At 72.6% G+C, this 230686-nt stretch carries 208 protein-coding genes, 1 tRNA gene and 4 pseudogenes (2 of these 213 only partly in view); 79 read left to right on the top strand and 134 right to left on the bottom strand.

All coding sequences use genetic code 11. The features are described from left to right. The 3 genes in view from O7613_RS15305 to O7613_RS15315 are tightly spaced (at most 1 nt apart) and all read right to left on the bottom strand, a layout consistent with a single transcriptional unit that may run on beyond the window. Positions 1-570, bottom strand: partial view of a carbohydrate ABC transporter permease gene (locus O7613_RS15305; RefSeq protein ID WP_281587769.1) — the 5' portion only. Its footprint begins 267 nt before the window's first position; 570 of the gene's 837 nt are visible here — the first part of the coding sequence; the start codon lies at positions 568-570; the stop codon falls past the left edge of the window. Position 571: 1 nt separating this feature from the next. Continuing rightward, positions 572-1567: a sugar ABC transporter permease gene (locus tag O7613_RS15310; RefSeq protein ID WP_281587767.1), complete on the bottom strand. Its 996-nt coding sequence runs from the start codon at positions 1565-1567 to the stop codon at positions 572-574. After that, the gene (locus O7613_RS15315) at positions 1564-2847 is read right to left on the bottom strand and encodes an ABC transporter substrate-binding protein (RefSeq protein WP_281587765.1); all 1284 of its coding nucleotides are present in this window, start codon (positions 2845-2847) and stop codon (positions 1564-1566) included. The genes O7613_RS15310 and O7613_RS15315 overlap by 4 nt, the downstream gene beginning before the upstream one ends. 205 nt (positions 2848-3052) lie before the next feature. On the opposite strand from O7613_RS15315, the gene O7613_RS15320 reads away from it, so the two are divergent. The 5 genes from O7613_RS15320 (at position 3053) to O7613_RS15340 (ending at position 5181) form a co-directional block, all read left to right on the top strand. Then, the gene (locus O7613_RS15320) at positions 3053-3631 is read left to right on the top strand and encodes a DsbA family protein (RefSeq protein WP_281587764.1); all 579 of its coding nucleotides are present in this window, start codon (positions 3053-3055) and stop codon (positions 3629-3631) included. A 13-nt stretch (positions 3632-3644) separates the two neighbouring features. After that, the gene (locus O7613_RS15325) at positions 3645-3935 is read left to right on the top strand and encodes a hypothetical protein (protein ID WP_281587762.1); all 291 of its coding nucleotides are present in this window, start codon (positions 3645-3647) and stop codon (positions 3933-3935) included. Further along, positions 3932-4219, top strand: coding sequence for a ribbon-helix-helix protein, CopG family (locus O7613_RS15330; protein WP_282289122.1), 288 nt, complete (start codon positions 3932-3934; stop codon positions 4217-4219). The genes O7613_RS15325 and O7613_RS15330 overlap by 4 nt, the downstream gene beginning before the upstream one ends. 207 nt (positions 4220-4426) lie before the next feature. After that, the gene (locus O7613_RS15335; protein ID WP_281587758.1) at positions 4427-4858 is read left to right on the top strand and encodes a hypothetical protein; all 432 of its coding nucleotides are present in this window, start codon (positions 4427-4429) and stop codon (positions 4856-4858) included. A gap of 47 nt (positions 4859-4905) precedes the next feature. Next, positions 4906-5181, top strand: a complete 276-nt coding sequence (locus tag O7613_RS15340) for a hypothetical protein (protein ID WP_281587756.1) — start codon at positions 4906-4908, stop codon at positions 5179-5181. 22 nt (positions 5182-5203) lie between these two features. Here O7613_RS15340 and O7613_RS15345 read toward each other — a convergent pair whose 3' ends face one another. From O7613_RS15345 to O7613_RS15355, 3 genes are all read right to left on the bottom strand, one after another. Further along, positions 5204-5890, bottom strand: coding sequence for a hypothetical protein (locus tag O7613_RS15345; RefSeq protein WP_282289123.1), 687 nt, complete (start codon positions 5888-5890; stop codon positions 5204-5206). Between the two features lie 369 nt (positions 5891-6259). After that, on the bottom strand, positions 6260-7045 hold the full coding sequence (locus O7613_RS15350; RefSeq protein WP_281587752.1) for a DUF4184 family protein: 786 nt from the start codon (positions 7043-7045) through the stop codon (positions 6260-6262). Positions 7046-7067: 22 nt separating this feature from the next. Continuing rightward, positions 7068-7751, bottom strand: coding sequence for an HAD family hydrolase (locus O7613_RS15355; RefSeq protein WP_281587750.1), 684 nt, complete (start codon positions 7749-7751; stop codon positions 7068-7070). A gap of 310 nt (positions 7752-8061) precedes the next feature. Here O7613_RS15355 and O7613_RS15360 point away from each other — a divergent pair, with 310 nt between their 5' ends. After that, positions 8062-9393 carry a hypothetical protein gene (locus tag O7613_RS15360; RefSeq protein WP_282289124.1) on the top strand — a complete coding sequence of 444 codons (1332 nt, stop codon included), beginning with the start codon at positions 8062-8064 and terminating at the stop codon, positions 9391-9393. A gap of 93 nt (positions 9394-9486) precedes the next feature. Here O7613_RS15360 and O7613_RS15365 read toward each other — a convergent pair whose 3' ends face one another. Beyond that, the gene (locus O7613_RS15365; RefSeq protein WP_282289125.1) at positions 9487-12189 is read right to left on the bottom strand and encodes a glucosidase; all 2703 of its coding nucleotides are present in this window, start codon (positions 12187-12189) and stop codon (positions 9487-9489) included. Positions 12190-12231: 42 nt separating this feature from the next. On the opposite strand from O7613_RS15365, the gene O7613_RS15370 reads away from it, so the two are divergent. From O7613_RS15370 to O7613_RS15385, 4 genes are all read left to right on the top strand, one after another. Continuing rightward, entirely contained in the window at positions 12232-14175 is a 1944-nt protein-coding gene (locus O7613_RS15370; protein ID WP_282289126.1) for an amylo-alpha-1,6-glucosidase, read from the top strand. A gap of 115 nt (positions 14176-14290) precedes the next feature. After that, complete coding sequence (locus tag O7613_RS15375) at positions 14291-15616, top strand: glycosyltransferase family 4 protein (protein ID WP_282289127.1); 1326 nt, start codon at positions 14291-14293, stop codon at positions 15614-15616. Between the two features lie 76 nt (positions 15617-15692). Further along, a complete protein-coding gene (locus O7613_RS15380; RefSeq protein ID WP_282289128.1) occupies positions 15693-18494 on the top strand; it encodes a protein kinase in 2802 nt (933 codons plus the stop codon). Positions 18495-18631: 137 nt separating this feature from the next. Then, a complete protein-coding gene (locus O7613_RS15385; protein WP_281587741.1) occupies positions 18632-19441 on the top strand; it encodes a metal-dependent hydrolase in 810 nt (269 codons plus the stop codon). 363 nt (positions 19442-19804) lie between these two features. Here O7613_RS15385 and O7613_RS15390 read toward each other — a convergent pair whose 3' ends face one another. The 6 genes from O7613_RS15390 to O7613_RS15415 all read right to left on the bottom strand — a co-directional run bounded on the left by O7613_RS15390 (position 19805) and on the right by O7613_RS15415 (position 26447). After that, positions 19805-20527 carry a VOC family protein gene (locus O7613_RS15390; RefSeq protein ID WP_282289129.1) on the bottom strand — a complete coding sequence of 241 codons (723 nt, stop codon included), beginning with the start codon at positions 20525-20527 and terminating at the stop codon, positions 19805-19807. Positions 20528-20629: 102 nt separating this feature from the next. Then, positions 20630-20962 carry a TfoX/Sxy family protein gene (locus O7613_RS15395; protein ID WP_281587739.1) on the bottom strand — a complete coding sequence of 111 codons (333 nt, stop codon included), beginning with the start codon at positions 20960-20962 and terminating at the stop codon, positions 20630-20632. A gap of 188 nt (positions 20963-21150) precedes the next feature. Then, a complete protein-coding gene (locus O7613_RS15400; protein WP_282289130.1) occupies positions 21151-24534 on the bottom strand; it encodes a tetratricopeptide repeat protein in 3384 nt (1127 codons plus the stop codon). A 38-nt stretch (positions 24535-24572) separates the two neighbouring features. Beyond that, positions 24573-25025, bottom strand: a complete 453-nt coding sequence (locus O7613_RS15405; RefSeq protein WP_282289131.1) for a hypothetical protein — start codon at positions 25023-25025, stop codon at positions 24573-24575. A 325-nt stretch (positions 25026-25350) separates the two neighbouring features. Continuing rightward, the gene (locus tag O7613_RS15410) at positions 25351-25551 is read right to left on the bottom strand and encodes a DUF397 domain-containing protein (protein WP_282289132.1); all 201 of its coding nucleotides are present in this window, start codon (positions 25549-25551) and stop codon (positions 25351-25353) included. Further along, complete coding sequence (locus O7613_RS15415) at positions 25551-26447, bottom strand: helix-turn-helix transcriptional regulator (protein ID WP_281587733.1); 897 nt, start codon at positions 26445-26447, stop codon at positions 25551-25553. Before O7613_RS15415 ends, O7613_RS15410 begins: the two co-directional genes overlap by 1 nt. 136 nt (positions 26448-26583) lie before the next feature. On the opposite strand from O7613_RS15415, the gene O7613_RS15420 reads away from it, so the two are divergent. Beyond that, positions 26584-26916 (top strand): hypothetical protein, encoded by a 333-nt coding sequence (locus O7613_RS15420; protein ID WP_281587731.1) that lies wholly within the window; start codon positions 26584-26586, stop codon positions 26914-26916. Positions 26917-26958: 42 nt separating this feature from the next. Here O7613_RS15420 and O7613_RS15425 read toward each other — a convergent pair. The 5 genes and pseudogenes from O7613_RS15425 to O7613_RS15445 all read right to left on the bottom strand — a co-directional run. Next, positions 26959-27066 (bottom strand): annotated as a pseudogene (locus O7613_RS15425) (nucleotidyltransferase family protein); the annotation flags it as partial. An 18-nt stretch (positions 27067-27084) separates the two neighbouring features. Beyond that, the gene (locus O7613_RS15430; protein WP_282289133.1) at positions 27085-27729 is read right to left on the bottom strand and encodes a class I SAM-dependent methyltransferase; all 645 of its coding nucleotides are present in this window, start codon (positions 27727-27729) and stop codon (positions 27085-27087) included. Beyond that, on the bottom strand, positions 27726-28847 hold the full coding sequence (thiL, locus tag O7613_RS15435) for a thiamine-phosphate kinase (protein ID WP_281587727.1): 1122 nt from the start codon (positions 28845-28847) through the stop codon (positions 27726-27728). Before thiL ends, O7613_RS15430 begins: the two co-directional genes overlap by 4 nt. Further along, positions 28844-29671, bottom strand: coding sequence for a (d)CMP kinase (locus tag O7613_RS15440; RefSeq protein ID WP_348775374.1), 828 nt, complete (start codon positions 29669-29671; stop codon positions 28844-28846). Before O7613_RS15440 ends, thiL begins: the two co-directional genes overlap by 4 nt. Beyond that, positions 29557-30255, bottom strand: coding sequence for a hypothetical protein (locus tag O7613_RS15445; protein ID WP_281587723.1), 699 nt, complete (start codon positions 30253-30255; stop codon positions 29557-29559). The genes O7613_RS15440 and O7613_RS15445 overlap by 115 nt, the downstream gene beginning before the upstream one ends. Before the next feature lie 114 nt (positions 30256-30369). On the opposite strand from O7613_RS15445, the gene O7613_RS15450 reads away from it, so the two are divergent. Continuing rightward, a complete protein-coding gene (locus O7613_RS15450; RefSeq protein ID WP_281587720.1) occupies positions 30370-31134 on the top strand; it encodes a hypothetical protein in 765 nt (254 codons plus the stop codon). Between the two features lie 14 nt (positions 31135-31148). Here the strand turns inward: O7613_RS15450 and O7613_RS15455 are convergent, their stop codons facing one another. The 8 genes from O7613_RS15455 to O7613_RS15490 form a co-directional block, all read right to left on the bottom strand. Then, the gene (locus tag O7613_RS15455) at positions 31149-31811 is read right to left on the bottom strand and encodes an HIT family protein (protein ID WP_348775375.1); all 663 of its coding nucleotides are present in this window, start codon (positions 31809-31811) and stop codon (positions 31149-31151) included. 236 nt (positions 31812-32047) lie between these two features. Next, positions 32048-32641: an NTP transferase domain-containing protein gene (locus O7613_RS15460; protein WP_281587717.1), complete on the bottom strand. Its 594-nt coding sequence runs from the start codon at positions 32639-32641 to the stop codon at positions 32048-32050. Positions 32642-32784: 143 nt separating this feature from the next. Then, positions 32785-34491, bottom strand: coding sequence for a bifunctional 3'-5' exonuclease/DNA polymerase (locus O7613_RS15465; RefSeq protein WP_282294548.1), 1707 nt, complete (start codon positions 34489-34491; stop codon positions 32785-32787). A 141-nt stretch (positions 34492-34632) separates the two neighbouring features. Next, on the bottom strand, positions 34633-35436 hold the full coding sequence (locus O7613_RS15470; protein ID WP_348775416.1) for a carbohydrate ABC transporter permease: 804 nt from the start codon (positions 35434-35436) through the stop codon (positions 34633-34635). A 166-nt stretch (positions 35437-35602) separates the two neighbouring features. After that, the gene (locus O7613_RS15475; protein ID WP_281587715.1) at positions 35603-36544 is read right to left on the bottom strand and encodes a sugar ABC transporter permease; all 942 of its coding nucleotides are present in this window, start codon (positions 36542-36544) and stop codon (positions 35603-35605) included. A gap of 22 nt (positions 36545-36566) precedes the next feature. Next, the gene (ngcE, locus tag O7613_RS15480; RefSeq protein WP_281587714.1) at positions 36567-37979 is read right to left on the bottom strand and encodes an N-acetylglucosamine/diacetylchitobiose ABC transporter substrate-binding protein; all 1413 of its coding nucleotides are present in this window, start codon (positions 37977-37979) and stop codon (positions 36567-36569) included. 24 nt (positions 37980-38003) lie between these two features. Further along, the gene (locus tag O7613_RS15485; protein WP_281587713.1) at positions 38004-38753 is read right to left on the bottom strand and encodes an SIS domain-containing protein; all 750 of its coding nucleotides are present in this window, start codon (positions 38751-38753) and stop codon (positions 38004-38006) included. Next, positions 38750-39697, bottom strand: a complete 948-nt coding sequence (locus O7613_RS15490; protein WP_281587712.1) for a MurR/RpiR family transcriptional regulator — start codon at positions 39695-39697, stop codon at positions 38750-38752. The genes O7613_RS15485 and O7613_RS15490 overlap by 4 nt, the downstream gene beginning before the upstream one ends. Positions 39698-39855: 158 nt before the next feature. Between O7613_RS15490 and O7613_RS15495 the strand changes: the two genes are divergently transcribed. Further along, a complete protein-coding gene (locus tag O7613_RS15495) occupies positions 39856-40845 on the top strand; it encodes a BadF/BadG/BcrA/BcrD ATPase family protein (RefSeq protein ID WP_282289136.1) in 990 nt (329 codons plus the stop codon). Positions 40846-41518: 673 nt separating this feature from the next. Here the strand turns inward: O7613_RS15495 and O7613_RS15500 are convergent. Genes O7613_RS15500 through O7613_RS15510 form a run of 3 tightly spaced genes read right to left on the bottom strand, consistent with a single transcriptional unit; the run spans position 41519 to position 42630 of the window. Further along, a complete protein-coding gene (locus O7613_RS15500; protein ID WP_282289137.1) occupies positions 41519-41950 on the bottom strand; it encodes an SRPBCC domain-containing protein in 432 nt (143 codons plus the stop codon). After that, positions 41943-42263 carry a metalloregulator ArsR/SmtB family transcription factor gene (locus tag O7613_RS15505; protein WP_281587709.1) on the bottom strand — a complete coding sequence of 107 codons (321 nt, stop codon included), beginning with the start codon at positions 42261-42263 and terminating at the stop codon, positions 41943-41945. The genes O7613_RS15500 and O7613_RS15505 overlap by 8 nt, the downstream gene beginning before the upstream one ends. Next, a complete protein-coding gene (locus O7613_RS15510; protein ID WP_282289138.1) occupies positions 42256-42630 on the bottom strand; it encodes a glyoxalase superfamily protein in 375 nt (124 codons plus the stop codon). The genes O7613_RS15505 and O7613_RS15510 overlap by 8 nt, the downstream gene beginning before the upstream one ends. Before the next feature lie 87 nt (positions 42631-42717). Between O7613_RS15510 and O7613_RS15515 the strand changes: the two are divergent. Next, a pseudogene (locus O7613_RS15515) lies at positions 42718-44067 on the top strand (acyltransferase); the annotation flags it as partial. 83 nt (positions 44068-44150) lie between these two features. On the opposite strand, the gene O7613_RS15520 reads toward O7613_RS15515, so the two are convergent. Next, positions 44151-44837: a Tat pathway signal sequence domain protein gene (locus O7613_RS15520; protein ID WP_282289139.1), complete on the bottom strand. Its 687-nt coding sequence runs from the start codon at positions 44835-44837 to the stop codon at positions 44151-44153. Positions 44838-45024: 187 nt separating this feature from the next. On the opposite strand from O7613_RS15520, the gene O7613_RS15525 reads away from it, so the two are divergent. The 3 genes from O7613_RS15525 (at position 45025) to O7613_RS15535 (ending at position 46983) form a co-directional block, all read left to right on the top strand. Further along, positions 45025-45771: a TetR/AcrR family transcriptional regulator gene (locus tag O7613_RS15525; RefSeq protein ID WP_282289140.1), complete on the top strand. Its 747-nt coding sequence runs from the start codon at positions 45025-45027 to the stop codon at positions 45769-45771. Between the two features lie 152 nt (positions 45772-45923). Then, positions 45924-46553: a DUF6230 family protein gene (locus tag O7613_RS15530; protein WP_281587700.1), complete on the top strand. Its 630-nt coding sequence runs from the start codon at positions 45924-45926 to the stop codon at positions 46551-46553. A gap of 1 nt (position 46554) precedes the next feature. Next, the gene (locus O7613_RS15535) at positions 46555-46983 is read left to right on the top strand and encodes a DUF6114 domain-containing protein (RefSeq protein WP_282289141.1); all 429 of its coding nucleotides are present in this window, start codon (positions 46555-46557) and stop codon (positions 46981-46983) included. A 1-nt stretch (position 46984) separates the two neighbouring features. On the opposite strand, the gene murD is transcribed toward O7613_RS15535, so the two are convergent. Continuing rightward, positions 46985-48331, bottom strand: a complete 1347-nt coding sequence (gene murD, locus O7613_RS15540; protein ID WP_282289142.1) for a UDP-N-acetylmuramoyl-L-alanine--D-glutamate ligase — start codon at positions 48329-48331, stop codon at positions 46985-46987. A 203-nt stretch (positions 48332-48534) separates the two neighbouring features. Between murD and O7613_RS15545 the strand changes: the two genes are divergently transcribed. Both O7613_RS15545 and O7613_RS15550 read left to right on the top strand, forming a co-directional pair. Continuing rightward, complete coding sequence (locus tag O7613_RS15545) at positions 48535-50007, top strand: transposase (RefSeq protein ID WP_282289143.1); 1473 nt, start codon at positions 48535-48537, stop codon at positions 50005-50007. Between the two features lie 20 nt (positions 50008-50027). Beyond that, a complete protein-coding gene (locus O7613_RS15550; RefSeq protein WP_281587694.1) occupies positions 50028-51377 on the top strand; it encodes a hypothetical protein in 1350 nt (449 codons plus the stop codon). 121 nt (positions 51378-51498) lie between these two features. Here O7613_RS15550 and O7613_RS15555 read toward each other — a convergent pair whose 3' ends face one another. The 5 genes from O7613_RS15555 to O7613_RS15575 all read right to left on the bottom strand — a co-directional run bounded on the left by O7613_RS15555 (position 51499) and on the right by O7613_RS15575 (position 58707). Further along, positions 51499-53442: a PucR family transcriptional regulator gene (locus tag O7613_RS15555; protein ID WP_348775417.1), complete on the bottom strand. Its 1944-nt coding sequence runs from the start codon at positions 53440-53442 to the stop codon at positions 51499-51501. After that, positions 53439-54890 (bottom strand): argininosuccinate synthase, encoded by a 1452-nt coding sequence (gene argG / locus O7613_RS15560; RefSeq protein WP_281587690.1) that lies wholly within the window; start codon positions 54888-54890, stop codon positions 53439-53441. The genes O7613_RS15555 and argG overlap by 4 nt, the downstream gene beginning before the upstream one ends. A 28-nt stretch (positions 54891-54918) precedes the next feature. Further along, a complete protein-coding gene (locus O7613_RS15565) occupies positions 54919-55731 on the bottom strand; it encodes an RNA methyltransferase (RefSeq protein ID WP_282289145.1) in 813 nt (270 codons plus the stop codon). A gap of 55 nt (positions 55732-55786) precedes the next feature. After that, entirely contained in the window at positions 55787-56347 is a 561-nt protein-coding gene (locus O7613_RS15570) for a dihydrofolate reductase family protein (protein ID WP_281587686.1), read from the bottom strand. 158 nt (positions 56348-56505) lie between these two features. After that, entirely contained in the window at positions 56506-58707 is a 2202-nt protein-coding gene (locus O7613_RS15575) for a transglycosylase domain-containing protein (protein ID WP_282289146.1), read from the bottom strand. Between the two features lie 219 nt (positions 58708-58926). Here O7613_RS15575 and O7613_RS15580 point away from each other — a divergent pair, with 219 nt between their 5' ends. Beyond that, a complete protein-coding gene (locus O7613_RS15580; protein WP_281587683.1) occupies positions 58927-60615 on the top strand; it encodes a ricin-type beta-trefoil lectin domain protein in 1689 nt (562 codons plus the stop codon). A gap of 10 nt (positions 60616-60625) precedes the next feature. On the opposite strand, the gene O7613_RS15585 is transcribed toward O7613_RS15580, so the two are convergent. The 3 genes from O7613_RS15585 to O7613_RS15595 all read right to left on the bottom strand — a co-directional run bounded on the left by O7613_RS15585 (position 60626) and on the right by O7613_RS15595 (position 63158). Beyond that, positions 60626-61444 carry a hypothetical protein gene (locus tag O7613_RS15585; protein ID WP_282289147.1) on the bottom strand — a complete coding sequence of 273 codons (819 nt, stop codon included), beginning with the start codon at positions 61442-61444 and terminating at the stop codon, positions 60626-60628. Positions 61445-61572: 128 nt separating this feature from the next. After that, complete coding sequence (locus O7613_RS15590) at positions 61573-62679, bottom strand: SPFH domain-containing protein (RefSeq protein ID WP_282289148.1); 1107 nt, start codon at positions 62677-62679, stop codon at positions 61573-61575. 5 nt (positions 62680-62684) lie between these two features. Beyond that, entirely contained in the window at positions 62685-63158 is a 474-nt protein-coding gene (locus tag O7613_RS15595; protein WP_281587679.1) for an NfeD family protein, read from the bottom strand. A gap of 89 nt (positions 63159-63247) precedes the next feature. Between O7613_RS15595 and O7613_RS15600 the strand changes: the two genes are divergently transcribed. Continuing rightward, positions 63248-64561, top strand: a complete 1314-nt coding sequence (locus O7613_RS15600) for a serine hydrolase domain-containing protein (protein WP_282289149.1) — start codon at positions 63248-63250, stop codon at positions 64559-64561. A 339-nt stretch (positions 64562-64900) separates the two neighbouring features. Here O7613_RS15600 and O7613_RS15605 read toward each other — a convergent pair whose 3' ends face one another. Further along, the gene (locus O7613_RS15605) at positions 64901-65710 is read right to left on the bottom strand and encodes a DUF3097 domain-containing protein (RefSeq protein WP_282289150.1); all 810 of its coding nucleotides are present in this window, start codon (positions 65708-65710) and stop codon (positions 64901-64903) included. Positions 65711-65872: 162 nt separating this feature from the next. On the opposite strand from O7613_RS15605, the gene O7613_RS15610 reads away from it, so the two are divergent. Then, positions 65873-66667: a hypothetical protein gene (locus O7613_RS15610; protein ID WP_281587676.1), complete on the top strand. Its 795-nt coding sequence runs from the start codon at positions 65873-65875 to the stop codon at positions 66665-66667. 63 nt (positions 66668-66730) lie between these two features. On the opposite strand, the gene O7613_RS15615 is transcribed toward O7613_RS15610, so the two are convergent. From O7613_RS15615 to O7613_RS15645, 7 genes are all read right to left on the bottom strand, one after another. Further along, positions 66731-67510, bottom strand: a complete 780-nt coding sequence (locus O7613_RS15615; protein ID WP_281587674.1) for an HAD-IIA family hydrolase — start codon at positions 67508-67510, stop codon at positions 66731-66733. Positions 67511-67546: 36 nt separating this feature from the next. Continuing rightward, the gene (locus O7613_RS15620) at positions 67547-68578 is read right to left on the bottom strand and encodes a ferrochelatase (RefSeq protein ID WP_282289151.1); all 1032 of its coding nucleotides are present in this window, start codon (positions 68576-68578) and stop codon (positions 67547-67549) included. A 135-nt stretch (positions 68579-68713) separates the two neighbouring features. After that, on the bottom strand, positions 68714-69481 hold the full coding sequence (fabI, locus tag O7613_RS15625; RefSeq protein ID WP_281587671.1) for an enoyl-ACP reductase FabI: 768 nt from the start codon (positions 69479-69481) through the stop codon (positions 68714-68716). Between the two features lie 24 nt (positions 69482-69505). Then, a complete protein-coding gene (locus tag O7613_RS15630; RefSeq protein WP_281587670.1) occupies positions 69506-70210 on the bottom strand; it encodes a beta-ketoacyl-ACP reductase in 705 nt (234 codons plus the stop codon). 568 nt (positions 70211-70778) lie between these two features. Further along, the gene (locus tag O7613_RS15635; RefSeq protein WP_282289152.1) at positions 70779-71729 is read right to left on the bottom strand and encodes a VWA domain-containing protein; all 951 of its coding nucleotides are present in this window, start codon (positions 71727-71729) and stop codon (positions 70779-70781) included. Beyond that, entirely contained in the window at positions 71726-72685 is a 960-nt protein-coding gene (locus O7613_RS15640; protein WP_281587668.1) for a DUF58 domain-containing protein, read from the bottom strand. The genes O7613_RS15635 and O7613_RS15640 overlap by 4 nt, the downstream gene beginning before the upstream one ends. Next, positions 72664-73746: a MoxR family ATPase gene (locus O7613_RS15645; protein WP_282294549.1), complete on the bottom strand. Its 1083-nt coding sequence runs from the start codon at positions 73744-73746 to the stop codon at positions 72664-72666. The genes O7613_RS15640 and O7613_RS15645 overlap by 22 nt, the downstream gene beginning before the upstream one ends. Positions 73747-74010: 264 nt before the next feature. Between O7613_RS15645 and O7613_RS15650 the strand changes: the two genes are divergently transcribed. The 3 genes from O7613_RS15650 to O7613_RS15660 all read left to right on the top strand — a co-directional run bounded on the left by O7613_RS15650 (position 74011) and on the right by O7613_RS15660 (position 76463). Beyond that, positions 74011-74241: a hypothetical protein gene (locus O7613_RS15650; RefSeq protein WP_282289153.1), complete on the top strand. Its 231-nt coding sequence runs from the start codon at positions 74011-74013 to the stop codon at positions 74239-74241. A 49-nt stretch (positions 74242-74290) separates the two neighbouring features. Next, the gene (locus O7613_RS15655) at positions 74291-74818 is read left to right on the top strand and encodes a PH domain-containing protein (RefSeq protein ID WP_281587665.1); all 528 of its coding nucleotides are present in this window, start codon (positions 74291-74293) and stop codon (positions 74816-74818) included. 115 nt (positions 74819-74933) lie between these two features. Continuing rightward, positions 74934-76463, top strand: a complete 1530-nt coding sequence (locus tag O7613_RS15660; protein ID WP_282289154.1) for a PH domain-containing protein — start codon at positions 74934-74936, stop codon at positions 76461-76463. A gap of 97 nt (positions 76464-76560) precedes the next feature. Here the strand turns inward: O7613_RS15660 and O7613_RS15665 are convergent, their stop codons facing one another. Continuing rightward, positions 76561-77619: a phosphatase PAP2 family protein gene (locus O7613_RS15665; RefSeq protein ID WP_282289155.1), complete on the bottom strand. Its 1059-nt coding sequence runs from the start codon at positions 77617-77619 to the stop codon at positions 76561-76563. A gap of 114 nt (positions 77620-77733) precedes the next feature. On the opposite strand from O7613_RS15665, the gene O7613_RS15670 reads away from it, so the two are divergent. Both O7613_RS15670 and O7613_RS15675 read left to right on the top strand, forming a co-directional pair. Next, positions 77734-78138, top strand: coding sequence for a hotdog domain-containing protein (locus tag O7613_RS15670; protein ID WP_281587663.1), 405 nt, complete (start codon positions 77734-77736; stop codon positions 78136-78138). Beyond that, positions 78135-78965: an MBL fold metallo-hydrolase gene (locus O7613_RS15675; protein WP_282289156.1), complete on the top strand. Its 831-nt coding sequence runs from the start codon at positions 78135-78137 to the stop codon at positions 78963-78965. The genes O7613_RS15670 and O7613_RS15675 overlap by 4 nt, the downstream gene beginning before the upstream one ends. A gap of 39 nt (positions 78966-79004) precedes the next feature. Here O7613_RS15675 and O7613_RS15680 read toward each other — a convergent pair whose 3' ends face one another. Next, positions 79005-79511, bottom strand: coding sequence for a MarR family winged helix-turn-helix transcriptional regulator (locus O7613_RS15680; RefSeq protein ID WP_281587659.1), 507 nt, complete (start codon positions 79509-79511; stop codon positions 79005-79007). Positions 79512-79573: 62 nt separating this feature from the next. On the opposite strand from O7613_RS15680, the gene O7613_RS15685 reads away from it, so the two are divergent. Then, positions 79574-80797, top strand: coding sequence for a multidrug effflux MFS transporter (locus O7613_RS15685; RefSeq protein ID WP_281587658.1), 1224 nt, complete (start codon positions 79574-79576; stop codon positions 80795-80797). A gap of 98 nt (positions 80798-80895) precedes the next feature. Here the strand turns inward: O7613_RS15685 and O7613_RS15690 are convergent, their stop codons facing one another. After that, a complete protein-coding gene (locus tag O7613_RS15690) occupies positions 80896-81825 on the bottom strand; it encodes a PfkB family carbohydrate kinase (RefSeq protein ID WP_282289157.1) in 930 nt (309 codons plus the stop codon). Between the two features lie 319 nt (positions 81826-82144). Between O7613_RS15690 and O7613_RS15695 the strand changes: the two genes are divergently transcribed. Beyond that, positions 82145-83296, top strand: a complete 1152-nt coding sequence (locus tag O7613_RS15695; RefSeq protein WP_282294550.1) for a lytic polysaccharide monooxygenase — start codon at positions 82145-82147, stop codon at positions 83294-83296. A 57-nt stretch (positions 83297-83353) separates the two neighbouring features. Here O7613_RS15695 and asnB read toward each other — a convergent pair whose 3' ends face one another. After that, entirely contained in the window at positions 83354-85315 is a 1962-nt protein-coding gene (gene asnB, locus O7613_RS15700) for an asparagine synthase (glutamine-hydrolyzing) (RefSeq protein WP_281587656.1), read from the bottom strand. Positions 85316-85429: 114 nt separating this feature from the next. Between asnB and O7613_RS15705 the strand changes: the two genes are divergently transcribed. From O7613_RS15705 to O7613_RS15715, 3 genes are all read left to right on the top strand, one after another. Then, positions 85430-86905: an aminopeptidase P family protein gene (locus O7613_RS15705; protein WP_281587654.1), complete on the top strand. Its 1476-nt coding sequence runs from the start codon at positions 85430-85432 to the stop codon at positions 86903-86905. Between the two features lie 531 nt (positions 86906-87436). After that, positions 87437-89188 (top strand): hypothetical protein, encoded by a 1752-nt coding sequence (locus O7613_RS15710; protein WP_282289158.1) that lies wholly within the window; start codon positions 87437-87439, stop codon positions 89186-89188. A 270-nt stretch (positions 89189-89458) separates the two neighbouring features. Further along, the gene (locus O7613_RS15715) at positions 89459-91498 is read left to right on the top strand and encodes a hypothetical protein (RefSeq protein WP_282289159.1); all 2040 of its coding nucleotides are present in this window, start codon (positions 89459-89461) and stop codon (positions 91496-91498) included. 68 nt (positions 91499-91566) lie between these two features. Here the strand turns inward: O7613_RS15715 and pulA are convergent, their stop codons facing one another. Both pulA and O7613_RS15725 read right to left on the bottom strand, forming a co-directional pair. After that, on the bottom strand, positions 91567-97062 hold the full coding sequence (gene pulA, locus O7613_RS15720; protein WP_282289160.1) for a pullulanase-type alpha-1,6-glucosidase: 5496 nt from the start codon (positions 97060-97062) through the stop codon (positions 91567-91569). 130 nt (positions 97063-97192) lie between these two features. Next, complete coding sequence (locus O7613_RS15725; RefSeq protein WP_282289161.1) at positions 97193-97891, bottom strand: cellulose binding domain-containing protein; 699 nt, start codon at positions 97889-97891, stop codon at positions 97193-97195. A 190-nt stretch (positions 97892-98081) separates the two neighbouring features. On the opposite strand from O7613_RS15725, the gene O7613_RS15730 reads away from it, so the two are divergent. Continuing rightward, on the top strand, positions 98082-98681 hold the full coding sequence (locus tag O7613_RS15730; RefSeq protein WP_281587647.1) for a GNAT family N-acetyltransferase: 600 nt from the start codon (positions 98082-98084) through the stop codon (positions 98679-98681). Positions 98682-98772: 91 nt separating this feature from the next. Here the strand turns inward: O7613_RS15730 and O7613_RS15735 are convergent, their stop codons facing one another. Continuing rightward, a complete protein-coding gene (locus O7613_RS15735; protein ID WP_281587646.1) occupies positions 98773-99426 on the bottom strand; it encodes a GPP34 family phosphoprotein in 654 nt (217 codons plus the stop codon). Positions 99427-99622: 196 nt separating this feature from the next. Here O7613_RS15735 and O7613_RS15740 point away from each other — a divergent pair, with 196 nt between their 5' ends. Further along, on the top strand, positions 99623-101131 hold the full coding sequence (locus O7613_RS15740; protein WP_281587645.1) for an APC family permease: 1509 nt from the start codon (positions 99623-99625) through the stop codon (positions 101129-101131). Positions 101132-101193: 62 nt separating this feature from the next. Here O7613_RS15740 and O7613_RS15745 read toward each other — a convergent pair whose 3' ends face one another. Then, positions 101194-101583 carry a hypothetical protein gene (locus tag O7613_RS15745; RefSeq protein WP_281587644.1) on the bottom strand — a complete coding sequence of 130 codons (390 nt, stop codon included), beginning with the start codon at positions 101581-101583 and terminating at the stop codon, positions 101194-101196. Between the two features lie 40 nt (positions 101584-101623). After that, positions 101624-102352, bottom strand: coding sequence for a hypothetical protein (locus O7613_RS15750; protein WP_281587643.1), 729 nt, complete (start codon positions 102350-102352; stop codon positions 101624-101626). On the opposite strand from O7613_RS15750, the gene O7613_RS15755 reads away from it, so the two are divergent. The 3 genes from O7613_RS15755 to O7613_RS15765 all read left to right on the top strand — a co-directional run bounded on the left by O7613_RS15755 (position 102351) and on the right by O7613_RS15765 (position 104879). Then, complete coding sequence (locus tag O7613_RS15755) at positions 102351-102539, top strand: hypothetical protein (RefSeq protein WP_146180017.1); 189 nt, start codon at positions 102351-102353, stop codon at positions 102537-102539. The two genes, O7613_RS15750 and O7613_RS15755, sit on opposite strands and share 2 nt — an antisense overlap. A 43-nt stretch (positions 102540-102582) precedes the next feature. After that, complete coding sequence (locus tag O7613_RS15760) at positions 102583-103308, top strand: hypothetical protein (RefSeq protein ID WP_282289162.1); 726 nt, start codon at positions 102583-102585, stop codon at positions 103306-103308. Between the two features lie 926 nt (positions 103309-104234). Beyond that, a complete protein-coding gene (locus tag O7613_RS15765; protein ID WP_281587641.1) occupies positions 104235-104879 on the top strand; it encodes a C39 family peptidase in 645 nt (214 codons plus the stop codon). A gap of 130 nt (positions 104880-105009) precedes the next feature. Here O7613_RS15765 and O7613_RS15770 read toward each other — a convergent pair whose 3' ends face one another. Beyond that, on the bottom strand, positions 105010-105663 hold the full coding sequence (locus tag O7613_RS15770) for a DedA family protein (protein WP_281587640.1): 654 nt from the start codon (positions 105661-105663) through the stop codon (positions 105010-105012). A 247-nt stretch (positions 105664-105910) separates the two neighbouring features. On the opposite strand from O7613_RS15770, the gene O7613_RS15775 reads away from it, so the two are divergent. Further along, positions 105911-108766 (top strand): aconitate hydratase, encoded by a 2856-nt coding sequence (locus tag O7613_RS15775; RefSeq protein WP_281587639.1) that lies wholly within the window; start codon positions 105911-105913, stop codon positions 108764-108766. 69 nt (positions 108767-108835) lie between these two features. On the opposite strand, the gene O7613_RS15780 is transcribed toward O7613_RS15775, so the two are convergent. Continuing rightward, positions 108836-109150, bottom strand: a complete 315-nt coding sequence (locus tag O7613_RS15780) for a hypothetical protein (protein ID WP_282289163.1) — start codon at positions 109148-109150, stop codon at positions 108836-108838. Positions 109151-109238: 88 nt separating this feature from the next. On the opposite strand from O7613_RS15780, the gene O7613_RS15785 reads away from it, so the two are divergent. Together O7613_RS15785 and O7613_RS15790 are read left to right on the top strand one after the other, a co-directional pair. After that, positions 109239-110006, top strand: coding sequence for a DUF5753 domain-containing protein (locus tag O7613_RS15785; protein ID WP_282289164.1), 768 nt, complete (start codon positions 109239-109241; stop codon positions 110004-110006). Further along, positions 109997-110218 (top strand): DUF397 domain-containing protein, encoded by a 222-nt coding sequence (locus tag O7613_RS15790; RefSeq protein ID WP_282289165.1) that lies wholly within the window; start codon positions 109997-109999, stop codon positions 110216-110218. The genes O7613_RS15785 and O7613_RS15790 overlap by 10 nt, the downstream gene beginning before the upstream one ends. Positions 110219-110243: 25 nt before the next feature. On the opposite strand, the gene O7613_RS15795 is transcribed toward O7613_RS15790, so the two are convergent. Next, on the bottom strand, positions 110244-110648 hold the full coding sequence (locus O7613_RS15795; protein WP_282289166.1) for an SRPBCC family protein: 405 nt from the start codon (positions 110646-110648) through the stop codon (positions 110244-110246). A gap of 88 nt (positions 110649-110736) precedes the next feature. Between O7613_RS15795 and O7613_RS15800 the strand changes: the two genes are divergently transcribed. Beyond that, a complete protein-coding gene (locus O7613_RS15800; protein ID WP_282289167.1) occupies positions 110737-112479 on the top strand; it encodes a DUF6461 domain-containing protein in 1743 nt (580 codons plus the stop codon). A 21-nt stretch (positions 112480-112500) separates the two neighbouring features. Here the strand turns inward: O7613_RS15800 and O7613_RS15805 are convergent, their stop codons facing one another. Further along, positions 112501-113229: an SDR family oxidoreductase gene (locus O7613_RS15805; RefSeq protein ID WP_282289168.1), complete on the bottom strand. Its 729-nt coding sequence runs from the start codon at positions 113227-113229 to the stop codon at positions 112501-112503. Positions 113230-113324: 95 nt separating this feature from the next. On the opposite strand from O7613_RS15805, the gene O7613_RS15810 reads away from it, so the two are divergent. Beyond that, on the top strand, positions 113325-114173 hold the full coding sequence (locus tag O7613_RS15810; RefSeq protein ID WP_282289169.1) for a LysR family transcriptional regulator: 849 nt from the start codon (positions 113325-113327) through the stop codon (positions 114171-114173). Positions 114174-114255: 82 nt separating this feature from the next. Here the strand turns inward: O7613_RS15810 and O7613_RS15815 are convergent, their stop codons facing one another. The 8 genes from O7613_RS15815 to O7613_RS15850 form a co-directional block, all read right to left on the bottom strand. Then, positions 114256-114738, bottom strand: a complete 483-nt coding sequence (locus tag O7613_RS15815) for a GNAT family N-acetyltransferase (RefSeq protein WP_281587630.1) — start codon at positions 114736-114738, stop codon at positions 114256-114258. Positions 114739-114826: 88 nt separating this feature from the next. Continuing rightward, the gene (locus tag O7613_RS15820) at positions 114827-115435 is read right to left on the bottom strand and encodes an ATP/GTP-binding protein (RefSeq protein ID WP_281587629.1); all 609 of its coding nucleotides are present in this window, start codon (positions 115433-115435) and stop codon (positions 114827-114829) included. Further along, the gene (locus O7613_RS15825; protein ID WP_281587628.1) at positions 115416-115805 is read right to left on the bottom strand and encodes a DUF742 domain-containing protein; all 390 of its coding nucleotides are present in this window, start codon (positions 115803-115805) and stop codon (positions 115416-115418) included. The genes O7613_RS15820 and O7613_RS15825 overlap by 20 nt, the downstream gene beginning before the upstream one ends. Continuing rightward, positions 115802-116227 carry a roadblock/LC7 domain-containing protein gene (locus O7613_RS15830; protein ID WP_281587627.1) on the bottom strand — a complete coding sequence of 142 codons (426 nt, stop codon included), beginning with the start codon at positions 116225-116227 and terminating at the stop codon, positions 115802-115804. Before O7613_RS15830 ends, O7613_RS15825 begins: the two co-directional genes overlap by 4 nt. A 66-nt stretch (positions 116228-116293) precedes the next feature. Further along, positions 116294-118711, bottom strand: a complete 2418-nt coding sequence (locus tag O7613_RS15835) for a nitrate- and nitrite sensing domain-containing protein (protein ID WP_281587626.1) — start codon at positions 118709-118711, stop codon at positions 116294-116296. Between the two features lie 80 nt (positions 118712-118791). After that, positions 118792-120354, bottom strand: coding sequence for a prenyltransferase/squalene oxidase repeat-containing protein (locus O7613_RS15840; protein WP_282289170.1), 1563 nt, complete (start codon positions 120352-120354; stop codon positions 118792-118794). Next, positions 120351-121226: a terpene synthase family protein gene (locus tag O7613_RS15845; RefSeq protein WP_282289171.1), complete on the bottom strand. Its 876-nt coding sequence runs from the start codon at positions 121224-121226 to the stop codon at positions 120351-120353. Before O7613_RS15845 ends, O7613_RS15840 begins: the two co-directional genes overlap by 4 nt. After that, complete coding sequence (locus O7613_RS15850) at positions 121223-122560, bottom strand: cytochrome P450 (RefSeq protein WP_281590206.1); 1338 nt, start codon at positions 122558-122560, stop codon at positions 121223-121225. Before O7613_RS15850 ends, O7613_RS15845 begins: the two co-directional genes overlap by 4 nt. A gap of 387 nt (positions 122561-122947) precedes the next feature. On the opposite strand from O7613_RS15850, the gene O7613_RS15855 reads away from it, so the two are divergent. Next, positions 122948-123196, top strand: coding sequence for a DUF2630 family protein (locus tag O7613_RS15855; protein WP_281587623.1), 249 nt, complete (start codon positions 122948-122950; stop codon positions 123194-123196). Positions 123197-123358: 162 nt separating this feature from the next. Here O7613_RS15855 and O7613_RS15860 read toward each other — a convergent pair whose 3' ends face one another. The 3 genes from O7613_RS15860 to O7613_RS15870 form a co-directional block, all read right to left on the bottom strand. Continuing rightward, positions 123359-124285, bottom strand: coding sequence for an RIO1 family regulatory kinase/ATPase (locus O7613_RS15860; protein ID WP_282289172.1), 927 nt, complete (start codon positions 124283-124285; stop codon positions 123359-123361). Positions 124286-124448: 163 nt separating this feature from the next. Continuing rightward, complete coding sequence (locus O7613_RS15865) at positions 124449-125093, bottom strand: HAD family hydrolase (RefSeq protein ID WP_281587621.1); 645 nt, start codon at positions 125091-125093, stop codon at positions 124449-124451. A gap of 59 nt (positions 125094-125152) precedes the next feature. Beyond that, positions 125153-125995: a carbon-nitrogen hydrolase family protein gene (locus O7613_RS15870; protein ID WP_282289173.1), complete on the bottom strand. Its 843-nt coding sequence runs from the start codon at positions 125993-125995 to the stop codon at positions 125153-125155. 67 nt (positions 125996-126062) lie between these two features. Here O7613_RS15870 and O7613_RS15875 point away from each other — a divergent pair, with 67 nt between their 5' ends. The 6 genes from O7613_RS15875 (at position 126063) to mug (ending at position 130326) form a co-directional block, all read left to right on the top strand. Then, positions 126063-126635 carry a TetR/AcrR family transcriptional regulator gene (locus tag O7613_RS15875; RefSeq protein ID WP_281587619.1) on the top strand — a complete coding sequence of 191 codons (573 nt, stop codon included), beginning with the start codon at positions 126063-126065 and terminating at the stop codon, positions 126633-126635. 92 nt (positions 126636-126727) lie between these two features. Then, positions 126728-127654: a TIGR04222 domain-containing membrane protein gene (locus O7613_RS15880; protein WP_281587618.1), complete on the top strand. Its 927-nt coding sequence runs from the start codon at positions 126728-126730 to the stop codon at positions 127652-127654. Continuing rightward, a complete protein-coding gene (locus O7613_RS15885; protein WP_282289174.1) occupies positions 127651-128469 on the top strand; it encodes a DUF692 domain-containing protein in 819 nt (272 codons plus the stop codon). The genes O7613_RS15880 and O7613_RS15885 overlap by 4 nt, the downstream gene beginning before the upstream one ends. After that, positions 128466-128912, top strand: coding sequence for a hypothetical protein (locus O7613_RS15890; RefSeq protein ID WP_282289175.1), 447 nt, complete (start codon positions 128466-128468; stop codon positions 128910-128912). Before O7613_RS15885 ends, O7613_RS15890 begins: the two co-directional genes overlap by 4 nt. A 32-nt stretch (positions 128913-128944) precedes the next feature. Next, positions 128945-129706: an SDR family oxidoreductase gene (locus tag O7613_RS15895; RefSeq protein WP_282289176.1), complete on the top strand. Its 762-nt coding sequence runs from the start codon at positions 128945-128947 to the stop codon at positions 129704-129706. After that, complete coding sequence (gene mug / locus O7613_RS15900) at positions 129703-130326, top strand: G/U mismatch-specific DNA glycosylase (RefSeq protein ID WP_281587614.1); 624 nt, start codon at positions 129703-129705, stop codon at positions 130324-130326. Before O7613_RS15895 ends, mug begins: the two co-directional genes overlap by 4 nt. 40 nt (positions 130327-130366) lie before the next feature. On the opposite strand, the gene O7613_RS15905 is transcribed toward mug, so the two are convergent. From O7613_RS15905 to O7613_RS15920, 4 genes are all read right to left on the bottom strand, one after another. Continuing rightward, positions 130367-132349 carry an ABC transporter ATP-binding protein gene (locus O7613_RS15905; RefSeq protein WP_281590204.1) on the bottom strand — a complete coding sequence of 661 codons (1983 nt, stop codon included), beginning with the start codon at positions 132347-132349 and terminating at the stop codon, positions 130367-130369. A gap of 115 nt (positions 132350-132464) precedes the next feature. Beyond that, the gene (locus O7613_RS15910; RefSeq protein ID WP_281587613.1) at positions 132465-133232 is read right to left on the bottom strand and encodes an enoyl-CoA hydratase/isomerase family protein; all 768 of its coding nucleotides are present in this window, start codon (positions 133230-133232) and stop codon (positions 132465-132467) included. Between the two features lie 46 nt (positions 133233-133278). Then, entirely contained in the window at positions 133279-133506 is a 228-nt protein-coding gene (locus O7613_RS15915; RefSeq protein ID WP_007072022.1) for a helix-turn-helix domain-containing protein, read from the bottom strand. Positions 133507-134043: 537 nt separating this feature from the next. After that, on the bottom strand, positions 134044-135651 hold the full coding sequence (locus tag O7613_RS15920; protein ID WP_282289177.1) for an ABC-F family ATP-binding cassette domain-containing protein: 1608 nt from the start codon (positions 135649-135651) through the stop codon (positions 134044-134046). Positions 135652-135896: 245 nt separating this feature from the next. On the opposite strand from O7613_RS15920, the gene O7613_RS15925 reads away from it, so the two are divergent. Beyond that, positions 135897-136811 carry a neutral zinc metallopeptidase gene (locus O7613_RS15925; RefSeq protein WP_282289178.1) on the top strand — a complete coding sequence of 305 codons (915 nt, stop codon included), beginning with the start codon at positions 135897-135899 and terminating at the stop codon, positions 136809-136811. Between the two features lie 67 nt (positions 136812-136878). Here O7613_RS15925 and O7613_RS15930 read toward each other — a convergent pair whose 3' ends face one another. The 11 genes and pseudogenes from O7613_RS15930 to O7613_RS15980 form a co-directional block, all read right to left on the bottom strand. Beyond that, complete coding sequence (locus O7613_RS15930) at positions 136879-138078, bottom strand: hypothetical protein (protein ID WP_282289179.1); 1200 nt, start codon at positions 138076-138078, stop codon at positions 136879-136881. 166 nt (positions 138079-138244) lie between these two features. Next, on the bottom strand, positions 138245-138883 hold the full coding sequence (locus O7613_RS15935) for an acVLRF1 family peptidyl-tRNA hydrolase (RefSeq protein ID WP_282289180.1): 639 nt from the start codon (positions 138881-138883) through the stop codon (positions 138245-138247). 18 nt (positions 138884-138901) lie between these two features. Beyond that, a complete protein-coding gene (locus O7613_RS15940; RefSeq protein WP_282289181.1) occupies positions 138902-139528 on the bottom strand; it encodes a LysE family transporter in 627 nt (208 codons plus the stop codon). A gap of 248 nt (positions 139529-139776) precedes the next feature. Beyond that, complete coding sequence (locus O7613_RS15945; RefSeq protein WP_282289182.1) at positions 139777-140178, bottom strand: metal-sulfur cluster assembly factor; 402 nt, start codon at positions 140176-140178, stop codon at positions 139777-139779. 71 nt (positions 140179-140249) lie between these two features. Next, positions 140250-140708 (bottom strand): annotated as a pseudogene (gene sufU / locus O7613_RS15950) (Fe-S cluster assembly sulfur transfer protein SufU); the annotation flags it as partial. Further along, positions 140708-142015 carry a cysteine desulfurase gene (locus tag O7613_RS15955; RefSeq protein WP_282289183.1) on the bottom strand — a complete coding sequence of 436 codons (1308 nt, stop codon included), beginning with the start codon at positions 142013-142015 and terminating at the stop codon, positions 140708-140710. The pseudogene sufU and the gene O7613_RS15955, both read right to left, overlap by 1 nt. Before the next feature lie 6 nt (positions 142016-142021). Next, a complete protein-coding gene (sufC, locus tag O7613_RS15960; RefSeq protein WP_281587605.1) occupies positions 142022-142795 on the bottom strand; it encodes a Fe-S cluster assembly ATPase SufC in 774 nt (257 codons plus the stop codon). After that, positions 142795-143121: a non-heme iron oxygenase ferredoxin subunit gene (locus O7613_RS15965; protein WP_281587604.1), complete on the bottom strand. Its 327-nt coding sequence runs from the start codon at positions 143119-143121 to the stop codon at positions 142795-142797. Before O7613_RS15965 ends, sufC begins: the two co-directional genes overlap by 1 nt. Beyond that, on the bottom strand, positions 143121-144266 hold the full coding sequence (gene sufD / locus O7613_RS15970; RefSeq protein ID WP_282289184.1) for a Fe-S cluster assembly protein SufD: 1146 nt from the start codon (positions 144264-144266) through the stop codon (positions 143121-143123). Before sufD ends, O7613_RS15965 begins: the two co-directional genes overlap by 1 nt. A gap of 85 nt (positions 144267-144351) precedes the next feature. Continuing rightward, positions 144352-145782 (bottom strand): Fe-S cluster assembly protein SufB, encoded by a 1431-nt coding sequence (gene sufB, locus O7613_RS15975; protein WP_281587602.1) that lies wholly within the window; start codon positions 145780-145782, stop codon positions 144352-144354. Next, positions 145779-146483 (bottom strand): ArsR family transcriptional regulator, encoded by a 705-nt coding sequence (locus O7613_RS15980; protein WP_281587601.1) that lies wholly within the window; start codon positions 146481-146483, stop codon positions 145779-145781. The genes sufB and O7613_RS15980 overlap by 4 nt, the downstream gene beginning before the upstream one ends. 131 nt (positions 146484-146614) lie before the next feature. Between O7613_RS15980 and O7613_RS15985 the strand changes: the two genes are divergently transcribed. Beyond that, positions 146615-147577, top strand: coding sequence for a COX15/CtaA family protein (locus tag O7613_RS15985; RefSeq protein ID WP_282289185.1), 963 nt, complete (start codon positions 146615-146617; stop codon positions 147575-147577). A gap of 67 nt (positions 147578-147644) precedes the next feature. Further along, a complete protein-coding gene (locus O7613_RS15990) occupies positions 147645-149312 on the top strand; it encodes a right-handed parallel beta-helix repeat-containing protein (protein ID WP_282289186.1) in 1668 nt (555 codons plus the stop codon). A gap of 468 nt (positions 149313-149780) precedes the next feature. On the opposite strand, the gene O7613_RS15995 is transcribed toward O7613_RS15990, so the two are convergent. From O7613_RS15995 to O7613_RS16005, 3 genes are all read right to left on the bottom strand, one after another. Beyond that, positions 149781-150698 (bottom strand): hypothetical protein, encoded by a 918-nt coding sequence (locus tag O7613_RS15995; RefSeq protein ID WP_282289187.1) that lies wholly within the window; start codon positions 150696-150698, stop codon positions 149781-149783. A 13-nt stretch (positions 150699-150711) separates the two neighbouring features. After that, positions 150712-151044, bottom strand: coding sequence for a hypothetical protein (locus tag O7613_RS16000; protein WP_281587597.1), 333 nt, complete (start codon positions 151042-151044; stop codon positions 150712-150714). A gap of 216 nt (positions 151045-151260) precedes the next feature. Beyond that, positions 151261-152220 (bottom strand): heme o synthase, encoded by a 960-nt coding sequence (locus tag O7613_RS16005; protein ID WP_281587596.1) that lies wholly within the window; start codon positions 152218-152220, stop codon positions 151261-151263. Positions 152221-152480: 260 nt separating this feature from the next. Here O7613_RS16005 and tkt point away from each other — a divergent pair, with 260 nt between their 5' ends. The 6 genes from tkt (at position 152481) to pgl (ending at position 160896) form a co-directional block, all read left to right on the top strand. After that, positions 152481-154619, top strand: coding sequence for a transketolase (tkt, locus tag O7613_RS16010; RefSeq protein WP_282289188.1), 2139 nt, complete (start codon positions 152481-152483; stop codon positions 154617-154619). A gap of 15 nt (positions 154620-154634) precedes the next feature. Continuing rightward, positions 154635-155813 (top strand): transaldolase, encoded by a 1179-nt coding sequence (gene tal, locus O7613_RS16015; protein ID WP_281587594.1) that lies wholly within the window; start codon positions 154635-154637, stop codon positions 155811-155813. Positions 155814-155877: 64 nt separating this feature from the next. After that, positions 155878-157443, top strand: coding sequence for a glucose-6-phosphate isomerase (locus tag O7613_RS16020; protein WP_282289189.1), 1566 nt, complete (start codon positions 155878-155880; stop codon positions 157441-157443). Positions 157444-157493: 50 nt separating this feature from the next. Beyond that, complete coding sequence (gene zwf, locus O7613_RS16025) at positions 157494-159008, top strand: glucose-6-phosphate dehydrogenase (protein ID WP_281587592.1); 1515 nt, start codon at positions 157494-157496, stop codon at positions 159006-159008. A 31-nt stretch (positions 159009-159039) separates the two neighbouring features. Continuing rightward, positions 159040-160056, top strand: a complete 1017-nt coding sequence (locus O7613_RS16030; RefSeq protein WP_281587591.1) for a glucose-6-phosphate dehydrogenase assembly protein OpcA — start codon at positions 159040-159042, stop codon at positions 160054-160056. 69 nt (positions 160057-160125) lie between these two features. Then, positions 160126-160896: a 6-phosphogluconolactonase gene (pgl, locus tag O7613_RS16035; RefSeq protein ID WP_281587590.1), complete on the top strand. Its 771-nt coding sequence runs from the start codon at positions 160126-160128 to the stop codon at positions 160894-160896. A gap of 73 nt (positions 160897-160969) precedes the next feature. Here the strand turns inward: pgl and O7613_RS16040 are convergent, their stop codons facing one another. The 11 genes from O7613_RS16040 to O7613_RS16090 all read right to left on the bottom strand — a co-directional run bounded on the left by O7613_RS16040 (position 160970) and on the right by O7613_RS16090 (position 170473). After that, positions 160970-161314 (bottom strand): RNA polymerase-binding protein RbpA, encoded by a 345-nt coding sequence (locus tag O7613_RS16040; protein WP_281587589.1) that lies wholly within the window; start codon positions 161312-161314, stop codon positions 160970-160972. Between the two features lie 132 nt (positions 161315-161446). Continuing rightward, positions 161447-161707: a preprotein translocase subunit SecG gene (gene secG, locus O7613_RS16045; RefSeq protein ID WP_181569394.1), complete on the bottom strand. Its 261-nt coding sequence runs from the start codon at positions 161705-161707 to the stop codon at positions 161447-161449. Between the two features lie 95 nt (positions 161708-161802). Further along, positions 161803-162594, bottom strand: coding sequence for a triose-phosphate isomerase (gene tpiA / locus O7613_RS16050; protein WP_281587588.1), 792 nt, complete (start codon positions 162592-162594; stop codon positions 161803-161805). Then, a complete protein-coding gene (locus O7613_RS16055; protein ID WP_281587587.1) occupies positions 162595-163794 on the bottom strand; it encodes a phosphoglycerate kinase in 1200 nt (399 codons plus the stop codon). Continuing rightward, positions 163791-164795 carry a type I glyceraldehyde-3-phosphate dehydrogenase gene (gap, locus tag O7613_RS16060; RefSeq protein ID WP_281587586.1) on the bottom strand — a complete coding sequence of 335 codons (1005 nt, stop codon included), beginning with the start codon at positions 164793-164795 and terminating at the stop codon, positions 163791-163793. The genes O7613_RS16055 and gap overlap by 4 nt, the downstream gene beginning before the upstream one ends. Before the next feature lie 263 nt (positions 164796-165058). After that, the gene (whiA, locus tag O7613_RS16065; protein ID WP_018788213.1) at positions 165059-166039 is read right to left on the bottom strand and encodes a DNA-binding protein WhiA; all 981 of its coding nucleotides are present in this window, start codon (positions 166037-166039) and stop codon (positions 165059-165061) included. 55 nt (positions 166040-166094) lie between these two features. After that, positions 166095-167099 carry a uridine diphosphate-N-acetylglucosamine-binding protein YvcK gene (gene yvcK, locus O7613_RS16070; protein ID WP_282289190.1) on the bottom strand — a complete coding sequence of 335 codons (1005 nt, stop codon included), beginning with the start codon at positions 167097-167099 and terminating at the stop codon, positions 166095-166097. Beyond that, a complete protein-coding gene (gene rapZ / locus O7613_RS16075; protein ID WP_282294551.1) occupies positions 167096-168004 on the bottom strand; it encodes an RNase adapter RapZ in 909 nt (302 codons plus the stop codon). Before rapZ ends, yvcK begins: the two co-directional genes overlap by 4 nt. A gap of 332 nt (positions 168005-168336) precedes the next feature. Continuing rightward, on the bottom strand, positions 168337-169236 hold the full coding sequence (locus tag O7613_RS16080) for a hypothetical protein (protein WP_282289191.1): 900 nt from the start codon (positions 169234-169236) through the stop codon (positions 168337-168339). A gap of 163 nt (positions 169237-169399) precedes the next feature. Continuing rightward, entirely contained in the window at positions 169400-169594 is a 195-nt protein-coding gene (locus O7613_RS16085; RefSeq protein ID WP_282289192.1) for a DUF397 domain-containing protein, read from the bottom strand. A 24-nt stretch (positions 169595-169618) separates the two neighbouring features. Beyond that, positions 169619-170473 (bottom strand): helix-turn-helix transcriptional regulator, encoded by an 855-nt coding sequence (locus tag O7613_RS16090; RefSeq protein ID WP_282289193.1) that lies wholly within the window; start codon positions 170471-170473, stop codon positions 169619-169621. Positions 170474-170610: 137 nt separating this feature from the next. Here O7613_RS16090 and O7613_RS16095 point away from each other — a divergent pair, with 137 nt between their 5' ends. Further along, complete coding sequence (locus tag O7613_RS16095) at positions 170611-171153, top strand: hypothetical protein (protein ID WP_282289194.1); 543 nt, start codon at positions 170611-170613, stop codon at positions 171151-171153. Positions 171154-171184: 31 nt separating this feature from the next. Continuing rightward, positions 171185-173026, top strand: coding sequence for a DNA helicase RecQ (recQ, locus tag O7613_RS16100; protein ID WP_282289195.1), 1842 nt, complete (start codon positions 171185-171187; stop codon positions 173024-173026). Between the two features lie 743 nt (positions 173027-173769). Here the strand turns inward: recQ and uvrC are convergent. The 4 genes from uvrC to rsgA all read right to left on the bottom strand — a co-directional run bounded on the left by uvrC (position 173770) and on the right by rsgA (position 180598). Continuing rightward, complete coding sequence (gene uvrC, locus O7613_RS16105; RefSeq protein WP_281587579.1) at positions 173770-175713, bottom strand: excinuclease ABC subunit UvrC; 1944 nt, start codon at positions 175711-175713, stop codon at positions 173770-173772. Between the two features lie 82 nt (positions 175714-175795). Further along, the gene (locus tag O7613_RS16110) at positions 175796-176281 is read right to left on the bottom strand and encodes a Rieske (2Fe-2S) protein (RefSeq protein WP_282289196.1); all 486 of its coding nucleotides are present in this window, start codon (positions 176279-176281) and stop codon (positions 175796-175798) included. 163 nt (positions 176282-176444) lie between these two features. Continuing rightward, positions 176445-179387 (bottom strand): excinuclease ABC subunit UvrA, encoded by a 2943-nt coding sequence (uvrA, locus tag O7613_RS16115; protein ID WP_282289197.1) that lies wholly within the window; start codon positions 179385-179387, stop codon positions 176445-176447. A 131-nt stretch (positions 179388-179518) separates the two neighbouring features. Beyond that, positions 179519-180598 (bottom strand): ribosome small subunit-dependent GTPase A, encoded by a 1080-nt coding sequence (gene rsgA / locus O7613_RS16120; RefSeq protein ID WP_282289198.1) that lies wholly within the window; start codon positions 180596-180598, stop codon positions 179519-179521. Between the two features lie 183 nt (positions 180599-180781). Between rsgA and O7613_RS16125 the strand changes: the two genes are divergently transcribed. Both O7613_RS16125 and O7613_RS16130 read left to right on the top strand, forming a co-directional pair. Beyond that, on the top strand, positions 180782-181498 hold the full coding sequence (locus O7613_RS16125; protein WP_281587575.1) for a maleylpyruvate isomerase family mycothiol-dependent enzyme: 717 nt from the start codon (positions 180782-180784) through the stop codon (positions 181496-181498). Between the two features lie 8 nt (positions 181499-181506). Continuing rightward, positions 181507-182160 carry an MBL fold metallo-hydrolase gene (locus tag O7613_RS16130; protein ID WP_281587574.1) on the top strand — a complete coding sequence of 218 codons (654 nt, stop codon included), beginning with the start codon at positions 181507-181509 and terminating at the stop codon, positions 182158-182160. A gap of 45 nt (positions 182161-182205) precedes the next feature. Here O7613_RS16130 and O7613_RS16135 read toward each other — a convergent pair whose 3' ends face one another. Next, positions 182206-182814, bottom strand: coding sequence for a VTT domain-containing protein (locus O7613_RS16135; protein ID WP_282289199.1), 609 nt, complete (start codon positions 182812-182814; stop codon positions 182206-182208). A gap of 89 nt (positions 182815-182903) precedes the next feature. Beyond that, positions 182904-183578, bottom strand: coding sequence for a 50S ribosomal protein L11 methyltransferase (locus O7613_RS16140; RefSeq protein ID WP_281587572.1), 675 nt, complete (start codon positions 183576-183578; stop codon positions 182904-182906). Positions 183579-183756: 178 nt separating this feature from the next. On the opposite strand from O7613_RS16140, the gene O7613_RS16145 reads away from it, so the two are divergent. Beyond that, positions 183757-183960: a cold-shock protein gene (locus O7613_RS16145; RefSeq protein ID WP_281587571.1), complete on the top strand. Its 204-nt coding sequence runs from the start codon at positions 183757-183759 to the stop codon at positions 183958-183960. A 55-nt stretch (positions 183961-184015) separates the two neighbouring features. On the opposite strand, the gene O7613_RS16150 is transcribed toward O7613_RS16145, so the two are convergent. The 5 genes from O7613_RS16150 to O7613_RS16170 all read right to left on the bottom strand — a co-directional run bounded on the left by O7613_RS16150 (position 184016) and on the right by O7613_RS16170 (position 189240). After that, entirely contained in the window at positions 184016-185323 is a 1308-nt protein-coding gene (locus O7613_RS16150; protein WP_282289200.1) for an MFS transporter, read from the bottom strand. Beyond that, a complete protein-coding gene (locus O7613_RS16155; RefSeq protein ID WP_282289201.1) occupies positions 185320-185895 on the bottom strand; it encodes a metalloregulator ArsR/SmtB family transcription factor in 576 nt (191 codons plus the stop codon). Before O7613_RS16155 ends, O7613_RS16150 begins: the two co-directional genes overlap by 4 nt. 93 nt (positions 185896-185988) lie before the next feature. Then, complete coding sequence (locus tag O7613_RS16160) at positions 185989-186897, bottom strand: hypothetical protein (RefSeq protein ID WP_282289202.1); 909 nt, start codon at positions 186895-186897, stop codon at positions 185989-185991. Between the two features lie 172 nt (positions 186898-187069). Further along, the gene (locus O7613_RS16165; RefSeq protein WP_282294552.1) at positions 187070-188728 is read right to left on the bottom strand and encodes a CocE/NonD family hydrolase; all 1659 of its coding nucleotides are present in this window, start codon (positions 188726-188728) and stop codon (positions 187070-187072) included. Further along, complete coding sequence (locus tag O7613_RS16170; protein WP_282289203.1) at positions 188725-189240, bottom strand: MarR family transcriptional regulator; 516 nt, start codon at positions 189238-189240, stop codon at positions 188725-188727. The genes O7613_RS16165 and O7613_RS16170 overlap by 4 nt, the downstream gene beginning before the upstream one ends. 120 nt (positions 189241-189360) lie before the next feature. Between O7613_RS16170 and O7613_RS16175 the strand changes: the two genes are divergently transcribed. Further along, positions 189361-191505, top strand: coding sequence for an efflux RND transporter permease subunit (locus tag O7613_RS16175; RefSeq protein WP_282289204.1), 2145 nt, complete (start codon positions 189361-189363; stop codon positions 191503-191505). A 50-nt stretch (positions 191506-191555) separates the two neighbouring features. On the opposite strand, the gene O7613_RS16180 is transcribed toward O7613_RS16175, so the two are convergent. Both O7613_RS16180 and O7613_RS16185 read right to left on the bottom strand, forming a co-directional pair. Further along, positions 191556-192458, bottom strand: coding sequence for a transglycosylase SLT domain-containing protein (locus O7613_RS16180; protein WP_282289205.1), 903 nt, complete (start codon positions 192456-192458; stop codon positions 191556-191558). 30 nt (positions 192459-192488) lie between these two features. Continuing rightward, a complete protein-coding gene (locus O7613_RS16185; protein WP_282289206.1) occupies positions 192489-194015 on the bottom strand; it encodes a DedA family protein in 1527 nt (508 codons plus the stop codon). A 131-nt stretch (positions 194016-194146) separates the two neighbouring features. Between O7613_RS16185 and typA the strand changes: the two genes are divergently transcribed. Continuing rightward, positions 194147-196012 (top strand): translational GTPase TypA, encoded by a 1866-nt coding sequence (typA, locus tag O7613_RS16190; RefSeq protein ID WP_282289207.1) that lies wholly within the window; start codon positions 194147-194149, stop codon positions 196010-196012. 172 nt (positions 196013-196184) lie between these two features. On the opposite strand, the gene O7613_RS16195 is transcribed toward typA, so the two are convergent. Next, positions 196185-196850, bottom strand: a complete 666-nt coding sequence (locus O7613_RS16195; RefSeq protein WP_281587563.1) for a class I SAM-dependent methyltransferase — start codon at positions 196848-196850, stop codon at positions 196185-196187. A 74-nt stretch (positions 196851-196924) separates the two neighbouring features. On the opposite strand from O7613_RS16195, the gene O7613_RS16200 reads away from it, so the two are divergent. Further along, a complete protein-coding gene (locus O7613_RS16200; RefSeq protein WP_282289208.1) occupies positions 196925-197791 on the top strand; it encodes a serine hydrolase in 867 nt (288 codons plus the stop codon). A gap of 3 nt (positions 197792-197794) precedes the next feature. Here O7613_RS16200 and O7613_RS16205 read toward each other — a convergent pair whose 3' ends face one another. After that, positions 197795-198592, bottom strand: a complete 798-nt coding sequence (locus O7613_RS16205; protein WP_282289209.1) for a tyrosine-protein phosphatase — start codon at positions 198590-198592, stop codon at positions 197795-197797. A 44-nt stretch (positions 198593-198636) separates the two neighbouring features. Here O7613_RS16205 and O7613_RS16210 point away from each other — a divergent pair, with 44 nt between their 5' ends. Together O7613_RS16210 and O7613_RS16215 are read left to right on the top strand one after the other, a co-directional pair. Next, positions 198637-199734, top strand: coding sequence for a dipeptide epimerase (locus O7613_RS16210; protein ID WP_281587560.1), 1098 nt, complete (start codon positions 198637-198639; stop codon positions 199732-199734). Positions 199735-199790: 56 nt separating this feature from the next. Beyond that, positions 199791-200708, top strand: coding sequence for an NlpC/P60 family protein (locus O7613_RS16215; protein ID WP_282289210.1), 918 nt, complete (start codon positions 199791-199793; stop codon positions 200706-200708). 48 nt (positions 200709-200756) lie between these two features. Here O7613_RS16215 and O7613_RS16220 read toward each other — a convergent pair whose 3' ends face one another. The 3 genes from O7613_RS16220 to pnuC all read right to left on the bottom strand — a co-directional run bounded on the left by O7613_RS16220 (position 200757) and on the right by pnuC (position 203784). Next, positions 200757-201755, bottom strand: a complete 999-nt coding sequence (locus O7613_RS16220) for a TerC family protein (RefSeq protein WP_282289211.1) — start codon at positions 201753-201755, stop codon at positions 200757-200759. Between the two features lie 287 nt (positions 201756-202042). Continuing rightward, on the bottom strand, positions 202043-203134 hold the full coding sequence (locus O7613_RS16225; protein ID WP_282289212.1) for an AAA family ATPase: 1092 nt from the start codon (positions 203132-203134) through the stop codon (positions 202043-202045). Continuing rightward, entirely contained in the window at positions 203131-203784 is a 654-nt protein-coding gene (pnuC, locus tag O7613_RS16230; protein WP_282289213.1) for a nicotinamide riboside transporter PnuC, read from the bottom strand. Before pnuC ends, O7613_RS16225 begins: the two co-directional genes overlap by 4 nt. 103 nt (positions 203785-203887) lie before the next feature. Here pnuC and O7613_RS16235 point away from each other — a divergent pair, with 103 nt between their 5' ends. Next, positions 203888-204181 (top strand): antibiotic biosynthesis monooxygenase, encoded by a 294-nt coding sequence (locus O7613_RS16235; protein ID WP_282289214.1) that lies wholly within the window; start codon positions 203888-203890, stop codon positions 204179-204181. Positions 204182-204274: 93 nt separating this feature from the next. Here O7613_RS16235 and O7613_RS16240 read toward each other — a convergent pair whose 3' ends face one another. From O7613_RS16240 to rpsA, 6 genes are all read right to left on the bottom strand, one after another. After that, positions 204275-205174, bottom strand: a complete 900-nt coding sequence (locus O7613_RS16240; RefSeq protein WP_281587554.1) for a DUF5753 domain-containing protein — start codon at positions 205172-205174, stop codon at positions 204275-204277. Positions 205175-205271: 97 nt separating this feature from the next. After that, positions 205272-205640 carry a VOC family protein gene (locus O7613_RS16245; RefSeq protein ID WP_281587553.1) on the bottom strand — a complete coding sequence of 123 codons (369 nt, stop codon included), beginning with the start codon at positions 205638-205640 and terminating at the stop codon, positions 205272-205274. A 24-nt stretch (positions 205641-205664) separates the two neighbouring features. Further along, positions 205665-206501: an AraC family transcriptional regulator gene (locus tag O7613_RS16250; RefSeq protein ID WP_282289215.1), complete on the bottom strand. Its 837-nt coding sequence runs from the start codon at positions 206499-206501 to the stop codon at positions 205665-205667. 25 nt (positions 206502-206526) lie between these two features. After that, positions 206527-208638 carry an excinuclease ABC subunit UvrB gene (gene uvrB / locus O7613_RS16255; protein WP_281587551.1) on the bottom strand — a complete coding sequence of 704 codons (2112 nt, stop codon included), beginning with the start codon at positions 208636-208638 and terminating at the stop codon, positions 206527-206529. Positions 208639-209003: 365 nt separating this feature from the next. Then, a complete protein-coding gene (coaE, locus tag O7613_RS16260; RefSeq protein WP_281590198.1) occupies positions 209004-210182 on the bottom strand; it encodes a dephospho-CoA kinase in 1179 nt (392 codons plus the stop codon). 159 nt (positions 210183-210341) lie between these two features. Further along, positions 210342-211880 carry a 30S ribosomal protein S1 gene (gene rpsA / locus O7613_RS16265; protein ID WP_281587550.1) on the bottom strand — a complete coding sequence of 513 codons (1539 nt, stop codon included), beginning with the start codon at positions 211878-211880 and terminating at the stop codon, positions 210342-210344. A gap of 311 nt (positions 211881-212191) precedes the next feature. On the opposite strand from rpsA, the gene O7613_RS16270 reads away from it, so the two are divergent. From O7613_RS16270 to O7613_RS16295, 6 genes and pseudogenes are all read left to right on the top strand, one after another. Next, positions 212192-212995 carry a methyltransferase domain-containing protein gene (locus O7613_RS16270; protein WP_281587549.1) on the top strand — a complete coding sequence of 268 codons (804 nt, stop codon included), beginning with the start codon at positions 212192-212194 and terminating at the stop codon, positions 212993-212995. A gap of 56 nt (positions 212996-213051) precedes the next feature. Continuing rightward, entirely contained in the window at positions 213052-213654 is a 603-nt protein-coding gene (locus O7613_RS16275; protein WP_282289216.1) for a Uma2 family endonuclease, read from the top strand. 42 nt (positions 213655-213696) lie between these two features. Beyond that, the gene (locus tag O7613_RS16280) at positions 213697-213915 is read left to right on the top strand and encodes a DUF2945 domain-containing protein (protein WP_282289217.1); all 219 of its coding nucleotides are present in this window, start codon (positions 213697-213699) and stop codon (positions 213913-213915) included. Continuing rightward, positions 213902-214246, top strand: a pseudogene (locus O7613_RS16285) (DUF3140 domain-containing protein); the annotation flags it as partial. The gene O7613_RS16280 and the pseudogene O7613_RS16285, both read left to right, overlap by 14 nt. Before the next feature lie 53 nt (positions 214247-214299). Then, a complete protein-coding gene (locus O7613_RS16290; RefSeq protein ID WP_281587546.1) occupies positions 214300-215049 on the top strand; it encodes an SDR family oxidoreductase in 750 nt (249 codons plus the stop codon). Positions 215050-215061: 12 nt separating this feature from the next. Beyond that, positions 215062-215439 (top strand): MerR family transcriptional regulator, encoded by a 378-nt coding sequence (locus O7613_RS16295; protein WP_282289218.1) that lies wholly within the window; start codon positions 215062-215064, stop codon positions 215437-215439. A gap of 76 nt (positions 215440-215515) precedes the next feature. Here O7613_RS16295 and polA read toward each other — a convergent pair whose 3' ends face one another. The 8 genes from polA to O7613_RS16335 form a co-directional block, all read right to left on the bottom strand. After that, the gene (polA, locus tag O7613_RS16300) at positions 215516-218215 is read right to left on the bottom strand and encodes a DNA polymerase I (protein ID WP_282289219.1); all 2700 of its coding nucleotides are present in this window, start codon (positions 218213-218215) and stop codon (positions 215516-215518) included. Between the two features lie 107 nt (positions 218216-218322). Beyond that, positions 218323-219033, bottom strand: coding sequence for an ABC transporter ATP-binding protein (locus tag O7613_RS16305; protein WP_281587543.1), 711 nt, complete (start codon positions 219031-219033; stop codon positions 218323-218325). After that, on the bottom strand, positions 219023-219943 hold the full coding sequence (locus tag O7613_RS16310; RefSeq protein ID WP_281587542.1) for an ABC transporter ATP-binding protein: 921 nt from the start codon (positions 219941-219943) through the stop codon (positions 219023-219025). The genes O7613_RS16305 and O7613_RS16310 overlap by 11 nt, the downstream gene beginning before the upstream one ends. Next, positions 219936-221090: a branched-chain amino acid ABC transporter permease gene (locus O7613_RS16315; RefSeq protein ID WP_281587541.1), complete on the bottom strand. Its 1155-nt coding sequence runs from the start codon at positions 221088-221090 to the stop codon at positions 219936-219938. Before O7613_RS16315 ends, O7613_RS16310 begins: the two co-directional genes overlap by 8 nt. Next, complete coding sequence (locus tag O7613_RS16320; RefSeq protein ID WP_281587540.1) at positions 221087-222037, bottom strand: branched-chain amino acid ABC transporter permease; 951 nt, start codon at positions 222035-222037, stop codon at positions 221087-221089. The genes O7613_RS16315 and O7613_RS16320 overlap by 4 nt, the downstream gene beginning before the upstream one ends. A 95-nt stretch (positions 222038-222132) precedes the next feature. After that, positions 222133-223299 carry a branched-chain amino acid ABC transporter substrate-binding protein gene (locus O7613_RS16325; protein WP_282289220.1) on the bottom strand — a complete coding sequence of 389 codons (1167 nt, stop codon included), beginning with the start codon at positions 223297-223299 and terminating at the stop codon, positions 222133-222135. Positions 223300-223559: 260 nt separating this feature from the next. After that, the gene (locus O7613_RS16330) at positions 223560-224720 is read right to left on the bottom strand and encodes a hypothetical protein (RefSeq protein WP_281587538.1); all 1161 of its coding nucleotides are present in this window, start codon (positions 224718-224720) and stop codon (positions 223560-223562) included. A 48-nt stretch (positions 224721-224768) separates the two neighbouring features. Beyond that, the gene (locus tag O7613_RS16335; protein WP_282289221.1) at positions 224769-225389 is read right to left on the bottom strand and encodes a response regulator; all 621 of its coding nucleotides are present in this window, start codon (positions 225387-225389) and stop codon (positions 224769-224771) included. Between the two features lie 81 nt (positions 225390-225470). Between O7613_RS16335 and O7613_RS16340 the strand changes: the two genes are divergently transcribed. Together O7613_RS16340 and O7613_RS16345 are read left to right on the top strand one after the other, a co-directional pair. Next, a tRNA-Leu gene (locus O7613_RS16340) sits at positions 225471-225553 on the top strand. A 254-nt stretch (positions 225554-225807) separates the two neighbouring features. Next, positions 225808-226338: a hypothetical protein gene (locus O7613_RS16345; RefSeq protein ID WP_282289222.1), complete on the top strand. Its 531-nt coding sequence runs from the start codon at positions 225808-225810 to the stop codon at positions 226336-226338. Between the two features lie 60 nt (positions 226339-226398). Here O7613_RS16345 and O7613_RS16350 read toward each other — a convergent pair whose 3' ends face one another. Beyond that, positions 226399-227556, bottom strand: a complete 1158-nt coding sequence (locus O7613_RS16350) for a PLP-dependent aspartate aminotransferase family protein (RefSeq protein WP_282289223.1) — start codon at positions 227554-227556, stop codon at positions 226399-226401. Between the two features lie 102 nt (positions 227557-227658). Here O7613_RS16350 and O7613_RS16355 point away from each other — a divergent pair, with 102 nt between their 5' ends. Next, positions 227659-228138 carry an Lrp/AsnC family transcriptional regulator gene (locus O7613_RS16355; protein WP_281587534.1) on the top strand — a complete coding sequence of 160 codons (480 nt, stop codon included), beginning with the start codon at positions 227659-227661 and terminating at the stop codon, positions 228136-228138. Positions 228139-228199: 61 nt separating this feature from the next. Further along, a complete protein-coding gene (locus O7613_RS16360; RefSeq protein ID WP_282289224.1) occupies positions 228200-229195 on the top strand; it encodes an LLM class flavin-dependent oxidoreductase in 996 nt (331 codons plus the stop codon). A gap of 169 nt (positions 229196-229364) precedes the next feature. On the opposite strand, the gene O7613_RS16365 is transcribed toward O7613_RS16360, so the two are convergent. Then, positions 229365-230686, bottom strand: the 3' portion of a protein-coding gene (locus O7613_RS16365; RefSeq protein ID WP_282294553.1) for a cellulose binding domain-containing protein. Its footprint extends 958 nt past the window's final position; only the last 1322 of its 2280 coding nucleotides appear in the window; the start codon falls outside the window, past its right edge — the gene reads right to left on this strand; its stop codon occupies positions 229365-229367.

Genomic DNA, 230686 nt, shown 5'->3' on the forward strand with positions numbered 1-230686 from the left:
CAGCGGGGCGATCACCCGCCGGAACGCCTGGCCCTGGGTGGCGCCGTCCATCTTCGCCGCCTTCTCCAGGTCCCACGGGATCTGCTTGAAGAACGCCGACAGCGTGTAGATCGCCAGCGGCAGCGCGAACGTGATGTACGGCAGGATCAGGCCCGGCCAGGTGTCGAAGAGGCCGAGCTGCCGCTCGATCTCGAACAGCGGCGACACCAGCGACACCTGGGGGAACATCGCGATCAGCAGGGAGACCCCGACCAGCAGCTTCTTGCCCGGGAAGTCCAGCCGGGAGATCGCGTACGCGGCCATCGTGCCGAGCACCACCGCGATCGCGGTGGCGATCAGCGCGATGCCGATCGAGTTGATCAGGGCCCGGACGAACTGGTCGGTGTCGAAGATCGTCCGGTAGTTGTCGAGCGTCCACTCCCGCGGCCAGAACTTGCCGTCGGTGAGCGTGCCCGGGGTCTTGAACGACAGCGAGGCGATCCAGAGCACCGGGACGAGCGCGAAGACGACGACCACGACGTCCAACACACCCCAGCGCAGCTTCGCCCGTGTGGTGGTTTCCACGGCCATGTCAGCGCCTCTCCCCATCGTCGCTGCCGGGGGCAGCGGTGCCGAACAGCTTCACGAAGACGAAGGCGATGATCGCCACGGTGATGAAGATGAGCACCGACATCGTGGAGCCGATGCCGAGGTTCAAGCCCCGGATCAGGTTGTTGTAGGCGAGCATCGACACCGACGAGGTCTCGTTGCCGCCGTTGGTGAGCACGAAGATGTTGTCGAAGACCCGGAACGCGTCGAGCGTGCGGAACAGCAGCGCGACCAGGATCGCCGGCTTCATCACCGGCAGCATCACCTTGGTGAACCGCTGCCACGCCGTCGCGCCGTCGGTGGAGGCCGCCTTGAGCAGGTCCTCCGGCACCAGCGCCAGCCCGGCCATCAGCAGCAACGCCATGAACGGGGTGGTCTTCCAGATCTCCGCCAGCATGATGATCGCCAGCGAGCTGGCCCGTTCGGTGAGCGGCGCGCTGCCGTCGAACAGGTTCGCCAGGTAGCCGGTGCCGGGCGTCCAGGCGTACCGCCAGGAGAACGCCGCGACCACGGTGACGATGCCGTAGGGGATCAGCGCCGCGGTGCGGACGATGCCCCGGCCGACGAGCGTCCGGTGCATGATCAGCGCCAGGCCCATGCCGAGCACCAGCTCGACCGCGACGGTGACCACCGTGATCAGCACGGTCACCCCGAACGCGGTCCACCAGAACTGGTTGCTCAGCACGGTGACGTAGTTGTCCAGCCCGACGAACTGCCGTTCGTCGGGAAAGCGCAGGTCGAACCGTTGCAGCGAGAGCCAGATCGAATACAGGATCGGGTACGCGGTGACGAGCACCATGACCAGCGCGGCGGGCGCGCACAGCAGCCAGCCGAGGCGACGCTCGGCGCGCTTGTTGTCGCTCAGCGGCGCGCCGGAGCCGCGGCGGGCCCGCTGGGCGGGGACCGTGGCGTGCCGGCCGGTCGGCTGCTCCGCCTCGGCGGCGGACTCCGCGCCGGCCGGAGTGGCGTTCACGCTCATGGCAGGACACCCTTCGACTCCAGCGCGTCGGCGATCGCCTTGCGCAGCTCGTCCGCGGTCTTCTCGGGGTCGATGCCCGACGGCGGCGACAGGATCGCCGACATCACGGTGGAGATGCTCTGGTAGGCCGGGGTCAGCGGACGCACCGCCGGCTCCTTCAGCTCCTCCAGGATGGTTTCCTTCATCGGGTACGCCTCGGCCATCTCCGGGTCGTCGTAGACCGACTCGATGGTCGGCGGCACGCCGTCGTTGACCGCGGAGAACTTCTGGTGCTCGGCGTCACGCAGGCACCGGGCCACCTCGAACGCCTCGGTCGGGTGCTTCGAGTAGGTGCTCACCGCCAGGTTGATCCCGCCGATGGTGACCTTGCTCGGCGTGTTCGCGTCGATGCCCGGCACCCGCGCCCACTTCACGTCCTTGGCCAGCTCCGGGCTGGCCTCCTGCATGGCCGGGTAGACGAACGGCCAGTTCACCTGGAACGCGCCGCCGCCGGACTGGAACTCCAGCCGCACCGGGTCCTCGGTCGCGTTGCTGAACGACGGCGACGTTACGCCCGACGTGGCGAACGTCTTGAGCTGTTCCAGCGCGCGCACGGTGCCGGCGTCCATCACCGCCTTCTTGCCGTCGTCGCTGAGGATCCTGCCGCCGGCGCTCTCGGCGAGCGTGTTGTAGAGCACCACCAGGCCCTCGTACTGGGCGCCCATGGTGAGCACCCGGTAGGGCTTGTCCTGTTCCTTCAGCCGCTGGGCCGCCGAGATCATCTCGTCCCAGGTCTTCGGCGGCTCGGACACCAGGTCGGCGCGATACCACAGCAGCTGCACGTTCGTGTTCTTCGGCGCGGCGTAGAGCTTGTCCTCGTACCGGGCGGTGTCCAGCGGCCCGGCGAGCGTGCCCTGCTCCGCCTCGGCCTTGTCCTGGCCGGTCCACTCCCGGATCCAGTCGGCGCTGGCGAACTCCTGGGTCCACGTCACGTCCAGGCCGAGCACGTCCATGCCGCTGTCCTGGGCCGCCAGCCGCCGGACCATCTGCACGCGCTGCTCGTCGGCCTGACGCGGCAGCACCCGGTAGCTGATCCGGTAGCGCCCCTGCGCCTGCGTGTTGCAGTCGTCAACCACCTTCTGCAGGTTCTGTTCCGGCGGGTAGTACAGGTTGATCGTCGGCGGGCCACCGTCGCCGCCGGACCCGCAGGCGGCCAGCGGCGCCACGAGCGCGAGCGCCACGGCTGCCGCCGCCGCGCGTACCGCCGGCCGGCGCGCGGCCGTGTCGGGGACTGTCGTCATCACCCTCCCCCTCTCTTCGGCGAGAGCCGGGGAGGTCACCCGTGCCCCGGCGCACGGCGAGACGACGAGGCACCGGCCCGTGCGCCCGACGCCTCGGGCGTTTCGTGCGGCTGAACGTGCCCGACCTGCCACGACGCGAAACATCACGGTCACGTGACGGTCACGCCGCGCTGCGCGCCGCCGCGACCGCGCCTAGGTTGGGGGGATGGACGCCACCTTCTTCTTCGACCCCGTCTGCCCCTGGACCTGGCGCACCTCCCGCTGGCTGGTCGCGGTCGCGCAGGCGCGCGGGCTGCGCGTGCAGTGGCGGGCATTCAGCCTGGCGATCCTCAACGACGGTCAGGTCCCCCCGGAGTTCGCCGCGCCGATGGCCGCCTCCCACCGGGTGCTGCGGCTGGTGGAGGCGTTACGCGCGCAGGACCGGCACGACGACGCGGGCCGCCTCTACACCGAGGTCGGGGCGCGCAGCCACGACGCGGGCAACCCGCTCGGCGACAAGATCGTCGCGGCGGCGGTGGAGGCGGCCGGGCTGGCGGACGCGGCGCCGGCGCTCGACGACGAACGCTGGGACGCCGCGGTGCACGAGTCGCACGCCCTGGCATACGGCTCGGCCGGACCGGACATCGGCTCGCCGGTGCTGATGGTGCCGGACGCCTCCCGGGGCATCCACGGCCCGATCATCACCGACGTCCCGGGCACCGAGGACGCGCTGACGATCTGGGACTCGATGCTGCCGCTGATGCGCCTGGACACGTTCCACGAACTCAAGCGCGCCCGCCGCTGACGCGTTTTACGCGTTGTACGCTGATGTCGGGACGGAGCGGGAGTACGGGTGGACCGACGCCGGAAAGGCCAGCGCGGCCCGGCACGACGTGTCCGAGCAGGAAGCGATCGATGCGCTCTACTCTCCGCAGCGGATCGAGAACTACATCGGCACCCTCCTGCTCGCCGTGGCCGGCCTGGCGGACACCGCCCGCGTGATCATGGTGCTCTGTGAGCGGATCGGGAAGGTCAGCAGCTACGCGATCCTGGCCGTGCGCCCCGCCACGCCTGATGAGGTCAAGCAGTGGATGGAGGGGACACGATGAGCGCAAACCAAGATCCGCGGACGATGAGCCGTGAGGAGTTGGTGGCCTACTTCGACCGGGGTGGCGACATCTCGGAACTGCTGCGGGACGTAACCGTGGGCCCCGATCTCGGCCCGGCCCCAGCCTCGGAGAGCGTACCGATGATCGTCACCGGCGTTCGCCTTCCCTCGACGATCGTCCGGCGGCTCGACGAACTTGCCGGCAACGACAAGGGTGGGCGTTCCGGCCTGATCCGCAGGGCGATCGACGAGTACCTGGCCCGGCACGCCGGAGAGGCGGCATGAGCGTCGTCCCATCAGGTGAACGGTGAGACTACCCAGCGTCAACGGACTGGACTAGCGTTTCCCTCACTCCGTGGCCAGCGCGTCGCCGACGATGTCGACCCGCCGCCGGCTGTCCCCCACAGCCCGCCCGATCGGTTGGTTCTCCCCGGAACCTCCGCGTGCGCGCGTACCGGTTGGGCAGGATTCTCCCCAGGAGGAGGTGCCGTCGTGCAGGACACCCGCGTTCTCACCCTGACGTTCGAGGTGAGCGGCCTGCCCCCGGTCAAGACCGAGGCCCTGTCCATCTTCGCCGCCGGACACCGACAGGCGACGAGGGTCCGCACCCTGCTCCAGGCCGCCTGCACGGCGGCCCAGCGCACCGGGTGGACCCCACTCGCCGGGCCGATCGAGGTGGACCTGACCCTGCGGTGCCCGCCCGGGCACCGCACCTCCGACGCCAGCACCCTGCTCGGCGGCGTCTGCGCGGTGCTCCAGGACAAGAAGCGGGTGGCGAACATCGGCCTCGCCCACCTCGGGGTGCTCGTCGACGTCGCCCTCTGGTCCGACGACCGGCAGATCCGCCGGCTGTCGTACGCGGAGGAGCCGGCGGAGGAGTTCTCGTACCTGGTCCGGGTGGCGGCCGTACCGACGATGGTTTGACCGACGCCCGCGGTCGGGTACCGCGGACGCCGACGAAGGGAGCGCCGATGTCGGAGCCACATGTCACGCTCGATCCGAGCGGGCTCGATCCGGTGCAGCAGAAGCTGCGCGGCCCGTTGGAGGATCAGCTGACCTCGGCCCTGCAGGCGGCAACCGAACGGGTCCGCGCCAGCTACGCGGGCGAGCCCGTGGAGGACGTCTGCCGTCGGCTGCTCGACGAGACCCGCTCCGGCCTGCACCCGGACATCGCCGCCGGGTTCACGCCGGACATGGACGAGTTCTGCCGGGTGGCGGTGGCGATCGTCCGCGGCGAGGTCAACTGAGTTCGCCCACGCCGGGCGGCGGTCAGCCCCGTCGGACGTCGACGGAGATGACGTGGGCGCCGTCCGGGCGGGTGGACTCAGCCAACCGCACCGGGACCGGCCCGCTCTCCGGCACCCGCAGGCCGAGCCCGAAGCTCAGGTGCCCCTCGAAGTCGCCGGCCGCGGCCCAGCCGAGCAGGGTCGGATAGTCGATGACCGCCGGCGGCACGCGGGCGGTCCCGCCGCCACGCGCGTCGTGCGCCTGAGCCGGGGAGAACCGCACCGACAGGAACGCCGTGCCGGGCAGTTCGACGGGCGCGCCCCGCCCTTCGGTCACCACCTGAGCCACGTATCCGACCCGGTAGGACGGGGTGGGCCCGCGGAAGGCGAAGGTGATCCGGCTGAACCCCTCCGCCGGGTGGTCCCCGGTCTCCACCGCCACCAGGACGGGCAGCGGCTGCCCCGGGGTGACCGGCGCCCGCACCGGGTGCGTCACCCGGGCCGGGCGGTCGGGCACCGCCCAGCCCCAGGTCGTCCGCCAGGACGCGGTGGGCCCGGCGGCGCCGGTCGGCACCGGCGGGGCGGTGGCGGAGGGCGGCGCGACAGTCGTCGTGGCCGGCGCGGCGAGCGCCGAGGTCGGGGGCGACGCGCCGTCGTGGCCGGTCGTCGTGCAGGCCGCCGCGAGCAGCACGACCAGGCCGGCGAGCAGCGGTACGCGCGGAAGTGCCATGACTCAGTGTCGCTCCGTGACGGCCGGCGCACCAGAGGGTCACGCCCGGCGCTGACCGGACGGGTCAGGACCGGGTCCGCAACTCCCCGGCCCTGACCCCGGCCGTCCGACGTGGTATCGGCCTGCGCCGTGGGTGCCGCGGCGGGCGGGGCACGCCGCCCACGCCGGGCCGCACGGCGAGCCGGTCTGCCCGCACTCAGCTCCACGGTGCTGTCACCACCGGACTCCGGTGCGCCCCCGACTCACCCCGACGAGGCGCGGACGCCGGCCCAGGTTAAGCAGGTCCGCGCAGGTCGGACAAGCGCCCGCAGGCAACGCGCGACTGTGATTGATGTCTATGCCGAAATGCGGCATGTCGACGTAACGGGGTCAACAGATCGGGCGCTGTTCGTGGTCGGGACGGTGGTCTCTCTCGGCGTCAAGGGGAGGCGCGGACCGCGCCGCGGCGGCGCCGGCGATGAGCGCCAACGCGCCGAGGTGCAGCACGCGTACGCCGGCCGGCGCGGGGACGGTGGCCGACGGCAGCCCCGGCAGCAGCAGCGCCCCGAGGCCGGTGACCGCCAGCGTCACCCGCCAGAACACGGGCGGGTTCGCCGCCGGGGCGGGTGGGCGGGGCCCGGCGAAGACCGCGCCGCGCCGGGCCGCCTCCAACGCCAGGGCGAGCACCAGCAGCCCGCTGCCGAGACTGGCGAACACGTCCGTGAACTGCCACCAGTACAGCCCGGTCTGGGCGTGGAAGTCGGCGATGCCGAGCAGTCGCGGCAGGCGTTCGCTGTGGCTGATCCGGTCCCAACCGACGTGGCTGAACGCGCCGATCAGCGCCGAGCAGACGGTGACCTGCCACGGGTGCCGCACCCCGGCCAGCGCGGCGTACTGCGGCCAGCCGAACAACCGCGACGCGGGCAGGTGCACGGCGATCCCGGCGACCACCCGGCGGACGACCCAGGCGTACGCCAGCGCGACCGGCAGGCACCACCAGAGCAACCCGCCGATCGTGTGCGTGCGCATCCCGAGTTCGAGGCGGGTGCCGTTGAACAGGTAGCCGACGTCCGGCGCCACCGCACCGGTGGCCAGTGCCACGCCGTCGAACCAGTGCGGTCGCCACCGCTTCAGCGGCAGCACCGGCGCCAGATGCGAGGGAAAGGTGAGCGGCACATTCCGGACGTTACCGGCCGACTCAGAAGTGCCGGAGCAGGTCCGGAAACGCGGCGAGCCGAATCACGCCGCCGTCGGACGGATCCAACTCCTCGTGCTCCAGCACCCAGGTGTTCTCGTTGGGGATGAAGACCGCGTTCATCCCGGCGGCCCGGGCGGGCAGGATGTCCGAACGCGGCGAGTTGCCGATCATCCACGCGTCAGCCGGGTCGAACGCGTGCTCGCGGGCCAGCCAGCGGTAGGTGTCCGCGTCCTTCTCGGGCACGATGTGCGCCGCGTGGAAGTGGTGCAGCAGCCCGCAGGCATCGAGCTTGCGCTGCTGCTCCTCGCGCTCGCCCTTGGTGAGCAACAGCAGGTCGTGGCGGGTGCCGAGGTCGTCGAGCGTCTCCGCGACCCCCGGCATCAGCTCGACCTGGTGCCCGACCAACGCGGCGGCGAGTCGCTCGATGTCGGCGCGTTCGGCCTCCGTGGCGGGACGCTCGCGCAGCTTCTCCAGGCACTCGCCCAGGCTGCGCAGGAAGATCTTGCTGCCGTAGCCGTGCGCCACGGCGTTGGCCCGCTCGACGTCGTCGAGGACGGCCCGGATCTGCGCCCGGTCCAGCGTCGGATGGTCGAGCCAGGTGAGAAAGTCCTCGATCACCCGCTCGAAGAGGACGTTGTTCTCCCAGAGCGTGTCGTCGGCGTCGAAGACCAGCACGGATCGCATCGAACTCCTCCCCGGAACCCCGCCCACCCTACGTGTAAGGCGGGGGCCCTGCTTAACGCTTTTGGTAGAGGAACGGCACCCGCTTACCACGGGGTGTTAAGCGGGGGCCCCGCCTAACCGCCGGGCCGGGCCGGGCCGCACCGGGCCGGAACGGGCCGCGCCGGGCCGCGCCGCGCCGGGCCGCGCCGGGCCGGGCCGGGCCGGGCCGCACCGCACCAGACCGCACGGACCGCACGGACCGGCCGGTCGGCGGGCGGAAAGGGGCGGCTACCCGACTGCGGAATTCCTACTCGATCGGCATGCTTTGAGCATGACTCCCGCACCCGCCCCACCATCTGCGAAGCGGGCCCGGCACCGGAGGCACGCGGCCATCGCCGTGGCCGCCGCGCTCGCCACCACCGCCGGCGCGTTCACCGCGTCCCCGGCCCTCGCCGTCAACGCCACGCACACCACAGTGGTCAGTACGAAACCCGCGGCCTGGACCCCGCACGCCCTCGACGGCACGGTCTACCGGATCCTCCAGATCGGTAACCGGGTCTATGTCGGCGGCTCGTTCACCAAGGTGCGCAACGCGAACAGCACCGCGCAGCTCGCGATGCCCCGGCTGGTGGCGTTCGACGCCACCACCGGCCGGATCGACACCACGTTCAAACCCGCGGTCAACGGCACGGTGAAGGCGCTCGCCGCCGCCGCGGACGGCCGCTCGATCTACCTCGGCGGCGCGTTCACCACGGTCAACGGCGTCGCCGCGCCCCGGGTGGCCCGGATCGACGCGGCCACCGGCGCCCGCGTCGCCGGGTTCGCCCCCGCCGCGCTCAACAACCAGGTCAACGACATGCGCCTGGTCGGTACGCGGTTGCTCGTGGGCGGGGCGTTCCAGACCGTCGGCGGGGTGACCCGCCGCGCCCTGGCCGCCCTGGACGCGACCACCGGCGCCGCCGACCCGTCGGTGAACCTGCGTCTGGAGGGCCCCCGGGTCACCGCCACCGGGGTCACCGCCCCGGTCAAGATCGAGGCGCTGGACGTCTCGGCCGACGGCACGCGGCTGGTCTTCGTGGGCAATTTCAGCTCGGTCGCCGGGCAGGCCCGGCACCAGCTCGCGGTGGCGAACCTGAGCACCACGGGCGCCACGCTGTCCGGCTGGTCGACGACCCGCTACCAGCCGCAGTGCGCCCGGACCATGCCCACCTACATGCGTGGGGTGGACATCTCCGCGGACGGCGCCTGGTTCGTGGTCGTCAGCACCGGCGCGGCGTTCCCGGGGACGCTGTGCGACACGGCGTCCCGCTTCGAGTTCGGTACGGAGACCGCCGGCAAGCAGCCGACCTGGGCGAACTACACCGGCGGCGACACCCTGCTCTCGGTGGCGATCACCGGGGCGGCGGTGTACGTGGGCGGCCACCAGCGCTGGCTGGACAACCCGCAGGGTCGGGACTCGGCCGGCCCGGGCGCGGTGTCCCGACCCGGCATCGGCGCGATCCACCCGACGACCGGCAAGGCGCTGGCCTGGAATCCGACCAAGGACCGCGGGGTCGGCACCGGGGAGCTGTACGCCACCGACCGGGGCCTGTGGGTCGGCAGCGACACCGTGACGGTGGCCGGCGAATATCACGCCCGGCTGGCGTTCCTGCCGCTGTCCTGACCTGACCGGCACGGGGCACGGCGGCCACCGCCGTGCCCCACCCCCCGACCAGCAACGCCGGACCCAACAACGCCGAACCCGGCGGCGCCGGGCTCAGCGGCGGCGGGTGAGGATCAGATCGGCGACCAGGGCCGTCCACCCGGTCTGGTGCCAGGCGCCCAGCCCGGCCCCGTTGTCGCCGTGGAAATACTCCGGGAAGCAGATCAGGTCCCGCCAGTCCGGGTGGGTCTGGAACAGTTGCGCGGCGCCGTAGATGGGTCGCCGCCCCCACCCGTCGCGGGTGAACAGCGAGATCAGCCGGGCGGAGAGGTCGTCGGCGATCTCGTCCAGGGTGCGCTTGACCCCGGACCGGGTCGGATACTCGACCTGGAGGTCGTCGCCGAAGAACGCGGCGTGGTCGCGCAACGCGCTGATCAGCAGGAAGTTCGTCGGCATCCAGATCGGACCGCGCCAGTTGGAGTTGCCGCCGAACAGGCCGCTCGTTGACTCGGCCGGCTCGTAGCCGACGCTGAACTCCTGCCCGCCGAACGTGACCGTGAACGGCTTGTCCAGGTGGGCGCGGGACAGTGTCCGCAGGCCGTACTCGGAGAGGAACTCGTCGGGGTCGAGCATCCGGGCCAGCAGCCGCACCACCTGCTCCGGGCCGACCATGGACAGCAGCCGCTGCTGTCGGCCGTCGGGGCCGAGCCGCCGGGCGCCGATCACGTCGGCGTACTCGGGGCGGTTGGTGAGGAACCAGCGCAGCCGGGCCCCCAGCTCCGGCAGGCGGCGCAGCGTCCGCGCGGTGAGCCGGGTGACCGCCGCCAGCGGCAGCAGCCCGACCACCGAGCGGACCTTCAACGGCACCTTCGTGCCGTCGGCCAGCCGCAGCACGTCGTAGAAGAAGGCGTCGTCGGCGTCCCACAACCCCTGGGAGTACGCCGCCGCGGCGATGTACGCGAAGTGCTCGAAGAACTTCGTCGCGGTGTCCACGTACGCGTGGTCGTGCTCGGCCAGCACGACGGCCATGTCGAGCATGTTCAGCGCGTACATGGCCATCCAGCCGGTGCCGTCGGACTGTTCGAGCGTCCCGGCCACCGGCAGGGCGGCGGAACGGTCGAACGGGCCGACGTTGTCCAGCCCGAGGAAACCGCCCTCGAAGACGTTGTTGCCGCCGGTGTCCTTGCGGTTGACCCACCAGGTGAAGTTGAGCATCAGCTTGTGCATCACCCGGGCGAGGAACTCGTGGTCCCGGCCGCCGTCGATCTCGAAGACCTTCAACGCGGCCCAGGCGTGCACCGGCGGGTTCACGTCCCCGAACGCCCACTCGTACGCCGGGATCTGCCCGTTCGGGTGCAGGTACCACTCGCGGAGCAGGAGCAGCAGTTGCTCCTTGGCGAACCCCGGATCGACCCGGGCGATGGTCACGCAGTGGAAGGCCAGGTCCCAGGCGGCGTACCAGGGATATTCCCACGGGTCCGGCATGGAGAACACGTCGAAGCTGGTCATGTGCCACCAGGCGCTGTTGCGCCCGTGCCGGCGTCCGGCCGGCGGCGGCGCCGAGCCGGGATCGCCCTCCAGCCAGCGTTTGACGTCGAAGTGGTAGAACTGCTTGCCCCACATCAGCCCGGCGATCGCCTGCCGGGCGACCATCGCCTCGTCGGCGGTGGCCGCGGCCGGGATGACGCTGTCGAAGAACCGGTTCGCCTCGGCGCGGCGGGCCCAGAGCACGGTGTCGAACCCGTCCCCGAGGTCGGCGGGCGGGGGCGCGACGGCGGCCGGCGGCGGCGCGGTGCGGGCCAGCCGCAGCCGGATCTGCCGCCGCCCGCCGGCCGGCACGTCGAGCACGTAGTGCAGCGCGCCCTTGGTGCCGACGCGGTCCGGGTTGACGGTGGCGGCGCCGGCCACCACGTGGTCGTTGATCCCGTCCTTCGGGTACGCGGACCGGCCGGGCAGCCCCCACAGCCGCTCCGCGTTGGTCTCGTTGTCGCACAGCAGCGGCGTCGGGTCGCCGTCGCCCTCCAGCAGCAGTTGACCGAGCACCCAGTGGTCACCGACCAGCCGGGAGCCCGCGCCGTGGATCGTCGGGACCCGGTCGGTGCCGGGCAGCCCCCAGGCCCAGGTGTTGCGGAACCACAGGGTGGGCAGCACGTGCAGGGTGGCGTCCCGGTCACCCTGGTTCGCGACGGTGACGAGCACGCACATGTCGGTCGGGGACGCCTTGGCGTAGTCGACGGTCACCGCCCAGTAGCGGTCGTCGTCGAAGATGCCGGTGTCCACCAGCTCGTACTCGGTGTCGTCCCGGCCGCGCAGCGCGTTGACCGCGACGAGTTCGTCGTACGGGAAGGCGGCCTGCGGGTAGTGGTAACGCCAGCGCATCCACGAGTGCGTGGGGGTGCTGTCGAGATACCACCAGTAGTCCTTGGCGTCCTCGCCGTGGTTGCCGCCGTCGCCGCCGAGGCCGAACATGCGTTCCTTGAGGATCGGGTCGCGCCCGTTCCACAGCGCCAGCGCGAAGCAGAACGTCTGCCGGTCGTCGCAGACGCCCGCCATGCCGTCGTCGTTCCACCGGTAGGCTCGGGACCGCGCGTGATCGTGGGGGAAGTAGTCCCACGCCGTGCCGTGTTCGCTGTAGTCCTCCCGTACCGTCCCCCACGCCCGCTCGGACAGATAGGGGCCCCATGCGCGCCAGTCCTGCTCCCCGGCATCGGCCTGGGCGAGCCGGTGCCGCTCGGGGTCGGAGGCCACGGAGGTCGGGCGGTCGGTGATCACCGGAACATCTTCGACGCCGCCGGGGTACTTCTCCACAGCGGCCATTGTCGTCGTGGCATGTCACACCTCGCTGCCGGTGGAGGAAAGTTGATCGACATCCGTTTCGGTCCGCGGTTCTGCGCGGACCTGTCCACCTCCGCCGAGCGGGAATGGCTGGTCACGGACGGGCGCGGCGGTTACGCCACGGGCACCGTGGCCGGGCTGCGCACCCGCCGCTACCACGGGTTGCTCGTGGTGTCGGGCGAAACGCCGGCGTCCCGCAAGGTGGGACTCGTGAGTCTCGACCCGGCGGTGACCCTGCCGTCGGGGACGCGGGTCCGGCTCGGCGCGCACGAGTGGTCCTCCGGTGTGGTCGACCCGCGCGGCTTCGAGCTGTTGGAGCGCTTCGACCTGACCGACGGGGTGCCGCGCTGGCGGTGGCGGATCGGCGACGTGGTGATCGAGCGGGAGATCGCCATGGCGTACGGCCGGTCCTGCGTCGCCGTGGTCCACCGGCTGGTCTCCGGCGGCCCGGTCCGGCTCGACCTGGCCGCGGCCTGCACCTGGCGGGACGCGCACGGCGAGCGGCGGGCCGACGGTCCCGCGCCGCGGCTGGAGCCGGTGGCCGGCGGCGCGGTCGTCGACGGCGCGTTCCGGCTCGCCGGGCCGGGCTGGGCCCCGGAGGGCCAGTGGTGGCTCGGGGTCCGCCACCGCGCGGAGGCCGACCGCGGCCTGAACCCGGACGAGGACCTCTGGTACGCGGGCCGCTTCTCCGGCGCGCTCGACGAGCCGGGCGCGACGGTGACGGTGCTGGCTTGGGCGGACGACCTGGGCGAGGAGCCGCCACCGGCGACCGCGGTGGTCGAGGCGGCCCGGCGGCGCAACCGGGCGGTGGTGGCCGCCGCCAAGCCGGACGACGCGGTCGAGGCGACGCTCGCGCTGGCCGCCGACGCGTTCGTGGTCCGCACCGCCACCGGCCCGGACGTGGTGGCCGGCTACCCCTGGTTCGGCGCCTGGTCCCGGGACACCATGATCTCCTACGAGGGGCTGTTCCTCTGCACCAACCGGGCCGACGAGGGCCGGGAGCTGCTGCGGGCGTACGCGGGCACGCTGTCCGAGGGCATGTTGGCGAACACCGCCGACACCGGCCGGGTCGAGCACAACACGGTCGACGCCACGCTGTGGTTCCTGCACGCGGTGTCCCGGCACGTCACGGTCACCGGCGACACCGACCTCGGCGACGAGCTGCTGCCGGCGCTGCACGGCGTGGTGGAGGCGCACGTGACCGGCACCCGGTACGGCATCGGCGTCGACCCGGCCGACGGGCTGCTCACCCAGGGCAGGCCGCCGGACGTGGCGCTGACCTGGATGGACGCCCGGGTGTACGGGGTGCCGGTGACCCCGCGCACCGGCAAGCCGGTCGAGGTGAACGCGTTGTGGATCAACGGGTTGGCCGGGCTCGCCGAGCTGACCGAGCTGGCCGGCCGGGACGCCACCGGCCTGTGGGACCTGCACGGCCGGGCCACGACCGCGTTCCGCGACCGGTTCCCGGCGCCGGCCGGCGGGCTGCACGACGTGGTGGACGCCCCGGCGCCCGCGTACCCGCTCGGCGGCGCCCCGCACCACGACGACGACCTGCTGCGCCCCAACCAACTGCTCGCCTGGTCGCTGCCGTACGCCCCGCTGGAGCCGGACGAGGGCACGCTGCGCCGGCTCACCGAGGCGTTGTTCACCCCGCTGGGCCCGCGCAGTCTCGCCCCCGGGTCGCCCGGTTTCACCGGCCGGCACCGGGGCGGCCCGGCCGAGCGGGACTCCGCCTACCACCAGGGCACGGTGTGGCCGTGGCTGACCGGGCCGCTGCTCGACGCGTACCGCCGGGCCGGCCTGCCCACCGACGATCTGCTGGTGGGGTTGGTGGGCCACCTCGTCGAGGACGGTCTCGGCTCGGTGAGCGAGACCGCCGACGGGCTCGCCCCGCACGCCGCCACCGGCTGCCCGTTCCAGGCCTGGTCGGTGGCCGAGCTGCTGCGCGCGCGGCGGGTCCGCCGGTAACGCGTTACAGACCGGCAACCGGCGTGTCGCCGCCGGTTATCGACACCTGGGCAGGATGGGTGCCGCCCCCCGGTGGTGACGTCGGGCGGGACGACGACAACTCAAAGGGGGCCGCGTGTCAGCTGACGCCGAAGTGATCGACATCCTGCCCGCCCGGCGCCTGCGGGTGCTGCTGCTCTCCTGGGAGTACCCACCCGTGCTCGTCGGTGGCCTCGGCCGCCACGTGCACGCGCTCTCCGTCGCCCTGGCCGCCGCCGGGCACGAGGTCACCGTCGTCACCCGGCACGCCGAGGGCACCCCCATGGAGGAGTACGCCGACGGCGTCCGCGTGGTGCGGGCGGCCGAGGATCCGGTCCGGTTCCCGCTCGCCACCGACTCGCTGCTGGCCTGGACCATGGCGTTCAACCACACGCTCACCCGCACCGCCCTGCGCGCGGCCGGCGCCGGCGCGTACGACGTGATCCACGCCCACGACTGGCTCGTCGCGCACACCGCGGTGACCCTGGCCGAGCACCTGGACGTGCCGCTGGTGACCACCATCCACGCCACCGAGGCGGGCCGGCACCAGGGTTGGCTGCCCGGGGAGATGAACCGCACCATCCACGGCGTCGAGCACTGGCTGAGCAACGCCTCGGCCCGGGTGATCGCCTGCTCCGGCTACATGCGCGAGCAGGTGGTCCGGCTGTTCGACGTGCCGGCCGGGCGCGTCGACGTGGTCGCCAACGGCGTCGACGACCGGGCCTGGCGGGCCCGTCCGCACGCGGTCGCCTCCGCCCGCGCCCGCTTCGCCGGGGACGGGCCGCTGATCGGGTACGCCGGCCGGCTGGTCTACGAGAAGGGTGTGCAGCATCTGGTGCACGCGGTGCCGCACCTGGCCGACCGGCACCCCGGCCTGCGGGTGGTGATCGCCGGGGACGGCCCGTACCGGGATGAGCTGGTGGACCAGGCACACCGGCTGCGGCTGCACGACACCGTCCGGTTCGCCGGCTTCATGGACGCCACCCAGCTCCCCGCGGTGCTCGCCGCCACCGACGCCACCGTGATCCCCAGCCTCTACGAGCCGTTCGGCATGATCGCCCTGGAGGCGGCTGCCGCCGGGGCGCCGCTCGCGGTGGCGCGCACCGGCGGGTTGGCCGAGATCGTCGAGTCCGGCGTGACCGGGGTGACCTTTCCGCACGGCGACCCGGACGCGCTCGCCGGCGCCGTCGACCGGTTGCTCGGTGACGAGGTCTTCGCCCGCCGGGTGGCGCGCAAGGCGCGCGCCATGGTGACCCGGCGGTACGCGTGGTCCGCCATCGCGGCCCGGACCGCCGTCAGCTACGCCGCCGCCCGCCGGGAGCACCACTCGTTCCAGGCCCGGCGGGCCGCCGCCATGCTGGTCGGGGGTCGGCCGGCCGTCACCATCCCGGAGGGAAATCTGCTGGCCGGCGCGGCGAGCTGAGGTCTGCCGCCCCGAGAGGATAGGTACCGTCCGATCCGTTGGCTATTGTGGACCACGACCAGCGGTGAGGAGTGCGGTGCGTAAGGTTGTGATCGCCGGACGGTACCGCCTGATCGAGCTGGTCGGCCGCGGCGGGATGGGCCAGGTCTGGCTCGCCCGGGACGAGGAGCTCGAACGCGAGGTCGCGGTCAAGCAGGTGCTGCCGCCCAACTGGCTCGCCGAGAACGAGCGGGACGAGCTGCGCGCCCGCACGCTGCGCGAGGCGCGGACGGCCGCGCGGCTCAACCACCCGAACGTGGTACGGGTCTACGACGTGGTCCGGGTCCAGGGCGACCCATGGCTGATCATGGAGTACGTTCCGTCCCGCTCGCTCCAGGAGATCATCGAGGCGGACGGTCCGCTGCCGCCCCGGCGGGCCGCCGAGATCGGGCGGGCGGTGCACGCCGCGCTGCGTGCCGCCCACCTGGCCGGGGTGCTGCACCGGGACGTGAAACCCGCGAACGTGCTGCTGGCCCGGGACGGGCGGGTGCTGCTCACCGACTTCGGGCTGGCCGTGTTCGAGGGCGGTGACGGTGCGATGACCCGTCCCGGCCTGGTCCTCGGCTCCCCGCAGTACGTCGCGCCGGAACGCGCCGCCGAGGGGGTGTCGAGCGTCGAGGCGGACCTGTGGTCGCTCGGCGCCACGTTGCACGCCGCCGTGGAGGGCCGCTCGCCGTACGCCCGAAGCACCGCGATGGCCACGCTCGCCGCGCTGGCCAGCCAGCCACCGGACCCGGCGCCGCACGCCGGCCCGCTGATGCCGGTGCTGGTCGGGCTGCTGCGCCGTGACCCGCGCAACCGGCTCGGCCACGACGACATCGCCCGTCTGCTCGCCTCCGCCGCCACACCGGCCGCCGACGTACCGGCCGCCGACGCGCCGGACCGGCCGGCGTCCGACACCGCCGGGGCCGGCCGGCCCGGCCGGAACGCGCCACCCAGGCACGCGGCCGGATCCAGTGTCGTGTCGATGAGCGGCGACGACCCGCCGGTCCCGCGGCCCACACCGACCGTCCCGCCGCTGAGCGGCTCCCACATCGCCGTCCCGCCGGTCCCCCGGTCCGCGTCCACCGTCGCACCGCCGAGCGGCCACAGCATCGCCGTCCCACCGGTCCCCCGCCCCGGCCCCGGCGACCCGCCCGCGACCAGGCTCGGACCCGGCGACCCGCCCGGAGGCGGACCCGACGCCCCGCCCAGGTCCGCGACCGGACGCGCCGTGGTGTCGGGCGGCGGCTCCGGTGGGAGGGCCGGGCACCCGACCCCGGGAGACCCGGCCCGGCCCGGCCAGGCCGACCGACCCGGCTTTGCCGACCGACCCGGCCAGGCCGACCGACCCGGCTTTGCCGACCGACCCGGCCCCGCCGATCGAGGCGGCTTGACCGACCGTCCCAACCGTGCCGGCCGGCCCGGCCGGGCCGGCCGGCACGGTTGGGACGACTGGGACGGTACGCGCGGCTGGGACGGCACCGACCGCACGGACGGCTGGGACGGCGGGGACGACACGGGCGGGGGGAATGGCGGCGACGCCACGGGCGGCACGGCCGGCCCGGGCGCGGCGGACCGGCCGATCGTCGGTTACCCGGACATGATGCCGCCGGCCGCCGCCGCCCGGGCGTGGAGTCGGGCGGCCCGGCGCAGCGAGTGGGCGCGACCGGCCGAGGACGACCCGACCCCGCCGGCCGACCCGGCGGAGGAGCACCACCCCGACGAGCCGGACCAGTCGGAGCACGCCCCGGTCCGGGGCGGCCCCGACCGTCCGGTCGGCGTGTTCGGCCCGACGGTCCTGACCAGCTTCGTCGACCCGGGCAGCCCGACCGGTCCCGAGGGTCCGGCGCCCCGGGCCGACGCCGTCAGCCCGGTGCACCTCCCCGGGTCCGGCGGCGCCCCCGCCGCGAGCCCGCCGCCGGTCACCGCAAACTCTCCGGTCGACTCCGGTTCGTTGCGCGGCGCGACGGGCAGCGGCGCGCTTCACGACGACCCCGCGCGAGGCGGCGCGGCGCACGGCGTACCCCATCGGAGCGGAACCGCCCACGGCGGCGCGGCGCACGGCCTGCGCCCTCCGCACGGCGACGGCCGCGGGGAGGCCGCCCACGACGGCGCCACCGGCGACCCACCTGCCGACGCCACCGACGACGAGCGGAGGCGGGCGGCGCTGCGGCGCTGGGGCCTCGCCTCGACCGTCGCGTTGCTGGCCCTGGCCGCCGGCGTCGGCACCGCCCTCGCCGTCGACAGCGACCCTCCCAGGACCGGCGACGGACACGGCACGGCCATCGGCCAGCCCTGGGATCGTCCGCCCGGCCCACCCCCCGGCGTGCCACCACCGCCGTTCCCCTGCATCCGGCCGGACGTGGCCGGCACGCCGGTGCAGAAGGGTCCGCCACCTGCCGATCCGGCGGTGACCGTGCCCGCCGACTGGATCTGGCCCGCCGACACGGGCGGGTTCCACATCGCCCTGCCCGCCGGCTGGCTCCAGCTCCGCTCCGGCGACACCACCTGCTTCCAGGACCCGGCCACCCGGCGCATCCTGGGCGTCGAGCCGTATCCGGGCGGGGATCCGGTCGGCCGGCTGAAGTCCGCCGAGCGGGACCTTCGCTACGCCGGCCGGCTGCCCGCATACGACAAGGTGCGGCTCGCCGCCGCCGGCGGCGGTGCCGAGTGGGAGTGTCGCTGGACGGCCCCGAACGGCGAACGGATGCACGCCTTGCGGGTGCTGCCGGGCGAGGAATCCGGGTGGACGTTGGGCTGGACCACCTCGGACGCCGACTGGGCCGCCGCCGACGGGCAGTTCGCTCTGATCCGGGACAGCATCCGTCCGATCCGGCCCACCCGCACGGCGGGTTGACACCGCCGGCGTCTCATCGCCGACAGACGCACCGCCGCGCCCGCCTGGGCCGACATACTTCCTGATGCCCACCGTCGCGCCGACTGACTACAGTGGCGTAGTTTGTCGATCAAGATCTTTGGGGAGGGCGAGCCGAGATGATGGGACCGTCCCATGCGCTGTCCGGCGCGGCCGTGTGGCTGACCGGCTCCTGGGCGCTGGACCAGTTCGCCGACTACCACCAGACGCCGCTGGCGCTGGCCGTCGGCACCGCGGTCTGCGCGGGCGGGGCACTCTTCCCCGACCTCGACCTCTCCGGCAAGGTCACCCGCAACCAGGGTGGCGCCACCGTGGCCCGGACCTTCGGCGTGGTCAGCCTCTTCGTCGCCGAGGTGGTGGAGAAGATCTCGCTCGGCGTCTACTACGCCACCAAGCTCAGCAAGGACCCGCGCCGCAACAACGGACACCGCACGCTCACCCACACCGTCCCGTTCACCGCGCTGGTCGGGTGGGGCACCACGGCGCTCTGCGCCCACTACGGCAAGTGGGCCGTGGTCAGCATCCTGTTCTTCATGATCGGCCTGGCGCTGCGCGGGCTCTTCGACGAGTGGGCCGAACGGGCCGGCTGGGTGGTCATCACGCTGGTGTCCGCCGCCGCGGCCTGGTTCACGTTCGCCAACCTGCCCGGCGACCGCGGCTATCCGATGATCGGTCTCGCCGTCGCTGTGGGCTGCTTCGTGCACATCCTCGGTGACATGATCACCCGGGCCGGCGTGCCCATCCTCTGGCCGATCCCGATCAAACGGCGGATGTGGACGATGATCGGGCTACCCAACAGCATCGCGCTGCGAACCGGCAGCAAGGCGGAGACGGTCGTCCTGCGCACCGCGATGACCGTGGTGGCCGTGCTCGCCGCGCTGGGCCTGGTCGCGCCCGCGGTGCTGCAACGTTTCGACATCCAGGTGTGAGTCGCGGCCGGGACGCGTCCGGACGCGGTCGGCATGCTTCCCGGAGTCGACCCGGAAGGTGCTCAGCAGGCGCCTACAAACTTGATGGTGTGAATGACTCACACCGCGGGCCGACCTGAACCGTCTACACCGCACGAGCGACGCTCGATCGACCGGCTCTCGATCGACTCCACTTCCCCGAAGTGGCGGCATCCTGGCCCATCCGACCCCACCACTTCGGCGAGGTAAAGTCGATCAAGCACACATTCTCGCATCCCTGGATCAGCTTCCCACCTTCCGGGACATCCTGGATCTTGGTACGGAAGCGCCCCTCCAGGGGCTGTTCCGTACCAAGATTCACATGACACCGACCGGGCGGGGCCGCTACCGGGGAGTCAGAATGCAGAACTCGGTGCCGTCGGGGTCGGCCAGCACCACGTCGTCGGCGGTGTGCCGGCCCGCGCCGACCCGGGTCGCGCCGAGCGAGAGCAGCCGGTCGACCTCCGCCTCCCGGTCCGCGCCGACAGGCGGCGCGAGATCCAGGTGTACGCGGTCCCGGCCGTGCCTCGGCATCAACGGCGGGCCGCTCCAGGTGACCTTCGCCCCGCCGCGCCGGGACTGGATCGCGGTCTCCTCATCCTGGTCCCAGACCAGCGGCCAGCCCAGCGCCGCGCTCCAGAAATGACCGGCCGCCCGCGTGCCGTCGCAGTTCACCGCGCCGACAGGACCGCAGCCGGCGAGGAAGTTGTTGTCGGCCTCGCAGACGCAGAACTCGTTGCCCTCCAGATCGGCGACCACCACGTGCCCCTCGTCGCCCTTCTGACCGACGTCGGCGTGCCGACCGCCCACCTCGATCGCCCGGGACACCGTCGCCCGCTGGCCCTCCGGGGACGCGCTGGTCAGGTCGAAGTGGATGCGGTTCTGCCCGACCTTCGGCGCGTCGGTCGGCCGGAACCGGATGCGGAAGCCGGGGTCACCGTCGGGCCGGAGCGCGACCCCCTCGTGCGGGTCGTCGACCACCTCCCGGCCGAGCACCGCCGCCCAGAAGCGTGCGAGCCGCAGTGGCTCCGCCGCGTCGACACTTATCGCATAGAGTTTGATCGTCATCGCGGCGCTCATCTCCGATCTCCGATCCGCCGGCCCGGCCCGGTCTGACTGGTGGCCGAGCCTAGGGCGGAGGAGACCGGCCCGCAGCCGATTATCGCGGCGTCACTTCGCCGGTAGACCGGCCGCGTAGCGGACGCCACGGTCGACCCACCGGGCCAGGTCCGCGTCCCGCTCGCAGGCCGCGGGTTCCACCGTGACCCAGCCGCGCATCGCCCGCCCGCGCATCACCGTGCTCTCGGCGCCGGGCTCGGCCAGCGCCCGATCGGACTCCGCCGGGTCGACGCGGACCATCAAGCCCCCCGCGCCGCGGACGACCACGGCCATGTTGCCGCGCAGCATCATCGCCAGGCCGCCGAACATGCGCCGCTCGGCGATGCCGGGCTCGCGCCCGACCAGCTCCCGTACCCGGTTCGCCAGGTCCTCGTCATACGCCACGACGGCATCCTGGCACCCCGGTACGACAACCTCCGTGACAATCCGGTCACCGCGCCGACGCGCGTCACTCGGGGACGGACCGCCGTCGAGCAGGACCCGTTCGGCGCGGAGGCTGAGTAGTCAGCAACGTGATGACGGTCCACCGCGCCGCCGGCGAACCGCATCTCGACCGTCACGCCGGGACGGCATCAGTGCTCGGGCTCCCCGCCGAGCCGCTCGATGATGTCGGCGCGGATCTGCTGGGCGTCGGACAGATAGTCAGCGAACGCCTGCGGCAACTGCCGTGCCAGGGGCTCATAGAGACCTGCCGCCTCCGTGACCGCAGCCAGGGCCCCGGTCATGTCGGCATCCACGCTGACACACACCCGCGCGTACGCCGACAGTGATCTCGCGAGGAAGGGCAGGTAGGCGACGGGGTTGGCCTCCGCCAACCGGCGGCGGATGGTCACGGCCTCCTCCGCCGCGGCCAGCGCCTCCTCCCGGCGCCCCACCTGGGACAGCCGCTCGCTGACGTTGGTCAACGACATCGCGAGGTGGGGCAGGTAGGCGGCCGGGTTGGCCCCGGCCAACCGGCGGTTGATGGCAGTGGCCTCCTCCGCCACGGCCAGGGCCTGCTCCCGCTTGTCCGGCTCCGACCGGAGGACGCCGAGATTGTTCAACGATGTCGCGAGGTCGGGCAGGTGCGCGGCCGGGTTGGCCTCCGCCAACCGGCGCCAGGTGCCGGTAGCCTCCTCCGCCAGCGCCAGGGCCTCCTCCCGGCACCCCACCGTGAACAGGAGAGCGCCGCGGTTGGACAACGAGATCGCGAGGTGGGACAGGTAGACGGCGGGATTGACCTCCGCCAACCGGCGGCGGATGGTCACGGCCTCCTCCGCCGGGACCAGCGCCTCCTCCCGACGCCCCACCGCCGCCAGGAAGACGCCGAGATTGTCCAACGACCCGGCGAGCTGGGGCAGGTAGGCGGCCGGGTTGGCCCCGGCCAACCGGCGCCAGATGCCGGTAGCCTCCTCCGCCGGGGCCAGCGCCTCCTCCCGACGCCCCACCTGGGACAGCCGCTCGCTGACGTTCATCAACGACGTCGCGAAGTCGGGCAGGTGGGCGGCCGAGTTGGCCCCGGCCAACCGGCGCCAGATGCCGGCGGCTTCCTCCGCCAGCGCCAGCGCCTCCTCCCGACGCCCCACCGTCGCCAGGAAGACGCCGAGATTGTTCAACGACGTCGCGAGGTCGGGCAGGTGCGCGGCAAGGTTGGCCTCCGCCAACCGGCGACGGATGGCGACGGCCTCCTCCGCCGGGGCCAGCGCCTCCTCCCGACGCCCCACCTCCAACAGGCGGGTCCCCAAGCTGGTCAACGACATCGCGAGGTCGGGCAGGTGGGCGGCGGGGTTGGCCTCCGCCAACCGGCGACGGATGGTCACGGCCTCCTCGACCTGAGCCAGCGCCTCCTCCCGACGCCCCACCCCCGACAGCTCGTTGCCGAGGTTGTGCAGCGAGGTCGCGAAATCGGGCAGGTGGGCGGCCGGGTCGGTCTCCGCCAGCCGCCGGTAGACGCCGGCGGCTTCCTCCGTCGGGGCCAGCGCCTCCTCCCGACGCCCCACCTCCGCCAGCCGGCTACCGAGGTTGGCCAGCGACCCCGCGAGATCGGGCAGGTACGCCTCCGGGTCGGCCTCCGCCAACCGGCGGCGAATGGCGACGGCCTCCTCCGCCGGGACCAGCGCCTCCTCCCGACGCCCCACCCCCGACAGGTGGTTGCCGAGGTTGTTCAACGCCCCCGAGAGGTGCGGCAGGTAGACGGCCGGGTTGACCATCGCCAACCGGCGCCAGATGCCGGCGGCTTCCTCCGTCGGGGCCAGCGCCTCCTCCCGACGCCCCGCCCCCGACAGATGGTTGCCGAGGTTGTTCAACGACATCGCGAGGCCGGGCAGGGAGGCCGGGTCGGCCTCCGCCAACCGCCGGTAGAGGCCGGCGGCCTCCTCCGCCGAGGCCAGCGCGGCGACGTGTTGCCCGGCGTTGGCCAGCCGCCAGGCGTGGATGGCGTGCAGCCGGGCACGGTCCGCGTCACCGGTGGCGTGCGCCAGGCGGAGCCGGGTGAGATGGCCGGTGATCGCGGCGGCGGCGATGTCGAGATCGATGTGCCGGCCCTGGGGCAGCAGGGGTTCGAGGATCTCCAGGATGGCGGGGTCGATGTCGGGGACGCCCGCCAGGCGGGTGAGGGTGGCCCCGCCGGCGGCGACAACCAGCTCGGGACGGCGACGGACCAGCGGATACAGCACGTCGATGGCGATGTGCGGCCATCGGCGTGCGGTCTCAACGAGAGTGGTGACCGCAGCCGTGGTCCAGGCCGGCGGCTGTGGCCCGTCGGCGGTGAGCAGGTCGGCGACCGCGATGGGCGCCCAGTCCTTCTCCAACGTCGTGAGCCCGCCGTGGCCCGGGGTGGACAGGGCGATGAGATCCTCGCCGAGCCGGTCGGGGTGCAGCGGCTCGAACACGAGTCGGGTGTCGGTCGGCGGATAGCAGGTCGTGTGATCGTCGATGATCCGGTCCGCGGCGGTGCTGTCGGCGGCGAACCCGGCCTGGCTGAGCGCCCGCCGGGCGGCGGATCGGGGCTGGGCCCCGATCAGGGTCGCGGTGTACACGGCCCGGTGCATCACCGCGGGCGGCGTCGTCAAGGGATCCTCGGGTCCGGTACGCAGCTCGTGCCAGTACGCCTCCTCCCGCAGCAGCAGATACGCCGAGACGGCGTCCCCTCGTACGGGTGGGACATCGCCGTGCCGAATCGCGTCGACGGTGGCCAGGGCAGCCATGTGCACGGCCAGGACCTGCGCGAAGGCAGGTCCGGTCAGATCCGGTACCGGCCAGCCGGCCCGCTCGATGTTCATGGCCGCGGCGAAGCGCTCCGCCGCGGTGGTGAACAGCGTCAGCCGGTCGTCGTCGCTGTCGGCGGCCAGCGGCGGCAACGCCACCTGACCGGTGTCGATGCCGAGGTCGCTCTCGGCCCGGTTGGCCACCGCCGGCCACCAGTAGCCGTCCGAGCGGGCCAGCATCAGCACCCGCACCCGCGCGCCGGTCCGCGTGTGCAGGTCCCGTAGCTGAATGAGCAGAGCCAACAACGCCGAGGCCGGCCACCGGTCGGCGTAGTCCACGACCGCCAGCACCGCGCCGCCGGGCAACTCGACCCGGGACACCGGTGCGGTTCCGGGCACCGGGGTCGGTGTGTGCACCACCTTCCACGCCGCCCACCCCGCCGCTGCGCACCGTGCGAAGACCTCGGCGGCGAGACGGGTCTTGCCCTGCCCACCCGTACCGTGGACCAGCAACGCCGCGACCGGCTCGCCACCGCGCACCCACTCGGCCAGCGTGTCCAGGGTCCGCTCGCGACCGGTGAACGGCACCACCTGATGGCGGGCCAGCAACAGGCAGCTCGGATGCGATCGGGCCTTCGGCACACCGACCGGCACCGGGGAACTGTCGGTCGCGCTCACCCGGTAGGGCGGCCGATCCGGGCTGATGACGGTGACGCCGCCGTCGACGTGGGAGATCTGGATGACGTCCCCGAAGACCACACTGCCGGTCACCACCTGACCCGCCGCCGGTTGCGGACACCACCGACGGCTCACCTGTCGATGTCCACGTCACCGCCGACACCGTCGACCTGCCGTACCGGTCCCGCCGCCCACGACCGCGTCACCGACTGCCCGTCCCCGGCCGGTCTGCCGCCGGCCCCCACCCCGGCGGCAGACGGCGGCGGCGCGGACGGCGCGGACGGCGACCCGGTCGCCGGTGCGGACCGGCCGATACGCACGTCGCCGCGCACCCCACGGACCTGGGTCACCCCGCCACCGACGACACTGTCGTCCACCGACTGCCCGCCCGCCGCCCGCCGGGCACCGAACAGCCCGTACGCGGAGAGGCCCACACCGGCAAGCGTGAGGAACAGCCCGAACACGCCGGACCACTCGTTCGCCCGGTCGAGGTCCTGGGCGGCCAGAAACGCCCCCAGGCCAGCGCCCACCACCCCGACGAGGACCACCGCCGCCCACCTGCGCGTCCGATCACCTGCTGCCATGGGGTCATTGTGGGCTGTCGTGGCCAGCGGCGGGATCCACCGCACCGCCCCGACACGGCGGCCAGCGTCAATGCATGTCGGATGCCAGACATCCCCCGGACCGTTGGCCTCGCCGCCCACCGCCCGGGGCAGCAGTCCGGCTGAACGCACGGAGTCCTCGGCCGGTCAGGAGGTGGCGGACGCCTGCCCGGTGGCGGTTCGCCGTGCCGCCCGGCTGGCCCTCACCCCCGGCAGGTTGGGTACCTCCGTCGAGCTGGCGACCCGACCCGTCGTGGCCGCCCACACCGCCCGGCTGGCAGTTCTGGGTGCAGGAGTAAGGCCCGGCCTACCGGTCCGACGCGGCCTTGAGGCCGGTCAGGAAGCTGGCCCAGGATCGGCTGTTGAAGGCTAGCGTCGGGCCGGTGCGGTCCTTGGTGTCGCGGACGTCCACCGCGCCACCGGCGAACCGCACCTCGACGCAGGCCGCGTTGTCCGAGCTGCGGGAGGACTTGAACCACCCACCGCCGAGGGCGGGGCGAGCGACCATCACGTCATCTCCTTGGCGATCCGCCGGATCAGCACCAGCGACTCCGCCGAGCTTAGCGCCCGCTCCCGCGCCTCGGCGAAGGTGACGACGTAGTCCGCGACCCGGCTGGACTGGTCGATGATGTCGCTGGACGTGAGCACCTCCTGCCAGACAAGGTCAGGCAGTCGAGGCGACGGGAACGACAGGATCTGGAACGGGCCGCCGAGCGCGGGATGCGCTCCGGCGGCGAACGGCATTACCCGGACCTCGAACTGCTCGGCGCGCTCGGTCAACAGCCGGTCCAGGTGGTCGAGCTGGGACCGCATCACCTGCGCGCCGCCGACCTGCTGCCGCAGTGCACCTTCGGTGATCACAGCAGTCAGTCGTAGGGGGTGGTCACCGTCGAGCCGCCGCTGACGCGCCATCCGCACGGCGACCCGCCGGTCCATCTCGGTCAGCCGGACGTAGGTGTTGCCGCCACGGATGACCGCGCGGGCGTACTCCTCGGTCTGCAACAGGCCGTGCAACAGCTCGTTGTGGTAGCTGCGGACGTGCTCGGCACCCGCCTCGTAACCGAGGAAGCGGAGGAAATCAGCGGGGAAGAGCTGCGAGTACTGATGCCACCAAGCCCGCTCCATGGCCGCAACCCGCAACTCTTCCAACTCGGCGGCATCGGATGGATCAAGCTCGTATGCCTTGACGAGCTGGGCCAGCCGGTCGCGCGGCAACTTCACCCGCCCGGCTTCGACGCCCGAGATGTATGCCTGTGTGATGCCGCTGGCGCGACCCGCCCCGACCGCCGTCATTCCCACTTCCTCCCGGCGTTCACGCAGCCGCAGTCCAAGCTCCCACGCCTGCACGGTCGGCGACGCAAGCGGTGGCGTTGACCTACGCGACGTGCTCGCGGTCTTCGGCATCGTCTGAACTCCATCCGTCCACATCAGCAAACTTCCTGGACCATACTCGACAAACATGCCGGGCAATAGTCTCTTGATATAAATTTGTTCATCGACGATGCTGGCCCGAGAAGTTTCGAGAGCAAGAGGAGGCAACATGCGCAGTCAGGTCACGTGGATCGACCCGGAGCCGCCGGTGCGGCACGCGTTCTCGCTCTGTCGGGTGGTCGACGCCGGCACGGCCGACGAGTGGTACGACCTGCTCGGCGTCGTCCGGGTGCCGGTCGACCGACGCGCGCCGGACAAGCTGCGCGACCAGTTGCGGCCGTGGGCGCTCGCGACGCTGAAGGCCGGCGGGTACGGCTTCGGCCGCTACCTCGCCGACTACTCCACACTGGACGAGGAGGACGAGCCCGACAAGGCCATCTCGCACGAGGACATCAACTGGTCCGGCAGCGGCGTCCTGATCCCCGCCGACAAGTCGACCTGACCGGCTCGGCCCCGATGTACACCGCCGCGAGCCGCTGCCGATTCACGCGCCGATGCGTTGCTCGGGGACGGACAGGCCGTAGAGCGCCATCAGCTCCGGGCTGTCGATCCGGCTGTCGTCTGCGACCGCGTCGCAGGAGATGTCGACGATGCTGAGGCGGGGCTGGGCTCAGCCGCCCCCACCGGACGGCGGCCGTTCCGTCGTGGCGGTGAACCAGTCCTTCCGCGTGCTCTTGTCCAGGTGCACGACGCGCAGCCCGACCGCGCGGCAGGCATCGGCGAACTCTTCCGGCTCGTAGTAGCTGAACCAGCGGGGCGCGGGGAACTCCTCCGTGGTGCGCCATCCGTCCCGGCCTCCGTGCTTCATGCTGATCAGTGCCCGGCCACCGGGCCGCAGGGTGCGGTGGATGCCGGTGAGCGCAGCGGCGGTGTAGGGCTTGGGCAGGTGCAGCAGGACACCGCTGGCGATGATGCCGGCGAAACATGCCTGCCGGAACGGCAGGGCGATCGCGTCCCCACACACGGCGTGCGGCGTGGCGAGGCGTGTTGCCGTGGCGGTCAGCAGTTCGATGGTGACGTCCGCGAGGACGGCCGTCCTGCCGGTCGCGCTCGTCAGGTGTGCGTCCCGGCCCGCTCCACAGCCGAGATCCAGTACAGGCCCGTCCGGCAGCGTGACGAGGAACGCCTCCAGTTCCTGCTGTAGTCCGGGAAACCGGCTGTAGCTGGCGGTCATCGCGGTGTATTGCTCGGCCAGCGAGGCATAGGACTGGCGGATTCGAGCGGTTCCGGGCCAAGCCGTGGTGGTGACGGTCACGGTGCGGCGGTGGTGGGAGCGGTGACTCCGGCGACGAGGCCGCTGACGTCGGTCGTCTGATGCTTCCAGGCGACGCCCGGCAGGGCGTGGCGGTCGCCGCCGCGGCCGACGAAGGCCACCCCCGACTCGGGCGCGGTGGCGCGGCCGATGACGTCGAACGTCAGGCCGTTGCGGGCGAATGCGTCCCGGCAGGCGTCGAGCCGATCGGCGGGAACGGTGAAGGCCAGCTGAAAGTCCGCTGAGGCGCTCATCGCGAGGGTGACGTCGTCGGAGCCGATGAGTTTGGCGACCGCACTGACTGCCGGGTGAACGGCGATGTCGTCCTCGGTGACCTCGAAGCCGACCCGACTGGTGGCAGCGAGCTGCTCGATGGTGGCCTTGAGCCCGTCGGACGTGTCCTGGCAGGCGGTCGCGTAGCCACCGGTCGACAGCACCCGTCCTTCGGCCACTCGGGCGCGCGGCCGGCGCCAGCCATCCAGAAGGTCCTGTTCCAGGGCGTCGGCCAGGTGCCAACCGTTCGCGCTGCGCTTGGGGAAATAGGCGACCGCAGCGCCCAAGACCCCGCACGGGCCGGTGACACACAGATAGTCACCGGGTCGGGCACCACGACGGGTCAGGGCGGTGCCGGTGCGGCAGATGCCGATGGCCGAGGCGGACAGGACGATGCGCTCGGCGTTGCCGATGTCGCCGCCGACGTTCAAGGTGCCGAAGTCGGCGCACGCCTGGTTGATGCCCGCCATGATGTCGAGGAAGGCGTCGTCATCGAGGTCGTGGGGATAGCGGACGACGGTCAGGACGCCGATCGGTGCGGCACCCATCGCGGCGACGTCGCTGACGTTGGCGGCCACGACGTAGTAGCCGATGTCGAAGTTCGTCAACAGGCCCTGTTCGTAGAGGGCGAACTTGGGACCGCGGACGTAGTCCGATCCGACCACGAGGGTGACCGGGCCGTCGACCTCGTAGACCGCACAGTCGTCCCTTGCGTCGGCGCCCCCGGTCAGGGTGGCGTGCGGGCCGTGCCCGTCGCCGAGGACGGCGCCGGACTGACCGGCGAGGAATGCACCGACCAGCATTGCGACCCGGGTCGGTTCGTCGGAGTAGGTGGCTTCGGAATTCATCGGTGGTCTCCCAAATGATGAAGGACGGCCCTCACCGTGGCGGATGTCGACAGGAAGGTGGTGTCCAGGACGAGGCCGTGCGGCTGGCTGCTGACGTGTTCGCGGGTGGCGTCGTCGAGCCTGGTCGCCGGCCCGGCACTCACTGTGCGACCGGGCATCGCCCGGTATTGGAGGCGACGGCGTTGCCGCCGGATCGCCTCATTGGCAGTGAGAAACACGTGGCAATCAGCGTTCGTCATAACGGCCGTGGCGCAGTCACGCCCGACGACGATCATGCGCTCGTGCCTATCTATGATCATTCGATGGTGCGTGGTGATGTCGTGCCGCCATGCCGGGTCGGCGGATATGACGCGCAACTGATGTTCCACTTCTGGTGACCAAATGGCGTCGGTGATGTCTTCCCCGTGGTAAACGACAGCGGGCAGGGCGGGTCGCGCCCCTGGTGCCGCCACCTCATGACGCAGCAGCTCGAACAGGGGACCGCCGGGCGAGATCGGCTCCCGCAGCGCGGCATAGGCGACGGCGCGGTAGGTCAGCCCCGTGTCGAGCATGTGCATGCGCAGTCGAGATGCGAGTGCGTAGGCGAGGGTCGTCTTGCCACTGGCGCTAGGACCGTCCGCAGAGATCGCCAAGCCGTGATGCATTCGAGAGAATCCCTCTGCCGGATGCGGGGGCGGCATCAATGTATGCCATAGGTGCCAACACGCGGCTACCCGCGTACGCCCGGTGCCGCCACACCGCCCACGAGCCGCTCCTGCCAGCCCTGCGTGGCGATCAGCGTCGCCCGGAGGAGGTCCTTGCGGATCACCACCGACCAGTCCCATTCCGGATCGGCCATGCCGAGCATGGCTCCGACCACCGAGCGGAGATACTGGCTGCGGACGCGACGCTGCGCGTCGAAGACGATGTGCGTGCTGCCGTCGCCGCAGTAGTAGTAGGGTCGGTCGGCCGCCGCGAACCGCTGCAACCCGGTGAAGTCGGGTAACTCGACACGTGTCAGCCCGTCGCGTGCCATCAGGTTCGCCGCCCGGGCCGCGTCGATCGGAAGGAAATGCCAGTGGGCGTGGGTGATGCACGCCGAGGGCATCTCCGAAGAGGAGCCGTGCTCCAAGACGGCCATCTGCCCGAAGGTCGCGACGTAGAGCGGCCGGAGGACATTGACGATGGCGCGTGCACGCTCGGACTGCTCGGCGTCGAGATGCCCGAAGCTGAGATAGTGGTCCTCGGGCAGCAGCAGCAGGTGACCGACCGTCAGCGGAGACATGTCGGCGATGAGCCGGAAGCCCGGGACGGATGCGATCTGCCGGCTGGGCGGGTCACCCTCATAGGTCATCGTAAAGGTGCTGACGTCAGCGGAGCGCAGTTCGTCGCACAGTTCGGCACCGTTGCACCTTGACGTGACAGCCACGCCGACCTCCGTGCCGGAAGGTGAAGCGGACGCATCCACCGTAGCATTGATCGATGTCAGTTAGATATTTGTGATCAGTTCACCGGCTTGTTCATGCGTTCTACCGTTAGTCGCATGGGGCCACTCACGGCGAAGATCGTCGACCGTGCGATAATGCTTTCCGCGACGTGCGTCATGGTCGCGCAGCAGTATTCCGTACCATCCGCCCCGTTCTGGAACAGCATTCTCGGTGGCCGCCGCTACGTCATCGCCTTCCTGGTGGCCATCATCGCGACTTTCGGCGCCCTCACCCCAGCCCAGGTCTGGTCCGAGCGCTCCCAAATGGCTCGGCGCACCGCCGTACGCCATCAGATCCTCAACCACTTCGGCCGGCTGCTCGCCATCGCCGCGCGCATCGACCCGAAGCCACCGCCTTCCGACCTCGGCCTGCACGTGTGGCGAATCGCCTGGGCGGTGCGGCACCCTCGTCGCCGGCTGGTTCGCATCGCCACCTATCGGCTGGGAAGCACTCCCGCCACCCGCGCCTTCGAACCCGGTCGCGGTGCCGGCGTCGTCGGACTCTGCTGGAAGCGTAACGAGGAGGTGGCCGTCGACGTCGAGTTGCTCGCGGCCAAGCTCACCACAGCGGCCGAATATGACGCCTACGTCGACTCCGAGGGCGCCGACGCCGTCATGAACCTCTCCTGGTCGGAGTTCCAGCGAGTACGCCACCGCGGTGCCGTCTTCGCCAGCCCCATCCGCAACGGACGGGGCGAGTTCATCGGCTGCGTCAGCGTGGACGCCACGTCCGGCTTCGGCACCCTCGCCGACGACGAACTCTGGCACGAGGTCAATTCGTTGTGCATGCTGCTGGGAGACGACGGCATCCTGCACGTCTGACGGATTGAGAGCGGTCAGCTCAGCACCCGATGGCGCTCGTTCATCGCCTGGTCCGTAGCCGCCTGCCAGGTGCCCGGATCACAGTTGGGCAGGATCTGCCGTATGCCGCCGGCTGGGTCCTCGACGTCACCGAATCGGCGGGGTATGAGGTGAATGTGCAGGTGGTCGACGCTGCGCCCCGCCGCGCGGCCCTCATTGACACCGATGGTCCATCCCTCCGGCCGTAACCGTTGGGACAGTTCGTCGCGCACCGCCAAGATCAGCGCGAAGGCATCACGGAGTTCCTCGGCAGTCAGATCGAAGAACGACTCCACGTGGCGTTTCGGGACGATCTCGGTGTGCCCCTCCGAGGCCGGAAAATTGTCCAGTCGGGCAAAGCAGGTCGCGTTCCGGTGCGAGATCCGGTTCAGGCGCACGTCATCCTGCCGACAGAACAGACAGTCTGGGGACAAGTCTTCGGAAAGGGTCCCCTCAGTGCCTTCTGGTCCCACACAGCCCTCCACCGCCGACCACTGTGCGCCACCGCAGGCGCAGGGCGCGCGTGACGTCTGCTGGCGACATACTACAAGGCGCGCCTCAGCATCTGGGTCATCCGCACAGCATGCCCCGGACCTGGGATTGTTCAGTGACCACTGCGGACGGTGTCGGGTCGACGGTCGAATCGTAACGTTGGGCACGCCCGGTCAAGATCAATGTGGCTGAGGGGGATGTGTCGCCCGACGCACTGGAGCCGCGTCGCAACATCGCCAGGCTTCTGCTCACCGAGGGCAGCGTCGAACCAGCCCTGGACGAACTCGTCCCGATGCACGAGGACCTAGCGCTGGCGTACGGGCCGGACCACAAGGAAACCCGGGAGATCGCCGAGGTCCTGGACCGGATACGGCGATCGGTGGGTTCGCTTCGCCCTGCCGATTCACGCGCCGATGCGCTGCTCGGGCACCGACAGGCCGTAGAGCGCCATCAACTCCGGACTGTCGATCCGGCTGCCGTCGGCCACCGAGTCGCAGGAGATGTCGACGATCTGCTCCTTGTGCGCCAGCAGGTAGGGCCGGGCGCCGACGTCGGCGCTCGCCAGCGTGGCGATGCCGGGCCAGTGCCGGCGGCCGAAGAGCATCGGATAGTTGCGCAACCCCTCGTAGGTGGCGCAGACGAGCGCATCCGGATACGGCAGCGCGGCCACCCGGCGTACCGCCGCCGCGGTGAGCCCGGGCATGTCCACCGGCACCACGACGACCGCCTCGATGCCGTCGTCGGTGAGCGCGGCCAGCCCGGCCCGGATCGAGGAGCCCACCCCGGTCCCCCAGGCCCGGTTGACCACGACTGTGGCGCCGGTCAGGTCGGTGGTCCGCCGCACCTGCTCGGCCGCCGCGCCCAGCACGACCACGACCTGCGCGCAGCCCGCGTCGGCCATCGTGTCGATCATCCGGCTCACCAGCGGCTTCTCGCCCAGGTGCAGCAGCGCCTCGGGTCCGCCGATGCGGCGGCCCCCACCAGCGGCGATGATCATTGCAGCGATCCGGTTCAGCGGTGCCCCCTCGACCAGGGGGACGGACCGGGCACAGCAGCGCCCGGTCCGTCCCGTCGTACGCACACCGGGCCCAACGAGCGCGCTCGGGGCCGGGTAGCGGGGCAAAACGGAAAATTGTGTGACTATGCCGCATCTGCGTAGCAGTCCACCGTGGACAAATCGAGCGGGAATCGGACCGGGGTGTCGCCGAACAACAGCGTGGTGGCCCGCTCCCCGGCGGCGGTGACCGCTTCGGCGACCGCGCCGGCCTCGTCGGCCGGGCAGTGCACCACCACCTCGTCGTGCTGGAAGAAGACCAACTCGGCCGCGCTGCCGGCCAGCGCGGTGCGGAGCGTGGCCAGCAGCGTCGAGGCCCACTCCGCGGCAGTGGCCTGGATGACGAAGTTTCGGGTGAACCGCCCACGCGAACGGGCCGCACGCGCCGACGGACCACGCGGATCCGCCTCGACGTCCGGCACCACCTCGTCCGCATCGGCGAACCCGACCGCGCCCGGCGGGCAGGTACGCCCCAGCCACGACCGGACCAGCCCACCCGCCTCACCGGTACGCGCCGCCGCCTCGACGTAGCCGAACGCGGTCGGATAGCTCCTGCGCAGCACCGCCAGCGCCGGCACCGCCGCGCCGCCGGTCTGCCCGTACATCGCGCCGAGCAATGCCACCTTGGCCCGGGTCCGGTCACCGGCGAACGCGTCCCGGGCCAGCGCCGCGTACAGATCACCGGCGCCACCGGCGGCGGCCAGCCGCTGGTCGCCGGAGACCGCCGCCAGCACCCGCGGTTCGAGCTGGCCGGCGTCGGCCACCACGAACGTCCAGCCCGGATCGGCCACCACCGCCCGCCGGATCACCTTCGGGATCTGCAACGCCCCGCCGCCCCGGGTCGCCCACCGGCCGGAGACCACGCCGCCGGGCACGTACTCCGGACGGAACCGGCCGCCGGACACCCAGGCGTCGCGCCAGGCCCAGCCGTGCGCCGTCCAGATCCGGTAGAGCTCCTTGTATTCCAGGACCAGCGGCACCGCCGGATGTTCCACCCCGCGCAGCACCCACGCCCGGGTGTTCGGCAGCTCCACCCCCGCCCGGGCGAACGCCCGCAACAGCTCCGCGGGCGAGTCGGCGTGCAGATGGCGTACGCCGAACGCGGCGGCGATCCGCGCCTGGAGGTCGGCCAGCCGGCGGGGTGGCCCGCCCACCGGGGACGCCTCGCCGAGCAGCTCGGCCAGGATCGCGTCATGCACGTCGACGCGCCACGGCAGGCCGGCCGCGCCCATCTCGGTGCCGACCAGGACACCTGCCGACTCGGCGGCCACCAGCAGCCGGAACCGGCCGGGGTGGGTGGTCGCCGCGACCCGGGCGAGCTGGTCCGCGTACACCCGGGTCAATGCCGTGAGGCCGGGGCCCGGCGGGCCGGACGGTGGGTCGAAGAGCGCGCCCTGGCCGTGGCCGGGCGGCTCCGGCGGGCGGGGCGCCGGGTCCGGTGGGACCGGCGCCCCGGTCAGCCGGGCCCAGGCGGCGGGCAGCGCGCGCGGCTCTCCCCAACGGCCCGCGTGCCCGAGCAGCAACGCCTCGGTCAGCTCGACGTCGTGGCAGCGGTCGAGCCGGATCCCGGCGCGCAGCAACGCCGGGTAGACGCTCCCGCCGGTGGCCCACACCCAGCGGGGCCGCTCGGCCGCCTCGCGGGCACCGACGGCGGCGGCCAGGTCGGCCACCTCCTCGGCCGGGCCGGCCGGGCGGCCGTCGACGTCGAGCGGTTGCAGCGTCCCGCCGCCCCGCTCCCCCGCCACCACCGCCACCACCCGCACAAACGCGATTCTGCCTCCCCCCACCGACAGGGTGAGGGTGTAAGGCGGGGGCCCCGCTTAACGTTTTCTGCATAGGCGGGGGCCCCGCTTAACACCTGGTGTTAAGCGGGGCCCCCGCCTAACGCGCGGCGCGGCCCGGCCCGGGCCGGCCCGACCGCGTGGCGCGTGCGGTTACTTGCTGACGCCTGCGGTGAGGCCGGACTGGACCTGGCGCTGGAAGACGATGTACACGATCAGCACCGGCAGCATCGCCATGGTGACCCCGGCGAACAATCCGGACCAGTCGGACTTGTAGCCCTGGTTGACCGACAGCTCGATCAGCCCCTGCGCGATGACCTGGTGCTTCGGCTCGCCGGCGACGGACTGCATGAGCAGGGTCGGCAGGTACCACTGGTTCCACTGGCCGAGCACGTTGAAGATGCCGATGCTGATCAGGCCGGGCTTGGCCATCGGCAGCATCACGCTGAAGAACGTGCGCGTGTGCGAGGCCCCGTCGACCGAGGCCGCCTCCGCGATCGACTCGGGCAGCGTCCGGAAGAACGAGTGCATGAAGAAGATCGTGAACGACAGCGACCAGGCCACGTAGACCAGGATCAGCATCACGTGCTTGTTCGGGCCGAGCAGCGGGAAGCTGACCCCGGTGTTGTAGACGCCCTTGAACAGCGGCACCGCGGCCAGGTAGATCGGCAGTGTCAGCCCGGACAGGAACATGTAGTAGATCAGCCGGTTGCCGCGGAACTCGAACCGCGCCAGCGCGTACGCGGCCATCGAGCCGAGCAGCATGGTCAGCGTGACGCTGCCGGCCAGCACCAGGAGGGTGTTCAGGAAGAACGAGCCGAGGTGCCCCTCGGTCCAGGCCCGGCCGAAGTTCTCCCAGTGCAGCTTGTCCGGGATCAGGGAGAGCGGCTCGCGGATGACCTCCGAGTCGTCCTTCAGCGCGGACATCACCACCCACAGCAGCGGGTAGATGACCATCACGGCCCAGACCACCAGGAACACGTGGGAGAAGCCGTTGAAGATCCGGGAGCCGACCCCGGCGCGGTGCCGCTCCTCCCGGCGTACGGGGACGCCGCCCGATCCGGTGGTGGCCTGGCCGGCCCGGTCGAGACCGTGTGTTGCCGTGCTCATCGCCGCGCCTCCTTCAGTACTCGATACGGTCACGACGGGTGATCCTCAGCTGCACCGCGGCGAGCAGGATCGTGAAGATGGCGAGCGCGACACCCATCGCGCAGGCGTAGCCGAACTGGCCCTTCTGGAACGCGGTGAAGTTGAGCACCGACGCGAAGATCTCGCTGGCGTGGTTCGGCCCGCCCTGGCTCGGCGTCATGACGAAGACCAGGGCGTACATGTCCAGCGCGATGAAGCCGAGGTAGACCCAGGCCACCGAGATGCTGTCCCGCAGCAGCGGCAGGGTCACCCGGAAGAAGGTGTGGAACCGGCCCGCGCCGTCGAGGATCGCGGCCTCGTAGATGTCCTTCGGGATCGACTGCATGGCGGCGGAGAAGAGCACCATGTAGAAGCCGGCGCCGCTCCACACCGCGATGAGCAGCAGCCACCACAGCACCGCCGGCACGCCGAGGAACGGCTCCGGGTCGGCGGTGAAGGCGATCGGGTTGTCCGCGTCCACCAGGCCGGCTTTGATCAGCAGGCCGTTGATCAGGCCCTGCCCGTCGGTGCGGTAGATCTGCTGCCACATGACGGCGATGACCACCAGCGACAGCACCTGCGGGAAGAAGAAGACCACCTTGTAGACCGCGGAGCCGAACACCCCGCGGATGCCGGCCCTGTCCTCGCGTCCGCCCACGTTGAGCAGGAACGCGAGGAACAGGGCCAGCGCGATCGTGAACAGCGGCACGGTGACCAGGAAGAACACGTTGTGCCAGAACGCCTTCCGGATCAGCTCGTCGGAGAACAGCCGGACGTAGTTGTCCAGCCCGACGAAGCGCTGGGAATCCGAGTACCCACCCCAGTCGGTGAGCGAGTAGCCCGCCGCCTGGGCGAACGGCCACACCACGTAGAACAGGTACAGCGCGACGGGCAGGGCCAGGAAGCCCGTGACGAAACGCGCGACTCCGTGCCGCATTGAACTCACTTCCTCGACAGCGTCAGGCGGTGCGGGTCTGCTTCTTGATCGACGAGTCCTTGGCGACCTTGTCGGCGGCCGTCTGCATCTTGTCGACGAACTGCTGCGCGGTGAGCCGGCCCGCCATCAGCTCCTCGGAGAGGTTCTGGCTCTCCTTGTCCAGGTCGGCGTAGAAGTCCGGGAACTTCACCGAGATGAGGTCCCCGCTGCCGCCCTTGACGAGGGCGTTCGCGCTGGCCAGCGCGCTGTCCTGGACGTTGTCGCCGGAGCCCTTCGTGGATGCCAGCGACTTGGTCAGCTCGGCGAACTTCGCCGACCCGGTCTTGGACAGGATGGCCCGCAGGAACTCCTTCGCGGCCTCCTTGTTCGGTGCCTTGCTGGGCACCACGAAGCCCTCGCCGGAGGAGGCGAAGACGTCCTTGGCGGCCTTGTCGCCGGGCTTGCTCCAGTAGTCGGAGATGGTCAGCTCGAAGCCCGGCGGGATGGTCGACGCCATCTCGTTCTTGAGCCACGTGCCGACCTGGATGAACGCCGCCTTGCCGTCCAGCCACGCCTGCTGCGACTGGGTGTGGTCGAGCTTGCCCGGCAGCAGCAGCTTGTCCTTGACCAGCTTCTCCCACGGCTCCAGCGCGGCGACGATGCCGTCGGCCTTCCAGGCGCCGTCCTTGAGGTTGTCGATGTCGACGACGGCCTGCTTGCCGACCGCCTTCCAGATGCTGGCGAACAGCGCCCAGCGCGGGTAGTAGCCGTGCGCCGCGTCGTGCACGTACGGCGCCATGCCCTTGGCCTTGATCTTCGGCGCCAGGGCGAAGAACTCGTCCCAGGTGGTCGGCGGCGTCCACCCCTCCTTCTTGAACAGGGCGGCGTTGTACCAGTTGCCCCAGACCGTGTAGGCGACGTTCACCACGTAGAACTTGCCGTTCTGGGTGCCGTCGGCGACGGTGCCGGGCAGCAGCGAGTCGCCGACCGTGCCCTCGCCGTCCCAGGCGGGCGCGGTGAGCAGGTCGTCGAGCGGCTCGATGGCGCCCTCGTTGATCAGGGTGCTGCGGTCCATCATGTCGGCGCCCGAGTTCATCACCAGGTCGCTCGGCTGGGTCGCCATCTTGGGCTGCTCTTCGGTCTTGATCTTCTGGGTGGAAGACATGTTGACCGTGACGTTCGGGTGCTTGGCGTTGAAGACGACCTTGTCCTCCTTCGCCCACTGGTCGCCCAGGCCGCCGTTGAACACGACCACCTTGACGGCGCTGCCGTCCTTGACACCGAACGGGTTGTCGTCGCTCTTGGCCGCGCCGCCGCCGCTGTCGGACTTGCTCGGCTCGCTGCCGGCGCAGGCGCTGAGCAGACCGGCCGCCGGGATGGCCATCAGGCCGGCCGCGCCGGCGCGCTGGAGCAGCGTCCGACGGCTGAGGTCGGACTTCTCGGGGGTAACCGACATCTTGTCTCTCCTTGTGGTGTCGGGTCAGGCGGTCCGCCGGAGACGCCCGGCGTACCGCGACTCGAGGGCGAGGTTGTGCTCGTCCCCACCGGGGACGTTGGCGGAGAGGTAGATAGGGGGCACCTCTCCGGCCTGGTGGAACCGTCGTACGACCTCGGCGGTCAGCAGCTGCGCCAGCAGCGCCGCGGTGACCGAGGAGACCGCACAGACCGCGCCGCCGCCCTCGAGCGGCAGCAGTGCGTCACCGTACGGCGCGCCGTTGTCCAGCACGACGTCGGCGAGGTCGACGAGCCGGTGCCCGGAGGGGTGCCGAGGGGCGACCCGGGCCGTGTGCTCGACCGACGTGACCGCGATCAGGGGGTGGCCGCCCCGCTTGACGAGCGTCGCCAACTCGACCACCGAGCCGTTGATGCCGGATTGCGAGGCGACGACGAACACGTCCTCCGGTTGCGGCGCCGCCAGGGCGAGGAGATCATGCGCCACCGCCGGGTCGCGTTCCAGCTTGGGGTCGGCGAGCACGTCGCGGGGCGCGTCGCCGTGCAGCACGAGGTCGTGCAGGGAGAGTCGGTTGGCGGGGACCAGGCCGCCGGCCCGGGCGACCAGCTCGGCGGCGAACGCCTCCGAGTGGCCGGCGCCGAACGCCTGGAGCACGCCACCGGCGCGCAGGCCGCCGGCGATCAGGTCCGCCGCCCGGTGCACCGCCGTCGCCTGGCTGTCCACCAGCCGGTCGAGGACCGGGCGGACGGCGTCCGCGTACCCCTGGGCACTGATCATGAGAGGGCCCCCTTCGCGGCCTTGTGCCCGTCCACGGCCTGGGCGGTACGCCGGAAGGCCGCGTGGGCGCGGTCGTGGGTGCGCTGCGCCACCGCGATGTAGAGCAGGTCGAGTACGACGAGCTGGGGATGCCGGGCGGAGAGCGCATCCGGCCGGAAGGTGGTGGCCTGGCTGGCGGTGACCAGGACGATGTCGGCCAGCTCGGCGAGCGGCGAACGGGGGAAGCCGGTCAACGCGACGGTGGTGGCCCCGCGGCTGCCCGCCTCGGCGAGCAGCTCGATGGTCTCCCGGGTCTGACCGGTGTGGGAGATGCCGAGCGCGACGTCGCCGGCGCTCAGCAGCGCGGCGCTGGCCAGGCCCTCGTGTACGTCGCTCCACGCCCAGGCGGCCACCCCGATGCGGTGCAGGCTGAACTGCATCTCCTCGCCGACCAGGGCGCTGCCGCTGGCGCCGAAGATGTTCACCCGGTTCGCCCCGGCGATGGCGACCGCGGCGCGTTCCACCTCGGCCAGGTCGAGCAGCGCGGCGGTGTCGTGCATGGCCCGGGTGTCCGCGGCCATGATCTGGTCGAGCACCCGGGAGAGCGGGTCGCCCGGTTGGATCTCGCGGCCGATGTCGACGGTCCAGCCGGCGGAGCGGGCCCGGCCGGTTTCGGCGGCGATGCCGAGGCGCAGGTCGGCGTACCCCTCGAAGCCCATCGCCCGGCAGAACCGGGTGATGGTCGCCGGCGAGGTGCCGCTGCGCTCGGCCAGCTCGACGATCGTCGCGCGCGCCGCTGCCTCCGGGTCGCTGAGCACGTGCTCAGCGACCCGGCGCAGGGCTCCCGTCAGCTCCGCCGCGCCGGCCCGGACCCTGGCCAGCACCCCGTCGACGCCCCGCCGGTCGGCCGGAGCGGCGTCGACCACCGCGGTTCCCGCGGAAGTCTCGACCTCGTGCTCGGCCATCGGCGGAAGCCTTTCGGAAAGGAGTGTTAACTGTTAGTGGTAAAAGTTCTTACTGAAGGCCCCTCCGTGTCAAGGCTGTGGGCGAAGTTTTCAAACTGTTACCTGCCGCCCGGCCGCGATCTTGCGCCGGGCGGACCGGCCCCACCAGCATGGAGACCATGTCGGACACCGTCGTGGTCGGCCTCGACGTCGGGGGTACGTCCACCCGCGCCACCGCCCTGAGCCTCGACGGCGTACGCCTGGGCACCGGCCGCGCGGGCGGCGGCAACCCGACCAGTCACGGCGCCGAGCCGGCCGCCGCCGAGCTGCTCTCCGCCCTGCGCGCGGCGCTCACCGACATCGACCCGACCCGGGTACGCGCCGGCGTGATCGGCCTCGCCGGCGCCGGCCGCCTCCTCGCCGACCCGACCGGCCGCGCCGCCTTCGACCGGGCGTGGACCGACGCGGGGCTGCGGTGCCCGTACACGGTGCACGGCGACGCCCTGGTCGCCTACGCCTCCGGCACCGCCGCCCCGGACGGCACGGTGCTCATCGCCGGCACCGGCGCGATCGCCGCCCAGGTGCGCGGGCTGCGCCTGGACCGCACCGCGGACGGTCACGGCTGGCTGCTCGGCGACGCGGGCTCCGGGTTCTGGCTCGGTCGGGAGGCGGTCCACCGGCTGCTGACCGACCTGGACCGCGCCGACCCGCCGGGGGAACTGGCCCGCCGCGTCCTGACGGAGCTGACCGGCAGCAGCGAGGTGGCCGCCCGACCCAGGGCCACAGTCGACGCCGTGGTGCAGGCGGTGACCCGACGCCCACCGGTGGAGCTGGCCCGACTCGCGCCGGTTGTCGTCTCGGCGGCCCGCGAGGGTGAGCCGACCGGCAGCGCCCTGATCGCGGAGGCCGCCGAGCTGCTGGCGGAGAGCGTCTCCCGGATCCGCCCCGCCGGTGCGTCCGACCCCGTGGTGCTCGGCGGTGGCCTGCTCACCGGCGATACCCCGCTCGCTGCCGCGGTCCGCGCCGAACTGTCCCGCCGCTGGCCGGGAGCACCGCTGCACGGCGCTGGGGACGGCGCCGCCGCCGCGGCCTGGCTCGCCGCCCGCGACCTACCCGAGGTGTCCGACCCGGCCGTGCTGCACGCCCGGCTCGTCCCGCCGCCGGCGTGACCCGCACCCCGCCCGCCCCCGCACGCCCCTCCCCCGGCACCCTGCCCGTCCCCGCACGCCCCCCGGGCACCCCGCACGCCCTCTGCGGGTGGCGCGGACGGATGGTGCCTGCCACGCCCTCCTGGAGCCGAAGCAACCACTGCTCACCACCATCGAAAGCGATGGCCGGTGGAGCGAGTCGTTCCTGCTCCCAGCGCGGCGAGGCACCCGTGAGTGACTCCCGGCCGCCTCGCCGAGCGCCAGGGCGGGACCGCCCTCGGGTGCCTAGAAACTTGATGACATAGATGGCTCACCGACGGCCGGTTGCCTTGAATCGTCCGCGTCATCAAGTTTCTAGCCGCCGATCGGCCACCTCCTCCGCCGACGGCGACATTCTCCGCCGACGGCCACCTCCTCCGCCGACGGCCACCTCCTCCGCCGACGGCCACCTCCTCCGCCGACGGCCACGCCGGGGCGGGCACCGCCGTCCTTCAGCCGGCACCAGGCGCGGGGTCGCTGCGGTCGGCACCGTGGCGCCGGGACGGCAGAGCCTGGCCCGCCGACCCGTTCGGCGCGCCAGGCGGCGGCGGACCACGACCACCAACCACGACCAAGAACCACGACCAAGAACCACGGCCACGGACCACGACCACGGACGACCGCGGCCACCGGCCACCGGCCGGGCCGGGACGGCTCAGGGCAGGGCGGCCAGCGTGTCGGCGAGACGGGTCCAGACCGTGGTGCGCCAGCCGCCGTCCAGCAGCGTGAACGTCCGCCGCTGGAGCGGGTCGTCCGGGTCGAAGCCGGCGTGTTCCAGGAACAGGCGGGTACCCCGGCCCTCGGGCGCCAGCGTCCAGGTGACCACCGTGTCGAGCGGGCCGCCGCGCCAGGCCCACCGCATCCGGTGCGGCTCGTCGAGTTCCAGCACCTCGCAGTGGACCGTACCGTCGAAACACTGCCCGGGGCGCGGGACGGTCTGCAGGGTGAACCGGTACCCGCGGGCCGGCCGGAAGTCGTTCGGCATGAGCCAACGGGCGATCAGATCAGAATCGGTCAGCGCGCGCCAGACCTTGGCCGGCGGATGGGGCAGGAACTGGTCCACCGCGATGCGGGTCGGCTCAGCCATCCGGCATCCCGTCCAACACCTCGCGCAGGCCCGCCAGGCGGGACCGCCAGAACCGCTCGTACGGGGTGAGCCAGTCGGCCACCTCGCGCAGCGGCTCGGGGCGCAGCGCGTAGAAGCGCTGCCGGCCGACCGGCTGCTCGGTGACCAGCCCGGCCTCCTTGAGCACCCGCAGGTGCTCGGACAGGCTGGGGCGGCGCATGTCGAAGCGGTCGGCGAGGCGCTGCACCGGCTGCTCCCCCTCCTCGCGGAGCAGCCGCAGCAGTTCCCGCCGGGTGGGGTTGGCGAGGGCCGCGAACACGTCCGACTCAGACACGGGTCTCCTGGAGCACGATGCCGTTGCCGTCCGGGTCGGCGAACGTGACGTAGCGGCCCCAGGGCGCGACCTGGACGCCGTCCTCGGCGAACGTCAGGCCCCGCTCGCCCAGCCGGGTGACGTCGGCGTCGAGGTCGTCGGTCTCCAGCACCAGGCCGCGCAGGGAACCGGGCGGCATGCTGTCGAACCAGGTGACGAGCGTCAGCGTGGCCGCGGCGCCCTTCGGGGCCACCTGGACCCAGCGGCCACCGGGCCCCATCGGGTTGTCCCGGACCAGGTCGAGGCCGAGGACGTCGACGTAGAAGTCGCGGGCCCGGTCCTGGTCGCGGACGGGCACGGAAACGATCTGCACACGGGTGACGGACATGACCGCCAGCATAGGTAGGAGATCTCCTACCAGTCAAGCGACTCTGTTATCCATATCGGTCGTCGAGAGCTGGCATAGCCTGGGGCCATGCGCCGCCTGCGGCAGCTCGCCGAGCGCACGCCGCCGGAGCGGGAGCGCTACGTCGACCTGCTCCGGGCGCTGGCGATCACCCTGGTCGTGCTCGGCCACTGGGGCGTGACCGCGATCGGGTACGACCACGGCCGTCCGGCCGGTCACTCGGCGCTGGCCGACCTGCCCTGGGCCTGGCCGCTGACCTGGCTGGCCCAGGTGATGCCGGTGTTCTTCCTGGTCGGCGGCTACGCCAACGCCGCCTCTCTCACCGCCCGCCGGGGCGGGACCGCGACCGGCTGGCTGGTGGACCGCAGCGCCCGGCTGGTCCGACCGACCACCATGCTGCTGCTGGTGCTGACCGCCGGCGCCGCGGTCGCCACCGTACGCGACGCCGAGCCGGCCCAGGTCCGTACGGTGGTCTGGTTCGCCACCATCCCACTCTGGTTCCTGGTCGCCTATCTCGTGGCGGTGGGGCTGACCCCGCCGATGTACGCGCTGCACCGCCGGTTCGGGCTGGCCGTGCCGGCGGTGCTCGTCGGTCTCGTCGCGCTCGGTGACCTGGGCCGGCTGCTCGGTCCGGGCGGACTGGCCGACGGCAACTACCTGTTCGCCTGGCTGGCCCTGCACCAGCTCGGCTTCGCCTGGTACGACGCCCGCGTACCCCAGCTTCCCCGCCATCGTCGGCTGCCGCTGTCCCGCCGGGCCGGCGCAGTCCTGCTCACCGGCGGCGTGGCCGCGTTGGTCCTGCTGACCGTTGTCGGGCCGTACCCGGTGGCGATGCTGCACGTGCCGGGCGAGCGGCTGGACAACGCCGCGCCGCCGAGCCTGGCGCTGCTCGCCGCCGCCACCACCCAGCTCGGGCTGATCCTGCTGCTGCGCCGCCCGGCCGGCCGTTGGCTGCGCCGGCCCGGCCCGTGGCAGGCGGTGATCGCGGTGAACGCGGTGGTGCTCACCGTATTCCTGTGGCACCTGACGGCCGCGATCCTGCTTGTCGGCCTGCTGGACGCGCTCGGTGTGCTGCCCACGCCCCCGGTCGGGTCGCCGGCGTGGTGGGCCTGGCGGATCCCGTGGCTGCTCGCCCTGACCGTGGTGCTCTCGGCCCTGGTCGCCGTCTTCGGCCCGGTCGAGGCCCGCACCCGCCGCCCGGCCGGCGGCCGGGCGGGGCGGCCCGACGGCGAGCACGGTCCGGCGTGGACCGCGCTGACCGTCGCCGGGTACGCCGGGCTGGTCGCCGGACTGCTGCTGAACAGCCTCGCGCCGAAGAGCGCGCCGGACCCGCTCGGCCTGCCCGTCCCGGCGCTCGTGGCGTACCTGGTCGGCGCGGGGCTGCTGCGACTGCTCAGATCCGGCTGGGGCGGCCGTGGTCGACCCGGCCGCGGCACGCGTGCGGGGCGCGGGGCGGGGCCGGTGCCCGGCGAACCGCCGGGCACCGGCCGTGGGCCCGGTGGTCAGTTGACGTAGACGCCCGGGCTGCCGGTCTTGCTGGTGTCCTTCACCGGCGAGTAGGTGGCGGTGAAGTAGGCGGTGCCGAAGCAGAGCGACGGGCCGGAGAACTTGGTCAGGGTCTGGTTGGTGAAGGCGATCGAGTTGGTGGCGTTGGCCGCCACACCGGTGAGCTTGTTCGCGCTGGTCCGGTAGACGCAGGTGATCGCACCGAGCAGCGAGTTCAGCACGACGGTGCTCTGGATCGGCGCAGCCGCCGTGCCGGAGATGGTGACCACGCCGGCGCTGGTGACCGAGGTGGTGTACGGCAGGTTGTTGACGGTCACGCTCTGCACGCCGGTGGTGCCGAAGACGTTCGTGGTGCAACTGGTGAACGTCTGCGCGGTGAGGCTCTCGGTGGCCGTGCCGGACGCGGTCGGGTTGGTCAGCACCTTCGCGCTGAAGCTGGACGCGGCGCACTTGACGCCCGTGCTGCCGCTGGCCGAGGAGTAGAAGGTGGCGTTGGTGCCGCTCTTCAGGCTGGCCTGGATGACGTCGCCCACCGAGACGGCGGTGCCGCCGGGGGCGGGATAGGTCAGCACGGCGCTGGCGAGTGCGGTGGCGGGGGCGGCGGTGGCGGGGGCGGCGCCGACCAGTCCGGTCAGCAGCGCCACTGCGGCGAGGCCCGCGCCGATACGTCCGTACCTGGGCATGGTTGTTCCTTCCGGCGGTGGGACAGCGTGGTGGATGGAGCCGGGAGGGCGGGGACGGGCGGCGATAATGACAGCCGTTCGGGCCCTCGGTGGAGATCACCAATGGTGACGGTGGGCGAACTGAGCGTGTCGAAAGTTATAAACCTCAGAGGGTCGTAAAGTCAACGCATCAAGGAGGGCCGATCTTTTGACCATCCAGAGCCCGCCCCCGCCGGCCCCCCTGCCAGGCGCACGGCACGGCCGCGATCCGGACCGGGCGATCAAGCGCGGGCCGCGGCGCGTGCCGGCCGAGGAGGTGGCGGCGACCCAGCGCGACCGCCTCTTCGACGGGCTGGTGCGGGAGGTCGCCGCCCGGGGGTACGACAACGCCAGCGTCAGCGACATCTGCCACGCCGCCGGGGTCACCAGGCCGGCCTTCTACGCCCTGTTCAGCGGCAAGCAGGACGCGTTCCTCGCCGCGTACCGGCACGGCATCGCCGTGGTCTCGCAGCTCATGGAGGCCGCCTACGCCGAGGCCGGGCCGGCCTGGCCGGAGGCCGCCCGCGCGGCGCTGCGTACGCTGCTCGACGTGTTGGCGAGCGTGCCCGCCTTCGCCCGGATGGCGCTCGTCGAGGTGGACGCGGCCGGTCCGGACGCGCGCCGGGAGCGGGACGCGCTGGCGCACAGCTTCGGTTGGTTCTTCGCCGGCGCCGACCCGGGGCCGGCGGTGCCCGGGGTGGACCGCGACGTGCTGGCATCCACGGTGGTCGGCGGCATCTACGCGACGGTCCGCGCCCGGGTGGCGCAGGGGCGGGCCGAGGAGTTGCCGCTGCTGCTGCCGGTCCTCACGTACGCGGCCGTCGCGCCCTTCCTCGGCCCCGAGGACGCGCGCCGGGCCACCCGGCCGGACCATCCGGACGACGGACCGACCACCGTGGCTCCCTGCGCACCCTGATCGGATCAAAAACCGCAGCGGTTTTTCACTTTGGCCCCAATTGACAGATGCCGGGCAACGATCTGTTGACCCTCCATTTACTCAGCGGTAACTTCGGCCTGCGCGAGCAATTCACATCGTCGAGGATGAATTGATCTCGAAAGGGAGCCGCCATGTCGGAGCAGACCGCACCGATCGAGTCCGGCCAACCGAGCAGCGGCGTACGCTGGCGCCGGTTCGCCGTCACCCTCGGCACCGTCGCGGCCGGCGCGGCCGGCATGGTCGTGCTCACCGCCCAGGGCGTGCTCGGCGCGCAGTTCGCCATCTCCGGCATGCCGTTCACCGTCACCGCCGACAAACTCGAAGGCACCGGGTTCGAGCAGTTCGCCACGCTCGACCAGATGATCCCGGACAGCCCCAACCAGGGCGACACCGGCGGTCAGGTGGTGGTGATCGTGTCGGCCATCGACAAGGCCGAGCTGACCAATCTCTGCCAGAGCATCAGCCTCGGCGGGATCAACCTACGGATCACCGCCGGCGGCTCCGGCAAGCCGGTCACCGCCCGCACGCTCGTCGTCGACGGCGACGAGGTGGCCGGCAACGCCTCGTTCAAGAACATCAACGTCGGGCAGGACGCCAGCACGGTCGACCAGGTCCCCGGCGTCAAGGGCAATCCCGGAGTCTTCGCCCAACAGGCCGACACGGTGACCATCACCAACCTGCGGCAGAACAACTACGCCACCACCGCCGCCGTGTTCACGCTGCCCAACCTGCACATGGGCTTCAGCTCCGACGGGTGCTGAGGTGACCGCCGGAGCACACGCGGCGCCGGCCGCCCGGGCACGGTGGCGCCACTGGCGGCGGGCCCGGCCGTTCACCGCCGGGGTGCTCGTCGCGCTCGGCGGCGTCGAGATGCTCGTGACCCTGCGCGCGCCGCTCGGGGTGCTGCTGCACGTCGGACCGCAGGGACTGGCCGCGTACCTGGTGCCGGCCGTCCTCGTACTCTGTGGGGTGCTGCTCGTCGCCACCCCGCAGCAACGGGTCTTCTACGCGCTGCTGTCCCTGCTGCTCGGGTTGGCCTCCTGGCTCACCTCGAACCTGGGCGGCTTCCTGATCGGCATGCTGCTGGCGCTTGTCGGCGGCGCGCTCGCGTTCGCCTGGACCCCGGACAAACGACCGGCGCCCGCGCCCGCGGCACCGGAACCCGCCGACGACGCGCTGCCCGCCGGGTGACTCAGCGGGCGGTGTCGGCCACCGCCTGGGCGAACACCTCCGAGCGGTGCTCGAAGTTGCGGAACCGGCCGTAGCTCGGCGCGGCCGGGGACAGCAGCACCACCCCGCCGGCCGGGGTGAGCTTGCGCGCCAGCCCGACGGCGGCGACCAGGTCCTCGGCCACCTCGGTGCGCACCGCCGGCAACCCGGCCAGCGCCGCCACGATGCGGGGGCCGCTGTCCGGGATGCCGATCACGGTGATCTCCCGCTCGGCGAGGTGCTCCCGCAACGGCGCGTAGTCGAGCCCCCGGTCGGTGCCGCCGACGATCACGGTCAACGGCCGCCCCTCGTACGCGTCGATCGCGTGCATGGCCGCGTACGGGCTGGTCGCGAGCGTGTCGTCGACGAAGGTGAGCCCGGACGGGTCGGGGATCTCGGTGAGCCGGTGGGCCAGCCCCTGGAACTCGGCGACCGCCACGGCCAGGCTGTCCCGCCGCGCGACCACGTCCACGCCCAGCGCGTCCAGCACGGCAAGCGCGACGCACAGGTTGCCCTCGTTGTGCCGGCCGACGAGCGGCAGCACCGCGCGCGGAAAAAGCGGGGCGTCGCGCATGTGGAACCACGGCGTGCCGTCCGGGCCGGTGGCCACGTGGGTGGTGTCCGGCGAGCCGGCCCGGACCGCGGCCCGGTCGCCCAGCTCCACGGCCAGTCGCGGGTCGGCGCCGTTGACCACCACGGTGCGCGGGCCGTGCGCGACCAGGTTGAGCTTGTCCCGGTAGTACTCCCGTTCGCCGCCGTGCGCGTCCAGGTGCTCGGGGAAGAGCGCGGTCACCACCGCCACCCGGGGCGAGTCGGTCAGGTCGGCGCACTGGTAGCTGGACAGCTCCAGCACGTACAGCTCGGCCTCGGGCAGGTCGAGCAGCGGCACCCCGATGTTGCCGCCGAACACGTTCGGCCGGTCCATCGCGGTGAGCAGGTGACTGATCAGGCTGGACGTGGTGCTCTTGCCCTTGCTGCCGGTCACCCCGACGGTCCGGTCGGCGTGGTCGGCCATCCAGAGCGCGCTGCCCTGGGTCACGGGGACGGACCGGCGGCGCAGCTCGCCCATCCACGGGTGGGTGTTCGGCACCCCCGGCGAGCGGACCACCACGTCGGCGGCGGCCAGCCGCTCGAAGCCCTCCTCGCCGGTCACCAGCGGCGCCGCCGCGGCGAGCGGACCCTCCCAGGGCAGGGTGAGGAAGTTCGCGCTGTCGTCGACGGCGACCAGACCCGCCGGGGCGTGCGCGGCGATCGCGACCACCGCGGCCCGGCCCTCACGGCCGGCGCCCCAGACGGCGACATGACGTCCGCGCAGATCAGACAGGCGCACGGGCTCTCCTCGTTGACGTCCTCCCCCTCATGAAGGATGAGGGCGATTGCAGCCTATACAGGCTGAGGTTCACGGGCGTTCGAACGGCCGGCGGCCGCTGTTGCCACTCCCGGCACCGGCCGTTCGTCAGAGGCAGGGATTTTCCCCCCATCCTGCCGCAACGCTGACTGTTGTGTCGGAGGTGGCAGGCATGCTGTGGGGCTGTGGGGAGGTTTACCGCGTTCCGGTTCACAGCTGACCCGTCACCGTCGCAGGTGGCGGTGTTGGTCCGTCACACGGGGGCGGCTCGGTTCGCGTTCAACCAGTGCCTGGCTCTGGTGAAGGACGTCCTGGATGCCAAACACCGGGGCGGGTCGGTGGTGGTGCCGTGGTCGGGTTTCGACCTGATCAACGCGTTCAACTCGTGGAAGGTCTCGGCACAGGCGGGCCGCCGCTTAGTAGTCGACTCGGCCGGTTCGGCCGAGATCACGGCGACGGGATTGTCGTGGCGTGCCCAGGTGTGTCAGCAGGTGTGTGAGGAAGCCGCTGTCGACCTGGGCCGCGCCCTGGCCGCCTGGGCCGACTCGCGATGGGGAAAGCGGCCAGGTCGCCGGGTGGGGTTCCCGACATTCAAACGCAAGAGCCGCACCCAGCCGTCGTTCCGGATCCGTTGCAAGACCAAGACGGGTCGGGTGAGCATCCGAGTGGGGGATCCGACGGCGGGCACTCGGAGTATCTGTCTGCCGAGGATCGGAGCCCTGAGGGTACGGGAGGACACGCGCCGACTACGGCGGATGATTCGCATGGGCCGAGCCCACACCCGGTATGCCACCGTCTCCTGCCGGTCCGGCCGATGGACCGCCACCGTGACAGTGGAGGCGGCCGACCTGCATCCCGCCCGGCAGCACCCGCCACGCCCCGACGCTGACGGTAGTGGTTGGGTAGGCATCGACCGCGGCCTCACTGCCCTCGTGGTGGCCGCCGACACCACCGGCCGACAGCGGCTGCGCGTCACTGATTCACCGCGCCCGCTGCGGACCGCCCTGCCTCGGCTACGCCGGCTGTCCCGCCAGGTCACCAGCAAACGGCGAGGCTCCCGCAATCGGGCCGAGGCTGTCACCCGGCTCGCTCGTGCCCACCATCGTGTCGCGCATGTACGTCGTCACTTTCTGCACAAGGTCGCCAACCAGCTGGTCAAGACCCACGACCGGTTGGCTCTGGAAGATCTGTATACCGCCGGTCTGCTGCGCAACCGGCGTCTGGCCGCCGCCATCTCCGATGCGGGTTGGGCTGAACTGGCCCGCATCATCGGCTACAAACAACGTTGGCGGGGCGGGCAGGTCATCCGGGCACCCCGCGGGTACCCGTCCACAAGAATGTGCAGTGCCTGCCGCATCATCGGCCCCGCCCCACCCCTGTCCGTACGCGTCTTCCGCTGCGACGAATGCGGGCATACGGCGGACCGGGACGTCAACGCAGCGGTCAACCTCGCCGTCTGGGCCGAGCAACGCCACGCCCAGACCCGGGACCCCGAAGCACGAGGCCCGGTCACCAACGCCTCCCGAGGGACCGGCTCTGGCCAGCGCCCAAGCGCCGGTGCAACCAGTCCTGACGACGGAGGAACCCCACCGCCACGGACACCCGTGACGCAGGGACGCCCGAGAAGGGCGGTGTCTCATGAACCAACGGACTTTTGAGACACGCTGTAGTATGGCGTGTGCCCAACGAGCAGCTCCGGCGGATGGACGCCTTCACCTTCCCGTCCTACTCGATCGACTTCGCCACCGGCGAGGTCCTGTTCGACTACGCCCTGACCGGTCCCGACGGCGAGCAGCGGTTCACCGAGGTGATCACGCTCCCGCTGCCGGCCGAGCCGGTCTCCGACGCCACCGCCGCCACGCTCGGCCGGGTGCTGGAGCTGCTGCACGTGGTCGCCGGCGTCAGCTACTACAAGGCCGCCGCGCCGCCCCGGCTGGTGCTGCCCGCGCCGCTGGGCACCGCCGCCGTCGAGCTGGTCACCGCCGTCTACACCAAGGGCCTCGCCGAGTACGCCTACCGCAACGACCTGCCGTACGTGCTGACGTTGCGGCCCGAGGTGCCGGCCGGCTCGGTCGAGGCGGCTGCCCCGCTCGACAACTCGGACCGCCGTCCGCTGTCCGCCGTCGGCGGCGGCAAGGACTCCATCGTCACGCTTGAGGCGCTACGCCGGGCCGGGTTCGACCCGGTGCCCTTCTCGGTCAACCCGAACCACGTGATCGTCTCCGTCAACGAGGCGTCCGACCTGGTGCCGCTCGCCGCCCGGCGCCGGCTCGACCCGGCGCTGTTCGAGCTGAACGCGGCCGGCGCGCGCAACGGGCACATCCCGGTCACCGCGATCAACTCGCTGATCGCGGTCGCCACCGCCGTGCTGCACGGGCTCGGGCCGGTGGTGATGTCGAACGAGCGGTCCGCGTCCGACCCGAACCTCCTCTGGCAGGGCCACGAGATCAACCACCAGTGGTCCAAGGGCGTCGAGGCGGAAGGGCTGCTGCGTGCCGCGCTGGCCGAGCACGCCGGGCTCACCGAGCCGTACTTCTCGCTCCTGCGCTCCCTGTCCGAGCTGCACATCGCCCGACTGTTCGCCGAGATCGACAGGTACGACGCGGTGGTGACCAGTTGCAACGCCGCGTTCAAGCTGCGCGACGCGAGCGAACGCTGGTGCCGCGACTGCCCGAAGTGCCGGTTCGTCTTCCTGGCCATGGCCCCGTTCATGCCCCGCGAGCGGCTCACCGGCATCTTCGGCGGTGACCTGCTGGCCGACGAGTCCCAGCTCCCCGGCTACCGGGAGTTGCTCGGCATCGACGGGCACAAGCCGTTCGAGTGCGTCGGCGAGGTGGAGGAGTCGGTGGTCGCGCTGAGCCTGCTCGCCGAGCAGGAGCAGTGGCGGGACGCCCCGGTGGTCCGCGCCCTGGTCGCGGAGCTGCCCGACACCGCCTGGCAGGCGGCGTCCACCTCCGACGTCTTCACCCCCGCCGGCCCGAGCTTCGTCCCCGCCCCCTACGCCAAGGCCCTCCAGTCCCTCACCTGACCTACCCCGACCAGCGCCGGCGGCCGGACGAGGGACAGCCCAAGAGTGATCATGAGGTTGACGGCATGAATGGAGATCAACACCGCCGTCAACTTCATGATCGCCGCAGTGGAGGCGGGGGTCAGATGGGGCGGACGGCGTCCAGGGCCAGCAGGGCCACGTGCAGGGAGAGGCACTTGTCGACCGAGTCGAGATCGGCGTCGAGGATGCGGCCGATGCGCGCCAGCCGCTCGTAGAAGGCGGGGCGGGACAGGTGCGCCGCCGATGCCGCCGCCGACTTGTTCCGCCCCTGCTCCAGGTATGCCCGTAGGGCGTCGAGGAGCTGCTCGCGGGGGTGCTGGGCGTCGTAGGCGAGCAGCGGACCGAGTTCCCGCTCGACGAACGTCTGCAGCCGGGGCTCGTCGCGCAGCAGGTGCAGCAGTCCGGCCAGCCCGACGTGCGGCAGCCGGAAGCAGGGCAGGTCCCGCGGGTCCCGCCGGGCCGCCTCGGCGATCTGCCGCGCCTCGACAAGTGACCGGCGCGCCTCCCGCAGGCTGCCCACCCCGGAGCCGGCCGCGACGACGATCGCCGGTCGGGCCGGAACGTCGACCGGACGCGCCGCACCACGAACAGGAGCGTCGACCGGACGCCCCGCACCACGAACAGCCCCGTCGACCGGACGCGCCGCACCACGAACAGCCCCGTCGACCGGACGCGCCGCACCACGAACAGCCCCGTCGACCGGACGCCCCGAACCAGCCGCACCGCGAACAACCCCGTCGACCGGACGCGCTGGGTGGGGAGCGGGCGGGCGGACCGGGGCGGCGTCGAGGCGTACCCGACGCAACGCCGTGGTGAACGCGGCGAGCGACTTCTCCTCGGCGGCCGGGTCGGGCAGCGCCAGCAGCGCGCCCACGGCCTGGTCGTCGACGGCGCTGGTCAGCGCCGTGAGCTTGGCCTCCCGCACGGCCTGGCCGACGGCCTCGGCGAGGTCGCGCAGCCGGGCCGGGCCGGCCTCCGGGCCGGTGTCGGCGCCCGGCGCGGCGGCGTCGCCGGCCGGGTCGTCGCTGCGGTGCCGGACCACCACGCCGACCAGGTGCCGGCGGTCCAGGGTGACGCCGAGCGCCTTGGCGCGCAGCGCCACCTCGTCCACCGGGCGGGAGTGGTCGATGAGCGCGGTCAGCAGCGTGCGGTGGATCTGCCGTTCCAGGCCCTCGGCGTCGCGGCGGATCAGCCGGCCCAGGGCGAGCGTGGAGGCGGCCCGTTCGATCAGGATGGTGAGCCGGGTGGGCGGGGCGGCCTCGGCCGCCGGCCAGCGCAGCAGCAGCCGCCCCCAGTCCTGCCCGCGCGCGCCGACGGTGGTGACCAGCCAGCCGCTGTCCGGGTCGTACGCGGTGCGCCCGGCGGGGCGGATCCGCCGGGAGTGCTGTTCCCAGCCGTCCAGCAGCAGTTCCGCGTTCTCCCCCGCCGGGTCGTACGCGAGCACCTGCCGGGACAGGTTCTCCAGCACCACCGGGCAGCCGGCCAGTTCGGCTGCCTGGCGCAGCACCTCGGCCGGTTCGGCACCCTCCACGGACAGCTCGGTGAACCGCTGGTGGATCTCCTCGGTGGCGCGCAGTTCGGTGAGCTGGGCGTCCACGATCAGCGCGTGCACCGCCTCGGTGATCCGGACGAACGGCGTGCCGTGACGCAGCTCGATCAGGGGCAGTCCGCGCCGTTCGGCGGCGGCGGCCATCACCCGGGGCACCCCGCTGACGTAGCGGCGGCCCAGTTCGACGACCAGCCCGGAGACGCCGACGTCGGCCAGGTCGCCGATGAACGCGCGCAGGCCGGCGTCGTCGGCGGGCAGTCCGATCCCGGTGGTCAGCACCAGCTCGCCGCCGCCGAGCAGGGTGGCGATGTCGGGCACCTCGGCCACGTGCACCCAGCGCACCGGGCGGTCCAGCCCGGCGTCGCCGGCGACGAGGCGCGGCGCGCCGTGCCGTACCGGCTCCAGGGCGAGCACCTCACGCACGGTAGGGAACACGGGCGACACGCTACCCTGCGTCACCGCCGATGCCGCAGGCCCGCCCCGCGCGCGGCTCAGTCGACGCCGAACTCCATCGCGGCGCGGTCGAGCCACTCGTCGGCCGCCGACGGGACGCCCCGGGAGGCGATGGCCTCCGCGCCGCCCTCCGGCATCGCGCCGATCAGCCCGGTCGAGGCCGCCTGCGCGGCGCCGACCATCCGCTGCGTGCCGGCGCCGCCGACCATGCCGAGCGAGGCGTACTGCTCCAGCTTCGCCCGGGAGTCGGCGATGTCCAGGTTGCGCATGGTGAGTTGGCCGATCCGGTCGGACGGGCCGAACGCCGAGTCCTCGGTGCGTTCCATGGACAGTTTGTCCGGGTGGTAGCTGAACGCCGGGCCGGTGGTGTCCAGGATCGAGTAGTCCTCGCCCCGGCGCAGCCGCAGCGTCACCTCGCCGGTGACGGCCGTGCCGACCCAGCGCTGCAACGACTCGCGCAGCATCAGCGCCTGCGGGTCCAGCCAGCGTCCCTCGTACATCAGCCGGCCCAGGCGGCGGCCCTCGGTGTGGTAGTTGGCCAGGGTGTCCTCGTTGTGGATGGCGTTGACAAGCCGCTCGTAGGCGGCGTGCAGCAGCGCCATGCCGGGCGCCTCGTAGATGCCCCGGCTCTTGGCCTCGATGATCCGGTTCTCGATCTGGTCGGACATGCCCAGGCCGTGCCGGCCGCCGATGGCGTTGGCCTCCAGCACCAGGTCGACCGGGCTGCCGAACTCCTTGCCGTTGATCGTCACCGGGCGGCCCTGGTCGAAGCCGATGGTGACGTCCTCGGTGGGGATCTCCACGGCCGGGTCCCAGAACCGGACCCCCATGATCGGGCTGACCGTCTCGATGCCGGTGTCGAGGTGTTCGAGCGTCTTCGCCTCGTGCGTCGCGCCCCAGATGTTGGCGTCGGTGGAGTAGGCCTTCTCGGTGCTGTCCCGGTAGGGCAGGTCACGGTCGAGCAACCACTCCGACATCTCCTTGCGCCCGCCCAGCTCGGTGACGAAGGCGGTGTCCAGCCACGGCTTGTAGATCCGCAGTTGCGGGTTGGCCAGCAGGCCGTACCGGTAGAACCGCTCGATGTCGTTGCCCTTGAAGGTCGAGCCGTCGCCCCAGATCTGGACGTCGTCGGAGATCATCGCGCGGACCAGCAGGGTGCCGGTGACCGCGCGGCCCAGCGGGGTGGTGTTGAAATAGGCCCGCCCGCCGGAGCGGATGTGGAAGGCCCCGCAGGTCAGCGCGGCGAGGCCCTCCTCGACCAGGGCGGCGCGGCAGTCGACGAGCCGGGCGACCTCGGCGCCGTAGCTGAGCGCGCGACCCGGCACGGAGGCGATGTCGGGCTCGTCGTACTGGCCGATGTCGGCGGTGTAGGCGCAGGGCACGGCGCCCTTGTCGCGCATCCAGGCGACCGCGACAGAGGTGTCGAGGCCGCCGGAGAAGGCGATGCCGACGCGTTCGCCGATGGGCAGGGAGGTGAGAACCTTGGACACAAGGAAGATTATGCGTCAACGCGCATGGTCATGCAAGCGGATCGTCCCGACCGAGTTCCCAGCAGGCCACCGCGGTGGCCGCGGCCACGTTCAACGAGTCCACGCCCCGGCGCATCGGGATCACCACCCGCACGTCGCTGGCCGCCATCGCCGCCCCGGTCAACCCGGCGCCCTCCGCGCCCAGCAGCAACGCCGCCCGGGCCCGCTGGTCGGCGGTAAGCCGCTGGATCGGCACGGCGTCCGGCGCCGGCGTCATCGCGAGCACGGTGAACCCCGCCGCCCGCACCTGCTCCAGGCCCGCCGGCCAGCTCTCCAGCTTCGCGTACGGCACCGCGAACACCTCGCCCATGCTGACCCGGACGCTGCGCCGGTAGAGCGGGTCGGCGCAGGTCGGCGACAGCAGCACGGCGTCCACCCCGAGCGCCGCCACAGCCCGGAAGATCGCGCCCAGGTTGGTGTGGTTGTTCACGTCCTCCAGGATCACCACCCGCCCGGCGGCGGCCAGCACCTCCGCCGCCGACGGCACCGGCTTGCGGTGGAACGACGCGAGTACGCCCCGGTGCACGTGGAAGCCGGTGGCTCGCTGGAGCACGTCCGGCGTGGCCGCGTACACCGGGGCGTCTGCGGTGTCGAGGTCGGCGAGCTGGTCCGCGCGCTTCGCGTCGACCAGGTACGACCGGGCCGGGTAGCCGGCCCGCAGCGCCCGCCGCAGCACCAACTCCCCCTCGGCGATGAACAGCCCGTGCGGGGGCTCCCAGCGGGTCCGCAGCTCCACGTCGGTCAACGCGCGGTAGTCGGCGATCCGGTCGTCGTCGGGGTCGGTGATCTCGTGGACGGGCACCGCACGATTCTGCCGTACCCCCGGCCGCTGACCTGCCGCACCCGCCGCCGGCCGGTCAGGCCCGCTGGTAGCGCAGCAGCACCGCGCGGCCGTCGAACGGGCGCGTTTCGACCAGCCTGAGCTCCTGGCGGGCCAGGTCGGGCAGCACCTGCCGCCCGCCGCCGAGAAGCACCGGGTGCACGATCACCTGGTATTCGTCGACAAGCCCGAGCGCGGCCAGCGCCGTCGCCGCGCCGGTCCCGCCGGTGACCAGCAGATCCCCGCCGAACCGCGCACGCACCTCGGCCCACTCCGCCGCGAGGTCCCCGCCGCCGACCACCCGGGCGCCGTGGTCGGCCTCGGCGAGCGTGCGGGAGACGACCACCTTCGGGGTACGCCGCCAGATCGGCGCGAACGCCAGGTCGTGCGGGTGGTCGGAGATCGACTCGACCTGCGGCCAGTAGGACGACATCATCTCCCACACCCGCCGCCCGTAGACGAAGGCGTCGGCCCGCTCGGACAACCCGATGGAGTACGCGGACAGCTCGTCCCCCATCGCCGGCCAGTCGAACTCACCGTTCGGCCCCTCGATGAAGCCGTCGACCGACTGGTGCACCCAGTAGATGGTCTTGCCCATGCTGCGCTCCTCCGCTCACCTGTGCGCCCGCGGTTCGGGCGCCCTCCCCTGCGGGTCGGAGCCACCCTCCCCGAATCCGACACCCTGCCGCGAGTATCCGGGAGACGTGTTAGGAGGGGCCCCCGCCTATACCGAAAGCGTTAAGCGGGGGCCCCTCCTTATCCCCGGCCCTGGAGCCAGCGGAGGAGGTCGGACGGGAGGTTGCGGTTGTCGTCGCGGGGCGGGGTGGGTTGCTCGGGTTGCGGGCGCGGCTGTGGGCGCTGGGGGGTGCCGGCCAGGTCGCGGCTCGGCGCGGTGAAGTCCTGCACCGGCTTGCCGGTGACCGCCGTCTTGATCACCCGGGCCACCGCGTCGATCACCTTCGTCTGCACCGCGGAGCCGACCAGGTCGGCCGCGTCGTCCGGGTTGGCCGCGATGCCGGCGACGGCGACCTGCGGGGTGAACCCGACGAACGTCTCGGTGGCGTTCCGCTCCGAGCTGCCCGTCTTGCCGGCCACCGGCCGACCGACGATCCCGTCGACGCCGGTGGCGGTGCCGCCGTTGCACTGCCCGTACGCCGACTGCTGGCCCACCGGGCAGCGGGCCGCGTCGGTGGCCGCCCGGGCCACGTCCGGCTCCAGCACCCGCTTGCAGTCCGGCTGCCCGACGTCGACCGTCGCGCCGTCGGACCCGGTGACCGAGGCCACCGGCAACGGCGAGCAGTATGTGCCCTCGGCGGCCACCGTCGCGTACGCGTTCGCCAGGTCGAGCGGGGTGGTGGCGGCCACGCCGAGGGTGAACGCCCCCCAGTTGGCGGCGTCGTCGCGGGCGAACGCGGCGTCCGAGTCGGCCCGGAACGTGATGCCGAGGCGCTGCGCCATCTCCACCACCTTGTCCTCGCCGACCTGCTCGGCCAGCCACACGAAGTACGTGTTGACGGAGCGGCCGAAGCCGTCCCACATCATCCGGTAGCCGTCCATCCACTCGGGGTTGGCGTTGCCCGGGCACCACGTGCCGTCGCAGTTGCCCTCGTCGTCGGAGGCGTAGCGGGTGGGCAGCTTGGCCGGCGCGTCGAAGCCGGTGGCGAGGGGCTTGCCCGCCTCCAGCGCGGCCAGCATGGTGAACAGCTTGAACGTGGAGCCGGCCTGGTAGCCGTCGACGCTGGCGCCGCCGGAGATCAACGGGTTGACCGTGTTCGGGTGGTTGCCCTGCCCGCCGGGGTTGTCGGCCAGGCTGTAGTGCCGGTTGACCGCCATGGCGAGCACCCGGCCGGTGCCGGGCTCGACCGCCGCGATCGGCAGCGCGCGCTTGTCGTCGTACCCGTAGACCTTGGTGGCCTGCGCCTGCGCGGTCTGCTGGATCTTCGGGTCGAGCGTGGTGACCACCCGGTAGCCGCCGCGGCGCAGCGCCTGCTCGCGTTCCTGCGGGGTGTCGCCGAAGGCCGGCTGGGTGAGCCACCACTGGCGCAGGTAGTCGCAGAAGAAGCCCCAGTCGTCGTGGCCCTGCGCGGTCGCGGTGCAGCCGTTGGGCTGGGCGGTCGGGTGCAACGTGAGCGGTTCGGCCTTGGCCGCCGCGGCCTGCCGCGCGGTGATCGCGCCGGTCTCGGCCATCGAGTCGAGCACGTACGCCCGGCGGGCGAGCGCCTTGTTCTTGTCGCCGTCGATCGGGCTGTACTCGTCGGGCGACTGGACCAGGCCGGCGAGCAGCGCCGCCTCGCCCAGGGTCAGGTCGGCCGGGGCCGTGCCGAAGTAGCGCTGGCTGGCGGCGGCGACCCCGTACGCGCCGGACCCGAAGTACGCGATGTTGAGGTAGCGGTTGAGGATCTCGTCCTTGGACAGCGACTGCTCCAGCGCGTTCGCGTACCGGATCTCCTGGAGCTTGCGCCCAACGGTCTGCTCGGTGGCGGCCTGCCGTTCCTCGGCGGTCCGGTTCGGGTCGGTCTTGAGCACGTTGCGGACGTACTGCATGGTCAGCGTGGAGCCGCCCTGCTCGGTTCCGCCGCCCTTCACGTTGGCCACCAGGGCGCGGGCGATGCCGCGCAGGTCGGCGCCGCCGTGGGAGTAGAACCGCCGGTCCTCGGCCGAGACGATCGCCTGGCGCATCACCGGGGCGATCTCGGCCAGCGGCACGTCGGTGCGATTGACGTCGTAGAACGTGGTGAGCAGCGTCGTGCCGTCGTTGGCGTAGAGGTAGGAGCGCTGCGGCTGCACCGGGGTCCGCAGCGCGTCGGGCAGCTCCGCGTACGCGCCGAGGCCCGCCTTGACGACGAATCCGCCGAGCAGGCCGGTCGGGAGCGCGGCGAGCGCGAGGACGAGCCCGGCGAGCAGGCCCGCGAGCAGCACGGTGAGGAGCCGCGCGAGCGGCGACCGGGAAGACGGCATGGACTCCAGGATTGCCGCGAAAGCGGCGTTCCGACCACCCTCGGCGTCGGGTTGTCAGCAAATTCACCGGTAACCGCGGCTGCCTGGCGCCCGATCACCCCGCGTGTCCCGCCTGTCCGTTCGCGCGCGTGACGGACGCAACATGATTGACACACAACTATGTTAACGCTAACAATAACCACGCTCCCCCAACCCACCCCGAACCGGAAGGAACGTCCGATGAGAGGTCCGATCGAGCGGGTCGTGGCGGCCGTGGCCCTCGCCCTGGCCGCGACGGCGGTGGCGCCGACGCCGGCCGGGGCGGCCACGGCGGAGGCGACCGCGACCGAGGCGGCGACCGAGGCGGCAGCCGTGACACCCGAGCCGGTGGTGAGCCGGCCACCGATGGGGTGGGCGTCGTGGAACACGTTCGCCGCGAAGATCAACTACAACGTGATCAAGGCGCAGGTCGACAGCCTCGTGTCCAGCGGCCTGGCCGCCGCCGGCTACGAGTACGTCAACATCGACGAGGGCTGGTGGCAGGGCACCCGGGACGCCGCCGGCAACATCACCGTGGACACCGCCGAGTGGCCCGGCGGGATGAGCGCCATCGCGGACTACATCCACAGCAAGGGCCTGAAGGCGGGCATCTACACCGACGCCGGCCGCGACGGCTGCGGCTACTACTACCCGACCGGCCGGCCGGCGGCGCCCGGCTCGGGCAGCGAGGGCCACTACGACCAGGACTTCCTGGCGTTCTCCCGGTGGGGCTTCGACTTCGTCAAGGTCGACTGGTGCGGCGGCTCCGCCGAGGGGCTCAACCCCCGCACCGCCTACCAGGCCATCAGCGACTCGATCGCCCGCGCCACCGCGCAGACCGGCCGGCCGATGGTGCTGTCGGTCTGCAACTGGGGCGTGCAGAGCCCGTGGGACTGGGCACCCGGCATGTCCACCATGTGGCGCACCAGCGGCGACATCATCTACTACGGCCAGCAGCCGTCCATGGACCGCGTGCTGGCGAACTTCGACTCCGCGCAGCACCCCGCCGCGCAGAGCGTCGGCCACTACAACGACCCGGACATGCTCGTCGCCGGCATGCCCGGGTTCAGCGCGGCGCAGAACCGCACCCATCTGAGCCTGTGGGCGATCTCCGGCGCCCCACTGCTCGCCGGCAACAACCTCACCACCATGTCCGCGGAGACCCGGGCCATCCTCGGCAACCCGGAGGTCGTCGCCATCGACCAGGACCCGCTGGGCCGCCAGGGCGTCAAGGTCGCCGAGGACGCCGCCGGGCTCCAGGTCTACAGCAAGGTGCTCGCCACCGGCGGCCGGCGGGCGGTGATGCTGCTCAACCGCACCGGCTCGACGGCGAACATCACGACCCGCTTCGCCGACCTCGGGCTGGGCGCCAGCGCGACCGTGCGCAACGTGTGGAGCGCCACCGACCTGGGCGCCCGCACGACCAGCTACACCGCGAGCGTCCCCGCCCGCGAGGCCGTCCTGCTCGTCGTCACCGGCACCGAGAACCCCGGCGGCGGCGCCCGCACGGGTTCGCTCGTCGGCCGGCAGTCCGGCCGGTGCCTGGACATCAACAACTTCGCCACCACCAACGGCACCCAGGCCCAACTGTGGGACTGCACCGGCGCGAGCAACCAGACCTGGACGTACACCGCCGGCCGGCAGCTCATGATCTACGGCAACAAGTGCCTCGACGCGTACAACGCCGGCACCACGAACGGCACCAGAGTGGTCATCTGGGACTGCAACGGTCAGGCCAACCAGCAGTGGAACGTCAACTCCGACGGGACGATCCGGGGCGCGCAGTCCGGCCTGTGCGTCGACGCGTCCGGGGCGGCCACCGCGAACGGCACGAAGATCCTGCTCTGGACGTGCGGAACGGCCGACAACCAGAGATGGAACTGGCGGTAGGGACCTCCGGTCAGCCGGCGGCGAGCGGACCGCCGCCGGCACCGGGAGTCGCACCGCCGGACGGCCCGGCGGGCGTGGCGACGCTGGCGCTCGCCGCGTCCCGGGCGATGGTCTCGGGCACGAGGCGACCGCTGCGGTAGCCGATGCCGATGCCGGCGACCAGCACGAAGATCGCGCCGAACGTCTGCAACGACCCGATCAACGCCCCGCCCAGGCCGAGCAGCGGCGCGGCGATCATCAGCATGATCCCGTCGCCGTAGGAGAACATGCCCGACCGGCCCACCGACCACCCGGTGAGGAACCAGCCCACGCTGTAGCAGGTCGCCCCGAACAGCACGATGCCGCGCGCGGTCAGCCCGAACACCGGCGTCTGCTCGGCCAGCCCGGCGAACGGCAGCATCAGCACCATCCCGCCGATGCTGGCGAGCAGCCCGGCCAGCGCCACCCGCCGGCAGCGGGTGGCCGCGAGCAGGCCGGTGAGCGCGAGCAACGCGAGCAGGCCGAGCCAGATCGACGCCACCCAGCCGACCAGGTAGAGCGGCTGGCCGTCGGCCGGGTACGGGTCGTTGCCCACCCCGCCGTCGCTGGCCATCGCCACCACGCCGTAGAGGACCGCGTACGCCGGCAGCAGCCACACCGCCGCGCGGGCGAACCGGCGGACCGACCAAGCCCAGGTCGCGTCCGTGGCCGGCGCGCCCGGCCCCGGCTCGGAGACGAACGGCAGGACCACGAAACCCCCGCCGGTACGCCGGGAGCCGAGCGGTCCGCCCGGGTCGTGCGCGCCGGGGACCGGGGTCCGGGAGAAGAGCCGGTTCGCCGGTTCCTTCATGCGTCACCTCGCTCGCCTCAGGGGCGGCCCGGGCCACGCGACGGCGCCCCGGCCCTGCTCACCACCGTCCTTCAGACCGATGGTGGCAGGCGCCGGGGCGCCGGATGAGCAATTCTCGGATTTGCTGGTCAGCCCCGCTCGCGCTGGTCCGCCGGGTCGGTGAGCAGCGTCTCCGGGGACACCGGCTCCGGCGCCGGCAGGCCCTGCGGCGTGTTGCCGCCGGTGGCCTGCGCCTCGGCCACCCGTACCTCGTCGTGGATCTCCTGCGCCGCGACGGCCGCGGCCTGGGCCGCCTCGGCGGCCTCCCGCTCGACCTCGGTGGCGGTCCTGGCGGCCTCCGGCGACGGCTGGTCGCCGACCATGTTCGCCAGCCCGCCCAGCGCGCCGCCCATGCCCTCCAGGGCCCGGGTCAGTTCGGTCGGGACGATCCACACCTTGTTGGCCGTGCCGTTGGCGATCTGCGGCAGCGCCTGGAGGTATTGGTAGGCAAGCACCTTCTGGCTCGGGTTGGCGGTGTGGATCGCGTCGAAGACGGTGCGGATGGCCTTGGCCTGGCCCTCCGCCTGGAGGATCCGGGCCTGCCGGTCACCGTCGGCGCGCAGCACCGCGGCCTGCTTCTCACCTTCGGCGGTGAGGATCTGCGACTGCTTGTGCCCCTCGGCGTTGAGGATCGCGGCACGGCGGTCCCGCTCGGCGCGCATCTGCTTCTCCATCGAGTCGCGGATGCTCGGCGGCGGCTCGATCGCCTTGATCTCGACCCGGGTCACCTTGATGCCCCACCGTCCGGTCGTCTCGTCCAGCACGCCGGACAGGTGCCTGTTGATCTCCTCGCGGCTGGTCAACGCGCGTTCCAGATCCAGCGAGCCGATCACGTTACGCAACGTCGTGACGGTGAGCTGCTCGATCGCCTGGAGGAAGTTGGAGATCTCGTAGGTGGCCCGGACCGAGTCGACCACCTTGAAGTAGAGCACCGTGTCGATCGAGACGACCAGGTTGTCCGAGGTGATCACCGGCTGGGGCGGGAAGCTGACCACCTGCTCCCGCAGGTCGACCTTGGTGCGCACCGCGTCGACGAACGGCACCAGCAGGTTGAGCCCGGGGTTCAAGGTGCGCTTGTACTTACCCAGCCGCTCCACCACGTCCTGGCGCTGCTGCGGCACGATCCGCACCGCCTTGGCCAGTGTCACCACGACGATCACCGCCACGGCGATCAGGAGGATCGCTGCAAACTCCATATGGTTCACCCTCTCGCTTCGGGCAGCTCGCCCGGGGCGGAAATGTCGTCCTGCCAGACCAGAGCGGTCGCGCCCCGGACCTTTATCACCTGCACCCGCTCGCCCGCCGCATAGCGCTGGGTCGCGTCGAACGACCGGGCCGTCCACAGCTCACCATCGATCTTGACCATGCCGTGCTCGGCGTCCACCGGCTCCAGGACCACCGCGGTGGCCCCCTCGATCGCCTCGACGCCGAACGGCTGCTCACCGCTCTCCAGCGCCGACCGGGTGTTCCGGCGGATCACCGGCCGGGCCAGCGCCAGGGAGAGCGCCGACACCACCGCGAAGATCACCGCTTGGAGCGCCACCGGCGCGCCGAGCGCCGCGGCACCCGCGGCGGCGAACGCCCCGACCCCGAACATGATCAGGAACAGCGTCGTCGTGAAGATCTCGGCGACGGCCAATACCACACCCAGAACGATCCAGAACACGGCGTCCACGTGACCAATCGTGACACGTCCTGTCACGTGTCATCGAACTGTCATGATCGCTAGGCTCGATTTCACCGTACGGCGACGAGGAGGACGAGATGGCGCTACTGCCGGAGACCGCACGCCAGGTGGACCTGCTGGTCGCCCGCGCCCAGGCGGAGGGACGCGGACCCTCGCTGGCCCTCGGCGTGGTCCGCGACGGCGCCCTGGCGCACCTGGCGGTCGCCGGCGAGCAGCCCCGGCCCGACGGCGACCTCCAGTACCGGATCGGCTCGATCACCAAGACCATGACCGCGGTGCTGGTGATGCAGCAACGCGACGCCGGGCGACTGGCCCTCGACGACCCGCTCGACCGGCACCTGCCCGGCACCCCGGTCGGCGCGCTCACCGTCCGCCAACTGCTCGGGCACGCCAGCGGCCTGCAACGCGAGCCGGACGGCGGGTGGTGGGAACGCGCGGCGGGCATGGACCTGGACGCCCTGCTCGCCGGGCTGACCCCGGACAAGATCGCCTACCCGCCGCACCACGTCTACCACTACTCCAACCTGGCGTACGGGCTGCTCGGCGCCGCGCTGGAGCGGATCACCGGCACGCCCTGGATCGAGCTGCTGACCGACCGGCTGCTGACGCCGCTCGGCATGCGCCGCACCACCTTCGGCCCGGGCGAGCCGTTCGCCCGGGGCTTCGTCGTCCATCCCTGGCACGAGACGTTGCGGTCGGAGCCGCTGACCGAGACCGGGGCGATGGCGCCCGCCGGGCAGCTCTGGTCGACAGTCGAGGACCTGGCCCGCTGGGCGGCGTTCCTCGCCGACCCGGACCCGGCGCTGCTCGACCCGGCGACGCTCACCGCGATGTGCGCGCCGGTGGTGATCAACGACCTGGACTCGTGGACCGGCGGGCACGGCCTCGGCATCGAGCTCTACCGGGTCGGCGACCGGGTGTACGTCGGCCACGGCGGCTCGATGCCCGGCTACGTCGCCGGCCTGGTCGTGCACCGCCCCACCCGGACCGCGGTGGTGGACTTCGCCAACTCGTACGGGCTGCGCGGCGGCCACCACATCTCCGGGCTGGCCCGCGACGTGCTCACCCGGGTGCTTGACGCCGAGCCGGCCGCCCCCGCGCCGTGGCGACCGGCCGACCCACCCGCCGCCGACCTGGCCGAACTGACCGGTCGCTGGTGGTTCATGGGCGGGGAGTACGAGTTCCGCGCCGACCCCGCCGGCCACCTCGTCGGCGGGCAGGTGGGACGGCCGGCGCACCGCTTCGCCCCGGACGGGCCGGACCGCTGGCGGGGCCGGTCCGGTCCGCAGGACGGCGAGATCCTCACCGTCGTCCGCGACTCCGCCGGCGCGGCCGTCGCGCTGGACATCGCCACCTTCCTCCTCACCCGCACCCCCGACCAGGCCCCCTGACCCCTCGCGCCGTCCACCCCCCGCCCCACCGGCCGAGCCACGGGCCGAGCTACGGGCTGGCGCGCCGACGTGCCGCGCCGACCCGCCGGGACGAAGGACCGCGTCTCCGGGCCTACAAACTTGATGACACCGATGACTCACACCTCTGACCGATCCACGCCACCGAACCCGTAGCGCCCCGACAGCTCCACCGCACCGCGGCCGGAACCGAGCCGCGAACCCGGCACCCGACGGGCCGGGGGCGACCGTGCCCGGCGCAGGGATCAAGCCTGACCGCCCGGAGCCGGGCACGGTCGCCCCCGGCCCTGACCGCAACCACCCCCGACAGCAACCAAACCACTACGGCGAGGTGACGAAATCGATCAACCGCTCCATGGCGTTGATCAACGGCGTCTCCACGTCGGCGAAACTGTCCACCCGGGACAGGATGTGCCGCCACATGTCCGCCGGCTCGGCCACCCCGAGCGCGGCGCAGACGCCCTCCTTCCACGGGCGTCCGGGCGGCACCACCGGCCACGCCGCGATGCCAAGCGCCGACGGCCGCACCGCCTGCCACACGTCCACGTAGGGGTGCCCGGTGACCAGCACGTGCGGCGAGGTCACCTGGGCCACGATCCGGCTCTCCTTCGAGCCGGGGACCAGGTGGTCGACGAGCACGCCGAGCCGCCGGCCCGGGGCGGGGGCGAACGCGCGCACCTCGGCGGCGAGCGCGTCGATGCCGTCCAACGGCTCCACCACCACGCCCTCGATCCGCAGGTCGTCGCCCCAGATCCGCTCGACCAGCGCGGCGTCGTGCACGCCCTCCACCCAGATCCGGCTGGCCTTGGCGACCTGCGCGCGTACGTCGTGCACGGCGATCGAGCCCGACGCGGTGCGGCGGCGGGCGGCGGGGGCCGGGGCGCGGACCGGGCGGCGCAGCGTGACCGGCCGGCCGTCGAGCAGGAACGCGGCGGGCAGCAGCGGGAAGTTGCGCCGCCGCCCGTGCCGGTCCTCAAGCACCACGGCGCCGGAGTCGAACCCGACCACCGCGCCGCAGAACCCGGAGTCGGCGTCCTCGACCACCAGGTCGGGCTCGGCGTCGACCTCGGGGGTCGCCTTCCGCCGTCGCCAGTCGCCCGCCAGCACGTCCCCGTCGTATCGCCCAACCATGGCGGCCACGCTAGCCACCGCACCCGGCGTGTCGCTCGCCGACGCGCCAGGCGAGCCCACATCCGTCGCCACGAAACGGTGCGAAGGGGGTAGTTGGGGGCAGGCCACGCCACTGGAGCGGCAGCCGAGACAGCGGCGGCGGCCACCACGTACCCTTTCCGCATGTCCTCCCCCGCAACGGGCGCGGCCACGCTGGCTGCCCGCCGGTCGAGCCGGTTCGTCGCCTGGGTGCGTGCCTGGCGCGCCGGCCTGGTGCCGTTCGACGAGGTCGCCGACGCCATCGCCGGCGACGAGGAGCACCTCGTCGCGGACGCCCCCGGCACTTGGACCGACGTGTCTCTGCGGGAGGCGTTGCCCAGCCTGGCCAAGCACTCGCCGGACGAGATCCGCCTGGTGCTGCCAGCACCGGGCGACCCGCGCGGGCTGCCCGGGCCCGGCGAGTTCGCCGGGGCGGCGCTGGTGGCCGGCGAGGCCGTGGTGGCCAGCGGGCTCGGGCTGGTGCCCGAAGTCCGCACGCACACCTCGGGCTCGGGCATGACCTGGGAAACCGTGCTCTGGCGGGTCCACCCACTGCCGGCCGACGCGCCGAAGGCGTCCCTCACCACGCCGGGCGCGGCGGAGGCCGAGGCCGAGCTGGCCGTCGCGCTGGCCGAGACGACCGCGGCGCTGACCCGGCTGGACGTCGCTCAGTGGCGACCCGAGCTGGCCGGCGCGCTCGCCGCGCTGCGCCGCCCCGACGGCGGCACCGACCTGCCCCCCGGCTTCGACCCGCGGGCGCGCCGCCTGTTCGCCCGCGCCGCCGTGCTGGACCGGGTGCTCGCCCTGGCCGGCGAGAGCGCGCCGGGCGGCGCGGTGAACACCTACGAGGCGCAGCAGCGGGACGCCGCGCTGCGTCCGCTCACCACCGCCTGCCGGCAGGCCCTGGTGGCCGCCTGCAACGCGCCGCTGCGGCCGTAGCGGACCGACTCACCGTCGTGGCCGTAGCGGACCGACTCACCGCCGTGGCCGTGGCGGACCGGCTCAGACCTCGTCGATCAGGTCGGCCACCGAGCCGACGATCCGGGACGGCCGGTACGGATACCGTTCGGCCTCGGCCCGGCTGCTGATCCCGGTGAGCACCAGGATCGTCTCCAGCCCGGCCTCCAGCCCGCAGAGGATGTCGGTGTCCATCCGGTCGCCGATCATCGCGGTCGACTCCGAGTGCGCGTCGATGGTGTTCAACGCGGAACGCATCATCATCGGGTTGGGCTTGCCGACGAAGTAGGGTTCCACGCCTGTCGCCTTGGAGATCATCGCCGCCACCGAGCCGGCCGCCGGCAGGGCGCCCTCCACCGAGGGGCCGGTGGCGTCCGGGTTGGTGCAGATGAACCGGGCGCCGTCGTCGATCAGCCGGATCGCCTTGGTGATCGCCTCGAAGCTGTAGGTGCGGGTCTCCCCCAGCACCACGTAGTCCGGGGCGAAGTCGCTCAGCACGTATCCCACCGCGTGCAACGCCGTGGTCAGGCCGGCCTCACCGATCACGTACGCGGTCCCGCCCGGCCGCTGGTCGGCCAGGAACTGGGCGGTGGCCAGCGCGGACGACCAGATCGCCTCCTCCGGCACGTCCAGCCCCATCCGGGCCAGCCGGGCCTGAAGGTCACGCGGGGTGTAGATGGAGTTGTTCGTCAGCACCAGGAACGGCTTGCCCGAGGCGCGCAGCCTCTTGACGAACTCCGGCGCGCCGGGCACCGGCTGCCCCTCGTGCACCAGCACGCCGTCCATGTCGGTGAGCCAGCTCTGCACCGGCTTGCGGTCATGCATCGTGTCCGTCCCTGGGATGTCGGTGGTCGGTCGGACTCAGGGCCGGCGAGCCGGGGGTACGCAGCACAGCGCCGGGCAGGTGTCCCAGGCCGGCAGCTCGCCGAGCCGGCGGCGCAGTCGCTCCCCGTCCGGCGCGATGCGCTCCCGCACCAGCTCGCGGACCATCGCGACGAACCGCGGGTCGGTGCCCGGGGTGCCGGCGCGGACGAAGTCCAGGCCGAGCTGCTTCGCCGTCTCCAGGGCCTCGGTGTCCAGGTCCCACACCACCTCCAGGTGGTCGGAGACGAAGCCGATCGGGCTCACCACCACGCCGGTCACGCCCTGCGCGGCCAGGTCGGTCAGGTGGTCGTTGATGTCCGGCTCCAGCCACGGCACCTGCGGTGGGCCGGACCGGCTCTGCCAGACCAGGTCGTACGGCAGGTCGGGAGCGGCGGCGGCGTGGACCAGCCGGGCGGTCTCCTCGAGCTGGGCGGTGTACCGGCCGCCGTGCGGGCCGGCGGTGGCGGCGGCCGAGGCCGGGATCGAGTGCGCGGTGAAGACCAGCCGGGTGGTGTCCCGCCGGGCCGGGTCGAGCTGGGCCAGCGCGCTACGGACCGCGTCGACGTGCGGCTCGACGAAGCCGGGGTGGTCCCAGAACTGACGCAGCTTCTCGATCGACGGCGCGTCCGGACCGACCGCGGCCCGGGCGGTGGCGATGTCCTCCTGGTATTGCCGGCAGGAGGAGTAGCCGCCGTACGCGCTGGTGACGAACGCCAGCGCCCGGGTGATCCCGTCGTCGCGCATCCGTGCCACCGTGTCGGCGAGCATCGGGTCCCAGTTGCGGTTGCCCCAGTAGACCGGCAGGTCGACGCCGTTGGCGGCGAAGTCGTCGCGGATCGCCGCGAGCAGGTCGCGGCACTGCCTGTTGATCGGGGACACGCCGCCGAAGTGCAGGTAGTGCTCCGCGACCTCGGCCAGCCGCTCCGGCGGCACGCCCCGGCCCCGGGTCACGTTCTGGAGGAAGGGGAGCACGTCCTCGGGCCGCTCCGGGCCACCGAACGAGACCAGCACCAACGCGTCGTACGCCATGGCCTCTATTCTTCCCCGCCCGCCGTGACGCCCGTGCGACGCCCCCTGCTCAGCGCGGTAACGCCTCCGCTGCCGGGTGTTAAGCGGGGCCCCTTCCTATACCGGAAACGTTAAGAAGGGGCCCCGCCTTACATCTCAGGCGCCGATGGCGTGGTAGCCGCCGTCGACGTGGACGATCTCGCCGGTGGTGGCCGGGAACCAGTCGGACAGCAGCGCCAGGCAGGCCCGGGCCGCCGGCTCGGAGTCGGTGAGGTTCCAGCCCAGCGGGGCGCGTTCGGTCCAGGCGTCCTCGAACTGGTCGAAGCCGGGGATGGACTTGGCCGCGATGGTGCGCAGCGGGCCGGCGGCCACCAGGTTGCTGCGGATCCCCTGCTTGCCCAGGTGCAACGCGAGATAGCGGGAGGCGGACTCCAGCCCGGCCTTCGCCACGCCCATCCAGTCGTAGACCGGCCACGCCTTGGTGGCGTCGAACGTGAGGCCGACCACGGCGCCGCCCGCGGACATCAGCGGCAGCGCCGCCATGGCCAGGGACTTGTACGAGTACGTGGACACCTGCAACGCGGTCGCCACGTCCGCCCACGGTGCGTCGAGGAAGCCGCCGCCGAGGCAGCTCTGCGGGGCGAACCCGATCGAGTGCACCACCCCGTCCAGCCCGTCGACGTGCTCGCGGACCCGGTCGGCCAGGCCGGCCAGGTGCTCGTCGTTGCTGACGTCCAGCTCGATCACGGGCGCCGGCTCGGGCAGCCGCTTGGCGATCCGCTCCACCAGGGAGAGGCGGCCGTAGCCGGTCAGCACGACCTGGGCGCCGTTCTCCTGGGCGAGCTTCGCCACGGAGAACGCGATCGAGGCGTCGGTGATGACACCGGTGACCAGCAGCCGCTTACCGGCGAGAAGTCCGGACATTGCGCAGTTCCTCCGTGCTCGTGATCAGTGGCCCATGCCGAGACCGCCGTCGACCGGGATGACGGCGCCGGTGATGTAGCCGGCGGCGTCCGAGGCGAGCCAGGTGACGACCGCGGCCACCTCCTCCGGCTCGGCGAACCGGCCGGCCGGGATGGCCTTGCGGTATGCGGTGCGGCGTTCCTCGGGCAGCGCCGCGGTCATGTCGGTGTCGATGAAGCCGGGCGCGACCACGTTCGCGGTGATGTTGCGCCCGCCCAGCTCACGGGTGATCGAGCGGGCCACGCCGACAAGTCCGGCCTTGCTCGCGGCGTAGTTGACCTGGCCGGCGCCGCCGTAGAGGCCGATCACCGACGAGATGAAGATCATTCGGCCCCACTTCGCCCGCAGCATCTTCGTCGACGCCCGCTTGGCGACCCGGAACGAGCCGGTCAGGTTGGTGTCGAGCACCCGGGTGAACTGTTCGTCGGACATCCGCATGAGCAGCGTGTCGTCGGTGATGCCGGCGTTGGCGACGAGCACCTCGACCGGGCCCAGCTCGGCCTCCACGGTGGCGAACGCGGCGTCCACCGACTCCGCGTCGGTCACGTCGCACCGCACCCCGAACAGCCCCTCCGGCGCGTCCCCGCCGCGATGGGTCACCGCCACCCGGTCGCCCTGCTTGGCGAAGGCCAGCGCGATGGACAGGCCGATCCCCCGGTTTCCGCCGGTCACCAGCACGGTACGGGCCACGGGTCCCCCTCTGCTCAGCCGATCTCCCAGTCGGTCGGAGCCTAGGGGTTACCGACAGGTAAGCGCTAACCCGCCCGGGCCCGCCGCCCCCGTCGACCAGGGCCACCGTCGACCGGTCGGCCGCGCGCGCGGCACGTCCGTCCCCGGTGTACGATGATCGCGTCTGCGGGCCGGTCTGCGCCCGCGTTCCGGGCCCCGCCGACCGCAGGAGGTGATCGCTGTGCGAGATAGCGATCCTCCCAGTCGTGGCCGGGCCCACCGTCAGCCCCGCTGAGCCACGGCTCGGTCGACGCGGCTGACCCGCTTCCCGCCCTCCGCACCGCATCCGCTCCCCGGCGACCACCGCCGGGGGTGGCCCTGCCGCGCGGCGGAGCACCCGGTCACGACTTCGTGTGCGTCTTTCCCGCGTCCCCCCTCGCGGCCCGCCTCACCGGGCCGACCGTCGCCACGGAGCACAACCATGAGCCGTTACGCCGCACCGCTGGGATTCACCCTCGCCGCCGTCTGGGTGGCGGTCCTGTTCGTGCTGGCCGGTGGCGGTCACTGACCGCCACCGGCCCGGCCCGGCTCAGATCAGGCGCGACGTCCAGAGCAGACTCAGCCCACCCGCGCAGAGCGCCAGCAGCAACGCGATCCCGGCGTACCACTGGATGATCTCGCGCGGTTCCGTGCGGTAGCCGATCGAGCTGCCCATGTCCTGATAGACCTGCTTCAGCTCGTTCACCGAGGCGGCCTCGTAGAAGAAGCCCTGGGTGGTCTCCGCCAACTGGGACAACGCGGTGCGGTCCACCGGCACCCGCTGGAGCTGGCCGCCGATGTCCACCTGACCCGAGTCGGTGCCGAACGCGATGGTGGAGACCGGCACGTTCGCCGCCTGCGCCGACGCCGCCGCCTCCTCCACCGAGCGGCCGGAGGTGCGGTAGCCGTCGGAGAGCAGCACGATCCGGGCCGGCGGGATGCCCGCGGCGCCGTCGGCCGGCACCGACCGGATCGCTTCCAGGCAGGTGAACACGGCCTCGCCGGTGGCGGTGGCCTCGGCCAGCACCAACCCGTCGATGGCGGTGGTCACCGCGCCCCGGTCCTTGGTCGGCGGCACCAGCACGTTCGCCGACTTGGCGAACGACACCAGCCCCAGGTTGTAGCTCTCCGGCAACTCGCCGACGAACTGCTTCGCCGCCTCCTGCGCCGCCTCCAGCCGGTTCGGCGCCACGTCGTCGGCCTGCATGGACAGTGACACGTCGATGGCGAGCATCACGGTGGCCCGTTCCAGTGGCTCCCGGGTGTCGATCGCCGGCCGGGCCAGCCCGGTGGCCAGCACCAGCAAACAGAGCAGGAACGCGGTCGCCGCCGCGTGCCGGCGCCAGCCGAGCCCCTTGGGCGCGACGGTGCGCAGCAGGTCGACGTTGGTGAAGCGCAGGGCGTACCGCCGGCGGTGCAGCTGCCGCCAGACGTACGCGGCGGCGAGGGCGAGCACCGGCAGCACGGCCAGCAGCCACCACGGTTGCAGAAAACGAATCATCGGGTCGTCCCTCGGGTGCGGGCGTGCCGCTGCGCGGCGACGAAACGCACCATGTCCAGCAGCCAGTCTCGGTCGGTACGCAGGCGCAGGTGGGCCGCGCCCGCGGCGCGCAGCTCGGCGGAGATCGCCCCACGCTGGGCGGTCGCCGCCTCGGCGTACCGGCGGCGCAGCCCCGGATCGGCGGTCTGCACCTCGTGCAGCTCGCCGCTCTCCGGATCGACCACCGGCAACACCCCCACGTCGGGCAGTTCCAACTCTCGCGGGTCGACCACCTCGACGGCCAGCACGTCGTGGCGGACCCGCAGCTTACGCAGCGGACGGCCCCACTGCGCCGGGGGCGAGAGGAAATCGGAGATCACCACCGCCACGCCGCGCCGCCGTGGTGGCCGGTTGAGCATGTCCACGAGCGCGCCGAGGTCACCGCGACCGGGCCGGATCTCGGCGCCGGCGACGGCCCGCAGCAGCCCCTGTGCCTCCTTGCGGCCGGCGCGGGCGGGCAGCCGCAGCAGCCGCCCCGGCCCGCCGGCGGTCGCGCCGGTGCCGACCACCGCGCCGATCCGGTTGCCGCCGCGCACGGTGAGGTGGGCAAGCGCGGCCACGGCGGCGACCGCCACGTCCCGCTTGAGCCACCGTCCGGTGCCGAAGTCGAGGCTGGCCGACAGGTCGACCGCCAGCCACGTCTCCAACTCCCGGTCGGCCACCGTACGCCGCACGTGCGGCATCGTGGTGCGGGCGGTCACCGGCCAGTCCATCCGGCGCACGTCGTCGCCGGGGCGGTATTCCCGGGACTCCCCCGCCTCGCTGCCCGGGCCGGGCAGCAGGCCGGCATAGTCGCCCTGGAGCAGCCCGTCCAGCTTGCGGGTGACCATGAGCTGGAGCCGGGCCAGCGCGGCGCCCGAGCGGTCACCGGTGGCCGGCAGCCGGGTGGGCGGGGTCACGGCCGCTGCCCGGGCCATCCGTTGTGCGGCACCGCGGGTGGTGGCGGGGTGGCCTGCTGGCGGGGCGCGACCGCGGGCAGCGGGATGGTGGACATCACCCGGTGCACGACGTGGTCGGCCGGCACGTCGTCGGCGAGCGCGTCATAGCTGAGCACCAGCCGGTGGCGCAGGATGTCCGGCGCGATGTCCTGCACGTCCTGCGGCAGCGCGTAGTCCCGGCCGCGCAGCAGCGCCAGCGCGCGGGTGGCCCGGACCAGGCCGAGCGAGGCGCGCGGGCTCGCGCCGTACTGGATGAGCTGGGCCACGTCGGGCATGCCGTGCTCGGCCGGGGCGCGGGTGGCGAGCACCAGCCGGACCGCGTAGTCGACGAGCGCGTTGTGCACGAAGACCTGGTCGGCCTTGCGCTGGAGCGCGATCAGCTCGGGGGTGTCGAACACCCGGACGGGCGCGGGCGGGGCCACGCCCATCCGGTAGACGATCTCCCGCTCCTCGGCGTCGGTCGGGTAGCCCACCACGATCTTCATCAGGAACCGGTCCCGCTGCGCCTCCGGCAGCGGGTAGACGCCCTCCTGCTCGATCGGGTTCTGGGTGGCCATCACCAGGAACGGGTCGGGCACCCGGTGGGTCTCGCCGCCGATGGAGACCTGCCGCTCGCTCATCACCTCCAGCAGCGCCGACTGCACCTTGGCCGGGGCCCGGTTGATCTCGTCGGCGAGCAGGAAGTTGACGAAGACCGGGCCCAGCTCGACGTCGAACTTCTCGCTCGACTGCCGGTAGATCCGGGTGCCCATGATGTCGGCGGGCACCAGGTCCGGGGTGAACTGGACCCGGGCGAAGGAACCGCCGACGACCTGGGCGAGCGTCTCCACGGCGAGGGTCTTGGCCACCCCGGGCACCCCCTCCAGCAGGCAGTGCCCCCGGGCCAGCAACGCGACGAACATCCGCTCGACCATCCGGTCCTGGCCGACGATCACCCGTTTGATCTCGAACAGCGCCCGCTCCAGCAGCGTGGCGTCCTGCGCCGGGGTGGTGCCCACCGGGGGTGCGGCGTCCGGCGCCGCCTCGGTCGGGTTCGGCACGTCGGGCGTGGTCGGCTGGGCCACCGGTCCTCCACAGCTGGGTCGTCGTCGCGTCGTGGTGCGTGTCAAGACTGTCATGCCTCGCTGAGAGCGGAGGGTGGGAGAGGCACGTTTTCCGCCCCGCCTCGGCAGTCGCGCGCAAAACGCTGAACACGGGTGGACAACAAGGGGTCCGGCGCGTGTACGATTCACCCCGTCGCCGGGCGGCTCCCCCCGTGGCCGCCCGGCGCTAAAACTCCCGGCGTGCGGCCTAGACTCGCCCCGGTGACCACTCCCCACCCTGACGACGACGCGCTTGTCTGCTCGGCGCGTGGGTGTCGCGCCCCTGCGGAGTTCCAGTTGCGCTGGCAGAACCCCCGGCTGCACAACCCCGACCGGCGCAAGATTTGGCTGGCCTGCCCGACGCACCGCACGTCCCTGGGCGACTTCCTCGACGCGCGCGGCTTCCTGCGCGAGGTGGTGCCGCTGCCCGGATCGCCTACGCTCGAATCGTGAGCGAGCAGACGATCAGGCCCCGCGCCGGCGAACACGACGGTCCCCCTCGGTGAACGGTGACGACCTCGCCGGCCGGCCCACCACCCCGCCCGGCCCGCTGGAGCCCTGGCCGGAGACGGTCTCCTGGCAGCCGATCTCCCGCGACCTGATCTGGGTGGAGCTGATCCGGCTCGGCATCGGACTCGCCGTGGCGCTCGTGGTGCTCGGCGCCGCCTGGGCGTTCTCCGGGCACTGGCTGCTCGGCGCCGCCGTCGGCGTGGCGCTGCTGCTGTCCGCCTGGCGCACGATCACCATCGTGCGCGCGGTCCGCGCCTGGGGGTACGCCGAACGCGCGGACGATCTCCTGGTGCGCCACGGCCTGCTGGTGCGGCGGCTCTCCATCGTGCCGTACTCGCGGATGCAGTTCGTCGACGTGAGCGCCGGTCCGCTGGAACGCGCCTTCGACCTGGCCACCGTGCAGCTGCACACCGCCGCGGCGGCAAGCGACGCCCGGGTCCCCGGCCTGCGCCCGGCCGAGGCGTCGCGCCTGCGCGACCGGCTCACCGCCTTGGGCGAAGACCGGGCGGAGGGCCTGTGAGCGCGAGGAGTGAGCCGGGTCTGCGAGCCCCGCAGTCGCGAACGAACGCCAGCCCTGTGAGCGCGAGGAGTGAGCCGGTCCTGCGAGCCCCGCAGTCGCGAACGAGGGTTCTCCGGTGAGCGCTCCGGACGCGCCACCGCCGCCGGAGGAACGGCCGCCCCCGCCGGCCGGCCCGGGACCGGTGACGAACGGGCAACCGTGGCCGCCGGCGCCGGGGTACGGCCCGCCCGGCCACGTACCGCCGCCCGGTCAGCCGGCTCAGCCGTGGCCCGGGCCGGTGCCGCCCGGCGCCTGGGGGCCGCCGCCGGGCCAGCAGGCCCAGCTTGGGGGGCCGGCGGGCGGGGAGGAGCCCCGGCAACGGCTGCACCCGCTGAGTCCCGCGCTGCACGGCGCGAAGTCGCTGGTCGTGGTGATCGCCGGGCTCTCCTGGTCGACCCTGTCCCGGGTCGGGTTCGGCTGGTTCGCCGCGCTCGTCGCGGTCTTCGTCCTCGGCGCCACCGTGCTGTCGGTGATCAGCTGGTGGAACACCGGCTACCACGTGGTCGGGCGGGAGTTGCGGGTGTACGAGGGGCTGCTGTGGCGGCGTACCCGGGCCATCCCGTTGGAGCGCTTGCAGGCGGTGGAGGTGGTCCGGCCGCTGCTGGCCCAGCTCACCGGGCTGGCGGAACTGCGGCTGGAAGTGGTCGGCGGCGGCAAGACCGAGGCGCCCCTGGCGTACCTCGGCGTGGCCGAGGCCACCGCGCTGCGCCAGCGACTGCTCGCCGTGGCCGGGCGGGCCCCGGCGCCCGCGACCGCGCCCACCGACGGCGGCGTGCCGGCCGCGCCCGCCCCGGCCGGTCGCGAGCTGCACGTCGTACGCAACCAGGATCTGCTGGTCAGTCAGTTGCTCACGCCGCAGGCGTTCCTGCTGCCGGTCGGCGTGGCCTTCGTGGTGGCCCAGTTCCTGTCCGAGGGTTCGTGGTCGTTCATCGCGGTGGCCAGCACGCTCACCGCGATGGCCGGCGTGGTGCTGCAACCGATCCGCCGGGTGCTCGACGACTGGAGCTTCCGGCTCGACCGGGACGGCGACACCCTGCGGGTGCACAACGGGCTGCTGGAGACGCGGGTGCAGACGGTACCGCTGCACCGGGTGCAGACCGTCGGGGTGACCTGGCCGCTGTTCTGGCGGGTCAAGGGCTGGCTGCGGCTGCGCCTGGAGGTGGCCGGCTACTCGGCGGGTGAGCCGGACGACCGGAACCGCCCGGACCGGCTGCTGCCGGTCGGCGACGCCGGCACCGGGAAGCTGGTGGTGGCGGAGGTGCTGCCCGGCGTACGGCTGGACGCGCTGCCCGGCACGCCGCCGCCGCCGCGGGCCCGCTGGCTGCGCCCACTGAGCCGGGCGGCGGTCGGCGCGGGCCTGGATGAGCGGGTCTTCGTGGCCCGTTCCGGGCTGCTGACCCGCCGGTTGACGCTGGTGCCGTACGCCCGGATCCAGAGCGTGCGGGTCACCCAGGGCCCGGCGCAGCGGCGGCTGCGGCTGGCCACCGTGCACGCCGACACCGCAGGCGGGTCCGGGGCGGCGGCGGTCGACCGGGACCTGGCCGACGCCTGGGAGCTGGCCGCGGAGCTGACCGCGCGATCCCGGTCCGCGCGCCGCTCGGGGTAAGGCGGGGCCCCTGCTTAACGCCTCCGGTATAGGCGGGGCCCCTTCTTAACCACCAGCCCCGCCCCCGCGGGTGCGGGGCGGGGCGGGGTGGGGGCGGTCAGCGGCGGTCGGCGGGGATGGCGTCCTGATCGGCGGTGAGGGCCGTGTCCGGGCCGGCGGCGGGGGCGGTGACGCCGGTCACGGCGGCCGGCGTGTCGTCGTGGCGGGCCCGCCGGGCTCGCCACCAGCGCTCGGCCAGGCCGACCACCAGGAACGTCATCCCCACATACGCCCAGCCGACAAGCACGTCGATCAGGTAGTGCTCGCCGCTGTAGATCAGCGTGAACGTCATGGCCAGCGGGTACGCCAGCAGCAGCGGCCACCACCGCCGGCGCACCGAGCGCAGGAAGAACAGCACCACGAACAGCGCGAACGCGGTGTGCAGCGACGGCATGGCGGCCACCGGGTTGGAGGCGATCTGCCCGGCGTTGAGCAGGTTGCCCGCGCCGTGCATGCCGATCTCCTTCCAGCCCCGGGTGGAGATCCGGGCCACCTCGGTGAGCAGCCCGTTCTGTGCCGCCCACCACGGCGGGGCGGCCGGGTAGACGAAGTAGGTGACCAGACCGGCCGCGCAGAGGAAGCCCCACCGGGCCATGTAGCCGACCCAGCGTGCCCGGTTGCGCATCCACAGCACCGCAGCGGCGGCGAGCGTGGCCACGAAGTGCGAGAAGTAGATCCAGCTCACCAGCACGTCCCACCAGCGCACCTGGGCGGGGTCGTAGAGGTGCTGCTGGAGCCAGACGGTCGGCACCTCACCGCCGGTGGCCCACCCGGTCAGGAACCGGTCGGCGACGATCAGCTCCATGGCGTGCGGGGTCGCACCGTTGTCGGCGAACCCGCGGGACAGGTTGTACGCGGCGAGCAGCAGCACGACCGGAATCCAGTCCCGGGCGAAGCGCAGGTGGCTGCGCCACGGCCGGGCCGAGTTCCAGGCGACCGTGCCGGCCCAGATCCACAGGAACGCGTACGCCGGGTCGGTGGGTAGCCCGATGGCGAACCAGGCGGCCACGAACGCGATGCCCCAGACGGTCATCGCGATCACGCGGCGACGCCCGCCGTCGGGGGACACGGTCGGTCCGGCGGGGGCGGGGGGCGGAGGATCTGTCAACACGGCCATCGCGGACTAGGTTAACGGCGGGCGACGGGCGGGCCGACGCCGACCGTCGGAGCGTCGGCGCGCGCCGCGCCGGAGGTCGAACGACCGCCGGCCCGCTGCACTAGGCTCGGGCGCATGCAGGAGCAGCCGGAGTCGCCCTTCGCACCGGGGCTGACCGCTCGGGTCGAGCTGACCGTGACCGACGCGGACACCGCCTTGGCGCTGGGCTCCGGGGACGTGCCGGTGCTCGGCACTCCCCGGGTGGTGGCGCTGGCCGAGGCGGCGACGGTGGCGGCCGTCGCGACCCGGTTGCCGTCCGGCTCCACCACCGTCGGCGTCCGGGTCGAGCTGGAACACCGGACGGCCACCCCGGTCGGGCGGACCGTGGCCGCCCACGCCGAGCTGGTCAAGGTCGACGGCCGCCGGCTGGTCTTCGAGGTGACGGTCACGGACGGGCACGCGGTGGCCGCGCAGGGGCGCGTCGAGCGGGCGCTCGTCGACCGGCAGCGCTTCGTCGACCGGGCCGTGCGCCCGTCATGACCGCCGGCTTCGCCGAGATCGCCGCCGGCGTACACCTGCTGCGCGAGCCGCTGCTGCACGTCAACGTGGCGCTTGTGGTCGGCGACGGCACCGCGCTGCTCGTGGACACGCTCTCCACCGCCGGCCAGGCGCGGGAGCTGTCGGCCGCCGCGCGGGCGGTGACGCCGCACCCGTGGACGATCGTCAACACCCACCACCACTTCGACCACTGCTTCGGCAACGCCACGCTGGCCGCCGAGCCGGGCACCCGGATCTACGCGCAGGCCCAGGCCGCGGCCGTGCTGCGGGATCATCCCGACGAGCTGCGCCGGGCGGCGTACGAGGAGATGCGCGCCGAGCAGCCGGCGCTGGCCGACGAGTTGGCGCGCACCGAGCTGGGGGTGCCGACCCACGAGGTGTACGAGGAGACGGTGCTCGACGTGGGCGGTCGGCGGGTGGTGCTGCGCCATCCCGGGCACGGGCACACCGACGCCGACCTGGTGGTGCACGTGCCGGACGCGGATGTGCTGATCGCGGGTGATCTGGTGGAGCAGAGCGGGCCGCCGGCGTTCGAGGAGTCGTACCCGTTGCAATGGCCGGACGCGGTGGCCGACCTGCTGCGGCTGACCACGTCGACCACGGTGGTGGTGCCGGGGCACGGCGAGCCGGTCGACGCGGCGTTCGTCCGCGAGCAGCACGCGCAGCTCGCGCGGCAGGCGTGGCTGATCCGCGCCGGCCACACCGGCAGCGCCCCGCCGGAGCGGGTGGCCGCCGAGTCGCCGTTCGGGGCCCGGCCCGGCCTGATCGCGGCCCGCCGCGGCTACGCGGAGCTCGACGGTACGGCGTGAGCGGCCGGCCGGCTCAGTCGGTGCAACGTCACGTGGTGGTCACCGGGTCGGGGTCGGCCGGGGGCCACCGATTTCCGCGCCGGTCAGGGGCGCGCGCAGCGCGGTGAGCAGCGCGTCCAGGTGCGGGGCGACGGCGAGCACGGCGGCCCGGGCGGGCGGATCGAGACGGGCCAGCGCCTCGGTGAGCAGCGCGGCGCGGTGGACCTCGTAGTCGGCCATCCGCCGGTGGGCGGCGTCGGTGAGGCGTAGCCGGACCACCCGGCGGTCGGCGGGGTCGCGGTCGCGGCCCAGCAGCCCGGCGTCGGTGAGGTCGCGCACCAGCGTGCTGACCGTGTTGGGCGCGGTGCCGAGACGGGCGGCCACCTCCTTGCCGCTGATCCCGGGCACGGCGCGCACCAGCAGGAGCACCTCCACCTGGGCCTCGGGCAGCGGCTCCCGGTCGGCGCGGGCGTGGGTCCGGCGGCGCAGCAGCCGGTGCAGCTCCCCCAGCCCCGCCCCGAGCCGGGCGATCTCCTCGTCGGTCGGCACCCGGGTCACCTGCTTCACATCGCAATAGTTCTGACTACAGAGATAAGGTAACCCGGAACACCGATCCCGGGAGACCCCTCGTGAGCCACACCGTGCGGACCGCCGCGCGCCCGTCCGCCGACCGCCACGCCCCGCCCGGCGGCGGCGTGACCCTGCTGGTGCTGCTCGGGACGCTCACCGCGATCGGTCCACTCTCGCTCGACATGTACCTGCCGGCGTTCCCGGCGATGGCCCACGAACTCCACGCCGACCAGGCCGGCATCCAGCTCTCGCTCACCACCTGCCTGGTCGGCCTGGCGCTGGGCCAACTGGTCACCGGCCCGCTCAGCGACCGCTGGGGGCGACGCCGTCCGGTCCTGGTCGGCGTCGTCGCGTACGCGGTGCTCGCGCTCGCGTGCGCCGCCGCGCCGAACGCCCCGCTGCTGGCCGCCGCGCGCTTCGCGCAGGGGCTGGCCGGCGGCATGGGCGTGGTGGTCGCCCGCGCGGTGGTACGCGACCTCTACGCCGGCCGGGACGCGGCGAAGTACTTCTCCCGGCTCACCCTGGTCTTCGGCGTGGCGCCGGTGGCCGCACCGAGCGTCGGCAGCCTGGTGCTCCGGTTCGGCTCCTGGCGGGCGGTCTTCGTCACCCTCGCCGTCATCGGCGTACTGCTGGCCGTCGCGGTTGCGCTGCGCCTGCCGGAGACGCTGCCGGCCGAGCGCCGCAGCACCGGCGGCCTGGCCACCACCGCCCGGACCATGCGGTCCCTGACCACCGACCGGGTCTATCTCGGGTACGCGCTGACCCAGGGCTTCGCGTTCGCCGGGCTGTTCGCGTACATCTCGGGGTCGTCCTTCGTCTTCCAGGACGTCTTCGGCGTCTCGGCGGCCGTGTTCAGCGTGGTCTTCGGGGTGAACGCGCTCGCGCTGGTGGCCACCGGCCAGCTCAACGCCCGGCTGCTCGACCGGTTCAGCCCGCGCCGGCTGCTGGTCCCCACGCTCGTGGTCGGCCTGGTGACCGCCGTCGGCGTGCTGACCGGCGCGCTCGCCGGCAGCCTCGCCGTGACGGCGGTCGCGTTGTTCGCCTTCGTCGGCTCACTGGGCATGGTGATGCCGAACAGCACCGCGCTGGCGCTCGACGCGCACGCCCGGCACGCGGGCACGGCCGCCGCGTTGATGGGCGGCATCCAGTCGGTGGTCGGCGCGCTCGCCGCGCCCCTGGTCGGCCTGGGCGGCGAGGGCAGTGCCGTGCCGATGGCCGTCGTCCTGGCCGGCGCCGCCGCCCTCTCCCTGACCGCCGTCCTCACCCTCGCCCGCCGCCGCTGACCGCGCGGCGCTTCGGCGCGCAGTGCGCGGCGCTTCGGCGCGCGGCGTTAATAGGGGCCCCCGCCTATACCGAATGCGTTAATAGGGGCCCCCGCCTTTCACGCGAAGCGGGTGGTTACGGCGGGGCGGGTGGGCATGGCGGTGGCGCCGCCGGGTGACTCGCACACGAGGGCGGCGACCCGCAGTGCGAACGCGACCCGGTCCCGCCAGCCGGCGGCGTCGGCCGGCTCGCCGGCGGCGAGCAGCTCGGCCACGAGCGCGCCCATCACCGAGTCGCCGGCGCCGGTGGCGTCCACCGCGTCGACAGTCGGCGCGGGCACGCGTACCACGTCGTCGCCGGCCGCGACCAGGGCGCCGTCCGCGCCGAGCGTGACCACCACGGTGGCCGCGCCCAGCTCCCGCAGGTACGCGGCGACGCCCGCGACCGGCTCGTCCGGGTAGAGCACCTTGGCGTCCGCGGCGCTCAGTTTGACCAGGTGGGCGGCGGCGGCGAACTCGGCGACCACGGCCCGCAGCCCGTCCAGCGCGCCCGGCGCGGTGAGCAGGCTCGGGCGCACGTTCGGGTCGAACACCCGCAGTCCGCCGGCGATCGACCAGGCCCGGCGGGCGGCGGCCAGCACCGGCGGGTCGAGCAGCACGATCGAGCCGCAGTAGAGCACGTCCGCGCCCTCGACCAACGCCACGTCGAGGTCGTCCGGGCCGAGCAGGGCGTACGAGCGCGGCTCGCCGTAGAAGCGGAACTCCGGCTCCGGGCCGGCGAAGGTGGCCACGGCCAGCGCGGTCGGGGCGGGCACGGTCACCGCCCCGGCCACGCCCACGCCGGCGGCGGTGAGGAAGGCGCGGATCCGGGCGGCGAGCGCGTCGTCGCCGAGCGATCCGACGAACTGCACGTCACCGCCGAGGCGGGCGATCGCCACCGACACGTTGAGCGGCCCGCCACCGATCGCCTGCCGGTAGACGGGTTCCCCGTCGTGCTCGGCGTCGAGCAGGTCGACCAACGCCTCGCCGAGCACCACCGCGTACCCCATGCCTGCTCCCCTCGGTTGTCCCGCCGTCGATCCTGACGCATCCGGGCGGACCGGTGTGACGCGACCCGACACATCGACTCGCGGCTATTGCGTGCGGCGGCCGGACGTGGTGGGATTGTCCTACCGGGAAGGGCGCGGGGGGCTGCCGCGTCGCCGGGTCGAGCCGACGCGAGGGCATCCACGGTCCGTGACACGGACCGCAGGCGGTGCACGTCCCCGAAGGCCCCGGCCGACCGCCGGGCGCGGGCACCGCGATCGTCGCATCCGCTCATCGCAGCGGGGCGGACCGAAGGTTGGGTCACGCTCCGCGAGTCAGGAGATCCCCGTGCACCGATCCCGTACGGCCGCGCTGGTCACCGCGGCCCTCACCCTGGCCCTGGGCGCGTTCGCCCTGGCCTCCAGTCCCGACCCGGCCGCCGCGCACGGCGCGGCGATGACGCCGGGCGCCCGCACCTACCTGTGTTGGAAGGACGGCCTCACCAGCACTGGTGAGATCCGGCCGAACAACCCGGCCTGTTCCTCGGCGGTGGCCCAGAACGGGGCGAACTCGCTGTACAACTGGTTCAGCGTGCTGCGCTCCGACGCGGGTGGCCGGACCACCGGGTTCATCCCGGACGGCAAGCTGTGCAGCGGCGGCAACGCCAACTACAGCGGCTACGACGCGGCCCGCAACGACTGGCCGATCACGCACCTGACGGCCGGACGGACGATGGAGTTCCGCTACAGCAACTGGGCCCACCACCCGGGCACGTTCTACTTCTACGTGACCAAGGACAGTTGGAGCCCGACCCGGGCGCTGGCCTGGAGCGACCTGGAGGAGCAGCCGTTCCTCCAGGTGACCAACCCGCCGCAGAGCGGCGCGGTCGGCACCAACGAGGGCCACTACTACTTCAACGGCACCCTGCCGTCGAACAAGAGCGGCCGGCACATCATCTACTCGCGGTGGGTCCGCTCGGACAGCCAGGAGAACTTCTTCGGCTGCTCCGACGTGACGTTCGACGGTGGCAACGGCGAGGTGACCGGGATCGGTTCGGGCAGCGGCAACCCCACGCCGACGCCCACCAACCCGACCCCGACGCCCACCAACCCCAACCCCACGCCCACGCCGACGCCGACCAACCCGACGCCGACGCCGACCTCGTCGCCGACCATGCCGCCGCCCGGTAGCGGCACCTGCATGGCGGTCTACAAGGTGGTCAGCGCCTGGGGCAACGGCTTCCAGGGCGAGGTCGAGATCATGAACCACAGCACCCAGACGTTCGCCGGGTGGACCGCGAGCTGGACCTGGCCGAGCGGACAGACCATCAACCAGGTGTGGAACGGCACGCTGAGCGGCAGCGGCTCGTCGGTGACGGTCACCAACGCCGCCTACAACGGCAGCGTCGCACCGGAGGGCAGAACCACGTTCGGCTTCACCGCGAACTACTCCGGCCAGAACACCCTACCCACGGTCACCTGCACCGGCAGGTGACACCGCACTGAGAAGGGCCCCCGGCAGCACGCCGGGGGCCCTTCGTCACGCCGTGGGTCAGCGCACCATGCTGCCGACGACCGGCTTGGTGAGCAGCGCCGACTGGTTGCGCTGGATGCCCGGGTCGAGCGTCTTCGCCACGAAGATCGCGTGCCAGATGCAGAAGATCAGCACGGTCCACACCTTGCGGGAGTGGTCGGCCTCCTCGCGCTTGTGCTCGTCGAGCAGCCGCATCGCGTACGACAGGTCGACCAGGTCACCGGCGCCCGAGGTGGACAGCACGTGCCGGGCCCACTCGTACATCTCGCCGCGCAGCCAGACCCGGGTCGGGGTCGGGAAGCCCAACTTCTTGCGGTTGACGATGGCCGGCGGCACCACACCCTGCAACGCCTGGCGCATGGCGTACTTGGTGGCCTCGGAGCGGGGCGGCAGCTTCAGGTCGACCGGGATGCCGGCGGCGACGTTGAACACCTCCCGGTCCAGGAACGGCACCCGGACCTCCAGCGAGTGCGCCATCGAGATCCGGTCCGCCTTGACCAGGATGTCGCCGCGCAACCAGGTGTAGAGGTCGACGTACTGCATCTTGGTGACGTCGTCCAGCTCGGTGCACTCGGCGTAGATCGGCGCGGTCACGTCGGTGTAGCGCACCGAGGGGTCGTAGCGGCGCAGCAGGTGCTGCTTCTCCTCCTCGGTGAACATCCGGGCGTTGCCGTAGTAGCGGTGCTCGATCGGGGTGGTGCCGCGCTCCAGGAAGCTCTTGCCCTTGACCCCCTGCGGGATCGCCTTGGAGACCGCCCGCAGGCCCTTCTGCACGCCGTCCGGCAGGCCGTTGACCGAGCTCAGGGACAGCGGCTCCCGGTAGATCGTGTAACCGCCGAAGAACTCGTCCGCGCCCTCACCGGAGAGGACCACGGTGACGTGCTCGGCGGCCTTCTTCGCCACGAAGTAGAGCGGCACCAGGGCCGGGTCGGCGACCGGGTCGTCCAGGTGCCAGACGATCTTCGGCAGCGCCTCGATCATGTCCTGCGGCCCGATCTTCGTCGGGATGGTGGTCACGTCGAGGTGCCGGGCCGATTCCTGGGCCACGTCGATCTCGGAGTAGCCGGGCACGTCGTAGCCGACGGTGAAGGTGAGGATGTTCGGGTTGAACTCGCGCGCGAGGGCCACCACGGCGGTGGAGTCGATGCCGCTGGACAGGAACGAGCCGACCGGCACGTCCGAACGCATGTGCATCCGGACGCTCTCCCGCAGCGTCTCCCGGATCTCGTGGTAGAGCTTCTGCTCGTCGGAGACCGGCGCCGGGCGGAACACCGGCCGATACCAGCGGCGTACGTCGATCCGGCCGTCCGGGCTCCAGGTCAGGTACTCCCCCGACCCGATCCGGCTGATCCCCTTGTGCAGCGTGCCCGGCTCCGGGACGTACTGGAGGGTCAGGTAGTGGCTCAGGTTCGCGGTGTCGATCCCCGCGTCACCCTGGTAGGCGGAGTGCGCGAACGGCAACAGCGCCTTCTTCTCTGAGGCGAGGTAGAGACCGTCCTGGGTCTGGAGGTAGTGCAGCGGCTTGATGCCGAAGTAGTCCCGGGCGCCGAACGCCCGTCGCTCCTGCCGGTCCCAGATCACGAACGCGAACATGCCGCGCAACTTGGTGAGCACCTGCTCACCCCAGTAGTGGTAGCCGGCGACGATCACCTCGCCGTCGCCGTTCGTGGCGAACTGGGCGCCGAAGTCGCGGATCAGCTCGTCGCGCAGCTCGATGTAGTTGTAGATCTCGCCGTTGAAGGTGAGCAGGTAGCGCCCGCCCGCGTACGGCAGGGGCTCGTGGCTGAGCGCCACGTCGATGATCGCCAACCGCTTGTGCGCGAAGACGCCGTCCGCGTACCGGCCGGAGGCGTCGCCGACCACCTCGACCCCGGTCTCGTCCGGGCCACGGTGGTGCAGGCACTCCAGTGCGCCGGCGATGTGGTCGCGGTGGGCGGCGGCGTCGCCGCGCGCGCTGAAGAAGGCCAGGAGTCCGCACATGGGGGCCATCTTTCCACGCGCCGGAAGCCACCGTCGCGGCACCGCAGGCACTCCCCGCTGTCGTGCGCGCGGTACCGTCGGGACCAGCGACGAGGCTCAGGGAGGGGCGGGATCATGGCCGAGGATCAGGCGCGGCAGGGCAAGCCGGCGGACGGCACGGAGTCGCACGACCCCGACTTCCCGGAGGCGTTCCTGGCGTTCATGCGGCAGGGCTGGCGGGACACCGAGCTGTCGACCGCCCTCCGCCCCGAGGTGCCCAACCACGCCAAGCGGCGGGCCGCGCTGGCCGAGGCGTTTCCGGACGAGACGCTCGTCATCCCCACCGGCAACGAGAAGGTACGCGCCAACGACACCGAGCACCGGTTCCGGCCGGGCAGCGACTTCGCGTACCTGACCGGCGACCTGGAGCCCGACAGCGTCCTCGTGCTGCGGCCGGGCGGCGAGGCCACGCTCTTCATGCGGCCCCGGTCGTCCCGCGCCACCGACGAGTTCTTCCGCAGCCGCCACGGCGAGCTGTGGGTGGGCCGCCGGCCGACGCTGCGCGAGAAGTCGACCGAGCTGGGCCTGCCGACGGCCGACCTGAGCGAGCTGGACGCGGCGCTGGCGGGGCTGGCCCCGGCACGGACCCGGGTGCTGCGCGGCTTCGACGCCCGGGTGGACGCCGCGGTGCGCCGCTACGACGGGCCGCGGGCGGAGGACCAGCCGACCCGTGACCGGGAGCTGGCCATCGCGATCTCCGAGCTGAAGCTGGTCAAGGACGAGTGGGAGATCGCGCAGCTCCAGGAGGCCTGCGACGCCACGGTGCGCGGCTTCGAGGACGTGGCGCGGGCGCTGCCGGCCGACCGGGCGATCTCGGAGCGGCTGTTGGAGGGGCTGTTCGCGCTGCGGGCCCGGCACGACGGCAACGACGTCGGCTACGGCTCGATCGTCGGGGCCGGCGAGCACGCGACGGTCCTGCACTGGGTGCACAACCACGGCACCACCCGTCCGGGTGACCTGCTGCTCATGGACATGGGTGTGGAGAACCGCAACCTCTACACCGCCGACGTCACCCGGGTGCTGCCGGTCGACGGCCGGTTCACCCCGCTCCAGCGTCAGGTCTACGACGCGGTCCACGCCGCCCAGCAGGCCGGCATCGACATGTGCAAGCCCGGGGTGGGGTTCCGCGACGTCCACCTGGCCTCGATGCGGGTGCTCGCCGAGGCGCTCAAGGACCTCGGGCTGCTGCCGGTGAGCGTGGACGAGGCGATGGATCCGGCCTCCACGGTCTACCGCCGCTGGACGCTGCACGGCACCAGCCACATGCTCGGCATCGACGTGCATGACTGCGCGAACGCGCGCAAGGAGATGTACCGCGAGGGCTCGCTGGGTGAGGGTTACGTGCTGACCGTCGAGCCCGGGCTCTACTTCCAGCCGGAGGACGAACTGGTCCCCGAGGAGTTGCGGGGCATCGGTGTCCGGATCGAGGACGACATCCTGGTCACCGCCGACGGCCCGGTGAACCTCTCGGCCGGGCTGCCGCGCCGCTCGGACGAGGTGGAGACCTGGCTGGCCGAGCAGCGCGAGGCCGGCCCCCGCCTCCCCGGCTGACCCACCCCGCCCCCCGCACAGCCCGCACAGCCCGCACAGAGATCTTGGAAGCAAAGGGCCCCTATGAGGGCCGTTTGCTTCCAAGTCACCTGGTCTCGTCGGGACGCCGCGCAGGCGTGAAAACGGGCAACCGGCCGCACGGTGGCCTGCTCTCCGGCCGGGTCTCGTGCGAGGAAGCGTGGGCGGTGATCGTTTGGCCATGATCAACACCAGTTCGGTGAAGTGGGGGCATCGCCGGTGGTCGGATACCGCCACATCACCGAACTGGCGTCCGGCGTGTCGTCCGGTGCGGTTATGGGGGCCGGGGTGGGTTTGCGGTGCGGTCGTCTGGCATTGCCCTTGGCGGACCTTATGTGGGGTTTCTTCGGATAAACCTCCCTTGCGAAACTCGCTCTCTTACGGTGCACCTCGGAGGCTGCGTAGCTTTGCGGCTTCTCGTGCGGCCCGTGGCCGTATGACCGTTTGAGACGGATCGAAGGGCGGAACGCGCGCATGTCCGACGACGAGACGACACCCGACCACGGAACACCGATGGCACCGCCGCGGACGAGCAGGCGGCGAGGGCTCTGGGTCGCCACCGGCGTGGCCGGGCTGACCGGCGTCGTCGGCCTGGCGGCGCTGGGCGGGCTCGCCGCCCGCAACGACAGGGCCGGCGACCCGGAGCGGGTGGCGGACAACCGCGCGACCGCGCCCCAGAACGCCGACGAAGCCTCCCCCGAGGACAGCGTCGGCCACGACCCGAAGGCCGAGGACCACGCCGACCACGACCCGAAGGCCGAGAGCGGCACCGGCCACGACTTGAAGGGCGAGGACCTCTTCGACGCCGGCCCGGCCTGGGAGGGCGTGCACGGCCAGGGAGGACCGGACGGTAAGGACGCCGACGGTCGGGAAGGCCCGGAGTGGGGGGCGCGGGGCGGCGCGGAGGAGCACGACGGGACCCGCGAGGTGCCCTGCGACGACGACGCCCTGGTCGACGCGATCGAACTGGCCAACCGCGACCACGGCGGCACGCTGAAGCTGGCCGAGAAGTGCACCTACGAACTCGACGTCAAGGACCGCAAAATCGGCGGCGCCCTGCCCGAGATCAAGCAGGACGTCACCATCAAGGGCAACGGCTCCACCATCACACGCGACGCCGAAGACTCCTTCCGGATCTTCCGCGTCGTCGACGGCGGCGCCCTCACCCTCAAGGACCTCACCATCTCCGGCGGCAACGCCTCCGAATTCGCGTACCCGCAGGGATCCGTCGGCCTCCGCCGCCAGGCCGGGCCCGTCGCACGTCCGCCCGCGGCGGTGAGGTCGGCCCCGGCTGGCGGTGGCGAGAAACGGGGCGAGGGTGACGGCGGCGCGCTGCTGGTCGAGCGCGGTGGCAAGGCCCGCCTCGCGCAGGTGACGCTCACCGGCAACAACGCCGGGGGCGACGGCGGCGCGGTGGCGAACTTCGGCCGCGTCTGGCTGGAGGACAGCAAGGTCGTCAACAACCACGCCCGGGGCGACGGCGGCGGCGTCTTCAACCGCGGCGTCCTCAAGGTCGAGGAGACCAAGGTCGACGACAACACCGCGGGCGGCAACGGCGGCGGCATCGCCAACGGCGGCGGTGGACGCCGCACCGGGGTCGGCCACGTCGCCGGCACCGTGGAGATCACCGGGGCGTGGGACGGCAAGGACACCTCGCCGAGCACCCTCAGCCGCAACCACGCCGGCAGGAACGGTGGCGGACTGTTCAGCGGCGGCGGGTACGTCACCGTCTCCTTCACCGCGATCACCGGCAACACCGCCTGCGAGAACGGCGGCGGCATCTACGCGGAGAACACCGACCTCGACGTCGGAAAGGTCATCGTCGCCGGCAATCATGCCGGCCGTGACGGCGGCGGCGTGGACACCGGCGAGGGCTTCGCCACCGTCGCCGACAGCATCATCGTGGACAACACCGCCAACCGCTTCGGCGGCGGCATCTACAACGGCCAGTGGCTCATCAAGATCGAAGACGGCTTCCTCACCACACCGCAGGACGAGGACGACAACGCCGCCCTCACCCTGCGCAACACCGTCATCAAGGGCAACACCGCCCTCAACGGCGGCGGCATCTTCAACAACAAAGCAAAGATCACCCTCACCAAGACCCACGTCACCGAAAACACCGCCACCGACACCGCCAAGCTCCACCGCGTCGCCGGCGGCGTCCTCAACCACGAAGGACACGTCAAGCTCGACGACGAATCCCTCATCAGCAACAACGACCCCACCAACTGCGCCAACACCGTCGAGGACTGCTTCACCTGAACCGACTACCCCGGCGAGCCTCCTCCCGCCGAGCCCGGGCGGGAGGAGGGCTCCCACTTCGGGGCGCGGTGTCCCCGGCCGGGGCATCCCGCCCCCGCTGCGCCAGCCCGACCCACCCGCGCCCTTACGCGGGTTTTTTTCGTATATGACCACGAGGCGAAGAACATTCTCATAAGTTCGTTCTCAGCAGCTACAACCGATTTGTAGCGAAGGCCGCCTCGCTGTGGCGAAGCGACCTTGTCAGGTACAAGGAGAGGGCAGAGAGCTCCGATGTCCAACTACCTTCGCAACAACAATGACGCCACCACCCGCGAGACCATCTCCCCCTTCCGGCGCCGCCGGCTCTGGCTCGCCACGGGCGTTGTGGGACTGACCGGAGCGGTCAGCCTCGCCGGCGTGGCGTACGCGACCACCGGGGCGACCGGTCCGCACCGGCTCGCCGACGTGAAGTGGTCGACCGCGCAGCAGCTCAACGACGGCGAACACGGCGACGAGGCGGCCGGGGACGAGCACGGCAAGGGCGAGTACGGCGAGGACGAGCACGGCAAGGACGGCAAGGAGGGCCGGGACCAGGGCGAGTGGGGCCAGGGCCACGGCGAGTGGGGCCCCGAGGGCGACCACGGCAAGGCCCGCGAGGTGCCCTGCGACGACGACGCCCTGGTCGACGCGATCGAACTGGCCAACCGCGACCACGGCGGCACGCTGAAGCTCGCCGAGAAGTGCACCTACGAACTCGACGTCAAGGACCGCAAAATCGGCGGCGCCCTGCCCGAGATCAAGCAGGACGTCACCATCAAGGGCAACGGCTCCACCATCACCCGCGACGCCGAAGACTCCTTCCGGATCTTCCGCGTCGTCGACGGCGGCGCCCTCACCCTCAAGGACCTCACCATCTCCGGCGGCAACGCCTCCGAATTCAAGTACCCGGTTGAGGCCGAGATGGTGGCGCCCGCCGCGGCGAACGGCACGGCTGCCCTGCCGGCCCCCGCCGCCGCCCCGGCCCAGCCGGCGGTCGCGGGGGCGGCGGCCACCACCGCGGCCCAGTCCGCCACCGCGCCCGCGCTTGTCGCACCCGCCGCTCCGGCAGCAGTGAAGGCCGCTCCGGTAACGGCGACCGCCACCACCGCCCAGGCCACGGCGGCCCAGGCCACCACGGCCCAGGCCACCGCCCAGGCCACGGCGGCCCAGGCCACCACGGCGAAGGCGGCCACGACGACCGCGGCCACGACGACCGCCACGACGACGGCGGCCGGCGAGGACCGGGAAGGCGACGGTGACGGCGGCGCGCTGCTGGTCGAGCGCGGCGGCAGCGCCCACCTGTCGAACGTCAAGCTCGCCGACAACAACGCCGAGCACAACGGCGGCGCGGTGGCGAACTTCGGCCGCGTCTGGCTGGAGGACAGCAAGGTCGTCAACAACCACGCCCAGGGCGACGGCGGCGGCGTCTTCAACCGCGGCATCCTCAAGGTCGAGGAGACCAAGGTCGACGACAACACCGCGGGCGGCAACGGCGGCGGCATCGCCAACGGCAGCGGCCTCTCCGGCAAGCACGGCGCCGACGCCTCGGAGCTGAAGAGCTACGTCCCGTCGGGCAAGCACGACGAGGCCGGCACGGTCGAGATCATCGGTTCCGACCACGGCAAGGACGGCGGCAAGGACGGCGAGAAGTCCTCGCTGTCGAACAACCACGCCGGCAAGAACGGTGGCGGACTGTTCAGCAGCGGCGGGTACGTCACCGTCTCCTTCACCGCGATCACCGGCAACACCGCCTGCGAGAACGGCGGCGGCATCTACGCGGAGAACACCGACCTCGACGTCGACCACGCCGTCATCGCCAAGAACCACGCCGACGGCGACGGCGGTGGCGTGGTCACCACCGGCGGCAAGCACTGGGGCTACCCGAGCACCAAGGACGAGGGCAGCGCCACCATCGCGGACAGCGTCATCGTGGACAACACCGCCAACCGCTTCGGCGGCGGCATCTACAACGGCCAGTGGCTCATCAAGATCGAAGACGGCTTCCTCACCACACCGCAGGACGAGGACGACAACGCCGCCCTCACCCTGCGCAACACCGTCATCAAGGGCAACACCGCCCTCAACGGCGGCGGCATCTTCAACAACAAGGCAACCATCACCCTCACCAAGACCCACGTCACCGAAAACACCGCCACCGACACCGCCAAGCTCCACCGCGTCGCCGGCGGCGTCCTCAACCACGAAGGACACGTCAAGCTCGACGACGAATCCCTCATCAGCAACAACGACCCCACCAACTGCGCCAACACCGTCGAGGACTGCTTCAACTGAACCGACGACCCGGGGTACGCACCGGCCCCCTGCCACGGAAGTGGCAGGGGGCCGGTGTCGTCGCGGGGTCAGCTCTGGACGAAGACCGCCACGCTGCGCGCCGGCACCGTGAACGTGCCGCCGGCCCGGTCGAACGAGGCCGTCCGCAGCGCCGGGTCGGCCGAGTCGCGCAGCACCGGGTGCAGCGCCACGTTCGCCCCGCGCAGGCCGGTGACCGTCTGCGTCGCCGTCTCCGGGGTGGCGTTGAAGACGACGGTCACCGACTTCCACGTCCCGTCCAGCCCGCGGGCGTCCAGGCTCATGGTGAGTACGCCCGGGGTCTCCTTCGCCCCGGACAGCGGGAACGCGACCCGCTTCTGCACCTCCCGCGCGGTGGGCAGCCCGAACACCGGCGAGGACCGGCGGATCCGCAGCAGTTCCGCGTACCGGGCGTCGGCCAGATCGATCGCCGCGCAGTCCGGCACCAGCTTCGGGTCGGCGAGCAGCGGCTTCGCGTACGGCCACTTGTCCTTGTTGTCCGGCTCCGGCGGCAGGCCGGCGCCGAACCCGTTGCCCTGGGCGCAGTCCCAGCGGATCTGGTTGAACCAGTCACCGGAGTTGAACGAGTTGCGATCGAGCGACTTCGAGCGCAGCCGCTCCGAGCCGGCGGTCACGAAGCCGGCGCCCTGCCCGAGCGCGGTGGTCGCCAGCGCGAGCACCTGCATCCGGGCCCGATCCTGCGCCGAGGTGCCCGGCGGCAGCTTGTACGCCAGCGCGTCGTACAGGATCTCGTTGTCGTGCGCGTCGACGTACGTGACCGCCTCGCCCGGCGCGGCGGTGTAGCCGGCCGGTGCGCCGTTGTAGTCGACCTGGCCGCCGGTGACCCGCCTGCCGGAGGTGTCGGTGAACAGGTAGTCGCGCAGGTTGCCGGTGAGCCCCACCTTGATCAGGTCGTGGGCGTGCAGCAGCCGGGCCTTCTGCTCGGCCGCCGAGCCGTTGACCTCGTCGCCGTTCGGGTCGGTGAAGAGGCCGGAGGCGAAGCCCTGCACCCGCGGGTTGGCGTCGAACGGTCCACCGCCGCGCACCGCGTCGCGGAGCCGGTCGTTGAACGTGCCGATCCCGGTGCCGGCCATGTTGGCCTGGGTGGCCTGGGTGAACCGGGCGTCGTCGGCGACCTCGCCGAAGTTCCAGCCCTCGCCGTACAGCATGATCTTCCGGCCGTCCACGCCGTCGCGGGCGAGCGTGAGTTTGTCGAGCGCGGCCCGTACGGCCAGGATGTTCGCCTTCGGGTGGTGACCCATCAGGTCGAACCGGAAGCCGTCCACCTTGTACGCGGTGGCCCAGGTGACGAGCGAGTCCACCACGAGCTTGCCCATCATGGCGTGTTCCGGGGCGGTGTTGGCGCAGCAGGTCGAGTTGGCGACGCTGCCGTCGTCGAGCAGCCGGTGGTAGTAGCCGGGCACCACCTGGTCGAGCACGGACTTCGGGTCGGTGCCGGCGGCCGAGGTGTGGTTGTAGACGACGTCCATGACCACCCGCAGGCCGGCCTGGTTGATGCCGGCGACCATCTGCCGGAACTCGGTGGTGCGCTTCGCGCCGTTCGGGTCGACCGCGTAGCCGCCCTCCGGCACGGTGTAGTGCAGCGGGTCGTACCCCCAGTTGTAGCCGTCGGTGTCGGCGACCGCCGCGACGCACTTCTGCTGCTGGTCGGAGTCCGGCGGCAGCTTCGCCAGGTCGCAGGCCGGTTGGGCCTGGTCGGCCCGCCGCTCCGGGATGGTGGCGAAGTCGAACGCCGGCAGCAGGTGCAGATAGTTGACCCCGGCGTCGCCGAGCGCCCGCAGGTGCCTCATCCCGGCGGTGTCCGGGTCGGTGAACGCGAGGTAGGTGCCCCGCCGCTCGGCCGGCACCGTGCGGTCGGCGATGGAGAAGTCGCGTACCGAAAGCTCGGAGATCTGTGCCTTCGCCGCCGGCGCCGCGGCCGGTTTGCGGAGCTTCGCCCAGCCGGCCGGCGCGAGCGCCGGGTCGGTCAGGTCGACGATCTGGCTGTGCGTCGAGTTCGGCGCGAGCGCCACCGAGTAGGGGTCGGTCACCGACGCGGTGACCACCTTCTGCGCCGCCGGCTGCCACGCCTGCACCTGGTAGCGGTAGTAGCGGCCGGTCCACGCCCGGCTGCCGCGCACCGACCAGACACCGGTGCGGTCGTCGCGCCGCATCGCCACCGTGCGGGGCTGGGCGGTGGGCGAGTCGAACAGTTGCAGCGACACCGTCCGCGCGGTCGGCGCCCACACGGCGAGCGTGGGCACCCGGCCGGCGAACGTCGGGCCGAGCTTCGCCGAGGTGGCCGCCGGGTAGACGTCGTCGAGCACGCCCGGGATCTGCACCCCGGTGGCGCGCAGCAGCGCGCCACCCGCGTCCCGTTCGGTCACCACGAGCTGCCCGCGCAGCGCCGCCGGCACCTTGGCCAGGTCGGCGCGGTCCAGCGAGAAGGCGTGATAGGACCAGAGCTGGGGGTACGCCTGCCGTTGCGCCTCGGTCAGCCCGTTGCGCCGCGCCCGCAGCGGCAGCGTGGTGTACGTGCCGGTCAGCTCCCCGTCGGTGAGGCCGATCCCGCCGGCCGGGGCGGCGAGGAGCGCGTACTTCCTGCCGTCGGTCTCTCCGGTGGCCCAGGCGACGGTGGCCCTGTCGATCCACTGCGCCTTCTGCTTGGTGAGGTCGACGTCCGTGGCGGCGCCGGAGCTGGTGGCCGGCAGCAGCCGGCCCGGGACGCCGGCGAGCAGCCACACCTCGTGCCCGGCGGCGAGGTCGAGCCGCTGGTCGTCCGGCTGGTCCTTCTCGTCGCCGGAGTGAACGATGTAGCTCAGCCCGGTCGCGCCGGCCGCGAGCGGCACCCGGAACACCGCGCCGTACGCGTCGATCTTCTCCGGCTTGAGTGGGGCGGCCCAGTCGGTCGGGGTGGCCGCGCCGTCCCACAGGTGCAGGCCCCAGCCGTCGTAGTCGCCGTCGGCCTTGCGCCAGTGGATGACCGCGGTGCCCTCGTCGACGGGTGGGTCGGGCTCGCCGGTGGCCGCCTCGCGCGTCGGGTAGAGCGCCGGGTCGCCCTGCTTGACCCAGACCTCGCCGGTCTGCGTCACGTCGATGGTGCGGTCGTTCGCCACGTCCTTGGTGCCGTCCTTGTCGACCACCAGGAAGCCGACGGACGTCGCGCCGGGCTTGAGCTTCACCCAGGCGAACCGGCCGTACGCGTCCTCACCGGCGAACGGCTGCCCCTTGGGCCATTCGGTGGCGTACGCCGGGTCGATGTCGCCCCAGGCGTAGAGCCCCCAGTCGGCGTACCCGCCGGCCGGGCGCTGGTAGTGCACGATCGCCCAGTCCCGCGACGCGCCCTGCGCCGGGGTGCCGACCGTGCCGGTGGTGCGGGCGGTGGCGGTGCGGCCCCGGCCGTCGCGGACCACCGCCTTGTATTCGACCTCGGCGCCGCCGGCCAGGCCGGTCAGGTCGTGGTGGACGGTGTACGGGGCCCGGTGCGCGCTGCCCAGCAGCGTCCACTTCCCGCCTGGGACGCGCGCGGCGAACGTGACGGTGGCGAGCGGGTCGCCGGTGACCTGGGCGGTGATCGCGGCGGTGGTGGCGACCGGGTCGGCGCCCGGCCCGGTGAGCGTGACGGTCGGGGCGGTGCCGGGCCGCGGGATCGCCCGCTCGGCCTTGAGCACCACCGCCGACATGGCCGGCACGGTGACGCTCAGCCTGCCGTCGGCGCCGGCCGTCGCGGTCGCGGCGTCGCCGTAAATGCCGGTGAAGCGGGTGCCGGCCGACCAGGTGTCCACGGTGACAGTCTGCGGGGTCGGCGCGTTGTTCACGGCGGCGACGTGTTCCACCCGTTCGGTGGGCAGGACGCGGGAGAACGCGAACACGCCCGGGCCCTCGGCGGCGTACCGGGTGACCTGGACGCCGTCGCGCAGCGCCGGGTGGGCCGCGCGGAGCCGGCCCAGCTCGGCGATGGTCCGGTAGAGCGGGTGCCGGGTGTCGTACTGGTCGACGGCGTGGGTGCGGGTGGTGCCGATCAGGTCGTCGTCGAGGTAGTCCGCGGTCCGCGAGGCGAACATGTCCTGGCGGGCGTCCTTGTCCCCGCCGGGGCCGGTGAAGCCCTGCTCGTCGCCGGAGTAGACCACCGGCTGGCCGCGGGTGAGGAACATCAGCTGGTGGGCGAGCTGGTCACGGCGTAGCTGGGCGGCGTCGTCACCGCCGTTCGCGGCGATGAACGAGCCGATCCGGCCCATGTCGTGGTTGCCGAGGAACGTGGTGAGTCGGTTCGCGTTCGTGTCCCGGGCCGCGTACAGGTCGTCCTTGGCGTACACATCGGCGAGCGCCCGGGCCGAGCCGTCGGCGGCGGTGTAGCCGCGCGCCGCCTCCTGGAACGAGAAGTCGAGCGTGGCGGGCAGGCCGCCCTGCCGCACGTACGTCGACTCGATCGCCTGGTCGGCGCTGTAGACCTCGCCGAACATGAAGAAGTCCTTCTTGCCGGCCTTCGCCGCGTAGGCGTCGATGCCCCGGGTGAACTGCGGCCAGAAGTCGAGGTTGGCGTGCTTGACGGTGTCGAGGCGGAACCCGTCGACGCCGGCCTTGCCGATCCACTGGCCGTAGATGTCGGTCATCCCCCGGACCACCTCGGGACGTTCGGTCCACAGGTCGTCGAGGCCGAAGAAGTCGCCGTACTCGCTGTTCTCCCCGGCGAAGGTGGAGTCGCCGCGGTTGTGGTACATGGTCGGGTCGTTCAGCCACGCCGGGACCTTGACCTTCGCGTCGGCCGGGCTGGCGAACGTCGGGGTGTACGGGAACGACTGCGCGTTCACGGCGGGGAACTTCCGGGTGCCGTCGGCGTAGTTGCGGTCCTCGAAGGCCCGCCCCCGCGTGTCCTTGTAGGGTGCGGTCTTCTTGTCGACGTAGCCGTACCTGTCCTGCGCGTACCGGATGATGTCGGCGGTGTGGTTGACGATGATGTCGAGGTAGACCTTGATGCCGCGCCGGTGTGCGAGGTCGACCAGCTTCTTGAGCTCGGCGTTGCTGCCGAAGTGCGGGTCGACCTGGGTGAAGTCGGTGATCCAGTAGCCGTGGTAACCGGCCGAGACGTCCGCCCCGGTGCCCTGCACGGGCCGGTTGGCGAAGATCGGGGCCAGCCAGATGGCGGTGGTGCCCATGCCCTGGATGTAGTCCATCTTGTCGATGACGCCCTTGAGGTCACCGCCGTGGTAGAAGCCCTTGTCAGCGGGGTCCAGGCCGGTGCTGAGCCGGTCACCGGCCAGCCCGCCGGTGTCGTTGCGCTTGTCGCCGTTGGCGAAGCGGTCCGGCAGCACGAAGTAGAACTGTTCCGCCTTCGCGGTGCGGGTCCCGGCCTTGAGCAGCGTCTCGGCGGACGGCTCCCGGTTCCACTGGGGCGCGTTGCCCGCCGCCAGGACGTCGGGGGTGGTGGCGCGGTCGGCGCCGGCGGCGTTCACCTGGTGGAGGGCCACCGGAACGCCGACGAGGGTGAGGACGAGGGAGGAGACCAGGGCGAGCAACGCCTTGGGGGATATCGGCGTCGGTTTCATCGACGGCCTTTCTCTGGTCGCTGATTCGCCCGCACGCTAGCCCTTGCGGAAAGATTCTGCAATGCCTTGCAAACATCGTCGCAACACGGCAGACATCTTGCGGAAAGCGCATGTGTCGGCGCGCGGCGACTCAGAGACCGGCGCAGGACACCCCGTCGACCGTGCAGCCGTCCGGACGGGTGGTGCCGGTCTGCTCGAAGTGGAACCGCACCGGCACCGACGCGCCCGCACCCAGGTCGACCCCGCTGCGATAGGTGAAGACCCGACCGTCGAAGCCGAACGGGCCCTGCTCCGCACCCTCCACCCAGGCGGTGACCAGCCGGCCGCGCGGGAACGTCAGCCGCACCGTCCAGCCGTGCGCCGACCGGCCGGTGTTGACAAGCAGCACCTCGCCGATGAAGCCGCCGTCGAACGTGTTCACCACGCCGTACCGGCCGGTCACCGCGGACCGCGGGGCCGGCGGCGGAGGCGACGGGGGCGCGGGCGGAGCCGGTCGGACGTCACCACGAGGGCTGCCGGTCGACGCGGCCGGCGTCGGCCGGGCGGGCAGCACGGTCGACCGGGGCGACAGCCCGGGCGCCACCGGACGCGACGCCGCGCCCGGCGCCCCACCGGTCACCGCGGGACTGGTCGCCGGCGCGACCGGGAGACCCGGCAACGACATGGCCGGATCCGTCGGCCCCTGCGCCGGGAACGTCCGCCGCCCGCGCACCGCGCCGAGCGCCACCACCAGCAGCACCACCATCACGACCACCCCGGCGCCGACGAGGATCCAGGGGGACGAGGTGACGGCGGACGCGGGCGACGGGGCACGACGGGTGCGGGACATGTTCCTCCTGTCGGCGGGCGAGGAACGCCCGACTGCCCTCCCCCGTTTGGCGGACTGCGCCAGCCTAGCCAGAAGGACCGGTCTGCGGCGAGTGTCCGATCCGCAGCCCTGCCGCAGGGCGGAGCCACCTGATAAGTTGCACGCCGATCGATGACCACAATGGCTCGTGCAGCGGCAGGACGGGTGGCCAATGACTGAGTGGCAGGGCAACATCCGACGAGCGTCCACAGCGGACCACGCCGTCGTGACCGGCATCCTCGCCGAGGCGTTCATGCGCGACCCGGTGAGCGGCTGGATCTTCCCGGCGGACGACCACCGGGCGCGGGTCCACCCCGCCTTCTTCGGGCCGTTCGTCGCGTTGGCGCTGCGCACCGGCGAAGTGCATGTGGCCGGCGACGGGCTGGGCGCCACGCTCTGGCTGCCGGTCGACGGCGATCACGACGGCGACGAGGGCGAGGAACTGGCCGAGTTGGAGTCCGCGATCGGCACGGAGGCGATGAAGCGGTTCGCGGTGCTCGACGAGTTGATGGCCGCGAACCACCCCGGCGAGCCGCACTGGTACCTACCGTTCATCGCGGTGCGCCCCGAGCACCACGGCAGCGGCGTCGGCTCGGCGCTGCTGCGCGACAAGTTGACCGATCTGGATCAGTCAGGAACGGCCGCGTACCTGGAGGCCAGCACGCCGCGCAACGCCGCGTTGTACGAGCGGCTCGGCTTCCGGCGCCGCCCCGTCACGCTCGACCTGCCCGGCGGCCCCAGCCTCTACCCGATGTGGCGCGAACCCGCCTGAGCACGGCCCGCCCGTCCCGCCCCGCTTCCGCCGGGGCGGGACGCGGCCCGGGGCGGCGCCGCGCCGCTCCCGTCGGGCGCGCGGCGGAGCGTCAGCGGCGCACGGTCGTGGTGCTGACGTCGAGCGCGCCCACCACCGCGGCGAGCAACCCGTCGAGCTGCGCCGGCAGGAACCGGCGACAGTCCCGCATCCGGCCGCCGACCTGCGGGTCGAAGATGTGCGCGGCGAGCCCGACCGCCTCGCCGAGACTCGCCAGCAGCAGCGTGCCCGGGTCCAGCTCGGCCGGGGACGAGTGCATCAGCATGGCGGTCAGCCGGACCCGCGGCGAGGCCGCCTGGTTCGGGTCGATGGCCGGCCACCGCACCTGACGGCCGATCAGCTTGCCCTGCTCCCGGCGGAGGACGCCGGCGGTGACCAGCCGGGTGCCGACCCGCTCGTTGATGTTGAGCTGGCTCCGCAGGTAGCGGATCCACAGCCGGGCGGGATGCGCGCCCTCCCGGCGCAGGATCTCGGTGATCAGCAGGTCGGTCAGCGGTTCCTGCCAGAGCCGCGGGTCAACCGCGGCGATGCCGCCACCGTCGAGGGCGATCCGACCCTCGAACATCAGCTCGGCGAGCGCGGCGCCGGCCAGCCCGCACTCCAACCGGTCGACGGCGACGTGCGGCTTTCCGGTGAACTCGTCATGTCCGATGAGGAACAGCGCATCGGCGAGCCGGTACGTGGCTTGTGCCCCGGGGTAGGTCATGGTCCATCCTCGAACGGTGGCCGTGATCGTCGACACGGGACGGTACGGCATGACCACGCACAGCTCAATTCCGCTCTCTCACGCGCATCCCAATCGATATCGAAGTGGGCTTGTCACGATCCGTGATCACCAATACCCTGCTTCAGGCTGTTCCTAAATAGACACCTCAAACCCCTTCCCCTCCCCTGGAGAAGCCTTGTCCTCCGATCCGTTCTTCTCCGACGGTGGGCTGCGCCGTGGCCGTCTCGGCACCGCCCACCTCGTCTTCTTCACCGTCGCCGCGTCGGCCCCGCTGACCGTCCTCGGTGGCGGTGTCACCACCATGTACGCGGTCAGCGGCAACATCGGCGCCGCGCTGGGCTACGTGCTGCTCGCGGCCGTCCTCGCCGTGTTCGCCACCGGCTACGCCGCGATGAGCCGGTACGTCGCGAACGCCGGCGCGTTCTACGCGTACATCGCCAACGGCCTCGGTCGAGCCGGCGGGGTGGCCGGCTCGGCGGTCGCGTTGGCCGCCTACAACGCGATCCAGATCGGTCTCTACGGGCTGTTCGGCGCGATCATGACGGACTTCATGACGGCCAAGGCCGGGCTCACCCTCGACTGGTGGGTGTGGGCGCTCCTGGCCTGGGTCTTCATCGGCCTGCTCGGCGTGCTGCGGATCGACCTGAACGCCAGCGTGCTCGCGGTGCTGCTCGTCCTCGAGTGCGTCGCGGTGCTGATCTTCGACCTGGTCGCGTTCGCCCATCCGGACGGCGGCAGCGTCACCACCGCCGGGATCAGCCCCGGTCACCTGTTCGGGGCCGGTTTCGGGGCCGTGCTCGCGTTCACCATCGCCTCGTTCACCGGCTTCGAGAGCGGCGCGATCTACAGCGAGGAGGTCAAGGACCCGCGGCGCACCGTGGCCCGGGCCACCTACATCGCGGTCGCGTTCACCGGCCTGTTCTACGCCTTCTCCGCCTGGGCGCTCACCGTGCTGACCGGGCCGGACAACGCGCCGCAGGCAAGCGCCGAGGCGGGCCCGGGCCTGATCTTCGGCGCCCTCGACCAGTACACCGGCGCCGTCGTCGCGGACATCGCGAACGTCCTGTTCATCACCAGCGTGCTGGCCGCCCTGCTGTCGTTCCACAACGGCGTGGCCCGCTACCTGTTCGCGCTCGGCCGGGAGAACGTGCTGCCCCGCGTCCTCGGCGCGACGTCCAGCCGCAGCGGCGCCCCGATCGCCGGCTCGGTGGTGCAGAGCATCCTGGCCGTGGTCGTGTTCCTGGGGTTCGCGATGACCGGCCGCGACCCGGTCATCGACCTGTTCACCTGGCTGTCCGGCGCCGCCGCGGTCGGCGTCGTCCTGCTGATGACGCTCACCTCGGCCGCAGTCGTCGGCTTCTTCCGGGGTCGCGGCGGCCCGGAGTCGGCCTGGCAGCGGGCCATCGCGCCGAGCCTCGGCACGGTCCTGCTCGCCGCCGTGCTGCTGGTGCTGCTGTTCAACTTCGACGCGCTCCTCGCGCCGGACACCGCCAGCTATCTGAAGTGGCTGCTGCCGGCGATCCCGGTGGCCGCCGGGGTGCTCGGCCTGATCTGGGGCGCGGTGCTGCGGACCAGCCGCCCGGACACCTACCGCCGGATCGGCCAGCTCGACGAGGAGAACCTGCACGAACCCGGCCTCCACTCGGCCCCCGACCCCGACCGCTGGGCCGCCAGCCACCGCTGAGCATGTAAGGCGGGGCCCCTTCTTAACGCTTTCGGTAGAGGAGGGGCCCCTTCTTAACACCGTCAGGCGGTACGGATGACGGTGCAGATGGCCGGGCCCTCGTCGGTCGCCCGCAGCAGATAGCGGTAACGCTCTCCGGGCACCGCGCCGCCCTGGCTGTCCAGGAACTCCCACCGCACCGCCACCTCGGTGAGCAGGGCCGACACCTGCTGCACGTCCTCGATCTGCGCGTTCGCGGCGACCAGCTCCCGCTCCTGGTAGTCGGGGGCGGCACCGACGAAGCTGAGCGCGACCGCCGCCGGCGAGGTGAACGAGAAGCTGTACGTGTCCGCGACGACCAGCCCGGGCAGCGCGTAGCAGGCGGCGATGGCCGGCACGTCTGCGCTGGTCAACGCCACGCCGTAGCGGTCGAAGAAGTCGGTGAGCGTGTCGAGGTCGGTGGAAGCCGTCACGACGATCACCTTTACCGGCCAGTCAGCGAGGCAAACCTGGTCACCGGGGCGGGATGCGCACCTCGATCTCCGCGCCGAGTCGCGCACCGCCGGTCAGCGCCAAGCCGTCGCCGCTCCAGAACCGGCCCGGGTCGTACCAGTTGGGCCGTCGCCCAGCCGGCAGCAACCCCATCGCCTCGTAGGTCACCGCCACCACCTCCGCGCAGTACGCCGTCTCCAGCGCCCGGTCGCGCACCGGCGTCACGCCGCGCTGCGGCCGGTCACCGTCCGGCACCCTTCCGCCGTCCGACACCCTTCCGCCGTCCGGCGTTCTCCCGCCGTCCGGCCCGAACGCGCGTCCGCGCGGGTGCGGCACCCGGCCCCGGGCCCAGCGCCAGGCGAGCTGCGCGGTGGACGGGAACGGTGTGCCGTCGAGACGGGCCACGGTACGCAGCACCGCCTCCTCCATGGCGGCGTCGGCGGGCGGTTCGAGCTGGCGCAGCCAACCGCGCTGGCCGTACCGGTTGGCCCAGACGCAGACGGCGTCCCGCAGGTCGTGCAGCTGGACGCCACGCTGGCGGGTGCCGGTCCACATGTCCGTCAGGGAGCGGCCCAGCTCGGCGTGCCACATCAACGGCGGCATGTCGTCCAGCACCACCGCCATGCCCACGTGGTTGACCGGGCTGTTGGTGGTGAGCTGGATCGCGCGGTCGGGCACGCTGCGCCCGCGGAACACCCACAGGTCGCCGGTGCGGGTCAGCTCCACGGCCTCGTCCAGGCTGATGCTCATGGAGGACTACCCTAAGCCGATGCGGCAACGGATGCGGTGGTGGAAGGTGCTCGGCCTGGCCGGTCTCGCCGGTGTGGCGGCGACCGGTGTGGTGGTGGCCCGGGCGGAACGGCAGCGCCGGGCCTACACGCCGGAGGAGATCCGGGACCGGCTACGCGAGCGGCACGCCAAGGCTTCGTCCTCCTGAGTGGAGGGTTGATAGGGCGGCGTGCTGCCCTATGATCGGCGTCATGGCAAATAGTTTCTGGGAGACACAGTTTGTGCTCGACCCGCCGCCCGCGCCGGTCGAGCGACACGGCGACGTCGACCTGCACCTGCCGGCCGGCGACGGTGGCGGCCACCCCGCGATCGTGGTGGTGCACGGCGTTCCCGGGCCACCGGACGCACCCGACGCCCGGGACTGGCCGCTCTACCGCGGCTACGGCGCACTGCTCGCCGAAAACGGCGCGGTCGTCGCGATCCCCCGGCTAACCGTGGTGAGCCCCGACGACCTGACCACGGTCGCCGCCCGGATCACCGACACGGCCGACCTCGTCCGCGCCGACCCGCGCGTCGACTCCGAACGGGTGGCCCTCTGGTTCTTCTCCGGAGCCGGGCTGCTGATCGGCGACTGGCTACGCGATCCGCCCCGCTGGCTACGCGGGCTCGCCGCGACGTACCCCCTGCTGGCGCCGCTGCCCGAATGGCCCCCGGTCGACTCGCGCTTCCATCCGATCGACGTCCTCGCGACGGGCGGGGCCACCCTGCCGCCGCTCGTGCTGAGCCGGGTCGGGCGGGAGCGGCCCGAGGTCGACGCCGGGGTCACGGCGTTCACGGCTGCCGCCAGCAGACGCGGCCTGCCGCTGCACGTGGTCGACGTGCCGAACGGGCGGCACGGGTTCGACGCCCTGGACCACAGCGAGGAGTCCCGCGCCGCCGTACGCGCCGCCCTGTTCCACCTGCTCACCGCCCTCTGACCAGCCTTGATCGACTCCGCGCCCCCAGATGGCGGCATCCGGCGCCCTTGATCGACTCCACTTCGGCGAGGTGGCGGGGTCGGGCGCACCGGGATGCCGCCACTTCGGCGAACTGGAGTGCGGTCAGGCGAAAGTCCCGCTATCCGGCATCATTTTCCCACCGCCCGGGACAACTGGAGATCCTGGCACAGAAAGCCCCGGAGGGGCCGTGCCGTACCAAGATTCGCCCGCAGTGGTAGCTGAGCGTGAACGGCCTGAGGCGGGGTGAGAGGGCGCTGCTCGGCGCCTTTGCTCTGCAGCCCTATCCGCATCAGCCGGTTGACCTGCTCGGACGCAAGGGCCGCCGGCGCGGGCAAGGGGCCAATTCGGTGACGTTCCGTGCGCGGTGCGCGGATGGCTGCAGAGCAAGGCGGCGAGCGAAGCCACACACCCGCGCGGACACCGACACGCGCGGACGCCGACACGCACGGACGCCGACACGCGCGGACGCCGACGCGCGGGTGGCTGCAGAGCAAGGCGGCGGAGGAGCTGCAGCCGGGCGGACGTTGGCGTCCCGCCGGTTCGGCCTGTGGAGGAGAGCATCTGTCCACGGGTGGGGGGTGTGGGCGGATTGTGGATGTCGTGGGTGGGGCCGGGGGTCAGGCGTGTCCGGTTTCGGGTGTTTCGGGGGTGGTCGGTGCCACCGCCTCGGCGGAATCGCCGCCGGGGGTCAGGCGTTATACCCGGCAGACCGCGTGGAGCCCGGCCCTCGCCGAGGCAGCCCCGGTCGGGAATGACCGGCCACCGGCCGTCGTTACCCATCCCCTCGGGCCACCCGAGCAGGTCCCCACGGACCGCCGGACCCGCCCACCACAGTCTTCCCCCGCACGCGGCACCCCGCCGGGAACCTGCCGCGTCTTCCCCCAACCCCCTGGGAGGCAACCATCATGGCTACCACCCTGCTGCGTAAGACCGTGCTGACCGCCGCCGGCATCGCCGCCACCACCGGCGGCATCGCCGGACCCGCCATCGCCGCCCACGCCACCCCGGCCCCCAAGACCGCCGTCGTCGCCGACCGCACGAGCGGCGATCGGGAACTCGACGTGCGCTACCAAGCCCAGCCCAACTTCTACTACTGCGGCCCCGCCGCCGCCCGCAACGCCATCAGCGTCCTCGGCAAGAACATCGACGTCGACACCATGGCCAAGGAAATGGGCACCACCGAAGACGGCACCAACAGCATCAACGACATCACCCCCGTCCTGAACAAGGAAACCGGCAAAACCTACAAGTCCGTCGAAATCAAGACACCCAAGGCCGACGACAAGCAGACCGACACCCTGCGCACCGACATCGTCCGCACCATCGACGACGGCCGCGCGGTCGTAGCCAACATCGCCGGCACCACCACCGACACCGACGGCAACCCCCACGCCTTCGAAGGCGGCCACTACATCAGCATCGTCGGCTACCAGAACGGCGGCAAGACCGTCACCATCGCCGACAGCGCCAACCCGAACACCGCCTCCTACCACATCACCGTCGACCACCTCGCCGACTGGATCGCCACCCGCGGCTACTCGACCTCCTGACCCACAACCACACGAATGGGCCCGACCCCACGAACACGGGGTCGGGCCCATTCGCGTATCGAAAAGAGCACGGGGTCGGGGCCTGGCACACCCGAGCAGGCCCGACCCCACCACCGGGGGTCGGGCCCTTTCAGCGTTCCGTCGCCCCGACCGGCTCGGGCCTGTCCGGCGCCTCGACCGGGGGCAGCCGCTTCGCGCGGCGGCGCAGCCACCACGTGCTGACCAGGCCGGCGAGCACGGCGAGCACCAGCCCGGCCCAGGAGATGTCCTTCAGCCAGTGCTCGGCGGCCCGCCCGACGTAGAACAGCAGGTACGTCGTGCCGAACGCCCAGACCAGGCCGCCGGCCGCGTTCGCCACCAGGAACCTGCGGTACGGCACGTGCAGCGCCCCGGCGAGCGGGCCGGCGAGGATGCGCAGCAGTGCGACGAACCGCCCGAAGAAGACCGCCCACACGCCGTGGCGGGCGAAGCTCTGTTCGGCGCGGGCCAGGTGCGCCGGGCCGAGGTGCTTGGGGAAGCGTCGGCCCAGCCGTTCCAGCAGCGGCCGGCCACCGCGGCGGCCCACGGCGTACCCGATGGAGTCGCCGACGATCGCGCCGGTCGCGGCGGCGGCGGCCACCCACTCGGGTTGGACCACCCCGGTGGCGGCGAGCAGGGCGGAGCTGACCAGCACGATCTCGCCGGGCAGCGGAACGCCCATGCTCTCGACGCCGATCACCCCGGCGACGATCAGGTAGATCACGCCCGGGGGTAGCGCGGAGAGCCAGTGCTGCACGTCGACCACGCCCCCGACCCTACCCGCGCAGGCTCAGCCCGAGGGGCCGTCACCGTCCAGCACCGGGTGGTCCTTGCGGGCGGGGACGTGGTGGATCATGGTGGGCGCCTCCTCGTCCCGCAGCGTGGCGTGAGGTTGCGTGAATAGCAAGACGGACGTACGGTTTTGTAGATGCCGACGTAGGTAAGTGTCGCCTAAGCACGGCGGTGCCCCGGTCGGTGCGACAAACTGCTCAGGACTACTCACGGTCGCTGGTGTGAAGGAGTACGACGTGGCGAGCCTCGACACCTTCGGTGCGAAGACCCAGCTACGCGTCGGAGACGCGAGCTACGAGATTTTCAGGATCGGCAAGGTGGAGGGGCACGAACGGCTGCCCTACAGCCTGAAGATCCTGCTGGAGAACCTGCTGCGGACCGAGGACGGCGCGAACATCACCGCCGACCACATCCGGCAGCTCGGCGGGTGGGACCCCACCGCCGACCCGAGCGTGGAGATCCAGTTCACCCCGGCCCGGGTGCTGATGCAGGACTTCACCGGCGTGCCCTGCGTCGTCGACCTGGCGACCATGCGCGAGGCCGTGCGCGACCTCGGCGGCGACGCCACCAAGGTCAACCCGCTCGCGCCGGCCGAGCTGGTCATCGACCACTCGGTCATCGCCGACCTGTTCGGCCGCGAGGACGCCTTCGAGCGCAACGTCGAGCTGGAGTACGAGCGCAACAAGGAGCGCTACCAGTTCCTGCGCTGGGGCCAGAGCGCGTTCAACGAGTTCAAGGTCGTCCCGCCGGGCACCGGCATCGTGCACCAGGTCAACATCGAGTACCTGGCCCGTACGATCATGGAGCGCAACGGCCAGGCGTATCCGGACACCGTCGTCGGCACCGACTCGCACACCACCATGGTCAACGGCCTGGGCGTGCTGGGCTGGGGCGTCGGCGGCATCGAGGCCGAAGCCGCGATGCTCGGCCAGCCGGTCAGCATGCTGATCCCGCGCGTGGTCGGCTTCAAGCTCTCCGGTGAGATGCCGGCCGGCACCACCGCCACCGACCTGGTGCTGACCATCACCGAGATGCTGCGCAAGCACGGCGTGGTCGGCAAGTTCGTCGAGTTCTACGGCCCGGGCGTGAGCGCGGTGCCGCTCGCCAACCGCGCCACCATCGGCAACATGTCGCCGGAGTACGGCTCCACCGTGGCGATCTTCCCGATCGACGGCGAGACCGTCCGCTACCTGGAGCTGACCGGGCGCGACGCGTCTCAGGTCGCGCTGGTCGAGGCGTACGCCAAGGAGCAGGGCCTCTGGCACGACCCGGACCACGAGCCAGACTACTCCGAGCGCCTGGAGCTGGACCTCGGCACCATCGAACCGTCCCTCGCCGGCCCGAAGCGCCCGCAGGACCGGGTGCCGCTCGGCAGCGCCAAGACCCTGTTCCGCTCCGCGCTCACCGACTACGTGGCCGCCGACGAGACCGGCGGCGACCCGGCCCGCAAGCCGGGCGTGCCGCAGCAGCAGAAGCCGTTCGGCACCGACGGCCCGGCCGACGAGGCGAGCGCCGAGTCCTTCCCGGCCAGCGACGCGCCGGCCAACGGCGTCAACGATCCGGCGGACGCGCCGCGTGACCTGGAGACCGCCGCCGTGGGCGCGGGCGGCCGGGCCAGCAACCCGGTACGCGTGACCGGCGCCGACGGCGTCGAGTACGAGCTGGACCACGGCGCCGTGGTGATCGCCGCGATCACCTCCTGCACCAACACCTCGAACCCGCAGGTGATGATCGGCGCGGCGCTGCTGGCCCGCAACGCGGTGGAGAAGGGCCTGGCCCGCAAGCCGTGGGTGAAGACCACCCTCGCGCCGGGCTCGAAGGTCGTCATGGACTACTACGACCGGTCCGGCCTGACGCCGTACCTGGAGAAGCTCGGCTTCAACCTGGTCGGCTACGGCTGCACCACCTGCATCGGCAACTCCGGCCCGCTGCCGGAGGAGGTCTCCGCCGCCGTCAACGAGGGCGACCTGGCGGTCGTCTCGGTGCTCTCCGGCAACCGCAACTTCGAGGGTCGGATCAACCCGGACGTCAAGATGAACTACCTGGCGTCCCCGCCGCTCGTGGTCGCGTACGCGCTCGCCGGCACGATGGACATCGACCTGGCCAACGAGCCCATCGGTGAGGACTCGCAGGGCAACCCGGTGTTCCTGCGGGAGATCTGGCCCAACAGCGCCGAGATCCAGGACGTCATCGCCTCCGCGATCGGCGCGACCGGCTTCAGCGCCGCGTACGCCGATGTGTTCGCCGGCGACGAGCGCTGGCAGTCGCTGCCGACCCCGACCGGCGACACGTTCTCCTGGGACGGCGACTCGACGTACGTGCGCAAGCCCCCGTACTTCGAGGGCATGCAGCAGCAGCCGACCCCGGTGCAGGACATCGCCGACGCGCGCGTCCTGGCGAAGCTCGGTGACTCGGTGACCACCGACCACATCTCCCCGGCCGGCTCGATCAAGGCGGACTCCCCCGCCGGCACCTACCTGGCCGAGCACGGCGTGGCCCGGCACGAGTTCAACTCGTACGGCTCCCGCCGGGGCAACCACGAGGTGATGATCCGGGGCACGTTCGCCAACATCCGGCTGCGTAACCAGCTCGTCCCGGGCGTGGAGGGCGGCTTCACGGTCAACCACCTCACCGGCGAGCAGTCCTCGATCTACGACGCCTCGATGGCGTACCAGGAGGCGGGCGTCCCGCTTGTCATCCTGGCCGGCAAGGAGTACGGCTCGGGCTCGTCGCGCGACTGGGCGGCCAAGGGCACCATGCTGCTCGGGGTGAAGGCGGTCATCGCCGAGTCGTACGAGCGGATCCACCGCTCGAACCTGATCGGCATGGGCGTCCTGCCGCTCCAGTTCCCGGTGGACACCACCGCGGAGTCGCTGGGCCTGACCGGCACGGAGACGTTCTCGATCAGCGGCGTGACCGCGCTGAACGACGGCGACACCCCGCGCACGGTGACCGTCACCACCGACACTGGCGTGGAGTTCGACGCCGTGGTCCGCATCGACACTCCCGGTGAGGCGGACTACTACCGGCACGGCGGCATTCTCCAGTACGTGCTGCGCCGGATGATCGCGAGCTGATCGGCTGCTGCTGTTAGGCGGGGGCCCTTCTTAACACACGTGTGTTAAGAAGGGCCCCCGCCTTGCATCTCAGCGGAGGCGGAGGGCTACGGCGCGCGCCTCCGCGTCGGTGAGCGGCATGAACCACAGGAAGCGCCGCACGATCGCGATCGGGTCCGGTCCGCCGGGCTGCCCACGCAGGTCGCGGATGGCCTGGCGGGTGATCCGGGAGAACTCGGGGATCAGCGTCGCGCGGCGGGCCGCGTCGGTGGGCACGGCGCGCAGCGCCGGGCACGGCCAGGGCTCGCCGCAGTCGTCGCAGCGCCAGGCCGGACCGCACGCGCGGTGCGTGGGCAGCGGCAGCACCACCCGGGGGTACGCGGAGATCGGTGTCGGGTCAGTCATGCCCCCACCGTGCCGACCGTGGCCACACAATCACACAGCGTTGTGTAATCTCCTTCGGACGCTTCTTTTGCTCCGGGGAGGAACCGGCATGAACCATGCCTTCGTCACCGCGCTTGCCGGCTCGGGCCACACCGCCGAGACCCTGGCGGAACGGCTCGGCCTGCATCCGAAGACGGTGGCCCGATGGGCGAACCCCGGGCACATTCCGCAGAGCCGGCACCGCGCGACGGTCGCGAACCTGCTCGGCCTGCCGATGGATGCGCTCTGGCCGGACGCCGGCCGCCGCCGCGAGCCGGTGTGGTTCCGCCCGTGGGTGGACATCGAACGCGAGGCGGTCGCGCTGCGCGCGTTCCAACTCGCCTGGGTGCCGGGCCTGTTGCAGACCGAGGGGTACGCCCGCGCGACGTTCCTCGGTCAACCGCTCACCGCCGACGAGGTCACCGATCTGGTCGCCGCGCGGCTGGACCGGCAGGGCATCCTCAACCGGCAACGCGGACCGCTGTACGTGGTAGTGCTCGACGAGCAGGTGCTGCGTCGCGCCGCCGCCGGCGACCGGCCGCTGATGGCCGCCCAGGTCGCCCACCTGGCGGCCTGCGCCGAGCTGCCGAACGTGCAGCTCCACGTGGTGCCCGCCGACACGCCCACCTATCCCGGGCTGGACGGGCCGTTCATCATCGCCGAGCTGCGCGACGGCAGCCGGGTGGCGCATGTGGACAGCCAGGCGCAGGCGCAGATCATCGAGCAGCCCTCGGAGATTGCTACCCTGGAGCGTCGGTGGGAACGCATCCGGGGCGAGGCACTGCCCCGCGCGCGGACCCTGGAACTGTTGAGGGAAGTTGCGGCGGCATGGGCCTGAGCGGCGGCATTGACTTGAGCGGCGGCGTCGGCCTGAGCGGCGCCCGGTGGCGCAAGAGCACCCGCAGCGGCGGCAACGGCGGCGACTGCGTCGAGGTGGCCGGCAACCTGCGCGGCGTGGTCGGCGTCCGCGACTCGAAGGACCCGTCCGGGCCGGTGCTCACCTTCACCCCGGCCGCGTGGACCCGGTTCGTGACGTCGACCCGCTCCTGAACCGCCCGTCCCGCGCTCGGCCCGGTCACGTGTCGGCGTGCTCCAACACGGCCTTGAGCCGGGCCAGGTCGGCCTCGACCAGAGCGGTGTCCCGCTCGAAGTCCACATCGCTCATGCCGGGCCCCCGCCGCAGGCTGAACACCACCTCGGTGCCGTCGCCGTCGGCGATGGCGCGCAACGGCACGTACACCGTCTCGCCGGACGGCGTCCGCACCTCGTGGTCGAGCACGCCGTAGTCGTTCGCCGGCGCGAACGTCAGCCGGGCCCGGCCCGCGGGCGTCTCCACGAACCAGTCGCCGCCCTCGCGCGTCACCGAGCCGCCCAGGCCGGGTGCCCAGCGGGGCAGGTTGGCCGGGTCGGACGCGAACGCGTAGACCGTCGCGACCGGACGGTCGATGTGCACGCTGAGGTGCCGGGACTCGCTAGCCACGCCGCCGATGATGGCACGCCGGCCGGAACTGTCGGGGGTTGATGCGATTCTCTGCCCGCTGTCGGAAGACCGGACGGGGAGGTCCCACATGCCCGCACCACTGGATGCGGTGAACGACGCGCTGGCCGCCTTCGCCGCCGCGACGATGCCGGTGTTCACGGCCCGGGTGCCCGTCCCGCCGGCGCGGCTGCTGGGGCGCCTGGCCGCGCCGGCCGAGGCGGATCCGCACCAGGCGCACCGCTGGCCGGTCCTGCCGCGCGGCGACGAGCCGGACTGGATGGCCGCGCTGCGCGCGCTCGGTCCGCTGCCGGCGGAGCGCCTGCTCGGCGCGCTCGAGTCGACGGTCGCCGAGCACGACTGGAGTGGCGCGCCGGATCTGGTCGGCGACCTACCCCCGCCGCCGGCGGGCCAGTACGCGTGGTTGACCACCGGCGGCGGCAACGACAGCGCGGCGACGTCCGCCGCGACCGTGCTGCACGCGCTGCGCCCCGGGCTGGGCGGCCGGGTGGTCGCCGCGGTGCGGGCCCTGGTCCCGCATCGGAGCGTCGCGCCGCTGCTCGCCGGCACGCCGGCCGGGGCCGATGAGCCGGCGATCGCCGCCGCACACGGCGCCGCCCATCTCGGCCTCGCCGTGGCGGTCGCCGGCGCCGCGGTGCACCAGGCGGACCCGCCGGTGATCGTGGAGCGCGCCGCCGCCGTCGTGGGCCTGGCCGTCGGCGCGGCAGCGCTCGTGCTGCGCGAGGTGCCACTGCCACCGGTGTACGCGGCGGCGCTGCTGGAGCGGATCCGCGCGGAATATCTGCTGCCGCGGCACCTGACCAGCACCCTGCACGTCGAGGGGCACCGGTTCGGGCTCGCCGAGCACGGGCTCCCCCACGAGGTCGACTTCACGGGCAACGGGCTGGTCGCCGTGGTCGACGGTGGCGTGGCGGTGCGCACCGGCGTCGCGACCGGTCACGTGCGCGTCGAGCTTCTCGTGCTTGCCGGGCCGCCGGACGAGGTGGAGTCGGGGTGGGAGGAGATCGTCGAGGTCAGTTGGCACGCCGCCGCCGGTGACACGTCCTGGGTGCCGGGCGACGGCAGATCGTCGCGGCTCACCCCGCCGTGGCCGGGCGACTACCGGGTCCGGGTGCACGCCCGCGGGCGCGACGACAACGACGCCGGGCTGGAGGGCTACAAGCTCGTCGTCTGGTCGGCCCCGACCGCGCCGGAGGTGGTGCACCGGCGCTCCGATCAGCTCGGGCACCGGCTGCGCGGCGAGCCCGAGCCGGCCCGGCCGCCCGAGCACGCGTACCGGTGGATCCAGCGCTCCCCGATCTCGCAGGCGGCGACCGTCACGGTCGTCACCGGCGCCTCGGTCGAGCAGGTGGTGCGCGCCTTCGGCGCGGATCCGGCCCGCCCGGAGCCGGTCGACACCCTCCGCCGTGACCTGTCCCTGCGCGGAGCGGCCCACACCTGGGTCGCCGCCGTGCTGGCCGACGACGACGCGGTAGTGGTCGTCGAGGACAACGGCTACCGGGGCTCGGATGCGGCGGTGCTGTGCGCCGCCTCGATCGGTGGCCGGGCGGCAAGCATGTTCTGGAACGTCAACGCCGTCACCCGGCTCTCCTTCGCCGAGGGCGGCCGGCTGCTCGCCGCGTCCGAGCCGTGGGGGCGCGACGTCTATCCGCCGGAGGTGTCGACAGCGGTCGCCGGCCTCGACTTCGCCGAGGCCGGCGACCATGTGGAGAAAGGGCTGGTGGCGGTCGAGCGGTTCACCGGTCGCGGCCTGACCTCGGCCGACCTCGCCCGGATCGACACGGCGGCCGACGGCTACCGGATCACCCACTGAGGGCCGCATGATCCGGGGCGGTCACCACGGCACCACGCCGGCGTCCTCGAAGAAGCCGCCGGTCGGCCCGTCGTCGGGCAGCGTGGCCAGCCGGATCGCGATCGCCGCGCCCTGTTGCGGCGTCCGCACCCCGCGGAAGGCGTTCAGGTCGGTCGCGGTGAAACCCGGGCAGGCGGCGTTGATCAGGATGTTCGTGTCGCCGAGCGCCCTGGCGTACTGGATGGTCACCGCGTTGAGCATCGACTTCGACGGCGCGTACGCCACGGACAGCGGCCCGGTCTGGTGCTCCCCGACGGAGGCGCTCTGCCGGGTGAGCGAGCCGACGCCGCTGGACATGTTGACGATCCGGGGCGACGCCGAGCGGCGCAGCAACGGCAGCATCGCCTCGGTGACCCGGACGACGCCGATCACGTTGACCTCGACCGCCGTCCGCACTGTCGCCACGTCCACGTCGCCGGGCTGCTGCGGCATGCCGCCGGTGACGCCCGCGTTGTTGACCAGCACGTCGAGGCCGCCGGCCTCCGCCAGCAGGTGGGCGGCGGCGGTCACGCTCGCGTCGTCGGTCACGTCCAGCGGCACGTCGAAGGCGTCCACGCCGTCCGCGCGCAGCTTCGCCACGGCGGCCGCCCGGCGCTGCTCGTCCCGGGCGCCGACGCCCACCCGCCAGCCCAGCGCGCCCAGGCCGGCCGCGATCTCGTACCCGATTCCCTTGTTCGCGCCGGTCACCAGCGCAATCCTGCGTTCGCTCATGCAGTCGATCCTGTCCGGGTCGCCGCCGGTGCTCCAACACCAACCGGGTAGCGTCCGATACCCGGCGGGTATCGGTCCGGCGGTACGGTGGTGGGGTGGAGACGCGGGAGCTGCGCTACTTCGTCGCGGTGGCCGAGGAGTTGCACTTCGGCCGCGCCGCGCGACGCCTCGGCATCGCCCAGCCGCCGCTGTCCCGGGCGATCAGAGCGCTCGAACGGCGGCTCGGGGTGAGGTTGCTGGAACGCGACAGCCGGACCGTGGCGTTGACCCCGGCCGGCGCGGTGCTGCTGCGCGAGGGACACGCCGCGCTCGACGCGGTGGCCGCCGCCGACCGGCGTACCCGCCGCGCCGCGTCCGTCGCGGGCGGCGGCCCGGGCCTGGTGCTGGCCACGAAGGCCGGCGCGTCGAGCGAGCTGTTGCCGAAACTGCTCGACGCGTACGCCGCCGAGCCGGACGCGGTCCCGGTGGACGTGCTGTTGTGCGGCATCGGCGAGCAGGGCCGGCTGCTGCGCGACGGGCGGGCCGACGTGGCGCTGCTGCACCTGCCGTTCGACTCGACGGCCGGGCTGGACACCGAGGAGTTGGTGACGGAACAGCAGGTGGTCATCCTGCCGGCCACGCATCCGCTGGCCGGTCGGGCGCAGCTGCGGACGGCAGACGTCGAGGCGCTGACCGACCTGCCGATGCCGCGCTGGCCGCGCTCGGACGGCACGTATCCGGACGGGCCGGGCCCGGAGGTCCGCGACCACACCCAGCTGTTCCAGCTCATCGCGCTCGGCCGGGCCACGGCGGTGCTGCCCGAGTCGGCCCGGACGCTGCTGCTCCCCGACCTGGCCGCCGTGCCGGTGCCGGACGCGCCCGTGGTGACCACGGTGATCGCGTGGCCGCCGCACAGCCGGTCAAGGGCCCTCGCCGCCCTGGTCCGGACCGCCACCCGCCTCTGATGATCTCGGGCCTGTTCGCAGGGTCCGGCCCGGCCCGCCGGACCGGCCTTAGGAGTGACCGGCCGGCCCGCCGGGACCGGCCCTAGGCGGGCAGGTCCTTGCGCATCTGCTGGGTGACCACCCGGTAGCCGGACGTCTCGTACAGCCTGCGCGCCGTCTCGTTGGAGCCGAAGACGTTCAGTTCGAGCGCCTGGGCGCCCTGCTCCCGGGCGGCCCGCTCGCCCGCGGCGAGCAACGCCCGCCCCAGACCTCGGCCCCGGTGCTCGGCGGCCACCTCGATGTCGTAGAGGAAGGCGCAGCCGGCGAGCCCCCGCGGATGGGTGAGGCCGAGCCACAGGCGCCCGACCGGCGAGCCGTCGGGCAGCACGCCGAGCAGGAACAGCATGCCGGGTGTGGCCATGCCCTGCGGCAGCAGGACGGCGCTCGCCTCCCGTGCGCGGTCGAGCGCCTCCTCCGGAGTCCAGTTGCCGGCGGCCACGTGCTCCTGCGCGTAGCCGGCGGCGAGTTCGTCCTGCCAGCGGTCGAACTCCTCCGGGGACATCGCCCGTACGTTCACCTCGGTCATGCGCCACAGGCTCTCACGATCCGCCCGCCCAGGCTGCCCCGAGACGTGCGGCGCGGACCCGGGAGGCTGCCGCGGACGGCGGACGCGCTCAGTCGTCGGCGGCGCGGCGGCGCGCCTCGCGCAGCTTCATGGCGTGCTCCAGCAGCGTGATCAGCACCTCCTTGGCCGACTCCCGCCGCCGCGCGTCGCAGAGCACCACCGGCACGCCCGGGTCCAGGTCGAGCGCCGCCTGCACCTCGTCGAGCCGGAACTCGCGGGCGCCCTCGAAGCAGTTCACCGCCACCACGAACGGCGTGCCCCGCCCCTCGAAGTAGTCGATCGACGGGAAGCAGTCGGCCAGCCGCCGGGTGTCGGCAAGCACCACCGCGCCGAGCGCGCCGAGCGCCAACTCGTCCCAGACGAACCAGAACCGGTCCTGCCCGGGCGTGCCGAACAGGTAGAGCACCAGGTCGTCGCTGAGGGTGATCCGACCGAAGTCCATCGCCACGGTGGTGGTCGACTTCTCCTCCACGCCGGACAGGTCGTCGATGCCGATGCCGGTCTCGGTCAGCACCTCTTCGGTACGCAGCGGGCGGGTCTCGCTTACCGCGCCGACCATTGTGGTCTTGCCGACGCCGAAGCCACCGGCGATCAGGATCTTGATCGCGGTGGGCAGCGGGGCCGCACCCGCCGGCCGCTCAGAGCGCCCGTAGTCCATTGATTACCGCCTCGAAAACGTGCTCGTCGGGAAGGCCGGCGGGGGTGGCGCGCGGCTCGCGTACCTGCACCAGACTGCGGGCCGCCAGGTCTCCGAGGAGAACCCGGACGGTGCCCACGGGCAGGTCGAGATGGGCGGCGATCTCGGCCACGGACTGGATCCGCTGGCAGAGGCCGACGATCGCCACGTGCTCCGGGCCGAGCCCGGACTCCGATCCCACCTCGGTGCGGGTCGAGCTCACCAGGGAGATCAGATCGAACGTGCCGGTCACCGGGCGGGCCCGGCCACCGGTCACCGCGTACGGGCGAACCACCGGACCCGCGTGGTCGTCGACCCACTCCTGCTCCGTGGGCTCCCCCTGGCCGGTCATCGTGCCGCGTTCTCGCCGGCGGGCTGTTCCCGGGTCGGTGAGGCGACGAACCGGCCGACCCGGGTGACAAGCATGGCCATCTCGTACGCGATCAAACCCACGTCCGCGTCCTCCGACGCCAGCACCGCGAGGCAGGCGTTGCGGCCGGCCGCGGTGACGAAGAGGAAGGAGGACTGCATCTCGATGATGGTCTGCTGCACCTGACCACCACCGAACCGCTTGCCCGCGCCACGGGCGAGGCTCTGGATGCCCGCCGCCATCGCCGCCAGGTGCTCGCCGTCGTCCCGGCTCAACCCGCGGGACGAGGCCATCAGCAGTCCGTCGGTGGAGAGCGCCACGGCGTGTTCCGCCTGCTTGACCCGGCCGACCAGGTCATCCAGCAGCCACGCAAGATCCGCGCCCGAAGCCGTCTTCTGCGCCACTCGTCGTCCTCTTCTCCCCGGCTGGTGTGCCGTTCTCGTCCCGGTTCCGTCGGCGTCGACGCCCGGTCAGGTGGCCTGCTCGTTTGCGTCGGCCGGCCCACCGCCGGCCCCGTGCGCCCCGCCGAGCAGTCGGGCCGCGTCAGTGCGGCCGCGGCGGGTTCCACTCTGGTAGGAGCTCATCATCTGGCGTACCTGCTCCGGCGCGCGTGCCATGTCCCCCGCCTCGTCGTCGCCCGCGCCGGACGGGTCGTGCCGCAGCTCCGGGTTAAGACTGGCCTGGCGTACCCGGACCGGCAACCCCGCGTCGGTGACCGGCGGGGTCTCGTCGGTCGCCGCCGGGGTGGCGCGGGGCTCGACCACGGCCAGCTCCGCGGTCGGCGCGGCGGCCGCCGACTGTCGTTTGCGGGTACGCGCCGGCAGCCCGGACGGGGTCAGCCGGGGCGCCGCCGGTTCCGGCTCGGTCTCGGGCGTGGCGGGGGTGGCCGGCGCGGTCGCACCGGCGTCGCCGTCGCCGCTCGCCCGGACCGCGCCGGTGTCCTCGGCGGCGGCCGGCGTCTCCGCCGGCTCGTCGACCGGCGGCGGCGCGACGGCGGCGGGCTCACCGGCGTCCGTGGTGATCAGTTCGCGGGGGATCAGCACCACCGCGGTCGTGCCGCCGTACGCCGACTCTCTCAGTTGCACCTTCACGCCGTGCCGTTCGGTGAGCCGGCTGACCACGAACAGGCCGAGTCGGGCGGCGTCGGCCAGGTTCAGCTCGGACCGGTCCACGATGCGGCCGTTGGCGGCGGCCAGTTCGTCACCGCTCATGCCGAGGCCACGGTCCTCGATCTCGATGGCGAAGCCGTTGGCGACGAGCTGGCCGCGAACCTCCACGGTGGTCTGCGGCGGCGAGAAGGAGAGGCCGTTCTCGATCAGCTCGGCCAGCAGGTGGATCACGTCACCGACGGCGCGGCCGGTCAGTGACACCGCGCCCAACGGCCGCACGGTCACCCGGGTGTAGTCCTCGACCTCGGCGACCGCGCCGCGCACCACGTCCACCATGGGCACGTTGCGTCGCCAGGCCCGTCCGGGCGTCGAGCCGGAGAGCACGATCAGGTTCTCCGCGTTGCGCCGCATCCGGGTGGCCAGGTGGTCGACCCGGAACAGGTCCTCCAGTTCCTCGGCGTCGTGCTCGCGGCGTTCCATGGCGTCGAGCAGGGTCAGCTGGCGGTGCACGAGCGCCTGGGTGCGCCGGGCCAGGCTGAGGAACACGTCGCGGACGCTGCGGCGCAGCTCGGCCTGCTCCACGGCGGTGCGCACGGCGGTTTCCTGCACCGCGTTGAAGGCCCGGCCGACCTGGCCGATCTCGTCGTCGCCGAACTGCAGGGGTGGCGCCTCGCGGGCGACGTCCACCTCCTCGCCGCGACCCAGCCGCTCCACCACACTTGGTAGCCGCTCCTCGGCCAGCCGCCGGGCCGCCTCGCGCAGCCGTTCGAGCTGCCGGACCAGCGCCCGGGCCGTGGTGATCGAGACGATCACGGACGCGACGACGGCGATCAGACCGAGACCGGCGGCGAGCACCAGCCGGACGATGACGCCGACGGCGACCGGGGTGGCCCGGGACACGATGTCCTCACCACCGGCGAGGATCACCGCGCGCAGGTCGGCCATCGCCTGGTCGGCGGCGGTCCGCCAGGCCGCGGCGGTGACCGGCGGCCGCACGTCCTCACCCTTGGCCGCGAGCACCCGGTCCTGGAGCGTACGGAGCTGGTTGAAGGTGTCACCCTCGGTCATCCGCTGGTAGCGGGCCCGGTCGGTCGGGGCGAGTTCCCGGGCGGTGCGGTCGCCGAGGAACCACTGCGCACCGACCAGCCGAGCGAACGCGGTCTGCTCGGCGACGGTCAGCCGGTTGGCCGCGACCGCGCCGGTGAGCAGGGCGTCCTGTTGGGACAGCAGCTCGCGGGAGCGGTTCAGGTCGATCAGCGCGGCGGTGTCCCGGGCGATCTGGTCGTCGTCGAGGCCGCCGAGCGCGTCGAATACGGCGAAGATGCCGTCGACCGCCTCGTCGTACGCGGTGAGCGTCGCGGTCCGGTCGATGGCCTTGCGGCCGACCTCGTCCCGCACCTGGGCGAGCTGGTCGATCTCGCCCTTCAGCTCGGCGAGGCGCTGCTCCAACTCGTCGCTGGCCGGGATCGTGGTGCGCCAGTCCCGCACCGACCGCCAGAGCGCGCCGGCGGCCTCGTCGGTGCGCTCACGCTGGGTGCGCAACTCCGCCAACTGCCCGGGGTCGGACTCGCCCAGATAGCGCAGCGAGAGCCGGCGCTCGTTCTGCAACTCCAGCAGCAGCGGATCGCTCGGCTCGAAGACCCGGGCGTTGAGCGCCTGCACGCCGAGCAGGTTGAACCCGTCGCGCACGGTCACCCAGGCGGCGAACGCCCAGAGCGCGACCAACGACGCCAGCAGGGCGATGATCTTCGTACGGAGATTCGTACTGCGGGAACCCATCACACCGTCCTGGCCCGGTCTTCGGTCGGTCCGACATTCGATCGACTCCGGCGCACGCTAGCAGTCGTCGTGAACTCCGTTCAAGCGATCCTGATCATGGCAGGTAGGGGTTGCGTCGATGTCCAACCGGTGCGTCCCGAGGCGGCGAGCACCGCCGCGCGCACGATGAGCGTCGGGCGGTAGAGGTCCTTGTCGTGCCAGAGCGCCGGTCCGTCGTCGCAACGGTCCAGCTCGGACAGCCGACCCCGACCCCGCACCAACGCCGCGGCGATCCGGGCGTCGCCCGAGCCGCCGGCCCGCGCCAGCGTGAGCACCGCGTACGCGGTCTCCTCGGTGGTGCCGTGCCAGCGGCCCCAGGAGCCGTCCGGCCGCTGCGTGTCCAGCAGCCACCGCACGCCCCGCTCCACGGCGTCGCGGGCCGCGCCGTCGGGCGCGTGGTCGGCCAGGGCGAGCAACACCGCGTAGGTGGCGTAGTACGCCGAGGCGTGCCAGCGGTCGTCCCACCGCCCGTCCGGCTCCTGCCGTCGCACCAGCCAGTCGGTGACCCGGCGTCGGGCCGCGGTGACACCGGGCCGGCTCGGGTGTTCGCCGAGGGCGTCGAGCACGTGCGCGTTCGTGGTCAGCGACGCCCCGTCCTCCCCCGGCCAGGTGCAGAACTGGCGCCCGGTGTCGTACCCGGCGAGCGGGGAGACGCAGAGCGGCCGGCCCAGCCGGGCCAGCGTGTAGAGCACGACCGAGGTGGTGTCGGCGTCGGCCGGCAACCCCGGCGCGGTGGCCGCGCCGGACGCGCCGACCGCGGCGCGCAGCCCGGCCGACACCGGCTCGGGCACGCGCACCGAGACGCCGGCCCGGATCAGGACGGCAAGCACCCAGGCCCGCTCGAAGACGGTGATCGGGCTGGCGCAGGGCACCGGCCCGGACCCGGCGACGGCGCGCAGGTAGTCGAGCGCGGGACCGGGCTCGGGTCGGCCGAGCCAGGCCGCCGTGGCCGCCGGGGAGGCGCCCACCGCCCCGCTCGCCGAGGGTTGGACCCCGGCCGCCCGGTACGCCAGCTCGCCTGCCACCTCCAGCGCGTGCGCCAGCTTCTCCGGCACCGGCCGCCCGGTGGCCAGCAGTCCGCGTACCCGGGTCAGCCGGGCCGGGTCGAGACCGGCCGGCAGCGGCAGGCGGGGCCGGTCCGCCCACTCGGCCAGCCCGGGCGGCGGACCCGCCGGCCCGGTGAGGTGCCGGTCGACGGCGGCCAGCAGCGCGGGCACGATCAGATCGGTGGCCGGTAGGTCGGGCGGGGCGTCGCCGCGCAGCGCGGCGGCCAGGAAGGCCAGGCCCCGGTGCGCGGCGGCGGTCGGCGCCGACGCCGGGCCGGTGGACCCGGCCCGGTGCAGCTCGGCCAGCAGGGCCTCGACGGCGCTCAACGTCGGCACCAGCGCGTAGCCGCCGGGACCACCCCAGCCGCCGTCCGGGCGCTGCCGGTCGAGCAGCCAGGCCACCCGCACATCATGACCGGGCAGCCAGGGCGCCAGCGCGGTCAGCCGGCCGGTCTCGTAGACCGACGGCGAGGTCTGCCCGGCCGGGTCGCGGGCGAGCGCGTCGACCAGGTGCTGGGCGGCGCCGGCCCGGGTCGTGGGCTGGGCGGTGAGGCTCACCGCACACCCCAGAAGTCGGTGTGGCGGTAGAACCCGGTGGTGAAGCCGAGCTGCCGGGACAGGAAGTCGGCCTCCCGAGGCGCCTCGCCGGCCAGCTTCGCCAGCAGGACGCGGCAGTGGTCCACCTGCTCGGCGAACCGCCGCTCGACTTCCGCCGGGTCGTCCACCAGCAGCAACGCGTTGAGGTCGCCCGACGCCACGTCCCGCCGGTGGGTGCCGAGGTCGTTGACGAGCCGCAGGGCCCGCTGCACCTCGTCGCCGACCTCGATCAGCCGGTCCAGCACGGCGGCGTCGGTCACCGATCCGGTATGGATCCAGTGCGCCACGTTGACCACGGTGGCGGCGAGGTTGTCGGCGTTGGCCAGGTATTCCGCGAGCGTCGGGCGGCCGGTGCGTCGCCACGTCCACTCCCGGGCCATCGCGTCGAGCGTGCGCTCCATCGTGGCGCGCCAGCGTCCGCGCAACGCCCGGTAGGCGGGCGCAGCCGCGACGTCGTCGCGCAGCTCGGCGAGGAACCGGCCCAGCGGGTCGTCGGCGCCGGCGCCGTCGAGCACGTCCAGGCAGGTACGGCCGATCCGGTCCACCTCGGCGCGGCTGGTCGCCTCGTGGTCGACCAGCCAGTCGACGGCGAAGCCCCACAGCACCGCGCGGTTGGTGACCGCCAGCTCCGCGGCCGTGTGCCAGGGCGCGCTGAACGCCATGGCCGAGGCGATGCTGCTGAACAACGTCGCGTCGAACGGGTCACCGGGGAACAGCTCGGGATGTGCGGCGGCGGCCCGGCGCAGCCCGCGCTGGCCGTGCGCGACGAGCGCGCAGATCCGGCCCTGCTCCGCCGCCGCGGCGATCGGATCCGACGCCGGTACGCCGGTCACGCCGCCTCCACCCGGCCGGCGGCGAGCAGCGTCAGCTCGACCCGTTCGCGTGGCCGCAACGCGGCGGCCAGCCGCAACCCGGGCACGTCGGTGCGGTGCAGGCGGAAACGGTAGCGGCTGAGCATGGTGGCGAGGATGAGCTGGGCCTCCAGATAGAACAGATACATGCCGAGGCACTGGTGCGGGCCGCCGCCGAACGGGAAGTGGGCGTACCGGTGGCGGGCGCGGACCCGGTCCGGCCGGAACCGCTCCGGGTCGAACTCGTCCGGGCGGTCCCAGAACTGCCGCATCCGCTGGGTGATCAGCGGACTGACCGCCATGGTGGCCCCGGCCTCGATCGGCACGCCGTCGATGACGTCCTCGGCGACCGCGCGGCGCGGGATGATCCAGCCGATCGGATAGAGCCGCAGCAGCTCGTCGAGCACCATCCGGGTGTAGGTGAGCCGGTCGAGGTGCTCGCGGCGTACCGGCCCGCCGCCGACCACCTCGTCGATCTCGGCGTAGAGCCGCCCGGCGACCTCGGGGTGCTGGTGCAGGTGGGGCCAGGCCCAGGTGAGCACGTTGATGGTGGTCTCGGTGGTGGCGGCGAACATGGCCACGGTGTCGTTGCGGACCTGCCGCTCGTCGAGTCGCCGGCCGTCGTCGGTGCGGGCCCGCCAGAGCGTGGAGATGATGTCGTCGCCGGAGTCGGCGTCGTCGCGGGTCCGCCGGACGATCGGCACCAGCACGTCGTCGACGACGCGCACCGCACGCCGGAACGTACGGTCCCCCGGCATGGGCAGCGACAGCGGCGCGAACGGCACGACGATCCGGGGGATGACCGCGGTGGCGATGCGGTCCTGGGCGTCGATCACGCGCATCGCGTCCGGCACCGAGATCCGGTCGGCGAAGAGCACCTTCATGATTGCTCGACTGACGATGCGGGCCTGCTCGACGCCGATGTCGACCGGGCGGCCGGCGCGGTACGGCTCGTCCAGCTCGTCGACGGCGTCGGAGATGGCGTCGGCCATGCCGTCGATGAGCGCCTCCACCCGGCGGGCGGTGAACATCGGCTGCAACATCCGGCGGCTGGCCGACCAGACCTGCCCCTCGCCGAGGATGCCCTCGCCGAACAGCCGCTTGACCGGACGCCAGAACAACCCGTCGCCGGCGCGCTCGTAGTTGTCCGCCCGGTCCCGCAGCACGTGCTGCACGTGCCGGGGGTGGGTGACCAGGTAGGGCCGGAACGAACCGAGGTTGAGCCGGACCAGGTCGCCGCCGGTGCGGTTGCCGATGTCGATGAGCGCGCGTGCCGGGTCCCGCAGGACGGCGGGCAGGATCCGCCGCAGCGGCACGGTGTGCGGCTTCCGGGGTGATGACGGCAGGGACGGGTCGGACGAATCGACCACCTGAACGCTCCCTCGGGTTGACTGAGGGTCGTTACCCCGTCTCGACCCGTGAACCTTGCTCGTGAGCATGCCATCCTGAGCGATGAATCAAAAGGCGGCACAGAGGATATTTCACGTAACAACAATCTCTTTGTCGAGAATGGAGCCGGTGGGATATACGCCACGCCGCAAGCCTTCCTGCATGCAAGGAGGGGCCCCTTGTTAACGCATTCGGTAGAGGCGGGGCCCCTTGTTAACACTCGGCGCGCGAGCGCGGGCGGGGCGCGGGGGCGACACCCGGGCGCGCGGCGCGGAACGCGGGCGCGGGCGCGTCGGCTGTGCCAAGCTTCGGGGATGGACGACAAGACCATCCTGAGCCGGATCTCGGAACTCGTCGACGAGGAGCACCGGCTGCGCGCCGGCGCGCAGGAGCACGAGGCCGGCACCGACGACGAGGCCCGCGAGCGGCTGCGGCACCTGGAGGAGTCCCTGGACCAGTGCTGGGACCTGCTCCGCCGCCGCCGAGCGGCCCGTCAGGCGCACGGCGACCCGGAGGCGCAGGGCGAGCGCCCGGTGCCGGAGGTCGAGCGCTACCTCCAGTGATCCGGCGGCCCGTCCGGCACGACGCCGCCCCGGCGGCCCCTGGGCGACCACGACCGCCGACCAGGTAACCACGGCCCAACGCCGACCCGATGACCACGGCACGACGCCGACCCGTGTCCACGGGCGGGGGCCGGGCGGGCCCGCCCGGGACACGGCGTGTGGTCAGCGGATGCCCGCCTCCCGCAACAACGTCTCGGTCAGCGCAGCCGGGTCGGTGGTGGTGGCCGGCAGGCCGCGGGCGGTGAACCAGGCAGCGACCACCCGCACGTCCCGGGCCAGGAACTCCCCGCCCTGCGGGTTGGCCACCACATCCACCACCTGCGGCAGGTCGATCATGACGAGCCGGCCGGTGTGCACCAGGAGGTTGTACGGCGACAGGTCGCCGTGGGCGTATCCGGCGCGGGCCAGCACCACCAACGCGTCGACCATCTGCTCCCAGAGGTCACGCAACCCGGCGTCGGTGGGTCGGACCTGGGCCAGCCGGGGCGCGGCCTCCCCCGCCTCGGCGTCGCCGACGAACTCCAGCATCAGTTCGGTGCCGAGCAGTTGCACCGGGTAGGGCACGGCGATCCGCCCGGAGGCGACGCCGATCTCCCAGAGGCGGGACAGCGCGGCGAACTCGGCCGCCGCCCACTGCCCGGCGATCATCTGCCGGCCGAACGTGGTCCGGCCGGCCATCGCCCGCATCTCCCGCGACCGGCGTACCCGCCGGCCCTCGAGATAGCCGGCGTCCCGGTGGAAGAGCCGGTGCTGGGCGTCCCGGTAGCGCTTGGCCGCCAGCAGGCAGCTCCGATCGGTGTCCGGCACGGCACGACGGACCAGGTGGACGTCCGCCTCCTTGCCGGTCTTGAGCATGCCGAGCTCGGTGTCCCGGGCGGCCAACTCGGTGACCAGCCAGGCGGGGTACGGCTCGGGGCCGTGCACGGCCTGGTCCCAGGTGGACCAGCGGTCCTCCGCGTCGGGCTCGGCGTCCGGGTCGCCGAGGGTCGGCCGGGGACCGCCCCGCTTCAGGAAATCGGGTTCGTCGTCGTCGAAGCGGCTCTTGCCGCGGCCACGGCGCTGCGGCGCCGGGATGTCGTGGTCACGCACGGGTGGATCTGTCCTTCGGTCGAGGCTGGTGGAGGCAGGCGGAACGACCCTGCAAAGACGGCCATGACCGACCTCCTCTCCTCGACCGGGCGACGCCCGGGTGCGCCCTCGCGCGGCACCATGGTCGCGGGCCCGCTCGGGCGGGGCAACCAATTTTCCCCGTTCAGCCCGCCAGCACGGCGGCGACGGCCGGGATCAACCCGTCCTCGACCCGGGTCGGCGCGAACCGGGGGTCCGACCAGCGGCGGCCCCGGTGCAGCCAGACGCTCGGGAGGCCGACCGCGGTCGCGCCGCCGATGTCCGCCTCCGGGCTGTCGCCGACCACCCACGCGCCGCGCAGCGGCATCCGGGTCCGCTGGGCGGCGAGCGCGAAGATCCGTGGGTTGGGCTTGCTGACCCCGGCCTCCTCGGAGATCACCCAGTCGGCGACGTACCGGTCCAGGCCGGTCCGCCGGATCTTGTCGTCCTGCTGGCGCGTCGCGCCGTTGGTGACCACGACCGGCACCCAGCCGGCGTCGGCGGCGATCCGCAGCGCGCAGGCCACGAGCGGGTCCAGTCGCATGTGCGCCACCACACCGTCGCGCAGCTCGTCGACCAGGTCGATCGAGGGGATCCGCAGGCCGTAGCGGTCACGGATGGCGTCGGCCACGTCCCAGCGGTCGGTCAACCCGTCGGCGTCGACGGAGACCAGCCAGTCGAGGTCGACGGTGGGCGCGCCGATGGTGTCCAGGAAGCGTGCTCCCCAGGCGCGGAACGACCCGTCGCGGTCCAGGAGGGTGTTGTCCAGATCAAGCAGGAGCAACGGCACCTGAGCACCCTACGGGAACAGCCGGGACACCGGCAGGGTCGAGGGGCCCGCGTACGTGGTCACGCGATGAGGGTCGCGCGGGCGGCCCCGGCGTCGGGCAGCCGGTCGAGCAGCATGGTGTGTGCCGCGCGGGTGTCCGCCAGGACGCCCGGGTCCAGCGCCGCCACCAGCACGTCCTCCCCGGTGTCCGCGCCCCGGGCCAGCGGCCGGCCCTCCGGGTCGTAGACCGCCGCGCCACCGTTGAACCGCCAGGGATCCGCGCCGCCGACCGCGTTGGCGAAGACCACGAACATGGTGTTGTCCAGGGCGCGGGCCGCGTAGTAGAGGTCGCGGCGATGGGCCGAGCCGGCCAGGTAGCCGCTGGGACACAGATATCCGTGCGCGCCGTCGGCCGCCGCCGCTCGGCCGTGCTCGGGGAAGCAGCCGTCGTAGCAGATGCCGAGGCCGAGCCGCCACTCGTCGACCATGAGGGTGGCGCCGCGCCGGCCGGCGTCGAACAGCTCGCGCTCGCCGCTCCAGAGCTGTTGCTTGTCGTACGCCGCGGTGACCGTGCCGGTCGGGTCGACGACGAGCGACGAGATGGTGCGCCGCCGGTCGGGGTGGCGGACCGCCGCGCCGATCACCACGGCGGTCCCGGCGTCGCGGGCGGCGGCGCGCAGCGGGTCCAGCCGCGCGTCGTCGACCCGCCCGTCGGGGGCGGCGGCCACGTCCGTCCCGGTCGGGTCCGCGCCGAGCGTCGGCGGGTGGTACGCCGGCAGGAACAGTTCGGGCAGCACGACGACGCGGGCGCCGGCGGCCCGGTGGACCAGGCGGGCGGCGGCGCGGGCGTTGCCGGGGACGTCCCCGGGCACCGGTTCGGCCTGCACGGCGGCGACGGTGAGCGGTCGGGTGGGGAGGGACACGACCGGGATCGTAGCGAACCGTACGTACGGTTTGCGCCGGTCCCCTCCCACCTGGGACGATCGTGCCGTGCCCAGAGTAAGTCAGGACCAGCTCGACGCGCGCCGGCAGGAGATCCTCGCCGCGGCGCGGGCGTGTTTCGCCCGACACGGCTACGAGGGCGCCACCGTGCGGCGGTTGGAGGAGGCCACCGGCCTCTCCCGGGGCGCGATCTTCCACCACTTCCGGGACAAGGACTCGCTCTTCCTCGCCGTCGCCGAGGACGACGCCGCCGCCATGGTGGAGACCGTGGCGCGTAACGGCCTGGTGCAGGTGATGCGCGACCTGCTGGCCCGGGCCGTCTCCCCGGACACCACCGGCTGGCTCGGCAGCCAGCTCGAGGTCTCCCGCCGGCTGCGCACCGACCCGGCGTTCGCCAGGCGCTGGTCCGAGCGGTCCGCGGCCATCGCCGAGGCGACCCGGGAACGGCTGCTGCGCCAGCGGGAGGCAGGCGTGCTCCGCGACGACGTGCCGATCGACGTGCTGGCCCAGTTCCTGGAGCTGGCGTACGACGGGCTGGTGCTGCACCTGGCGATGGGCCGTCCGGCCGGCGACCTGAGCCGCGTGCTCGACCTGGTCGAGGAGGCCGTCCGCCGGCCCTGAGTCTCGGTCCGGTAACTGCACCCTTCCCAGTGATCAACGCTGGCGCGTCTGCTCCACAATGAGCCGCGACCCCCTCGCGACAGGAGCAGACCATGACCGTCCTCGCGGCCGACACCTGGGGCGTCCCCGGCCCCGTCTTCCTGCGCTGGTATCTCGTCGCGGCCGTCGTCCTGGTCGTCGGCACGGCGGTGTACCGGTTCCGCGCGCTCGCCGGCACCGCCGTGACCGAGCACGGCGCGCTCGGGCCGCAACAGGTCGCGTACCTCAACGGGGGCGACCAGCTCGCGGTCTGGACCTCCCTCGGCGGGCTGCGCCGGGCCGGCGCGGTCGGCGCGCACCCGGACCGGCGGTTGGCGCCCGGCGGGCCGCTTCCGGCCGGGATGACCCCGCTCGACCAGGCCGTCCACCACGCCGCCAGCCGCGGGCTGCGCTCCCGCGAGCTGGTCCGCGACGAGTGGATCCGGCGCGCCCTCGACGAGCTGCGGGACGGCCTGGTCCGCCGGGGCCTGGCCCTGGACCAGGAGCGCCGCCGGTCGCTGCGGCGCGGGTCCATGCTTGTCGGTTTCCTGCTGGCGATCGGCGTCGTGCGCGCCTTCGTCGGGCTGACCAACGGCCGCCCGGCCGGCTTCCTGCTCCTCACCCTGTTCCCGTTGTTCGCCGCGTTCCTGCTGTTCAACCGCGTGCCCTGGCGCACCCGGGCGGCCACCGCCGCGCTGCGCGACATGCGCCGCCGGCACGCCTGGCTGCGCCCCGCCGCCGCACCCGCGTACGCCACCTACGGCCCGTCGGACGCGGCCCTGGGCGTGGCGCTGTTCGGCACCGCCACGCTCTGGACCATGGACCCGGGCTTCGCCGAGCAGGCCGAGATCCAGCGCCAGGCGATGGGCACCGCCGGCACCTCCGGCACCTCGTGCGGCGGCGGCAGCTCCTGCTCCGGTGGCAGCTCCTCCTCCTGCGGCGGCGGCAGCTCCTGCGGTGGAGGCGGCGGGTGCGGTGGAGGCGGCGGGTGCGGCGGATGAACGGCCCGTCCGGCGTCGGCATCGGCTGGCGTCCCGAGATCGCCGGTTTCGTGGCCGGCCTGCCGGGGCTGCGGTTCGTCGAGGTGGTGGCGGAGTCGGTCGCCCCGGCCGGGCCGCCGCCCGAGGGCCTGACCGAGCTGCGCGAGCGCGGCGTCACAGTCGTACCCCACGGGGTGCGGCTCTCGCTCGGTGGCGCGGAACCGGTCGACCCGGCCCGGGTCGCGCACCTGGCCGGGGTAGCCACGACGCTGGCGGCGCCGCTGGTCAGCGAGCACATCGCGTTCGTGCGGGCCGGCGGGCTGGAGGCCGGCCACCTGCTGCCGCTGCCGCGCAGCCGGGAGGCGGTGGCCGCGGTGGTGGCGAACGTGCGGCGGACGCAGGCGGAGCTGCCGGTGCCGCTGGCGCTGGAACCGATCGCCGCGCTCTTCGACTGGCCCGACGACGAGCTGGACGAGGCCGACTTCCTCACCGAGATCCTCGACGCCACCGGGGCGCTGCTCCTGCTCGACGTCGCCAACGTGCACGCCAACGCCCGCAACCGGGGTGGCGACGCCGCCGCGCTGCTGGACCGGCTGCCGCTGGAGCGGATCGCCTACGTCCACGTGGCCGGCGGCGCCGAGGCCGGCGGCTTCTACCACGACACGCACACCGACCCGGTGCCCGCCGAGGTGCTCGACCTGGTCCGCCAGCTCTGCGAGCGGCGCCGGGCGCCGGCGCTGCTGCTGGAACGCGACGGCCACTATCCGCCCGCCGCCGAGCTGCGCGGCGAGCTGGACGCGCTGGCCGCCGCCTCCGGCCACCCGGTGGTCACGTGAGCGGCGACCTGGCCGCCCGGCAGGCCGAGCTGGTCGCCGCGCTGGTGGCCGGCGGGCCGCTGCCGCCCGGCTTCGCCCCGGCGCCGGTCGAGGCCGCCCGCCGGGCCCTGCTGCGCAAACGGGCCGGCGACGTGGCCCGGCACTGGCCGCTGCTCGCCGCCGGACTCGGCGCCGACTGGCCGGCGGCCTTCACCGGCTGGGCCGCCGGCCGCCCCACGAACGGGTCGCTGCGCGACGGCTGGGACCTGGCCCGCGCGCTGCGAGACGCGGGCACGCTGCCCCCGCTGGGCGCCGACGAGTTGGCCGGGCGCGAGGCCGCGAGCCGCTACGACGGCCACGCCGCGCCCCGGCCCCGCCGTCTCCCGGCGCTCGCCCGCACCGGTGGCGCCGTCGCGGTCCAGCTCGCCGGGCGGGTACGCCTGCTGCGGCCCGCCCCGCGCTGACAGGTCCCACCCGGTACGGCAGGATCGGGCGCATGGATCTCGGACTCGCCGACCGGGTGTACGTGCTGACCGGTGCGTCCGGCGGCCTCGGTTTCGCCACCGCCCAGCAGCTCGTCGCGGACGGCGCCCGGGTGGTGCTCTCCGCCCGGGCGCCGGAGCGGGTGGCCGCCGCGGTCGAGTCGCTCGGCGACCCGACGCGGGCCATCGGGCTGGCCGCCGACCTGGCCGACCCCGACACCCCGGCCCGCCTGGTCGCCGCGGCGCGCGAACACTTCGGCCGGCTCGACGGCGCGCTGGTCTCGGTCGGCGGCCCGGCCCGGGGCACCGCCGCCGAGGTCACCGACGAGCAGTGGCGGGAGTCGTTCGAGACGGTCTTCCTGGGCAGCGTCCGGGTCGCCCGCACGGTGGCCGGCGCGCTCACCGACGGCGGCGCGATCGCCCTGGTGCTGTCCACCTCGGTACGCGGGCCGCTGGCCGGGCTTGGCATCTCCAACGGCCTGCGACCCGGCCTGGCCGGCGTGGCGAAGGACATGGCCGACGAGTACGGTCCGCGCGGCGTACGCGTGCTGAGCCTGCTGCCCGGACGCATCATGACCGACCGCAACCGGGAGCTGCTGGCCGCCACCGGCGACGCCGACCGGGCCCGCGCCGAGGCGGAAGCGGCGATCCCGCTGGGCCGCTTCGGCGAACCGGCCGAGTTCGGCCGGGTGGCCGCGTTCCTGCTCTCCCCCGCCGCCGGCTACGTCACCGGGGTGACCGTGCCGGTCGACGGCGGCGCGGTGCGCGGGCTGTGACGGCGCCCCGCCGCCGGCCCGCCGGTCGGCGGCCCGAGGCCGCCCCCGGTCCGGGCACGCCGGCCCGACGCCACCCCCGGCCCAGCCGGGAACAGCTCGCCGCCGCAGCCGACCGGCTGCTGCCCGACGTGCTCGCGCCCGGGCTGGACGTGCTCTTCGTCGGGATCAACCCGGGCCTGTGGTCGGCGGCCACCGGCTGGCACTTCGCCCGCCCGGGCAACCGGTTCTGGCCGGCGCTGCACCGGGGCGGCTTCACCCCGCGGCTGCTACACCCCAGCGAACAGGACGAGCTGCCGGCGCTGGGGTTGGGCATCACCAACATGGTGGCCCGGGCCAGCGCCCGCGCCGACGAGCTGACCGCGCAGGAGCTGGTCGACGGCGCCCGGGTGCTGACCGAGAAGGTCGAGCGTCACCGGCCGCGCTGGGTGGCGGTGGTCGGGGTGACCGCGTACCGGATCGGGTTCGCCCGGCCGAAGGCCCGCTTCGGGCCGCAGCCGGAGTCGCTCGGACCGGCCCGGCTCTGGGTGCTGCCCAACCCGAGCGGCCTGAACGCCCACTTCACGCCGGAGACGCTCGGTGCCGCCTTCGGCGAGCTGCGCGCGGCGGTCACCGGCGAATAGCCTCCCCGGATCCGCCGGCACGCGGTCGGACCGGCGAGCCCTAGTTCGCCGACGCCGGCGGCATCGCCTCCTGCGCGACGTACGTGCCCATCGGCACCGTGGTCACCACCGGCTCGGGCTGCTCCGGCTCGGTGTAGGGCGCCGGGGAGTCGCTGACCGCGAACTGGGTGCGGTAGAGCTCGGCGTAGAGACCGCCGACCGCCACCAGCTCGTCGTGTCGGCCGCGCTCGACGATCCGCCCCTCGTCGAGGACCAGGATCTGGTCGGCGTCGCGCACGGTGGAGAGCCGGTGCGCGATCACCAACGCGGTGCGCCCGGTCAACGCCACCGACAGCGCCCGCTGCACCGCCGCCTCGCTCTCCGAGTCGAGGTGCGCGGTGGCCTCGTCGAGGATCACGATCGACGGGGCTTTGAGCAGCAGTCGAGCGATGGCGATCCGTTGCTTCTCACCGCCGGAGAAGCGGTAGCCCCGCTCGCCGACCGTGGTGTCGAGCCCGTCGGGCGTGGACCGGACCAGGTCGGCGACCTGTGCGCCGGCCAGCGCCGCCCAGATCTCGTCGTCGGTGGCGTCGGGCTTGGCGTAGCGCAGATTTTCCCGGATCGTCTCGTGGAACAGGTGCGAATCCTGGGTGACCACGCCGATCTCGTCGCGCAGCGAGGCGAGCGTGGCGTCCCGGACGTCCACGCCGCCGACGAGCACCTGACCGTCGCTGACGTCGTAGATCCGCGAGACCAGCATGGACAGCGTCGACTTGCCGGCGCCGGACGGGCCGACCAGGGCGACCATCTGCCCGGGCTCGACGGCGAACGAGACGCCCCTGAGCACCGGCTCGTTGACCGTCCGGTCGAGCGCGGCGACCTCTTCCAGCGAGGCCAGCGACACCTCGGCGGCGCTCGGGTAGCGGAAGCGCACGTCACGGAACTCGACCCGGCCGTTGCGCGGCGGGACGGGCACCGCGTCGGGCTTCTCCGCGATGCCCGGACGCAGGTCGAGCACCTCGAAGACACGGTCGAAGGAGACCAATGCGCTCATCACGTCGACCCGGACGTTGGACAGCGCGGTGAGCGGACCGTAGAGGCGGGTGAGCAGCAGCGCCAGCTTGACGACGGTGCCCGCGCTGACCGCGCCGGCGACGGCGAGCCAGCCACCCAGCCCGTAGGTGAGCGCCTGGGCGAGCGAGGCGACGAGCAGCATCGCCACGAAGAAGGTGCGGGAGTACATCGCGGACTGGATGCCGATGTCACGCACCCGCTCGGCCCGGCCGGCGAACCGCGTGGCCTCCACCTCGGGCGCGCCGAACAGCTTGACCAGCAGGGCGCCCGAGACGTTGAACCGCTCGGTCATGGTGGCGTTCATCTTGGCGTCGAGGTTGTAGGACTCGCGGGTGATTTCGGCCAGCCGCCGCCCGACCCGCCGGGCCGGGATGATGAAGATCGGCAGCAGCACCAGCGCCAGCACGGTGATCTGCCAGGACAGCACGAGCATCGCCGCAGCGGTGAGCACGAGCTGGATGACGTTGCTGACCACCCCGGACAGGGTCGAGGTGAACGCGCGCTGGGCGCCGAGCACGTCGTTGTTGAGCCGGCTCACGAGCGCGCCGGTCTGGGTGCGGGTGAAGAACTGCAGCGGCATCCGCTGGACGTGGTCGTAGACCCGGGTGCGCAGGTCGAGGATGATGCCCTCGCCGATGCGGGCGGAATACCACCGCTGGGCCAGCGAGAAGAGCGCGTCGGCCACGGCCAGCACGGCGATGATCAGGGCGAGCCGGACCACGGTGTCGCGGGCGTCGGAGCCGCCGCCGGCGATCGCGTCGATGACGTCACCGGCGAGCAGCGGGGTGGCCACGCCGATCACCGCGGCCACGATGACGGTGATCAGGAAGATGACGATGTCGCGCCGGTAGGGCTGGGCGAACGCGACGATCCGCCTGGCGGTGCCGCGCTTGAGCTGGTGGGCGGAGACCTCGTCGCGGTTGCGCAGCGACCGGAGCATGCTCCAGCCACCCATGCCGCCGCCGGCCATGTGGTTGGACACTCGTCACCTCCGGGTCGTCGGGCAACGGAGAACCGCCGGGGTCCATTCTCCCGACGCCTGTGACAACCTCGCGAGTAACCCGGATCTTCCCGTGCGGTCCTTACTATTCGCCGCGGCCGGCCAGGTCGCGGATCCGCCGGGTCTGCGCCTCCCGCTCGGCCCGCTGCTGCTCGGCGTGCGACCGCCCGACCGCGCCGGCGAGCAACGCCTTGATCTCCACGACCGCGTCCCGGTTGTTGGCGAGCAGCCCGGCGGACAGGTCACGCACCGCGCCGTCCAGCTCGTCGTTCGGCACCACCAGGGTGGCCAGGCCGACCCGGTCCGCCTCGGCGGCGTCCATCCGGCGGCCGGTGGCGCAGATCTCCAGCGCCCGGGAGTAGCCGACCAGGTCGATCAGGCGACGGGTGCCGCCCAGGTCGGGAACCAGGCCGAGCGTCACCTCGGCCATCGAGAGCCGGGCGTCGGCGGCGAGCACGCGCAGGTCACAGGCGAGGGCGAGCTGGAAACCGGCGCCGATGGCATGGCCCTGCACGGCGGCGACCGAGATGACGTCCGGCCGGTGCAGCCAGGTGAAGCCGCCCTGATATCCGGCGATCCGGTCGGCGCACTCGCTCTCGGGGAGCGCGGCCAGCTCGGCGAAGGAGCCCGGCCCGGAGGCACCGGCGACCGAAAGGTCCAGGCCGGCGGAGAAGGAACGCCCCTCCCCGCGTACGACGACGACCCGGACGTCACCCGGCAGGTCCCGGGAGAACTCGCTCATGGCACGCCACATCGCCGGGGTCTGGGCGTTGAGCACGTCGGGCCGGCACAACGTCACCGTCGCAACCGGCCCGTCGCAGTCGAGTCGAACTCCGGTCGTCTCGGCGGTCACCGGACCACCCGGAGCGCGACGCTGATGGACGACGCTGGGGGGCGGGTCACGCCTTCTTGCGGCGCCGGGCGCCGCCGCGCTGCCGCAGCTGCACCCCGGACTCGGTGAGCACCCGGTGGATGAACCCGTAGGAACGGCCGGTCGAGGCCGCCAGCGCACGGATGCTCTCACCCCCGGTGTACCGCTTTACCAGGTCTTTGGCGAGCGTCTGACGCTCGGCCCCGACGATCCGGCGACCCTTCTCAGTGCTGGTGGCTGTGCCGGTGGCTGCCATGCTGATTCCTCACGTCCCAGACTGTGCGGTTCGGATACGGTCCCACCTATTAGACCGCCTCGGACGATCATGCGCCAGATATCAACTATTCGCCAACCGACACGCTACGCAGTGTCAGGTTCCCGATAGAGTGATCCTTTCGAGCGTTCGATCCGTATCGCGTGCCGGATGCCGGCTTGATCCGCTCCACGGGCGCCGACGTGAGGGCATCGATCCGGACGGTTACCCGACCCGTGGCCCGGGCTGCTCGGGCTGCTCGGGCTGCTCGGGCTGCTCGGGCTGCTCGGGCTGCTCGGGCTGCTCGGGCTGCTCGGGCTGCTGCCGATCGTGGAGCGTGCCGCCCCAGGGGCCACCGCCCTCCAAGATCCCGGACAGCGCCGGTCTGGAGTTGTGGCACCTCCTTGACCAACCCCGAGCCCGACCTTCCGAAAGAGCAAGCGGGTGATCATGAGGTTGACGGCGGTGTGGATCTCGTACGGTGCCGCCAACTTCATGATCGACATCGGAAGGACGGGGGCGGGCGGGGAGGGGGCCAGGTCAGGCCAGTTCCACCAGTTCCAGCAGGTCGTCGGACCAGGCGTCCTCGTCGCCGTCGGGCAGCAGGATGGCGCGGTCCGGCTTGAGCGCGGTGACCGCGCCCGGGTCGTGGGTGACGAGCACGATCGCGCCCGGGTAGCGGGCGATCGCGTCCAGCACCTGCTCCCGGCTGACCGGGTCGAGGTTGTTCGTCGGCTCGTCGAGCAGCAACACGTTGGCGCCGGAGCAGACCAGGGTGGCCAACGCCAGCCGGGTCTTCTCCCCGCCGGAGAGCACCCCGGCCGGCTTGTCCACGTCCTCCCCGGAGAACAGGAACGCACCGAGGATCTTGCGTAGGTCGGTGTCGGTCTGGTCCGAGGCGGCGCTGCGCATGTGCTCCAGGATCGTCCGCTCCACGTCGAGCGTCTCGTGCTCCTGGGCGTAGTAGCCGAGCCGCAGGCCGTGCCCGGGGCGCACCTCGCCGGTGTCCGGCTCCAGCAGACCGCCGAGCATCCGCAGCAGGGTGGTCTTGCCGGCGCCGTTGAGGCCGAGGATGGCCACCCGGGAGCCACGGTCCACCGCGACGCTGACGTCGGTGAAGATCTCCAGCGACCCGTACGACTTGGACAGGCCGGCGGCGGTCAGCGGCGTCTTGCCGCACGGCGCCGGGTTGGGGAAGCGCACCTTGGCCACCTTGTCGGACACCCGGACCTCGTCGAGGCCGGAGAGCAGGCGCTCGGCGCGGCGGGCCATGTTCTGCGCGGCGACGGTCTTGGTGGCCTTGGCCCGCATCTTGTCCGCCTGCGCCATCAGCGCGCCGGCCTTCTTCTCGGCGTTGGCCCGTTCCCGGCGGCGGCGCCGCTCGTCGGTCTCCCGCGCCTCCAGGTACGCCTTCCAGCCGAGGTTGTAGGTGTCGACCACGGACCGGGTGGCGTCCAGGAACCACACCTTGTTGACCACGGACTCCAGCAGCGACCCGTCGTGGGAGATCACGATCAGGCCGCCCTTGTGGTTGGCGAGGAAGCCACGCAGCCAGGTGATCGAGTCGGCGTCGAGGTGGTTGGTGGGCTCGTCGAGCAGCAGGATGCCGCCGCCGTTCTCGCCCGCGTCGCGGAACAGGATCCGGGCCAGCTCGATGCGGCGGCGCTGGCCGCCGGAGAGGGTGCCGATGGTCTGTGCCAGGGCGCGGTCGGGCAGGCCCAGGTTGGCGCAGATCCGGGCCGCCTCGGCCTCGGCCGCGTACCCGCCGAGCGAGGCGAACTGGTCCTCCAGCGCGCCGTAGCGGCGGACCAGCCGCTCGTCGTCGGCGCCCTCGGCGAGCTTGTTCTCCAGTTCCGTCATCTGCGCCATCAGCACGTCCAGGCCACGGGCGGAGAGCACCCGGTCCCGGCCGGTGACCTCCAGGTCGCCGGTACGCGGGTCCTGCGGCAGGTAGCCGATGGCGCTGCGCCGGTCGATCTGCCCGGCGTACGGCTGGCCCTCCCCGGCGAGCACCTTGAGGGTGGTGGTCTTGCCGGCGCCGTTGCGCCCGACCAGGCCGATCCGGTCTCCGGGCTGCACCCGCAGGGTGGTGTCGGACAGCAGGATCCGGGAACCGGCGCGCAGTTCCAGGCCGGTGGCAGTGATCATTTCGGAAGACTCGCTCTCGGGTCCGGAAGGGCTGACTCAGGGCACGCGAAAGCGCCGGCGGATCGTCATCTCCGTCGGCGCGGGGCGGTTCAGCCTTCGCAGCGCAGCACGGCACAAGTGTACCGGGCGCGTCGCACCCGTCCCGCCGGATTACCGTGCAAGATCATCGGGTACCGAATCCGCCGTCCGGACCCGGTCCGGTACCGCAACCACCACACACGGACACATCGGTGATCGGGGTCAACATGGAGCTGAATGAGAACGCGCGGGTCGACACCAGCCAGGTGGACGACCGGCGAGGGTCCGGCGGAGGGGGCGGGATGGGCATCCCGATCCCGATCGGCGGTGGCCGGGGCGGGATCGTGGGCATCATCATCGCCGTGCTCGTCGCCCTCGTGGGCGGCGGTTTCGGCCTCAACGCGGCCACCAACGGCGGCGGTTCGGACCAGGGCGACAACGCCTCGCTGGAGCAGAAATGCTCCGCGCAGGACGCGCTGGAGCAGCTCGACTGCCGCAACACGCTCTACGTCAACTCCATCCAGGCCTACTGGCGCACCGCCATGCCGGAGGTGTTCGGCGAGCAGTACAAGCCGTCCAAGACGGTGTTCTTCAGCCAGAACGTCAGCACCGGCTGCGGCGCGGCCGACTCGGGGGTCGGCCCGTTCTACTGCCCGGCCGACGACCTGGTCTACATCGACCTCACCTTCTACCGCCTGCTCGCCGACCAGCTCGGCGCCGAGGGCGAGTTCGCCCAGCCGTACGTCCTGGCCCACGAGTACGGGCACCACGTGCAGGACCTGCTCGGCACCGAGGCGCAGATGCGCCGCCAGCAGCAGCGTGACCCGCAGAACGCCAACGCGCTCTCGGTGAAGCTGGAGTTGCAGGCCGACTGCTATGCCGGCGCCTGGGCCAAGAACGCCACCGGCACCGCCGACGACCAGGGCCAGAAGATCTTCAAGAGCATCACCGACCAGGACATCCAGCAGGCCGTCGACACCGCCGAGAAGATCGGCGACGACGCCATCCAGCAGCGCTCCGGCCGGCCGGTGAACCCCGACGAGTTCACCCACGGCACGTCCGAGCAGCGCCAGCAGTGGTTCACCAAGGGTTTCACCACCGGTGACCCGAAGGCCTGCGACACCTTCGGCGGCGGCCAGTAACACCCTCGGGGGCCGTCGGTCCGCGCTGCGGAATGTCTCCGCGGCGCGGACCGGCGGCCCCCTGTCGTCAGCCCGGCATCGTCACCTGGGCCGGGGTGGGCCGCTGGGTGGTGGTGCCGTCGCCCAACTGCCCCCCGCTGTTGTCGCCCCAGCACCACAGGCCGCCGTCGGTGCGGATCGCGCAGGCGTGGTCGGTGACCGCGAGGCCGCCGGTCCAGGTGGTGGCGTCACCGACGCGGGTCGGCGCGGACCGGTGGGTGGTGGTGCCGTCGCCCACCTGGCCCATCGAGTTCTTGCCCCAGCACCACAGGCTGCCGTCGGCGCGCGCCGCGCAGGACGTGTCGCCACTCGCGGCGACCCGGCTCCACGTGGTGGTCGTGCCGACCTGCACCGGCGAGGTCTGGAAACTGCCGCTCACGCCGAGTTGCCCGTACCCGTTCTCGCCCCAGCACCACAGGCTGCCGGACCGGATCCCGCAGGTGTGGACGTAGCCGGCGGTGACGCCGGTCCAGTTGTTCGCGGTGCCCACCTGCGCCGGCGTCGGCTGGGCGCTCAGGGTGCCGATGCCGACCTGGCCGTCCGAGCTGAGACCCCAGCACCACAGCGTGCCGTCGGTACGGAGGCCGCAGGTGTGCGCGTAGCCGGTCGAGACGCTCGCCCAGTTGGTCGCGGTGCCGACCTGCAGCGGCGTGGTCGCCACGTAGGGCGAGGCGCCGACGCCCAACTGGGTGGTCCGGTTGAAGCCCCAGCACCAGAGCGTGCCGTCGGTGCGCACACCGCAGGTGTGCAACGGCCCGGCGTCGACCGTGGCCCAGTTGGTGGCGGTGCCGACCTGCACCGGGGCGCTCCGGCTCGTGGTGGTGCCGTCACCGACCTGACCCCGGAAGTTCGAGCCCCAGCACCACAACGTGCCGTCCGTCCGGACCGCGCAGGTGTGCCCGGTGCCACCGTCGACCGCGGTCCAGGTGGCGCTGCCCACCCGCGCCGGAGTGTTCCGGTTCGTGGTGGTCCCGTCGCCGAGCTGTCCACCGTAGTTCGAGCCCCAGCACCACAGCCCCCCGTCGGTCACGATCGCGCACGTGTGCGCGCCGCCCGTGGTGACTTTGCTGACCGCCGGGGCCGCGAGCGCGGCGGCGGAGGTGACGCTCGCGGTCGCCGTGCCCGCCGTGAGCACGACGCTCCCGGCACACATCGCCACCGCGACGGCGAGGAGCCTCGTCGCACGGCGCCACCGGGCCCGCAGCCGGCCGTCCTGTTGTCCGCTCATGAAATTGTTCTCTCCCAACGATGTCGGTGCTCGGATGGCGGAGGCGAAGCTGCCCCGGCGGGTCGCCCGGAGACCCACCACTTCGTGACACCGACCTTAGGCATCGTCTTTGCTCGATGCACTATCGCTCAGTGGGATTGACCTGCCTTGATGCGATCTTTCCCGTTCAGCGGACCAGGATGTGGACGGCCCGGGCGGCGGCGACGGCGGCCACGAGCACCGCGTGCCGCGGCTCGGGCACGTCGAGCAGACGCTCCGCACGCAGCGCCGCCAGCGGGGCCAGCCGCCGGTCGGCCAACACCGTGTCGACCGCCCGCCGGTCACCGCCGCAGACCAGCGCCGCGAGCGTGCCCACGGCCGGCAACAGCAGGCGTACCGCGAGGTCGGCCGCGTCGCCCAGGGCCGCCTTCGCCTGGTTGTCGCGCCGCCGGGCGAACCGCTGCTGGGACCAGCCACCCGCGGCGGTGCGGCCCTGCACGTACCGCGTGTCCACCTTGGAGACCATGAGGTCGGTGCCGTCCGCGACGCCGACCGCCACCGCGCCCTTGCGGGCCAGCAGCAGGCCGAGCCGGCGGGGAGCCGCGGCGACGCCGACGAACCCGGGCAGGTCCGGCGCCGGGCGGGCCCCGGGCGGGGAGTGCAACTCGGCGGTGGCGCCGTCCGGGGCGGTCAGCAGCAGCCCGTACCCCAGGGCGGTGGTGGTGGGCGGGCCGTGCCGGTCGGCGAAGCCCTCGACCCAGCGGGTGACGCGGGCCGGGTCGACCTCGACCCACCGGCCGCCCCCGGCTGCGGGTCGGCTGCTCATGGCACGACGGTACGCGGTTCAGCCGGACAGCAGGGTGCTGGCCGCGAGGCCGGCGATCAGCGCGCTGGAGACCAGGCCGGTGACCAGCCGCCCGCGCGGGCCGGTCAGCACGCGGCCGACCACGGAACCGCCGCCGGCCACCAGCAACTGCCAACTCGCCGAGGCCACGAACGCGCCGGTCACGAACAACGCCGCGGTGACCGGATCCGGGTCGGCGGCGTCCCGGCGACCGAGCACCAGGGCGGCGAAGTAGAGCACCGTCGCCGGGTTGAGCAGGGTCAGCCCGAGCAGCGCCGCGTACGCCCGGCCCGGGGTGCGCAGCCCGCGACCGGCCGGTGCCCGCGGGACCTCACGCCGGCCGGACCAGGCGCGCCAGAGGCCGTGCCCGGCGACGCCGAGCAGGACCAGCGCGGCCACCACCCGCAGTGGCCCGGCAACCGGGGCGAGGACGCCGGCCAGCCCGGCGCCGCCAAGCGCGGCGACCGTGGCGTAGAGCCCGTCGGCGGTGGCCACGGCGAGCGCGGCGGCAGCGCCGACCCGGAACCCGTCGCGTGCGCTGAGCCCGAGGATGAGCACCGCGATCGCGCCGACCGGGATCGCGACGCCGTAGCCGGCGACCAGCCCGGCCAGGAACGCGCCGGTCACGACGGCGGACGACGGGTCGAGGCGGCCGGCAGGGCACGCTGTCGGCGCGCGCGGAAGCCCGCACGGACAGGAGCCTGCTTCGGGTACGCCTCGATCACCCACTCATCCTGCGACCCGCCCACACTCCCCCGCCACCCTTTTCCCCTCCACCCCACCCCACCCCCACCTCGGTGCGGGTGGGGTGGGGTGACGCGATGGGCGCGGCGCCCCGGTCGGGGTGCCGCGCCCATCGCGGTGAGTCGGGAGGGTCAGACGTTGAAGCCCAGGGAGCGGAGCTGGTCGCGCCCCTCGTCGGTGATCTTGTCGGGGCCCCACGGCGGCAACCAGACCCAGTTGATCCGGATGTCGTTCACCAGACCGCCGCCCGGGCCGGTGGTGAGCGCCTGGCGGGCCTGGTCCTCGATCACGTCGGTGAGCGGGCAGGCCGCCGAGGTCAACGTCATGTCCAGGGTGGCGACGTTCTCGTCGTCCACGTGCACGCCGTACACCAGACCCAGGTCGACCACGTTGATGCCCAGCTCGGGGTCGACGACGTCCTTCATCGCCTCCTCGATGTCGCCGACGGCGGCCTTGCCACCGCCCGGCGTCACCGGGTTGTCGGTCGCCACCGCGCCGGTCTCCGGCGTCGTGGTGGTCTCGTCGTCGCTCATGCCGCCCCCTCGCTTCGCTCGGCGCCGGCATGGGACACCGCCGCGCCGTGTTGGTGATTCGCCTTCGACTCGGGGCTCACGCCCACCCCGGCGCGTGCCGCGGCGTCCTTGAACGCCATCCACGACAGCAGCGCGCACTTGACCCGGGCCGGGTAGCGCGCGACACCCGCGAACGCCACCCCGTCCCCGAGCACGTCCTCGTCCGGCGTGACCTGGCCACGCCCGGACATCAACTCGACGAACGCCTCGTGCACCACGGCGGCGTCGCCCGCCGCCCGGCCGCGCAGCAGCTCGTGCAGGATGCTCGCCGACGCCTGGCTGATCGAGCAGCCCATTCCGTCGTACGAGATGTCGGTGAACACGGTGCCGTCGGTCGCCACCCGCACGGTGATCTCGTCGCCGCAGGTCGGGTTGACGTGGTGCGCCTCGCCGACCGTGGCCGCCGGATCCGCCGCGTCCCGCAGGCCACGGCCGTGCGGGTGCTTGTAGTGATCCAGGATGATCTCCTGGTAGAGGGACTCAAGCTGCATCAGTCGAACACCTTCCGCACCCGCTCCAGGCCCGCCACCAGCGCGTCGATCTCCGCCGTGGTGGTGTAGAGGTAGAACGACGCCCGGGTCATGGCCGGCACCCCGAAGCGGGCGCACACCGGCTTGGCGCAGTGGTGGCCGACCCGCACCTGCACGCCGAGCGAGTCGAGCACCTGCCCGACGTCGTGCGGGTGCACGTCGCCGAGGGCGAACGAGATCGTCCCGCCCCGACCGACAGGCACGGACGGGCCGAAGATCCGCAGCCCGGGCACGGTGGCGAGGGCGTCGAGCGCGTACGCCGTCAGCTCCTTCTCGTGCCACCGGATCGCCGGCATGCCGACGCCGGTCAGGTAGTCCACCGCCGCGCCGAGCGCGACCGCCTCGGCGATCGGCGGCGTGCCCGCCTCGAACCGGGCCGGCGGCGCGGCGAACGTCGACCGCGCCATCGTCACCGTCTCGATCATCGAGCCACCGCCCATCACCGGTGGCATCGCGGCGAGCAGCTCGCCCCGGCCCCAGAGCACGCCGACGCCGGTCGGACCGCACATCTTGTGCCCGGTGAAGACGATGAAGTCGGCGTCCAGGTCGACCACGTCGATCGGCAGGTGCGGCACCGACTGGGAGCAGTCGAGCAGCAGCATCGCCCCGACCTGGCGGACCCGCTCGGTGATCCGGGCGGTGGCGTTGACCGTGCCGAGGATGTTCGACACGTGCACCAGGGAGACGATCTTCGTCCGCTCGGTGACCAGGTCGTCCAGGCCCGACTCGTCCAGCCGGCCGCCGTCGGTGACCGGGAACCAGCGCAGCGTCGCGCCGGTGCGCTCCGCCAGCAACTGCCACGGGACGATGTTCGAGTGGTGCTCCATCTCGGAGATCACGATCTCGTCGCCGGGGCCGAGCCGGAACCGGTCGTCACCGCCCGCGCCCACGGAGGCGTTGGAGAACGCGTACGCCACCAGGTTGATCGCCTCGGTGGAGTTCTTGGTGAACACCACCTCGTCCACGCTCGGCGCGTGGACGAACGCGGCGATCTTCGCCCGCGCGCCCTCGTACGCCTCGGTCGCCTCGGTGCCGAGCGTGTGCACCGAGCGCGACACGTTGGCGTTGTGCATCGCGTAGTGCTCGGCGAGCACGTCGAGCACCTGCCGCGGCTTGTGCGAGGTGTTGGCGCTGTCCAGGTAGACGAGCGGGTGGCCGTTGACCTCCCGGTCCAGGATCGGGAAGTCGGCCCGCACCGCCGCCACGTCGAACCGCGGCACGTCGTCGTACTGCGGCATGCCCGCCGGGATCGCGATGGAGGAGGTCATGTCAGGTCAGACCCGCGCCGCGCCGGCCCCGGCGACGTACCGCTCGTAGCCCTCTTCCTCAAGCTTGTCGGCCAGCTCACGACCGCCCTGCTCGACGATCCGGCCGGCGACGAAGACGTGCACGAAGTCCGGCTTGATGTAGCGCAGGATCCGGGTGTAGTGGGTGATCAGCAGCATCCCGGTGTCGCCGGTGTCGCGGACCCGGTTCACACCCTCGCTGACCACGCGCAGCGCGTCCACGTCGAGACCGGAGTCGGTCTCGTCGAGGATGGCGATCTTCGGCTTGAGCAGCTCCAGCTGCACGATCTCGTGCCGCTTCTTCTCGCCGCCGGAGAAGCCCTCGTTGACGTTGCGCTGGGCGAACGCCGGGTCCATCTGGAGCTTCTCCATGGCGCCGCGCAGCTCGCCGGCCCAGGTGCGCAGCTTCGGCGCCTCGCCGTCCAGGGCGGTCTTCGCGGTACGCAGGAAGTTGGCCACCGACACGCCGGGGACCTCGACCGGGTACTGCATGGCCAGGAAGAGGCCGGCGCGGGCCCGCTCGTCGACGGACATGGAGAGCACGTCGGAGCCGTCGAGGGTCACCTCGCCGCCGGTGATCTCGTACTTGGGGTGGCCGGCGATCGAGTAGGCGAGCGTCGACTTGCCGGAGCCGTTCGGGCCCATGATCGCGTGGGTCTCACCGGAGCGCACGGTCAGGTCGACCCCGTGCAGGATCGGCTTGAGCTCACCCTCGGGCAGCTTGACCGACACCTTCAGGTCGCGGATCTCCAGGGTGCTCATCAGCGGGTCACTCCATTGCTCGGCGTCAGACTGACAAAGATGTCGCCGTCGCGGACTTCGACGGGATAGACGGGTACGGGTTCGGTCGCGGGCAGGCCGGTGGGCTCACCGGTACGCATGTCGAAACGGGATCCGTGCAGCCAGCATTCCAGCGTGCAGCCCTCGACCTCGCCCTCGGAGAGCGCCACGGCGGCGTGCGAGCACTCGTCGTGCACGGCGTAGAACACGTCGTCCTCGCCGTGCACCACGGCGATCTGCACGCCGTCCACGTCGACGCTGATCGCCGCGCCCTTCGGCACGTCCTCGGTCGGACAGATCCGGATCATCAGGCGCCGGCCTTCGCGAGACGGGCCTCGATCGCGTCGCCGAGCCGCTCGCGCAGGTCCTCGACCGGGATCTTGTTGATCAGCTCGGCGAAGAAGCCCCGCACCACCAGGCGCCGCGCCTCGGCCTCCGGGATGCCCCGGGCCATCAGGTAGAACAGCTGCTCGTCGTCGAACCGGCCGGTCGCGCTGGCGTGCCCGGCGCCGGCGATCTCGCCGGTCTCGATCTCCAGGTTGGGCACCGAGTCGGCCCGGGCGCCGTCGCTGAGCAGCAGGTTCCGGTTGATCTCGTACGTGTCGGTGCCTGTCGCCTCGGCCCGGATCAGCACGTCGCCGACCCAGACGGTGTGCGCCTCGTCGCCCTGGAGCGCGCCCCGGTAGCCGACGTTGCTGCGGCAGTCCGGCACCGAGTGGTCGACCAGCTGCCGGTGCTCCAGGTGTTGGCCGGAGTCGGCGAAGTAGAGGCCGTACAGCTCGGCCTCGCCGCCGCGCTGGGTGTATTCCACAGTGGTGTGCTGCCGGACCAGGTCACCGCCGAGGGTCACCTGCACGTGGACGATCCTGGCGTCCCGGCCCAGCCGCACCTTCAGGTGCTGCGCCTGGACCGCGTCGTCAGCCCAGTCGGCGACCGTGACCAGGGTCAGCTTCGCCCCGTCCGCCACCGTCACCTCGACGTTGTCGGCGAGCGTCGCCGAGCCGACATGCTCCAGCACCACTGTCACCTCGGCGAACCGACCCACCTCGACGAACGTGTGGCCGAACGCGAGGGCCCCGGCGTCCTCGCCGACCGCCCGCAGGCGCACCGGCGCGTCCACCACGGCGTCGCGGGCGACCGCCACCAGCAGCGCGCCCTCGGCCCCGCCGTAGGCGAGCGCGCTGACCCGGTCGAACGGGGTGAGCACGCTGCCCACCCGCGGGTCGTCCCGGCCGACCCGGTCGACGGTGACGCCCTCGGGCAGGTCGGCGTACTCGTGCCGGACCGTGCCGCGCGGCGAGCCGGAGCCGTCACCCGTCAGGCCGCGGAGGCGCTTGAGCGGGGTGAAACGCCACTCCTCCTCCAGGCCGGTCAGGGCCGGGAAGTCGGCGACGTCGTACGAGCGGAGCGCCTGCGACTTGGTCGTGGGCGGCGCGGAAGCCTGGGTAGTCATCTCTTCCTTGGTCTGTTCAGCGACGCGGGATCAGTGAAGCCGGAGGGTGGGCCGGGCACGAGGCCCGGCCCGGGGCCGGGCGGCGTCAGCCGACCGCGCCCTCCATCTGCAGCTCGATCAGGCGGTTGAGCTCGAGCGCGTATTCCATCGGAAGTTCCTTGGCGATCGGCTCGATGAAGCCGCGCACGATCATCGCCATCGCCTCGTCCTCGCTCAGGCCCCGGCTCATCAGGTAGAAGAGCTGGTCGTCGCTGACCTTGGAGACGGTCGCCTCGTGCCCCATCGACACGTCGTCCTCACGGATGTCGACGTACGGGTAGGTGTCGGAGCGGGAGATGGTGTCGACGAGCAGCGCGTCGCACTTGACCGTGCTGCGGCTGCTGTGCGAACCCTCGAGCACCTGCACCAGGCCGCGGTAGGAGGTGCGGCCACCGCCGCGGGCGATCGACTTCGACACGATGGTGCTGCTCGTGTGCGGCGCCGCGTGCACCATCTTGGCGCCGGCGTCCTGGTGCTGGCCCTCGCCGGCCATGGCCACCGAGAGCACCTCGCCCTTGGCGTGCTCGCCGGTCATGTAGACCGCCGGGTACTTCATGGTGACCTTGGAGCCGATGTTGCCGTCGACCCACTCCATGGTCGCGCCCTCGTGGCACACGGCGCGCTTGGTGACCAGGTTGTAGACGTTGTTCGACCAGTTCTGGATGGTGGTGTAGCGGCAGCGCGCGTTCTTCTTGACCACGATCTCCACGACCGCGCTGTGCAGCGAGTCGGAGGAGTAGAGCGGCGCGGTGCAGCCCTCGACGTAGTGCACGTACGCGCCCTCGTCGACGATGATCAGCGTCCGCTCGAACTGGCCCATGTTCTCGGTGTTGATCCGGAAGTATGCCTGCAGCGGGATCTCCACGTGCACGCCCTTCGGCACGTAGATGAACGAGCCGCCGGACCAGACGGAGGTGTTCAACGCGGCGAACTTGTTGTCGCCGACCGGGATGACCGTGCCGAAGTATTCCTTGAACAGGTCCTCGTGCTCCTTGAGGGCGGTGTCGGTGTCGAGGAAGACGACGCCCTGCTCCTCAAGGTCCTCACGGATCTTGTGGTAGACGACCTCGGACTCGTACTGCGCCGCGACGCCGGCGACCAGCCGCTGCTTCTCCGCCTCCGGGATGCCCAGCCGGTCGTAGGTGTTCTTGATGTCCTCGGGCAGGTCCTCCCAGCTGGTGGCCTGCTTCTCGGTGGACCGCACGAAGTACTTGATGTTGTCGAAGTCGATCCCGGTGAGGTCCGCGCCCCAGGCCGGCATCGGCTTGCGCCCGAACAGGCGCAGGCCCTTCAGGCGCAGGTCGAGCATCCAGGCCGGCTCGTTCTTCTTGGCCGAGATGTCCCGCACCACCGCCTCGTTCAGGCCACGCTGGGCGGCGGCGCCGGCGACGTCGGAGTCGGCCCAGCCGTACTCGTAACGACCGAGGGCGGCGAGCTGCTCCTCCTGGGTCAGGGGCTGGACGATCTGCTCGGTCATCTATCTGTCCTCACAGTGGTGACGGTGGAACCGGACTGGGCGGGAATGTGCGTGGTGCACACGCCGTCGCCGTGCGCGATGGTGGCCAGGCGCTGCACGTGGGTGCCGACCAGACGGGAGATCACCGCGGTCTCGGCCTCGCACAGCTGGGGAAACTCGGCGGCCACGTGCGCCACCGGGCAGTGGTGCTGGCAGAGCTGGCCGCCGGAGGCGATCGTGGACGCGTTGGCAGCGTAGCCCTCGGCGGTCAGCGCGCCGGCGAGCGCCTCGGCCCGCGCGAGCGGGGCGTCACCGGCGTCCTCCATGGCGGACCGGCAGCGCGCCTCAAGCGCGGCGACCTGGTCGGCCGCGAACTCCGCGACCGCCTCGTCGCCGCCGGTGCGGGCGATCCACCGGAGCGCGGCGGTGGCCATGTTGTCGTAGTGGTGGGTGCCGCAGCGCACCCGCGCCGCCTCGGTCAGCACGAAGACCTTGGCCGGCCGGCCCCGCCCCCGGCTGCCCCGCACCACCTGCTCGCGGGCGACCACGTCACCGTCGGCGAGCATCGCGTCGAGGTGCCGGCGGATCGCCGCCGGGCTGAGGCCGAGCGCCGAGCCGAGCTGCGCGGCGGTGGTCGCGCCCCGCTCCAGCAGCAGCTGGGTGACCCGGTCCCGGGTCGGCGGGTCGGCAGGCACCGTCGCACCGGCGACCGTGCTGGTCACCGGCCCTCCGGACAGCGCTGCCACGTTTTTCACAACGGCAACGTTACGTAATTCGCGCGAGGCCCGCAAACCCGGGGTCCGGTGATCCCGACCACCGGAGCGGCGGAGTCACCCGATCGGGATCAACTACGATGCGTAGGATTCGCGGGGTGAAGCGTTCCGTCCGGTTCCCGGTCTCCCCCACGCTGCTGCGTCGGCTCGCGTACACCTCGATCATCGCGAACGTGGCGATCGTGGTCACCGGCGGGGGCGTCCGGCTCACCGCGTCCGGCCTCGGCTGCCCCACCTGGCCCCGGTGCACCGACGAGTCCTACACCACCACGTCCGAGATGGGCGTGCACGGTGTGATCGAGTTCGGCAACCGGCTGCTGACGTTCGCGGTGGGAATCATCGCGCTCGCCGTGGTGCTTGCCGTGCTGGCCCAACGCCCGCGCCGCCGGGGGCTGCTGCCGCTGGCCGTGGGCGTGCTGCTCGGCATCCCGGCCCAGGCGGTCGTCGGCGGGATCACCGTGCTCACCAACCTCAACCCGTGGGTGGTCGGGCTGCACTTCCTCGCCTCGATGGCGGTGATCGCCGCCGCGTACGCGCTCTGGCGGCGCACCGGCGAGCCGGACGGGCCGGTGACCCCGACCGTGCCGGCGCCGCTGCGTACCCTCGCCTGGATCACCGCCGTGGTCACCGCGGCCGTGCTCGTGGTCGGCACCTGGGTGACCGGCAGCGGCCCGCACGCCGGCGACCACGGCGCGGCCCGCAACGGCCTGGACCCGGAGGCGATCTCCCAGGTCCACGCGGACGGCGTCTTCCTGCTGATCGGCCTCTCGGTGGCGCTGCTCTTCGCGTTCCGCGCGGTCGGCGCGCAACGTGCCGCCCGGGCCGCCGGGGTGCTGCTCGCGGTCGAGTTGGGCCAGGGCCTGATCGGCTTCGTGCAGTACTTCACCCACCTGCCGGCGGCGCTGGTCGCCGCGCACATGCTCGGCTCCTGCCTGGTGCTGCTGGCCACGCTGGGCGTGCTCTGGAGCACCCGGGAACGGCTCCCGGACACGCCGCCGGCACCTGCCACGCCCCTCGCCGAACCGGTCGGCGCCACCGCCTGAGTCGGGCGTTACCACCGGGCGGAAACGGGAAAGCGGCCACGGACCGCACGCCCGAGGGGAGCCGCCGGTGTCGCGCAGGAGCCTTGCCACCACCGCCCCGCAGCGGCTCACCCCGGTGGCCGGCGCGCCGCTGTGGTGCGACGCCCGCGAGCACGGCCTCGCCGGCGACGGGGTGACGAACGACCAGCCGGCACTGGCCGCGCTGGTGGACCGTCTCGGCGCCGGCTACGACGCGGACGGGCGGGCCCGGGTCATCCACTGCCCGCCGGGCCTCTACTCCATCCGTGACGCCGGCACGGTCTGGCGCAGCGGGGTCTCGCTGATCGGCGCCGGCCCGGCGGCGACCCGCTTCCTGCTCAGCAACGAGGGCAACCGTGCCGACCCGGTGCCGCTGGCCTACTGGACCACCGTGCAGCACGGCGCGGACCGGGACCGGCACATCGCCGACTGCACGTTCGCCGACTTCGAGATCGACGGCTCCGGGGTGGCGCAGACCGCCTACGACTACCTGGCCAAGGGCCTCGGGTTGCAGTATGTGGTGCGGGGCGTGTTCCGCAACCTCTACATCCACCACACCGGCGCGACCGGGCTCGGCTGCGACTTCCTCCAGGACACCCTGATCGACGGTGTGGTCGTGGTGGGCTGCGGCCGGCTGGACAACGGCCAGCAGATGGGCGGCGCGGGGATCGGCGTCGGCGTCGGCGGCTGGGGGGACGTGGAGCGCCTCACCATCGCCAACTGCACCACCGTCGGCAACGGCACCAACGGGATCTTCCTGGAACTGCAGAAGGACTACTGGACCCCGCCGCGCGGTATCCGCATCATCGGCTGTCACAGCCAGGCCAACCGGTTCGGCATCTCGGACTGGGGCGCGGACGGGCTGATCGTCTCCGGCTGCACCATGACCAACAACCTGGAGGCCGGCTTCGACGTGTCGGCCAACGGCACCGCCGGAATCGCCGGACGCGGCGGGCTGCTCACCGGCAACGTGATCGACTGCAACGTCGGCGACGGGATCAGCATGGGCGACACCCCCGGCCCCTACGCGGTGCAGGGCAACCGGATCAGCCGCAACGGCGGTTACGGCTACCACGAGCACGACCTCGGCCACGGCTACCGGGGCGCCGCCGCGGACGTGGTGATCCAGGACAACGACATCCGGGAGAACGCGCTGGACGGCATCCGGATCGACCGGCCGATGCTTGACGCGTCGATCGTGGGCAACCGGATCCGCGACAACGGACGCCGGTCCGCGCCCGCGCACCGGGGCTCCGGCGACGCGGTGCGCTACGGCCCGCGCGAGGTCACCGACGGCGCGGCGGACTGGCCGGCCGGCGGGCACCGGGGCAAGGTCGTCCGCGTCGGCACCCGGGAGGCCGTGGTCGCCGAGAACACCGCCGACCGGCTCTCCCTGGCCGAGGTACGCCCCGACGGCGCCACCGCCTGGAACGAGGCCACCCCGGGGCCCGGTTCGGCGTACGAGTTGCCGGACGGGCCGGCGGCCTGTGCCGGCATCACCATCGCGGCACCCTTCGACTCCGCCACCGTCCGGGCCAACCGGATCTGGCAGCGTGACGCCGACACCCAGGAGTACGGCATCTGGATCACCGAGGCGGGGAGTTGCGTGTCGTGCGCGGTCGAGGACAACGATCTCGCCGGGTCCCGGGCCGCGCTGCGGCTGGACACCCCGCCGATCGGCGGTCGCTGGGAACGCAACCACACCGGCCGGGACTGAGGCGCCGTCCGCTGGGGCGGCTGGGGCGGCTGGGGCGGCTCCGGCGGCTCCGGCGGCTCCGGCGGCTCGGACAGCTCCGGCGGCTCGGACAGCTCCGGCGGCTCGGACGACTCGGACAGCTCCGACGACTCGGACAGCTCCGGCGGCTCGGACGGCTCCGGCGGCTCACTTGGCGGGCCGACGGCGGTGGCGAAGGCGCACGACCAGGCTGCCGTTGCTGACCGTGTGCGTGACGATCGGCACCCAGAGACGCGGTGGCGGTGCCGCAGCCAGGCGACACGCCTGCCGGCGAGCAGCGCGCACTGATGGCGCCGAAGACACCGCCCAGGCGGGCCACGGCGAAGGACGCCCACAGCACGATGGCGGCGACGGCCGACAACCGGGCTGCGAGCCCAGGCGGAACACGGCCCACGAACACGGCCCACGAACACGGCCCGCGACCACGGCCACCGCCGAGGCGGGGAGGGGTCAGGGACGGCGGGTCAGGTGGGCGAGCATCGCGTCGGCGAGGCGGTCCGGGGCGCCGTCGGCGTAGCCGACGAACAGGCTCGGCTCGGTCAGCTCCAGCTCGACCAGGACGGGCGAACCGTCCGGGCCCGGGATCAGGTCGACCCGGGCGTAGAGCAGCCGGTCGGCGCCGCCCGGCACGGCGGCCAGCACCTTCTCGGCGACGGCCCGCTGCTCGTCGGTGGCGGCGCGGGCGTCGATGCGCTCCTCCTTGTAGAGCGCGGCCCCGCCGAGGTCCGGGCCGGTCAGCATCGGCCCCTTGCGGATCGCGTGGCTGAACGCCAGGCCGGACGGGCCGGCCAGGTAGAGCAGCGCGGTCTCGCCGGCGGTGTCCACCGCGTCCAGGTAGGGCTGGACCATCGTCACCCGCCCGGCGTCACCGAGCCGCCGCACGTGCGCCGACGCCAGCTCACGGTGCTCCGGGTCGGCCAGGTCGTAGCGCCCGGTGTCCTGGCTGCCGGCGCTGACCGCCGGCTTGAGCACGTGCTCGCCGCCGGCGGGTGGCGTCCAACTCTCCCCCGGCCCGACCCACACGGTCGGCACGGTCGGCACGCCGGCGGCAGAGAGCGCGGCGAGGTAGCGCTTGTCGGTGTTCCAGGCGACCACGTCGGCCGGATTGGTCAGGGCCGGGACGGTGCGCGCCCAGGCGACGAACTCGTCCCGGCGCAGCGCATAGTCCCAGGGCGAGCGGAGGACGACGAGATCGTAGGCGGCCCAGTCCACGGTCGGGTCGTCCCAGACCGCGATGTCCGCGGTGACGCCGCGGGCGGCGAGCGGGCCCAGCACGAGACGGTCGTCCGGGTCGAGGGCGGGCAGGGCGGCGCAGGTGACGAGAGCGACCCGGGGTTTCCCCCGGGTCGACTGGTGGTGGTTGGTCATGCGGTTATGTGTGTCAGCGGGCCATCGTGCGCCGGGCCATCGACCGCCACAGGTCGTTGCTCGGACGCATCTGGTCCATCAGTTCACGCTCCCAAGCGTTTTCGACGTCGACCCCGGCCGTGGCGCAGGCCTGCCGCGCGACGTCGGTGTCGCCGGCGAACTGGTCGGCCCATGCCCCGTCGGAACCCACGAGGACGATTCGTGCACCGCGCTTGCCGACGTACTCGATGACCGCCTTTGCGCCACCGTGCCCTTCGGCGAACGACTTGATGCCCGCGACCAGGCCGTTGGAGGCCTGCTCAGGGGTCTGATCAGCCGTCAGCGTCGTATCGGAACCATCTGCCATGACGCGAAGCCTAAGCAGACTTCCACCCGGATGTGCGAGAACAGTGAACTGAATGTGATACCAATTACCCGTCGGTTTAAGCCGAACCACAGGCAATTAGCCTGGATTTATCCGTTAAGTCTGGGCGAAACGGGCGGCCAATATCGTCACACTCTGTCCCTTTGATCCCCCGGATGGTTTCCGAAAGAACTTCTGATGAACCGCGCGTGGGGCGGATCAGACCAGCGCGTCGAGGGCGACGGCGGCGAACAGGATGGTGAGGTAGGTGGTGGACCAGTGGAACAGCCGCATCGGTTTGACCGCCTCGCCACGGGCCGCGCGCCGGCACAGCTTGTGCGCCTCGACCACGAAGACACCGCCGACGACGAGCGCCGTCACCCCGTAGAGCGGGCTCATCCCGAGCGGCCAGACCGCCAGCGAGGAGAGCAGCGTCAGCCAGGAGAACGCGATGATCTCCGCGTTGACCCGCCGGACCGAGGCGACCACCGGCAGCATCGGGATGCCGGCCCGCGCGTAGTCGTCCTTGTATTTGATGGCCAGCGCGTAGAAGTGCGGCATCTGCCAGAAGAACACCACCGCGAACAGGCCCCACGCCGCCGGCGACAGCGAGCCGGTCACCGCGGCCCAGCCGATCAGCACCGGCGCGGCCCCGCAGACACCGCCCCAGAACGTGTTGGCGGCCGTGGTCCGCTTCAACCAGAGCGTGTAGACCAGGTCGTAGTAGGCGATCGCGGCGAGCGTCAGCCCGGCCGCCAGCCAGTTGGTGGTGGCCGCCATCAGCGCCACCGACACCACCGCCAGGACCAGCCCGAAGACGAGCGCGCTGCGGGGCGACACGGTGTGCGCGGGCAGTGGCCGGCGCTTGGTGCGCCGCATCAACTGGTCGATGTCGCGGTCGATGTAGCAGTTGAGCACGCTTGCCGCGCCGGCCGCGAGCGAGCCGCCGACAAGCACCACGGCCACCAGCCACAGCGACGGCATGCCACCGTCCGCGAGCATCATCGCCGGCACGGTGGTGACCAGCAGAAGCTCCACGATCCGCGGCTTGGTGAGCGCCACGTACGCGGCCACCACGGCCCGTACGTCCCGCCGGCCGGTCGCCGGCGCCGCCGTCACCGTGCCCACCGGCGGCGTCCCGGCAGGGTTGCTGACCGGGCGCTCGGTGATCATGCTCACGGATTGCCACCTTCCGGCGTCGGCAGGGGAGTTCGGCGGCCGGACCCGGGCCGGGTCCACACACCGCCCCACACCCTACGCGTCGTCGTTTTGGCTGCCCCGCGGACCCGGCAACGGTGCGGGCCGTCACACCGGTGGTTGAACGCCCGGCCGGGCGGGACACGTAGAAGTCAGCATGCCGAGATCCCCGGGCGGACGTTTAGCGTCGCTCGATAGGGTCATCAGTGAGGGTTCCGCCCATCTGCCGAGGAGCACACAACGTGGCTGCGAAACGTCCCGAGCTTCCCGCTCTCAACTGGTCCGACCTCGACCGCAGGGCCGTCGACACGGTCCGGGTGCTGGCCATGGACGCCGTGGAGAAATCCGGCAACGGCCACCCGGGTACGGCGATGAGCCTCGCCCCGGCGGCGTACCTGCTCTTCAACCGGGTCATGCGGCACAATCCGACCGACCCGAACTGGCCTGGTCGGGACCGGTTCGTGCTGTCCGCCGGGCACTCCAGCCTGACGCTCTACATCCAGCTCTTCCTCTCCGGCTACCCGCTGGCCCTGGACGACCTCAAGGCGCTGCGCCAGTGGGGCTCGCTCACCCCGGGCCACCCGGAGCACGGCCACACCCCGGGGGTGGAGACCACCACCGGCCCGCTCGGTCAGGGCCTGGGCAACGCGGTGGGCTTCGCCATGGCGGCGCGCCGCGAGCGGGGGCTGTTCGACCCCGAGCCGGACCGCGACGACTCGCCGTTCCGGCACGACATCTGGTGCATCGCCTCCGACGGTGACATCGAGGAGGGCATCACCCACGAGGTCAGCGCGCTCGCCGGCCACCAGCAGCTCGGCAACCTCTGCGTGATCTACGACGACAACGAGATCTCGATCGAGGACGACACCCGGATCGCCAAGAGCGAGGACGTGGCGGCCCGCTACGAGGCGTACGGCTGGCACGTGCAGACCGTCGACTGGCGCAGCGGCGACGCCGACCAGGGCGACTACCACGAGGACGTGGAGGCGCTCTACCAGGCGCTGCTGGCCGCCAAGGCGGAGACCGGCAAGCCGTCGTTCATCGCGCTGCGCACCATCATCGGCTGGCCCGCGCCGAACAAGCAGAACACCGGCAAGATCCACGGCTCCGCGCTCGGCGCGGACGAGGTCAAGGCCACCAAGGAGATCCTCGGCTTCGACCCGCAGCGCACCTTCGAGGTCGACGAGGAGGTGCTCAAGCACGCCCGCCAGGTGGTCGAGCGCGGCACGCAGGCGCAGGCCGAGTGGACCACCCGGTTCGACGCCTGGGCACAGGCCAACCCGGAGCGCAAGGCGCTGTGGGACCGGATGGCCACCCGTACCCTGCCGACCGGCTGGACCGACGCGCTGCCCACCTTCCCGGCGGACGCCAAGGGTGTCGCCACCCGGGCCGCCTCCGGCAAGGTCCTGGAGGCGCTCGCCCCGGTGCTGCCGGAGCTGTGGGGCGGCTCGGCCGACCTGGCCGAGAGCAACAACACCACCATGAAGGGCGAGCCGTCGTTCGTCCCGGCCGGGCACGCCACCAAGGACTTCCCGGGCGACGAGTACGGCCGCACGCTGCACTTCGGCATCCGCGAGCACGGCATGGGGTCGATCCTCAACGGCATCGCGCTGCACGGCGGCACCCGCCCCTACGGCGGCACGTTCCTCGTGTTCAGCGACTACATGCGCCCGTCGGTGCGGCTCGCCGCGCTGATGAAGCTGCCGGTGACCTACGTCTGGACGCACGACTCGATCGGCCTCGGCGAGGACGGCCCGACCCACCAGCCGATCGAGCACCTGAGCGCGCTGCGGGCCATCCCCGGCCTGGACGTGGTCCGCCCGGCCGACGCCAACGAGACGGCGTGGGCGTGGCGGCAGGCGCTGGAGCACACCGACCGGCCGACCGCGCTGGCGCTGAGCCGGCAGGCGCTGCCGACGGTGGACCGCAGCGAGTTCGGGTCGGCGGAGGGCACCGCCAGGGGCGGGTACGTGCTGGCCGAGGCGTCGAACGGCAAGCCGCAGGTGATCCTGGTCGGCACCGGTTCGGAGGTGCAGCTCTGCCTCACCGCCCGGGAGCGGCTGGAGGCCGACGGCACCCCCACCCGGGTGGTGTCCATGCCGTGCCAGGAATGGTTCTTCGCGCAGGACGAGGCGTACCGGGAGTCGGTCCTGCCGCGCGGGGTAAAGGCACGGGTGAGCGTGGAGGCGGGCATCGCGATGTCGTGGCGGGCGATCGTCGGCGACAGCGGCGAGTGCGTGAGCATCGAGCACTACGGCGCGAGCGCGCCCTACACCGTGCTCTTCGAGCAGTTCGGGTTCACCCCCGACCGGATCGTGGCCGCCGCGCACGCGGCGCTGACCCGGGTGGGCGACATCACCGGTTTCACGACCGGCAACTGAGGGGAGCGTGACGGCATGACGGACAGGCTGAGCGAGCTCCAGAGCGCCGGGGTGGCGATCTGGCTCGACGACCTTTCCCGGGTACGACTGACCTCGGGCGGGCTGGACAAGCTGCGCCGGGAGAGCCACGTGGCCGGGGTGACCACCAACCCGACGATCTTCGCCAAGGCGCTGAGCGACGCCGACGAGTACGACTGGCAACTCCGTGACCTCGCCACCCGCGACGTGGACGTCGAGGAGGCGGTGCGCATGCTCACCACGTACGACGTGCGGTGGGCGTGCGACGTGATGCGCCCCTCGTACGACGCCAGCGCCGGGGTGGACGGCCGGGTCTCGATCGAGGTGGACCCGCGGTCGGCGCACGACGCGGAGAAGACCGCCGCCGAGGCCAAGGCGCTGTGGTGGCTCGTGGACCGGCCGAACCTCTTCATCAAGATCCCGGCGACCGAGGAGGGCCTGCCGGCGATCACGAAGACCCTGGCCGAGGGGATCAGCGTGAACGTGACGCTGATCTTCGGGTTGGACCGCTACTCCCAGGTGATGGAGGCGTTCCTCGCCGGCCTGGAGCAGGCGCAGGCCAACGGGCACGACCTGTCCAAGATCGGCTCGGTCGCCTCGTTCTTCGTCTCCCGGGTCGACACCGAGGTGGACAAGCGGCTGGAGAAGATCGGCTCCGACCAGGCCAAGTCGCTGCGCGGCAAGGCCGCGGTGGCGAACGCCCGGCTGGCCTACGAGCGCTACGGCGAGGTGTTCTCCTCCGCCCGCTGGCAGAAGCTCGCCGACGCCGGCGCCCACCCGCAGCGCCCGCTGTGGGCCTCCACGTCGACGAAGAACCCCGACTACCGGGACGTGATCTACGTCGAGGAGCTGATCGCCCCGGGCACGGTCAACACCATGCCGGAGCCGGTCGTCCACGCCTACGCCGACCATGGCGAGACCCAGGCCGACACGATCACCGGCGGGTACGACGACGCGCGGAAGGTCTTCGCGGACCTGGAGTCCGTCGGCGTGGACCTGGCCGACGTGATCGCCACCCTGGAGCGGGAGGGCGTGGAGAAGTTCGCGGCGAGCTGGCTGGAGCTGCTGGAGGGGGTCAAGAAGTCCCTCGCCGAGGCGGCCAAGGGCGTCGACCGCCCGCACCAGGCCGCCGGGGGGAACGCGCAGAACGCCCAGCAGGCCGGCGGGAACGCGTGACCGACGGCGTCCGACACGTCCCGGGGCGCTGCCCCGGGACGTGTTCCGCCGTACCGTGGAACCGATGAGGAACGACCTGGTGGCCGGTCCGGCGGACGTCGCCGCCGGCCTGGCCGTGCGCGGCGCGGACGCGGTGGACCGGTCCGCGCTCGTCGCCCACGACGTCCCCGCGCGCCTGGCCGCCCAGGACCCGACCCTGTGGGGGCCCGGGGCCGAGCCGGCGGCGCGCACCCGGCTGGGCTGGCTGGACACCCACTGCCGCAGCCGGGAGCTGCTCCCCCAGCTCGCCGAACTAACCGCCGAGCTGGGCGACCTGGACCACGTGGTGCTGGCCGGCGACCGGGACGCCACGCTTGCCGCCGAGGTGATCGCCGAATGCCTGGGCCGGCCGTTGACCGTGCTCGACACGGCCGATCCCGGTCCGGTCCGGGCGGCGCTGGCCGACCGTCCGGCGCGCACCGTGCTGGTGCTCGCCGGCCGTGACCTGGACCGCACCACCGACGCCCACCTGCGGGCCTACCGGCAGGTGTGGCGCGACGCAGGGCCGGAGGCCGCCCGGCACGTCGTGGTGGTCACCCGGCCCGGCTCGGCGCTGGAGGCGCTCGCCGACGAATGGGGCGCGGTGGTGCTTCCGGCCGATCCGGAGGTGGACGGGCACTGGGCCGCGCTCACCGCGTTCGGGCTGGTCCCGGCGGCGCTCGCCGGCGCCCCGGTCACCGAGCTGTTGGACGAGGCGGCGGCGCTCGCCGGCGCGCTGGACCGGGGCCGGGACAACCCCGGTCTGGCGCTCGGCGCGGCCCTGGGCGCGGCACCCGGCGGCGGCCGGGCCACCGTGGCGCTGGTGCCCGACGGCACCGGCCTCGACGGCCTGCGCCACTGGGCCGCCGCGCTGCTCGCCACGGCGACCGGCGGGCGGATCCTGCCGGTCGCGACGGAGTCCCCGGACGCGCCCGGCGCCACCGGCCCGGACGTCCTGACGGTGAGCCTCGGCGGCGCGCTCGGCCCGGGCACGGCACCCGGCCCGGCCGCCGACGTGGCGGTCAACGGCCCGCTCGGCGCGCAGTTCCTCACCTGGCAGTACGCCGCCGCGACCGCCGCGGCGGCGCTGCGGGTCGACCCGTTCGCGGTGCCCGCCGGCGTCGCGGGCGACCACGAGTCGGCGCCGCCGGGCCGGTCGCCCTCGTCGGTCGAGGGCGCGATCGAGGTGTACGCCCCGGCGGGCGCCCCCGCCGACCTGGCCGGCGCGCTGCGCTGGCTCACCGACGGGCTGGGCCCCGAGGAGCATCTCGCGGTGACCGCGTGGCTCGACCGGCGGGCCGACGCGGCGGTGGCCGGGCTGCGCCCGGTGCTGGCCCGGCTGACCGGGCGGCCGGTGACCTTCGGGTGGGGCCCCCGTCACCCGGCCCACACCGACGGGCGCGCCCGGCACCTCCAGATCACCGGTGCGGTAACCGATGATCTCCCGGTGCCCGGCCGTCCGTACACCTTCGCGGAGCTACAGGCGGCCCAGGCCGCCGACGACCGGCGGGCCCTGGCCCGCCGGGGGCGACCGGTGCTGCGACTGCACCTGACCGAGCGGGCGACCGGGGTCGCCCAGCTGCTGGACACGGCCGGACGGAAACGTACGTGACGATCAACGACCTGGAATCGGTGGACCGAGACGCAGGAGGAGGTGGCCCGGTGAATCCGCTGCGTGACCCCCAGGACCGGCGGCTGCCGCGTATCCCTGAGCCGTGTGCGCTGGTGATCTTCGGGGTCACCGGCGACCTGGCCCGGAAGAAACTGTTGCCGGCGGTCTACGACCTGGCGAACCGGGGGCTGCTGCCGCCCGGCTTCGCCGTGCTGGGCTTCGCCCGCCGCGACTGGGGCGACGGCGACTTCGAGTCGCTGGCCCACGACGCGGCCAAGAAGCACGCCCGCACCCCGTGGCGCGAGGAGGTCTGGGCCCGGCTGGTCGGCAACATCAAGTTCGTCGGCGGCTCGTTCGACGACGACGACGCCTTCGACCGTCTCGCCACCACGCTCGACGAGCTGCGCGACTCGCACGGCATCGCCGGCAACGCCGCGTTCTACTTCTCCATCCCCCCGGCCGCCTTCCCGGTGGTGCTCAAGCAGCTCGCCCGCACCGGCATGGCGGACAACGAGAAGTCCGGCGGCTGGCGGCGGGTGGTCGTGGAGAAGCCGTTCGGCAACGACCTACCCTCGGCCAAGGCGCTCAACGACCTCGTCGACGACGTCTTCACCCGTCAGGACGTCTTCCGGATCGACCACTACCTGGGCAAGGAGACGGTCCAGAACATCCTGGCCCTGCGGTTCGCCAACAACCTGTTCGAGCCGCTGTGGAACTCCCAGTACGTCGACTCGGTGCAGATCACCATGGCCGAGGACGTCGGCATCGGCACCCGGGCCGCGTTCTACGACTCGGTCGGCACCGCCCGGGACGTGCTCCAGAACCATCTGCTCCAGCTCCTCGCCCTGGTCGCGATGGAAGAGCCGACAAGCTTCGACGCCGACGAGATCCGGACCGAGAAGCTGAAGGTGCTCAAGGCCATCGCCGTGCCGCGGGACATCACCGCGGACACCGTGCGCGGGCAGTATCTGCCCGGCTGGGTGGGCGGCGAGCGCGCCAAGGGCTACCGGGAGGAGGACGACGTCCCGGAGGACTCCACCACCGAGACGTACGTGGCGGTGAAACTGGCCATCCAGAACCGGCGCTGGGCCGGGGTGCCGTTCTACATCCGGGCCGGCAAGCGGCTGCCCCGGCGGGTCACCGAGGTGGCCATCATGTTCAAGAAGGCGCCGCACCTGCCGTTCGACCCGGCCGACATGGAATCCCTCGGCGCCAACCAACTCGTCATCCGGGTGCAGCCGGACGAGGGCGTGGTGCTGAAGTTCGGTTCCAAGGTGCCGGGCACCACGATGGAGGTCCGCGACATCGCGATGGACTTCCAGTACGGCGAGGCGTTCACCGAGTCCAGCCCGGAGGCGTACGAGCGGCTGGTCCTGGACGTGCTGGTCGGCGACCGGACGCTGTTCCCGGACGCCGCCGAGGTCGAGCAGAGCTGGCAGGTCGTCGACCCGCTGGAGCACGCCTGGGCGGGCACGACGCCGGAGCCGTACCGGGCCGGCGAGTGGGGCCCCCGGGCCGCCGACGAGATGCTGGCCCGCGAGGGCCGGGCCTGGCGGAGAGCGTGACCGAGCAGAGCGAGCGGACCGGGAGGTTCCAGTGATCGGGTTGTGGGACACCACGGGCAACGAGGTGGTCAAGGCGCTGGCCGCCGAGCGACGCAGCGCCGGCGGGGTGGCCAGCGGCATGGCGCTCAGCCTGATCGTGGTGGTGGACGAGAAGCGGGTCCGGGAGGCGGAGGCGGCGGCCACCATCGCCGCCGCCGCGCACCCCTGCCGGCTCCTGGTGGTGGTCCGCTCGGACGTCGAGCGGGACCGCAACCGGCTGGACGCCGAGATCGTCGTGGGTGGCCGGCTCGGCCCGTGCGAGGCGGTGGTCACCCGGATGTACGGCCGGCTCGCGCTGCACGCCGAGTCCGTGGTGCTGCCGCTGCTGGTGCCGGACGTGCCGGTGGTGACCTGGTGGCACGACGAGCCGCCGCACGAGATCGCCACCGACTTCCTCGGCGTGGTGGCCGACCGCCGGATCACCGACTCGGCGCAGGCCGCCGACCCGATCGCCGCGCTGCGGCAGCGGGCGCAGGACTACGCGCCGGGTGACACCGACCTGGCCTGGACCCGGATCACCCCGTGGCGCACGCTCGTCGCCGGGGCGTTCGACACCACCCAGGCCCGGGTCACCGAGGCGACGGTGGTGGCGCCGCGCACCGACCCGACCGCGGCGCTGATGCGCGGGTGGCTGACCGCGCGGCTCGGCATCGAGCCGGCCTGGGAGCACACCGACGAGTTCCCGCGGATGCGCGAGGTGCAGCTACGCTGCGCCAACGGCGACGAGCTGACGCTGACCCGGGACGACAGCATCGCGAACTTCCGGCGTACCGGGCAGGAGGACCGGACGCTGCCGCTGGTCCGCCGGCCGCTCGGCGACGAACTGGCCGAGGAGCTGCGCCGGCTCGACGCCGACCAGGTGTACGCCGAGGCCCTCGGCGCGACGGTCGGGCTGACCGGGTTGGACCAGCGTCCGGCCCAGCGGGTGCACGTGTGGAAGGATCCGGCGACCGCCCGACGGGCCGAGGCCGGGGTGACCGCGCACGCGGGCGCGACCGCCAACGAGTGACCGTCCGGAGCGGGCGGCGACAGGCACCGAGGACCGCCGCGGGGTGGTCGGAACGTGAGGGCACGACGGATGAGTGAAGCGAGTGTCGCCGTACACGCCGACCCTGACCTGCTGGCGCAGGCGGTGGCGGCCCGACTGGTGGTGAAGCTGCTCGACGCGCAGGCCGAGCGCGGTCAGGCGTCGGTGGTGCTGACCGGCGGGCGGATCGCCGCGGCGGTCTACCGGGCGGTCGGCGAGCTGCCCGCCCGGGACGCCGTCGACTGGTCCCGGGTGGACGTCTGGTGGGGCGACGAGCGGTTCCTGCCGGCCGGTGACCCGGATCGCAACGAGACCCAGGCGCGGGCGGCGCTACTGGACGCGCTGCCGCTGGACCCGGCCCGGGTGCACCAGATGCCGGCGTCGGACGGTCCGGCCGGTGACGACCCGGAGGCGGCTGCCGCCGGGTACGCGCGGGAGTTGGCCGCCGCCGCCCGCCCGGGGCACGCCGCCCTCCCCCACTTCGACGTGCTGATGCTCGGCGTCGGTGAGGACGGGCACGTGGCGTCGGTGTTCCCGGAGCACCCGGTGCACCACGACAACCGTCCGGTCAGCGCGGTGCGGGGCAGCCCGAAGCCGCCGCCGGTGCGGACCACGCTGACCCTGCCGACGATCAACACGGCGGAGGAGGTGTGGCTGATCGCCGCCGGGGCGGACAAGGCCCGGGCGGTGGGCATGGCGCTGGCCGGTGCGGGGCCGGTGCAGTTGCCGGCGGCCGGCGTGCACGGCGTCTCCCGTACCCTCTGGCTGTTGGACCGCGCCGCGGCGGCTGATGTCCCGCCGCGCTCGCGCAGCTTGAGGTGATAAGGAGGGGCCCCCTGTTAACGCCTGCGGTATAGGCGGGGCCCCTTCTTAACACCGCTGGGCGCGGGACGCCTCAGGCGCGGCCCCGGCGGCGACGTAGCGCCGCGAGGGCCTCCGCCAGCAGCGCCTCCCCCTCCTCGGGGGTACGCCGCTCCTGCACGTATGCCAGGTGGGTCTTGTAGGGCTCGGCGCGCGTGCGGCCCGGCGGGTTGCCCGGGTCGGGGCCGGCGGGCTCACCGCAGCGGGGGCAGTCCCACGACGCCGGGGTCTCCGCCTCGGCGGCGATCAGGAACTCGACCCGGTGCTCGTGGCGGCACCAGTAGACGACCGGTCGGCGCGGGGCCGGCTCGGAGCGCTGGTCGAAGCGCTCGGGGGCGGACCCGATCCGGGTGCCGCGGATGACGTTGTTGCTGGGCACGGTTGCGCGCTCCCTGTCGTCGGAGGGGGACCGCCGCCGGAAGGGGTCGGCGACGGGCGACGGGCGGAGAAACAGAACTGCGCGCGGTCCGTGACGGACCGCGCGCAGATTGTACGCTTCTTCGGCGCTCGCTCAGGTGCCGCTGCTCATCTGGAGCCGGAGCCACAGCCCGAGCCCGACGATGCACGCGAACCAGACGATGCCCACCAGAACGGTGTAGCGGTCGAGGTTCTTCTCGGCCACCGACGAACCGGCCAGGCTGGAGCTGACGCCGCCGCCGAACATGCTCGACAACCCGCCGCCCTTACCGCGGTGCAGGAGGATCAGCAGGACGAGCAGCACGCTGGTGATGACCAGCAAGGTGATCATCGTGTAGGCGAACCAGATCGGCATGGCGGGGGTCAGTCCTCTCGTTACGATCACTGCCCGGACCTGTCGGGCACGGTGGCACCGACCGGTGGACGGGCAGCGTCAAGAATAGCGAGCGATCAGCGGCCCGTGTGCTCCGGGAACCGACAGATCTGTGCGAACTCCTCCGCGTCGAGGCTCGCGCCCCCCACCAGCGCCCCGTCCACGTCCGGCTGGGCCATGATCGAGGCGACGTTCGACGCCTTGACCGACCCGCCGTAGAGGATCCGGACCTGCCCGGCGGTGGCCTCGTCGTAGGTTTCCACGAGCCGCTTGCGCACCTCGCCGCAGACCTCCTGCGCGTCCTCCGGCGTGGCCGTCTTGCCGGTGCCGATCGCCCAGACCGGCTCGTACGCGACGACGACCTTGGTGACCTGCTCGGCGGTGAGCCCCTTCAGCGCGCCGTCGAGCTGGTCGCAGCAGTGCGGAACGTGCTTGAGCTGCTCCCGGATCTCCAGGCCCTCGCCGATGCAGAGGATCGGGGTGAGCCCGTTCGCCAGCGCCGCCGCCACCTTCGCGTTGACCAGCGCGTCGTCCTCGTAGTGGTACTGCCGCCGCTCGGAGTGGCCGACCGCCACGTAGGTGCAGCCGAGCTTCGCCAGCATCGACCCGGCGATGTCGCCGGTGTAGGCACCGGACGGGAACGGCGACAGGTCCTGCGCGCCGTAGCCGATCAGCAGCTTGTCGCCGTCCACCGCGGTCTGCACGGTACGCAGGTCGGTGAAGGGCGGCAGCACCACGCACTCGACGTCGGTGAGCTGCTTCTCGGTCAGGCTCGCGGCCAGCTTCTGCATCAGCAGGTTGGCTTCGAGGTGGTTCAAATTCATCTTCCAGTTGCCGGCCATCAGCGGCCGGCGGGTCGTGCTCGCCATTCAGTTCTCCAGAGCCGCGATGCCGGGGAGGGTCTTGCCCTCCAGGTATTCCAGGGAGGCGCCGCCGCCGGTGGAGATGTGCCCGAACGAGGACTCGTCCAGGCCCAGCGCGCGCACCGCCGCAGCGGAGTCACCGCCGCCCACCACGCTGAACGCGTCGGCCTTGGTGATCGCCTCGGCCACCCCGCGGGTGCCGTTCGCGAACGCCGGCATCTCGAACACGCCCATCGGGCCGTTCCAGAAGACGGTCTTCGCCTGGGACAGCACGGCGGCGAAGGCGGCCACCGTCTCCGGGCCGATGTCCAGGCCCAGCCGGTGGCTGGGGATGCCGTCGGCGGGGACGGTGTCGTGCGCGGCGTCCGGGGCGAACGCGTCCGCGGCCACCACGTCGACCGGGAGCATGATCTTGCCCGGCGCGCGTTCCATCAGGTTGCGGCAGGTCTCGACCATCTCCTCCTCCAACAGCGAGGTGCCCACCTCGTGGCCCTGGGCCTTGAGGAAGGTGAAGCACATCCCGCCGCCGATGAGCAGCCGGTCGACCGTGGGCAGCAGCGCCTCGATCACGGCCAGCTTGTCGGAGACCTTCGAGCCGCCCAGCACCACCACGTACGGCCGCTCCGGGTCGCCGGTGAGCCGGCTGAGCACCTCGACCTCACGCAGCACCAGCCGACCGGCGACGTGCGGCAGCCGCGCCGGCACGTCGTGCACGCTCGCGTGCTTGCGGTGCACCGCGCCGAAGGCGTCGTCGACGTACGCGTCGCCGAGCGCGGCGAGCTGATCGGCGAACGTGCCCCGCTCGGCCTCGTCCTTGCTCGTCTCGCCCTTGTTGAACCGCAGGTTCTCCAGCAGCGCGACCTGACCGTCGGCCAGCCCGGCCACGGTCGACTGCGCCGAATCGCCGACGGTGTCCTCGGCGAAGGCCACCGGGGCGTCGAGCAGCTCGCCGAGCCGCCCGGCGACCGGGCGGAGGCTGAACTGCGGGTCCGGCGCGCCCTTCGGGCGGCCCAGGTGTGAGCAGACGACCACCTTCGCGCCCGCCTGCACCAGCGCGCCGAGCGTCGGCAGCACCGCGCGGATGCGCCCGTCGTCCGTGATGGCACCGGTCTGCTTGTCGAGCGGGACGTTCAGGTCGGCGCGCACCAGCACGCGCCGACCCGAGACCCCCTCGGCGAGCAGGTCGTCGAGGTTACGGATCGTCACAGCGACGAACCCACCAGCTTGACCAGGTCCACCAGGCGGTTGGAGTAGCCCCACTCGTTGTCGTACCAGCCGACGACCTTGACCTGGTTGCCGATCACCTTGGTCAGCGGCGCGTCGAAGATGCACGACGCCGGGTCGGTGACGATGTCGGCGGAGACGATCGGGTCCTCGTTGTAGACCAGGATGCCCTTGAGCGGGCCGTCCGCGGCGGCCTTCAGCGCGGCGTTGACCTCGTCCACGGTGGTCTCCCGGCCGACCTCGACGGTCAGGTCGGTGGCCGAGCCGGTCGGGATCGGCACCCGCAGCGCGTACCCGTCGAGCTTGCCCTTGAGGTCCGGCAGGACCAGGCCGATCGCCTTCGCGGCGCCGGTCGAGGTCGGCACGATGTTGAGCGCGGCGGCGCGGGCCCGGCGCAGGTCCTTGTGCGGCGCGTCCTGCAGGTTCTGGTCCTGCGTGTACGCGTGGATGGTGGTCATCAGACCCTTGGTGATGCCGAACGTGTCGTGCAGCACCTTGGCCATCGGGGCGAGGCAGTTGGTGGTGCAGGAGGCGTTCGAGATGATGTTGTGCGTGGCCGGGTCGTACTGGTCCTGGTTGACGCCCATGACCACGGTGACGTCCTCGTTCTTCGCCGGCGCGGAGATGATGACCTTCTTGGCCCCGCCGTCGATGTGCGCCTTCGCCTTGCCGCCGTCGGTGAAGAACCCGGTGGACTCGATGACCACGTCGGCGCCGACCTCGCCCCAGGGCAGCTTCGCCGGGTCCTTCTCGGCGAACGCCTTGAAGGTCTTGCCGCCCACGGTGATCTCGTCGGCGGTGGCCTTCACCTCGTGCGGGAGGCGGCCCAGGATGCTGTCGTACTTGACGAGGTGAGCGAGCGTCGCGTTGTCGGTCAGGTCGTTGACGGCGACGACCTCGATGTCAGCGCCGGACGCCAGCACTGCCCGGAAGAAGTTACGGCCGATCCGGCCGAAGCCGTTGATGCCAACCCGGATGGTCACAGGTCCCATCTCCTCGCGTTCTGGTCCGCCGGCGTCAGACCACGGCCGGCGAAGGTGTGTGCGCCGACCGTTCGAGCCGGCCGTTGACGGTTCATCTCGGCCACCCCGCCGCGGTCTCTGGGGACCTGACCGCCCGAGGCGGTGATGACGGCGAGAGTGCCTGTGCCGGCCCCCTTGCCGTACGCAGCGACCCTATCCGAGCGCGCGGCGGCCCGCTCGGGCGGGTGGTGGTCCCGCTCGGGCGACGTCGCCCCACCGTCCTATCAGACCACGAGCATGTCCGGCGTGACTGCCGCTTCGGTATCCGGGATGCCCAGGTCGCGGGCTCTTTTGTCGGCGAGCGCGAGCAGCCGGCGGATCCGGCCGGCGATGGCGTCCTTGGTCAGCGGCGGCTCGGCGAGCGCACCCAGCTCCTCCAGGGACGCCTGGCGGTGCTCCAGCCGCAGCCGACCGGCCGAGGTCAGGTGGTTGGGCGCGTCGTCGGCGAGGATCTCCAGCGCCCGGGTGACCCGGGCGGCGGCGGCCACCGCGGCCCGCGCCGAGCGGCGCAGGTTGGCGTCGTCGAAGTTGGCCAACCGGTTGGCGGTCGCGCGCACCTCCCGGCGTACCCGCCGCTCCTCCCAGGCCAGCACGCTCGAGTGCGCGCCGATGCGGGTGAGCAACGCGGCGATCGCGTCACCGTCCTTGACCACGACCCGGTCCACGCCGCGCACCTCGCGGTTCTTGGCGGTGATGCCGATGCGGCGGGCGGCGCCGACGAGCGCGAGCGCCGACTCCGGCCCCGGGCAGGTGATCTCCAACGCGCTGGAGCGGCCCGGCTCGGTCAGCGAGCCGTGCGCCATGAACGCGCCCCGCCAGGCGGAGACCGCGCAGCAGACGTTGGCGGCCACCACGTGCGGCGGCAGGCCCCGCACCGGGCGGCCCCGCACGTCCAGCAGGCCGGTCTGCCGGGCGAGCGCCTCGCCGTCCTTGACCACCCGCACGATGAAGTGACTGCCCTTGCGCAGGCCGCCCGAGGCGAGCACGTGGATCTCACTCGGGTAGCCGTAGACCTCGGCGATCTCCCGCCGCAGCCGGCGGGCCACCGCGCCGGTGTCCAGCTCCGCCTCGACCACCACCCGCCCCGACACGATGTGCAGGCCGCCGGCGAACCGCAGCAGGGCGGCCATCTCCGCCCGGCGACAGCAGGGCTTGGGCACGTCGACCCGACTCAGCTCGTCCTTGACCGCAGCCGTCATCGCCATTCCAACGCCCCCTCACGGACCGGTACCGGCGTGTCGCCGGTGATTACGTACGTGTCTAACGATCGGCGCCCAGGACAGGCACCAGTGCGGCGCCCAGGGCGGCCGGATCATGACGGGGCGTGCCGTCGGTGACGGCGACGGGAGCGAGGACCAGCCGGGCACCAAGCGATTCTGCCGCACGTTCGACCGCCACGGGATCACCCACCGCCGTGGAGTCGGCGAGCACCATGTCCACTTTCAGCTCGGGCAGATAGCGCCGCAGGGTGTCCAGATGGTCGGGCAGGGACAACCCGGACGTCTCCTTCTCGGCCACCAGGTTCAACGTCACCAGCCGCCGCGCCGCACTGGACACGATCGCGTCGGCCAGGCCGGGCACCAGCAGGTGCGGCAGCACGCTCGTGTACCAGCTGCCCGGCCCGAAGACCAGCCAGTCGGCGGCGCGTACCGCGTCCACCGCCTCGGCGCACGCGGCCGGCGCGGCCGGGGCCAGCCGCAGCGACTCGACCGTGCCCGACGTGACCGCCACCTGGTGCTGGCCGCGCACCGTGGACACCTCGTCCGGGTGGGCCGGGTCGGCGCCCCGGACCCGCGCCTCGATGCCCACCGGCTGCCGCGACATCGGCAGCACCCGACCGACCGCGCCGAGCATCGCCCCGGCGTGGTCGAGCGCGGCCACCGGATCGCCGAGCAGCTCCATCAGCCCGTGCAGCAGCAGGTTGCCGACCGCGTGGCCGGCGAGCGGGTCACCCACCCCGGCCGCCGCCGGCGCGCCGAGCGCCGGCGCGGGCGTCGCGACCGCGGCGAAGCGGTGCTGGAACAACGCCGCGCTGCGCCGCGTCGCCGGATGGTCACCGGAGAGCGCCACGAGCGCCTGCCGCAGGTCACCCGGGGGCAGCCCGCCGCGCTCGGCCCGCAACCGGCCGCTGGAGCCGCCGTCGTCACCGACCGTGACCACCGCGGTGATGTCCAGATCCAGTCCGGGTACGCAGTGCCGCAGCGCCCGCAGGGACGCCGAGAGCCCGTGGCCGCCACCGAACGCGACCACCCTGCTCGGGGTCACTCCCGCCCCAGGTCCCGGTGCTGCGCGTGGGCGGCGATGCCGGAGGCGCGCAGCCGGGCGGCCAACTCCTCGGCGATCGCCACGCTGCGGTGCTTGCCGCCGGTGCAGCCGACCGCCACCGTCAGGTAGCGCTTGCCCTCCCGCTCGAACCCGGCGGTGGTGGCGTTGACCAGGTCGGCGTAGCCGGCGACGAACCCGTCCGCGCCCTCCTGGCCCAGCACGTACGCGCTCACCGCCTCCTCCCGGCCGGTGTGCTCGCGCAGCTCCGGCACCCAGTAGGGATTCGGCAGGAACCGGGCGTCCATCACGAAGTCGGCGTCCGGCGGGAGGCCGTACTTGAAGCCGAACGACAGCACGGTGATCCGCAGCCGGCGGGCGTCCTCCCCGCCGAACAGCTCCTCGACCCGGCGGCGCAGCTGGTTGACGTTCAGGTGGCTGGTGTCGATGATCACGTCGGCCTGGTCGCGGGCCTCCTCCAGCAACGCCCGCTCGACCGCAATCCCGTCGGCCAGCCGCCCGTCGCCCTGCAACGGGTGCGACCGGCGCACGCTCTCGAACCGGCGGATCAACACCTCGTCGTCGGCGTCGACGAAGACCACCCGCGGGGAGAAGCCGCGCTCGCGCAGCTCCCGGATCGCGCCGGCCAGGTCGGTGGAGAAGGCCCGCGACCGCACGTCCAGCACCATCGCGGTACGCCGGGCCGCGCCGCCGGCCTTGGACGCCAGCTCGGCCATGTCCAGCAGGAGCGCCTGGGGCAGGTTGTCGACCACGTAGTAGCCGACGTTCTCCAACGCCCGGGCCACCGTGCTGCGCCCACCGCCGGAGAGGCCGGTCACCACCACCAGTGACGTCTCCGCCTCGGCCGGCGCCGGCCGCCCCACAGCGGTCTCCGCGCCGGTCGGCACCAGCTCGTCCACCGTTCGCGCCTCGCTCACCCGTTACCCCCAGCCTGGCGCCGCGGCCGGTCCGGCCGCGCATGGTCAGTCGCCGACTCTAACGGCTGCGCCCCCGCCCGGGATTCCACGGGGTGACCACCGGAACAGCGGCTCGTCCGTTTTCCCGCCCGCCGTCCGACCCGTCCCTCCCCCTCCCGCCCGGTCTTCGCGCCCCGCGCCCCGCGCTGTTTCACGGAAAGAGTGGCTATAGCTGCCGGGATAACCACAGTTTCCGTGAAACAGGGGGCGGGTGGGGCGGGGAGAGGGCGGGATCGGGGTGGGCGGGTGGACCTGGTCGGCGGTCAGGGTCGACGGAGGAGCGCCTTGACCCGTTGGCGACCGAGCACGGCGAGGTAATCCCATGGCTCGTCGAGACAGGAGTCGATCTCGCACGCGGCGATGATCTCGGCAAGTCGGGCCGCCAGGTCGTCGGGATCCGGCTGCACCTGCTCGCAGAGGCGGACGTGGGCCGCCCGTAGCGCGTCGCCGATCTCGGCCGGCTCCTCGTCGTACGTCTCCCAAGCGTCGTACAGGTAGCCGGAGATGCCGTCCCACGCGCGAGCGGCCCGCTCCACGAGCAACAGCGTCTCGTCGGTCGGCGGCCGCTGGGCGAGCACCTCCACCTCTTCGACGATCGCCCGCCCGGCCTTCTCCACGTCGTGCAGATCCCAGCCGGAGCCGCTGGTCGCCTCATGGGCCAGATTGTCGATCGTGCGACGAACCTGGGCCAACTCACCCGCGGTGAGCACCGCGAGCTGGCCGGCCTGCGCCCGCAGCCTCCCCTCCAGGACCCGGTCCGTGGCCGCCCACTCGGCAGCCAGCATGGCCAGTCGCCGCGCCGGGATGCGCCGCGCGAGTTCGGCCAGCTGAGCGACCTTGGGGTCGACCGCCACCGCCGACGGCGGGGTGGCCGCCGAGGACCAGGCGAGCCCGTCGTCCAGGGCAGCAAGCGTAAGGGCCACCGCGTGCGCGCACAGCCCGGCCCCGGCCGCGCAGTCACACTCGGCGGTGAAGCCGCCGGGTGTGACTCCGACCCAGACCTCGATCGGCGGCTCCCCGGCCGCCCGGATGACGCCTGACGCTCCCCCGCCGACCGGCACGACTTCCGCCGGCTGGCCCGCTGACCGCAGCTCGTCCGCCCCGGCGCAGGCCGCCGAACCGGCCGCGTCCCGGAGTACGTCGATGTCGATGCTTACCGCCATCGGGTCATTCAAGCCGATGCGGGTGATGCCGCCGGCATCAGGGCGACGGACCAACCTGCACGGTCCGGCCCCGCCGCAGGTCGTGGCCGGCGGCGAGCTGTCAGACACACCGCATGTCGCCGACAAGGACGACCAGGCGTGCCGGTTGGGGAGCCGCGAGCTGTCAGCAGCGCCGCAGGTCGGCGACGAAGGACGACCAGGCGTGCCGGGTGAAGAGGAGGGTAGGCCCGTCCGGGTCCTTGGAGTCGCGCACTGCCAGCGCGTCGGAAAGCCCGGCCACCTCGACGCAGTTCGAATCGTTCGCACCGCTTCGGCTGCTCTTGCGCCAGCCAACCGGCGCCGAATCTGAGGGGGGCATCGGCAGCGCTCCACGAGGTCGGAGTCAGTCCGGAACCTCGGCGGCAGCCCGGCTGAGGAGGTCTGCGGACCGGTCGGGATCCAGCGCCTTGGCCCGGAGGTGGTCGAACATGAGTCTATAGCGGGCAACCTGTCGGCTCTCCTCAAGCAGCAGCGTGCTGGTGTCGTTGCTGAGGTAGACCACGGTCGGGTCGAGCACCGGATCGTCGTAGCTCAGCAGGGTGAAGGCTCCGCCCATCGCGGCGTGCGCTCCGGCGTTGAACGGCAGGACCTGGATCTCCACCGTGGGCATCTCGCACGCCTCGACCAGGCGCGCGAGCTGGGCGCGCATCACCGCCGGGCCGCCGACCACGCGCCGGAGCACCGCCTCGTCCAGCACCACCCACAGCGACGGTGGCAGGTCACGGGAGAGCAGCGCCTTGCGCGCCAGCCTCGCCGCCACCACCCGGTCCGCCTCGTCCTGGTCGGCGGTGCTGCGACCGGCACGGACGATGGCGCGGACGTACTCCTCGGTCTGCAACAGGCCGGGCACGTACAGGCTCTCGAACGTGCTGATCGAGGTGGCCTCCGCCTCGAAGCCGACGTAGTTGTCCGGCAGCACGTCGCCGTACGCGCTCCACCAGCCCTTCAGCCGGGACTGGCGGAGCAGCGCGGTCAGTGACTCCCGCTCGGACTCGGTGGCCTCGTAGAGGTCGAGCAGCGGCGGCATGTCCTTCGGCATCACCCGCGAGTGCCCCTGCTCCAGGCGAATGATCTTGGTCCGGTGCCAGCCGAGGATCTTGGCCACCTCCTCGGCGGTGCGCCCGGTGCGGTCCCGCAGCCGGCGCAACTCCCGTCGCAGTCGACGGGCCCTGATCGTCGGACTTGGCACCTGCGCCATCGCGGCTCACCTCCACGCGGAGTAGTCGATTCTTCTCCAACCGCAGTCGAATATCAAGCATGCATTGCGACGTTGCAATTTTTGCCGCCCTGGGCGACACTGCTGACAACCGTCCACCTACGGAGAGGCATGGGCCGGTGACTGACGATCGATCGCTGCGGCGCGGGCGACCCGCGTCCGACTTCCACCGGGACCTGACCGCCATGCTCGACGGGGCCGACGTGTCCGAGCGGGTCCGCGCCGCCATCGCCCACGCGCTGTCCACGGCGGAACCGCTCTCGGCGTACCCCGACGCTCTGATCAACCGCGGGCCGGCGGAGCGCGAGCGGCGGGCGGGCCGCAACCGGGCGCCCGCCGGCGCCTACCGGATGCCGCGCCGTTGGACGCTGCACCTGACCTACCTGGCGGCCGACGCGCAGGAGGCCCGCGACCAAGCCGTCGTCTACACCGAGGGGCTGACCATCCTGCGCCCCGAACTGGCCGCGAGCGCCGCGCTGCTGTCCCGGGCCGACGCCTGGAACCACATCGAGCCGGTCTTCTGCGGCCGGGTCGGGCCCGACGGCGAGGTCTGCGCGGACGCCACCGGCCACCCCGGTTTCCACCACGCGGCCGGCATCGACGGGCTGCGGTGGGGCGACGGCGACGGCGACGGCGACGGGACGACGGGGCTTCTTCCGTAACGCTGTCGGGGGACGCTCGTAGACTGCGCGGATGGTCTCCCCCACCGATCAGCGGACCGACGACGCGCTTGGCGTATTGCGCCGGGTCTTCGGCTACGACGCCTTCCGCGGTGTCCAGCAGGACATCATCGAACACGTGGTGGCCGGCGGCGACGCGCTCGTGCTCATGCCCACCGGTGGCGGCAAGTCGCTCTGCTACCAGATCCCGGCGCTGGTCCGCGACGGCGTGGCGGTGGTCGTCTCTCCGCTGATCGCGCTAATGCAGGACCAGGTCGACGCGCTCACCGCGGTCGGCGTCCGGGCCGGCTTCCTCAACTCGACGCAGGACCCGGCGCAGCGCCGCCAGGTCGAGGCGGCCTACCTCGCCGGCGAGCTGGACCTGCTCTACCTGGCCCCGGAAGGGCTGGCGGTGCGGTCCACCCTCGGCCTGCTGGAACGCGGCCGGATCGGCCTGTTCGCGATCGACGAGGCGCACTGCGTCTCGCAGTGGGGGCACGACTTCCGCCCCGACTACCTCAACCTGTCGATGCTGCACGAGCGCTGGCCGCAGGTGCCACGGATCGCGCTGACCGCCACCGCGACCCGGGCCACCCGCACCGAGATCGCCACCCGCCTGCAACTCACCGAGGCCCGGCACTTCGTGGCCAGCTTCGACCGGCCCAACATCCAATACCGGATCGTGCCGAAGCGGGAGCCGCGCCGGCAGTTGCTGAGCCTGCTGCGCGACGAGCACCCGGGCGACGCCGGCATCGTCTACTGCCTGTCCCGGGCCTCGGTGGAGAAGACCGCCGACTTCCTGGTCGCCAACGGCATCCCGGCGCTGCCCTACCACGCCGGCCTCGACGCGCGCACCCGCGCCACCAACCAGCAGCGCTTCCTGCGGGAGGACGGGCTGGTCATGGTGGCCACCATCGCGTTCGGCATGGGCATCGACAAGCCCGACGTACGCTTCGTCGCCCACCTCGACCTGCCCAAGTCGGTGGAGGGTTACTACCAGGAGACCGGCCGCGCCGGGCGCGACGGGCTGCCGTCCACGGCCTGGCTGGCGTACGGGCTCCAGGACGTCGTGCAGCAACGCAAGATGATCGAGACGTCCGAAGGCGACCTGGCGCACCGGCGCAACCTCGCCGCCCACCTCGACGCGATGCTGGCGCTCTGCGAGACGGTCCGCTGCCGCCGCGCCCAACTGCTCGACTACTTCGGCGAGACCGGGGCGCCCAACTGCGGCAACTGCGACACCTGCCTCGACCCGCCGGAGTCCTGGGACGGCACGGTGGCGGCGCAGAAACTGCTCTCCACCGTCTACCGGCTCGACCGGGAACGCCACCAACGCTTCGGCGCCGGGCACAGCATCGACATCCTGCTCGGCAAGCACACCGACAAGATCGACCAGCACGGCCACGACGCGTTGAGCACGTTCGGCATCGGCACCGACCTGCGCGACACCGAGTGGCGCGGCGTGGTGCGGCAACTGCTCGCCGAGGGCCTGCTCGCGGTTGAGGGCGACTACGGCACGCTGGCGCTCACCGAGGCCAGCGCCGACGTGCTCGGCCGGCGACGCACGGTCACGCTGCGCAAGGAGCCGGAGCGTCCACTGTCCGGCCGGGCCGCGAAGCCCCGCGGCGCGGCGACGGTCGTCGCCGATCTCGCCCCCGCCGCCGCCGGTGTCTTCGAGCGGCTCCGCGCCTGGCGGGCCGCCACCGCCAAGGAGCAGGGCGTCCCCGCGTACGTCATCTTCCACGACGCGACGCTGCGCCAGATCGCGGCCGAACCGCCGGCTTCGCTGGCCGAGCTGTCCCGGTTCAGCGGCGTGGGCGAGAACAAGCTCGCCAAGTACGGCGAGGCCATCCTCGCCGTCCTCGCCGAGGGGTGACGAAGGGCCGGTCCCGTTCTCGGGCCGCCCCTCGTCGCTTGTGTCGTCAGGAGGTGCGGTCGCGAACCGCCGCTGCTCTGCACCCATCCGTGCACTGCGCACGCACCGTCACCGAACCGGTCTCGCACCCGCGACGGCTGCACATGCGTCTGAGCAGTTCAACCGGCTGATGCGGATAAGGCTGCAGAGCAAAGGCACACCTGGCAGCCTCCTCCCGCCCCGCCGGGGCCTTCACGCTCAGCAACCACGCAATCCGCCCGCGGGTCAATGTGGTGAGGAATGGCCTCTCCGGAGACGTTTTCGCACCACGATCTCTAGCGTCCCGAGAAGTGGAAAGGATCCCGGAGGGCGAGACTCTTGCTTGATCGACTCCAGCTCGCCGAGGTGGCGGCATCCCAGCGTGCCCAACCCCGCCACCTCGCCGAAGTGGAGTCGATCAAAGGGCACTCGGTCAGCCGCGCTTCCGGGAGCGGAGAATCGCCCAGATCCCGCCGACGACAGCCACCGCGGTCGGTAGGAGACAACAGATCGCCAGGACGGACACGTGCCACGGTTTGATCGCTCCCATACGCCGGAAGGATAGGCGGCACTCTCCAGCGCCACGAGCCCCACGGCCCCGACATGACTCACCGCCACGGCGCTGACGTGGTCCGTGGGCGAACGGACAGCCACCACGATCGTGCGCCCCGACCGTCCCGCCCCCGGGAGCGGACGGGCAGGTCAGGAGGAACGGGCGGGGCAGCTCAGGAGGAAGCGGCCGGGGTGGGATCGGCGCCGTCGAGGGCGGCGAGGATCGCCTCGGCGGTGCGCCGGCCCACGCCGGGCACCTCGGTGATCTCCTCCACCGTCGCCGTGGACAGCCGCTTCAGCGAGCCGAAGTGCCGCAGGAGCGCCTTGCGACGGACCTCACCGAGGCCGGGCACGTTGTCGAGCGCCGACTCGGTCATCCGCTTCGAGCGCCGCTGGCGGTGGAATGTGATGGCGAAACGGTGCGCCTCGTCGCGGACCCGTTGCAGCAGGTAGAGCGCCTCGGAGGTGCGCGGCAGGATGACCGGGTAGTCGTCGTCGGGCAACCAGACCTCCTCCAGCCGCTTGGCCAGCCCGCACAGCGCCACGTCGTCGACACCCAGCTCGGCCAGGGCCTTCGCGGCGGCGGCCACCTGGGGCGGGCCGCCGTCGACCACCACCAACTGCGGCGGGTACGCGAACCGGCGCGGACGCCCGGTGGTCGGGTCGATGCCGGGGCGGTCGGGGTCGGCGGCGGTCTCCTCGCCCAGCTCCCCGGTCTCGGCGCGGGCGTCGAGGTAACGGGCGAACCGCCGGCGCAGCACCTCGGACATGGCGGAGAGGTCGTCGGTGGCGCCCCGCACGATGAACCGGCGGTATTCGCTCTTGCGGGGCAGCCCGTCCTCGAACACGACCATGCTGGCGACCACGTCGGTGCCCTGGATCTGGGACACGTCGTAACACTCGATGCGCAGCGGCGAGGTGCGCATGGCCAGCGCGTCGGCGATCTCGTCGAGGGCCTGGCCTCGGGTGGTCAGGTCGCCGGCGCGCTTGAGCTTGTGCCGGGCCAGCGCGTCCTTCGCGTTGCGCTCGACGGTCTCCAGCAGCGAACGCTTGTCGCCACGCTGCGGCACCCGCAGCGACACCCGGCTGCCCCGCCGGTCGGAAAGCCAGTCGGCGAGCGCCTCGGCGTCGCCGGGCAGCTCGGGCACGAGAAGCTCGCGCGGGACGTCGGCCTCGCCCTGCTCGCCGCCGTAGACCTGGGTGCAGAAATGGTGCACGAGGTCGCCGGTGGTCAGCTCCTCGGTCTTCTCCACCACCCAGCCGCGCTGGCCACGGACCCGGCCGCCACGGACGTGGAAGACCTGCACCGCGGCTTCGAGCGGATCGTCGGCGAACGCGACCACGTCGGCGTCGGTGCCGTCGCCGAGCACCACGGTCTGCTTCTCCATCGCCCGGCGCAGCGCGGCCACGTCGTCGCGCAGCCGAGCGGCCCGCTCGAACTCCAACTGCTCGCTGGCGTCGAGCATGTCCTTCTCGAGCCGGCGGACCATGGTGTCGGTGCGGCCGGCCATGAAGTCGCAGAAGCCGTTGACGATCTCCCGGTGCCGCTCGGCGGTGACGGTGCCGACGCACGGCGCCGAGCACTTGCCGATGTAGCCGAGCAGGCAGGGCCGACCGACCTGACCGGCCCGCTTGAACACCCCGGAGGAGCAGGTGCGCGCCGGGAACACCCGCAGCAGGAGGTCGAGCGTCTCGCGGATGGCCCAGGCGTGCGAGTAGGGGCCGAAGTAGCGCACCCCCTTGCGCTTGGCGCCGCGCATCACCTGCAACCGCGGGTATTCCTCGTCGAGGGTGACCGCGAGGTAGGGGTAGGACTTGTCGTCGCGGTAGCGGACGTTGAACCTCGGATCGTACTGCTTGATCCAGGTGTATTCCTGCTGGAGCGCCTCCACCTCGGTGGCGACGGTGATCCAGTCGACCGACTCGGCGGTGAAGACCATCTGCCGGGTGCGCTGGTGCAGGTTGACCGGGTCGGCGAAGTAGGAGTTGAGCCGGCTGCGCAGGTTGCGCGCCTTGCCCACGTAGATCACCCGGCCGGTGCCGTCGCGGAAGCGGTAGACCCCTGGCGACTCCGGGATGGTGCCGGTCGCGGGACGGTAGGTCGAGGGGTCAGCCACCCCGCAAGCGTAGTCCGCACCCCCGACACCGACCGCCGCCGCGCCCTCGCCCGCACCCGGCGGACGAGGGCGGCGCGTCCGGTCAGGCGAGGGTGATCTGGTCGCCCTCGACCTTGATCTGCTTGGCGGCGAGCGGCCTGGTGGCCGGGCCACCCTTCACCGCGCCGTCGGTGATCGAGAACCTGCTGTTGTGGCACGTGCAGTTGATCGTGCCGCCGTCGACGTTCGACACCGGGCACCCCTGGTGGGTGCAGATCGGGTCGAAGGCTTTGAACTGCCCGGCTTCGGGCTGGGTGATGACGATGCCCTGGCTGGCGTACACCGTGCCGCCGCCGACCGGGATGTCGGCGGTGCGGGCCAGCGGACCGCTGCTGTCCCGGTTGCCACCGCCGGCGTCGCCGGTCGCGGTGGCGCTCGGCGGGCCTGCGCTGGTCGGGGCGAGACCCGGGGTCGCGTCGTCGTCACCGCAGCCCGCGAGCACCACCGCCGCGCCGACCGCGCCGGCGCCCGCGAGCAGCGCCCGGCGGCTCTGGGTGACCCGCCCGGTCAACGCCTGATCATCACTCATCTCCGGCCTTCCTCTCGGCTGTCGCCACCGTTCATGATCCGTGGCCACACTGTGTTACACGCGCCAGGGTGGGGGTCCGGTTCATACCGGGGCGTCACGGAACGGGTAAAAATCCACCTACGCGGACGGCGCCGGTCCCCCGGCCCGCCCGCGTACGCGTCGGTCAGCGCGCCCCCGCCGGCACCTTGCGGGCCCGCGACTTCGTGGCGCCGTTGGCCTTGGCCGCCCGGGTGGTGGCCGCCTTGGCGCCCTTGGCCTCGCCGGCGAGCTTGAGGATCGGCCGCAGGAACTCGCCGGTGTGGCTCTCCGGCACCTCGGCGACCTCCTCCGGGGTGCCGGTGGCGAGCACCGTGCCGCCCCGGTGGCCACCCTCGGGCCCCATGTCGATCAGCCAGTCGGCCGTCTTGATCACGTCGAGGTTGTGCTCGATGGTGATCACCGTGTTGCCCTTGTCGACCAGGCCCTCCAGCACCATCAGCAGCTTGCGGATGTCCTCGAAGTGCAGGCCGGTGGTGGGTTCGTCGAGCACGTAGACCGTGCGGCCGGTGGACCGCTTCTGCAACTCGGAGGCGAGCTTGACGCGCTGCGCCTCACCGCCGGACAGCGTCGGCGCGGGCTGGCCGAGCCGCACGTAGCCCAGGCCGACGTCGACGAGCGTCTTCAGGTGCCGGTGGATGGCCGGGATGGCGGAGAAGAAGTCGGCCGCCTCCTCGATCGGCATGTCCAGCACCTCGGCGACGGTGCGACCCTTGTAGTGCACCTCGAGCGTCTCGCGGTTGTAACGCGCGCCCTTGCACACCTCGCAGGGGACGTAGACGTCCGGCAGGAAGTTCATCTCGATCTTGATGGTGCCGTCACCGGAGCACGCCTCGCAGCGCCCGCCCTTGACGTTGAACGAGAACCGGCCCGGGCCGTACCCCCGGACCTTGGCCTCGGTGGTCTCGGCGAAGAGCTTGCGGACGTGGTCCCAGACCCCGGTGTAGGTGGCCGGGTTGGAGCGCGGGGTGCGCCCGATCGGCGACTGGTCCACGCCGACGACCTTGTCCACGTGCTCCAGGCCGGTGATCCGGGTGTGCCGGCCGGGCACCAGCCGGGCGCCGTTGATCTGGTTGGCCAGCACCGTGTAGAGGATGTCGTTGACGAGCGTGGACTTGCCCGAGCCGCTGACCCCGGTGACCGCGATGAGCTGGCCGAGCGGGAAGCCCACGGTGAGGTTGCGCAGGTTGTGCTCGCGGGCGCCGTGCACCACCAACTCCCGGCCCGGCGTCTGCGGCCGGCGGGTGGCCGGCGTCGGGATGGCCTTGCGCCCGGCCAGGTAGGCCCCGGTGACCGACTCGTCGTTGTCGAGCAGCGCCGGCACCGAGCCGCTGTGCACGATCTTGCCGCCGTGCTCGCCCGCGCCGGGACCGATGTCGACGATCCAGTCGGCCACCCGGATGGTGTCCTCGTCGTGCTCGACCACGATCAGCGTGTTGCCCAGGCCGCGCAGCCGTAGCAGCGTCTCGATCAGCCGGTGGTTGTCGCGCTGGTGCAGGCCGATCGAGGGCTCGTCGAGCACGTAGAGCACGCCGACCAGGCCGGAGCCGATCTGGGTGGCGAGCCGGATGCGCTGCGCCTCGCCGCCGGAGAGCGTGCCCGCCGGCCGGTCCAGGGAGAGGTAGTCCAGGCCGACGTCGAGCAGGAACTTCAGCCGGGCGTTGATCTCTTTGAGCACGCGCTCGGCGATCATCTTCTGCCGGTCGGTCAGCTCGATGCCCGCGAGCAGGTCGGCGGCCTCGCCGACGGAGAGGTTGCAGACCTCGGCGATGCTCCGGCCGGCCAGGGTGACCGCGAGCACCTCCGGCTTGAGCCGGGCGCCGCCGCAGGCCGCGCAGGGCACGTCGCGCATGTAGCCCTCGTACTTGTCGCGGGACCACTCCGACTCGGTGTCGGTGTGCCGGCGCTCGATCCACTGCACCACGCCCTCGAAGCCGGTGTAGTAGGAACGCTCGCGGCCGTACTTGTTGCGGTAGCGCACGTGCACCTGGTCGTCGGAGCCGTGCAGGATCGTCTTCTGCGCCCGCGACGGCAGCGCCCGCCACGGCGTGTCGACGTCGAAGTGCTCGGCCTCGCCGAGCGCCTCCAGCAGGCGCAGGAAGTATTCCAGATTGTGCCCGGTGGCCCAGGGCTGGATCGCGCCCTCGCGCAGCGTGCGCTCCGGGTCGGGAATGACCAGCTCGGGGTCGACCTCCTTCTTGGTGCCCAGGCCGGTGCACTCCGGGCAGGCGCCGTAGGGCGCGTTGAAGGAGAACACCCGGGGTTCCAGGTCCTCGATCGCGAGCGGGTGGTCGTTCGGGCAGGCCAGGTGCTCGGAGTAGCGGCGCTCGCGGGCCGGGTCGTCCTCCGGCAGGTCGACGAAGTCGAGCAGCACCAGGCCGCTGGAGAGGCCGAGCGCGGCCTCGACCGAGTCGGTCAGCCGCTGCTTGGCGCTCGCCTTGACGCTGAGCCGGTCGATGACCACCTCGATGGTGTGCTTCTCCTGCTTCTTGAGCTTCGGCGGCTCGGTCAGCGGGTGCACCACGCCGTCGACCCGGGCCCGGGCGTAGCCCTTGGCCTGCAACTCGGCGAAGAGGTCGACGTATTCGCCCTTGCGGCCACGCACCACCGGCGCGAGCACCATGAACCTGGTGCCCTCGGGCATGGCGAGCACCCGGTCGACGATCTGCTGCGGGCTCTGCCTGGAGATCCGCTCGCCGCAGACCGGGCAGTGCGGCTCGCCGATGCGGGCGAAGAGCAGGCGCAGGTAGTCGTAGACCTCGGTGATGGTGCCGACGGTGGAGCGCGGGTTGCGGGAGGTGGACTTCTGGTCGATGGAGACGGCGGGGCTGAGCCCCTCGATGAAGTCGACGTCGGGCTTGTCCATCTGGCCGAGGAACTGCCGGGCGTACGACGACAGCGACTCGACGTAGCGGCGCTGCCCCTCGGCGAAGATGGTGTCGAACGCCAGGCTCGACTTGCCCGAACCGGAGAGCCCGGTGAAGACGATCAGGGCGTCCCGGGGCAGGTCGAGACTGACGTCACGCAGGTTGTGCTCGCGCGCGCCACGGATGATCAGACGGTCGGCCACGGTACGGGTGCTCCCGGAAGAAGAATATGAGGCTAAGTCCGTTTTTATGAGTTGCCGGGGCGCAGGAAAAGCGCCCCGGCAACTCTAGCCCCGAGGTGTGACAACTTCCGTCGCGCGCACATTCCCCCAGCTCAGAGCGTGCCGGGAGCGGGCGGGGTCGCCGGGCGTCCGGCCCGCCGCCGCCCGCCCCGCCAGCCGCCCCGCCGCTCGGCGGCCAGCCGGGACGCGCGCCGCCCGCCCTCGTACGCGATTTCCCGCTGGAGCCGACGCCAGCTCTCCCAGCGCCGCGCCGGCAGCTCGCCCCGGTCCACCGCGTCCCGCACCGCGCAGGCCGGCTCGGCGTCGTGCGCGCAGTCGGCGTACCGGCAGCCGGTGGCCAGCTCGGCGATGTCGGCGAAGGCCCGGTCCAGGCCGGCGGCGCCGTCCAGCAGGCCGACCGCCCGTACGCCCGGGGTGTCCAGCACCGCTCCCCCGCCCGGCAGCGGCACCAGCGCCCGCCAGGTGGTGGTGTGCCGGCCCTTGCCGTCGACCCGGCGGATCGCCTGGGTGGGCATCACGTCGGCCCCGGCCAGCGCGTTGACCAGGCTCGACTTGCCGGCGCCGGAGGGGCCGAGCAGGCCAAGCGTGCGCCCCGGCGCGACGTGCCGGCGCAGCGGCGCCAGGCCGGTGCCCCGCTCGGCGCTGACCGGCAGCACCGGCACCCCGGGGGCCAGCTCGGCCAGTTGCCGGGCCACGGCGGCCGGGTCGGCGGCCAGGTCGGCCTTGGTGAGCACCACGAGCGGCTCGGCGCCGGACTCGTGGACCAGCGAGAGCAGCCGCTCGATCCGGGCGGCGTCCGGCGTCGGGTGCACCGGCTCGACCACCGCGGCGGCGTCGAGGTTGGCGGCCAGCACCTGGCCGCTGGCGTCCTTGCCGGCGGTGCGCCGCACCAGCGCGGTGCGCCGCGGCAGCACCGCCTCCACGGTGACCGGGCCGTCCGGCCAGGTGGCCAGGAGCACCCAGTCGCCGGCGCACGGCAACGCGGTCAGGTCGCGGGCCGCGGCGGCGAGCACGCCGCCGCCGAGGCTGGCCCGCACCGGCCCCTCCGGGCGCAGCACGGTGCACACGCCCCGGTCCACCCGGGCCACCCGCCCGGGTCGGTGGTCGGCGCGTCGGTCGAGGTGGTCCGCCCAGTCGGCGTCCCAGCCGAGGGCGGTCAGATCGAGGGTCATGGTGTCCTCATCGGTGTCGTCGGGGTGAAGGGCGGAACACGCGCGCTGCGTCCGGCATGCTCACCACCTCCCTCCCGACGCCGCGACCGAAGCCGTCGGCCCCGACGGTAAGGGGCGCGTCGACGCGCCGAAAGCGATTTCCCCGGCAGCGGGGCGGATCCCGGCCCGCTAGGGTCAGACCCGATGACGACTGATCCGCTGCTGTTGACCGGCGAGCTGGCCGAGGCGAACGACCGGCTGCTGCGTACCGTCTCCGGCCTGACCGCCGCGCAGGTCGCGGCGCCGTCGCTGCTGCCGGGGTGGAGCCGCGCGCATGTGCTCACCCACCTGGCCCGCAACGCCGACGGGTTCGTCAACCTGCTCACCGCCGCGCGCACCGGCGAGCCGATCCCGATGTACGCCTCGGTCGAGGCGCGTAACGCCGACATCGAGGCGGGCGCCGGGCGGGGCCCGGCGGACCTTTTGGACGATCTGCGTCGCAGCGGCCAGCGCTTCGACGCGGCGGTGGCGGAGATGCCGGTGGCGGCGTGGGGCGCGACCGTGCAGACCCGGCGCGGTCCGTGGCCGGCGGCGCTGCTGGTCTGGGGTCGGTTGCGCGAGATCGAGGTGCACCACGTCGACCTGGCGGCCGGCTACCGGCCGGCGGACTGGCCGGAGGCGTTCGCCAGGCGGCTGCTGCACGAGGTGACGACCGGGCTGGCCGGCGACCCGGCCGCGCCGGCCATGGTGCTGCGCGTCGACGGCGCCGCGCACGAACTCGTCGTGGGCGACCCCGAGGGGGCGCCCACGGTCACCGGCCCCGCGCCGGAACTCGCCGCCTGGCTGACCGGCCGGGGCGACGGCGAGCTGCTCACCGTCGATCCCGACGGCCCCCTGCCGAACCCACCGGAATGGATCTGAACGTCGTCATGACCTACACCGGAGACGTCACGCCCGGCGGTCCGCCGGCCGTGCGCGAGCTCGACCGGCTCACCGTCACCAAGCTGTCGGTGGGCCCGATGGACAACAACGCCTATCTGCTGCGCTGCCGGGCCACCGGCGAGCAGGCGCTCATCGACGCCGCCAACGAGGCGCCCCGCCTGCTGGAGCTGATCGGCGACGGCGGGCTCGCCACGGTGGTGACCACCCACCGGCACATGGACCACTGGGTCGCGCTGGAGGAGGTGGTCGCCAAGACCGGCGCCCGCGCGCTCGTGCACGCCGACGACGCCGAGGGCCTGCCGATCGACGCCGAGCCGCTGCGCGAGGGCGACACCGTGCCGGTCGGCGACTGCGCGCTCGAGGTGATCCACGTGCGCGGGCACACCCCGGGGTCGATCGCGCTGCTCTACCGCGACCCGGCCGGCGGGCCGCACCTCTTCACCGGTGACTCCCTCTTTCCCGGCGGCGTGGGCAACACCGACCAGGATCCGGAGCGGTTCGGCCAGCTCATCGACGACGTCGAGGCCAAGCTCTTCGGCCGGCTGCCGGACGAGACCTGGTTCTACCCGGGGCACGGCAAGGACAGCACGCTCGGCGCCGAGCGGCCGTCGGTGCCGCAGTGGCGGGCGCGCGGCTGGTGAGCGCGCCGGGTCCGGCCTCCCCCGTGGCGGCCGGACCCGGCCCGGTCAGCCGGTCACCGCGCGCAGCCGGCGCCGGGTGCCGAGCAACACCGGGCCGGCGAGCAGCAGCCCGACCGCCATGGTGAGCACCGTCGGGTCGGGCGCGCCGGGCAGCAGACCGGTGAGCGTCCGCGCGGCCAGCCCGAGCGCCACGTAGAGCCCGGCCCACGCGGTGGCGCCCAGCGCCGCGCAGGTGACGAACCGCCGGTACGGCATCCGCAGCCCGCCGGCGGCGAGCGGCAGCAGCGCGTTGAACACCGGCAGGAACGGCGCCACCAGGACGATCCGGCCGCCGCCTCGATGCAGCAGCGTCTCGGCGGCGGCCCAGCGGGACTCGCCGATCCAGGCGCCCAGCCGGCCGCTACGCAGCCGCGCGCCCCAGTGTCGCCCGGCGAGGAAGCTCAACGACCAGCCGGCCAGGCAGCCGGCCACCACCGCCGCGACGGCCGCCGCGCCACCGGCGGGACGGCCCGCGCCGACCGCGGCGAGCACCGCCGCGTCGCCGGGGACCAGCACCCCGAGCAGGGGCACGGCGTCGGCGAGCATCACCACGCCCAGCAGGCCCATCAGCAGTGTGGTGGGCAACTGCCCGAACTGGGCGAGGAGATCGGTCATGACTGCACGCTAGGGCCGGCCGGCCACCCGGCGCATCGGGCGTGATCCCCCACCGACCCCGGAGATCGCATCCGGAGGATCCCCGAGGGTCAGCGGGGGCGCAGCACCTGCACCCGACGCACCGGGGTGTCCACCGCGGGCTCGGTGGTGGGCACCGGATAGTTGGCCACCACCTCCAGCCCGTCCGGCGGCAGGTGCCCGCGGTCCGGGTCGCCGACCAGCACCTCGACGCCCCGGTCCGCGCAGCGCCGCAGGCAGGGCAGCACCCGCGCGGCCAACTCCGCGTCGTAGAGGGCGTCGCCGGCCACCAGCAGGTCGACCGGGGGCACGCCGTCGAGCAGGTCCTGGCCGTCGGCGCTCACGGTCACCCGGTTCACCCGGGCGTTGACGGTGACGGCGGCCAGCGCGTACGGGTCGATGTCGTTCGCGACCACCTGGTCGGCGCCGGCGAGCGCGGCGGCGATGGCGACCAACCCCGAGCCGGCGCCCAGGTCGAGCACCCGCCGCCCGGCGGCCAGCCGGGGGTGGTCGAGCAGGTGGCGGGCCAGCGCCTGCCCACCGGCCCAGACGGAGGCCCAGTACGGCGGCGGGAGCGACCGACCGGCGGCGGCCTCCATCCGCGCCCACCACAGGATGGCGTCCTCGGCCAGGTGCAGCCGCACCTCGGGCACGAACGGCGTGCTCACCAGCCGTAGGCGGTCCGGGCCGGCGCCGGGCGCGGTGATCTCCCGTTCGAGGTCGGCCAGCGCCGTCGTTGTGCTCATCGGGGCAAGCATGCCCCGGCCCACCGCGTGTCGGGGGCATTTCCGGCTCCGAGGTATTCACGAGCCACGCCGGCACTTCCGCCAGCGGATCCGGGCGCGGGCGGTTACTGTTCAGGAGGTACAGGGGCGATCACCGGCCGCGGGCCGGTGCTCACCCGCATTGAACAGGGAGAGACGCATGGCAAGCGGCACGGTCAAGTGGTTCAACTCGGAAAAGGGCTTCGGCTTCATCGAGCAGGACGGCGGAGGCCCGGACGTCTTCGTCCACTACTCGGCCATCCAGAGCGGCGGATACCGCGAGCTGAACGAGGGCCAGAAGGTCGAGTTCGAGGTGACGCAGGGCCAGAAGGGCCCGCAGGCGGACAACGTCCGCCCGATGTGATGTGACAACGTGCCGGTGGCGGCGGTCGGGCTCCGACCGTCGCCGCAGCGCGTTCTCAGGCGGGTGCCGCCGGCAGGTCACGCCGCCGGCGTAGCGGCCCCAGCAGCAGGATCAGCGGGGTGAGTGCGAGCCACGCCGTCATCAGCCGGATCGCGCCCGCCGGCCCCCAGCCGGCGCCCAGCGCGCCGGCCAGCAGCGCGGCGAGCGGGATGGTGCCGTAGTTGAGCAACTGCATGCTCACGGTGACCCGGCCGAGCAGGTGGTGCGGCGTGTAGGTCTGCCGGAAGCTGCCCTTGACCACGTTGCCGATCGCGACGCCCAGGCTGACCAGCACCCCGCCGAGCACCAACCAGGCCACCCGCGCGCCGGGGCCGGCGAGCGGGATCAGCAGCGCGGGCGGGCCGGTGAGCGCGCCGGCGAGCAGCAGGACGCGCGCGGTGCCGAGCCGGCGGGCGAGCCGGGCGGCAAGCGCCGCGCCGACGACGCCACCGAGGCTGGCCAGGCCGATCAGCAGGCCGACCAGCCCGGCTGGCAGGTGCGCCGAGCGGACCAGGAAGACCACGAGGACCGCCTGGTAGCCGGTGAGCCCGATGTTGCTGGCCGCGCCGAAGACGGTCAGCACCCGCAGGTACGGATCCCGGGTGACGAAGCGCAGCCCGTCGGCCACCTCCCGGCGCATCGAGGTCGACACGGCGGGACGCGCCGGTCGGGGTTCGACGGCGCGGATCCGGTGCAGGCACAGCGCGGACGCCAGGAAGCTCACCGCGTCGAGCGCCACCGCGGTCACCGCGCCGGCGAGCTGGGCGATCAGACCGGCGAGCCCGGGGCCGAGCAGGTAGCTCGCGGTCTGGGTGGCGTGCAGCCGGGCGTTGGCCGGCGGCACCTGCTCCGGTGGCAGCAGGGTGGGCAGGTAGACCTGGTCGGCGGTCTCGAAGAAGACCCGGGCCAGGCCGGCCCCGAGCGCCACCACCAGCAGGTGCCCGACGGTGAGCTGGTCGAGCAGCGCGGCGGCCGGGACGCTTGCGAACAACGCGGCCCCGGTCAGGTCGGCGGCGATCATCACGGGGCGGCGGCGGACCCGGTCGACCCACGCCCCGACCGGCAGGCCGGCCACCAGCCACGGCAGCCAGGCCGCGGCGGTCAGCACCGCCACCTGGAACGTGGTGGCGTCGAGCACCGCCACGGCGACGAGCGGCAGCGCGACGGTGGTCATGTTGCTGCCCACCGCGCTGATCGTGTGGCCGGTCCAGAGACGCCGGAAGTCGTGGTGCCGGAGCAGCCCGCCGCGCGGCGGGGCGGTGGGCGCCGCGGGCGCGCCGGCCGAGGCGGTGGGCGGCGCGGGCGCGCCGGCCGGGGCGGTCACGGCCGGGCCGGGACGCCGTGGGTGAACACGAACACCGGCTCGCGCCGTTGGCCGTCGTCCGGTACCGGCCGGTCGGCCCACCGCATGAAGAGGGCGATCACCTCGCGGCTGAGTTCGGCCAGTTCCTCCGGGGTGAGGTGCAGCCAGTGGTCGGTGCTGAACGGTCCGTCGCCCCAGGCGGCACGGGCGTCGTCGGGGGCGGCGTGCCAGGCCCGCACCAGCGCGGCGTGGCGCTCCAGGTTGAGCGAGCCCGCCGCGTCGGCCACCACCCGGGTGGACGGGTCGTCGTCGAAGTCGGACTCGGACCAGCGCACGCCCCTGTTCCGTAGCTTCCACCAGCTCTCCCGGCGGTCGCGGGCCAACTCGGGCGCCTCGACCAGCAGGTCGGCGGCGGCCAGCACCCGGAGGTGGTGGCTCACGTTCGCCGGCGCCTGGTCGGTGCGCTCGGCGAGTTGGCCGACCGTGCTCGGGCCGTACACCTTGAACACGTCCATGAGGCGGCGGCGCAGCGGATGGGCGAGCGCGGCGAGCACCCGCGAGTCGGTGACCTGTCTGACCGTGGGCTGATCCATGCGGCCGAGTCTGACATTCGCAAGAGCTATTGCGCAATAGTTATTGCTGGATGCCCGCCGCCGCGACGCTGCAGTCGTCGCGGCGGGCGCGCGTCAGGCGGTGAGCCGCCGGGACAGCTCGTCGGCGACGTCCCGGGCGATCTGCGGAGGGATGGCCTCGGCGATCCGCTCCGGCGGCAGCCCGGCGAGGACGCCGGTGACGATCTGCTGCTCGTCGGTGAAGTCCTTGCCGGACAACTCGTTCACCTGCGCCACGAGCGCCGGCCATCCGCGCAGCATGGCCAGCATCTGCTGGAGCGGGGAATTGGCCGCCGGCGGGGTGATCAGGCCGGTGGTGTTGGCCGGCGAGATCAGCCAGTTCCGCAGGTTCTGCAGATCGGCGAGGACATCGCCGACGGTACGGCTCGTCGAGCCGGTGTTGCCCACGAGCTTGTCGTTCTGTTCCATCTCGTTCTCCGGTTTCGTCGGGGCGATCAGTCCGATCGCGGTGAGATAGCGGCGGAACAGCGGGGTCTGGTCCCGCCCCGCTTTGGTGGAGTCGCGGAAGAAGCTGATGTGGGTGTGGAACAGGTGGCTGCTGTCGCCGCTGGTGCGCTTGCCCAGCCGGTCCCACCGCCGCACGGTGCGGCCGTCCGCGGAGTAGATGACCTCCCGGATGTCCCGGGAGTCGGCCGAGTTCGCCGCGCACTGCGCCACCAGCCAGGTGGAAAACGTCCGCAGCGTGTGCGTGGCGCCGCCGGAACGGACCGAGAACGTGCCGACGTCGAGCGCGGAGGCGTACAGCGTCAAGCCGGAACGGTCCCGGGTGGACTCCACCACCGAGTAGTCGTTGGCGACGATCCGGTCCGAGCCGCAGTGGTAGCCGCCGCGGTGACTGGCGTCGCCGACGATGCCGACCTCCGCGGGTTCGAGATCGGCGTCCCGGACGGCGTTCTTGTCGACGTTGAGATAGGCGAGTAACAGGGTGCGGACGGCCAGCAGGTTTGCCGGGGCCGACGTCATGGCAGATCCCCTTTCCGATCGATGATCGACAAGGGCACGACAATCACGAAACGTGACGAGGTGCGATCTGCGGACGTGCCCCTGCCGGACGACTGCACAACAACGGGCACTTGCTGCGAGCCTATCCCCCATTACGGGAAAAGCCCAGCTCAGGAGCAATATTTCGCGATTATCAGACCGGTGTGGACGGCGACGACCTGAGCGGCAGCAGCAATGCCGAAGGGTGCTCGCGACCGCACAACACCTCCCGCCATCCGGCACGCAGCGTCACGGCTGTGCCGAGTGGCTCCCCGGTGCCCGGGTTGCGCGCATACCGCGGATGGGCGCCGCCGGAGACCTGCACGCGCAGCCGGTGCCCGGGCGCGAACCGGTGGGCGGTCGGCCAGAGCGCGACCGGCACCCGCACCACGCCGGACCCGTCGCGCGGAAACCGGCCCGGTTCGACGCGGACCAGGCCGTCGCAGACGTTCCAGGAGCGCCCCCGCCGGTCCACGTCGCACAGCCGCACGAACACGTCCAGGTAGGACAGCTCGCTGCGCAGGTGGATCTCGGCGTGCACCGGCCCGACCACCTCCACCGGCTCGCGTACCGGGTCGCTGGTGTAGGTCAGCACGTCCGGGCGGGACTCGACCGGACGGTTGTCCACCGCGCCGGCCCGCTGGGCGACAAGCAGTGGCCCACCGAGCGACGGGGTCGGGTCGGCCGGGTCGTACCGGATCCGGTCCGGCGCGCCGCCGCCGTCCGCCGGCCCGGGCGCCAGGCCACCACCGGGTCGCAGGTGCCAGCGGATCGGCGTGGCGGGCGGTGGCCAGTCCGGCAGGTCCCGCCAGCCGCCCCCGACGCCGCCGACGTGCACCCGCACCGGCGCGCGGGCCGGCGCGGGCCGTCCGGCCAGGTGCTCGTCGAACCAGTCCAGCCCTTCCCGCAGGGACGCCACCAGCAGCCCGGGGCTGCCGTGGGTCCACGGGCCGACGGTCAACCTCGGCCGGGCCCCGGCGGCCCGCAACCGGGCGTAGTCGTCGAGCTGGGCCGGGAGGAAGATGTCCTGCCAGCCACTGACCATGGCGACCGGCGCGCGGACCTCGGTGATCCGGTCGCCGAACACCCGGGCCCGCCAGTAGTCGGCGTCCGGCGTGTGGTGACGCAACCACTCCTGGAAGAACGGCACGGTGACCCCGGTGGCGACCCGGTCCGCCTCGGCCAGCGGCAGGTGGGTGAGCGCGCGGACGAGCCGGGGCTGGCCGCGCTTGAGCTCCCACTGCCGGGCCAGCCAGGGCACGGTCTGCGCCTGGAGCAGCTCGGCCCAGGTGAGCACCGTGTCCAGCGCGAACGACTCCCCCGCGTACGTCGAGTCGCGGGTGGCCGAGGCGGTCACCACCGCGACCATCGCGCGCAGCTCGTCGCCCGCCTCGGCGGCCACCGCCCACTGCACGAAGCCCTGGTAGCTGGCGCCGAACATGCCGAACGCCCCGGTCCACCACGGTTGGCGGCGCAGCCAGTCGAGGGTGTCCAGGCCGTCGTCGCGCTCGTGCACGAGCGGGGCGAACTCGCCGCCGGAGCCGAAGGTGCCGCGGCAGGACTGGATCACCACGTGGAAGCCCCGCTCGGCGACCAGGCGGCCGAGCAGCCGGATCGGCCCGCCCCGCCCGTACGGGGTGCGGATCAGCACGCAGGCCGCGCCCGGCAGGTCCGGCGCGTAGTGGTCGGTGCGCAACGTGGTGCCGTCGCGGACCCGCACCGGGATGTCCCGCCGGACGGCGATCCGCCCGGCGCGGGCGGCGGGCAGCCGCAGCGCCGTCGCGGCGAGCCGGGTGATCAGCCGCACGGTCAGCGGTCGCCTGGTGGTTCGGCGGTGGCGCGGGCGGCGCGCACCTCGTCCCGGTGCGCCCGCATGCTGTGCACCATCTCGCCCAGGAAGCGGTGCACCACGGCCAACTCGTCGTCGCTGAAGCCGGCCATCACCTCGTCGGTGCGGCGGCCCAGCGGGCCGAAGAAGCTCCGCGCCAGGGCGGCGCCCCGGTCGGCGTAGTGCAGGAGGATCTTGCGGCGGTCGGCGGTGTCCCGGTCGCGTCGGATGTGGCCGGCGCGTTCGAGCCGGTCGACGAGCGCGGTCACCGAGCCGGACGAGAGGTTGAGCACGTCACCGAGCCGGCCGGGGGTGATCGGGTCGCCCACCAGCTCGGCCTCCATCACCGCGATCAGGGCCTGCAGGTCGGTGGGGTTGAGCCCGTGCAGGCCGGCGAACGCGTGCCCGACGTGCTGGGCGTCCACCGAGTAGCGACGCAGGTCGTTGGTGATCTCCGCGACCATCCGCCCCCGCGGATCGTCCCGTCGCCGGTACATGCCGTGCCCCGCCACCGCTCGCCGCCACCTCTTCCCCGGTCCGGTTGCAGCATAAGCCCTTCCCGGATAATCTCGCTCATCAAGATACTCGCCCAGCGAGAAGACATGTGAGGCCCGCAGATGTCCCTGTTCACCCGCGTCGCCCGGGGCCGGTTGGCCGCCTGGCTCACCGTGGTCGCCGCCCTCGTCGTCGGCGCGGTCGTCTTCGGCCTGCCCAAGCCGGACAACCCCGAACCGGTCTCGTCCACCGGTCTGTCCGTCGAATGGCAGTCGACCCAAGTGGAACGCCTCCAGGAACAACTGCCCTCCCACGACGTCCAGCCCGCCCTGGTGGTGGTCAGCCGCGCCGACCGGGCGCCGCTGACCGGCGCCGACCGGACCGCGCTCGACGACACCGCCGGTACGCTCGGCGGCCTCGCGGTCGGCGGCCGGGTCGCACCCGCCCAGCTCTCCCCCGACGGCACCGTGGCGCTCGTCGCCGTGCCACTGTCCACCGCCGGTGGGCAGGAGGCCGTGGTCGACGAGGTGGGCAAGGTGCGCGACGCCGTCGCCGGACTGCCCGATGACCTGACCGTCGAGGTCACCGGCGGGCCGGCCTTCACCGCCGACCTGAGCCAGGTCTTCGAGGGCGCCGACACCACCCTGCTGCTGGTCACCGCCGCCGTGGTGGCGCTGCTGCTGCTCGTCACCTACCGCAGCCCGTTCCTGTGGCTGGTGCCGCTGCTGGTGGTGGCCGCGACCGAACAGATCACGCTGCGGGCCGTGGACACCATCGTGCCCGCGCTCGGCATCTACCTCCAGGCCGGCCAGGTCACCGGCATCGCCAGCGTGCTGGTCTTCGGCGCCGCCACCGACTACGCCCTGCTGCTCATCGCCCGCTACCGGGAGGAGCTGCGCCGCGAGGAGAACCGGTTCGCCGCCATGCGCGCCGCCCGGCGCCGCACCGCCGAGCCGATCCTGGCCAGCGGCGGCACGGTCGTCCTCGGCGTACTCACGCTGTTGCTGTCGGAACAGGAGACCAACCGGGCGCTCGCGGTGGCGTGCGCCACCGGCGTGGTGTTCGCGATGCTCTCCGCGCTGTTCGTGCTCCCCGCCGCGTTGGTGCTCTTCGGCCGCGGCCTGTTCTGGCCGTTCGTCCCGCGCGTCGGCGGACCCGTCCGGGAGGGCCGGCTCTGGGGCCGCCTCGGCGAGCTGGTCGCCCGCCGGCCGCTGCCGGTCGCCGTGTTGGCCACCCTGTTTCTCGCCGGCCTCGCCCTGGGCGGCCTGGGCATCCGCACCGGCCTGTCCGAGACCGAGCAGTTCCGGGCGCGGCCCGAGGCGGTCGCCGGCGCGGAGACCCTGGCCCGGGCGTTCCCGGCCGGCAGCACCCAGCCGGTCGCCGTGCTGACCAACCCGGGTGCGGCCCCGGCGGTGCTCGCCGCCGCCGACGGGGTCGACGGTGTCGCCTCGGCCCGGCCGGGCGCCGCCGGCGACCGGGTCGCCCAGGTCGACGTGGTGCTCGCCGCCGAGCCCGGCACCGCCGCCTCCGACCGCGCGGTGGTGGCGCTGCGCGACGCGGTGGCCGCCGTACCGGACTCCGCGCCACCCACGGTCGACGGCGCGGACGCCCCCGACGGCGCCCTGGTCGGCGGCGCGGTCGCCGCCACCTACGACTCGAACCAGGCCAACACCAACGACCTGCGGCTGATCCTGCCGATCATCCTGCTGCTTGTCGGCGCCGTGCTGGTGCTGCTGCTGCGCGGCCTGCTCGCGCCGCTGCTGCTGGTGCTGACCGTGATCGCGTCGTTCTTCGCCAGCCTCGGCGCGGCCTGGCTGCTCTTCGACCACGTGCTGGACTTCCCGGCGCTGGACAGCGGCGTGCTGCTGCTCGCGTTCGTGTTCCTGGTCGCGCTCGGCGTGGACTACAACATCTTCCTGGTCACGCGGGCCCGGGAGGACGCCCGCCGGACCGGCACCCGCGACGGCATGCTCTCCGCGCTGCGGGTCACCGGCGGCGTGATCACCAGCGCCGGGGTGCTGCTGGCCGCGGTCTTCGCGGTGCTGGGCGTGCTGCCGCTGATCACGCTCACCCAGATCGGCATCATCGTCTGCGTCGGCGTGCTGCTGGACACGCTGCTGGTCCGCACCGTGCTGGTGCCGGCGCTGGCGTTCCTGCTCGGCGACCGGTTCTGGTGGCCGGGACGGATCACCCGCGAGCCCGGGACGCCCGACGCGCCCGCCGGCTCGGCCGGCGCGCCGGCCGAGCCGGTCACCGCCCGGGACTGACCCGACGGCCGGGGGCGGCGGACCCGCCGCCCCCGGCCGGACCGGGCCGGTCAGAACGCGAGGCACTCGCAGGTGGTCATCAGCTCACGCACGTTGTAGACGTAGTCATCGTTCGGGATCGTCAACGGCAGCGGCTCACAGGGCGGGTGCCCGCCGTCGTCGCAGTCCGGCGCCACCTTGCCCGGGCCCACGTTGTACGCGGCGATCACCGCGTTCAGCAGGCAGGAGGTCAACGTGGGCGTGCACAGCGAGACGTCGAGCCGATAGTCCGAGCCGAAGTGCGAGTCGCCGATCTTCTTGGTCAGCCAGGCCAGGTAATTGGCGCCGAGCACCGCGTTGTCCCGGTAGTCGTCCACGTCGTAGGTCTTCTCGAACCGGTCGTTGACGAACGTCGCCGTCGGCGGCTGGACCTGCATCAGCCCGACCCCGCTGTCGCAGGCGTAGATGTTGGACTGCCAGCCGCTCTCCTGCCAGGCGGTGGCCTTCACCAGGCTGAGCGGCACCCTGATCTCCGGCGCGGACGACGGCCAGTAGGTCTTCCCGGCCGCGTCGGTCAACGCCTTCTTGACCTGAGCCCTGGTGGCCGCCGTCCCCTTGTAGTGGGGTTTGCAACCGACGACCGGCGGCTTCGGCGCGGGCGGTGCCTTGGTCTCGGTCAACGCCTTGACCGGGCGCCGGGGCGCACCGGGTCGGCCGACGGTCGGCTTCGCGGACGCCGGAGCGCTGGGGCTGGGCCGGCCGCCCATCGCCTCGACCGCCGGCGGCGCCTCGCTCGGCGCGTCGGCGGGCGCGTCGGCCGGTTCCTCCCCGGGCTCGTCGATCGGCGCGGCAGTGGGCAGATCCGCCGCCACCCCGCGCGCCGGTGGCTCGTCGCCGCCGCACCCGGTCACCGCTGTTGTCGCCAGCAACGCCACCACCGTAGCCGCGGCCAACCGGCCGACTCCTCGTCGCATCGGACCTCCCCGTGGTTCCGTCGGCGCACCCTAACAGGGATCGACGGGGCTACGGGGTCCCGGCGACGCCGGTCGGCGCTCCTCCCGCGGCCGGGGCGGACGCTCCCCGGCGACCACCGCGGGCGGACCCGCGTCGTCGCCCACCGCAGGCGGCCCGGGGTCGACGCCCGCCGCGGGCGGACCGGAGTCGACGCCCGCCGGGCCGGGCGGACCGGTGTCCTCGCCGGCCACCACCCGCTCCCGGGTCGCCCAGGCGACCACGAACACGGTGGTCCAGGCGACGCCCAGCAGCACCGAGGACACCGTGCCACTGGCCGTGCTCCAGCCCAGATAGAGCCGGGCGCCGGTGACCGCGACCACGCCCGCCGAGGCGGCCGTCCAGACGGCCACGCCGATCGGCCAGCGGGCCCCGCGCGACAGCAGCCAGGCAAGCGTGCCGAAGCTCGCCGTCACCACCACGTTCTGGGTGGGGAACAGGTCACGGACCCGGTGCGGGCCGGTCAGGTCGGCGACCACGACCAGCAACACCAGCGGCACTGCGGCACCGACCGTGCCCACCACCGACAACAGGTCCGCCCGCCACGGCCGGTCCCGCCGGGCCACCACCGCCGCCACCACGGCGACCACGGCGATGAGCACCCAGCCGCGCAGCACCGACAACGCGGCCAACGCCGCGTTAACCACCCCGGGGGTACGCCGGGCGGCGAACCAGTCGGCGATCAGCCCGTCGAGCACCCCGAGCCCGCTGTGCCGGACCACCGCCTCCAGCAACGCGGCCACCGCCAGCCCCGCGCCGAACAGCAGCGCCAGCCCCAGCGCCAGGTTGATCAGCAGCGTCCACAGCGGGCCGACCCGCATGCCGGCCAGGAAGAACAGCACCCCGTACCGGGCTCGCAGCCAGCGCAACGGCGGCACCCCGGCGGCACGCGCGGCAAGCGCCCGGGCGGGATCCGGGTTGCGCCCGAGCCACCGACCGGCGAGCACCACGCCGAGCAGGCACGCCAGCAGCACCAGCACCGCCCCGGTGGCGCGGCCCAGCAGCTCGGACACCCGCGCGTAGGACTCGCCGGCCAGATAGCCGGCGAGCACCGAAGCCCCGACCCAACCCACCACCCCGGCCAGGTTCCACGGCGCGAACCGCCGGTACGGCAACCCCGCCGCGCCGGCCAACCGGGGCGCCAGCGTGCGGGCGAAGGCGACCCAACGGGCGGCCAGCACGCCACGGCCACCCAGCCGGTCCAGCAACTCCTCGGCACGCCGCCACCGGTGCGGCCCGATCCGCGCGCCGAGCCCGGAGGCGCGCAACCGGGGGCCGTACCGCCGGCCGGCCCGGTAGGCGAGTGTGTCTCCGATCACGGCGGCGGCCACCATGACCGCAAGCGTGGGGGCGAGCCGTAGCGTCCCCGCGTACGCTAGGAAGCCGACCAGCAGCAGGGTCGCCTCGCCCGGCACCAGCAGCCCGAAGATCACCGCGGTTTCACCCGCGACGATCGTCGCGGCGACCAGGTAGATCAGCAGGGGCGGCAGCTCCTGCAGCCAGTTCAGCAGGTCAGGCATTCGGCACCCCGCACGGGAGTCAGCATGCCAGTCGCTGGAACGGTCGGCACAGCACTTTCGACACAGATCCGGGCGATCTCGGGGTGACCCCGAGGCGTGCCCCGGCAACCGCAGACAGGAGTATGGAGGGTATGCAGCTTCGCACCGACCTCCGCAACGTCGCCATCATCGCCCACGTCGACCACGGCAAGACGACCCTGGTCGACGCCATGTTGCGGCAGGCCGGCGCCTACGGCGCCCGCGGCGAGAACACCGAGCGGGTCATGGACTCGATGGACCTCGAGCGGGAAAAGGGCATCACCATCCTCGCCAAGAACACCGGCGTGCGGTACCTGCCGGCGGACGGCGACCCGGTCACCATCAACATCATCGACACCCCCGGCCACGCCGACTTCGGTGGTGAGGTCGAGCGCGGCCTGACCATGGTCGACGGCGTGGTGTTGCTCGTCGACGCCAGCGAGGGCCCGCTGCCGCAGACCCGGTTCGTGCTCCGCAAGGCGCTGCGCGCCCGGCTGCCGATCATCCTGGTGATCAACAAGGTGGACCGTCCGGACGCCCGGATCAAGGAGGTCGTGGACGACACCTACGAGCTCTTCCTCGACCTGGACGCCGACGAGGAGCAGATCGACTTCCCGATCGTCTACGCCTGCGCCCGCGACGGCATCGCCTCGCTCACCCAGCCGGCCGACGGAGCGGTGCCGGACGACAGCAGCAACCTGGAGCCGCTGTTCCGCACCCTGCTGGACACCATCCCGGCACCCGCGTACGACGAGGGCGCGCCGCTCCAGGCGCACGTCACCAACCTCGACGCCTCGCCGTTCCTGGGCCGCCTCGCGCTGTGCCGGGTCCGGCAGGGCACGATCAGCAAGGGTCAGACCGTGGCCTGGTGCCGCACCGACGGCAGCACCCAGCGGGTCCGCATCTCCGAGCTGCTGATGACCGAGGGCCTGGAGCGCAAGCCGGCCGACTCGGCCGGACCGGGCGACATCATCGCCGTCGCCGGCATCCCCGAGATCATGATCGGCGAGACGCTCGCCGACGCCGAGAACCCGATCCCGCTGCCGCTGATCACCGTGGACGAGCCGGCCATCTCGATGACCATCGGCACCAACACCTCGCCGCTCGTCGGCCGGGTCAAGGGCGCCAAGGTCACCGCGCGGATGGTCAAGGACCGGCTCGACAAGGAGCTGATCGGCAACGTGTCGCTGCGGGTGCTGCCCACCGAGCGGCCGGACGCCTGGGAGGTGCAGGGCCGCGGTGAGCTGGCCCTGGCCATCCTGGTCGAGCAGATGCGCCGCGAGTCCTACGAGCTGACCGTCGGCAAGCCGCAGGTGGTCACCAGGGAGATCGACGGCAAGACCTGCGAGCCGGTCGAGCGGCTGACCATCGACGCCCCGGAGGAATACCTCGGCGCGATCACCCAACTGCTGGCCACCCGCAAGGGCCGGATGGAGCAACTGGTCAACCACGGCACCGGCTGGATCCGGATGGAGTGGCTGGTCCCGGCGCGCGGCCTGATCGGCTTCCGCACCGAGTTCCTCACCGACACCCGCGGCACCGGCATCCTGCACCACGTCTTCGAGTCCTACGAGCCGTGGTTCGGCGAGCTGCGCACCCGCAACAACGGCTCGCTGGTGGCCGACCGGTCCGGCGCGGTCACCTCGTTCGCCATGATCAACCTCCAGGAGCGCGGCCAGCTCTTCGTCGAGCCGACCACCGAGGTGTACGAGGGCATGATCGTCGGGGAGAACTCCCGCTCCGACGACATGGACGTCAACATCACCAAGGAGAAGAAGCTCACCAACATGCGGGCCTCGACCTCCGACGAGACCGAGAAGCTGATCCCGCCGCGCAAGCTGTCGCTGGAGCAGGCGTTGGAGTTCTGCCGCGAGGACGAGTGCGTCGAGGTCACCCCGGTCGCGGTACGCATCCGCAAGGTGGTGCTGGACCAGCAGCAGCGCGGCCGGGCCGCCGCCCGCCGCAAACACGCCGGCTGACCCCACCCCGCACCACCCCAGGAGCCCGGCCCGCCCTCAGCAGGCCGGGCTCCCCCGTCCCCACCCCCGTCGATCATGAACTTAGCTGCAACTAAAGAGATCAAACCCGACGTCAACTTCATGATCGCCGCCGCAGGGCCGCGGGGCCGGGGACGGCTCGGGTGGGTGGGGGTCAGTGGGGTCTGGTGGCCTGGAGGGCCAAGATGTCGGGGACGGGACCGGAGCCGGACTCCACCACGCGGTCGAGGACCAGGCCGGCGGCGGTGACGGCGGTGAGCAGGTCGGCCAGGGGCAGGTGCCACGCGCCGACCCGGGCCCGCACACCTGTGGCGTTCCACGACCGGAACGTGCGCTCCCGCTCGGCGTACCCGCCGTCGATCACGATGCGCTCCGGGTCGGACCGGTCGGCGAACGCGCCGCAGAAGCACGGATGCAACCCGACGTGCACCAGTCGGCCGCCCGGCGCCAGCACCCGCGCCGCCTCGGCGAGCGCCACCGGATAGTCAGGCATGTCGGTGTGCGCCAGCACGCACACGGCGGCCGGCACCGCGCCGTCGGCGAGCGGCAGCGCCGTCGCGTCGGCCCGGGCCACCGGCAGCCGGGCCCGGGCGTGGCGTAGCTGCCCGCCGGACAGGTCCACGCCCACCGGCGTCCAGCCCAGCCGGCGCAGCTCGGCCGCGTGCGCCCCGGTGCCGCAGCACAGGTCCAGGCACTGCCCGGCGCCGCTGCCCAGCAGCTTCGCGAGCACCGACCGGACCCGGTCCATGTACGGCCCGGACAGGTCGGTGGCGTACTCCTCGTACCAGTCCGCGATGCCGTCGTACAGAGCCGTCGTCATTCCCGCACGCTAGCCCCGGGCACCGTGATGCCGCAGCCCCGCGCCCGCCCGGACGATCCGCTACGGTCGGGCCCATGATCTGGGACGAGCTCGACGCGCATCTCGACCAGGTGTCCGGCACCGTCTCCGCGTATGTGGGGCGTCCCGGTGCCCGGCCCACCTGGACCCGGCGGGCGGACGCCACCCACTACGCGGCCAGCACCATGAAGGTCGCCGTGCTCGTCGCGCTGCACCGGGCCGCCGAGTCCGGCCCGCTCGACCTGGACGCGCCGGTGCCGGTACGCAACACGTTCGACTCCGCCCTGCCCGGCGCGCCGTGCTTCACCAACAACCGCGACTACGACAACGACGAGGCGGTCTGGGAGCGGATCGGCGGCACCGCGCCGCTGCGCTGGCTCGCCGAACGGATGATCGTGCGCTCCAGCAACCTGGCCACCAACCTCTGCATCGGCCAGGTCGGGCTGCCCGCCGTCGCCCAGGCGTGGACGCTCGCCGGCGCCCGGCACAGCGTCACCGGCCGTGGCATCGAGGACTTCGCCGCCCGCGACGCCGGCATCGACAACCTGGTCACCGCCGCCGACCTGGCCGCCCTCCTCGGCGAGCTGGCGCTCGGCACCGACCGGCCCCGCCCGCTCGCGTCACCGGCCGGCTGCACCGCCATGCTCGACGTGCTCGTCGCCCAGGAACACCGCGAGGACCTCGCCGCCGGGCTGCCCGACGGCACCCGCATCGCGCACAAGAACGGCTGGGTACGCGGCGTCCGCCACGGCGCCGGCGTGGTGTTCCCCGACGACGCGCCGCCGTACGCGATCGTCGTGTGCACCACCACCGACCCGGCCGGCGGCGGCGCGGACCGCGGGCAGGTCGAGGACGACGCCTGCCAGTTGATCGCGCACGTCTCCGCGCGGGTGTGGGACGCCCGGCGCGACCTGGCGGGCTGATGCCTACTCCAGCACCCGTTCCCGCAACGCGGCCCGCACCTCGTCGGTCACCCCCAGGCCGTCGCCCAGGTACGCCTCGAACGACCCGTACCCCTGGCGCACCTCGTCGTACGCGGCGTCCAGGTATTCCGGGCGCACCTCCAGCAGCGGCCGGGCCGCCGCCGGGTCGAGGTCCGGCCGGCGCTTCGTCATCGCCGCCAGCAGCACTTCGCGCAGGCTCTCGGTCAGCTCGTTGTGCCGCAGGTAGTCGGCCCGGATCGCCGGCTCCGACACGCCCAGCGCGGTCAGCAGCACCACCGACAGCCAGCCGGTGCGGTCCTTGCCGGCGGAGCAGTGGAACAGCAGCGGCAGGTTCGCGTCGTCGGCGGCCAGCCGCACCGCCGCCCCGAACCCGGCCCGCGCCGGCTCCCCGCTGACGAACCAGCGGTAGATCGCGGTCATCGCCCCCGACATGCCGTCGCGGGCCAGATCCGCGTACGCGTCCAGGTCGTGTCCCTGCAACACCGCCGACACGTACGTGAACACCGGGTGGGCGGCGTCGTAGACCGGCAGGTGCACCACGCGGGGCTCACCCACCAGCCGGTCCGGCGGCGCCACCGCCTGCTCCTCGGCGGCACGCAGATCCACCACGCACGCCGGGGCGAGCTTGCCCAGCACCGGCAGGTCGTCATCGGTCAGCCGACCCAGCGCCGCGGCGCGGACGAGCCGCCCGGCACGGACCCGCCGCCCGTCGGTCGTCGGCAGCCCACCCAGGTCACGGGCGTTCGGCGCGCCCACCAGCTCCCAGTTCCGCCCGGTCATCGGCCCTCCCCTGCTCGCCGCCAGTTGCCGATAGGGTGCCCCACATGACGATCACGGCGGTGCGCACCCACCGGCTCTCGGCACCCTTGCACACCCCGTTCGTCACCGCACTGCGGAGCACCACCACGGTGGAGACGCTCATCGTCGAGGTGGTCGACAGCGACGGGCGGACCGGGTTCGGCGAGGCCCCGCAGGTCTGGCAGGTCACCGGCGCGTCGATCGGCGGCGCCGAGGCGTGCGTACGCGAACTGCTCGCGCCGCTGCTGACCGGACGCGATCCGGACGACCTCCGGGCCCGGTGCGCGCAGGTGCGGGGCGCGGTGGTGGGCAACGAGTCGGCGAAGGCGGCCGTCGACGTGGCGCTGCACGACCTGGCCGCGCGGCGGCTCGGCGTACCCCTGGTGCGGTTGCTCGGCGGCACGGCGCTGCGCGTCCCGACGGACGTCACGCTTGCCGCCGGCGACGCGGTCGACCTGGCCACGGCGGCCGGCCGGCGGCGCGCCGAGGGTTTCACCGTGCTGAAGCTCAAGGTCGGCACCGACGCGGGCGGCGACCTGGACCGGGTCCGCGCGGTGCGCGCCGCCGTCGGCCCGGACGTGCGGATCCGGCTGGACGCCAACCAGGGCTGGACGCCGCGTGAGGCGGTCCGGGTGATCCGGGGCATCGAGGACGCCGGGCTCGACGTGGAGCTGGTCGAGCAGCCGGTGCACCGCCGCGACCTGGACGGGCTGGCCTGGGTCAGCGACCGGGTGGGTGTGCCGATCCTCGCCGACGAGTCGGTCTTCGACGTGCGTGACCTGGTCGAGGTGATCCGCCGCCGGGCCGCCGACATGGTCAACGTCAAGCTCGCCAAGTGCGGCGGCCTGCAACCGGCCCGGACGCTGCTCGACCTGGCCGCCGCGCACGGTATGGGGACGATCGTCGGATCCATGATGGAGGGTCCGATCGGCGTGGGCGCGGCGGCCAGTCTGGTCGCCGCCGGCGGCACCACGGCCGTGTCGGACCTCGACGCCGCCTGGTGGCTCGCCTGGTCGCCGGTCACCGGCGGCATCCGGTACGAGGGCGCGAGCGTGCTGCTGCCGGACGCGCCGGGTCTCGGCGTCGCCGACGTGAGTGAAGCTAAGGTTCAGCAGCGTGGTTGAGTGTCGTTGGATTTTTTCATAGGGTCGCCCACAGGAGCGTGGGAGGAGGGGTGCGGATGGCGCCTCAACCGGGCCACCAGGCCGTCGTACGGGTCCCGGTGGCGACCCTGTGGACCACCCCGGAGGCGGTCCGCCCGATCGACGGACCCGCCCGGTCCGACCTGCCCGACATCGCCACCTGGGTCGCCGGGATGGACCACGACCAGCGGGTCGGCGACTGCGTCCTGACCCAACTGCTGCTCGGCGAGCCGGTGCGGGTCACCGAGACCCGGCCGGACGGCTGGGTGCGGGTGCTCGCCCTCGGACAGCCCGCCGCCAAGCTGGACGTCCGCGGCTACCCGGGCTGGATGCGGGCCGCCCACCTGACCGCGCCCGCCGACGCCGAGCCGTCCGCCACCGCGCTCGTGGTCGACGTCGACCACGCCACGCTGCACGACGCCGCCGGCGGGCCACCGGTGCTCACCGGCGTGGTCCTCGGCACCCGCCTCGCCTCCGCCGGGCGCCCGGCGGACGGCTGGCGGCCGGTCCGGGCGCCCGGCCGGGCCGAACCGCTCTGGGCCCCCGAGGGCGACCTGGTGCCGCTGCCCGCCGAACGACCCGAGGCCAAGGAGATGCTCGCGGTCGCCGAGCGGCTGCGCGACCTGGCCTACGTCTGGGGCGGCCTGTCCACCGACGGCATCGACTGCTCCGGGCTGGTCCACCTGGCCTGGCGGCGGTACGGCGTCACACTCCCCCGCGACGCCGACGACCAGGCCGAGGCGACCACCCCGCTGGCGCTGGGTGAGGAACGCCCCGGCGACCTCTATTTCTTCGCCCACCCCGGCCGGCGCATCCACCATGTCGGCGTCGTCTCGGCCGAGCCGCACGGCGACCGACGCCGGATGTTGCACGCCTGCTACCTCACCCGCCGGGTGGTCGAGGAGGAACTGCCCCCGGCCCGGGTGGACACCCTGGTCGGCGCGCACCGCGTCTGACCGTCGGGTGTCGCCCCCGGCCGGCGGGAACGGCACCCGACGAAGCGGTCAGCGGCGGGCCTCGGCCAACTCCCGACGCCGGTCCCGCGACGACTTGGCCAGGCTCGCCGCCGTGGCCACGGCAAGCGTGCCGAGGATGACGGTCAGCGAGAGCCAGATCGGGATGTGCGGCGCCCAGGCCACCGGCTCGCCGCCGTTGAGGAACGGCAGGTTGTTGTCGGCGAGCGCCTCCAGGACCAGCTTCACCCCGATGAAGCCGAGCACCACGGCCAACCCGTAGCTGAGGTAGATCAGCCGGTCCAGCAGGCCGCCGAGCAGGAAGTAGAGCTGCCGTAGCCCCATCAACGCGAAGACGTTCGCGGTGAAGACCAGGTACGGCTCCTGCGTGATGCCGAAGATCGCCGGGATCGAGTCGAGCGCGAAGATGAGGTCGGTGGTGCCGATCGCGATCATCACGATCAGCATCGGGGTGAACAGCCACCGTCCGTTCTCCCGGGTGGTCATCCGCGCCCCGTCGAAGTCCCGGGACAGCGGGAGCGCCTTGCGGCTCCACCGGATCAGCACGTTCTCGCTGAACTCGTCCTCGTCCGGCTCACCCTGCCGGGCCAGGTTCACCGCGGTGTAGATGAGGAACGCGCCGAAGATGTAGAACACCCAGGAGAACTGGGAGATCAGCGCGGCGCCGGCCGCGATGAAGCCGCCGCGCATGACCAACGCCAGCAGGATGCCGATGAGCAGCACCTTCTGCTGGTACTGCCGGGGCACCCCGAACCGGCCCATGATGATCACGAAGACGAAGAGGTTGTCCACCGAGAGGCTGTATTCGGTGAGCCAGCCGGTGTAGAACTGCCCGGCCACGCTCGGCCCGGCGGTCACCCAGAGCAGCACGCCGAAGAGCAGCGCCAGAGCGACGTAGAAGCCGACCCACAGGCTCGACTCGCGGACGCTCGGCTCGTGCGGGCGGCGGCCGATGATGAACAGGTCGGCCATCAGGACCGCGATCATCGCGGTCAGGGTTACCGCCCACACCAATGCGGACACGTTCAAATCCATCCTCCGGCAGACACGCAGCGTCGGGCACACCGTACGCCGGGTGCGGGCCGGGGTGCGTCAACGCTGACTGTGGTGACTGTCGGAGGTCTCTTCCGCCGACGCCCTTGCGGGAGCCGACCGACGGAGCCGGGTCGAGCTGGCGCTCTTCCGTGCTGACGACTCCGTCGCGGGGGAATACTCCCCTCCTCGGCCGCCATTCTTCACCATCCCGCCCGCCTGGCGCATCTCCGGACGCCCATCAATCGCTGCCAGGTGCCCCGCATCACCACCCGCAGCGCATCCTAGGAGGCTAGCTTTGAATATGCCGTCGGGTCGGCGGGCAGCACCGGATCGGCGAACGACCAGCCGGCCGCGAGCACGGTCTCGACCGCGGCGACGGCGGTGGCCAGGCGCTCCTCGTGTGCCCCGCGCAGCTCGACCACCGGCACCCCGCACCCGGCCAGCTCCGCGCGGAACCGCCCGGTCATCCACGCGCGCAGGTGCTCCCCGTCACGCAGGCCGTCGTCGGCGAAGGGCACCCCCTCGTGGTCGGTGAGCAGGTAGAGCGCCGGCCGGCGGGCCGCCGCCCGCACCTCCGCCGAGGACGAGCCCAGGTAACGCTCCTCCCAGACCGCGGTGGCCCGGGCATCGGTGTCGCAGATCAGCAGCGGGCCGCCGACCCGCGCCGTCGCGTCCTCGGCGGCCTGCTGCTCGCGTACCACCTCGACGAAGTCGTCCCGGTCCCAGGTGACGTCGAAGACGGTGGCCTCCGGCCGGGACCGGCGCAGCACGGCGAGCTTGCGCCCGGTCAGCTCGCGGCCGTACTCGGGCACCCAGGCGGCGCCGAAACGCCGGGCGAGCGCCCGCGCCATGGTCGTGGTGCCGGTGGACTCGGCGCCGACCACCACCACCCGGCGGACCAGCCACGCCCGCACCGGCGGACTCAGCCACCGCCAGTGGGCCGCCGGGTCCGCGCGCACGGCGGTGCCGGAGACCGGCGCGGCCCGCCGCTCCGGATCCACGTCGACCGCGACCGCGCCGAACCGGCGGGCCAACTCCTCGCCGTACGCCTCGGAGGAGAAGACGGCGTCCACCGGCTCGCCGCCCAACGCGTCGGCGAACACCGCGCAGTGCAGATCCCAGACCGCCGGGTCGGCGTAGTCGACCGGGTGGTCGTCGTGGCGGCCGACGAACCGCACCCACGGGGTGCCGGCGTGAACCTCGCGCAGCCAGTCCAGCCGCAGGTCCAGCGGGATCGACTCGCGCCGGGACGGCGCCACCACCACGGTCACCGCGGCGCAGCGGGCCGCGGCGGCCTCGACGAGCGCGTGGTGCCCGGCGTGCGGCGGATAGAACTTGCCGACCACCAGCCCGTGCCGGAACCGCCCGGTCACGCGGCGACCGGGGCCGGCCCGGGCGGCACCGGCGTGGCCGCCACCCGCCGGCGCAGGTCCGCCCGCCAGGCACGCAACCCGACCACGCAGAGGGCCAGGAAGATCAGGTACAGGCCGCCGGTGAGCCAGAGTCCCTTGTACGCGTAGAGCGGGATGTAGATCAGGTCGGCGGCGATCCACAGCCACCAGCTCTCCACCAGCTTGCGGGTCTGACCGTAGGTGGCCAGCAGCGACAACGCGGTGGTGACCGCGTCGGCAAGCGGGACCGTGGAGTCGGTGGCCCGGTCCAGCAGCGCCCACAGGCCGGCGGTGAGCAGCAGCCCGGCCGCGCCGAGCCCCCACCACTCCCGCCGCCCGGTGCGGGCCACGGTGAGCCGGCCGCGCCGGTCGCCGCCGAAGAGCCAGTGCCACCAGCCGTACACCCCGAGCGCCACGTAGACCAGTTGCAGGCCGGCGTCGGCGTACAGGCCGGCGGTCTGGAACAGCACCATCAGCAGCAGGACGTTGGCGATGCCGATGGGCCAGTTGGCGATGTGCTGGCGGGCGACCAACCAGACGTTGACCACGCCGGTGCCGAAGCCGAGCAGCTCGGCCCAGGTGGTGCCGGCGCCGAACACGGTGAACGCGGTGCCGGTGAGCCAGTCGAGCATTGTCGTCCTCCCCCGCCCGTCGGGTGACACGGTAGGAGGGGCGCGGCCCGCCGGAGCGCCCCCGGAGCGTACCGGTCAGGGCCCGGCGTGAAAGGCTGCGGGCATGGTTCTTGAGGTCGCGCTCATCGACGTGACGCCCGGACAGGAGGACGACTTCGCCGCCGCGTACGCGCAGGCGCGGCCGGTCCTCGCCGAGGCGCCGGGGTGCCGCTCGGTGCGGATGACCCGCGGGGTCGAGTCGCCCACCCGGTTCGTGCTGCTCGTCGAGTGGGACTCGGTCGAGGCGCACGACGTGAACTTCCGGCAGACCGAGCGCTTCGGGCGGTGGCGGGGCCTGATCGGGCCGTTCTTCGCCGGCCCGCCGCTCGTCGAGCACTTCGTCGACGTGCCGGCCTGAAGTGTCGTACCCCTCGCGTAACCTTCGCGCGACGCGCGGTCACCGGTCCCGACGGGCATCGGGGGCGCCGGGCCCGGTGGTCGCGCGGCGACCTCACTCCAGCTCGTGCGGGTCCCGCGGCCGGGGCACCGGCGCGACGCCGAGCCGGCGGGTGAGCAGCTCGACCGTCGCCTCCTCGGGCAGCGCCGCCGCGAGCAGCCGCTCGATCACCTGCTCATAGCGGGCCACGTCGGCGTCGGCGACCAGGCGCAGGTCGGTGGTGAGCGTCTCGACCAGGACCGTGCGCGGATCGTCCGGGTCGGGATAGGCATAGTAGGAGAACGGCGCGAGCGGATGCAGGTCGTCGCCGGGCGAGGCGCCGCGGGGCACCACCCGGAGGGTGATGTGCGACCGTTCGGCTAGCGCCAGCAGGTGCCGCACCTGCTCCCGCCACACCTCGGCCGGCAGCCCGTCCGGCTCGCAGGCCCGCTCGTCGAGCAGGGCGGTGTAGTGCGGCGGGTCCGCCCGGACCAGCAGCTCCTGGCGCACCGCCCGGGCCCGGACATCGGCCTCCACGTCCACCTCGCCGGCGAGCGACGCACCGGCCGACACCCGCAGCCGGGCGTACGCGGGGATCTGCAACAGGCCGGGTACGAGCGCCGGCTGGTATTCCACGATGCGCTCGGCGCCGGCCTCCAACTCCGCGTACGCCCGCTGCCGCTCACCCATCTCGCCGAGCGTCTTGGACCAGCCGCGCCCGGTGGCGGCGTCGCGGGCGATGACGATCAGATCCTCCCGCTGGTGCCGTGGCACCTCGTAGACGTCGAGCAGGTCGAGCACGTCGGCCAGGTCGGGCCGGCTCTGCCCCAGCTCGATGCGGGACAGCTTCGACGTCGAGGCCCAACCGAGCCGGGTGCAGACCTGTTCGAGCGTGAGCGACTCCCGACGACGCAGTCGACGCAGCTCGACACCGAGCCGCACTCGCCGGACCACCGGACTTGCTGACAACGGCATGCGCGCCTCCCAGGGTGGGAGCGTACGCATGACCATCACACACGGCAATAGCCTGCTCGCACAGAGCAACATGGAAGTATCGACACGCAGGAATTTCTCAGGGACGGTACGTGCCGAACGACCAGACCATGCCGGCCGGGTCGCGGGCCGCGTAGTCGCGGGAGCCGTAATCGGTGTCGTACGGCGCCCGGACGATCTCCGCGCCGGCTGCCCGGGCCCGCTCGTGGTGCGCGTCGACGTCGTCGACGGCGAGGTAGAGGCGGTAGTCGTCGTCCGCCGGCCGGCTCGCCGGCGCGGGACCCGGACCCACCATGACCAGGTCGTCGCCGTGGCCGAGCTGAGCGTGGCGCACCGCGCCGTCGGGCCCGGCGTGCACCTCGTGGACGGTGAGGCCGAACGCCGACCGGAGGAAGTCGACGGCGGCGTGGACGTCGGGATATCTGAGGACCGGATAGATGCTTCGCATGCCCCCAGTCTGCCGCCGGCCGGGTCAGCCGGGATTGGACGAATGCGATCCGGCCCGGGCCAACGCCGCCGGCGGGGCGCCGGCGAACTCCCGGAACTCCCGGGTCAGGTGCGACTGGTCGTAGTAGCCCCACCGGGCCGCCCGTTCCGCCCAGCCCGACCCGTCCGGGTCGGCCGCCGGCGCGGTGAGCACCGTCCGGCCCAGGGTGGCGTACGCCCGCTGGAAGCGCAGCAGCCGGGCGACGGTCTTCGGCGGCAACCCGAACTCTTGGCGGAACCGCACCGCCAGGTGACGACGGGACCAGCCGATCTCGTCGGCCAGCGCGGCCACCCCGACCGCGCCCCCGCTCCCGTCGAGCCGCCGCCAGGCGGCCAGCAGGCGGCCGTCGACCGGGTCGGTGGCCACCAGCCGGGCGGTCAGGGCGGCGTCGAGGCGGCGGAAGCGCCCCGGCCAGCCGGGCTCGCCGGCCAGCTCGTCGCGGAGCCGGGCCAGCCATCCGGCGACCCGGTCGACCGGGGCCACCCGGTTGGCCAACTCGCCGAGCGGCAACCCGAGCAACCGCCGCGCCGCCGGGGCGGTCAGCAGCACCTGCACCCCGGTGCCCGTGCCGGCGCCGCGGGTGGCGCACCAACCGTCGAACGGGCCGGCGAGGAACGCGTTGGCGCCGTACGCGCCGCGCCCGGCGGCGCGCGGATCGGTGATGTCAAGCGGGTCGCCCCAGCCGAGGACCAGCACGACGAACGCGCCGGCGACCTCACGGCGCACCACCGGCCCGGGCAGCTCCTCCCGGTAGCCGAGGTAACGGTCCACCCAGGGACGCAGCGCGGGGGCGGGCAGCCCGACCACGGCCTCGGTCAGCATCGCGCCCGCCCGGCCGTCGCGCCGCTCACCGCACCCCGGCCGCGTCCATCCCGCGCAGCTCCTTCTTGAGGTCGGAGACCTCGTCGCGGATCCGCGCGGCCAGCTCGAACTGGAGCTCCCGCGCGGCAGCCAGCATCTGGTCGTTGAGCTCCTGGATGAGGTTCGCGAGGTCGGCCCGGGCCATGCCCTCCCGGGACGGGGTGGCCGCGCCGCCCCGACCGTTGCGGCTGCGCGTCTCCTTGACCGGCGCCTTGCCCCGGGACAGCTGCCGGGCGGCGCCGCCGACCGTGGTGGCCTCGGTGTCCTCCGCCTCGCGGTAGATGTCGTCGAGGATGTCGTGGATCTTCTTGCGCAGCGGCTCGGGGTTGATGCCGTGGGCCTCGTTGTGCGCGATCTGCTTGGCCCGACGCCGGTTGGTCTCGTCGATCGCGGACGCCATCGACGGGGTGATCTTGTCGGCGTACATGTGGACCTGGCCGGAGACGTTACGGGCCGCGCGACCGATGGTCTGGATCAGCGACCGGCCGCTGCGCAGGAAGCCCTCCTTGTCGGCGTCGAGGATCGCCACCAGGGAGACCTCGGGCAGGTCGAGACCCTCGCGGAGCAGGTTGATGCCGACAAGCACGTCGTAGTCGCCCTTGCGCAGCTCGCGCAGCAACTCGACCCGGCGCAGCGTGTCCACCTCGGAGTGCAGGTAACGCACCCGGATGCCGTTCTCCAACAGATAGTCGGAGAGATCCTCGGCCATCTTCTTGGTGAGCGTGGTGACGAGCACCCGCTCGTCCCGCTCGGTGCGCAGCTTGATCTCGTGCATGAGGTCGTCGATCTGCCCCTTGGTCGGCTTCACCACCACCTCGGGGTCGATCAGGCCGGTCGGGCGGATCACCTGCTCGACGAACTCGCCCTGGGCCTGCTCCAGCTCCCACGGGCCGGGGGTGGCGGAGAGGAAGACCATCTGGCCCACCCGCTCCAGGTATTCGTCGAAGCGCAGGGGCCGGTTGTCGGCGGCGCTGGGCAACCGGAAGCCGTGGTCGATGAGCATCCGCTTGCGGGAGGCGTCGCCCTCGTACATGCCGCCGATCTGCGGGATGGTCACGTGTGACTCGTCGACCACGGTGAGGAAGTCGTCCGGGAAGTAGTCGAGCAGGCAGTGCGGCGGGCTGCCGGGCAGCCGGCCGTCGATGTGCATCGAGTAGTTCTCGATGCCGGAGCAGAAGCCCACCTGGCGCATCATCTCCAGGTCGTAGGTGGTGCGCATGCGCAGTCGCTGCGCCTCCAGCAGCTTGCCCTGCCGCTCCAACTCGGCCAGCCGCTCGCCCAGCTCGGCCTCGATGTCGCGGGTGGCCCGCTCCATCCGCTCCGGACCGGCGGCGTAGTGCGTGGCCGGGAAGATCATCAGGCTGTCGACCTCACGGACCACGTCCCCGGTCAACGGGTTGAGGTAGTAGAGCTTCTCGATCTCGTCACCGAACAGCTCGATCCGGACGGCCAGCTCCTCGTAGGCCGGGATGATCTCCAGCGTGTCGCCACGCACCCGGAACGTGCCGCGCTGGAAGGCCATGTCGTTGCGCGTGTACTGGATGTCGACCAGCCGGCGCAGCAGTTGGTCGCGGTCGAGCTCCTGCCCCACCTTCACCCGCACGGCGCGGTCGAGGTATTCCTCCGGCGTGCCCAGGCCATAGATCGCCGACACGGTGGCCACCACGATGACGTCCCGCCGGGTCAGCAGCGACATGGTCGCCGAGTGCCGCAGCCGCTCGACCTCCTCGTTGATCGAGGAGTCCTTCTCGATGTAGGTGTCGGTCTGCGGGATGTATGCCTCGGGCTGGTAGTAGTCGTAGTAGGAGACGAAGTATTCCACCGCGTTGTGCGGCAGCAGCTCGCCGAACTCCTTGGCGAGCTGGGCGGCGAGGGTCTTGTTGGGCGCGAGCACCAGGGTGGGCCGCTGCAACCGCTCGACCAGCCACGCCGTGGTGGCGCTCTTGCCGGTGCCGGTCGCGCCGAGCAGCACCGTGTTGCGGTCGCCGCGCCGCACGCGACGCTCAAGGTCGTCGATGGCCGCCGGCTGGTCGCCGGCCGGCTGGAACTCACTGACGACCTGGAAACGACCGTCGAGCCGGGGAATGTCGAGCGCCATGACCCCAACGGTACGCCCGCGGTCCGACACTTCCGGACCGACCACAGACCGTCCCTGACCGGCTTCGATATTCCCATTGTGTGGCTCATCTCACGCGACTACCCTCGTACCGTAGGCCGCTCGCGGCGGCCGACCGGGCCGGTGGCCGCCCCTTCGGGGCCCGGCCGCCCCCGGCGCCAGGGCCGCAGCACCCGGGACGACCGGCGTGCGCGCCCACGGTGGTCGCGCTGAGGCGCTCACCGGCCGCCGCGAGCGCCCCTGCCCATCCCCGCGCTCGCTGATTCACGGAAACAGTGGCCATCCGACGCGGAATGAGCACTCTTTCCGTGAATCAGGGGGCAAGACACGGGAGGGCGCGGGCCGGGTCAGGGGTGCCAGTTGGTGTGCGTAGCCCACTCCTCGGCCCGCAGGTGCTCCTCGTCGAACCACGGATCGTGGAGCGTCGCCGGCTCGGCGCTCTCCGGCGCGGCGGCCGCCAGGTCCCGCTTGACCTGGAGGTAGGCGGATCGCCGGGCCGGGTCGGCGCGGAGGTGGTCCCGCAGCAGCAGCGCGTACCGCCAGCCGGCCGAGCCGGCCGCCCGCAGGTGCAGGAGCACCGGGCGACCCGGGTCCGCGCCGCCGTGCAGCCGCTTCGCCCAGTGCGCCCGGTCGGGGCGGCGCGGCGCGTCCCACCACTCGCCGGGCAGCCGGGGAAAGCCCGCCTCGGCCAGCCGGTCGGCGAGCGGACCGTCCGCCTCCGCCAGCGCCGGCACGGTCAACTGGATGTCGATGACGTCCGGCGCGGTCAACCCGGGCACGGCGGTGGAGCCGACGTGGTCGATCCGGACGTCGTCGCCGGCCGCGTGGCGGATCCGCGCGGCGAGCCGGGCGTACTGCTCGGGCCAGGTCGGGTCGGGCTCGGTGAGCGTCGGCGGGTCGACGAGCACCGCGTGCCGTTCGCGGACGTTGCGCTCGTAGGGCAGCAGCCGGTCGCGCCAGAGCGCGTCCACCGCGCCGTGCAGGTCGGCCAGCGGGCCGTCGTTGGTGAGCAGCACGTCCGCCACCGCCCGCCGGCCCGCGTCGTCGGCCTGCGCGGCGATCCGCCGCCGCGCCTCGGCCGGGTCCATGCCGCGGTCGCGGGACAACCGCGCCAGCCGGGTCGGCGCCGCCGTCTGCACCACGAGCACCAGGTGGTACGTCGGCGCGAGCCCCACCTCGACAAGCAGCGGCACGTCGTTGACCACCACCGCGTCGGCGGGCGCGGCGGCGACCAGTTCGGCGGCCCGCGCGCGTACCCGCGGATGGGTGATCCCCTCCAGCCGGCGGCGGGCGGTCTGGTCGCCGAAGACCACGGCGCCCAGGGCGGCCCGGTCGAGCGCGCCGTCGGGGCCGAGGACCCGCTCGGAGAACGCGGCGACCACCTCGGCCAGCCCTTCGGTGCCCGGGGCCACGACCTCGCGGGCGATCCGGTCCGAGTCGACCACGACCGCGCCGAGCGTCGCCAGGCGGCTCGCCACCGCGCTCTTGCCGGACCCGATACCGCCCGTCAGCCCCACCTTCAGCATCGGGACAGTCAACCCGATGGGTGTGCGCATGCCAAACAGGCAGACGACGACTGCGGGCCCCGCCCCCGGCGCTCCGCTGCTGCGGAACGCGGGGACGGGGCCCGTCAGTCTGTCGGCGAGTCGGTGCGTCCGTGCGGACGAACCGGCGTCAGCGACCTGTCACTTGCCGCCGGCGAGCTTCTCCCGCAGCGCGGCGAGCGCCTCGTCGGTGGCAAGCGTGCCGGCCGGCTCCTCGGCCTGACGGCTCGGGGCCGACGAGGTCGAGGTCGAGGTGCTGCTGCTGGAGGTGGCGGGCGGAGCCGGGTTGGCCGCGGCCTCGGCGTCGGCGGCGCGGGAGGTCTGCACCTGCTTGGTGTGGGCCTCCCAGCGCTGACGCGCCTCGGCGTACTGGTTCTCCCAGGTCTCGCGCTGCTTGTCGTAGCCCTCGAGCCACTCGCCCGTCTCCGGGTCGAAGCCCTCCGGGTAGATGTAGTTGCCCTCGTTGTCGTACGTGGCGGCCATGCCGTAGAGGGTCGGGTCGAAGTGCTCCTCGCCCTCGACGAAGCCCTCGTTGGCCTGCTTGAGCGACAGCGAGATCCGGCGACGCTCCAGGTCGATGTCGATGACCTTGACCATGACCTCGGAGCCGACCTGCACGACCTGCTCCGGGATCTCCACGTGGCGCTCGGCCAGCTCGGAGATGTGGACCAGGCCCTCGATGCCGTCGTCCACCCGGACGAACGCGCCGAACGGCACCAGCTTGGTGACCTTACCCGGCACGATCTGCTGGATCGCGTGGGTGCGGGCGAACTGACGCCACGGGTCCTCCTGGGTCGCCTTCAGCGACAGCGAGACCCGCTCCCGGTCCAGGTCGACGTCCAGGACCTCGACCTCGACCTCCTGGCCCACCTCGACGACCTCGGACGGGTGGTCGATGTGCTTCCAGGACAGCTCGGAGACGTGCACCAGGCCGTCCACGCCACCCAGGTCGACGAACGCGCCGAAGTTGACGATCGAGGAGACGACGCCCTTGCGGACCTGCCCCTTCTGGAGCTTGTTGAGGAACTCGGTGCGCACCTCGGACTGCGTCTGCTCCAGCCAGGCCCGGCGGGACAGGACCACGTTGTTGCGGTTCTTGTCCAGCTCGATGATCTTGGCTTCGAGCTCACGGCCGACGTACGGCTGGAGGTCGCGCACGCGCCGCATCTCGACGAGCGACGCGGGCAGGAAGCCGCGCAGGCCGATGTCGAGGATGAGACCACCCTTGACGACCTCGATGACCGAACCGCGGACGACGCCGTCCTCGTCCTTGATCTTCTCGATCGTGCCCCAGGCCCGCTCGTACTGCGCCCGCTTCTTGGAGAGGATCAGCCGACCCTCCTTGTCCTCCTTCTGGAGGACGAGGGCCTCGATGTGGTCGCCGACCGAAACGACCTCGGCCGGGTCCACGTCGTGCTTGATCGACAGCTCCCGAGAGGGGATCACGCCCTCGGTCTTGTAGCCGATGTCGAGCAGGACCTCGTCCCGATCGACCTTGACGACGGTGCCTTCGACAATGTCGCCGTCGTTGAAGTACTTGATGGTCTCGTCGATGGCGGCGAGGAAAGCTTCCTCAGAGCCGAGATCGTCGTGCGTGACCTTGTTGGCGCTCGAGGTGGCCTCGATGCTGCTCGTCATGTGGGCGGTTGCTCCGGTCGGATGGGTTGTCACAGCGGGCATGGGTGTCGCGGTGACTCTTCCGCGCCAACGGATCCGTCGCCGGGCACACCGAACGATCGACGCGAGAAGATCATTAGTGGCTCCGGTGACCGCACACCTGCTCCCTGCCGAGGCACACGATCCGCGAGCGCATCGTCTAGCCTACCCGCTGCATTACCACAGCGTGCAAGCCCTCCCGGGTCTCCGCGCCCGCATCCGCTGCGAAAGCGGAGATTTTGCGCGGTAAGGCGCCACGCCTGTCTCGTCCGTCACATCCGTCACACGCCGCCCCGCCCGCACCCCGGTGTCCGACCGGCCCTAGCGTGGACCGGGTGGACGACGACAGGGTGACCCGCCGGCGGGTCGGGGCCGCCGAGATCCGCCGCGCCAACCGCGGCTGGTGGGACACCGACGCCGACGCCTACCAGGCCGAGCACGGCGCGTTCCTGGGCGAGGTCGACTTCGTCTGGTGCCCGGAGGGTCTGCGCGAGGCCGACGCCCGGCTGCTCGGCGACGTCACCGGCCGGCGGATCCTCGAACTCGGCGCCGGCGCGGCCGCCGCCGCCCGCTGGCTCGCCGCCCAGGGCGCCCGGCCGGTCGCCCTGGACCTGTCCGCCGGCATGTTGCGGCACGCCGCGCACGCCGCCGACCGGACCGGGGTACGCGTACCGCTGGTCCAGGCCGACGCGCTGGCCCTGCCCTTCGCCGACGCCGCCTTCGACACGGTCTGCACCGCGTTCGGGGCGATCCCGTTCGTGGACGACTCCGCGGCGGCGATGCGCGAGGTGGCCCGCGTGTTGCGCCCGGGCGGCCGGTGGGTCTTCTCGGTCACCCACCCGATGCGCTGGATCTTCCTCGACGACCCGGGCGAGGGCGGGCTGACCGCCGTGCACCCGTACTTCGACCGCTCCCCCTACGTCGAGCAGGACGAACACGGCGCCGCCACGTACGTCGAGCAGCACCGTACCCTCGGCGACCGGATCCGGGAGCTGGTCGGCGCCGGCTTCCGCCTGCTCGATTTGGTGGAGCCGGAGTGGCCGGCCGGACACAAGGGGACGTGGGGCCAGTGGAGCCCGCTGCGCGGCCGGCTCTTCCCCGGCACCGCCATCTTCGTCACCGAGAAGCCGGCGGGCTGAGCACGTCGCACGCCCGGTGCGACGTCAGCATCGCCGTGCGGCGCTAGGCTCCTCGCATGAGCGCCGCACCCATCCCGACATCACCTGGCCCCTGGTGTCCGGACCCGATGCGGCAGCAGCGTGCGGACTACACGCTTGACGACCTGCTCAACCTGCCGGACGACGCCCCCCGCGTCGAACTCGTCGACGGAGTCATCCAGGTGACACCCTCCCCCACCATGGGCCACCAGACCATAGTCGGCCTGCTGTGGCACTGGCTTCGGTCCCACGCGCCGATCCATCTCCAGGCGTCCCTGCCCGTCGGCGTTGGGCTCAGCCCCAACACCAGCCGGCAGCCGGACGTGCTGCTGTGCCGCGCCGGGCTGCCAACTGACCGTTTCCGGCTCCGACCGGCGGATGTCGTCCTCGCCGTGGAGATCGTCTCGCCCGGCACCCGGCGGGTGGACCGGTTCGCCAAGCCCGGCGAGTACGCCGCCGCCGGCATCCCGTTCTACTGGCGGATCGAGCAGGAGCCGGTGCACCTCCACGCGTACCGCCTCGGGGACCGGATCGGCCCGGGCGGCGAACGCCAGTACGAGCTGGTGACCGACGGCAGCGAGGTGATCGAGCTGACCGAACCGTTCGACCTCAAGCTGCCGATCGCCGAGATCCGGCCCTGATTCCTCTCGTTACTCGCCCCCGGCGGCGGGTAACCGCACGGCATGGCCGAGCAGGAGTTCCGCGCCGGCGACCACGTCTCCTGGGCCAGCCACAGCGGCCGGGCGCACGGCGTGGTCAAGGAGAAACTGACCGAGCGCACCCACGTACGCGGGCACCCGGTGAACGCCTCCCCGGAACAGCCGCAGTACCGGATCGTCAACGACGACTCGGGTCGCGACGTCGCCCACCGACCGGAGGTGCTGCGCCGTGAGCCGCAGTGAGGATCCGGAGCAGACGTACCGGGAGTTCACCGACGCGGTGAACATGAAGCCGGCCGAGCTGACCCGCTGGCTGGAGACCGACGAGTCCAAGCACGTCGGCTGGCACAAGCCGGGCACGAAGGGCGGCGAGTCCGTCGGGCACGACTCCGGCCGCCGGATCGTGGACCTGCTGCGCCGCAAGCGCGACCAGCTCACCGCCGCCGACTACAAGCACATGCGCAAGGTGGTCGGGTACGTGCACCGGCACCTGGCCCAGCGCCCGTCCGGCGACGTCCGCGACACGAGGTGGCGCTGGTCGCTGATGAACTGGGGCCACGACCCGCTCAAGGGCTGAGGTCATGCCGCTTGACCCTGCCGCTGACAGCAGGGTCGGAGCATGGCGGTATGACACGCAGGACCCCACGCGTCGTCGTGGTCACCGGTGCGGGCACCGGCATCGGCCGGGCCACCGCGCAGTCCTTCGCCGCCGCCGGCAACCAGGTCGTCGCGGTCGGCCGCCGGGCCGCGACGCTGGCGGAGACCGCTGCCGGCCGGCCCGGCATCGTGCCGCTGACCACCGACGTCACCGCGCCGGACGCGCCCGCCCGGATCGTCGACGCCGCCCTCGACCGGTACGGCCGGCTGGACGTGCTGGTCAACAACGCCGGGGTGGCCGGCGGTGGCGCCCTGGCCGACCTGGACGAGGACGCCGCGCGGCGGCAGATGGAGACGAACGTGCTGGCTCCGATCCGGCTGGCGCACGCCGCCGTGGATGCGCTCGCCGACACTCGCGGCGTGCTCGTCAACGTCACCACGTCCGTCGGGTCGCGCGCCTGGCCGGGCGCTTCGGTGTACGCGGCGGGCAAGGCGGCGCTGGACTCGTTGACCCGCAGTTGGGCGGTGGAGCTGGCACCGCGGGGCGTCCGGGTGGTGGCGGTGGCGCCCGGTGCGGTCGACACGCCCATCGGCGTGCACGGCGGCCTGTCGCCCGAGCAACGAGCCGCGATTCGGGACTGGCAGATCGCGCGCACCCCGGCCGGGCGGATCGGCCGGCCCGAGGAAGTAGCCTGGGCGATCCGGCGGCTTTGCGACCCGGAGGCGGCGTTCGTCACCGGCGTGGTGCTGCCGGTGGACGGGGGCGCGGTGGTCGCCTGAAGGGACGGGCGCATGCGGATCGGCGAGGTGGCGAGGGCGATGGGCTGCACGCCTCGTGCCCTGCGGCACTACGAGGAGCGCGGCCTGATCGTCTCGACCCGGGCGATGAACGGATACCGCGAGTACGACCCGGCGGTGGTGACGCGGGTCCGCAACATCCGCCACCTGCTCGACGCCGGCCTGACCCTGGACGACGTCCGGGTCTTCCTGCCCTGCCTGGACGGTGACGTGGCCGCCGCGCCGCCGTCACCGGCCGGGCTCAAGGTCGGCCGGGACCGGCTGGCCGTGTTGAACGCCCGGATCGCCGCCCAGATCACCGTCCGGGACCGCCTGGCCGCCGCCCTGCACGCCGCAGCACCGCCCCCTCCCTCCCCCGTCCCCGGGCGTTGATCAAGGAGTTCGTGTCGTGCTCACGCACGCCTCGCGACGCAAACTCCTTGGTCGACACGGACACCGGGTGGGTGGGTCAGTGGTCGGCGCTGTTCCAGTCGCGGCCCTCGCCGACGGACACCTCCATCGGCACCGACAGCGGGTGGGCCGCGCCCATCTCCTTGCGCACCAAGGCCTCCAGCGCCTCCCGCTCGCCCGGGGCGACCTCGAAGACCAGCTCGTCGTGCACCTGGAGCAGCATCCGGGACCGCAGGCCGGCGTCGCGCAGCGCGCCGTCGACGCGCAGCATGGCGACCTTGATGATGTCGGCCGCCGAACCCTGGATCGGGGCGTTGAGCGCCATCCGCTCGGCCATCTCCCGGCGCTGCCGGTTGTCGCTGACCAGGTCGGGCAGGTAGCGGCGGCGACCCAGGATGGTGGAGGTGTAGCCGTCCTGCCGGGCCCGGGCCACCACCTCCTGGAGGTAGTCGCGGACCCCGCCGAACCCGGCGAAGTAGTTCTCCATCAGCCCGCGCGCCTCCTCGGCGGTGATGCCGAGCTGCTGGGACAGGCCGAACGCGCTCAGCCCGTACGCCAGGCCGTAGTTCATCGCCTTGATCTTGCGGCGCTGGTCGGCGGTGACCGCGCCGACGTCGACGGTGAAGACCGAGGAGGCGGTCGCGGCGTGGAAGTCGTGCCCGGAGTTGAACGCCTCGACCAGCGCGTCGTCGGCGGACAGGTGTGCCATGATCCGCATCTCGATCTGGCTGTAGTCGGCGGTGAGCAGGCACTCGTAGCCCTCGCCGACGACGAACGCGCGCCGGATCCGCCGCCCCTCCTCGGTGCGGATCGGGATGTTCTGCAGGTTGGGCTCGGTGGACGACAGGCGCCCGGTCGCGGCCACCGTCTGGTTGAACGTGGTGTGGATCCGGCCGTCGTCGGAGACCGACTTGAGCAGCCCGTCGACAGTCGACTTGAGCTTGGCCACGTCACGGTGGCGCAGCAGGTGGTGCAGCAGCGGGTGCTCGGTCTGCGCGAAGAGCCACTGGAGGGCGTCGGCGTCGGTGGTGTAGCCGGTCTTGATCCGCTTGGTCTTGGGCAGGCCCAGCTCGGTGAAGAGGATCTCCTGCAACTGCTTGGGCGAGCCGAGGTTGAACTCCCGGCCGACCACCTCGTAGGCGCTCTGCGCGGCGGCCTTCACCTCGGCGGCGAAGTGGGCCTCCAGCTCGGAGAGGTAGTCGGTGTCGGCGGCGATGCCGGTGCGCTCCATGGCGGCGAGGACCCGCATCAGCGGCAGCTCCACCTCGGCCATCAGCCGGGCGGACTGCTCGCCGTCGCGGGACAGCTCGGCGTCGATCGCGTCGGCCAGGTCGAGCGTGGCCCGGGCCTGGAGCATCAGGTTCTGCTCGGCCGCGCCCTCGTCACCGAACCCGTCCAGGGTGAGCTGGCCGGTCTCCGGCGCGTCGACGCGCAGCTCCCGGTGCAGGTAGCGCAGCGCCAGGTCGGTGAGGTCGTAGGAACGCTGGTCGGGGCGGGCCAGGTAGGCGGCGATCTGGGTGTCGCGGGCGATGCCCCGAAGCTCCCAGCCGTGCGCGGCGAACGCCAGCACCGCCGGCTTGCTGTCGTGCAGCACCTTCGGGCGTCCGGCGTCGGCCAGCCAGCCGGCCAGGGCGGCGTCGTCGCCGGCGTCCAGCCGGCTCGGGTCGAACCAGGCCGCCGCGCCGTCGGTGGTGGCGAGCGCCATCGCGGTCACGGTGGCGGTGTGCCGGCGGTTGGGGCCGGTGTCGAGCGTGGCGGCCAGGCCGACGGGCGTGCCGGCCCCGGCGTGGGTGTCCAGCCAGCCGGCGAGCGCGCCCGGCTCGGTGAGCACCTCGCCGGCCAGCTCGAAGCCGGCCTCGGCCTCCGGCTCGACCGCCTCCAGGTATTGGTAGAGGCGGTCCCGCAGGATGCGGAACTGGAGCGTGTCGAAGACCTGGTGCACGGCCTCCCGGTCCCAGCCCTGCCAGCGGGCGTCCTCGGGACGCACCGGAAGCTCCAGGTCGGCGACCAGGCAGTTGATCTCGTAGTTGCGGATCACGTCGGCCAGGCGCTCGCGCAGGCTCTCGCCGGCCTTGCCCTTGATCTCGTCGGCCCGGGCCACCACGCCCTCGACACCGCCGTACAGGTTGATCCACTTGGCTGCGGTCTTCGGGCCGACGCCGGGGACGCCGGGCAGGTTGTCGCTCGTCTCGCCGACGAGCGCGGCCAGGTCGCGGTAGCGGTCCGGCGGGACACCGTATTTCGCCTCGACCGCCGCCGGGTCCATCCGGGCCAGGTCGGAGACGCCCTTGCGCGGGTAGAGCACGGTGACCTGGTCGCCGACGAGCTGGAACGCGTCCCGGTCGCCGGTGGTGATCAGCACGTCCATGCCCTGGTCGCGGGCCTGACAGGCGAGCGTGGCGATGACGTCGTCGGCCTCGTAGCCCGGCGCCTCCACCACCGGCACCCGCAGCGCCGCGAGGACCTCCTTGACCAGGCTCACCTGGCCCTTGAAGTCGGTCGGGGTCTCGCTGCGGCCGGCCTTGTACTCGGCATATCTGTCGGTGCGGAAGGACCGGCGGGAGACGTCGAAGGCGACCACGATGTGGGTCGGCTGCTCGTCCCGGAGCACGTTGATCAGCATCGAGGTGAAGCCGTAGACGGCGTTTGTCGGCTGCCCCGTGGTGGTGGAGAAGTTTTCCACCGGCAGAGCGAAGAACGCCCGGTATGCCAGGGAATGTCCGTCGACGAGGAGCAGGCGCGGCGTCGTAGCTGTCACGGCAGCGACTCTAGTCCGTACGCCCGACAAGCCGGGCCCGGCCGCACCGACGACGGCGGCCGGCCCTTCCCCGGCGTGGGGAGGGCCGGCCGCCGGCCGGTACGACCTCAGGCCACGCCGAGGTACGCGTCCTTGACCGCCTGGTCGTGCAGCAGCTCCTGGCCGGTGCCCTCCTTGACGATCCGGCCGGTCTCCAGCACGTAGGCCCGGTGGGCCCGGGAGAGCGCCTGCTGGGCGTTCTGCTCGACCAGCAGGATGGTGGTGCCCTGCTCGTTGATCCGGGTGATGATCTCGAAGATCTGCTGGATCAGCATCGGCGCGAGACCCATCGAAGGCTCGTCGAGCAGCAACAGCTTCGGGCGGGCCATCAGCGCCCGGCCCACCGCCAACATCTGCTGCTCGCCACCGGAGAGCGTGCCGCCGGCCTGCTTGCGCCGCTCGTGCAGCCGCGGGAAGAGGTCCATGACCATCTTCATGTCCTCGGCGATGCCGGCCCGGTCCCGCCGGGTGTACGCGCCCATCTCCAGGTTCTCGATGACCGTCATGCCGGGGAAGACGCCGCGACCCTCGGGCGCCTGCCCGATGCCCCGGATCACCCGCAGGTCGGCCCGCATCCTGGTGACGTCGGTGCCGTTGAAGACGATCGAGCCCTCGGCCACCGGGCGCAGCCCGGAGATGGCCCGCATGGTGGTGGTCTTGCCGGCGCCGTTCGCGCCGATCAGGGCCACCACCTCACCCTCGTTGACGTGCAGGCTGATCCCGTGCAGCGCCTGGATCCGCCCGTACAGCAGCGTCAGGTCCTTGATCTCAAGCAGCATCGGTCGGCACCCCCAGGTACGCGGCGATCACCTTCGGGTCCTCGCGGACCGTGGCCGGCAGGCCCTCGGCGATCTTCTTGCCGAACTCCAGCACCACGATCCGGTCGGTCACGCCCATGACGAGTCGCATGTCGTGCTCGATCAGCAACACCGTGGTGCCATTGTCGCGGATCTTCCGGATCAGCCCGAGCAGTTCCTCCTTCTCCGCCGGGGTGAAGCCGGCGGCCGGCTCGTCCAGGCAGAGCAGGCTCGGGTCGGTCGCCAGGGCCCGCGCGATCTCCAGCCGGCGCTGCTCGCCGTACGAGAGATTGCGCGCCAGGTCCCCCGCGCGGCGCTCGATACCGACGAAGCGCAGCAGTTCGCGGGCCTTCTCCCGGCCCTCCCGCTCCTCCCGCCAGTGCCGTGGCAGCCGCAGCATCGCGGAGATCACGCTGGTCTTGTGGTGGGCGTCCGCGCCCACCATGACGTTCTCCAGCGCGGTCATCTCCGGGAACAGCCGGATGTTCTGGAACGTGCGGGCGATGCCCGCCTTGGTGATCCAGCTCCGGCGCTTGCCGTTGATCCGCTGTCCGGCGAACCGGATCTCGCCCTCGGTGGGCCGGTAGACGCCCGTCATCGCGTTGAAGCAGGTCGTCTTGCCGGCGCCGTTCGGGCCGATCAGGCCGAGGATCTCCCCCTTGTAGAGGGTGAACGCGACGTCGTTCAGCGCCACCACGCCGCCGAAGCGGAGGGTGACGTGGTCGACCTCCAGCAGCGGCTCGCGACCGGCCGGCGCGGTGTCGCCCGGCGTCGGCTCCACCGGCGTGTCCGAACCGGACTCCGGCGGCGTGCCGACCGTGCTGCGCCCGTCGTCGGCGATGTCCCGCTCGCTCGTCGCGTCGCGCTCGCTGTGCATCTGCGGCTCACTCATTGGGCACCGCCTCCTGGGGAACCGCTTCCTTGCGCCGGTCGGCGAGCTCGGCCGCCCGCCGCCGGTTGGGCACCAGACCCTGCGGCCGGAAGATCATCATGATGATGACCACGAGGCCGAACACCAGGATCCGGTACTCGGCGGCGTCGAACTCCAGCCCGAGGAGGTCGCCGACGCCACGCAGCCACTCCGGCAGGTACCAGGTGACCGCGCCGCCGACGATGGCGCCCTTGATGTTGCCGGCCCCGCCGAGGATCACCGCGGCGAGCACCAGGATGGAACTCTCCAGCACGAACTGGTCCGAGTTGATGAACGTCTGCTTGCCGGCGAAGACCGCGCCGGTCAGGCCGGCCACCGCCGCCCCGATCGCGAACGCCCACAGCTTGTACTTGAACGTGGGCACGCCCATCACCTCGGCGGCGTCCTCGTCCTCCCGGATCGCCACCCAGGCCCGGCCGACCCGGCTGTTGGCCAGGTTCCGGATCAGCACCAGCACGACCAGGATCAGCGTCAGCATGAGCCAGTAGTACGGCCGGGAGTCGACCACCCCGAACAGCGCCTTGCCGTCGCTGCCGCTGCCCGGCGGGTGCGGGATCGCCGGAATGCCCCGCTGGCCCTGGAGAAGGCCGTCCTGGCGGGCCGCGTACAACCGGATCATCTCGGCGAAGCCGAGCGTCACGATGGCCAGGTAGTCACCGCGCAGGCGCAGCGTCGGGCCACCGAGGATCACACCGGAGACCATCGCCACCATCACCGCCAGCGGCACCGCCGCCAGCCACGGCCAGTCCGTGCCGAACCGGCTCTCCGGCGAGGTGAGCAACGCGACCGTGTACGCGCCGAGCGCGTAGAAGCCGAAGTAGCCCAGGTCGAGCAGGCCGGCGAAACCGACCACCACGTTGAGGCCCACGGCCAGCAGCACGAACACGGCGGTGTCGAAGAGCACCCCGGCGAAGTCCGAGCGGGTGGTGTAGAGGGCGAAGTACTCGCTGCCGATCGGGAAGCCCAGGTATTCGTAGAACCACTTGTTCGGCAGGATGTAGAGCAGCACGATCAGCGCCGCGATCGCCGCCCAGCGCACCTGCCTGGGCATGGCGGCCCAGCGGCTCGTGAAGCCCCCGGTCCGTTTCTTGTCCACGGTGGCGGTCATGCGCGCGCCCTCCCGAGAGATTCGCCGAGCAGACCGGTCGGCCGGAACATCAGCAGCACGATCAGCAGCACGAAGCCGGTGAAGTCCTTCCAGTCGCCGCCGAACAGGCCGGCGGCGTAGTTCTCCGCCACCCCGAGCAGCAGGCCGCCGAGCAGCGCGCCGCGCAGGTTGCCGATGCCGCCGAGCACCGCGGCCGAGAACGCCTTGAGCCCGATCAGGAAGCCGACGTTGAACTTGGTGTAGCTGAACCGCAGGTCCCACAGCAGCGCGCCGACGCCGGCCATCAGGCCGCCGAGCACGAAGACCAACAGGATGACCCGGTTCTTGTTGACGCCCATCAGGGCGGCGGTGTCCGCGTCCTGGGCCACCGCGCGGATGCCGCGGCCCAGCCGGCTGCGGTTCACGAACTGGTCCAACGCCACCATCATGACAAGCGTGACGCCGAGGATCACCAACTGGAGGTTTGTCACGTCGGCGCCGAAGACGGTGAACACCGGCTCCTGCGGGATCATCGTCGCCATGCCGAACGGCGCGCGGCTGGTGCCGATGCCGAAGGACTCGGCGAGCACGAACGAGGCGCCGATCGCGGTGATGAGGAAGGCCAGCGGCGGCGCGTTGCGCTTCCGCAGCGGACGGTAGGCCACCAGCTCGACGGTGACCGCCGTGGCGGCCGAGGCGACCATCGCCACCGCGAGACCGGCGACCACCGCCAGGATCAGCGGGCCGAGGGCCGGTGCGGGCGAGTTCTGGTCGTAGCCGAGGGCCTGCCAGGTCCACAGGGCGGTGAAGGTACCGACCATGAAGACCTCGGAGTGCGCAAAGTTGATCAAGCGTAGAACGCCGTACACCAGGGTGTAGCCGAGGGCGATGAGCGCGTAGATAGCGCCCTGCTCCAGCCCGGTGATGGTCAGCGCCGGGAAGTTCCCGAAGAGCTCATCGAAGTTCAAATGGGGGCTCCAACTGTGCGGCCAAGCCGTGCGGCCGGGAGAAACTCACTCCCGGCCGCACGCCTGGTGTCCCGTGACAGGACCGGATGAACCGGTCAGCTCTTGGGGATCTCGATGTCGGGGACGACCTTGCCCGCGTTCACCTTGAACGCCCACACGATGACCTGCGCCGGGTCCAGCTCGCCGGTGGACTCGAACTTGTAGGCCACGCCGGTCGCGTCACCGGTCTTGTCGTAGGACTTGATGAAGCTCAGCAGGTCCGCGCGGGTGCCCTTGCCGTCCTTGATGCCCGCCAGCATGATCTTCGTGATGTCGTACGACACGTCGGCGTAGGTGCCCGGCTCGGCGTTGTCGAACGCGGCCTTGTAGTCGGTCACGAACGAGCCCTTGGCCGCCGTGGCCGGGGCGCACGGGCAGGTCAGGATCGTGCCCTCGGCGACCTGCTGGCCGGCCACCTTGATGAAGTTGGCGTCGTTGACACCGTCACCGGCGACCATCGTGCCCTTCCAGCCCGCGCCCTTGAGCTGCTTGAGCAGCAGGCCGGCCTCGGTGTAGTAGCCACCGAAGAAGAGGACGTTCGCGCCACTGCTCTGGATCTTGGTGACCACTGCGGAGAAGTTGGTCTGCTTGACCTGGATCTTGTCCTCGCCCGCGACCGCGCCGAGGACCTTCTTCACCTCGTCCACCAGACCCGCGCCGTACGCCGACTGGTCGTCCACCACGTAGACCTTGTCGGCCTTCAGCACGTCCTTGATGTAACGGCCGGCGGCCGGACCCTGCGAGGTGTCGTTGCCGACGCCCCGGTGGAAGATCTTCCAGCCCTTGGTGCTCAGGCTCGGCCGGGTGGCCGACGGCGTGATGATCGGCAGGCCGGCCTCGTCGAAGATCGGGTCGGCCACCTCCGACTCACCCGAGAACGCCGGGCCGACGACGCCGACGACCTTGCTGTCGCCGGCTGCCTTCTGGGCCAGCGCCGGCGCCTTGGCCGGGTCACCCTGCGAGTCGTACTCCTCCAGGTTGACCTTGCAGTCCGCGTTGTCCTTGTTGTACTGGTCGATGGCCAGCTTGGTGCCGTTGCGCATGTGGATACCGAGACCCGCGGCGTCGCCGGTCAGCGGGCCGAAGAAGCCGATCTTCAGGTCGCAGGCGGCCTTGCTGCCGCCACCCGCGTCATCACCACTGTCAGCCTTGCAGGCCGCGCCACTGAAAACGAGCGCGCCGATGACCACACCACCGAGCACCCGTGCGAGCTTCTGCCTCACGGCTCGTACCCTCCTCCGTCCGAAGGCCCGGAAACCACCCAGCGCGAATTGGACCTTGCGAGGGTTGGCCGGACCGACCGCGATCCCGGTCTGGGCCGGGACGTTATCCCACCGGCGGGTGCCGAAGGTAGACCTGAGAAGCGGGGTTGACCTAACCGTTACGTTGAGTGGCCGGATTCACAGCGGTGGTGTAACACACCGGGATCACCGGGGGGACCATCGGACATCCGACACCTGCCGGAAACACGCTGGTGAAAAGCTCAGGCGGGCCGCCACGCCCCCCGCGCCGACCACACCCGCGCCCGCACCCCGTCGTCCACCGACAGCAGGGCGACATCACCCGCCGCCGCCACCGCGACCGACCTGTCGTTACCCCACGGAACCGCCACCGGCAGCGCCACCGGCGACCACCGGCCACCGTCCGGCGAAAACCAGCCCGCCTCCGACGCCACGCCGGCCACCACGGCGAACGCGCCGTCACCCCGCGCCGACAGACCCCAGACCCGACCCGGCCGCTCCGCGCCACCCGGAACGTCGCCACCCGGCCGCCAGTCGTCGCCCTCGGCCACCCACGCGCCCAGGCCGTCGCCCCGCCGGCCCACCGCCACCGCCCGGTCGCCCACCCGGACCACCCGTTGCAGGTCCTGGTCGACGCCACCGCCGGGCAGCACCGCGCGCCGCCAGGCCGACCCGTCCGGCGACGTCCACACCGCCGCGTCCGTTCCGGTACGCCCCGACGGCAGCACCGAGCCCACCATGAGCCACCCCGACCCGGCCGCCGCGCCGTCGGCCACCCACGGCCGGCCCGCCCCGTCCGTGGCCAACCCCGGCACGCCACTCACCAGACGGAAGTCCGACCCGTCCGCCGACACCCACGCGGCCGCGCCGGTGGCCCGGTTCCCGGAGATCAACCAGCCGCCCGGCCCACCCACGACCCGGCCCACGTTCACCGCGTCCGGCCCACCGAACACCTCGAACTCCGCCGGCACCTCCACCAGCGCACCGTCGGCGTCCAGGCGCCAGGTGCTGATCCGGGGGTTGCCGTGCACCCCGCCGCTGCGGCCACCGACCGCCACCGGTCGCCCGTCCCGGCAGCCGACCGCGGTGAGCAGATTCTCCGGGCCGTACGGGCTGCGCGGCACCGGACGCAGCGCGGTCCAGGCACGGGCGTCCACACTCGACCACGCCGCCGGATGCGGGACCCCGTCGGCGTCCAGCACCGCGCCCACCACGAACCAGCGGCCCCCGCAGGCCGCGGCGTCCCGCAACGCCACCCGGCCGGAAAGACCCGACGGGAGCGGCAGATCGACCGGCTGCCAGGCTGGACGCAGCGGCTCGGGCGCGGGGGCGGGCGCCTCGGGCGCCCGGCAGGCAGCCACCAGCGTCACGAGCAGGCCGAGCACCGCCAGCGGACGTCGCATGGCGACAACCGTATCGATCGGAGGCGACGCCGGGAACCGGCCGCCGGGTCAGGAGGCGGGCTGCGCCACCTCGCCGCCGGCGGTCTCGGCGAGGATCCGCTCGGCGACCTCCTTCATGGTCATCCGGTGGTCCATCGCGGTGCGCTGGATCCACTTGAACGCCTCGGGCTCGGTCATCCCGTACGTCGTCATCAGCGCGCCCTTGGCCCGCTCCACGGTCTTGCGGATCTCCAGCCGATCGGTCAGACCGGCCACCTCCGCCTCCAGCGCGGCCACCTCGGAGTAGCGGGACAACGCGATCTCCACCGCCGGCACCAGGTCGCTCTTCTGGAACGGCTTGACCAGGTAGGCCATCGCGCCGGCCGCCCGCGCGCGCTCGACCAGGTCACGCTGGCTGAACGCGGTCAGGATGATCACCGGGGCGATGCGCGCGCCGGCGATCCGCTCGGCGGCGGCCAGCCCGTCCATGATCGGCATCTTGATGTCGAGGATGACCAGATCCGGCTTGAGCTCCTCGGCGAGCCGGACGGCGGTCTCCCCGTCGCCGGCCTCGCCGACCACCTCGTAGCCCTCCTCGACAAGCATCTCGGCCAGGTCCAGTCGGATCAGCGCCTCGTCCTCGGCGATCAGAACGCGCTTGCGCTCGGCATCCGTCTGCATCTCGCCCACGAGCCACTCCCACCATCGATCCCGGCACGGTCACCACCCATGCTCCCGCATGAGCGTAGTCGGGTACAGTTACCCCACCCCGCCGGGATGGTGGAACGGCATACACGGAAGTCTCAAACACTTCTGCCCGAAAGGGCTTGCGGGTTCGAATCCCGCTCCCGGCACTTCTTGTCATACACGTGTTCGAGGATGCTGCTGTGCATCCTCCCGAAATGCGGGCACGAGCCCGCGCCCTTCGCGCCCGGGGTCACAACATCCGTTCCGTGGCCCGCAGCCTCTCCCTGCCCTACACCACGGTCTGGCACTGGTGCGTCGACCGGCCCGAACCGGCGATCTTCGGTAGCGCGGTCCGGTGCTTCCGTTGCCGCCCCGGCCAGGAAGGCCCACCCGATCAGGCTGCCTACGCCTACCTGCTCGGGTGGGCCTTCCTGGCCGGGGCGGCAACGGAAGCACCGACCGGACACCGGTGCTCCGGATCTACTGCGCCGACGCCTGGCCGAACCTGATCGAGCAGTGCGACGCCGCGATGCGCGCGGTCCTGGCCAACAAGGTGCAGCGCATCCAGAAGCGGGGTTGCGTCGCCGTGCAGAGCACCGCGCTCCACTGGCCGTGCCTGTTTCCCCAGCACGGGCCGGGCAAGAAGCACGAGCGCCCGATTGTCCTCACGGACTGGCAACGGATCATCGTCGAGGCACACCCGGGCCACTTCCTGCGCGGCCTGTTCCACTCCGACGGCTGCCGCTTCGCCAACCGGGTCGTCGTCCGCGGAAAGGAGTACGTCTATCCCCGTTACATGTTCTCCAACCGCTCCACCGACATCATGGCGCTCTGCCAGTGGGCCCTCGACCTGCTCGGTATCGCGTGGCGGATGAACCTGCCGTGGTCCCTGTCGGTGGCCCGGCGGGAGGCGGTCGCCGCGCTGGACCAGCACGTCGGCCCGAAGTCCTGACCGGACGGCACGCTGTGGGCAGGACTCCGGCGGCCGTTGCCGGCACCGCACCGGCACGCGTCAGATCGACGCGAGCGCCCGGGCCAGGTCCGCGCGCAGGTCCTCCGGGTCCTCCAGCCCGACCGAGACCCGCAGCAGCGCGCCGCCCGGCTTCGCGTCGCCCTCGACCGGCCGGTGGGTCAGCGAGGCCGGGTGCTGGATCAGCGTGTCGACGCCGCCGAGCGAAACGGCGTGGGTGATCAGCTCGCAGGCGCCGGCGACCGTGGCCGCGGCGGGCGCGCCGCCGCGTACCTCGAAGGCGAGCAGGCTGCCGCCGCCGGACATCTGGCGGCCGACCAGGCCGGCCGGGTCGTGCCGGGACGGGTGGTGGACCCGTTCGACGGCCGGGTGGCCGGCGAGCCAGGCGGCGAGCTTCTCGGCGCCGGCCTGCTGGGCGCGGACCCGCAGCGGCAGGGTCTGGAGGCCGCGGTGCAGCAGGTACGCGCCGAGCGGGTGCAGGACGGCGCCGGTGACGGCGCGGACCTGGCGGAGCCGGGCCGCCCAGTCGGGCGCGCAGGCGACGACGCCGGCGAGGACGTCGCCGTGGCCGCCGATGCTCTTGGTGGCGCTGTGCAGGACGAGGGTGGCGCCGTGCCGGGCGGGTTGTTGGAGCACCGGGGTGGCGACGGTGTTGTCGACGAGCAGCGGGACGTCGCCGGCGGCGGTGGCGAGCGCGGCGATGTCGACCAGGTCGAGGGTCGGGTTGGCCGGGGTCTCGACGACGACCAGGGCGGTGTCGGAGCGGATCGCGGCAGCGACGTCGTCGGCGCGGGCCCAGGTGACCTCGGTGCCGAGCAGGCCGGTGGCGAGGACGTGGTCGGTGCCGCCGTAGAGGGGGCGGACGGCGACGACGTGGCGTTTCCCGTCGCGGGTGGCGGCGAGCAGGGTGGCGGTGAGCGCGGCCATGCCGCTGGCGAAGGCGACCGCCTCGGCGGTGCCTTCGAGCTGGGCGAGGGCGGTTTCGAAGCGGGCCACGGTGGGGTTCCAGAGCCGCTGGTAGACGGCGCTGCCGCCGGCCGGGAGGGTGCCGCCGGTGGCGAGGGTCTCGTAGTCGTCGCCGCCGTCGGCCACCGAGGGCAGGGGGTTGGTGGTGGAGAGGTCGATGGGCGGGACGTGGACGCCGAGGCCGGCGAGGTCGTCACGCCCGGCGTGCACGGCTGCGGTGTCCACGGCTGTCATGCCCGGAAGCGTCGAACATCCTCACACCGAAGGGCAAGAGAAACGAACAAGATTCTGGTGATCATGCTTTCGCCGTACGCATCTTCGGTGGAGGATGGCGGCATGCCTCTCGCACCGAATGATGTACGGCAGTTCTCCGGGCTGGACGACGTGGACCGCGCGATCCTGACCGAGCTGACCGCGGACGGCCGGCTGCCGAACAACGCGCTCGCCGAGCGGGTGGGGGTGGCCCCGTCGACGTGCCTGACCCGGACCCGGGCCTTGCGTGAGTGCGGGGCGATCCGCGGGTTCCACGCCGACGTGGATCCGGCGGCGGTGGGGCTGCCGTTGCAGGCGCTGGTGTCGGTGCGGCTGACCGCGCACGAACGGGCCGCGGTGGACGCGTTCCGGGCCCGGTCGGTGCGGCTGCCGGGGGTGGTGTCGGTGTTCCACGTGGCGGGCGCGGAGGACTACGTGTTGCACGTGCGGGCGGCGTCCGGGGACGCGCTGCGGGACTTCGTGCTCGACCATCTGGCGGTGGATCCGGCGGTCCAGCACACCCAGACCAGCCTCATCTTCGAGCAGGCCCGGGGTATGGGCTGACCCACCCGACGGAACAATTCCGGCAGGTGGCGGGTTGCACCAGGGCGTGATCGACGTACCGATGTCTGTTCTTGACCTTGCCCCGGTGGCCGCGACCGGCAGTGCCGGTGAGGCGCTGCGGCACACCACCGAGCTGGCCCGGCGCACCGAGGAGCTGGGCTACCGCCGGTTCTGGGTGGCCGAGCACCACAACATGCCGGCGATCGCCAGTTCGGCGCCGGCGGTGCTGCTGGCGCACCTGGCCGCCAACACCACCACGATCCGGTTGGGTTCCGGTGGGGTGATGCTGCCCAACCACGCGCCGCTGGTGGTGGCGGAGCAGTTCGGCACCCTGGACGCGCTGCACCCGGGCCGGATCGACCTGGGCATCGGGCGGGCGCCCGGCACCGACCAGGTGACCGCGTTGGCGCTGCGCCGCACCATGGAGGGCCTGTCCGCCGAGCACTTCCCGCGTGAGCTGGCCGACCTGATGAACTACTTCAGCGGCGAGGAGCCCGGTCCGATCACGGCGACGCCGGGGCGGGGGCAGTCGCCGCAGGTGTGGCTGCTCGGGTCGAGCGGGTTCAGCGCCCAGCTCGCCGGCCTGCTCGGGTTGCCGTTCTCCTTCGCGCACCACTTCAGCTCGCAGCACACGATCCCGGCGTTGCGGCTCTACCGGCAGCACTTCCGGCCGTCGCGGTGGCTGGATCGGCCGTACGCGATGGTGGCGGTGAACGCGGTGTGCGCGGAGACCGACGAGCGGGCGGAGTGGCTGGCCGGGCCGGCCGGGTTGTCGTTCCTGAAGCTGCGCTCGGGGCGGCCGGAGCCGCTGGTGACGCCGGAGGAGGCGGCGGCCTACCCGTACTCGGAGCTGGAGCGGGAGTTCGTGGCGCAGCGCCGCGACGGCCAGGCGACCGGTTCACCGGAGACGGTGGCCCGGCAGCTCGGGGAGTTGCTGGAGCGCACCGGCGCGGACGAGTTGATGCTGACCGCGATGGTCTACGACGTGGCCGACCGGGTCCGCTCGTACGAGTTGATCGCCGAGAAGGTCGCCGGCGGCCTGCGCCGGGACGGCTGAAACACGCTCTTCATAGCCACGTCACCGCAGCGTCGCGTGGGGCGCATAACTTAGTCCTCGGTGGTGGTACGGCATTCCCGGTCGGGACGGGTCGGGAATGCTGCGGTGTGGTGCACCGGGTCGCCGGCGGAGCGGATTCCGCGGCCGGCGACCCGGTGCCTTTTTCGCCTCAGCGCAGGTAGATGTTCGGCGCGGCAGGCGTGCTCATGCCGTCACCGAGGAAGAAACTCGGGTGCGGCGGCTGGTTGTAGGCGGTGTTCTGCCAGGCGACGGCCACCCGATACTGCGGGTCGTGCATCAGGGTCGGCAGGCGCAGGCCCGTGGTGACGGGCGTGCTGTAGATGCGCAGCGCTGAGCTGTCGGAGGTGCGCCACACCACCTCCTCGCGCCAGTCGCCGAGGATGTCGCCGGAGAGCGCCGGGGTGGACTTGGTGCCGTTGTTGGACGCGACATTGCTGCCGGTGAGCAGCCGGGTCTCGCCGCCGGTGCCATACTTGTCGATCTTGGTGGCGTCGAGCAGCTCGCGGACCGGGTCACCGTCCCACCAGATCAGGAAGTTCGCCGAGGACGGCTTGCGGCCGACGTTCTGCCCGCGGGTGTTGAGCAGGCCGTCCGCCGCCGACGACCAGGACTCCGCGCCCGGGCTGCCGGCCCAGACGTCACCGGAGACGCCACGGCCGTTGTCGCCGTTCGGCGACGTCTGCCAGAGGATCTGGCCGGTACGCGCGTCGGACATCCACGAGCTGGGCTTGCTGCCGTCCTCGTCCACCTTGAAGACCTCCAGGCCGGAACGGGACGGATCGAGGTCGCCGACGTGCAGCGCGTCGCCGTGCCCGTTGCCGGTGGAGTAGAGCAACCGGCCGTTGTCGTCGATGGTGGCCGCCCCGTACACGATCTCCTGGCGGCCGTCGTTGTCCACGTCGGCCACGGAGAGCTGGTGGTTGCCCTGGCCGGCGGCGGCGCCGTTGCCGGAGGAGTTGGAGTCGAACGTCCAGCGCTTGGTCAGCGACCCGTTGCGGAAGTCCCACGCGGCGATCACCGCCCGGGTGTAGTAGCCACGCGCCATGATCAGTGACGGGCGCTGGCCGTCCAGGTAGGCGGTGCCGGCGAGGAACCGGTCGACCCGGTTGCCGTACGAGTCGCCCCAGGACGAGACGGTGCCGCGCGGCGGGTCGTAGTTGACCGTGGACAGCGCCGCGCCGGTGCGGCCGTCGAACATGGTCAGGTATTCCGGGCCGGCGAGCACGTAGCCGCTGGAGTTGCGGTAGTCGGCCGAGGAGGAGCCGATCACCTGGCCGGTGCCGGAGCGGGAGCCGTCGGCGGTCTTCATGGCCACCTCGGCGTCGCCGTCGCCGTCGTAGTCGTACACCTGGAACTGGGTGTAGTGGGCCCCGGCGCGGATGTTGCGGCCCAGGTCGATGCGCCACAGCCGCGTGCCGGTGAGGGTGTACGCGTCGACGTAGACGTTGCCGGTGTAGCCGGACTGCGAGT

This window comes from Micromonospora sp. WMMD975 (assembly GCF_029581215.1).
Taxonomy (GTDB): domain Bacteria; phylum Actinomycetota; class Actinomycetes; order Mycobacteriales; family Micromonosporaceae; genus Micromonospora.

Bases quoted from the DNA above. Each gene is read 5' to 3' on its own strand.
- O7613_RS15310 (WP_281587767.1), bottom strand. From the start codon at position 1,567: ATGAGCGTGAACGCCACTCCGGCCGGCGCGGAGTCCGCCGCCGAGGCG.
- O7613_RS15315 (WP_281587765.1), bottom strand. From the start codon at position 2,847: ATGACGACAGTCCCCGACACGGCCGCGCGCCGGCCGGCGGTACGCGCG.
- O7613_RS15320 (WP_281587764.1), top strand. From the start codon at position 3,053: ATGGACGCCACCTTCTTCTTCGACCCCGTCTGCCCCTGGACCTGGCGC.
- O7613_RS15330 (WP_282289122.1), top strand. From the start codon at position 3,932: ATGAGCGCAAACCAAGATCCGCGGACGATGAGCCGTGAGGAGTTGGTG.
- O7613_RS15340 (WP_281587756.1), top strand. From the start codon at position 4,906: ATGTCGGAGCCACATGTCACGCTCGATCCGAGCGGGCTCGATCCGGTG.
- O7613_RS15345 (WP_282289123.1), bottom strand. From the start codon at position 5,890: ATGGCACTTCCGCGCGTACCGCTGCTCGCCGGCCTGGTCGTGCTGCTC.
- O7613_RS15355 (WP_281587750.1), bottom strand. From the start codon at position 7,751: ATGCGATCCGTGCTGGTCTTCGACGCCGACGACACGCTCTGGGAGAAC.
- O7613_RS15360 (WP_282289124.1), top strand. From the start codon at position 8,062: ATGACTCCCGCACCCGCCCCACCATCTGCGAAGCGGGCCCGGCACCGG.
- O7613_RS15365 (WP_282289125.1), bottom strand. From the start codon at position 12,189: ATGGCCGCTGTGGAGAAGTACCCCGGCGGCGTCGAAGATGTTCCGGTG.
- O7613_RS15385 (WP_281587741.1), top strand. From the start codon at position 18,632: ATGATGGGACCGTCCCATGCGCTGTCCGGCGCGGCCGTGTGGCTGACC.
- O7613_RS15390 (WP_282289129.1), bottom strand. From the start codon at position 20,527: ATGACGATCAAACTCTATGCGATAAGTGTCGACGCGGCGGAGCCACTG.
- O7613_RS15405 (WP_282289131.1), bottom strand. From the start codon at position 25,025: ATGGCAGCAGGTGATCGGACGCGCAGGTGGGCGGCGGTGGTCCTCGTC.
- O7613_RS15410 (WP_282289132.1), bottom strand. From the start codon at position 25,551: ATGGTCGCTCGCCCCGCCCTCGGCGGTGGGTGGTTCAAGTCCTCCCGC.
- O7613_RS15415 (WP_281587733.1), bottom strand. From the start codon at position 26,447: ATGCCGAAGACCGCGAGCACGTCGCGTAGGTCAACGCCACCGCTTGCG.
- O7613_RS15420 (WP_281587731.1), top strand. From the start codon at position 26,584: ATGCGCAGTCAGGTCACGTGGATCGACCCGGAGCCGCCGGTGCGGCAC.
- thiL (WP_281587727.1), bottom strand. From the start codon at position 28,847: ATGAATTCCGAAGCCACCTACTCCGACGAACCGACCCGGGTCGCAATG.
- O7613_RS15440 (WP_348775374.1), bottom strand. From the start codon at position 29,671: ATGGGACTGGTCGGTGGTGATCCGCAAGGACCTCCTCCGGGCGACGCT.
- O7613_RS15450 (WP_281587720.1), top strand. From the start codon at position 30,370: ATGGGGCCACTCACGGCGAAGATCGTCGACCGTGCGATAATGCTTTCC.
- O7613_RS15460 (WP_281587717.1), bottom strand. From the start codon at position 32,641: ATGATCATCGCCGCTGGTGGGGGCCGCCGCATCGGCGGACCCGAGGCG.
- O7613_RS15470 (WP_348775416.1), bottom strand. From the start codon at position 35,436: ATGGTCATCTACCCGCTGCTGTGGGTGGTGATGTCCGCGCTGAAGGAC.
- O7613_RS15475 (WP_281587715.1), bottom strand. From the start codon at position 36,544: ATGCGGCACGGAGTCGCGCGTTTCGTCACGGGCTTCCTGGCCCTGCCC.
- ngcE (WP_281587714.1), bottom strand. From the start codon at position 37,979: ATGTCGGTTACCCCCGAGAAGTCCGACCTCAGCCGTCGGACGCTGCTC.
- O7613_RS15485 (WP_281587713.1), bottom strand. From the start codon at position 38,753: ATGATCAGTGCCCAGGGGTACGCGGACGCCGTCCGCCCGGTCCTCGAC.
- O7613_RS15490 (WP_281587712.1), bottom strand. From the start codon at position 39,697: ATGGCCGAGCACGAGGTCGAGACTTCCGCGGGAACCGCGGTGGTCGAC.
- O7613_RS15495 (WP_282289136.1), top strand. From the start codon at position 39,856: ATGTCGGACACCGTCGTGGTCGGCCTCGACGTCGGGGGTACGTCCACC.
- O7613_RS15500 (WP_282289137.1), bottom strand. From the start codon at position 41,950: ATGGCTGAGCCGACCCGCATCGCGGTGGACCAGTTCCTGCCCCATCCG.
- O7613_RS15510 (WP_282289138.1), bottom strand. From the start codon at position 42,630: ATGTCCGTCACCCGTGTGCAGATCGTTTCCGTGCCCGTCCGCGACCAG.
- O7613_RS15520 (WP_282289139.1), bottom strand. From the start codon at position 44,837: ATGCCCAGGTACGGACGTATCGGCGCGGGCCTCGCCGCAGTGGCGCTG.
- O7613_RS15530 (WP_281587700.1), top strand. From the start codon at position 45,924: ATGTCGGAGCAGACCGCACCGATCGAGTCCGGCCAACCGAGCAGCGGC.
- O7613_RS15570 (WP_281587686.1), bottom strand. From the start codon at position 56,347: ATGGGCAAGACCATCTACTGGGTGCACCAGTCGGTCGACGGCTTCATC.
- O7613_RS15575 (WP_282289146.1), bottom strand. From the start codon at position 58,707: ATGCCGTCTTCCCGGTCGCCGCTCGCGCGGCTCCTCACCGTGCTGCTC.
- O7613_RS15580 (WP_281587683.1), top strand. From the start codon at position 58,927: ATGAGAGGTCCGATCGAGCGGGTCGTGGCGGCCGTGGCCCTCGCCCTG.
- O7613_RS15585 (WP_282289147.1), bottom strand. From the start codon at position 61,444: ATGAAGGAACCGGCGAACCGGCTCTTCTCCCGGACCCCGGTCCCCGGC.
- O7613_RS15590 (WP_282289148.1), bottom strand. From the start codon at position 62,679: ATGGAGTTTGCAGCGATCCTCCTGATCGCCGTGGCGGTGATCGTCGTG.
- O7613_RS15600 (WP_282289149.1), top strand. From the start codon at position 63,248: ATGGCGCTACTGCCGGAGACCGCACGCCAGGTGGACCTGCTGGTCGCC.
- O7613_RS15605 (WP_282289150.1), bottom strand. From the start codon at position 65,710: ATGGTTGGGCGATACGACGGGGACGTGCTGGCGGGCGACTGGCGACGG.
- O7613_RS15610 (WP_281587676.1), top strand. From the start codon at position 65,873: ATGTCCTCCCCCGCAACGGGCGCGGCCACGCTGGCTGCCCGCCGGTCG.
- O7613_RS15615 (WP_281587674.1), bottom strand. From the start codon at position 67,510: ATGCATGACCGCAAGCCGGTGCAGAGCTGGCTCACCGACATGGACGGC.
- O7613_RS15620 (WP_282289151.1), bottom strand. From the start codon at position 68,578: ATGGCGTACGACGCGTTGGTGCTGGTCTCGTTCGGTGGCCCGGAGCGG.
- fabI (WP_281587671.1), bottom strand. From the start codon at position 69,481: ATGTCCGGACTTCTCGCCGGTAAGCGGCTGCTGGTCACCGGTGTCATC.
- O7613_RS15635 (WP_282289152.1), bottom strand. From the start codon at position 71,729: ATGATTCGTTTTCTGCAACCGTGGTGGCTGCTGGCCGTGCTGCCGGTG.
- O7613_RS15640 (WP_281587668.1), bottom strand. From the start codon at position 72,685: ATGGCCCGGGCAGCGGCCGTGACCCCGCCCACCCGGCTGCCGGCCACC.
- O7613_RS15665 (WP_282289155.1), bottom strand. From the start codon at position 77,619: ATGGCCGTGTTGACAGATCCTCCGCCCCCCGCCCCCGCCGGACCGACC.
- O7613_RS15670 (WP_281587663.1), top strand. From the start codon at position 77,734: ATGCAGGAGCAGCCGGAGTCGCCCTTCGCACCGGGGCTGACCGCTCGG.
- O7613_RS15675 (WP_282289156.1), top strand. From the start codon at position 78,135: ATGACCGCCGGCTTCGCCGAGATCGCCGCCGGCGTACACCTGCTGCGC.
- O7613_RS15690 (WP_282289157.1), bottom strand. From the start codon at position 81,825: ATGGGGTACGCGGTGGTGCTCGGCGAGGCGTTGGTCGACCTGCTCGAC.
- asnB (WP_281587656.1), bottom strand. From the start codon at position 85,315: ATGTGCGGACTCCTGGCCTTCTTCAGCGCGCGCGGCGACGCCGCCGCC.
- O7613_RS15705 (WP_281587654.1), top strand. From the start codon at position 85,430: ATGGCCGAGGATCAGGCGCGGCAGGGCAAGCCGGCGGACGGCACGGAG.
- O7613_RS15710 (WP_282289158.1), top strand. From the start codon at position 87,437: ATGGCACCGCCGCGGACGAGCAGGCGGCGAGGGCTCTGGGTCGCCACC.
- O7613_RS15715 (WP_282289159.1), top strand. From the start codon at position 89,459: ATGTCCAACTACCTTCGCAACAACAATGACGCCACCACCCGCGAGACC.
- pulA (WP_282289160.1), bottom strand. From the start codon at position 97,062: ATGAAACCGACGCCGATATCCCCCAAGGCGTTGCTCGCCCTGGTCTCC.
- O7613_RS15725 (WP_282289161.1), bottom strand. From the start codon at position 97,891: ATGTCCCGCACCCGTCGTGCCCCGTCGCCCGCGTCCGCCGTCACCTCG.
- O7613_RS15730 (WP_281587647.1), top strand. From the start codon at position 98,082: ATGACTGAGTGGCAGGGCAACATCCGACGAGCGTCCACAGCGGACCAC.
- O7613_RS15735 (WP_281587646.1), bottom strand. From the start codon at position 99,426: ATGACCTACCCCGGGGCACAAGCCACGTACCGGCTCGCCGATGCGCTG.
- O7613_RS15755 (WP_146180017.1), top strand. From the start codon at position 102,351: ATGGAGGACTACCCTAAGCCGATGCGGCAACGGATGCGGTGGTGGAAG.
- O7613_RS15750 (WP_281587643.1), bottom strand. From the start codon at position 102,352: ATGAGCATCAGCCTGGACGAGGCCGTGGAGCTGACCCGCACCGGCGAC.
- O7613_RS15760 (WP_282289162.1), top strand. From the start codon at position 102,583: ATGGCAAATAGTTTCTGGGAGACACAGTTTGTGCTCGACCCGCCGCCC.
- O7613_RS15765 (WP_281587641.1), top strand. From the start codon at position 104,235: ATGGCTACCACCCTGCTGCGTAAGACCGTGCTGACCGCCGCCGGCATC.
- O7613_RS15780 (WP_282289163.1), bottom strand. From the start codon at position 109,150: ATGACTGACCCGACACCGATCTCCGCGTACCCCCGGGTGGTGCTGCCG.
- O7613_RS15785 (WP_282289164.1), top strand. From the start codon at position 109,239: ATGAACCATGCCTTCGTCACCGCGCTTGCCGGCTCGGGCCACACCGCC.
- O7613_RS15790 (WP_282289165.1), top strand. From the start codon at position 109,997: ATGGGCCTGAGCGGCGGCATTGACTTGAGCGGCGGCGTCGGCCTGAGC.
- O7613_RS15800 (WP_282289167.1), top strand. From the start codon at position 110,737: ATGCCCGCACCACTGGATGCGGTGAACGACGCGCTGGCCGCCTTCGCC.
- O7613_RS15805 (WP_282289168.1), bottom strand. From the start codon at position 113,229: ATGAGCGAACGCAGGATTGCGCTGGTGACCGGCGCGAACAAGGGAATC.
- O7613_RS15815 (WP_281587630.1), bottom strand. From the start codon at position 114,738: ATGACCGAGGTGAACGTACGGGCGATGTCCCCGGAGGAGTTCGACCGC.
- O7613_RS15820 (WP_281587629.1), bottom strand. From the start codon at position 115,435: ATGGACTACGGGCGCTCTGAGCGGCCGGCGGGTGCGGCCCCGCTGCCC.
- O7613_RS15825 (WP_281587628.1), bottom strand. From the start codon at position 115,805: ATGACCGGCCAGGGGGAGCCCACGGAGCAGGAGTGGGTCGACGACCAC.
- O7613_RS15835 (WP_281587626.1), bottom strand. From the start codon at position 118,711: ATGGGTTCCCGCAGTACGAATCTCCGTACGAAGATCATCGCCCTGCTG.
- O7613_RS15855 (WP_281587623.1), top strand. From the start codon at position 122,948: ATGGACGACAAGACCATCCTGAGCCGGATCTCGGAACTCGTCGACGAG.
- O7613_RS15880 (WP_281587618.1), top strand. From the start codon at position 126,728: ATGACCGTCCTCGCGGCCGACACCTGGGGCGTCCCCGGCCCCGTCTTC.
- O7613_RS15885 (WP_282289174.1), top strand. From the start codon at position 127,651: ATGAACGGCCCGTCCGGCGTCGGCATCGGCTGGCGTCCCGAGATCGCC.
- O7613_RS15895 (WP_282289176.1), top strand. From the start codon at position 128,945: ATGGATCTCGGACTCGCCGACCGGGTGTACGTGCTGACCGGTGCGTCC.
- O7613_RS15905 (WP_281590204.1), bottom strand. From the start codon at position 132,349: ATGGCCGGCGGCGGCATGGGTGGCTGGAGCATGCTCCGGTCGCTGCGC.
- O7613_RS15915 (WP_007072022.1), bottom strand. From the start codon at position 133,506: ATGGCAGCCACCGGCACAGCCACCAGCACTGAGAAGGGTCGCCGGATC.
- O7613_RS15920 (WP_282289177.1), bottom strand. From the start codon at position 135,651: ATGATCACTGCCACCGGCCTGGAACTGCGCGCCGGTTCCCGGATCCTG.
- O7613_RS15925 (WP_282289178.1), top strand. From the start codon at position 135,897: ATGGAGCTGAATGAGAACGCGCGGGTCGACACCAGCCAGGTGGACGAC.
- O7613_RS15930 (WP_282289179.1), bottom strand. From the start codon at position 138,078: ATGAGCGGACAACAGGACGGCCGGCTGCGGGCCCGGTGGCGCCGTGCG.
- O7613_RS15935 (WP_282289180.1), bottom strand. From the start codon at position 138,883: ATGAGCAGCCGACCCGCAGCCGGGGGCGGCCGGTGGGTCGAGGTCGAC.
- O7613_RS15945 (WP_282289182.1), bottom strand. From the start codon at position 140,178: ATGAGCGACGACGAGACCACCACGACGCCGGAGACCGGCGCGGTGGCG.
- O7613_RS15955 (WP_282289183.1), bottom strand. From the start codon at position 142,015: ATGACCTCCTCCATCGCGATCCCGGCGGGCATGCCGCAGTACGACGAC.
- sufC (WP_281587605.1), bottom strand. From the start codon at position 142,795: ATGAGCACCCTGGAGATCCGCGACCTGAAGGTGTCGGTCAAGCTGCCC.
- O7613_RS15965 (WP_281587604.1), bottom strand. From the start codon at position 143,121: ATGATCCGGATCTGTCCGACCGAGGACGTGCCGAAGGGCGCGGCGATC.
- sufD (WP_282289184.1), bottom strand. From the start codon at position 144,266: ATGACTACCCAGGCTTCCGCGCCGCCCACGACCAAGTCGCAGGCGCTC.
- sufB (WP_281587602.1), bottom strand. From the start codon at position 145,782: ATGACCGAGCAGATCGTCCAGCCCCTGACCCAGGAGGAGCAGCTCGCC.
- O7613_RS15985 (WP_282289185.1), top strand. From the start codon at position 146,615: ATGCGTAGGATTCGCGGGGTGAAGCGTTCCGTCCGGTTCCCGGTCTCC.
- O7613_RS15995 (WP_282289187.1), bottom strand. From the start codon at position 150,698: ATGACCAACCACCACCAGTCGACCCGGGGGAAACCCCGGGTCGCTCTC.
- O7613_RS16000 (WP_281587597.1), bottom strand. From the start codon at position 151,044: ATGGCAGATGGTTCCGATACGACGCTGACGGCTGATCAGACCCCTGAG.
- tal (WP_281587594.1), top strand. From the start codon at position 154,635: ATGACGGACAGGCTGAGCGAGCTCCAGAGCGCCGGGGTGGCGATCTGG.
- O7613_RS16020 (WP_282289189.1), top strand. From the start codon at position 155,878: ATGAGGAACGACCTGGTGGCCGGTCCGGCGGACGTCGCCGCCGGCCTG.
- pgl (WP_281587590.1), top strand. From the start codon at position 160,126: ATGAGTGAAGCGAGTGTCGCCGTACACGCCGACCCTGACCTGCTGGCG.
- secG (WP_181569394.1), bottom strand. From the start codon at position 161,707: ATGCCGATCTGGTTCGCCTACACGATGATCACCTTGCTGGTCATCACC.
- tpiA (WP_281587588.1), bottom strand. From the start codon at position 162,594: ATGGCGAGCACGACCCGCCGGCCGCTGATGGCCGGCAACTGGAAGATG.
- whiA (WP_018788213.1), bottom strand. From the start codon at position 166,039: ATGGCGATGACGGCTGCGGTCAAGGACGAGCTGAGTCGGGTCGACGTG.
- O7613_RS16080 (WP_282289191.1), bottom strand. From the start codon at position 169,236: ATGGCGGTAAGCATCGACATCGACGTACTCCGGGACGCGGCCGGTTCG.
- O7613_RS16085 (WP_282289192.1), bottom strand. From the start codon at position 169,594: ATGCCCCCCTCAGATTCGGCGCCGGTTGGCTGGCGCAAGAGCAGCCGA.
- O7613_RS16090 (WP_282289193.1), bottom strand. From the start codon at position 170,473: ATGGCGCAGGTGCCAAGTCCGACGATCAGGGCCCGTCGACTGCGACGG.
- recQ (WP_282289195.1), top strand. From the start codon at position 171,185: ATGGTCTCCCCCACCGATCAGCGGACCGACGACGCGCTTGGCGTATTG.
- O7613_RS16110 (WP_282289196.1), bottom strand. From the start codon at position 176,281: ATGAGTGATGATCAGGCGTTGACCGGGCGGGTCACCCAGAGCCGCCGG.
- rsgA (WP_282289198.1), bottom strand. From the start codon at position 180,598: ATGACCCTCGATCTGACCGCCCTCGGCTGGGACGCCGACTGGGCGGAC.
- O7613_RS16125 (WP_281587575.1), top strand. From the start codon at position 180,782: ATGACGACTGATCCGCTGCTGTTGACCGGCGAGCTGGCCGAGGCGAAC.
- O7613_RS16130 (WP_281587574.1), top strand. From the start codon at position 181,507: ATGACCTACACCGGAGACGTCACGCCCGGCGGTCCGCCGGCCGTGCGC.
- O7613_RS16135 (WP_282289199.1), bottom strand. From the start codon at position 182,814: ATGACCGATCTCCTCGCCCAGTTCGGGCAGTTGCCCACCACACTGCTG.
- O7613_RS16140 (WP_281587572.1), bottom strand. From the start codon at position 183,578: ATGAGCACAACGACGGCGCTGGCCGACCTCGAACGGGAGATCACCGCG.
- O7613_RS16145 (WP_281587571.1), top strand. From the start codon at position 183,757: ATGGCAAGCGGCACGGTCAAGTGGTTCAACTCGGAAAAGGGCTTCGGC.
- O7613_RS16155 (WP_282289201.1), bottom strand. From the start codon at position 185,895: ATGGATCAGCCCACGGTCAGACAGGTCACCGACTCGCGGGTGCTCGCC.
- O7613_RS16160 (WP_282289202.1), bottom strand. From the start codon at position 186,897: ATGACGTCGGCCCCGGCAAACCTGCTGGCCGTCCGCACCCTGTTACTC.
- O7613_RS16170 (WP_282289203.1), bottom strand. From the start codon at position 189,240: ATGTACCGGCGACGGGACGATCCGCGGGGGCGGATGGTCGCGGAGATC.
- O7613_RS16175 (WP_282289204.1), top strand. From the start codon at position 189,361: ATGTCCCTGTTCACCCGCGTCGCCCGGGGCCGGTTGGCCGCCTGGCTC.
- O7613_RS16180 (WP_282289205.1), bottom strand. From the start codon at position 192,458: ATGCGACGAGGAGTCGGCCGGTTGGCCGCGGCTACGGTGGTGGCGTTG.
- O7613_RS16185 (WP_282289206.1), bottom strand. From the start codon at position 194,015: ATGCCTGACCTGCTGAACTGGCTGCAGGAGCTGCCGCCCCTGCTGATC.
- typA (WP_282289207.1), top strand. From the start codon at position 194,147: ATGCAGCTTCGCACCGACCTCCGCAACGTCGCCATCATCGCCCACGTC.
- O7613_RS16195 (WP_281587563.1), bottom strand. From the start codon at position 196,850: ATGACGACGGCTCTGTACGACGGCATCGCGGACTGGTACGAGGAGTAC.
- O7613_RS16200 (WP_282289208.1), top strand. From the start codon at position 196,925: ATGATCTGGGACGAGCTCGACGCGCATCTCGACCAGGTGTCCGGCACC.
- O7613_RS16205 (WP_282289209.1), bottom strand. From the start codon at position 198,592: ATGACCGGGCGGAACTGGGAGCTGGTGGGCGCGCCGAACGCCCGTGAC.
- O7613_RS16210 (WP_281587560.1), top strand. From the start codon at position 198,637: ATGACGATCACGGCGGTGCGCACCCACCGGCTCTCGGCACCCTTGCAC.
- O7613_RS16215 (WP_282289210.1), top strand. From the start codon at position 199,791: ATGGCGCCTCAACCGGGCCACCAGGCCGTCGTACGGGTCCCGGTGGCG.
- pnuC (WP_282289213.1), bottom strand. From the start codon at position 203,784: ATGCTCGACTGGCTCACCGGCACCGCGTTCACCGTGTTCGGCGCCGGC.
- O7613_RS16235 (WP_282289214.1), top strand. From the start codon at position 203,888: ATGGTTCTTGAGGTCGCGCTCATCGACGTGACGCCCGGACAGGAGGAC.
- O7613_RS16240 (WP_281587554.1), bottom strand. From the start codon at position 205,174: ATGCCGTTGTCAGCAAGTCCGGTGGTCCGGCGAGTGCGGCTCGGTGTC.
- O7613_RS16245 (WP_281587553.1), bottom strand. From the start codon at position 205,640: ATGCGAAGCATCTATCCGGTCCTCAGATATCCCGACGTCCACGCCGCC.
- O7613_RS16250 (WP_282289215.1), bottom strand. From the start codon at position 206,501: ATGCTGACCGAGGCCGTGGTCGGGCTGCCCGCCCCCGCGCTGCGTCCC.
- uvrB (WP_281587551.1), bottom strand. From the start codon at position 208,638: ATGGCGCTCGACATTCCCCGGCTCGACGGTCGTTTCCAGGTCGTCAGT.
- coaE (WP_281590198.1), bottom strand. From the start codon at position 210,182: ATGCTGAAGGTGGGGCTGACGGGCGGTATCGGGTCCGGCAAGAGCGCG.
- rpsA (WP_281587550.1), bottom strand. From the start codon at position 211,880: ATGCCCGCTGTGACAACCCATCCGACCGGAGCAACCGCCCACATGACG.
- O7613_RS16275 (WP_282289216.1), top strand. From the start codon at position 213,052: ATGAGCGCCGCACCCATCCCGACATCACCTGGCCCCTGGTGTCCGGAC.
- O7613_RS16280 (WP_282289217.1), top strand. From the start codon at position 213,697: ATGGCCGAGCAGGAGTTCCGCGCCGGCGACCACGTCTCCTGGGCCAGC.
- O7613_RS16290 (WP_281587546.1), top strand. From the start codon at position 214,300: ATGACACGCAGGACCCCACGCGTCGTCGTGGTCACCGGTGCGGGCACC.
- O7613_RS16295 (WP_282289218.1), top strand. From the start codon at position 215,062: ATGCGGATCGGCGAGGTGGCGAGGGCGATGGGCTGCACGCCTCGTGCC.
- O7613_RS16305 (WP_281587543.1), bottom strand. From the start codon at position 219,033: ATGCTGCTTGAGATCAAGGACCTGACGCTGCTGTACGGGCGGATCCAG.
- O7613_RS16310 (WP_281587542.1), bottom strand. From the start codon at position 219,943: ATGAGTGAGCCGCAGATGCACAGCGAGCGCGACGCGACGAGCGAGCGG.
- O7613_RS16315 (WP_281587541.1), bottom strand. From the start codon at position 221,090: ATGACCGCCACCGTGGACAAGAAACGGACCGGGGGCTTCACGAGCCGC.
- O7613_RS16330 (WP_281587538.1), bottom strand. From the start codon at position 224,720: ATGCGACGTCCGCTGGCGGTGCTCGGCCTGCTCGTGACGCTGGTGGCT.
- O7613_RS16350 (WP_282289223.1), bottom strand. From the start codon at position 227,556: ATGACAGCCGTGGACACCGCAGCCGTGCACGCCGGGCGTGACGACCTC.
- O7613_RS16355 (WP_281587534.1), top strand. From the start codon at position 227,659: ATGCCTCTCGCACCGAATGATGTACGGCAGTTCTCCGGGCTGGACGAC.
- O7613_RS16360 (WP_282289224.1), top strand. From the start codon at position 228,200: ATGTCTGTTCTTGACCTTGCCCCGGTGGCCGCGACCGGCAGTGCCGGT.